We start from the raw sequence: 230,686 nt of genomic DNA on the forward strand, positions 1-230,686 counted from the left end.
TTGCATTATTTATCCAAAGAAACCCGTGCGCGTTCCAGCAGCACAATCGGCTCGTTGTGGTAAGTGGTGCGGGCAAATTCGTGGAAGCCGAACTTACGGGCCACGTTCAGGGAAGCCGCGTTATCAGGGTCGATAATGCAGGTGAGGCGAGCAGCGGGGAAGCGCGGCTCAATCCAGGCCAGAGCCGCCTGCAAGGCCTGCGTGGCGTAGCCCCGGCCGTGCAAACGTGGGGCAATGGTCCAGCCCGCTTCCAGCGTATCCTTGAGGGAAGGCGTCAGGTCGCGCTGAAAATCAAAGAAACCTACGCTGCCAATATAGCGGCCGGTGGCCTTTTCCTCGATGGACCACGCCCCATAGCCGAACATGGCCCAGTGCCCCAGCTGGCCCAACATGCGCCGCCATACTTCTTCCTCCGTCTGCGGTTTGTTGCCCAAGAAGCGGTAAAATACCGGGTCGTTGTGGAGAGCCGTAAACTCCGGCAGATCGGAAACCTGGGGGCCGCGCAGCAGCAAATCGGGGGTTTCTAGGCGGGGCACCAGGGCGGCGGGGTCGGCAGGCAGGGATAAGAAAGGCATCATGCGGGAAAGTATAGTAAAATAGCCAGCTCAATTTTCTGCCACCCCGGATACATCCAGCCACAGGGGGCCCTTAGGCCGTAATGTAACAAGCGGATCAGTCTCGGCCGGCGTAGCGGAAACCGGCCGGAACTCGAAGTGGCGCAGGGCCTCCAGCAGCACCAACTGGATTTCGGTCAGGGCAAAGTGGTTGCCCACGCACATGCGCGGCCCGCCACCAAACGGGAGGTAAGCGTAAGCCGGAATGGGCGGCTGCTGACCGGGGGTAAACCGCTCAGGCCGGAAAGCATCGGCATCCGGCCACAACGCTGGGTGCCGATGAATACCGTGGATATAGATAGAAAACAACGTGCCTTTGGGGATTGGCAGCCCGCGAAACTCGTCATCTTCCAGCGCCACCCGGTCCAGAATCCAGGCGGGCGGGTATAGGCGCATCGTTTCCTGAATTACCTGCTGCGCGTAAAGCAGCTGCGGCAGCTCGGCAAAAGCCGGGGCACGGTGGGCCATGCCGGCCGTGCTCCGCTCCTGCCGCACCTGCGCGGCCGCTTCCGGATGGTGGGCCAGCAGATAAAACAGCCAGCTGAGCGCGTTGGCACTGGTTTCGTGGCCCGCCAGCAGCAGAATATTAGCTTCATCCAGCAGCTGGTCCTCGGTCATTGGCTCGCCACTATCCTCATACCGGGCATCCAGCAGCATCTGCAGCAGGTCGTCGGGTACGGGTGCTCCGGCAGTCGGGGCCATTTGGCGTTGCCGGATGTAGCCGCGCACTAGTTCCCGCAGTTCCCGGCTGAGCGCATCATGCCGCCGAAAAGTGCCAATGGCGCTAAACCACGGCTTGAGGTAGGGCTGGCGCACGGTACGCACATAAAACGCCTGAATCCGCGTCAGAATAGATGACAACCGGTTCTGCTCCGCATCGGTCATGCTGGTTCCGAAGGTAGCGCGGGCAATAATATCAAAGGCTACCTGCGTCATTTCCGCGTGGATATCCAGCCGGAGCGGACCTCCGGCGGCGGCCAGACGGGCGCGCAGGCGCTGGCTCCATTGTTCGGCAGCGGCCTGCATGAGCTGGGTGAGGGCCGTGAGGCGCTGCTTGTGAAAGCCCGGCTGAATCAGTCGGCGCTGCCGGAGCCAGTCGGCTCCTTCGTTGGTGAGCAGCCCCCGCCCCAGGTAGCGAATGAGGCCGTGGGTAAGGTCGGATTTAAGGTAGCGGCGGTGGTTTTTCTGGAGTATATGCTGGGCCAGCGCCGGGTCGCGCGTGACAATGCAGGGCCGCACGCCGCCCAGGTGCAGGCCCACCGTGTCGCCGTGCGTAGCCAGGGCACGGTCGAGGTTTTGGATGGGCCGGCGGGCCATAGCCAATGAACCCAGCAAAGTGCGCCAGCGGGGTACCCGGGGCAAAGCAGCAGCGGCGGGCACAGAAGTAGTCGAGACAGACATCCGGTAAAATAAGCGTCAGCTTTTTAAGTTTTGGAAGGTACAATCCTGCTGGCCAGACCACGACGACCACTACCTAACCCATTTCCTGGTTTCCCGCGTACAGACAGGTAGGCCCGCCGGCCAGTTCCCGTTCTTTCTCCAACAACCAACCCGCGCTTACTTATGTGGATTCAACAGAAAAGCACTCCCGCCCCCGTCGATGAGCTCCAGGGCCGCACCGTGGGCCTCAAATTCGAATGCAACAAGTGTAACACCGAGGTTTTCACCGACCTCATCGGCGTACCCGCAGCCGAACATTTTGCCAACACTGCAGATACGGAAGGTCAGTACGAAACCGAGGAAATCAAATGCCCCGGCTGCGACATGACCCACGAAATCACCGTCAAGAGCAACCACGACGGAGTACACTTCGATGTATCGGAAGTGAAACCGGAAAGCGTAGCCTACCAAGTCAAAGCCTAACTGACAGCCTGTAGAAACAGGCCATCTATCTTGCAAAAAGCCCTTGACAGCGTAAAGGCGTCAAGGGCTTTTTGCGGAAAAGCGTAGCCTCTGTGGCGGACTTGGCGAGTTATTTCTCCCGCTCGATAGTGTAGTTGATGAGTTGTTCCAATGAAGTCCGGGAAGCCGATTCAGGAAAGGTGCGCAGGATTTCCAGGGCTTCGTTGCGGTAGCGCTCCATTACCCGGATAGCATATTCCAGCCCCCCCGACTGCTTCACAAACTCAATAACAGCCTGCACCCGGTCTTTACGGCCGTCGTTATTTTTCACGTTGAAGATAACGCGGCGCTTGGTGAGCCAATCAGCCTGTTGCAGGGCGTAGATGAGGGGCAGCGTCATCTTTTTCTCCTTGATATCAATGCCCACAGGCTTCCCGATTTCGGCGGTACCGAAGTCGAACAGGTCGTCCTTGATCTGGAATGCCATCCCCACTTTCTCCCCGAAAAGCCGGGCCCGCTCAATGGTTTCCTTGTCGGCCCCGGCCGAGGCGGCACCTACGGCGCAGCAGGACGCAATGAGAGAGGCGGTTTTCTGCCGGATGATATCGAAGTACACGTCCTCCGTAATGTCGAGGCGGCGGGCCTTTTCAATCTGCAGCAGCTCTCCTTCACTTAGCTCCTTCACGGCGTTGCTCACAATTTTGAGCAGCTCGTAATCGTCGTTTTCGAGGCTTAGCAGCAGGCCTTTGCTGAGCAGATAGTCGCCCACGAGTACGGCAATCTTGTTTTTCCAGAGGGCATTGATGCTGAAAAAGCCGCGCCGGTAGTTGCTTTCGTCCACCACGTCGTCGTGTACGAGGGTGGCCGTATGCAGCAGCTCAATTAGGGCCGCGCCCCGAAACGAAGCTTCCGGCAGCGGGTCGCCGCCGCTGATTTTGGCCGTGAAGAACACGAACATGGGCCGGATCTGCTTGCCCTTGCGCTTCACAATGTACCCCATGATTTTATCCAGCAGCAGCTGCTTGGTTTGCATGGACTGGCGGAATTTCTGTTCGAATTCCTCCATCTCGGCGGCTATGGGAGCCTGTATCTGATCCAGCGTAACAGTCATGCGGGTATTTTGGGCGCTGCGAAGGTAAGTGGATTGTTGAATTGTTGGACGGCTGAACCGACGAATGGCGGAATGGTTGAATTGCCAGATGGATGACCATTCAGTCATCCGACCACTCGCTCATCCACCAGTTCAACAATCCGCTTACCTTCGCTGCTATGGCAACTCAACCGACATCCGTTGATTTTCTGCTTTCCTGCGCCCGCCACAGCCGGCCATTCACGGCCGATGCACGGTTTGTGGCCGACGGGCAACCCAAACCGGTAGCAGTGTTCGTGCACGGGTTCAAGGGCTTCAAAGATTGGGGCCACTTCAACCTGCTGGCCGATTGGTTTGCCCGGCAGGGTTTTGTATTCGTGAAGCTGAACCTCTCGCACAATGGTTTGGTAGTAGGCGGCAGCGGCGACCTGGAGGATATGGAAGCTTTCGGCCGCAACAACTTCAGTCTGGAGCTCGATGACATTGGGGCCCTCCTGGATTGCCTGCATACGCCCGACCAAGCAGGTATTCCGGCGGCGGAAATGGATCTGACTCGGCTGGCGCTCATCGGCCATAGCCGAGGAGGCGGTTTGGTGCTGCTAAAAGCGGCCGAGGATGCGCGCGTAAAAGCCGTAGCATCCTGGGCGGCCATCAGTGACGTGAATCCGGGCTGGTCGGAGCCGCTTATGCAGCAATGGCAGCAACAGGGCGTGTTTCACGTTGAGAACAGCCGCACCAAGCAGCAACTCCCGCTGTATTTCCAGATTGTGGAAGATTACCACCAGAACCGGTTGCGGCTCGATATCCGCCACGGCCTGCGCCGCAAGCTCAAGGGCCGCCCCATCCTCATTCTCCACGGCGACCAGGATGAAACCGTACCGGTAGAACGCGCTTATCAGCTCAAAGAGTGGCAGCCAGCCGCCGAGTTATGCATTCTGCCCGGCGTGACGCACAACTTCGGCGGCGGCCACCCCTGGCCCTCAACCAAGTTGCCTGCCGAAGCGCAACAGGCTGCTGAAGCTACGGTGGAGTTTCTGCGGCGCGTACTGTAAGCTCATGCCTACTGCCTACCTGCTGCTGGGCTCCAACCTTGGAAACCGAACCGCCATTCTCCACAAAGCAGTCCGGGAGCTGGGCGCTTCGGCGGGCGTTGTGCTGGCCGTTTCGGGCCTGTATGAAACGGCGGCCTGGGGCCTGGAGGAACAGCCGGCTTTCCTGAACCAAGCCGTGAGTATCCAAACCACTCTCCCCCCCAATCAGCTCCTGGCGGCCTGCCAGGCCGTTGAGCAGCAGGCCGGGCGGGAACGACTGGTACGTTGGGGAGCCCGCACGCTGGACGTGGATATTCTGCTGTATGATACGCTGGTGCTGGACACGCCACAGTTGCAGCTACCGCACCCGCGTCTGCCGGAACGCCGGTTTGCCCTAGTGCCGCTTGCTGAAATTGCCCCTGATATTCTGCATCCGGCTTTGGACCGTACAGTAACAAGTCTGTTGACAACCTGCCCCGACCCGCTGGAAGTGCAACGACTTTAAACAGAAAGAGGCCGACCGAAAATATCGGCCGGCCTCTTTTTTGGTTTCTCAGCGCAGTTATACTCCAGCTGAGCTGACAGCCGCTTCCGGGGCAATCTTCTTCACCAGCCCTTGCAGCACTTTGCCAGGGCCGCACTCCACAAATTCCGTTGCGCCATCCTGCACCATGCGCTGTACACTCTGGGTCCAGCGGACAGGCGCCGTCAGCTGCCGCACCAGATTCTCCCGGATTTCATCGGGGTTGGTGTGCGGAGCCGCATCCACGTTCTGATACACCGGGCAGATACCGGCCGAGAAGGTAGTACGGGCAATGGCCTCCGCCAAAGCCGTTTCCGCCGATTTCATGAGGGGAGAGTGGAAGGCACCGCCCACCGGTAATGGTAGGGCCCGCTTGGCTCCGGCGGCTTTCAGTTGCTCACACGCCAACTCAATGCCGCGCTGAGAACCGGATACCACCAACTGACCGGGGCAGTTGTAGTTGGCTGCTACCACCACGTTGCCACCCTCGGTAATTTCCTGGCAAATACGGGCCGTGGTGGCATCATCCAGCCCCAGAATAGCGGCCATGGTGCCGGGCTGCTCCTGGCAGGCCGCCTGCATGGCGTTGGCCCGCCGCGCAACCAGCTGCAAAGCGTCTTCAAAGCGCAGCACCTTGGCCGCAACCAGTGCCGAAAACTCCCCCAGGGAGTGACCTGCCACCATATCGGGGCGGAAATCGGGCAACACAGCAGTCAGCGCCACCGAATGCAGGAAAATAGCCGGCTGCGTCACATCGGTACGGCGCAAATCCTCTTCAGAGCCCGAGAACATCACCTCGGTCAGGGAGAAGCCCAGGATTTCGTTGGCCTGATCCATCAGCTGCCGGGCGGCCGGGTGTTGCTCGTATAGCTCGCGGCCCATGCCACTGAACTGGCTACCCTGGCCGGGGAAAATAACTGCTTTCATGGTCGTTTTTTTGGCCTGCTGCTTGTTGGCGCGAAGGCCCGCACAGCAGGTAAGGAATGAAATTGGGAGGCGCAAGCTGCAGAAATAGCCCGGAAAGCGCAACGCCCGGCACTACGAGCCACCAGGTTTTACTTCACCATCACCGTGCTCACGGCTCCGGTCTGCTTGTCAATCTCAATGGCCGAGTTATCAGGCATGCGGCCGACGCGGTCAGAGCGTTTTACCAACACCTGCCAATGCGGTCCGGCTTCCATCACCTGCAACGTACTGAGCTGGTACACCGCTGAGTCGGCCTGGGAACGGAAGTAGCGCGTGGCAATAGTCGCCGCCTGGGTTTCCGTAACCGGGGCCGCATCAGCAGCGGTTTCCGTGGTCACTGGGGCTTCCGTGGTAGTAGTTTGCTGGGGTGAGGTGCAGGCTGCTGACAGCAACAGGACGCTGAGCGAAAGAAGATTTTTCATAAGTGAAGGGAGTAAAAAAAGCCGGATGAACCAACTGGCTCATCCGGCTTTTACGCAATTAAGCGGCCTGGCAGCTATTAGTGATTAACCTGCACCCACCCTTTAAAGGTGCGCTTGGTTCGGTTCGTATCCCGGAACTCCACTTCGGCCTGATAGAAGTACATGCCATCCGACACCTTACCGTTGGAGCCCGACTCGGTACCGCTGCCGCCACCCGTCCAGTTGATGAGCGGGTCTTTGTCGCTTTCGTACACTTTCACTCCCCAGCGGTTGAAAATCTTCACAGAAGTGCGGGTGATGGGGCTGAAGACCTTGGGCCGGAAGGTGTCGTTTTTACCGTCGCCGTTGGGGGTAAAGATGTTGGGTAGCAGGAACAGCAGGCAGTTATCCTTGCATTCCTTGTTGCTGAGCGCACTAACTGCGCCATTGGCATCTACCGCCTGCACGGCGTAGCAGCCCTGCGCCGAAGTAAGGCCCTGATGCAGATATGTGGTCTGGGAGCCGGGTACGCGGGTCAGTTCCTGCAGCGGCTCCGCATCGGTAGCCGCGTAGAAGATGATATAGGAAACGATGTTGCGGCTGCAGTCGGCGTTAGGCAGGTTGCTGAGCGTCCAGCTCAGGGAGTTGGTGTACACCTGGCCACTGAGCGGCGTAGTCGGTAAGTCAAATAAGCGGCTGGCCAGACTGTCGCAGTTGGTGGGCTTTAGCGTAAGCACCGGCGTGCAGGGAATAGCCCGCAGATCAACGCACTGCTCCTGGCTCAGGTTAATCAGCGAGTCAGGTAGGGTAATGTCATAGGTGCCGTTGGTTTTCACGTAGTAGCAGTACGTGCGGCCCTTTACCAGCGGTGCGGTGCTGCTGCCGGCGTCGGTGTAGGTGCCACCAGTGGTGGTGCCCGTTACCTTGGCAACCGGCCGGAAGGCGCCTCCCGGCTCCCGACGATACACCGTGGTTGGCCGCTTGGTGTTATCCCACGGCACTCTGTAGGTCCAGGTAACAGTGATGGTGTTGGCAAGCGGATTGGGAGTGCCTGCCACCCGTACGCTGGAGGCTGGCCCGGCCGTTTCCAGCGTTTCGGCAGCACCAGCAACCGGCGTGTTATAGAACTCCAGCCGGTAGGAATACGTGTTGGCAGTGGTGTTCAGGCCAGCATTTACAAAGGTCGTATCGTCAAGATTCGTGGTGGTGTACACCTGCGCGAAGTCCGCAGCAACCGGGTTCAGACCTGGAGCCCGATACAGCCGATAGCCACGCGGCGTACCAAAGCCCACAGAAGACGTTGGCTTGGTCCAACGCACGGTAATCTGTCCGTTGGCCGGATCCGTGCGGTCCACCGTAACGTTGGTGAGGCGGGCCGCGCGACCATTAAGGGTTACACATGCCTCATTGGAGGCAATGCTGGCACCCCCACCGGGAGCGGCAAACTGCACGTAGATACGGTAGCAGTACGTTTTGCCCCGGTCCAGCCCCCGGCCGTTGTTATCGTCCAAGAAAGTACGGGTACCGGCACTTACCGAGCCCACCTGGGTGTAGCCAGCCGCAGCCGGCAGGCCGGTTTCGCACGGCCCGGGAGTGAAGTTGAAGGAATTCTCGCGGCGGAAAATCAGAATCTGCGCTCCGGGGTTCTGGCAGCTGTAACTGTCCCAATCCAACCGGCTGGTACTGCCCTGCAGCGTGGCACGCAGGTTTTGCGGGGCCGGCCCGATAACCGTTATCAGCCAGGTACGTTGATCAATCAGCGGCGTCTGGCCGGCTACCGGGCGGTCAGTAGCTTTGAATAGCACTGGGTAAGGGTCCGTCCGGATATTGGCGCAGGTAGGAGTCCACTGGAACACGCCCCGCGCGGTGGGCGGCCCGGTCGCCGTCTGCACGAAGGAGCCCGGCGTGGGCAGCATCCCCCCGAAGGCTTCCAGGGTAATGGGGTTATTGTCGGGGTCGGTAGCCGTGACAATACCGTTGGGCACCGGCGTGTTGGCTATTACGCAGATATCGGCGGGCACCATGATGGTGGGGCGCAGGTTATTGGTGGCCCGCACCGTAATCTGCATGTCACGCACCACCTCGCCAATCAGCCGGGCCTTCTCGCCGGGAGTGCGGCGGTATTCTCTGACCACAAATGCCACATTGTAGTCGCCCTGAATGGCGGGCGAATTCCACACAATCTGGCCGGTGCGGGCATCCTGCTCAAATATAGCCGCTTCCCCTGGTCGCCCTACCGGAGGGCCGGTATAGGCTACCTGCACCGGACTGCCTCCCAAAGCGGGGTCGTTCGGGTAACGGAAGCCGCTCACCGTTGACGGTACCGGGATGCAGTTGCTGAGCGCCGAAGCTACGGTTCCGGCCTGCTGGCTCGGCTGCAGCTCGTAGGCCAGGGAATCCCCATCCGCATCAAACGCGGCGGGGTTATGGAGGAATACCTGCCGGATAGCAGCCTTGTCAATTGCCGGGGCTTTTAGAACCGGTGAAGTATTCGTAAGAAACGGGTCAATGGTAACCGTAGTAGATATGAAAAAAGACTGACTAACGGAATTAACCATATTGACTACGCCCGCCACCCGGTTCTCACTCAGGTACATGACTTTGTAGGTACCCGGAGAATTGTACGTGTGCTCGAAATAGTAGACGCTACGATAATAATCCGGGGCAACCAGTTCCTTTTTGACCCGGGGAACCGCTTTATCACCGGTGCAGGTCCGGTCACCAAAGAAGATAGTTACTGCAGGCTCATCTACCGCATTGGGGGCTGCATCAGTGTAAAGTACCAGTTTGAAGAAGATGCGGCGCGGGTTACGGGCGGCAGTAGTATCGGTTTTGGCCTGAATGTCGCCGGCGCGCAGGTGGGTGGCCTGCGCCGTTGACCATGAACTCAACCAGACAAACAATAAAAGTAGCCCAGCCAGCCAAAGCCGTACCGGGCGGTTATGTACTACATGATTCATACAATCAACGGCTTAACAGGCGGGAGACAGGAAGGAGGAAGTTCAGTAAAAACCCAGCAGGAACCTAACAAAAATCCAGGTCCCAGGTTAGGTAACCGGCGCAAGGTACTAACGGAGTTGAACGGGGATAGATTCACTCTAACGCAGTCAGCTTATTCAGATTGTTTCCTGTTAGGTTGGAGGCTACCTTTGGCCGGTACAACCAACCCACCCAAACCATTCAGTAGCTCTCTATGAGTTGGATTTCCAAAACCTTTTCCAGCAGCATTGGCCGCAAAATCATCATGGCCATTACTGGCCTGTTTCTCTGTTCCTTCCTGGTAGTTCACTTGGTCGGTAACCTGCAGTTATTCAAGGCTGACAATGGCGTTGCCTTCAATGCCTATTCCGAGTTCATGGGCCACAATCCCATTATCCGCACGCTGGAAATTGTGCTGGTACTGGGCTTCGGGTTTCACATTTATGAAGGACTGTCTCTAGCCATCAAAAACCGTAGTGCCCGGGGCAGCCAGGGTTACGTATCCAACCACATTGAGCAGAACAGCTCCTGGCATTCTCGCAGCATGGCTATGTTGGGTTCTATCGTGCTGTTTTTCCTGATTGTACACCTGTACAACTTCTTCGGCTCCCTGCGCTTCACCGATGTTCCGCGTGACGCCAACGGCAACGAAGATGCTTACGCCCTGGTGTTGGCGGCCTTTAAGAACCCATTCTATGTTGCCTTGTACGTGGTAGCGCAGTTTGCTTTGCTCTATCACCTGCTCCACGGCTTCAGCAGTGCCTTCCAGACGCTGGGACTCACGCACCGCAAGTACACACCCGCCATCAAGTTTGTGGGGTATGCCTTCTCGATTGTCGTGTGCGCTGCTTTTGCCGCTATGCCGGTCTACTTCTTCTTTTTCAAATAAGTCCTAAACTCGACAGCCGATGTTTCCGGATTCCAAACTTCCCGAAGGCCCCCTGGCCGAAAAGTGGGACAAGCATAAGTTCAACGTTAAGCTCGTAAACCCCGCCAACAAGCGGAAGTACGATATTATCGTGGTGGGCACCGGTCTGGCGGGTGCTTCGGCAGCCGCCTCTCTGGCTGAGCTGGGCTACAACGTGAAAGCTTTTACCTTCCACGACTCCCCGCGCCGCGCCCACTCCATTGCCGCACAGGGCGGCATCAACGCGGCCAAGAACTACCAGAACGATGGCGACTCTGTTTTCCGGCTGTTCTATGATACTGTTAAAGGGGGTGATTACCGTGCCCGCGAAGCCAACGTATATCGGCTGGCGCAGGTATCGGTCAACATCATCGACCAGTGCGTAGCTCAGGGCGTACCTTTTGCTCGGGAATACGGTGGCTTGCTGGCTAACCGTTCTTTCGGGGGTGCGCAGGTGAGCCGGACGTTCTACGCCCGGGGCCAGACCGGCCAGCAGTTGCTGCTGGGTGCCTATTCGGCCCTTTCGCGGCAGGTGGCTTACGGCAAAGTGAAGCTGTACACCCGCTCCGAAATGCTGGACGTGGTGGTGGTAGATGGTCAGGCCCGGGGCATCATCACCCGTAACCTGATTAGCGGAGAAATTGAGCAGCACGCGGCCCACGCTGTGGTGCTGGCCACTGGCGGCTATGGCAACGTGTTTTACCTGAGCACCAACGCCATGTATTGCAACGTGACGGCCGCCTGGCGGGCGCACAAGCGTGGTGCTTACTTCGCCAACCCCTGCTTCACCCAGATTCACCCGACCTGCATTCCGGTATCGGGCGACTATCAATCGAAACTGACGCTGATGTCGGAGTCGTTGCGCAACGACGGCCGCGTGTGGGTGCCCAAAACGGTGGAAATTGCCGAGCGGATACGCAAAGGCGAAATCAAAGCTTCGGATATTGCCGAGGATGACCGGGATTACTTCCTAGAACGCAAATATCCGGCCTTCGGGAACCTCGTGCCACGCGACGTGGCTTCGCGCAATGCCAAGCAGATGTGCGACGAAGGTCGCGGCGTAGGTAGCACCGGCCTGGCCGTGTACCTTGATTTCGCGGACATTATTAAGCGGACCGGTGCTGAAGCAGTGAGCCAGAAGTATGGCAACCTGTTCGACATGTACGCCAAAATCACCGACGAAAACCCGTACCAGCAGCCGATGCGCATCTATCCGGCGGTACACTATACCATGGGCGGCCTGTGGGTTGATTACAACCTGCAAACCACTATTCCCGGCCTGTATGCAACCGGTGAGTGCAACTTCTCCGACCACGGTGCCAACCGCCTCGGTGCTTCGGCTCTGATGCAGGGCCTGGCTGACGGCTACTTTGTAATTCCCTATACCATAGGAGATTATCTGGCGCAGACGCCACCCAAGCCGGTTACTACCGACCACCCTGCCTTCCAGCAGACGGAAGCCGATGTACGCGCCCGCGTGCAGAAGCTGATGAGCATCAATGGTACCCGTACCCCCGATGACTTTCATAAACACCTGGGCAACCTGATGTGGGAGTACTGTGGCATGGCCCGCAACGAGAAAGGTCTGCGCTATGCCAAGGCCGAAATCCAGAAGCTGCGCAAAGAGTTCTGGAGCGACTTGAAACTGACCGGCACCGAGAACGAGCTGAACCAGGCACTGGAGAAAGCCGGCCGCGTGGCCGATTTCATTGAGTTGGGCGAGTTGATGGTAGACGACGCGCTGGACCGCAATGAAAGCTGCGGCGGCCACTTCCGCGAGGAATATGCCACCGAAGAAGGCGAGGCCAAACGTGACGACGACAACTACGCGTACGTAGCCGCCTGGCAGTACGTGGGCGAAAACCAGCCAGAAATTCTGAACAAGGAAGAACTGGTGTTTGAAAACGTGAAACTCACGCAGCGCAGCTACAAGTAGTAGTGAGTGTTGGGTACTGAGTAGTGAGCCTATTCCTACTCAGTACCCCTATTTTCTCACTACCCAATACTCACTACTCAATACTCTCAACATACAATGGCTGGAAGTAACCCCAATGCCAAACCGATGAATCTTACGCTGAAAGTGTGGCGGCAGAAAAACCGTAATACCCAAGGCAACATCGTGGATTACCAGGTAAAGGATATCTCGCCGGATATGTCCTTCCTGGAGATGCTGGACGTACTAAACGAAGACCTGCTCCGCAAGGGAGAGGAGCCGGTTGCATTCGACCATGACTGCCGGGAAGGCATCTGCGGCTCGTGCAACCTGTTTATCAATGGTCGGGCGCACGGCCCCGAGTCGGGTACCACCACCTGTCAGCTGCACATGCGCAAGTTCTCCGATGGTGACACGATTACCATTGAGCCGTGGCGGGCCGCTGCTTTTCCAGTCAACAAAGACCTGAGCGTGGACCGCTCGGCTTTCGACCGGATTATCCAGGCGGGTGGGTACGTATCCATCAATACCGGTGGTACGCCCGACGCCAACGAAATTCCGGTTCCCAAGGAAATTGCTGACCGGGCTTTTGAAGCGGCAACCTGCATTGGGTGCGGTGCCTGCGTGGCTTCCTGCAAAAATGCCTCGGCTATGCTCTTCGTTTCAGCCAAGGTGAGCCAGCTGGCTTTGCTGCCTCAGGGTCATGTGGAGCGCAAAACCCGCGTGGAAAACATGGTGGCGCAAATGGACATCGAAGGTTTCGGCGCCTGCACCAACATTGGCAGCTGCGCGGCCGAGTGCCCGGTGGGTATTTCGCTCGAAAACATTGCTATCCTGAACCAGGAATTCCTCCTGGCCAAGGCAACTTCGAATAACTTGGCGTAGAGTTATCGGTTGTGCTTATCAGGACTCCAAAAAAAGCGAAACGGGCCTCCGTTTCGCTTTTTTTTGTTGCTCCCAGGCGAGCCAGGAAAAGCGCTGCAAAGCTGTTGCCCCAATTCTGCGTTGGTCGTTGATTTCTAATTTTTACTTCTCCTGATGATAACCATCATTGCCGGTACCAACCGGCCCAACTCCCGGGCCCGACGCATTGCAGACTTGTACCTGAACCTGTTGGCTGAGCAGGGAGCAGACGCGCAGATCCTGGATCTGGTCCTGCTACCACTGGATTTTACTACCTCCGCACTCTATCACAACACAGGACAGCATCCGGATTTCAATAGCCTGGTGGCCATGGCCGAAGCAGCCGATAAGCTGGTATTTGTGGTGCCGGAATACAACTGCTCGTTTCCCGGTGTTTTGAAATCCTTTATTGATGGCTTGCCCTACCCTGGGGGCATCCGGGGGAAGAAGGCCGCATTAGTCGGGCTGAGCAGCGGGGCCCAGGGCGGTATACTCCCCCTGAACCACCTAACCGACGTGCTGATGTACCTGGGTACTGCCGTTTTGCCCCAGCGGGTCCGGCTCCCGTTCATCGATAAACACCTGACGGCTGAGGGCACGCTTACCGAGCCGTTGTACCAGCAGCTTCTGCAGGAGCAAGTAGAACAATTTCTCAGCTTCTAGGCGAAAAACAGCACCAGCGTGCCGCATTCCGGGTATTGCGCGGTACCTTGCAGCCGCGTTCATTTGGTAGCTTTGTTAGAATGACCCGTTTTTTCGCCCTGTTCCTGGCTGTACTTGTTTTGCTGCAGACGTTTAGTCGGGAGCTGCTGGTACTGGATTACCAGGCCCGAAAGGCGGAAATTACCCGGCTGTTCTGCGTGAATAAAGATAAGCCCCGGCTGCACTGTAACGGCAAGTGCCACCTGCGCAGGCAGCTCGGTAAAGCCACTGATACCGAAAGCAAAGCCCCCGGTGCGGGCTTCGCTAAAATTAAGTACGAGGTCTTGCTATCCCTAACCAGCTTCGAGCTGGGAACCAAGGTAATTGGCTATCCAAAAACGGTGCGCTTCGCCCCGCGCGTAGCCAGCTGCTATGCGTTTTCGCCGGTACACGGCATTTTTCATCCCCCCACGGCCCAGGCCTGAATTTCGGATTGCGCCCGGCCTGCTATAGCCGGGCTGCCTCGTCCCGGATATCTGCACAGGATGTCCGGTTGACGACTGTTTTTCAGTTTCCTGTATTTGCCGTTTTTTCGATGAAATTTCGCTCGTTTATCCTTGTCTGTCTCTCATTGGTGACTGTTACTTTCACCGCCTGTACCGATGATGCGGACGTAACCACTCCCGCTGCCGGCACCCTGGATGTGGAAGTTGACCACTTGGTGGGCAACGTACCGCTGGTGCTTAATACTGGTACCTACACTACCTCGTCCGGTCAGCAGTTCACGGTTTCCACGTTCAATTATTACCTCTCCAACATCAAGCTGAGAAAGGCTGACGGCACCGAGTATGTCGAGCCGGAGAGCTACCACCTGATCCGGCAATCGGATGCGGCTACCAAGGCCTTCACTCTGAATAACGTACCGGCCGGCGACTATACCGCCCTCACGTTTACAATTGGCGTGGATAGTGCCCGCAATGTGTCGGGGGCGCAAACCGGGGCACTGGACCCGGCTAATGGCATGTTCTGGACCTGGAACTCCGGCTACATCTACACCAAGCTGGAAGGCAGTTCGCCGCAGGCCGGAGGCAACAAGCAACTGTTATTTCACATTGGGGGCTTCAAGAAGCCGAACAATACCATTCGCACGGTGTCGCCTTCGTTGAATGGAGCTACCATTCAGATTCGCCAGGACCGGATGCCAACCGTGCATCTGGCAGTTGATGTGCTGAAGATGTTTACCGGCCCGAATTCCATTGACTTCTCTACCCTCTCCAACACGATGGGCGGCAGCAACTCGGTGAAAGTAGCGGACAACCAGGCCGCCGGCATGTTCCGCGTGGACCATGTGCACGCCAACTAGCGGCCATTTATCATGTTCCGAAACCTAACGGTTCGGCTGGCCCTGGCGGGGCTGGCCGGACTGCTGGCAGGAAGTTGCACCACCGATGCCGACGTGGCACCCGACTGGGAAGTGCCGGGCGCGGAAGTTCCCGCAAACTTCCCGGCGCCGGTGTACGCCACCAGCCAGAACCCACCCACCCGGGAAGCTTTCGAGCTGGGCCGGACGCTGTTCTATGACCCACGCCTGTCGCGCACCGGGGATATTTCGTGCGGTAGCTGCCACCAGCAGTTTGTGGCCTTTGCCCATCAGGACCACCGCGTAAGTCATGGGGTGGACAATCTGCTGGGCACCCGTAATGCGCCGGCGCTGCAGAATCTGCGGTGGCGGAGTGAGTTTTTGTGGGACGGGGGAGCCAAAAACCTCGAAACCATGCCGCTGGCTCCCATCACCAACCCCGTGGAGATGGACGAAACGCTGCAAAACGTACTCCGCAAGCTCAATGCTGATGCTGACTACCAGCAACGGTTTGCGCAGGTATACGGCCGTAAGCCCATCGACTCCCAGCAACTGCTGAAGGCACTGGCGCAGTTCACGGCTGCCTTCACCAGCAGCCACTCCCGCTACGACCAGTATAGCCGCCATGAGGCCGGAGGTGAGTTGTCGGCCGGGGAGTTGCGGGGGCTGCAGGTGCTGCGCCAGAAATGCGGCTCCTGTCACGCGGGCGAGTTATTCACGGATGAGACGTACCGCAACAACGGGCTGGACCGCAGCTTTGCGGCCGACTCGGGGCGGGCCCACATTACCGGCCGGCCGCAGGACGTGGGGCGGTTTAAGGTCCCCAGCCTGCGCAACGTAGCCCTCACCCCGCCTTACATGCACGACGGTCGTTTCCAGACGTTGCGGCAGGTGCTGGACCATTACGCCAGCGGAATGGTGGAATCGGGCACACTGGATGCGCAGTTCCGGCAGGCGGGAACTAGGCCGGGCATCTCCCTTTCGGAGGATGAAAAGGCTGATCTACTGGCCTTTTTGCATACGCTTACTGACACCGAATTCATTCAGGACAAGCGGCTGGCCGAAGCCCGCTAGCCTTATCCGGCTGCCGCTTCAGGCGGCAGGCTATTCCTTCCGTATGATCAAGAAACTTTTGCTTCTGGCGCTGCCCGTATTACTACTGGCCGCGCCAACCAGCGCCTGCGACATTTGCGGGTGCTTCATGGGCATCACGCCCTACGATAACCAAAGCGGCTTTTCGCTGATGTACCGCTACCGGGTGTTCAATGGCTACCAGAGCTACGGGCAACAGCCCCAGTTCTTCCCCACCGGAGCCCAGCCGTTCATTGCCCGCCCCCTTAACCACGTGGATGAGGACTTTCGCCATTCCCATAAAGGCGATGCGTCGGATTACGAGATTTTCCGGGTAATAGAACTGCGGGGTAAATACTTCCTGAGTAAACGCCTGGAGCTGAACGCCTTTTTACCCTACGTGATGAACTCAGCCCGGGCCAACGGCTCGACGCTGAACCTGGCCGGCGTGGGTGATGCGACGGTTTTTGCCGGCTATCATCTTATCCGAGCCATTGAAACCGCGGGAGTGCAAAGCCGCCTGATTGTGGGTGGCGGGGCCAAGCTGTCTACCGGTGATTACCAGCGCCGCAACGGCCTGGGTCGCCGCTACCCGGCCCTTAACCAGCCCGGCACCGGCACCACCGATGGGTTTGTGTATGCTAATTACATCGGGAGCTTCCGCAATGTTGGCCTGAGCCTGAACACTAGTTACCGCCGGGCCACCCGCAACGCCGTGCAGGAAAGTTTGGCTCCCAGTACCACTACGTTTGCCAATCTGTTCTACCGGGTGGCGCTGGGCACCAACTGGCAGGTATATCCCTCGGCCCAGTTCTTTTACGAGAAAACCAAGGGCGAAACCTTTGAAGGCAAACTCACCGGCGAGCATGCCATGAATAACGCATTACTGGGCCCTGGGCTGGATATGTATTACAAAAACTTCTCCCTCAACACCAGTATGCAGCTACCCGTGTACACTGCCCGCACCGACCACCCGGCCAGCGCGGGCCGTCTGGTACTGGCCGTGGGCTACAGCTTCAAGCAAAGTAAGTATCTGTTGAATTAGCCAGATAAGGTGTTGCTGTCCGGCGCAAAGATTGAACAGCAACACCTTATCTGACTTCTCTTACAGCTCGCGCAGATGCTTACCCTGCTGCCGCAGCCAGCGGCGGTGTTTGGGCTCCCCTACTACCTGCGCCCCATAAATACCCTGATGCCCGGAGAAAAGGTAGCTGACCACACACGCCAGCCCTGCATACATCCCGCACTCGTGCCCAAATAGCTCCATTGCCATCAATGTGCAGGCCAATGGGGTATTGGCAGCACCGGCAAACACGGCCACGAATCCCATTCCGGCCAGTAACGGCAGCGGGAGCGGCATTACCAGCCCCAACGCGTTGCCCAATGTAGCCCCCACAAAGAACAGCGGCGTAACCTCGCCCCCTTTGAAGCCGGCTCCCAAGGTAAGGGCCGTAAGGGCCAGCTTGAGCGCAAAAGCATACGGCAGAACGGGTCCTTGCAGCGCGGTTACAATAGTCGGCACCCCCAGGCCAATGTAGTCCGTTGTACCCAGGGCCCACACCAGCAGGGCTACCACTGCTCCTCCCACTACCGGCCGGAGCGGCGGCCAAGCTATCCGGCTTTTGTAAAAAGCACCCACCGCGTGCGTGGCCGCCGCAAACAGGCGACCGGCGAGGCCAAACGCAATACCAGCGGCGGCGGCCAGCAGCAAATTACTTATGGATAAAGCCGGAACCGCCAGCAATGGGTAATGCGTGTGCCCTACTCCCCAGGCCCGCGTGACTAAATCGGCACCGGCAGCGGCCAGAAACGCGGGCAGAATGGCATCGTAACGCAACCGCCCCAGGAAGAAGACCTCCAGCCCGAATACGGCTCCTGCCAACGGGGTCCCGAATACCGAGGCAAACCCCGCGCTAATGCCCGCAATCAGCAGAACCGTCCGGTCGCGGGGCCGTAGCCGCAGCCAACGCGTAAGTTGGTCGGCCAGGGCACCTCCCATTTGCACGGCTGTTCCCTCCCGCCCGGCTGAGCCCCCGAACAGGTGGGTGAGCAGGGTGCCCAGCAACACCAAAGGCACCATCCGCAAGGGCACCGGGGCCTGGGGCCGGTGTATGGCCTCCAGCAACAGATTATTGCCTCCTTCCACGCTCTGCCCCAGATAGTAGTAAAGCAGCCCCACCAGCAAACCGCCTACCGGCAACAGGGCAATTACCCATTGATGGGCTTCCCGCCAGCTCGTCACCCAGTCCAGGGCCACCAGGAAGCCGGCTGATGCAGTGCCTGCCAGTACCGCTACTGCGGCCCCCAGCAACAGCCAGCGGCCCAGATACCCCAGCAGTAACCGGTATTCAGCCAAGAGAGCATTCAGTCGGTTTTTCATGGGTACCTGACGGCAATAGAGCAGGCAAAAGTACGTTGCTTCAGGCAGTGTTCCGGTCTGGCCGGAACCCATACCCGAGCCCTGCTTGTTCAGTTGAAAATCGGTACCTTGAAACTGTACTCCTGGCGGCTTTCTGATGACTATAGCGTTTACTCACCTTCCGGCCCGGTTCCTGCTGCTGTTGGTTGTAGCCAGCTTGCTTGCCGGCTGCGGCAATAGAAACAGTGGAGAGGAGGAAGTGCAGAATCCATACGTCACGACACCGTACCCGCTGGTACTACCTGCCGGCCTTCCGCAGAACGTAACCGTCCCGACTGACAATGCACTGACGGTGGAAGGGGTTGATCTGGGCCGGAAGCTATTTTATGAAGTGCGTCTCTCGGGCAATGGCACCCAATCGTGCGGCAGCTGTCACCAGCAGAGCCGCGCCTTTACTGATGGCCAGGTACGCGCCCTGGGCGCCGAAGGCCAACGCCACCGCCGCAACACCATGTCTTTGGTCAACCTGCTTTGGGAGAAGACATTTACCTGGGACGGGGCCGCCACCAGCTTGGAGCAACAGGCCCGCACTCCCCTCGAAAACCCGGTAGAAATGCACCAGTTGCTGGCCGATGGCGTACGCAAGCTCCAGCAGACCGACTTGTATCCGCCGCTTTTTCAGCAGGCGTTCGGCAGCAGTACCATCACGGAAACCAACGTACTGAAAGCATTATCCCAGTTTGAGCGGACGCTCATCTCAGCGAATTCGCGCTACGATAAATACCTGCGGCGCGAAGGTACCCTGACGCCCACTGAGCGGGCCGGCGCGGCGATGTTCAACAACCACCCGGGCGAAGTGAGCGGTTTATTCATCCGGGGCGGCACCTGCCACCACTGCCATATCAGTGAAAACGGACTGTTCAGCTCGCCTGAGTTCTTTAATAATGGTCTTGACCTGACCTTTTCCGACCCCGGCCGGGGCGGCATCACCAGTCTGCCTGCGGACTGGGGCAAGTTCAAAGCCACCAGCTTGCGGAATATTGCTCAAACAGCGCCTTACATGCACGATGGCCGGTTTCAGACCCTGGAGTCGGTGCTCGACCATTACAATGAGCACGTCCAGGTGGCCAGCCCCGGCATCGACCCTAATGTGCTACTTTCCAACACGCCAAACGGTACTAAGCTCGACCTCACCGCTCAGGAAAAGGCACAGCTTCTGGCTTTTCTAAAAACCCTCACCGATTCTACTTTCCTGACCGATAAACGGTTTTCAGATCCATTCCGGCAGTAATAAATCCTCTTTCAAAAATCGGTAGGTTTGGGGCCTTATCTGCGTGTTCGTGTCTGCTCCTGCCCTACTTACTCAGTCCGATGCGTTTTCGGTGCCGGCCCGGCAAACGTATCTGCCTGCCTTTACCGGAGTCCGGGCAATGGCGGCGTACTTGGTGTTTCTGCACCACTTCAATCCGTTTGCGGGTAACGCGGCGTTGGTGCCGTTCAGCGCGCTGGTAAGGGAGTTTCATATCGGTGTACCCGTTTTTTTCGTGCTCAGCGGGTTTCTGATTACGCTCCGTTATTCTACACACGCCCTGACCCAACCCAGCCAATGGCTACGGTATATGCGCAACCGGTTTGCGCGCATTTACCCCGTCTATTTCCTGCTTACCCTGCTTACGTACCTGGTTTTCTGGCAGCGGGGAATATTTTTTCTGCGCGACATTGTGTTGAGTCTTAGCATCACACAGTCATTTTTCGACGGTTCCAAGTACGCCGGTATTGCTCAAGCTTGGTCGCTCACCGTGGAGGAATGCTTTTACCTGGCGGCCCCACTGGCTTTCTGGCAACTGCGCAGGCGAGCAGTATTGCTATGGTGGCAACCGTTTGTGCTGCTGGCAGTAGGCAGTTGCCTGGTGCTTGCATGTGCCCCCCATTACAGCCGTTTTACGGGCTTTTTCGGCTCGTTTCGGTTTATGTTGCTGTTTACTTTCCCGGGCCGGTGCTTCGAGTTCTACGCGGGTATGCAGTTGGCTTTCTGGTACCAGCAGGGCCGGTTGCGGCGGTATCGTGTCCGGGGGCTGCTTACCGCCACGGGCCTTGCGGTAATGGCAGCGGTGGTGTGCGGTATGGTCATCATTAAGGGCGGCTACACGTATGGCCGGGAGCATCCTTTAGGGGTGGCGCTTAACAATGTGGTGCTGCCCGGCGGTATTTTGTTATTCTTCGCAGGCTTACTGACAGAAAATACCTGGGTAAGACGCCTGCTGTCAACGCATTTACTGCAAATACTTGGTAAGAGCTCTTATGTATTTTACCTGATTCACATGGGCGTTGTGCACGATTGGCTGGCCCAAAGCATTACGAGCAACAACATGGTGCTATTCTTACTGCTCAATGCCGTGGCGGTGGCCTTGCATTACGGCTTGGAAGAGCCGCTGAACCGCTGGTTGCGCCCCCGGCCCGTACTATCAACGCTTTCCTGACCTCCCTCCATGAAACCTCTCGTTCTGGTCCTGCTGGCTTTTTTGCTGGCTTCCTGCACCCTTACTCCCCGAACTTCCAAAGGCCGCCCGCTGAGCCCCGACCATGAGCCGATGGCTCCTGACCGTATCCCTCCCGATTCGGCCGCCACTGATTCCCTTCCCTAACTGGCTTACACACGCCAAGGGCCGCTCCTGTTACGGAAGCGGCCCTTGGTGTGTACTTGGTCTGTCTGCAGTCTGGCTAGTCCACGTTGTCGTGCAGGAAACGGTTGTCGCCTAACAGCTCGTTGTCATCCGACAGGTTGAAGCGGCTGATGTTCTGCTCGGAGGAAGGCACCACGTTTTCCAGCTTCACTTGCCGCCGCAGATACGCCGGAGTTTCCAGCTGGTCCTTAATGGCATCCGTGCTCAGACCGTTGCTGAGAGCCTGCAAACGCTGCCGCCGCTCTTCGGCGCGGGCATCCAACGACGGCCGGGGCAAGGCGTGGTGCGTGGTAACCGGCTGGGCCGGCTGCTGCGAAAGCACCGGCTCCGGAGCCGGCATTGACGGAGCCGATACCACGGAAGCTTCATACCCGACAGGAGCCGGCGCGGAAGTTTCCAAGTCATAGCGCGTTACGGGCTGCGGCTCGGCTGCTACCGGTACGGGTGTTCCGAACGTAGGCACCGCCGGCGTATCCTGCCGGTCTTTGTCGAAGATGTTAATCTGCGGATCGGGTTGCGACAGGGCATTTTCCGAGTCGCGGGCCACCACGTTGGTGATGTTGTGCGCGTCGCGGGCGAAGCCGGTGGCAATTACCGTCACCCGGATGCTCTGGCCCAGCGTGGGGTCGATACCGTGACCGAAAATCACCTCGGCATTCTGACCGGCCTTGTCCTGGATGTACTCCGTAATTTCCGTGAGCTCATCCATTTCCAGTTCGGCCTGGTCACCCGACATAATGCTGAGCAGGATTTTCTGCGCGCCGTGGATGTCGGTATTATTGAGCAGCGGCGAGGCCAGTGCTTCTTCGGCCGAGCGCCGGGCCCGGTTTTCACCCTCCGTGATGCTGCTGCCCATTACGGCTGCCCCTGAGTCCTTCATGACGGTTTTCACGTCTTCAAAGTCCACGTTCACGTCGGCCGTTACCGTAATAATCTCGGCAATGGATTTAGCGGCAGTACTCAGCACGTTATCGGCCTTGGCAAATGCCGAGCGAATGGGCAGGTTACCAAAAATTTCGCGCAGCCGGTCATTGAGAATCACCAGCACCGTATCGCAGTTGTCGCTCAATTCCTTGATGCCCTGCTCTGCCTGCTGACGCTTCTTCTTGCCCTCAAACATGAAGGGCGCCGTCACGATACCCACCGTGAGGATGCCCAGTTCTTTGGCTACTTTGGCAATCACGGGAGCAGCTCCGGTTCCCGTACCACCGCCCATTCCGGCCGTGATAAACACCATTTTGGTACCGTTACTGAGCAACTCCCGGATTTGCTCCCGACTCTCAATGGCGGCCTGTTTGCCGCGCTCAGGATTAGCACCAGCACCCAGACCTTCCGTCAGGTCAGCCCCGATCTGCAGGCGGTTAGGTACTGTAGAAGAAGCCAGCGCCTGCTTGTCGGTGTTGCAGATAACGAACTCCACGTCCTTGATGCCTTGGCTGAACATGTGGTTCACGGCATTGGAGCCGCCACCGCCCACACCAATCACCTTGATGATGGACTTAGACTGCGCTGGAATATCGAAGGTAAAATTCATGAGTTGGGGTCAGTTATGCATTATGAGCAATGAGTAAGGAGTGATGAATTATTAACGGCAGGAGCCATCCGATAATTCATCACTCATCACCCAGCACCCATAACTAACTTAGTATTGCTTGTCGTCGAAGTCATCAATGAGCAGCCCTTTTGTGCGGCTGATGATCTTCTGGAAGAAGTCGCCGGCACCCGACGATTTCTTGGCTTGCTCCGACGCAGGTTGAGCGGCCGGCTGGGTTTGCTGCTGCGGCTGGGCGGCTGGTTGTGGTGCAGCAACCGAAGCAGTGCGGGGTTCCGGGACAGCCCGGTAGTAATTCTGTTCGGGCTCGTCGTAGGGCCGCTGAGCCAGCCGGTCATCAATTGAGCGGTAACCAGCCAGCACCAGCCCAACGGTGGTAGCGTACATAGGCGACTTCACGGCCTCTATCTTGCTTTTACCCAGGTGCTCGTTGGGGTACCCGATACGGGTGTCCATACCAGTCACGTATTCGGCAAGCTGCACCAGGTTCTGCAGTTGCGAGCCACCACCCGTCAGCACGATGCCGGCAGCCAGCTTGTCCTGAAAGCCCAGACGCTGAATCTCGGCGTATACCAGCTCCACAATTTCCTCCATCCGAGCCTCGATGATGTAGGCCAGGTTTTTAAGGCTGATTTCCTTGGGAGCCCGGTCACGCAGACCCGGGATGCTCACGATTTCATAATCGGAAGCTTCCTCAGCAATGGCTTTCCCAAACTTTACCTTCAGCTGCTCGGCCTGGTTCTGCATCACCAGGCAGCCCTGCTTGATATCGGAAGTGATGATGTTACCACCGAAGGGTAGCACCGCCGCGTGACGGATGATGCCATCCTTGAACACCGCCAAGTCAGTTGTGCCGCCCCCGATGTCGATCAAGGCCACGCCGGCTTCCTTTTCCTCATCCGACAGCACCGACATGCTGGAAGCCAGCGGCTCCAGAATCAGGTTGTCGATTTCGAGGCCGGCCTTGGTGACGCACTTATAGATGTTGTTGATGGCTGTGCTCTGCGCGGTGATGATGTGGAAGTTGCCTTCCAGCCGCACGCCCGACATGCCCACGGGGTCCAGAATACCCTCCTCGTAATCCACCTTGTAGTCCTGGGGCATTACGTGGATGATCTGGGAACCGGGAGGCGTTACCAGCCGATACATGTCGCTGGTGAGGCGCTCCACGTCGGCCTGGGTAATTTCATTATCCACCGAGGCGCGGGTGATACTGCCGTTATGCTGCAGGCTCTTGATGTGCTGGCCGGCAATGCCCACGTTCACCACCCCGATGTTGATGCCCGATTGTTCCTCCGCCTGCCGGATGGCCTTTTTGATGGCATCTACCGTCTTATCGATATTCGACACGATACCGCGCACGACTCCCTCCGACACGGCTTTGCCCATGCCCAGAATTTCGAGCTTCCCAAATTCATTTTTACGCCCAACGAGGGCGCAGATTTTGGTGGTGCCGATATCGAGGCCGACTACAATCTTATCGTGTTGCATGAGGAAGAGGGGCGAGAGAGTTGCGGTTGGGTGCAGGGAAAGGTAGCCTAAGCCGCTATAAGGTAGCTTTTTAGGCTGATAATTTTATTCGCAGATGATCTGGTCCTTAAACTCGACGTTGACGCGATGGTACGTGTCCCAGCCAAGAACCGGGGGAATTTGACGGTAAAATACCATCAGTTTCGCGAATTTTTCTGAAATATTCTCAGGAAAGCCAAATTCTATCCTTTGGTCACCTACTTGTTGGGTAAACGAAATCTTGCCATTAGGGCCAACAAACACCTCGGCTACCTGGGCCCGCCAGAAAGGTTTCTCGTCGATGTAGCGCAGAAACTTCAGGTATTGCTCACCGGTGCTGTCCTGAAAAAAGCCAGCAGTCAGCGGCTGGCCACCCGAGCGGGAAATAGGTACTACCCGGGCGGTGAATAGGGGCGAGAGAGGCAGCCGGTTGCCATCGGCATCCAGGTAGCTATCCTGCCGCGAATCGGCATGCACGAGGCGGGCAATGGGCCGGTTCTGCCGCACATCGGCGTGCAGGTTACCGGCCAAGTCACGGTAAACCTGTGCTTCCTTTACGAAGCTGTGGGCTTTCAGCCGGGCTTCCAAGGATTTCAGATCAACCTCGCTGGGGCGGGCTCCTTCCAAGCGGTCTTCGCCTTTACGGGTGAGCAGACTGGTCACTTCCCGCTCACTGATGAAGAAGTTATTGAACTCATTGCTAATGGACACGATAACCCCGTTTACAGGCCGGTTAGCCTGTTTTACGGCAGCAAATGCTCCGAGCCCGACCAGCAGCAGCAGACAGGCGGTGGCAAACAGCAGGTTATTGGCTTTACGCTTCAGCTCCATTCCAGCGAATATCCAAAATATTCTTTAATTGAGGCACCAGTTGATCAATGTCGCCAGCCCCAACTGTGGCTAATACGTCAAAATCCGGATTGGTTTCGGCATTTCGCAAAATTTCTGCTTTGGTCTGCAACGATTTTTCAACAGCGGTTATCTGGGACAAAATTAATTCAGAGGTGACTCCAGGCATGGGTAGCTCCCTGGCCGGGTAGATGTCGAGCAGTACCACTTCATCGGCAAGACTCAGGCTTTCAGCGAATCCCGGGGCAAAGTCGCGGGTGCGGCTGAACAGGTGGGGCTGGAAAATCACGCGCAGCCGGCGGCCCGGATACAGGGCCCGCACGGAACGAAGAAAGGCCTCTATTTCGCGTGGATGGTGGGCGTAATCGTCTACATAAACTTTGGGCGCGGCGGCAGTGCCGGCCGTCAGAATAAACTCGAAGCGGCGCTTGACGCCTTTATAGGCGGCCACGGCGACGCGCAGCTGCCCGGGGCTGAGGCCGTAGAGCTGGGCCACGCAGGCAGCAGCCAGCATGTTCTCCACGTTGTGGTAGCCCGGCACGGCTAGCACCAGCCCATCGGTAATACCCTGGGGGCCGTGCAAAGCAAAATGGAACTGGTGGCCCTGGGCCGCAATGTCGGTAGCGTACAGCTCCGGTCCTTCCTCGGGCGAGAGGCCGTAGCGAATGACGCGCACGCCCGCCGGAGCCGCCGCCGCCACGCTGGGGTCGGCGGTGTGATTGATGATGAGCGTGCCGCCGGGCTGAATCTGGCTCACGAACTGCCGGAACGACTCTACCAGCGCCTCCTTGTGGCCATAGATATCCAAGTGGTCGGCGTCGGTGCTGGTGACGATGGCCACGGTGGGGAACAGAGTCAGAAAGCTCCGGTCGTACTCATCGGCCTCCACAACGACCGGAATGTTGGTGGCGAGTTGTTGGTTGTTGGTTGTTGGTTGTTCGGAGTCGGCAGCCAAGCCTTCGGAGGAGGCGGGAGAATTCTTAATTTTTAATTCTTCATTCTTAATTGGTTCCGAGGGCAGCAGCAGGTTGGAGCCCAGATTCACGCTGATGCCGCCCAAGAAGGCGGCGCAGGGCACGCCGGCGTGGTGCAGCAGGTGGGCCACCATGCTGCTGGTGGTGGTTTTGCCGTGGGTGCCGGCCACGGCAATGGTGGGCCGGCCCTGGGTGAGCAGGCCCAGCACCTGACTGCGCTTCTGAATATCGTAGCCTTGCTCCCGCAGCCAAGCCCATTCCTGGTGGTCCTTCGGAATGGCGGGCGTGAGCACCACCAGCGTCTGCGCCTTGTTTTGGCGCACTTCCAGCGGGATGTTATCAACAGCGTCCTCGTAGTGAATGGCAATGCCTTCGGCCGTCAGCTTTTCCGTGAGGGGCGTGGCTGTTTTGTCATAGCCACTCACCTCGTAGCCGTTGGCCTGGAACCACCGTGCCAAGGCCGACATGCCGATGCCACCAATACCGAGGAAGAAGACGTATTTTTTCAAGGAGCGAGGAGTTAAAGCTAGGAGTTCGGAGCGGCGGGCAGCAGTTGCAGCAGCTCGTCCACGATGGTAGCAGTGGCCTGGGGGTAGGCCAGCTGGCAGATGTTGGCAGCGAGCTGCTGCTGCCGGGCCGGGTTTTGCAGTAAGACCAACGCCTCGTCGTAGAGCACGGCACCAGCTTCAGCGTCGCGTACCAGCAGGGCGGCATCCTTCTGGGCGAGGGCCCGGGCATTTTTGGTCTGGTGGTCTTCGGCCACGTTGGGCGAGGGCACCAAGATGCTAGGCTTGCCCGTCAGGCACAGCTCCGACACCGATAACGCTCCGGCCCGCGAAATAACTACATCGGCGGCAGCGTAGGCGAGGTCCATGCGGCGCACGAACTCCAAGGCCTGGAGGTTATCGGCGGCGAAGGATGCGGCCTGCTTTTCGGCCTCGGGGAAGTAGACTTTGCCGGTTTGCCAGAGCAGCTGCACGCCCGCTTCGCGCAGACGCGGCAGGGCGGCGGCCGTGGCCTGGTTGAGCGTGCGGGCACCCAGGCTGCCCCCAATCACCAGCAGCACCGGCCGGGTGGCATCCAGCCCGAAGAACGCCAGGGCCTCGCTGCGCTGCCCATCAGCAATTTCGGTGCGGACGGGGTTGCCGGTGAGCACCAACCGGTCGGCGGGGAAGAACTGTTCCATGCCCTCATAGGCCACGCAAATGCGCTGCACCCGCCGGGCCATGAGCTTGTTGACGAGGCCGGCGTAGGAGTTCTGCTCCTGAATCAGGGCCGGAATGCCCCGGGAGGTGGCGGCCATCAGCACTGGGGCCGAAGCATAGCCCCCCACTCCCACCACCGCATCGGGCCGGAACTTCTCGATGATTTTGCCGGCCTTACGGACGGCGCGCATCACCTTGATGGGAAACAGCAGATTTTGGGGCGTGAGGCTGCGCTGCAGCCCGGCAATATCCAGGCCCACAATGTTGTAGCCGGCCTCGGGTACGCGGGTCATTTCCATACGGCCGTTGGCTCCCACGAACAGGATTTCGGCCTCGGGGTGGCGGCGGCGTACTTCGTTGGCAATAGCCACCGCCGGAAAAATGTGTCCCCCGGTACCGCCGCCGCTGATGATTAGTTTCATGAAATTTGGTTTTTGGTTAGCGGTTCTTGGTTTTTGGCTTTCTCGCCCCGTGAAGAGACCAAAAATCATCAACCAGAAACTAAAAACCAGTTAGGCGTACTGCGAAACGCGCGGAATACGGGCCGTGTCGGCGGGCTCGCCCACCATCGGGCGTATTTCCCGCTCGCCCCGGCTCACGGCCAGGATGATGCCGATGCTGATGCCGGTGAAGATGAGGGAGGTGCCGCCCATGCTCAGCAGGGGCAGCGGCAGACCGGTAATCGGGCCCAGGCCCACGGCCACGCCCATGTTCACCATGGCCTGCAGCACCAGACTAAAGCTCAGCCCCGCGGAAAGCAACCCCCCAAAGGCGCCGTAGCTGTTCATCACCGTTTTCAGCCCCCGGTACAGGAAGGCGAGGTACAAAAACACCACGACTACGCCGCCCACCAGGCCGTACTCCTCAATGATGATGGCGTAGATAAAGTCGGAGTACGGGTGGGGCATAATGTTGCGCTCCGTGCTCCGGCCGGGGCCTTTGCCGAAGATGCCGCCGGTAGCCTCGGCAATGTAGGCGTGCTCCAACTGGAAGGGTACGGGTTTGCTCTTGTCGGTGAAGCTTTCAATCCGGGACAGTACCGTTTTGTAGCGCTGTCCGGAAGTGAGCCCGACACCACCGACCACAATACCGATGGCTACCATCACGGCCATCTGCTTGAACGGCACCCGCCCAATGAACATAAGCAGCAGGCAGGTAGCAAACAGCAGCAGAGCCGTGGAAGCATTCGACAGGATAATCAGCCCGCAAATCACCCCAACCCACAGCATTACGGGCAACAGCGTAGTTTTGAAGTCCTCTACGTGCTGCTGCCGACGGCTGAGCATGGAGGCCAAGTGCGAAATCAGGGCCAGTTTGGCTAGGTCGGAAGGCTGTACCGTTTGGTTGATTACCGGTATGGTCAGCCAGCGGGAAGCGCCGTTAATGTCGCCGCCCATAATGTAAGTAAAAATCAACAGCGGTACCGAAATCAGCAGGGCGTAGAGCGAGAGGCGCGAATAGTAGCGGTAATCGATGCGGTGGGCCAGCCACATGAAGAACAGGCCCACGAAAATCAGGCTGGTGTGCTTGAACAGAAAGTACTCGGTGTTACCGCCCATCTTCTTGTAAGCCAGCGTGCCCGTTGCCGAGTACACCACCGCAATGGAGATGAACGAGAACAGCAGCACGATGCCCCAGAGAATAGGGTCACCCTTCAGATTTTGACGCAGCCAGTTGGTGATGGGTTCCATGGGCGGTGAAGTGGTGAAAGTGTAAATGAGTGAGTTGGCCGCTTGTCATTCCGAGCAAATTGAGGAATCTGGAGTAATCGTTGCACCAAGTCAACACAGATTCCTCAGTTTGCTCGGAATGACAAGCCGGTTATTCGTTGGCCTCTTCGTTAGTCTGGTCGTCGGTGAGCTGCTGCACGGCCTGGGCGAACTGTCGGCCCCGGTCCTCGTAGTTCTGGAACAGATCAAAAGAAGCGCAGGCGGGCGAAAGCAGCACCACGTCGCCGGGGGCGGCCAGGGCGGCGGCGCGCTGCACGGCCTCAGCCATACTGCGGGTTTCCTCCAGGTGCGGCACCACCCCGCCGAAGTTGGCCTTGAGCTTCTCGTTGTCGAGGCCCAGACAAATTAGGGCCTTCACGCGGTTTTCGGCCAGTGGGATGAGCGTGGAGTAGTCGTTGCCCTTATCGGTGCCGCCCGCAATCCAGACGATGGGCTGGCGGATACCGTCGAGGGCAAACCAGGCCGCTTCCACGTTAGTAGCCTTGCTGTCGTTAATGAAACGGGTGCCATTCAGCTCGCCCACGGGTTGCAAACGGTGGTCGGCGTTGTGGAAAGAGGCCAGACTGTCCTCAATCTGTTTTTTCTCGATGCCCGCCAGTCGGGCGCAAAGCACGGCGGCCAACATATTCTGGCGGTTGTGCTGCCCGATGAGCGGCGAGGCGGCCGTATTGATTTCCTCCGTTTTGCTGTAGAAACCCGGCTGCAAATCCACGCACACCCGCTCCTCATCCATGTAGTAAGCTCCCAGCTGATAGTCGGGGCGGTGGTGCAGACTGAATGGAAACTGCTGCACCGGCCGCAGGGCGGCTTTGAACGTGCGCTGGATATTCTCGTCGTCGGCGTTGTAGATGAAATAGCCCGAGCTGTCCTGGTTGCGCATGATGCGCAGCTTGGCCTGGGCGTATTCTTGCAGCGAATAGTTGTACCGGTCGAGGTGGTCGGGGGTGATGTTGAGCAGCACCGAAATCCAGGGCTGAAACGCGTAGGTATCATCCAGCTGGAAAGAGCTCAGCTCCACCACGTAGTAGTCGTACTGGTCTTCGATTACCTGCTCGGCCAGGGAGTAGCCCACGTTGCCGGCTAGGCCCACGTTCAGGCCGGCCTCCTTCAGCAGGTGGTAGGTGAGCAGCGTGGTGGTGGTTTTGCCGTTAGTGCCGGTAATGCAGATGCACCGGGCTTTGGTGTAGCGGCCGGCCAGCTCAATCTCCGAAATGATGGGTGTCTTCTGAGCCCGCAGCACCTGGATGATGGGCATTTTCTCCGGGATGCCGGGGCTTTTCACCACCTCATCGGCCCGCAGAATTTCGGCTTCGGTGTGCTGGTTTTCCTCGAAGGGAATTCCAGCCGCCTCCAGTTTCTGCCGGTAGGCGGGCTGGATGGGGCTTTTATCGGACACAAATACGGTGTGGCCCTTGGCCTGCGCCAGCAGCGCCGCCCCTACCCCACTCTCCGCGGCTCCTAAAATAACGATTCTAGACATGAGAAGTGAGAACTTAGAATTGAGAATTTAGAGCTGAGAAGGCATTATTGAGAGGGGCGAGTCTAAAATCTTAGCTCTCACTTCTGAGTTCTAAATCCTACCGCAGTTTGAGAGTTACCAGCGTCAGTACCGCCAGCATGATGCCCACAATCCAGAAGCGCGACACGATTTTGGATTCGTGGTAGCCCAGCTTCTGGTAGTGGTGGTGCAGCGGCGACATGCGCAGCAAACGGCGGCCTTCGCCGTATTTGCGGCGGGTGTATTTGAAGTAGCTCACCTGCACCATCACCGAGAGGTTTTCAATCAGGAACACCCCGCACAGCACCGGAATCAGCAACTCCTTACGCACGATGATGGCCAGCACGGCAATGATGCCGCCAATAGCCAACGAGCCGGTGTCGCCCATGAATACCTGGGCTGGGTACGAGTTGTACCACAGAAAGCCCACGCAGGCCCCCACGAAGGCGGCGCAGAAAATCACCAGCTCTCCCGAGTTCGGAATGAACATGATGTCGAGGTAGTCGGCCAGCAAAGCGTTGCCGCTCACAAAGGCGAAAATGGCCAGCGTGATGCCGATAATGGCCGAAGTACCCGCCGCCAGCCCGTCGAGGCCGTCGGTGATGTTGGCCCCGTTGCTCACCGCCGTGATGATGACGATGACGATGGGAATGTAGAAGAAGGCGTAGTACTCGTTGAAAAAGTCGCCGGCTGTGGCGAACAGGTCGCCGTAGTTCAGCTCGTTGTTCTTGAGGAAGGGTACGGTGGTAATCATCAGCTTCACGTCCTGGTAGACGGAGCTGGCATCCACGGCCGAAAACGAGCCGTTGGGCAGCGCGTACTGGCGCACGGTCACGTCATTGCTGAAGAACAGCACCCAGCCCACGGTGAGGCCCAGACCCACCTGGCCCAGAATCTTGAAGCGGCCGGCCAGCCCCTCCTTATCCTTCTTCACTACCTTAATATAGTCGTCTACGAAGCCGATCAGGCCCAGCCACACGGTACTCAGAATCATGAGCACGATGTAGATGTTGTCGAGCTTGGCAAACAGCAGCACCGGTACCAGAATGGCCAGTAGGATAATCAGCCCGCCCATCGTAGGCGTACCTTTCTTCTCCATCTGCCCCTGCAAACCCAGGTCCCGGATCGACTCGCCGATTTGCTGGCGCTGCAACGCCCGGATGAGCGGCGCACCGAAAAACTGCGCAATGATGAGCGAGGTAACTACCGCCAGCGCCGCCCGGAACGAGCTGTATTGAAACACGCCCGTACCCGGCAGGTGGTACACTTTATAGAGGTAGTTAAAGAGGTAATACAGCATGAGCGCGGGGGTCAGCAGTTGGTAGGCAGAGAATTTCCAAGCTGCAAAGATTCGGTTTTTCGTTGTTCGTTTCTTGTTTTTCGTTGCCTGTTTCTGATTATCCGTTGTTTTTCAGGCCCTTGCTTGCCTGCTTATTTATCCAGGCCAGCCCCGAACAACGAAAAACAAACAACCAAAAACTTATTTCCCCAGCAGATCAAACATCTGTTGCAGCACCTGCTTGTCGTCGAAGTCGGTTTTGATGCCGTTGATTTCCTGGTAGGTTTCGTGGCCTTTGCCAGCAACCAGCACAATATCCCCAGGGCCGGCCAGGGCTACGGCCGTTTTAATAGCCTCGCGCCGGTCGGCAATGGTCAGGACTTTGCCCTGGGCTTCAGCGGGCACGCCGGCCTGCATCTGGGCCAGAATATCGTTGGGGTCCTCGAAGCGGGGGTTGTCGGAAGTCAGCACGGCGCGGCTGGAAAGCTGGGCCGCCAGCCGGGCCATGATGGGGCGCTTGGCGCCGTCGCGGTTGCCGCCGCAGCCCACCACCGTAATTACCTGCTGGCTGGGCTGGCGGATATCGGCAATGGTCTGGAGCACGTTTTCCAGCGCGTCGGGCGTGTGGGCGTAATCCACAATGCCCGTAATGCGCGCCTTCTCCGACACCACCGGCTCGAACCGGCCCGGGGCCGAGGTCAGGCCCGACAGCACCGTGAGGACCTCCGTGGGCTCCTCACCCAGCAGCACGGACGCCCCATAAATGGCCAGCAGGTTGTAGGCGTTGAACACCCCAATCAGGCGGAACTGCACCTCGCGGCCGTCCACCGCCAGGTGCAGGCCATGCACGGCGTTTTCCAGCAGCTTGCCCCGGAACGTGCCGTTGCCGCGCATAGAGTAGGTTTCACGGCGGCCCGCCACGTTTTGCAGCATCACCGGGCCGCGCTTGTCGTCGGCGTTGGTGAGAGCAAAGGCCGACTTCGGCAGCTGATCGAAAAAGCCCTTTTTGGCTTTCAGGTAGGCATCGAAGGTGCCGTGGTAGTCGAGGTGGTCGTGGGTGAGGTTGGTGAAGATGCCGCCGGCGAAGTGCAGGCCGGTAATGCGGTGCTGCACCACGGCATGGCTACTCACCTCCATAAATACGTGGGTGCAGCCGGCTTTCAGCATGCGGGCCAGCAGCTCATTCAGCCGGATAGCATCGGGCGTGGTGTGGGTGCTCGGAATAACCTCCTCGTCAATCTGATTCTGCACCGTACTCAACAGCCCGCAGTGGTAGCCCAGCTCCCGGAACAGCTTGTGCAGCATGGTGGCGCAGGTGGTTTTGCCGTTGGTGCCGGTAATGCCCACCAGCTGCAAACGGCGCGAGGGGTGGCCGTAAAACTCAGCTGCCATGCGTGCCATAGCCTCCGCCGAATCGGGTACCTGCATGTAGGCCACGGCCGGACTCAGCTCGGCGGGTAACTCTTCACATACCACCACGGCCGTGCCCAGTTCCACTGCTTTGGCAATAAACTGGTGCCCGTCGGTAGCGGTGCCGCGCAACGCAAAGAACACCGTGCCCGGCCCGGCCTGCCGCGAATCGAGGGTGAGGCTGGCCACGGAAACGTCAGTGGGGCCGTGCTGGCTACGCACGGTTACATCATGAAGCAGAGTGGAGAGGGAAGCAGCAGAGGAATTCAAAACAAGGAGTAATGAGCAATGAACAATGAGCGGTAAGTACGGAGCCACTGGCAGCCGACTACGCGCAGCCTGAAGCCGCCAACCGGCAACCCCTCAGACTTTGGGACGAGCGGCGGACTTCACGGCGGCCGTGGCTTTTTTAGGACCAGCCGCCGTTTTTTTAGCCGCGGCTGCCCGTTTCGTGTCGGGAGAAGGCCGGGCCGCCGTGCGGGGCGTGCGGGCCTCGGCGGCCGGGTCGGGTTCGGGCGTGGGTAAAACTACGGGCGCGGGCGTGCCGCCGATGGGCTCCATCTGGAGCACTATGGTGGTGCCGCGCCGGGCCGTAGTGCCGGCCGTTACCGACTGGGTTTTCACCCGGCCCGTGCCGTAGGAACGCACCCGCAGGCCTCGATTTTCCAGCAGAAACAGCGCGTCGCGCAACGTCAGGCCCTGTACGTTGGGCACCCGGCCGGGGCGCACGGCCATCGGTTTCAGAGCCAATGAGGCTGATTCCGCATCGGCCTTCGTACGAACCCAATCGTCGGTGCCCGTGACGCCGTTGTGGCTCACGCCCAGCTGAGTGAATACCAGTGACAGTTCATCCTGCATGCCCGCCTGCACAAACGGCACCCTCGACTTAGCAACAGGAGCCCGGGCCAGCAACGGCCGCAGGCTGGCCGCGTCGCGGGCCATAGCCTTATCAGCCACTTCGCGGAACACCGGGGCCGCCACCGTGCCACCATAGATACGGCCGCGCCGGGGCGAGTCAATCACCACGATGCAGCTGTACTTGGGCTCGTCGGCGGGGAAGTAGCCGCAGAAGCTGGTGGAGTACATGCGGGTATAGTGGCCGTTCTTGAACTTCCAGGCCGTGCCGGTTTTGCCCGCAATGGAATAGCCATCGGTGCGGATGCCGCGGGCCGAGCCGTTCAGCACCACCCCTTTCAGCATCGACTGCATCTTGAGCAGGGTACTTTCGGAGCAGATTTTGGGGTTGAGCACCCGGGCCTCGTAGCTTTCCAGCACCTTGTCGGCCTGGCGGATTTCGCGCACGATGATGGGCTCAATCTTCACCCCATCGTTGGCAATGGCGTTGTAGAAAGCCAGGGTTTGCAGCGGAGCCAGCTTCAGCTCGTAGCCGATGCTCATGGTGGACAAGGAGGTGCGGCTCCAGCTCCGGTCCCGAGGGTCCTTAATGTAGGGACGGGCCTCACCGGCCATCTGGAAGCCCAGCGGCTTGTCCAGCCCGAAGGTCTTCAGGTAGTCGGTGTACTTCTCGGGCTTGGCGCTAAAGTGGTCGTTGATGAGCTTGGCCACCCCAATGTTCGACGACTGCTCAATCACCTTCTGAATGGGAATACGGCCGTTGGGATGGGTATCGGTTTTCACGGCCCCGGCAATTTTCATCATGCCGGTGTTGCCGGTATTCACGGTATCAGTCAACTCCAGCTTGGGGTTATCCTCGAACAGGGCCATCATGGAAGCCAGCTTGAACGTGGAGCCCGGTTCGGTGCGGCCCTGGTCGGCAATGGCGTAGTTGTAATCCTCGCGGTACACGCCATCGGCCACCTTGCCCAGGTTGGCCACGGCCCGGATTTCGCCGGTTTTCACCTCCATCAGAATCACGCAGCCGTACTGCGCGTCGTTGTCCACCAACGACTTGTACAAGGCGTTTTCGGCCACGTCCTGGAGGTTGATGTCGAGGGTGGTCTTGATGTCGAAGCCGGGCTGGGGCTTCACCTCGGTACCGTCGTAGATGGGCTTGTTGCCACCGGGCACCCGCTCAAACAGCGCCTCGCCGTCTTTGCCGGCCAGGTGGCGGTTGAAGGTAAACTCCAGGCCCGCCCCGTTCTTGTCCTCGTTCACGAAGCCAATGGTGCGCTGGGCCAGCCCGCCGAAGGGCCGGAACCGCTTATCTACCTTCTCGAAGATGACGCCACCCTTGTTCTTACCCGCCCGGAAAATGGGCCACTGGGCCAGCTCCTTCTTTTCCTGGAAGTTGATTTGACGGGAGTTCAGCCGCAGGTAGCGCACTTTGCCGCTCTTGGCATTTTTCAGGCGGCGCAAGTACTCCTGCGTGCTCCGGTCGCCGAAAAAGCGGGAAAGCAACAGTGCCAGGGAGTCTTTTTTCTGGCTGAACAGCGCGTCATTCACCACGCTCGGGTCCCAGGCCACCCGGTAGAAGGGCAGCGAGGTAGCCATGATGCTGCGGCCATCGGAGGCGAAGATATTGCCCCGGGTGGCAAACACGGGCTGGTACACCACGCGCCGCTCCTGCTCCAGGGCACGCCAGCGGGCCCCTTCGTTGAACTGCACCTGGGTTACCTTCCAGACGATGGCAATTGAGAACAGGCAAACACCCAGAAATGCCAGCCGGATGCGGGTGACAATACTTTTTTTAACGTTTCCTTTCATTGCGGCGGGGGGCTGAACGATTGGAGGAAGATGCGGGGGCCGTGAGTTCGGTCACGTCCACATCGATGGGGGCGGGCGGGGCGGCTTCAGTTACGGCGGCGTTGCTGTCGGTAGTTACCCGCTCGGCGGCGCGGCGCACGGAGTCGGCTTTGGCGCGGGCCGTCATAGCTACCACCGAGTCGGCCGTCAACAGGGGTACTTCTTCCAGCCGGGCCTCATCAATGTGGCCGGCCGGCACCGTGATGCGGAAGGGTGGCGAGGAGCTTTCCACCAGACCATAGGCGGCCACTTTGCGGGCTACCTCACTCTGTTTGCTGGCCTCCATATAATCCGAAGACAGCGTGGTATAGTCGGCCCGCAGATCCTCGGTTTCCAGCTTCAGCTTCTGGATGCTGCGGTTCATGCGCGTGGCGTAGTGCGTGTTGCCGATGTACACCAACGTCAGGAACATGATGAACAGTAAGTGGGGCAGGAACCGAACCGGCAGCCCCTCCCGGAACAGACCATCTACCCGCGTCACGCGCTCCAGCAGCGTAAACACGCTCCAGGAAGCGGCTACGCGCGGTTGCGCGGCCGGCCGCGCCGCCCGGGCTGGCTTCGGAGCCGGGGGGGGCGTCGGCTCTGGTTCCGGCACATATACCGGTTCCGGCACAATGGCACGAGGCGCGTTGGTGCGCGGCTGGTTCGTGACGGGTTTGATGGTATTAGTAGCCACTGTCTTTGAAATTAACAATCAGCACTCAACAACTACGAGCCAAGACGCAACGGCCTGACCACGACCTACAGTATTCCAGCGTTGCACCTGAAGCAGGGCACGTAGCGAATACCTGGCGCAGGGAAGAAGGCGGTTCTTCATTATAGGGCTCAATTCTTACTGGCGATGCGCAGCTTTGCACTCCGGGCGCGGCTGTTGAGGGCAATTTCCTCGGGTGAGGCTTCTACAGGTTTGCGGGTGAGTGCCTCAAAGGGCACGCTGGAGCGCCCGAACAGGTCCTTTTCCACCTCGCCGTAGAATTTACCCTTGGCAATAAAGTTCTTCACCAATCGGTCTTCCAACGAGTGGTAGCTCATCACCACCAACCGGCCGCCGGGGCGCAACACCTGGGCAGTTTGTTCCAGCATCTCGCGCAAAGCGGCCATTTCGTCGTTGGCCTCGATGCGCAGGGCCTGGAAAACCTGGGCCAGGTACTTGTTTTCCTTGCCCCGCGGGGTGCAGGGCGCAATGGCTTTCTTGAGGCCGGCAATGGTACTGATGCTCTGGCCGCGCCGGGCCGTGGCCACGGTGTTGGCCAGGGTGCGGGCATTGGTTACCTCGCCGTACATGCCAAAGATGCGGTGCAGCTCGGCCTCCGAGTACTCATTAATAATATCCGCCGCCGAGGCGTCCTCCCCTTCCGAGTCCATGCGCATGTCCAGCGGGCCGTCGAAGCGGGTGCTGAAGCCGCGCTCTGGCGTATCAAACTGGTGCGACGACACGCCCAGGTCGGCCAGCAGGCCATCCATGGGCAGGGCGTCGTGGCGCTTGAGTTCCTGAAAAAGCTGGCGGAAGTTGCTGCGGATGAAGGTAAACTCGGGGCGCGCCAACTGGGCTGCTTCCCGCTCGGCATCGGCGTCCTGATCGAAGCTGTAAAGGTGGCCGGGGTGCTGCAACCGCTCCAGAATGCGGGCCGAGTGGCCGCCCCCGCCGAAGGTTACGTCCACGTAGCGGCCCCCGGGCTGCAGGTCGAGGCCCTCGAGGCACTCACGCAGCATCACGGGGCGGTGGTAGGCGGTATCGTTCTGGTACTCGTTCAAGCTGTCGTTCATGCGGCCAGGGGGCCGCCAGGGCCGGGTTCGGTGGTTAAAAATTTCTGCGCCAGCTTCGAAAAGCTCTGCTGGTCTTTAATGAGGAAGTCATCGTAGCGGTCCGGGTCCCAGATTTCGCAGCGGTTACCCAGCCCCACAATAATGGCTTCCTTCTCGATGCCGGAGTAGCGCAGCATGGTGCGCGGCAGCATAAACCGCCCGATGCTGTCCAGCTCCACCTCCGTCATGCCCCGGAAAAAATTCCGCTGAAATTGCCGGTACTCCTCGTTGAACTCATCCAGCGCCATCACCTTCTCATGAATCACGCGCCACGCGGCCCGGGGGTAAAGCACCAAGCAGGGCTCGAACCCACGCACCAGCACCAGCTGGCTACCCGATGCTTCCGGCAGGTTGGCCTTCACTTTCGCCGGCAGTACCAGCCGACCTTTGGGGTCGAGCTTGCACTCGTATTCGCCGGAGAGCAGCTGGGACATGCGAGAGGTGTGGAGTGGCCATGGGAACGGGATATAGCAAAAGTACGCAACCCCCCGGAAAACCCAACCACGATTTACCATTTTCTACCACTCACAAAAACATCGTTTAAACGCTATTTGAAGCGTTTTACGATTAGCTTTCGAGGTCAGCCGCCAGAATGGCAGTTGATTCCCCCGGTGTTTTCCCGGAGGGTTTCGCTGTGGTATGGGCCCTGGCTTGCGGCGCAGGAGCTTGGTACAGCCCGGCCGTTTCCCCGACGAGCTACTGCGGCAGAGCCGTTGCCAAATTCCGCACTTACTTGGCCCGTAATCAATACCACCAGAGCCGTATCTTTGTCTCCGGATATGAAACGCCCACTGCTGCACCGACTCTTCAGCTTCTGGCTGGCCCTGCTCGTGCTCACCTCCTCGGTGGGGCTCACGGTGCAGCAGCACACCTGCCGGCAAAGCGGGCGGCACACGGCGGGCGTAGTGTTCAGTCCGGCCCGCCACGGCTGCCCGGCCCCGCAGGCCACCGCGCATCACACCAACAAGGCACAGTTTACCAAGGCCTGCTGCGAGTTCGGGGCGCATTTTCACAAGCTCGACGCACCTTCGGCCGAGCTGAGCTGGGTGAAAGCTCCGCTGCCGGCCCTGCTGCACACCTGGCCCACGGCCCCGGTGTGGCGCACGGTGCCGGCCGCCGAGGTAGCGGCTCCTGCCGCCTGGCACGCGGCCGACTCGTCGCCGCCGCCGCGGGCGGGACGAGCCCTGCTCACATTTGTGGGCGTACTGGTCGTTTAGGCTATTCTCGCTGCCGCTCCCAACCGGAGCGGTGGAGCCGGGCGCTGCGGTGCCGGCTGTTTTTCCTTGGCGAGAACTGCTAACTTCCTGACACTATGAACGCTTTATCCGGGCCTTTCCGGTTAGTGGCGGCCGCTGGTCTGCTGACCGTAGCTACCACGGCCACGGCCCAAACGCCCGACGCGACCACTGCCCCCGTGCGCGGCCAGGTGCTCGATGCTACCACCAGCACGCCTGTTCCCGGGGCCGTGGTGCGCTGGCTGAGCACGCCCACCGGCGCCACCACCACCGACAACCAAGGAGCGTTTTCCCTGCTACGCCCGGCCGGTACCGATACCCGCCTGATCATCAACTTTCTGGGCTATATGCCCGATACCGTGCAGGCCGCCAGCGGCTACCTGCGCGTGCCGCTGCGCCGCTCGGGGGAGCTGGCCGAGGTGAAGATTGAGGAGCGGGCTCCCTCCTACTCCGGCCTCACGCCCACCAACACCCAGGTCATCACCAGCCGCGACCTGACCAAATCGGCCTGCTGCAACCTGGCCGAAAGCTTTGAAACTAATGCCTCGGTGGAGGTTTCAACCACCGACGCCGTATCCGGTGCCAAGCAGATTCAGCTGCTTGGCCTGGATGGAGCCTACTCTTTGCTCACCATCGATAACCTGCCGGCGTTGCGCGGGCTGGCCACGCCCTACCGCCTGGGCTACCTGGCCGGCCCCTGGATCGAGAGCATCGACATCATTAAGGGCACAGGCTCGGTGGTGAATGGCTACGAAAGTATTTCGGGCCAGGTGAACGTGCGCCTCAAGGAGCCCGACAAGGCCGACCGGCTGCTGTTCAACGCCTATGGCAACGACCTGGGTAAGTTCGATGTGAATCTGAACCTGGCCACCCGCCTCACCAAGAAGCTCAGCACCACCCTGCTGCTGCACTCCGACCACCTGGGCCGCCGCGTGGACCGCAACGACGACCAGTTCCTGGATTTGCCGCTGGCCACGCAGTTCAACCTGTTTAATAAGTGGAAGTACATTTCCGGGACGGGGCTGGTAACGGAAGTAGGCCTGGGCGCGTTGCGCGAAACCCGCCAGGGCGGCCAGTTAGGCTACCGTGAGGACAACCCCGGCGGCTTCTACGGCACCACTCAGGAAACCGACCGGTACACGGGTTACGCCAAAACCAGCTACACCTGGCCCGGCCGCCCCTACCAGAGCCTCGGTCTGCTGCTAAGCGGCACCAGCCACGACTTCACCTCCCGTTACGGCCTGCGCACCTACGACGGCACCCAGCGCACAGGGCTGGCCACTCTGCTGTTCCAGAGCATCATCGGCACCACGGCGCACACCTACCGGGCCGGCCTGAGCTTTTTGCACGACGACTTTCGGGAAGTGTACCGCACGGGCTTCACCTATGTGACGGAAACGCCCGCCGAGCGGTATGCCCGGGAGCACCGCAACCGCCTGGAGCAGGTGCCCGGGGCTTTTGCCGAATACACCTACCAGAACGCCCGCAACCTGACCATCGTCACGGGCCTGCGCCTTGACCGCCACAACCTGTACGGCTGGTTTCTCACGCCCCGCCTCAACGTAAAGTACGACCCGGCCAAGAACACGGTGCTGCGGCTGGCCGCCGGCCGGGGCCAGCGCACGGCCAACCCCATTGCCGAAAACGCAGGCATGCTGGTCAGCTCCCGCGAGTTCGTCATCAGCCCCAACCTCCGGCCCGAAACGGCCTGGAACGTAGGCGGCTCAGTCACGCAATACTTCACGGCCTTCGGGCGGCCCGGCACCTTCATCACCGATTACTATCACACCGAGTTTGGCAATCAGGTGGTGTCGGACCCGTATTCGGCCTCGGCCCAACTGCTGATCGGGAACCTGGAGCCGGGTGGGCGCAGCTACTCCCGCAGCTTCCAGACGGAGGTGCAGGTGGAGCCGGTGAAGGGCCTCCAAGCCAAGGCAGCCTATAAATACCTGGATGTGCAGACTTCCTACGAGGGCGAATTGCTCCCTAAGGTGCTCACGCCCCGGCATCGGCTGTTCCTGAACCTGGGGTACGCCACGGCCTTTGATAAGTGGCGGGCCGATGTCACGGTGCAGGGCTTTGGGCGGCGGCCGTTGGCACATGGCCCGGGCGGCATGGGCCACCAGCACGGCACCGGCGAAAGTACCCTCACCTTCGCCCCGCGCTACGCCCTGCTCAACACCCAACTCACGCGGGCTTTCAAGCGGTTCGAGATATATGCTGGCGTCGAGAACCTGACCAACTACCGCCAGTCTAACCCCATTGAAGGAGCCAGCCAGCCCTTCGGCCCCAACTTCGATGCCGCCATGATCTGGGGGCCGGTATACGGCCGCCTCACGTATGCCGGCTTACGTTTCACCTTGCAGTAACATTGCCGCCGGTTTTCGGCACAGTTCTTTCTAGTGGTCCAAGCGGGCACTGTTCAACAACTTCCTTTGTTTTCACTCATATGAAGCATTTTCCTTCCTTCGTTCTGGCGCTTTCGCTGCTTGTTTCTTCTGCTGACGCCTTTGCTCAAGGCACGCCCAAAGCCAAAGGCCCCGCTACCGAAACACTGCAGGTAAAAACTTCCGCTGTGTGCGATATGTGCAAAGCCCGCCTCGAAAAGTCGCTGGCTTATGAGAAAGGCGTGCAGGCTGCCACCCTCGATGTACCCAGCCAGATGCTCACCGTCACGTACCGCCCCGATAAGACCACGCCTACGGCCCTGCGCACGGCCGTGCAGCAAACCGGCTACGACGCCGACAAGCAGACGGCCGACGCCCGGGCGTATGACCGCCTGCCGGATTGCTGCAAGAAAACCAACAACGTCCACTAACGAAAAACATAAAAAAGGCTCCGGAAGATATTTTTCGGAGCCTTTTTTATGCTAATGTATCAAGTAGGTAACTGGTCTTACAGCTAAGCTGCAGCGGCAGTTTGCGGCAGCATCCGAACCTCAAACTGCAGGTTGGCCTGAAACGCCAGCGGCCGGTTCAGGCGGCGACGGTTCGTTCCCGATATTTCCAGCGTAAACCACTCGGAGCGCAGAAATTCCAGCAAGTTAGGCTGGCCCAACAGTTCCATATCAATGTGGGTCGACTGCACATGACGGGAGTTGAAGGTGGCAATTGGGATTTTGCGGCTATTCGCTGTCAGAAAGCAGCTACCGCTCTCCAGAGCCCCCAGCGTGGGAGTGCCCCGACCAATGGCGTGTTCCGGATCGGGAGCCCAGGTCAGCACGGCCTCACGGAGGGTGACGGCCGTAACTCCGGGGTGCGTGAGCGACGCCAGACAGGGCAGGGAGCCGGGCAGCGTGGTTTCGCACAGAAAAATCAGATCCATCCCAGGGTCGATGCGCAGGTTTATCGCTCTGGTACTCAACCCAAAAGCAGAGCGTAGTGAGCGGCGCAGGCCTTCATGGTTGGCAATGGTGAGCGCCACTCCCAGTACGACCGGGGGGGCATTCGCAGGAACAGGGTTGACGGCAGGTTTCATGGCTGATATGAATAGGAGTGTTCAAGTGGATGGTCATCGGTAAGAGGAGTACAGATGACCAAGTAGCAGGAGAAACAGCAGTGGCACAGTACAATACAAACTACACTACGTAATAAGATAACTAAGTAATTATAGTTCATCTTGTTAAAGTATAGCAAGCCAGCTTAAAAGTAGACCAGCAGCCTATTCAGCACGTCAATAATTGTTTTCTTTCAATAATTTATAAGACAATTCGATTTTATCCTTTTATATTCACCCAACTCCCTCAGTATCCTGCTTCCTTTATGAAGATTTCCTGCCTGCTTCTTGACGATGATCCGCTTGTGCTGGACCTGCTGCAAGCCTATGTGGCTATGACAGACATTCTGGACGTAAAAGCGGCCTTCACTGATCCGCTGGACGCACATCGGTACCTGATGGAGCATACGGTACAGGTACTGTTCTCCGACGTTACGATGCCGCACCTGAGCGGCATTGACCTAGTACGGTCCCTGCAACAGCCGCCCCTGGTGGTACTCATGACGGCCTATCCGCAGTATGCTATGGAAGGCTTCAACCTGGATGTCATCGACTTTCTGCTAAAACCGATTTCCTTGGACCGCTTTCTGAAGGCGGTGAATAAAGTGGCCGGCATTCTGCGCGTCAACACAACCCACTCGGATGCCCAGAACGATACGCTGACGGGCTGGGGGTCATTTTTCATTCGCACTGATGCGCAGTTTGTGCGCCTGCACTACCGCGAAGTACTTTACATTGAGGCACTGAAGGATTTCACCAAAATCAACACCGCCGACGGCCGGACGCACCTGACGCTGGTCAATCTGAAAAACCTGGAGGAACAGCTGCCCCCCGGCCTGTTCGTGCGCACGCACCGCTCCTATCTGGTCAACTCCTCCCGCATCGATTCGGTGAGCAACCTCGAAGTGAAAGTGGGAGGCCATGCCTTGCCGCTGGGCCAGACGTACCGGGAGCGGGTAACCGAGCGAATTGTCAACCGCTCCCTCATTCGGCGGCAGCATTAGCTACGGCCGGTGGCATAGCCTGAGTGAAGCTGCCTTCATCAAAAGCCGGTAGCGTAAACTGAAATACAGAGCCTACTCCCGGCTGGCTTTGGAACGTAAGCTTGCCCCCGTTGCGCAGCACAAATTCCTGACATAAGCGCAGCCCCAGGCCGGTACCTTTTTCGCGGGCAGTACCCGGAGTGGTAAAGTGCGCTCCGTTGCCCAGTAACCGGTTCTGCTGCGCCGGTTCAATGCCCACACCGGTATCCTGTACCGTTATTTCCCACCATTGCCCCTGCCGCCGGGCCGCCAGCATCACGGTGCCGCCACTACCAGTGAACTTCAGGGCATTGCTCAGCAGGTTGCGCAGAATCAGGCGGGTCATGTTTACGTCGGCGCGGGCTAGGCATACTTCCGGCATATCGTTCTGCAGCCGGATGTTCTTCCGCTCAGCATCACCCTGGAAGAGGGCAACGGTTTCATCGGCCAGCTCATCCAGCCGAATTCGTTCGGCCCGGGCGCTGCCTTCGCCCTTCAACTGCGCCGCCGACCAGTTGAGCAGGTTATCCAGCAGGTGCAGCGTGCCGTCGAGCATGCGCGTGAGCCGTTCGGAGTGCGAAGCCAGCCGCTCGGCGGGCAGGCGGCCCAGCTTCATAAGTGCCAGCAGGGAATACAGGGAACTGAGCGGCCCCCGCAAATCGTGCGAAATAATAGAGAACAGCGTGTCTTTGGTATGGTTGAGGCGGTCCAGCTCTTCTTTCTGCCGATGAATAGCAGCGTTTTTCCGCTGCAGTAACCGGTTGCTGACCTGCTGCCGACGATGTGCCCGGTACATGACGGCCACTGTCAGCAGTAGCAGCAGGCTGCCCACTGCCAGCAGGTTGCGTAATAAGGTTTGCCGGTGCAGGTTAGCCTGCTGCAACTGGCGGTCTTTTAGCAGCAGTTGAATTTCCTTTTCCTTTTTTTCGGTTTCGTAGCGGGTTTGCAGCTCCGCAACCTGGGCCGAACGCTGTTCTGCAAATACGCTGTCCTGCAATTCGGTATAATGAGCTAACGCCTCTAGGGCAGCCTGGGGCTGCCCCTGTCGGCGGTACAGCGCAACCAACGCCCCGTATACCTCACTCACCAGCACCTTGGAACCCGTCTGGCGGGCCGGCCCAAGCGCCAGCCGCAGGTACTGAGCGGCAGCACCGTGGTTACCCAACGAATCGGAGGTCACGCCCAGATTGCGCAGAATAATAGCCCGGGTACGGGGCCGGGCAGTAGCTGGCAGGGTTTGTAGTGCCTGCGTAAAGAAGGAATAAGCAACTTCCTGGTTATTGAGCGTCTGATAAACCCGGCCCATTCCGTTCAGAGCCTGGCTGATTTGGGTGCTATCCTGATGGCGGCGGGCCATTTTCAGGCTTTGGCGCAGATAATACAGCGCCCGGCTGTAGTGCTTCTGCTCCCGGTGGGCAGTTCCTAACCTATTCAATGCCTGCGCCACATGCGGCTGGTCGTTCATGAGCTGCCAGGTAGACAATGCCTGCTCGTAGCTGGTCTGGGCCTGCGGCCAATGTCCGGTCTGGCCGTACAACTCCCCCATCTGTTCCAGTACCTGCCCCTGGCCCGTCAGGTTGCGCAACCGCCGGAAGGTAGCAAAAGCCTTTGCGTACGTCTGCCGGGATTTGCCGGTATCTCCCTGGCTGAACAGCGTCCGCCCCAACAGCCAACCCGACCAGGCCCATTCTGCACTACGTGACGAACTGAGCCGCGCAGCCTGGCGATAATGCCGCAGGGCCGCGTCGTAACGGTGCAACGTATAGTTGGCCTGCCCTACCCGCCAGTGCAACTGCCGAAGCTGCAGGGTATCGTGGTAGCGTTGGGCTACTACCAGCTGCGGGGACAGCCGAAGAAGCACCGCCCGGGCCTGGGTTACCGAAAGCTCTTCACGAGGTACATCGGTGGGCACGGCTGCCGTGGCAGAGGCAGTTGCCAGACCAACTGCTGCCCACAATACTACCGCCCATATTCTCCAGCCCCCATAATGAGCCATACTGCTTCCAGGTGGGAACATTCGCTGCATGGGAAGGTAGTTGGGAAAATAGGCACAACAGGCATCAGCTGGTTGGAAAAGCCGACGACCTGCTCAATATACAAAAAGGCATATATCCTGTCCTATCCTACGCTCGAGGCTTTTAGCGCCCCTGCAACTCTTTAGCTTGCCACAGTCGCCACCACGGCAAATAGGGCTGGTCGTGGTGCTCATAGTGGTACCCGAAAAAGTAGCAGCTTACAAATGCCCACACGTGATGACGGAACTGGCTGCGCGATTTATGCAGGTTTTCCGGTGCATGCTCGCCCCGGTGCGGCAGATACGTACCAAAATAAAACAGCTGCAGCGTAGCCAAAATGGCCGGTACCATCCAGAACGCAATAACGTTGAGCTGCGGAAAGAAATACTTGAGCCCATTGTACGTAGCGGCCATTAGAACCACCTGCGCCACTGTTACATAATTCCAGGCAAACCGCCCAAACCACCGCAGAAACCCCGGGTGCTGCCCATCATGAAAGTCCGGGTCATCGGGAGTGGCAACGTGACGGTGATGGGCGTGGTGCTTAGCCAGCATGCCCGGGAACCAGTTGTAGGCGAATAAACCGGCCGTAAGGGTACCGATGGCATTATTGAGCCGCTTGTGCGGGCTTACTACGCCGTGCATAGCATCATGCGCCGTAATGAAGAGGCCGGTGTACAGGTGCGTCTGCACCACTACCAGCAGATACGGCCAGGGCGTGCGCCAGTCGGGCTCGTACCGGGCCAGCAGAAACGCCAGCAGCCCCAGCCAACTCACCGTAATCAGGCCGGCTACCAACACCCCCTTGTAGCCCAGTGGCGTCGGTTTTACGCGCGGGAGCCCGGCAAAAGGCGCGGCAGAGTTGGCTGGCAGCAATGCACTCATGGTTGTTATAAGGCCAGCAGAGCGTCGCGGACCTGCTCCATTTGCCACATCGGGGTGCTGGTGGCACCACAGATGCCTACCGACTGCCCCGGCTGAAACCATGTAGCGCACAGCTCATCAACCTTGGAAATGAAGTGCGTGGCCGGGTTCGTGTCCTTGCAGACCTGATACAGCACCTTGCCATTGGAGCTTTTGGTGCCCGATACGAACACAACCTTATCGAACTGGGCCGCGAACCGGCGCAAATCCTTGTCCCGGTTGCTTACCTGGCGGCAAATGGTATCATTGGCACTCACCTGGTAGCCGCGCTGCTCCAGCTCACCTTTAATGCGGTAGAAGGAATCAGTGCTCTTGGTCGTCTGGCTGTAGAGAGTGATGTTCTGGGGCAGTTCATGGCCCAGCAGCTCTTCTAGATTCTCAAACACTACTGCTTCCCCACTGGTCTGGCCCAGCAGGCCGCGTACTTCAGCATGGCCGTGTTTGCCGTAGATAAAAATCTTATCCTTGCGGTCGAAGCTCGCTTTGATGCGGTTCTGCAGCTTGAGCACCACCGGGCAGGAGGCATCAATCAGCGTAAGATTATTGTGCAGGGCCATCTGGTAAGTGCTCGGTGGCTCGCCGTGGGCCCGAATAAGCACGGCTTCTTCCCGCAGTTCAGCCAATTGCTCATAATCAATAATGCGTAGGCCCCGGCGTTCCAGGCGCTCTACCTCTTCATCATTATGTACAATATCGCCCAGGCAATACAGGTAGCCTTGCTCATCGAGCAGGTCTTCGGCCATTTGGATGGCATAGATGACACCAAAGCAAAAGCCGGAATTGGGGTCGATACGGACGCTCAGGTGGTACGGCATAGCTGACGAAGTAACTGCGGGAGCCCCCGGAAGGTTGCGCTTGCCGGAAGATAGAACACAAACCAGAAAATGCCGTGGTGGTTTAGCATTTGGCCGCAGTTAAAATGCCCCGAAGGCTTTTTGCTTCTCCAGGTCCCGGATTACCTTCTCCTCTACCGGCGAAGCTCGCAGAATTTCCTGGTCCCGCCAGAAGGCTGCATCGTACCGTTGCTTCTGCACCTGTTTGAGGTCGTTGTAATTCGCCCCCGTAGCTTTGTAGCCTTTGCCGGCCGGCTTAGCGGTGTAGCGGTAGACGAACAGGTTGCCCTCAATGGTTGTGGTATCGGGGCGTCCCTGGTAGCGCAGCACAATCTGCTGCTCGGCGCGCACGGCCTGCAACCGGCTCAGGGAGTCACGATAAGAACTAAAATCTGACACCATGCGCATGGTTTGGGAAGCCACCGTGGTACCTTCCCGTAGCTGCATCGACATGAGGTGCTCAATCGGAATCCGGGATTCCACCCGCCGCAGCGTGGCCGTATTGTAGTCGATGTACAGGGTTCCTTCAGGCACAAACCGGTCAATATTGGGGCGCGGGCCGTACTCGATGACGGCGGTTTCCTGCCCCTTGTTTTCCAGAACTTCCCGCAGCCGAAACGTAAACTGCCGGGTACTGCCCGGACTAAGCGGGACGGAGAGTTTGCGGCGGCTGGGCTTGGAATCGAAGACCGGAATCAGGCGCACGGCCGCCGAGAAATTACTCATGTCCACGCCGGTATCTTCCGGTACAGCCCCGTAGCGGGCCTGTTCCAGCTGCCAGCCGCTTACTTCCCGGGGAGAAAAACGCACGTTGTAAAAAGCATCTACAAACTCGGTGTACTGGCTGTTATGCTGCTTTTTCTGTCGGTAGAATGCCTTCCCAAACTCTTCTTCCCGCTGATGACGGGCCAGCTTCGCATAAGCTCTTTGCACCAGGGCCGCCGCCACCTGCTCAGGGTTGCGTACCCGCACTTCAGGCAGAGCTACCGTACTAGCCCTGAGCGTCACCCGTACGGGAGCAGCGGCCGAAGCTACTTCCAGCGTAACAGGTACGTAGCCTAGACACACGAAAGCAAGTTTCTGGGGCAGTTTGTTCACACGTAGCGTAAATTCCCCGGCCTCGTTGGTGGCGGTACCGGGCTCGGTGCCGGGCGGGCCTACGTTGGCGTAGGGCACCGGGCGGTTCTGCTCATCCACTACTTTTCCTTTCAGCACCGTTTGCTGGGCCTGCGCGGCAGTAGCTGCCACAAAAGCCAGCGGCAGTACAAGCGCGGATTTTACCGGAAAACGGAGCAAGGGGATAGTCATGCAAAGAATGTTAATGGCTGAGGGGTACGTCTAGAACGAACAAAGTTCTCCCATAGATATAAGCAAAGGCCCTGCCTTCCCCGGAGTCGGGAGCAGGGCCTTTGCCAAGTGAGTAGCCGCAGCCAACCGGATATTAGAGTTGCGTCAGCTTCTCCGCATCAGTATCCGAGACGTGCCCGCGCTGCACCAGGAAGTCACGCACCAACCCAAACGACTCCGCGTCAAGGCCCGATTTGGGATGCTTGAGAAGGGTATTAACCAGAAACTGACGGTCTTCCTCTACGTGCGCGCTCAGGCCCAGAAAGCTGGGCAGATTGCTTTCCACGCTCAGGCGCAGAAACCGAACTTCGGCGTTATCATCATCGAGCTTTACGGCCTGATCGAACAGCTTACTGGCCTGTTGCACATAGGTGAGCTTGTTGAACATGGAAGCGTCACGGGCCCTAATAGCTTCAGCAGCAGCTTTGTAGGCGAGCACCACGGCATCCTGCTTGTCGTAGGCGGCCATGAGCTTGTGAAATTTTTCGCCGGCTTGTTTATCGGTGGCAGCCTGCTGGTACTGGCGGCGCAGGTGTGGCAGGGAATAGGGGTTGGCTTCAGTAGACACGAAGGTGGAAAGAATCAGAATGAGTGGTAGGAACAGATAACGCAGCACAGACAAACGTTCACGGTGAAAAGGCCCGGATCAGGTATATTCTATGGCCTTCAACGGCTACAAAACTACACGACTACCCGAAAAGTGCAGTCAGGCTTCTCCTTATACTATAACCGTACCAGCCGGTAGCGGAAATAGGACCCCATCAGCAGCAGCAGTTTGGTGTTGTTGGGCACCCGTACTCGTTCGCCCAGAATGCGACGGGCCGGCAGCTGCCGAATCTTATGAAAGAGCTTCAGATAATACACGTAAGCCAGGTATACGCCCAGCCGCGCCGCCCGGGGTAGCTGCACAATGCCCGCGTAGCCCGCCTCAAAATCTGCCCGGATATCGGCTTCGATGGTACGCTTTACCTCATCGGTAAACTGCTCGTACTGCACGCCGGGGAAGTATACGCGCCCCCGCTCCTCGTAATCGGAGCGGATGTCGCGCAGAAAATTGATTTTCTGAAAGGCAGAGCCCAGCCGCCGGGCGGGCTCCCGCAAGTGGTCAAACTGCGCGGTGTCGCCCTCACAAAAAATGCGCAGACACATCAAGCCCACTACCTCCGCCGAGCCATAAATGTACCGCTCATACAATGACTGATTGTAGCTCCGGTCGTCGAGGTCCATTTCCATGCTGAACAGAAAGGCGTCGATGAACTCCCGGTCGATGCCGTACTGGCGCACCACATCCTGAAACGCGTGCAGCACCGGATTCAGGCTGAGCCCGATTTCCAGTGCCTCGTAGGTCTGGCGCTTGAAATCGGCGAACAGCGCGGCTTTGTCGTGGGCATGAAACGTGTCCACAATTTCATCGGCCCACCGCACAAAGCCATACACCGCGTACACCGGCAGGTGAAACCGTTGGTCAAGCGTGCGGATACCCAGCGTGAAGGAGGTACTGTACCGCTGCGTAATCAATTTGGCGCAAGCCCGGCTGGTGTCAGTAAAAAGTTGAACGTGGTCCATTGTTTTTGTCATTGCGAGCAGAGCAAAACAGTCTTTTTTCTATCTGCACTAAGCAATCCTAAGCACAACACTTTCGGTAGCGGGTTCGGTGATTAACAGGACTTTCTGGTTAAGGCCGGGCAGAAGCAGGCATGCTCCGCTCCGCGCCCAATGACACAGGATATTCCTTTTCTATCTCCTTGGCTACTACCTGCCCCGATATGAGGGAAGGCGGAACGCCGGGGCCAGGTACCGTAAGCTGCCCCGTAAAATACAGATTGCTCACCTTTTTACTCTTGAGGGAAGGCTTGAGGATAGCTGTTTGACGCAACGTATTGGCCAAACCGTAAGCATTGCCCTTGTAGCTGTGGTAATCCTGTACGAAATCCTGGTGGGCGTAGCTGCGCTTGTACACTACCGCGTCGCGGATGCTGGTGCCGCAGTGCCGTTCCAACCGCTCCATAATCAGGTGGTAGTACCGCTCCCTAGTTTCCTCCGGATCTGCCAGGTCAGGAGCTACCGGAATCAGCAGGAACAGGTTTTCGCAGCCTTCCGGTGCCACGCCGGGGTCGGTTTGGCTAGGAGCCGAAACGTAGAACAACGGGCGGCTGGGCCACTTCGGGTCTTCGTAGATTTCCTGAGCGTGCAGGCTAAAATCCTCGTCGAAGAACAGATTGTGGTGCCTTAGCTTGGGTAGGCGCTTATTCACCCCCACGTAAAACAGCAACGACGACGGAGCCATAGTACGCTTGTCCCAATACTTCTCATCGTACTGCCGCCACTCCGGGGCCAGCAGGTGCTGCTCGGCGTGGTGGTAGTCAGCACCAGCCACAACCACATCGGCGGGGCGGAAGCCGCTGGCTGTTTGCACACCGGTAGCCCGGCCACGCTCTACCACAATCTGCTGCACGGGCACGTTGTATTCCAGCGTTACGCCGCGCTCCTGGGCCAGCTGCACCATGCCTTCCACAATTTTGTGCATGCCGCCCATCGGGTACCAGGTCCCCAGAGCAAGGTCGGCGTAGTTCATGAGCGAGTACAAAGCCGGGGTATTTTCCGAAGTAGCGCCGAGAAACAGAATCGGGAATTCCACCAGTTCCAGCAGCCGCGGGTCCTTGAAGAACTTGCGCACATGCTGATGCATACTCTGCAACAGATCAAGCCGCACGGCATCCACCACCAGCCGCGGGTCCATGAACTCCAGCAGAGAGCGGCCAGGCATGTGCACAAACTTGCCGATTCCTACTTTGTACTTATAAGCAGCCTGCCGCAGAAACTCGTCCAGCCGGGCCCCACTGCCCGGCTCGTACCGTTCAAACAGCTGGCGCAGTTCCTGCATGGCGGCCGGAATATCCACCGCCTCCGGGCCTTTAAAAATCACCTGATACGAAGGATCCAGCCGCACGAGGTCGTAGTAGTCGGATACTTTCTTACCGAAGCGGGCAAAATACTGCTCAAAGATATCCGGCATCCAATACCAGCTGGGGCCCATATCAAAGGTGAAGCCCTGCTGGCGGAATACCCGGGCCCGGCCACCGGGGCCTTCATTCTTTTCCAGGATGGTAACGCGGTAGCCGCGCTGGGCCAGCGAAGTAGCGGCCGAAAGGCCCGCAAAACCGGCCCCAATAACAATGACGTGTTTAATCACGGATTAAACGAATTAGGCGAATTTCGCGGATGCGAAGAGGTAAAGATGAACATTTAGGCGCGCAGTTGGCCTGGTAGCCGTCCGGCTACCTACTTCATACCGCCACACCCGGCGAAGGTTTTCGCAGAATCGTCCCGGCGGAACAGGGCGCGGGGTAAGCTTGCGGGCTCTGCACAAGCAGACGGGCCGCGAACGACGTCGCCCGAAGGTGAACGTTGTCCGCGGCCCGCTATACGCCCGGGGCGGGTCTGTACTCTCTCCCTATTCCCTACACGCCGGGGGCGTATGTCTTCAGCACCTGCTTGAGTTCCTTGCGGGCGATGTGGATACGGTTTTTGACGGTTCCAATGGGAATCTGCAGCTTTTCCGCAATTTCCAGGTACTTGTAACCGATGTAGTACATCATGAACGGCGTCCGGTAGTCGGCGGAAAGGCCGGCAATGGCTGCGTTAATATCTGTTACTACGAAGTCAGACGTTGCACCGTTGTGCGTAATGTAATTTTCATCGGTATTGAAGTACTGAAAGTACTCCGTGCTGTCAATATTGCTATTGCGCTTGGTGATTTTGTTGTAGTTGTTGATGAAGGTGTTGCGCATGATGGTGTACAACCAGGCCTTCAAGTTGGTGCCCGCTTTGAACTTGTCCTTGTTCAGCATGGCTTTGAGCAAGGTTTCCTGCACCAGGTCCTTGGCATCGTCTGCGTCGCGGGTCAGGTTCATCGCCACGGGCTTTAGCGAGTAAGAAATCTTTTGTACTTGGTCGGTGAATTCCAAAGAGGTCATACTGTTTAGCTTTTCGTGGCAAAAAGTTAAACAAATATACGGGTCGATCCGAAAGTAGTGCGTACCTACATCGATTTATTTTTCCGAATGCCGGTATTTCATACAAGCTATCCGCGCGACCCGTCACATATTTCTGTTTAACAGCAATTTATCTTGTAAAACAGCCTTAATAGCGTGCGAAAACCGCATGCATGCTGCTACACTGAACACAAACGAAAAAACCAGACCCAGCGGATGTTCTCCGCTGGGTCTGGTTTCAGGTTTCGTTGAATGACGAAGTTTATCTTTCCGTTACCGCCAACTGCGCTACACACGCCTCCGTTTCGGCCAATTCATCGGCAAGCGCAATAAAATCGGTCATCAGGGCCAGCCGGGCCGCATTCGCGGGCAGCCTGAACTCCAGTTGCGCCAACGGACCGTACAGATACAGGTGAATATCAGGGCAAAGGGAGCTCAACTGTTGCACAAAATCCTGCACCTCATGGCGCTCCGGCACGGCCGTCATTACTGTTAAGGCCGCATAAGGCTGGTAGGTCGCACACACCGCGTGCAGCTCGGTGACAGGCAGGTTCTGGCCCAGGTACAGTACATGGTGCCCCCTGGCCCGGAGCGCATAGTTCATGAACAGCAACGCCAGCTCGTGCATCTCTCTTTCGGGCAGAAACAGTACCCAGCGCCGCGCCATGGCCGGCTGCACCGGAGGCAAAGAGTCGGTGGCGGCCATCATCTTCTGGCGCAACAGATTGGTAACCAAATGCTCGTGCGCCGGATTCACGGTGCCAGCCTGCCACATTACCCCCAGCCGATGCAGAAACGGGTACGCCACGCGCAGCATAGCCTGCTCAAAACCATAGTTCGCAATTGCATGATTGAGCAGGTGCGTCAGCTGGCACTCGTCCATCTCCAGCATAGCCGCCAACAGGCCGTTCACCTGATGGCAGTAGTTTTGGGAGTGCGCGTCGTCGTCGCAGGAAATGACGGCTTTGGATAGTTCCTGTTCCGAGAGCTTGGCAACCTGAGAAATTCGGTAGCCGCGCCCGCACAGCGTGGCCACGTTCAGCAAGCGGCGCAGGTCATCTTCGCAGTACGTGCGGATGTTGGTGGCAGTACGGATAGGCTGTAGAATGCCGTAACGCTGCTCCCAGATGCGAATAGTGTGCGCCTTGATGCCCGAAAGCTGCTCTAGGTCGCTGATAGAAAAATGGCCCACGTTGATCTACTCCTCTCGGCTAACTGATTTTATACTGAAGCATTGGTCCGCTGCCGCAATACCCGCGTGGGGGCAGGCTTCCGCAAGGCCAACGAGAAATATTTCGGCGACACCCACAATAGCCCAAACTCCTCACTGCCGTCGCGGCTGGTGGTCTTGTGGTGCATTTTGTGAGCCATGTTCAGGGCTCGCAGGTACATACTGCGCGACTTGCGCCAGAAACGCAGCCGGCCGTGAATCAGCACGTCGTGTACAAAAAAGTACAGGGTACCGTACGCGGCAATACCTACGCCCATCCAGAACCTAAAGTCCTTGCTGGCAGAACCATACACAATGAGCAACATCGACAACGAACCGTAAAACAGGAAGAAGAAGTCGTTGCGCTCAAATGTATGCGGATGCCGCACATGGTGTGAGCGGTGCAGAAACCACAGAGGTCCATGCAGCACAAACCGATGCATAAACCAGGCTACGAATTCCATTCCGAAGAAAGTAGCCGTTGTAACGGCTACGGCTGCCAGCGTCGTCATAGAAGGGTAACCAATGGAAAAGTAAGTTGTTTGAAAAAGCCCGAAAGGGAGAAAGTTAAAAAAAAATGAGCAGACCCGAACAGCAAATGGCCCGGCATAGTATGCCGGGCCATTTGCTGTTCGGGTCTGCTCGGTACCGGCAGAGGCGAATTTCTAGTTATCCCAGGTAATTTTTTCTTTACTCAGAAATGCGGCAATGCCTCGCCGACAGTCGTCGGAGCCCCGGGCTTCGGCGTTCATCCGGGCCGCGTAGCGGAGACTGTCCTCGAGCGGCATTTCCGGAATGCGAGCCAGCATTTCTTTGGTTATTTCCATACTCTGGGCCGAATTCTCTACGCAGAGGCGGCGGGCAAACCGATACACATTATCGGCCAGTTCCTGCCGGGGCACCAGGAAGTTTACCAACCCGAAATCCTGAGCGGCCTGGGCCGATATTACGTCGCCGGTCAGCAGCAGTTGCTTGGTGCGGGCCTCGCCGATTTTGCGCACTAGAAATACGCTGACAATGGCGGGCAGAAACCCGATTTTCACTTCCGTGTACCCGAATTTGGCCTCGGGAACGGCAAAAGCAAAGTCGCAGATGGTGGCTAACCCGCAGCCGCCGGCAAGCGCGTGGCCCTGCACCTGCCCGATAACCACCTTTTTCAGCGTATAAATCTGGTGGAACAGCTGCATGAGGTGAGTAGAGTCGGCCAGGTTATCGGTGTAGCCGAAGTTCTGCAACTCCTGAATATAGCCCAGGTCGGCCCCGGAGCAGAATACGTCTCCCTCGGCGCGTAGCACGATTACTTTGCAGGCTTCGTCGTTTTCGGCAAACTCGAAGGCCTGTTTCAGCTCCGTTACCACTTCGGCATTGAGGGCGTTGCGCTTATCGGGGCGGTTGAGGGTGATGTAGCCAATAGAGTCCTGCGCATCGTAGCGGATGAAGCGAAGGTCTTCCAATTCCTGAGTGGGCATGTCTTCCATAACCAGGGTGTTGCAGAGCGGTGGAACAATTCAGTAAGCCATTGCCCGGCGAGCAGGTAGCAGGCTACTGAGAAAAGGAGGCGCGAAAACCAAACGCAGCAAAATTGATGCTACTAAGTATACGATATACTCCCCCTAACCCCTCTACGGTTTCGGCCAACTGCCGGCAGTGGCCTTTCTACTGCGCCGCCCGCACGATAAACGCCCCGTGCAGCGTCACATCGTGGGTTTGGAAGCCCGCGGCCCGCAGCAAAGAATCCTGGCGGAGTACGTACCAGCTCTTGCAGGAAGAATCAAATACCACGGGCGCGGCCGTCCCGAACAGTGCCGCGAGTTCGGGCGGCTGCACGCGGGCGTTGCGGCGTAGCACGATGGCCGTGAGCCCGGAGACTGGCCGCGTGGCGCCACTTAGCGGTCCGCTCACGAAAGCCAGTTGCCGACTGTGCCAAGTAGTGAGCGTAAGGCCCGGCTCGGCTACCACGGCGGGCACGGGAGCCTTTTGCCACCCGCGCCGATAGTTTACCCGGCGGGCATCGCGCTGAATGATGCCCGGCACGATGCGGTAGGTGCGCTCCGTTTCAGAGAGTGGTAATGAGTCAACCGTTATAATTTCGGCGGCAGCACCGTGCCAGAAACCCACCACCGAGCGGCGTGGAATGCTGTAGATGACCAGTTGTTCATCGGGAGCCAGTTGATACGCAGCCCATACCCGACTACCGGCAAACAGCCCCAGCAACGAACAGGCAACAGCCAGCCAGGGCAGTTTTTTCAGGGCCAGAAAGACCATCACCGCCAGCAGTACGCCCCCAATCAGCCAAACCTGAAGCGTGGTTACGTGAATGCCTGACACCAGCGCGCCGGGCATGGAGCGCCCAATCCAGAAGATGTATTCGTTGAAGGCCCAAACCATTCGTTCAAACAACCACGCCACACCTTGCGGGCCGTAGTCGAGTACCTGCGCCAGGCCCGGTAAGACAAGGCCCACCAGCGCCACCACACCTTTCAGCACCAACAAAAGCAGCCCCACATATACCGCGCCACTGGAAATGGGTACTGCCACCAGATTGGACAGCAGGAAACTGAGTGGAAACTGATGGAAATAGAACAGGCCCAGCGGAAATGTAGCTACCTGGGCCGCCAACGACAGGGCTGTGGCCTGCCAGACATAGTTGACGCTTTTCCCGAGCCATTTCCAGCTTTTCTGCACTGCCTTCGACTGCCAGGGCCGCTGCCGGTCCAGAAAATACTCCTCCGGCTCGAACCGGGCCGCAATGCGCGGCTGCAGGTACACAATGCTCAGCACGGCCAGGAAAGACAGCTGAAAACCAACGTCACAGAGCAGATACGGGTCGTAGCAGAGCAAAAAGAAGGCAGCCACGGCCAGCAGGTTGTACATGGACGTCTGCCGCCCCGTAGCGCGTGCGACGATGATAAAGGAAAACATGACGGCCGCCCGCAAAACCGAAGCCGACAGCCCCGTGAGAAACGCATAGCTCCAGATGACCGCCAGGCCCAGTAGCGCCGTGAACAGTCGAAACGTCAGCCCGCGCCGCCCTGGTAACAGGCTCAGCAGCCACGTCACGGCCCCGAACAACAGTCCCACTTGCAGTCCTGAAACCGCCATAATGTGCGTGGTACCGGTATTGGCGTAGGCCTGCTTGGTTTCCTGATCTACCTCATCCTTAATGCCGAGCACTAGTGCCGAAGCCAGTGCGTACTCGCGCTTGGCGTGCACGTATTGCCGGAACACGCCATCCAGCACCCGGGCGGCCCGCATAGCTATAGCACGCAGCCAGTTGGGCGGTGCAAGGGCTATGCGCTGATACTGGTCAGGGTGGACAAACTGCTGATGATAGACCTGATGGTACTCCAAGTAGCGGCGGTAGTCGAACTCTCCGGGGTTCAGCGGAGCCTTGCTGGGCGCGGGCGCGCCACGCACCAGCCAGACGTCGCCGTACTGCGGAGCCGCCGCACTGTCCGTGCGCGGGATGGATACTCGGATACCGCCCCGCGCCGGCCGCCACTGCCCCGCCACCCGCACCGCCGAAACGCGCACGGTAGTGGCATACGTAGCGGGCCGCACCACAGTGTAATTATCTACCACCGCCCGGTAAAACTCCACCCGATTGCCAAAGCGGTACAGGTGGTCCGGCGCACGGCTTTCGGTGGCTTGCTGCGTGAACGTGAGGCCGGCCGCGTACAGTATCAGCATTGTCAGCAGTCCGGCCGCATCGGTAGCGCCCGTGCTGCCCCGCCGAGCGGCCCAGAGCTGCACCAGCAGAAAAAGTACCACCAACCCCACTAGCAGCAACCGTAAATCGGGGAGCTGGCTACCAGCGTACAGATAAGTCAGGATACCGGCCATTAGCGGCAACACCAACCGGACAAAGGCATTCGGAGCCCACTTGATAACCATATTGATAAGGATAAAGCCAACGCGTAGTGCAACCGGCAACGCGAGATATCACCCAGTCAAAATGGAGAAAATAAGTTAAACCACAAAAGCCGGCAGGTAGCTGTTGCGTAGCCGCTACGGACGCTGCCAGACCATCTTATAGTGTTCAATACCCGCTTCCCAGAAAGCTGCACCGGCTTTCCGGAAGTTATGCCGCTCGTAGAAACGAACGGCAGGTAATTGCGCATTCAGGTATACCTCGGCCTGCGGGTGCATTGCCTGCACGTCGCGGAGTACGGCGGTCAGCAATGCGGCCCCCGCCTGCTGGTTGCGGTACCCGGCCAGCACCGCGAAGCGCTCCAGCTTTACCCCATTCTCCGTAACGCGCCAGCGGGCGGCCCCGCAGGGCTGACCATCAGCGGCCCGGGCCAGGTAGTGCGTGGCGTCGGTGCGGTCATGCACATCGTTTTCGAGGTCGGCCGGCACGTTCTGGCCCAGCACGAATACCGTCCGGCGAATAGCCAGGGCTGTGGTCAGATCCTCTTCCGTAGTGATGCGGGTTGCTTCCATGCGTGTGTATTGTGTACCGGCTGCTCCAACAAGGGCAAGAGTCAATTTATCCGATCGGGCACTATTCTTCGTGTTTCTGGAAAAGCGTAAAAATCAAGAGCGGCTGTCTTTAACAGACAGCCGCTCTTGATTTAATACATATGCCTACTGTTCGTGGTTGACGGGCAGTGCCTGCGTACCATCGTCTTCGCGGCGGGCATCGGGGTGCTTGGCCGGGTCAAGGTCGGCGGAACCGGGCCCGCCGGGGCGACGGTAGGGCTGGGCCGCGCGCACGGGGCGGTTGGCCTGGTTGGCTTCCTCCTGCTGAGTAGCCACGTCAAACTTATCGTAAGCCAGCACAATCTGCTTCACCAGCCGGTGCCGTACCACATCCTCAACCGACATTTCCACGAACCCGATTTCCTTCACGTCGCGCAGAATATCCAGGGCCTGAATCAGACCGGATTTCTGCTTCGTAGGCAGGTCAATCTGGCTCCGGTCGCCGTTTACCATCACCTTGGCGTACGGGCCCATCCGGGTCAGAAACATCTTCAGCTGGCTGGGTGTAGTGTTCTGGGCCTCATCCAGCAGCACGAAGGCATTGTTGAGCGTCCGACCACGCATGTAGGCCAAAGGCGCAATTTCGATGGTCTTGTTTTCGAGGTAAAGCTTGAGCTTTTCGGGCGGCAGCATGTCTTCCAGCGCGTCGTAAATCGGACGCAGGTAGGGGTCAACCTTCTCCTTCATATCGCCGGGCAGGAAGCCCAGGCTTTCGCCGGCTTCCACCACGGGGCGCGAAATGATGATCTTTTTGACCTCCTTGTTCTTGAGCGCCCGCACGGCCAGGGCCACCGAAATGTAGGTCTTGCCCGTCCCGGCCGGCCCCAGCGCAAACACCAGATCATGGCGCAGTACGGCATCCACGAGCCGTTGCTGGTTGGCCGTTTTGGCTTTGATAACGCCACCTTTCGAGCCGAACAAAATCACGTCGGGCGAGGCGGCCAGGCGAGCCTCATCGTGCTCCTCCTCGGCCGAGGACAGGTACTGACTTACAGTCTTATCGGTGATTTGCCCGTACTGGTGGTAATGCTCCAGCAGCGCCGACAGGATTTCGTTGATGCGGCTGATAACGGCCGTCTGGCCCTGGATCTTGATTTCGTTACCGCGGGAAACGATTTTACTGCCGGGGAAGGCAGCCGCCAGCTGGCGGATATTTTGGTTATCGGGTCCCAGGAATTCAACCAGAGACACATTTTCCAGTGTGATGATTTTTTCGACCAAACTGAGGGAATTTAAGAGCGAAAGGAGAAGAAAATCCGGCACCGAAGCTGTTCAGTACGGGCCTCTGCTAACAGTAACAACAAAAATCAGCTTATCGTTGCCGCTGCCGGTTCGCGGCAAAACGCCTACTTTTGCCGCCCCCGCATGGGGCCTGGCAATAGTACGAATAACTCCCAATTTCCGGTCATGGGCCTGATTACGTTTCTGTCCGATTTTGGCTACCGCGACCATTACGTGGCGGCCGTGAAGGCCCGGATTCTGCAGCTGGCCCCCGAGGTGCCGGTACTTGACATCACCCACGGCATCGAGCCCTTCAACATTGCGCATGCCGTGCACGTACTGGGGGCCGTGTACCAGGATTTTCCGGTTGGCACGGTTCATCTGGTCGGCGTCAACGACCTCGGCGCGCCGCGCGCGGCCTGGCATGCCGCCCGTTTTCAGGGGCACTACTTCGTGTCGGCCGATAACGGTCTGCTGCCCTTACTCTGCGACGGGCAGCCTGATGAACTGGTATTGCTGAGCGCGGGTAACGGGCCTTCCTCCTCCCCCACCCGTGACCTGCTGGCTCCGGCCGCCGTGCAGTTGGCCCAGGGCCGCCCGTTGGCTGAGCTGGGCCCCGCCACCACGGAAACCTATCAGCTCCTGAACCGGCAGATGCGTCTGCAGGATGACCGCATCACCGGCCATGTGGTGCATGTGGATCATTACGGCAACCTCATCACCGATATCAGCCGCACGGCGGTGGAGGTAGTGGGCCGCACCCGGCCGTTTACCATTCACTTCGCCCGCGAAACTGTACGGGAAATCGTGCCGCACTTCCAGGCTGCCGCCCCGGGCGAGGCCGTGTGCATCTTCAACAGCCAAGAACGCCTGTGCATCGGTATCAACCAGGGCAACGCCTCTGAGCTACTGGGCCTTCATTTTGATTCTCAGGTGGATATCCGGTTTGTGGGGTGATTTGTGGTTTTTGGTTGGTCGTTTTTGGCCGGAGCTGGGAGCCAAAACGGCACAAGGCCCCAACGCTGGGTAAAGCTGCCGGTCCTTGCCTGCGAAAAACGAACAAGGAATACCTAAAAACTAACAAATGCTGATTCGGATTGTACGCCTGACGCTGGAGCCGGCGCAGGTAGCAGAGTTTGTGCGGATTTTTCAGGCTTCTGAGGACCAGATTCGCGCCATGCCCGGCTGCCGGTTTCTGGAGCTGTGGCAGGACGCTGATGAGCCCAACGTGTACTGCACCCACAGCCACTGGGATTCGGCCGATGCCCTGAACGCTTACCGTCGCTCGGCGCTGTTTGGCCAGGTGTGGCCAGCCACCAAGGCCCTGTTCGCGGCCCCGCCAGTAGCATTTTCGGTCCGGCCCGCTGTGTTGCCGCCGGTTCCGGACCAGGCCTAGCCCCGTACGACGGATTCTTTACGCTCTTTTTCCCTCTTGTTGATGACCACGCCTGACTACTTCGAGTTCTACCAGCTACCGGAATCCTTCCGGCCTGATGCCGCCGCCCTTAAGCGGCAGTATTACGCGCTGAGCCGCGAGTACCATCCCGATTTTCACGCCACCGAAAGCCCGGAGCGGCAGCAGGAAATTCTGCAGCTGGCCACGCTCAACACCAACGCCTACCGCACGCTTTCCGACGAAGATCAGCGGATGGCCTACATTTTGAGCCGCCACGGGCTGCTGGAAGAAGGAAAACAGGAACTTCCCACCGATTTTTTGATGGAAGTTATGGAGCTCAATGAGCAGTTGATGGAGCTGGAATTTGAGCCCGATCCGGCCGCCGCCACCCGTGTAGAAGCCGACGTCAACTCCCTGACCAACACACTGGAAGCCGGCATTGAGCCGGTACTGGCCGGCTACGAAGGATTACCCGCTGAAACCCGCCCTCATGCCCTGCAACAGGTACAGACGTATTATCTGAAGAAACGCTACCTCTTGCGCATTCGGGAAAGTCTGGCTAAGTTTGCCACCCGTTCCTGATCTACCGCAGGCACGGCAAGCGCCCGGATGGCGGAACTGGTAGACGCGTCGGTCTCAAACACCGATATCGAAAGATATGCCGGTTCGATTCCGGCTCCGGGTACAACAAAGAGGCCCTGCTCAATTGAGCAGGGCCTCTTTGTTAGTATGCCTCCAATCTACTGCACGAAGCTGGGCCGGATCAGGTTTTCGAAGGTGAAGATTTCGTCCCACTTGGCCTGGGTGAGCAACTGCCGCTCGGTTACGGCAATATCGTGCACAGATTTGCCGGTTTTCAGGGCTTCCTTGGCAATTTCGGCCGAGGTTTCGTAGCCTAGTACTGGATTGAGTTGGGTGACGATGCCGATGCTGTTGCGCACCAGGTTTTCGGCGTGCTCCTTATTGGCCGTAATGCCTACCACGCACTTTTCTCGCAGGGTTCGGCAGGCGTTGGTCATATAGCTGATGCTGGTGAACAAGGCGAAGCTGATAACCGGCTCCATCACGTTCAGTTGCAACTGTCCACCCTCAGCGGCCATGGTCACCGTCAGGTCGGCTCCAATGACGTAAAAGGCCGTCTGGTTCACTACCTCGGGCACGACGGGGTTTACCTTGCCGGGCATGATGCTGGAACCGGGCTGCAAGGGCGGCAGGTTGATTTCGTTGATGCCGCAGCGCGGGCCGGAGGACAGCAGGCGCAAATCGTTGCAGATTTTGCTCAACTTCACAGCCGTGCGCTTCAGCACGCCCGAAAGCTGCACGTAAGCACCGGTATCGTAGGTAGCCTCAATCAGGTCGCCGGCCAGGCTCAGGTCGAGGCCGGTCACGTCGCGCAGGTACTTGGTTACGAGGTCGGCGTAACCTTGGGGTGCGTTTACGCCGGTGCCGATGGCCGTGGCACCCATATTGATTTCGCTGATGAGGCGGCGGCTGTCCTCAATGCGCAGCAGCTCTTCGCGCAGGTTCGTGGCAAAGGCTCCGAACTCATCGCCCATGCTCATGGGCACGGCGTCCTGCAGTTGGGTGCGGCCCATTTTCAGCACGTTGCGGAACTCCACCCCTTTGGCGGCAAAGGCATCGGCCAGCTCGCCCAGCACCCGGCTGTAACCTACCAGCTTATTGCTGAGCGCAATGCGGAAAGCCGTTGGGTAAGCGTCGTTGGTGCTTTGCGAGCAGTTGACGTGGTTATTGGGGTGGCAGAATTCGTACTGCCCCTTCTGATGGCCCATGATTTCGAGGGCCACGTTGGCAATAACCTCGTTGGCGTTCATGTTCACTGACGTGCCAGCCCCGCCCTGAATCATATCGGTCAGAAACTGGTTGTCGAACTCGCCGGCCGCCACCCGGTCGCAGGCCTGGGCAATGGCTTCGGCAATGACCGGTTTGAGCACGCCCAGGTCGCGGTTGGCCAGGGCAGCCGCTTTCTTCACCAGCGCCAGCGCCTGCACAAACAACGGCTCCACCTTCAGCGGAATGCCCGTGATGTAGAAATTTTCCAGCGCCCGCAGCGTCTGAATACCATAATACGCGTCGGCAGGAATTTCTCGCTCACCCAGAAAATCGTGTTCTAGTCGGGAAGTGCTCATACTCTCTATAAGGAGTCGGTGGGAAATGGAGGGAATGCGGCACGAAGGTAGCCCGCGCCCCGGATTTGCGGCCCTACCCCACCAGTACCGAAAAAAGGCTCCGCCAGTTGCTGACGGAGCCTTCGAGCACTACAACTGAGGCACAAACGCTAAAAGTTATACGCTAATCCTCCTGTCACGCCCGTCGATTTGCCCACGTTGCGTCCCGAAACGTAGGTGCTGGCCCCCAGCACCAGCCCGAAGCCCTGGGCCAGCGGCCGGAAGGCACTCACGCCCACCCGGGCAAAATCTACGCGGGTAGCCGTGAAGTCGCCATCAAAGCCCGGCTGCAGAATATCGGTGCCGCTGTTATCGGATTTCTGAAAGGCAGCCCAGCCATCCACGTAAATACGGGGGCCGGCGTAGCCTACTTTGGTTTCGGCGATAAAGGCATTAGGTACCCGCCCGGAACGTAGGCTGTACCCGGCTTGGCCCGTAACAAACACGCCCGAGGCCGTTTGCAGATGCGCAATACCGGCGGTGGAAACCTTGGTGGCCTTGTTCCCGATGGCAATGATATACTCCAGCCCCTGCTCCGATTTGTAGTTGCTCAGGGGCGTACTCACGCTCACCACACCCAACAGATTCAGAATACTGCTGCCTACTTCAGTAGAGTAGCCTTTGAATTTGAGTAGGCCCGATACGTCCTGCAACCCCTCACGCACGTTGGTGTAGGGCGAGTTTTGCAGGATTTGCGCCGAGGCCTGGCCTTCCGAGCGCACGTATGGCAGGCTCACCACGGCCTCAATTTTATCCGTAATGCCATAGTTGGCATAGAGGCTCACCGACTTCACCTGAATGCGCCGGAAGATGGGCACATCATTTATTTTCTCCGGTACCAGATACACCTGCTGATACCACTCCTGGGTGCCGGACACGGAAACGGAGCCATGCTTGCGGCCCGACATGAAGCCACTGCTCAGGCTCTGGGCTTGCGTGGCCACGCCACTCAGCAATAAAATTGCCACGATGGGCGAGAAGTAGGAGTTGTTCATCGAATTCAAAGAGGTTGACACCGAGATTTGTGACATGTTAACGCGAATGAGAAAAGCACAATTATTATACTTTTCCCAAAACAGGAATAAACTTTCCCGCCGTGTGGGCCAGACCTACGAAAACAAATATTCAATCGGTTTGCGAATTAGATAAATCCGATGAACTTTTGTTCTCGTTAGTACCCGGGCCGTTCAGCAAAAGTAGCTGAAAAGTGTTCACGAAAGCGAAAATTTCCATGAAAAACCTATTACAAAGCACATTACAGCTACTCGTGGTCAGCAGCCTCCTGCTAACCGGCTGCTCTACTGACCAGGATGCGGATGCCTCTATTGCTGGCATTGCAGTTGCTAACGACGACTTCCAGTTATTGGAAGACGCAGCAGTACGCGGTGGCGTAGCCGGCGTGCTATCTAATAAAAATCCTAATGATGCCAGCGGCAACTACACTGTTTTCGCGCCCAATAATGCAGCGTTTGCCCGGCTGGGATTCCGCTCGGCACCTGACCTGACCGGCCTGCAAACTTCTTTCCTGACCAACACGCTGCTGTACCACGTAGCCAACGGCAACCTGCCCGGCAGCAGCCTCACCGCAAATTCCACCTCAGCCTCCGCGCTGGGGGTGACGCGGCGGATCATTGACCGCGCCGGGGTGCGCTACGTAAACGGTTCCCGTATTCTGGCTACCGATGTGCCAGCCGCCAACGGTACCGTACACGTAGTGGACAAAGTATTGCTGGCAACGGGCCTCGACATCGTGCAGTCGGCCATTGCGCTGAAGGACGCGCAGGTATTTACCAAGCCCGAGCTGAGCTTTCTGGTAGAGGCGGTACTGTATGCCGATCTGGCCGGGGCGCTGTCGGCCTCGCCGGGCAGCCCGCAGCTTACCGTATTTGCCCCCACCGACCAGGCTTTCCGCGAATTGGGCACCCTGCTGGGCGTTCCGCTCAACGTGCCGGCTGACATCCGGCGCCTGCCCAAAGCCACTGTCACGGCCGTGCTTCTGAACCACGTAGTGCCCGGCGGCAAATTCACGCCCGAGCTGCCCGAGAACAGCACCATCACGCCCCTGAGCGGCTCCCCCATTACGCTGGGGGCCTTTACCGATGGAGTCCTGACGGTGAAAGGCAAAAGCAATACGGCCGCCGCCAGCATGGTTATCCCTGATGTGCAATGCACCAACGGCACGGTGCACGTCATTTCCCGCGTGCTGCTTCCTTAAAAGCACATTTCGCGCTTACGCCTTCCTTCGCACCCGTTTCACCAGTTTCTCCGCCGTATGCTTTCGGATCGAGTCAGTACTACTTGTAGAAAATACTGTCAGACAGCGCTGCTGCTGGTGTTACTGGTGCTACCTAGCCTGAGCCGGGCGCAGGCCATCAACAAATACTCGCTGGAAGGCGAATGGAAAGGCCCGCTGACGGTGCCGGGAGGCAGCCTGCCCATTCAGATTCTGGTGACGGAGCTGGCCAATGGGAACCGCTTTGCCGTGCTGAATGTGGTACCCCAGCGGATCAACCGCATTCCAACGGCCGTGGCGCAGCACGGTGATACCATCACGTTTGTAGCAGAGGAAGTGGGCTGCCGGTTCAAGGGCGTGCGCTCAGCTGACAGCAAACGACTGGAAGGCACCTGGAGCCAGCCCGGCTTTAGCGCGCCGCTCACACTGGAGTTTGTGCCGCCACCACCTAGCGCACCCAAGAGCTTCCGCTTCCCGCCGCCCTACCGGGTGCAGGAGGTCAGCGTTCAGAATCCGCTTGACAAACTCACGCTCCAGGGTACGCTCACGATTCCGGCCGGTTCGGGCCCTTTCCCGGCTGTCGTGCTGCTTTCTGACTGGGGCCCACAGAACCAGGATGGCCAGTATGGCACCTACAAGCTGCTGGGCGGCCTGGCCGACCACCTGACCCGCCGGGGCATTGCCGTACTGCGCTGCCACGACCGGGGCGTGGGCCAGTCGGGCGGAAAAGATGCCCTGGCCAGCCCCGATGACCGGGTGCGCGATGCGCAGGCGGCTCTGGAGTTCCTCCGCAATCAACCGCTCATTGATATACAGCTCGTGGGCCTGATCGGCCACGGCGAGGGCGGCAATGTAGCCCTGTTGGCAGCCGCCCGGCCCCAGCCGCCGGCTTTTGTGGTGACTCTGGCTGCCGCCGGGCTGCCCGGAGCCGACATCTTGAGTATGCAGCCCGGCCTGGGCCGCGCAACCAGTGTGGCGGATACGCTGCTCAATGGCGTAATCCGGCAGAATCAGCACCACGGAGCTACCATACAGGAGCAGGTAGAGAAAATGCGAGCCGGCGGTTCCAATGCCGCTCAGATCCAGATCTACCTCGACCAGCAGTATCTGCGCCAAAAAGCCGAAGAGAAAAAACGGCTGGATGCCCTCAGCAAAGAGCAACGCCCACTACTGGAAATAGTACGCCAGAACCCCGACGACCGGGCCGCGCAGGCCGAAGTAGCCAAGCTGCTGCAAGCCGCCACGCCCGGCCTCCCGGACTCCGCTTACGTGGCCGGAGCACTTCAGCTCACCAGCCCCTGGGTACGCTCTTACCTACGCTTTTATCCGCAGCGGGAGCTGGAAACGGTACAATGCCCGGTGCTGCTGCTGCACGGCAACGAGGACTTGCTGGTAAATGCTTCGGCCAACCTAAGCGTACTCGAAAAAGGACTTAAAGGCAACAAACAGGTGCAGGTACGTCGCCTTGACGGGATTAATCACCTGTTTCAGGCCCCGATGACGGAATGGCCCCTGATTAACGGCCAACCGTCCCCCGTATTCGCTTCAGCAGCCCAGGATGCCATCCGGAACTGGGTTCAGTCCCTGGCTCCCACTGTCAAACCCAGTACCCAGCCGACAACCGCGCCGGAAATCAAGCAGGCGGCCCGTAACTAATGCCTGCCGTTCAGCCCGTAACTCCGCGCCCCGCAGCTTCCGTTGCGGGGCGCGCGTTTTGATACCGGCCCGGGCCTGCGTAGTATTGCCAGTGAGGCCGCCTGGTATTGGGGGCATTATGGTATTGCTGCCGATGACAACGTATGCTCCGGGCCTGCATATTCTGGCCACGTTTACTGCCCCGGCACCTTTGTTGCTGGATATGCCGGCCTGCCGGGCCTTTTTTGAAGCCCAGGTAGCGGCCCGGGGCCTCACGGCGGTGGGCGCGGCCTACCACGCCTTCCCGGCCGGCGGCTTCACGGCCGTGGTAGCCCTCACCGAGTCGCACCTGAGCATTCACACCTGGCCCGAACACGGCCTGGCCACCTTCGACGTGTTCCTGAGCAACTTCCGCCGCGACAACGCCGACCGCGCCCGGGAGCTGTATGCGGCTACCCTGGCTTTCTTCGAGGCCACTGAGCAAAGCAAAACCGAAGTCCGCCGATGAATGTGCCCCCAAGCGTGGCCCCGGCGGCCGTGAAATGTCCCGACTGCGGCCATGAGGTGCCGTACTACGATGCCGTACACAGCGCCTTTTTCGGGTGCCGCAAGTGCAACACGTTTTTTGAGTACCCCGAAACCGGCGCGCCCAAGAAGCTGCGCAAGTTTAAAGATGTACCGCGCCAGAAACCCACGCTGGCGTTGGGCAGCACCGGCCAGCTGGAGGGCAATACCTACCGCGTAACGGGCTACATGTGGCGCTGCGAGGTCAAAAATGCCTCCTACCGCTGGGAAGAGTTTCAGCTACGCGAGGAAGCTACCGGCGCTTACCGGCAGTTGGCCGTGTTTCAGGGCCATTGGCTGCTGATTACGCCCACCGAGGAGCAGTACCGCGTGAGCCTGGGCGGCGTGGTGGAAGTACCGGAAACCGATTTTCGCCTCTATAACCGCTACTCGCCCCATATTCTATATGCCACTGGGGAGTTCGACTGGAACGTGCTGGCCGACGAAAGCCTGACGATTTCCGAGTATATCAGTCCGCCCCTGATGCTGGTGCGGGAGCGACAGAACAAGAAGCATAACCACTGGTTCAAGGCCCGCCACTTGGAGGCGCAGGAAGTGGCCGCGGCCTTCGGGCTGCCCCTGGAGCAGCTGCCATACCGCACCGGCGTGGGGGCCGCCCAGCCTGCCCCGGGCCAAAGCTACTGGCCCCAGCTCAGCACTTTTGCGCTGCTGATGGCCCTGCTGGTGGTAGTCACGCATCTGTACCTAATGCTGTGGGGCAATGAGCCGGTGTTTAACCGCGAGTTTGTGAGCGAGCCTACGGCCGTGCAGCCCGTCACCGATTCGCTGGGCAACCCGCTGCTGGCCACGCCGGCTGAGCGCACTGTGCTGGTGTCGCCTTCGTTCACGGTGCCCGGTACCGGGGCTCTCACCGTGAAGCTGTGGGCCGATGTGAATAACAATTGGGTGGAACTGCCTTTTTCGCTGGTAAACGAGCAGACCGGCCAGCAGTTTGCCGCCACTGGCAGCATGGAATACTACGCCGGCGTGGAGCAGGGCGAGAGTTGGAGCGAAGGCACCCGCGACACCGAAAAGCTGCTGAGCAGCGTGCCGGCCGGCCAGTATCACCTCAACTTCTACCCCATCACCGAGCCCACCAGCCCCGCGCCCATTCAGTTTCGGGCCACGGTGGAAGCCCGCGCTACGGCCGGCTCCAACGCCGCCCTGGCCCTGGTGGTGGTGCTGCTCTACCCCGGCATCCTGTACGCCCGCCGGGCCTTCCACGAAAGCAGCCGCTGGGAAAACAGTGACTTCAGCCCCTACGCTTCCTCCGACTCCTGATTTCCTTTGACTGCTATGGACTGGCTTCGTTCCCTCTGGAAAATCCGCTTTTACGCCCTGTTTGCCGTCCTCACTTATGGCGGCTTCGTGTGGGCAGGCCTCTCGGGTCTGCGCCTGCTCGGCGACGACAACGAACAGGAACCCAACCTCAACGGCACCGGCGGCTCCCACGGCCCTAGCGGCCGCGCCACATATTTTCACAAGTGAGTTGTTGGTTGTGCGTTGCCAGTTGAACGTCATGCAGAGGCGGTGCCGAAGCATCTCGCGTGCTGATGTTTGCATGGTGCTGCAACGTCAGCACGCGAGATTCCTCGCTCCGCTCTGAATGACGTTTAACTGACCACCAAAAGCCAGCAACCAAAAACCAACAACTCCTAGCTTCTTCCCATATGGAATACCTCAACTTTAAGCTAATTGCCTCTTCCATCATCTACTCGGTGCTAGGCATTACCATTCTGGTAATCAGCTTCGTGGTGATTGAGAAGCTCACGCCCCGTATGCTCTGGAAGGAAATTATTGAGGAGCATAACACGGCGTTGGCCATTATGGCGGCGGCCTTTATGATTGCCGTGGCCCTGATTATCAGCTCCGCCATTCATGGATAGAGTACCCGTACGCCGGAAGCGGCAGTTGGCCCCCGGGCCGGCCACCGCCCCGACGGATTACCGCTCGGCGCTGCTGCTGGGCTCCGTGTTTGTTATTGCCACCTGCGGCCTGATCTACGAGCTGATTGCGGGCACCTTGGCCTCATACCTGCTCGGCGACTCGGTGATGCAGTTTTCCACCATCATTGGGGCCTACCTGTTCTCAATGGGCATCGGTTCCTGGCTGTCACGCTACCTGGGCGGCTCGCTGCTACGGTGGTTTATCCGGCTCGAAATTCTGGTGGGGCTGGTGGGCGGCTTCTCGGCCCCGCTGCTGTTCGTGCTGTTCGAGTACGTGGTGTCATTCCGGATGATTCTGTACGCGCTGGTGGGCCTTACGGGCGTACTGGTGGGGCTGGAAATTCCGCTGCTGATGCGGATTCTGGAAAACCGCTTCGAGTTCAAGGACCTGGTTTCCCGCGTGTTCACTTTCGACTACATCGGGGCGCTGCTGGCCTCCTTGGTGTTCCCGCTGGTGCTGGTGCCACAGCTGGGCCTCATCCGGACGTCGCTGCTGTGCGGGGCGCTGAACGTGGTGGTAGCCGGCGTGGCGTTGTACCGCTTCCCCGAAACCCGGCCTTTCCGGCGCAGCCTTACCGGGGCGCTGGTGGCGTCTTTGCTGGCCCTGGGCGTGGGCTTCGGCTACGCCGAGCGCATCCAGACCTACACCGAGGGCATGGCTTTCCAGGACCAGGTGATTTACTCCAAAAGCACCACCTACCAGCGGCTGGTGCTCACCAAAAATCAGCGGGAGCTGCGGCTGTTTCTCAACGGCAACCTGCAGTTCAGCTCCCTCGATGAGTACCGCTACCACGAGGCCCTGGTGCACCCGGCCATGCAGGCCCTGCCCCGGGCCCGGCAGGTGCTGGTGCTGGGCGGCGGCGACGGCCTAGCGGTGCGCGAGCTGCTGAAGTACCCGCAGCTGCAACGCATCCGGCTGGTGGACCTTGATGCGGGCATGACCCAGCTGTTTCAGCGCAACGAGATGCTGCTGGTTCTCAACCACCGCGCTTTACTCCACCCCAAAGTCCAGGTTATCAACGGCGACGCTTATCAGTGGATTCGTCAGGATACCAGCCGCTACGACTGTATCGTGGTGGATTTTCCCGACCCCGGCAACTACTCCATCGGCAAGCTGTACTCGGCGGCATTTTACCGGGCTTTGGAGCAGCGGCTGGCTCCCGGCGGCTGGGTGGTGGTGCAGAGCACTTCGCCCTACGTGGCGCGCCGCTCGTTCTGGTGCGTGGCTCACACCCTGCAGGCCGCCGGGTTCACCACTCTGCCCTACCACTGCTACGTGCCCTCGTTCGGGGAGTGGGGCTTTGTACTGGCCGGCCGCAACGCCCACTGGCGCCCCGATGCCGGCCCCCTGCCCGCCGGCCTGCGCTACGTGACGCCCGCCACCATCCGCGACATGCGCTTCTTCCCGCCCGACATGAGCGAAGTCCCCACCGACATCAATCAGCTCAACAACCAGGCCCTGGTCCGCTACTTCGAAGACGACTGGGGCCCGTACGTACACTGATTTCCCCGTTTTCGGCTGTTCGTTTTTGTAGGTAGTCGATAGTTTATCGGGCTCCGCAACCTGCTGCAGCCTCTAGACAAAACCAGAAGACTTCTTATCAACACAAACGAAAAACCACAGCCCACTAACGCAATGTTCAGCCGCCGCCATTTCCTGCAGAAAACCGCCCTGGGCAGTGCGGGGCTGTTGCTGGCGCCGCTGGCAGGGCTACAGTCGTGCGCGCCGGGCACCGGGCGCAGCCACATCAGAGGGAGTATGCACGGGGCCAACCACGCCACCGGCCATCTGCTGCGCGACCCGGCCCGGCTGCCCGCTCCCACCCGCACCGAAATAGTAGAGGTATTGATTATAGGCGGCGGCGTGGCCGGCCTCACGGCCCGGCGCGAACTGGAGCGCCAGGGCCTGAAGCCGGAGCAGGTGCTGCTGGTGGAGCTGGACGAACAGCCCGGCGGCAACTCCCGCGCCGGTCGTAACGAAGTATCAGCCTACCCCTGGGGGGCTCACTACCTGCCCGTCCCCGATGTGCGCAACCACGCGCTGCTCCGGTTCCTGCAGGAAGCAGGCGTAATTACCGGTTTCGATGCCACTTCCGGCCTGCCCATTTACAACGACTACCACCTCTGCCACGACCCCGAAGAGCGACTGTTTCTGCACGGGCACTGGCAAAGCGGGCTAGTACCGGATCTGGGGGTGCCAAAGGAGGAGAAGGAGCAGATTGCCCGGTTTTTTCAACTAATTGAAGACCTGCGTCAAGCCCGGGGCCAAGACGGCCGCGACGCCTTCCGGATTCCGGTACAGGAGTCATCCCGAGATGAGCAGTTTCGGAATCTGGACGTGCAGACGTTTGCCGCCTGGCTCGATGCCCATAGCTTTACCAGTCCTCATCTCCGTTGGTACTTGGACTACAGCTGCCGTGACGATTACGGAGCCCCGACTGCTCAGATATCGGCGTGGGCGGGCCTGCACTACTTTGCATCACGCAAGGGCCAAGCTCATAACGCCACGGCCTCCGACGTATTGACCTGGCCCGAAGGCAACGGTTTTCTGGTGGAACAGCTGCGGCGGCAGGCTTCTGCTCCCATTCGCCCCAACACCGTAGCCTACGCCCTGCACGACACGCCCACTGGTTTGGCAGTGGATTGCTTCGACGTGATAACCCGCCAGACAACACGCGTAGCAGCCCGCCGCGTTATCATGGCCACGCCTTTGTTCATTACTGAGCGACTGGTAGCCGGTTTGCCCCCGGCCGCCCAACGGCTGCTACCGTGTCACCGCGCCCCATGGGCCGTAGTGAATCTCACGGTAGCCGGCTTACCACAAGGTCCCGGTCAACCGCTCAGCTGGGACAATGTGCTGTACGGGACAGAATCAGTAGGCTATGTAAGTGCACGGCATCAAAGCCTGAGCCAGTCAGCCGCCGGGCCGCAGGTGATTACCTATTATCTGCCCCTACCCGCCGCCGCCCCCGCCGCCCGCCGCCAAGCTTACCAAACCAGCTACGATGAGTGGGTCCGGCGCACATTGGCCGAACTGGAAACTGCTCACCCCGGGCTTACGCCTCTGGTGCAACGTGCCGATGTATGGGTGTGGGGCCACGGTATGGTGGCCCCTGTACCCGGCTTTGTGTGGGGCCCAGCCCGCGCCGCAGCTGCCCGCCCCTGGCAAAACAAACTATTTTTCGCCCATACTGATCTAAGCGGCATTTCTATATTTGAGGAAGGATTCTACCAAGGCTTACGCGCTGCCCAGCAGTTGTTGGCGGCCGAACCAGACTAAATGGCAGACTATCTTGCCCAATTACGAACATTTCGTATCATTACGAAATGTTCGTAATTTCCTCTAAAAACATATTCGGAAATAGCCTTGCCTTGGCGCAGAGGGCTGGCTGCTGGATATTTGCGGGAATGTTATTGTTGCTGGCCTTTCCGCAGGCACAAGCGCAAAGCACCCTCAGCGGCGTTGTTCTCGACTCCGTGACGCGGCAGCCCCTGCCCTTCGGCACCGTGTTCCTGGCTAATACTACTCTGGGAGTTACTACCGACGATGCCGGACGGTTTGCCTTTGCGCGGGTACCGGCTGGCACTTATGAAGTAGTGGCTTCCTACCTGGGCTATGCATTGCGGCGGCAGGTTATCACCCTGACCAATGAGCCGCAGCAACTCACGTTCCGGCTGCCACCGAGTGCCAATACGCTGGGCGAAGTGGTGGTACGCCCCCACCCCAATAAGCCCGAAGATTACCAGAAATTTGCCAGCACATTTCTGGGGAGCACTACCTTTTCCCAGCAATGTCGCATCCGCAACCCCGAGGCTGTACGCGTGGAATACGACGCGGAAAAGAACGAGCTGACGGCTACGTGTGCCGATTTCCTGACTGTGGAAAACCAGGCCCTGGGCTACCGCATCCGCTATTACGGTCTTGATTTTCGGCTGAATTTCGCCGAGGGCTGGATGTCGTTCTACGGCTCGCCGGTTTTTGAGCCGCTGAAAGCCCGCTCCGGCCGGCAACAGCAACGCTGGGCAGCCAACCGCAGTCGGGCGTACAAAGGCTCATTACCGCACTTTTTGCGCAGCGTGTATGATAACGGAGTAGCCGAAGCCGGCTTCCGGGTGCAGCGGCTGCGGCGCGTGCCAAACCCCGCCCGTGCCCGCGCCGATAGTCTGCTGGCGCTTATGCGGGCCCAGGCTTTCTCCATCCGGGCACTCGATCCGGCCCGTTTCGACGATTCATTGGCCCACCTGATCCGTGTGCCGCGCCAGCTGGAGTACCTGTTCTCCGCTCCGTTAGCCACTACCGATTTCAGCAACCGCCCGCCCGTCGCACCGGAGGTTCTACTGCAATTCCCCGATTTACTGCTGGTATATTACGACCAGGAACTCGCCGACCCGGCATACGTAGCCTTCACGGCCCGTAACGCCACTCCCGATCAAACGCTGCCGGCGGGCCTTGATAAACAGGTATCGGTGTTACATCTACAACAGCCGCAGGTGCCGCTGCAAGCCAATGGCCAGCCCGCCAACCCGCTGGCTTTGTATACGGAAGGCTACTGGGGCTTTGAGAAAATGGGCGAGTTTCTGCCGGTTGATTACCTACCGCCTGCTCAGCCCTCACGTACGCGTTAGCCCGCCCGAAACTGCTACTTTCGGGCGTAGTCAAGCTGCTTGCCTCTCACCGTATGTCCACCTCTGCTGATCTGCCGCTCGTCAACTCCCGTCAGCCCTGGATCCGGTCGGCAGGATTCGATGGACTCTGGATTTTGGCTCCCCCGTTTCTGGCCCTGCTGGTGGTAGCGACCCTGCCCCCGGCTTTTCGCACCTCAACCCGGATGCCGGTATGGGCCTGGGTGGCACTGGTAGTGCTCATTGACGTAGCGCACGTATACAGCACCTTATTTCGCACCTATTTCGATGCCCGCCGCCGCCGGCAGTTTCGCACAGTATTGTGGGCGGTACCGTTGGGTTGCTACGCGGCCGGGGTAGCTCTGCATGGGCTGGGCGGCAGCCTGTGGTTCTGGCGGGTACTGGCTTACGCGGCCGTATTCCACTTCATCCGCCAACAATACGGATTTCTGCGCCTTTATAGTCGCCACGAAACAGCCTCGCACTTCAGTCGGCAGCTGGATACTCTCCTGATTTACGCGGCTACCATCTACCCGCTACTCTGGTGGCACCTTTCACCGCCCCGCAACTTTAATTGGTTTGTGGCAGGCGACTTTGTTCAGCACGACTGGCCCGCCGGCCGAACCGTGCTTACGGGACTATATGCGGGTCTTTTGGGACTGTATCTGGTGAAAGAAGGCCGCGTATGGCACCATACTGGCTATTTCCACTGGCCGCGTAACCTGTTGTTGCTGGGCACTGCAGCCTCCTGGTACGTGGGCATCATACTGTTCAACGGCGACCTGGCCTTTACGCTGCTCAACGTGGTAGCCCACGGCATTCCGTACCTGGCTCTCATCTGGACTAGCAGTCAGCCCACCGCCAGTGCCCCACAGCGCGCCTGGTGGCAGGGACGGTACGGCGTGGCGTTATTCCTGGGGGTATTGTTTGCACTGGCGCTACTGGAAGAAGGCATCTGGGACGGGCTGGTGTGGCGGGAGCACGCTGCCGTATTCGGCTGGTTCCAGCACCTACCTGCCGTATCCGATTCCTGGGCCCTTGCGCTGCTGGTGCCTTTGCTGGCTCTTCCGCAGGCTACGCACTATGTGCTGGATGGTTTCATCTGGCGACGTGGCAGCTGACCAAACGCATACGGCACCCAGTATTTGCCTGACCTTAGGTCATCTACCGGGTGCTATGTGCATACATCCGTCAGCAGCTTAGGCCGCCCGCGCCAGCCGACGTACTACCTGCGCATCCAGGATTTCGACCACGAACCCTTGCTCCGGCGAATAGGTTTTGCGGTAGGCAACGGTTAGCAGCCGGCCCCGGGGCGAGGTGACGGTGGTAAAACAGACCTCTCCGTATGCTTTTTCCTTCTCCAGAAAGGGTTGCATCTGCTGGATGGTCTGCAGAAACTCGGCGGGCAGAATGCCCTGCTGCTCCTGCAGCTTCACGGCACTGACGGGGTACAAAAAGCGGGTGGCAAACAGAATCATAAACAGTAGTCTGGCAGCGTAAAACAGTGCTTTTCATTCCGAAAAGCCGATGCCAGAAAACAGTGTCCTCTTCCGTTTAATTCCCCTGAAAGCTGCCGCGCAAACTATTTCCTGCCAGCCGCTTGTCTGCATATCACAGCGTCAATTCCACTGTTACGGCGGTAGAGCCCCCAGCATCGTCATCTGTCACCAGCAGCAGCTCGTAGCGGCTGGCCGCAGGCTGCCGGAACACCGCCACGCTTTCCACCTTGCCCCGATACGGGCGGCCATCAGCCCAGACCAACCGGGCTAAGGTTATGGGCAATACCTTTTGCTGCCCAGCGGCTTCCAGCTCCAGCACCCCTACAAATGAGCCCAGCACGGCCCCATCCAGCACGGCATCCTGGGTATCTTCCACTGAAGCTGTCACGAATAACCGGCCGGCAAACCACGTTGCGCCAGAAAAGCCAGCGGGCTTCCCATCAATAACCGGCAACTCAAAAAACTGCCGCCGCACGGCTGGCACCTGAGTAGCACGGTGTTGCAGATAGGCCAGTGTATCCGCCAGCGGTAGCCGAAATATCAGGTTTCCGCTAGCAGCCCCCACCGTCCGCTGGAACAGCAGAAGCTCCGTGGGCGTAGCAGCAGCAGCTTCCAGATTCAGTACGATACCGGCTGGCAATAATAGCCGCAGAGCCGCGCACAGGCCGCTCATACTCAGCGGATACACGGTTTCTACCCGACTACCGCCCGCTCCGGTCAGCGGCACCCAATAGCCTTGTTCCCGCGCGGCCGTAGCGCCCGAGCCCAGTACCAGCAGGCCGTTTTCGCCCGCAGGGGTAGCAAGGGCCGTGAGGCATTCCAGATCCAGCTTCAACTCTTTCGGAATGCGTCCACTGCTGAAATGGGCCGTTTCAAATAGAATGGTGCGCTGCCCGGCGGCCAGCGTTGCTGCATTGAGCTGGTACAGAAAGGGGGAGTCGTCGCCGATGATGTAGGCAGTTTCGCCCACTATTTCCGCTCCGGAAGCTGAGGGCAGATCAGGTAACGCCACTTCCCGGCGAATTAAAGCGTGCATACCGGGCAAAAATGAAGAGTGGGGAAAAGCACAACCGCCGCCGGCCACTATTTTACAATAGTGAATTCTACGCGGCGGTTCAGCTTGCGGGTTTCCTCTTTGTCGTTGGAGGCCCGGGGCTTGCTGCCACCGTAGCCAACGGTGCTGATGCGCTTCTCAGCCACGCCCCGCGTCACGAGGTAACGGCGCACTTCGGCTACCCGCTCTTCCGACAGCTTCACGTTCAGGTCGGCGCGCCCCTGGTTGTCGGTGTGGCCTTCCAGACGGATGTTCACGGCGGGGTTATCCTGCAGGGTGCGAGCCAGACGGTTCAGCTCGGTGTAAGAAGCGGGAAGCAGCGTGTATTTGCCCTGCGCAAAGATGAGCGTAGGCAACTCCAGGCTCGAACCTACAGCCGCTGGAACCAAGGCCAACTCCAGCGTGCGGGAGCCGGTCATGGTTATGGTATCGGTAGCGGTGAGGAACCCCACGCGGGTAGCCTGCACCCTATAACGGCCGGGCGGTAACGTAAGCTGAAAGCTACCAGCGGCAACGTCCGTCCGGGCAGTAGCATTGAATACCAAATCGGTATCCAGCCGGGCCACCTTTACTTCTGTCGCCAGCGGCTGTCGGGTTTTGGCATCCAGCGTGCGGCCGGTCAGCAGCGTGCGGGCAGCCACGGCCGGCCGCGCGGGCTCAACTGGCGGTGCGGTAGTGTCGGCCACCGGTACCACGCCGGTAGCAGTGCGGAACAGGTCAGCAGGGCCATTCGCCGTGCGCGATGAGGCGTAGTAGGCCTGTTTGCCATCGGCCGTCAGGCTGAGGTAGGCATCGAAGCCGGGTCCATTGAGCGGGGCGCCCAGGTTGCGGGGTTCCGTCCAGCGGGTCCAGGTTTCATCCAGCCGCGTGGTTACAAAAATATCGGCGCTACCGTAGCCGGCATGTCCATACGAGCTGAAGTATAAGGTTTTACCATCAGCAGCCAGCCAGGGGGCAAACTCAAAGCCGGGCGAATTGACTACTGCTCCCAGGTTGAAAGGCTCGGTCCAGAGGCCATCGGAAGTGGGCCGGCTGACGTACAGGTCGTTGGCCCCCTGCGAGTCGCCGCGCTCCAGGCTCATGAGCAGAATCTGCGCATCGGGCGTCATAAAGAACGAGGTAGCCGGGCCGGCGGAGTAGTAATTGGCAATTTCCACGGCCTGCGGCTTCACATTTTTGCCCGTCGCGTCACGGTCCGTTTTGCTTATTCCTTCATCCCGGAAAGAGCCGTCCCGCTCATACGCGCCGCGCACCAGCAGCGTGCGTCCCTCGTTGATAACGGCCATTACCCCATTATTCTGAGTGGTATTGAGAGCGTCGAGGCGAGTAGCGGGGTTCCAGGTGCGGCCGTTGTTGGCCGAAGTGCTCACCCAAATATCACCCGATTCGGTGACGCCTTCCTTGTTGCCACTATACCGCGTCCGGCTGAAGTAGAGCGTGTTGCCATCGGGGGTTAGTACCGGCTGCAACTCGTTGCCGGTAGGCGTATTCAGGCTCAGCAGGGCCTCGGGCATGCCAAAACCCGGTTGAGTGGGGTCTACGTTGAGATGCAGCTTGAATAGTTTCCACTGCTGAGTGGCGCGGTTCTGCACCCGCTGGCCCACCACGGGCGTACCGTTGAATTTGTCGGCGGCGGCCAAGGCGGCGCATTTATCGTTGCCCCGGCTCACCAGCACGAAGCTGCCCAACGGCCCCGAGGGCACCAGCTTCCACTGCTGGTAGAAGCTGCCCGTCCAGGGACGCTGTACCAGCGGAGCATTTTCGTCAGGCTTTTCCAGGGTAAGGCACTTGCCGCTGTGGCGGGCCTCAATGCGGTAAAAGTCGCTGCCTTTGGCGGCGGGTACAAAGCGCCACTGCTGGCTGTTGGCATGCGTGAACTCCCACTGCACAGTGGCCGTACCGGCCTCTGCGGAGGCGTTAGTAACATCGAGGGAGCGGCCACTGCTACGGGCTACTACGCCATACCAGGCGTTTTCATCGGGGGTGAAGGCTGTTTGAGCCCGGCTGGCAACCGGAGTCAGGAAAACTACCAAAGCTAAGAGCGGCGCCACAGCGCGAACCAGCGAATCAATCATGCACGCAAAACGGATGGACCGGGGCGCAAGTTAGGCGAATTGCCGGGCCCGGCTCCGGCGGCCACGCAAAAGGCGCTGGCTTCCCGAACGAAAGCGCAACGCCTTTTGGTACGCAAGCTGCCGGAATACGTCCCGCGCGTTACCGGCCGCCAACCGATTCGCCAGGGAATATTCAGAAACCAGCCTAGTTATTGTTGATGTACTTGAAGCGCACAAACCGGTCATTTTCATAAATGGCCGTGAAATGACCACCGGCGTCTTTCTTAGCTTCCGCCTTGCGCTCAGCTACCCGATGCGTGCTGGTAGTAGTGGGCACCGATGGATACAGACCGGGGGCCATACCGGGAACGTGGCAAATGAAGGAGAGAATTTTTGAAGGCATAGTCTCTTTTTCGTTAGGGGTTAGACGTTTAGACACGGGCGCAGGTGAGTTAAAAGAGGAAAACAACAGGTTGAGGTGATGCAGGGTGCAATCAGATGACAGCATCTAATATAAAGATATTATCATTTGATTGAACGATGCTAAGGTATATTTTTTATTGTTATAATGTAAATCAGTAGCAGCCCTTATTTTTACCTCCGTACCAGTACGGAGGCGCTTAGTGCTAAACGCTGCGGCATAGACGCATAGGCCCCTACCGGCTAAAAGGGCCTTTTTGTATTCTTCTCCCATCTTTTGCTATTTCTCTCTCTCCTGCCCTTACCCTAACTGTTCTGCGGTGGGCCAGCCAACCACTTAATTACACAACACTCTGATTATCTGATATCAGCATTATACTGCACTATTTCCGGCTACTTGTTATTGCCAAAGTCGCCTCCGCTTTTCAGCGGATCAATTTATGACGGAGAGCGTACTGAATCAGCCCCACTACCGATTTAGAGCTAGTTTTTGTAAACAGATTGCGCCGGTGCGTCTCGACGGTTCGCTCACTGATGAACAAGGCATCCGCAATGTCTTGGTTGGAATATTCGCGGGCAATGAGCTGCAGAATTTCCTGTTCCCGCCCGGTCAGCTCAACAGCACGCTTGGCTTGCAAGGCACTCGGAATCTGCAGATTCTGCAGCAGTGTGGCGGCTACATCCTGGCTGAAGTAGTTCTGGCCGGCCGCTACCTGGCGGATAGCGGCGCTTAACTCCGCCCGGGTGGCTGTTTTCAGGACGTAACCGGAGCCGCCGGCTTCCAGCACTTCGGCCACGGTAGCATGATCATGGAACATACTCAGAATCAGAACCCGAATGGTGGGCCAAGTGGTGCGAATAGCACGCGCCAGCTCAACCCCCGTCATTTCGGGCATGTTCAGATCGAGGACGGCTACTCGGATTTCCGGATGTTCCGGTAGTAAGCGCAACGCGTCGGCCCCGCTGTAGGCCTGGGCTACCACGCGCAAATCCGTTTCGGGCCGGAGCATGGTTTTCAGCCCCTCCACTATTACCGGATGGTCGTCTACCAGCAGCAACGGAATGATTTCCTGACTGGATAGCACTTCAGACATGGTTCTCAATTAGTAGTGAAACAGGCACCTCAGGCCAGGTTTTCAGGCCGAGGTAATTCGGAAGATACTACAATTATCTTCGATAGTAAATATAGATAAATCGGCATAGGCAGCGCCCCTGCCGGGATGGGCCACCCAATAATCTGCCACTTTCCGCCCTAAGGCAGAGTGGCCATTTACGCCCGGACGCTTGCGGCCAGTGGCATCGGGGCCGGCCGTAACGGGATATCCAGCACAACGCGGGTACCCTGGCCGGGGGTGGAGGTAATCTGCATTTGCCCGTTCAGGTAAGCCACCCGGCTTTCCACGTTACGCAGACCAATACCCGCCGCTGCCGGAATAGTCTGCAGCTGAAAACCCCGGCCGTTATCGGCCACTACAATCCGGATCTGGTGCATAGTAGCCAGCAACTGCACGGTTATTTCTGAAGCCTGCGCGTGTTTGGTGACGTTGTGTACCAACTCTTGCACTATCCGGAATAGAATATTTTCCAGCGTTGAATCGAGCCGCTGTTCTTCCAGGCCGGTTACTTCCAGCCGCGCCTGCAGGTGGGGAGGGGCCAGTGTGAGCCGATCCAGCAGACTGCCCACGGCTTTTGCCAGCCCGTGACGCGTGAGGGCATTAGGCACCAGTTTGTGGGAAATACTACGCACTTCCCGCACGGCCTCATCCAGCATCTCCAGCGCATTCGCAAACAAATCCCTGTGCGCAATTTCCGTGAGTCGCAACTGGTGCTGCAGAGCCGAGAGGGTCATTTTGGCGGCACTCAGCAACTGTCCGACACTATCGTGCAAGTCGGCTCCCACCCGGCGGCGCTCCTTCTGCTCAGCATCCAGAATATCTTCGGAGTAGCGACGTTCCAGCCGCTGGCGTTCCTGCGCAAACTCCACTTCCCGACGCAGATGGCGGCGGTTAATCAGCAAATACCCAAACCCAGCAACACCAATCAGCCCGGCCAGTGCCAGCAGTAGCATGTTCTGCCGCCGTTGCGCGATGGTTCGTTCGCCCTGTTCTGCCAATTCCTGTTGATGCAGTTCCTCACTGAAGCTCAGGGCCTGCACCTGGCTCATGCGCGCCTGACTGAACAGACTATCCCGGGTAGCGGCGGCGGCGCGCAGAAAGCGGTAGGCATCGGTGCTGTTGCCCTGCGTTGCGTACAGGTCGGCCAGATAGTCGCTTGCTTCAAAAACGCCTTTGGCGTAGCTGCCAGCCTGCCCGGTAGCCAAGGCCTGCTGCGCGTATCGCAACGCGGCGGCCGGCTGCTGCTGGGCCCGGGCCAGCCGGGCCAGTCCCAGATACGCCCGGCTGGTGGCATACGATACCGGCATACCCACCGCCCGCGCAATCGTCTGCTGATAAAAATACCGCGCCTGATTGAGCTGCTGCCGGCGGGCGGCAATGTCCCCGAGAATAGATAAATCCCCTATTTCACTGTGCATATCGTGCTGTTGCAGGTCCAGCTGATATCCGCGCCAGGTAAAGTACCAGGCCGAATCGGGCTGGCCCAGCTCCAGATGCGCCCGGCCGATGTTGCCGAGGATTGGCGTCAGCAATACCACGTTGTGCTGCTGTTCCGCCAGCGCAATGGCCCGCCGAAAGTAGCGCAGGGATAACCGCTGACTGCCCTGCTCCAGGTGCGCGTATCCCAGCGCATTATCGGCGTGGATAATGCCGCCCGCGTAGCCGATGTGTTCTGCCAGCCGCCGCGCCTGTACCTGCGTCTGAATGGCGGTGGCGTAGTTGCCGGTGCGCATAAAGGCCCAGCCCAGCATCAGCAACGCTTGGCACTCCCCCACCGGATACTGCAGCCGCCGGGCCAGTCGCAGCCCTCGCTGGCCATATTCCACTCCCACCAGCGGGCTGTCATCCGTCCGCTCCCAGGCCATCTGGATGAGCAGCTGCACCCGGCTGGTGTCGGGACGGGAGGCACTGAGCAGCCGTTGCAGACTATCGGCGCGGGAACCGGCCGGCAGGGCCCGGGCGGTAAGCGCCACTCCGCAGCACAGCATCAGGAGCAGGAGTCGAAGAATTGGCACGGCGGGAAGCGGCCGGCAGTGCCGGCACCTATGGTTCAGCCTGTAAGCTATCAGGTTTCTGTGCTTCTCACAACTTCCCGCTTCGGCCAGCAGTAAAGCCTGTATTCTACCCACCCGTTTACTTGTTTTACCATGCGCAAAGGCACCAAAGTCACCTGGAAATACGGCACGGGCACGGCAACCGGCAAAATTGAAGAAACCCACAAAACGAGCGTGACGCGCCAGTTACAGGGCGCCGAAATTACCCGTCATGGCACCCCCGATAACCCGGCCTACCTCATTGTGCAGGCCGACGGCGCCCGGGTACTCAAGCTGCAAAGCGAAGTAAAGGCCGACTGAATACGACCGTACTGCCCACAAAAAAGCCCCGCCGGAGCTATTCCGGCGGGGCTTTTTTGTGACTGCTAAGGCTGATTACATGTTTTTGGGGTCAGGCTCGATGAATGCCTGCTCCTCCATTTCGGTGGGAACCACCACAATGCCCTGCTGGAGCTTGGAGTTGCGCTTACCGTAGAGGAAGTACACCACGAAACCCAGCAGCATCCATACCATGGCCACCTCCAAGGTGAATGAGTCGAGGGCGGCAATCATGCCCAGGCACACCACAATGCCCAGAATGGGCACCAGTGGAAGGGAAGGCGACGACAGCGGGGCCCGGAACGGCCGGGGCTGCGCGGGGTCCGACTTACGCATGATCCAAACGCCGGCCGATACCAGCACGAAGGCCAGCAAGGTGCCGAAAGAGGTCAGGTCGCCTGCCAGGGAACCGGGCACGAAAGCCGCAAAAGCGCCCACGAACACCAGCAGAGCCAGGTTCGATTTGTACGGTGTGCGGAACTTAGGGTGCAGTTCGGAGAAAGCCTTGGGCATCAGCCCGTCTTTGGCCATGGAGAAGAACACGCGGCTCTGGCCCATCAGCATCACCAGAATTACCGAGGAGAAACCGGCCAGAATAGCTACCGTCACGGCCGTGCTCAGCCAGCCGTAGCCTTTCATCAGGCCAATAGCATACACTACCGAGGCCTCACCACCCTTGGCTGGGTCAGCAAAATCCTTCCAGTTAGCCACCCCCGTCAGTACGTGTCCGAACAGGATGTACAGTACGGTACAAACGGCCAGGGAGCCCAGAATACCGATGGGCATATCGCGCTTGGGGTTTTTGGCCTCCTGCGCGGCGGTGCTCACGGCATCAAAGCCGATAAAGGCGAAGAACACGATGGCCGCGCCGCCCAGAATACCGCCCATACCGTGCTTGTTCCAGCCCTCGTAGGTACGCAGAATTTTACCAGCCGAGTCTTTTACCACCGCATCCTCGGGGATGAGGTAGGGCGTGTGGTTGGCCGGCTCAATGAACTGCCAGCCCACCGCAATGAAAATCAGCACAATGGCCACTTTCACTACCACAATAACGGAGTTGAAGGTAGCCGACTCCTGGGTGCCTTTGATGAGCAGCAGGCTCAGCAAAATGATAACCAATAGGGCGGGCAGGTTCAAGAAACCGGAATGGACTACGCCGTCGATGGTGGCGCTTTCCAGGGGTGAGTGGCACCATTCGTAAGGTATACTCATCCCAAAGACTTCCAGCAGCTTATTCAGGTATTCACTCCAGGCAATACTCACGGTAGCGGCCCCCAGGGCGTACTCCATGATCAGGGCCCAGCCGATAGTCCAGGCCACAAATTCACCCATGGTGGTGTAGGCGTAGGTATAAGCCGAGCCGGCAATAGGAATCATGGCGGCAAACTCGGCGTAACACAAACCGGCAAACGCGCAGCCGATAGCGGCCACGATGAAAGCCAGCGTAACACCCGGGCCCGAGGCCTGCGCGGCGGCCGCAGCCGTGCGCACAAACAGGCCGGCCCCGATGATAGCCCCGACGCCCAGGGCCACGAGGTTGGCTGCACCCAACGTGCGCTTCAGCGAGCCTTCCCCGGAGGAGTTGGCCTCGCCCAGCAGCTGAGCCAGCGGTTTTTTGGCGAAAATATTTGCCATACAGGTTATTGAGAGGAAAGAGAAAAAGGTGAGACGAGGATTGTGAATTTGGCAAAAAAAGCAGCCTGCAAGCCGCTCCGTGGCCCGAATATAGGCGTTTCTACTGATTGAAAGGGCCTGCCTGCAAGTGAGCCGGTGGTTTTTGGGGCTAAGCATTAAACCCGGCCTTCCTCCGGCCCTCTAACCGACCATATTCTGTCACACAGACTCCTGCCACATGAAAAAGATGCTTGCCCTCTTGACCGCCGTTATGCTGGCGGCTGGTTCCGTTTCGGCCCAGACTGCCGCCGCGCCTATGGCCCGCCCCGACGGCACTGCCCAAGACCGCCCCAACATGACGCCCGAGCAACGGGCCGATTTCCAGACTCAGCGCCTTATCAAGCAGCTCAGCCTCTCGACCGAGCAGACGCCCAAAGTGCGGGCCATTGCCTTGGCTCAGGCCCAGGAAATGCAAAACCTCCGGACCAAATATGCTACCGCCGACACCCGCCAAGGCATGGGTCAGGAGCTGAAATCGGCTCAGGAAAAGACGGATGCGCAATTGAAGGACGTCCTGACTGCCGACCAATACACCCGATACACGCAACTGCGCGAGAATCGGATGGATAAGCACCAGAATAAGCGTGGCAGTAAGCTGAAGGTCAAAAGCTAGTCTTTTTCTTTCTGCAATCTGGAAAGCCCTGGCCACCACTGGCCGGGGCTTTTTCAGTTGTCTTTTCCCGGCAGTAAAAGCCTGCCGCACGTAACTTTATGCCGCGCTGACTGCGCAAATGCACACGCCACATTTCAATCCGTCAACCAACTTGTAATTAACATAGTAACAGCCATTCGCACTACTTTATCCGGTATACTTGTAACATAAGGCGGCCTTGGTGCCTATATTTGACCATATGCCTTTGCGCTCTGGCCTGATCCGGCCGAAAGGCATCCACCACATCTAACACCCCATGAGTCCTCTGCCCAGTAGTACCGGTTCGGTACAGATTCAGCAGTTTTACGACAAAGGCCTGGCCCACGCGAGCTACGCCATCCGCAGCGGCCGGCAGGTGGCCATCATCGACCCGGCCCGCGACCCGCAACAGTATTATGATTTCGCCGACGAGCACGACGCTAAAATCGTGGCCGTTATTGAAACCCACCCGCACGCCGATTTTGTCAGCAGCCACCTGGAAATTGCGCAGGAAACCGGTGCTGTCATTTATGTAAGCAAGCTGGTGAAAGCCAGCTACCCTCATCAGGCCTTCGACGACGACCAACGCATTGTGCTTGGTACCGTGGAGCTGCACGCCCTCAACACGCCCGGCCACTCACCGGATTCCATCAGCGTTCTGCTACTGGATGAGTTGGGCCAGACGCGCGCCGTATTCACCGGTGACACGCTGTTTGTGGGCGACGTAGGCCGCCCCGACCTGCGCGAATCGGATCTGGTGGGTGGGCACAGCCGGGAAAGCCTGGCCGCTCAGCTGTACCAGAGCACCCGCCAGAAGCTGATGACGCTGCCCGCTACCACCAAAGTGTATCCGGCCCACGGCCCCGGCTCCCTCTGCGGCAAAACCACTTCCCCTGACCTGGATAGTACCATTGGCAAAGAAGTAAAAACCAACTATGCCCTCCAGCCCATGTCGGAGGATGAATTTATCCGGGTGTTGCTGGAAGACCAACCCTTTATGCCCAAGTATTTCGGGCACGATGTGGTGTTGAACAAACAGGGCGCGTTGCCTTTCGAGGACAGCGTGCGGGCGGTACCGCGCCTGCAGCCGGGTACCCCACTGGAGCCCGGTATCGTAGTTATCGATACGCGGCCGGCGGCTGAGTTCCGGGACGGTCACCTGCTCGGGGCTATCAACCTGATGGATGGCGGCAAGTTTGAAACCTGGCTGGGTTCCATCGTCGGGCCGGAGGAGCCGTTTTACCTGGTCGCCGATTCGCAGATTGCCCTCGATATCGTGATTCGTAAAGCGGCCAAAATCGGGTACGAAGGCAATATAAAAGGCGCTTTGCTTACCCCCCGTGAGTTGCCCGCCACCGCCCCCGACGTGGAGGTGGAGCACGTACGCCAACAGCCCCGGGACTTCACCATCGTGGATATCCGCAACCGTACCGAGGCCCAGCAGCCCGTTTTTGAGGATGCGTTGGTTATCCCGCTGCCCGAACTGCGCGAACGGGCCCACGAAATCCCGACTGATAAGCCCATCCTCATTCACTGCGCGGGTGGCTACCGCTCGGCCGCCGGCAGCAGCATCGTACAGGCCGCCTTGCCGGCGGCCACGGTATACGACCTGAGCGAGCATATCACCGAATTTCAGAAGCAGACCGTTTAGAAGTCGGTTCCCGCAGAGGTGCGCGGAGGAAAAAAGCAGAGGTTCGCGGAGGTCGTTCTTCTGCGAACCTCTGCTTTTTTCCTCCGCGCACTTCTGCGGGAACCACTGTTTGTACTGTTTCGCTTACTACACCATGCGCGTACTACATACTGCCGACTGGCACCTGGGCCAGCGGTTTATTCAGGGCAATGAGCGCACGGAGGAGCACCGCCACTTTCTGGAATGGCTGGTGCAGACGGTGCAGGAGCAGCAGGTAGAGGTGCTGGTAGTAGCCGGCGACGTTTTCGATACCGGCTCACCTTCCAACCAGGCCCTGGAACTCTACTACAGCTTCCTGCTGAACATGCGCCGGACCGCCTGCCGCGACATTGTGGTGGTGGGCGGCAACCACGACTCCCCGGCCACGCTGAATGCCCCGGCCCGGCTCCTGCGCCACCTGCAGGTGCATGTGGTGGGCTGCGTGCCGGAGTGTTTTGAGGAACAGGTACTGGTGCTGGATGATGCCCACGGCAAACCCGGGCTGGTGGTGTGCGCCATACCGTTTCTGCGCGACCGGGACGTGCGTCTTTCCGTGCCCGGCGAATCGGCGGAGGAACGGGAGGCGCGCATTAAGCAGGGCATTGCCGACCACTACGCCCGGATAGCCGAGGTAGAGCAGGTATGGCAGCTTAAAGACCTGGGCCTGCCCGTGCTGGCTACCGGCCACCTCTACGCCGCCGGCGCTATGCCGTCCGATTCGGAGCGCACCATTCACGTCGGTAATCTGGGCCAGGTGACGGCCGACCATTTTCCGGAAATATTCGACTACGTGGCCCTGGGCCATTTGCACCGGCCCCAGCGCGTGGGCGGCCGGGAGCATATCCGCTACAGCGGCTCGCCCATCGCGCTGTCGTTTTCGGAAATTGACCACCCTAAAGAGGTGCTGCTGTTAGACTTCCAGGCTGGCAAGCTCACGGCGCTACGCAGCCTGCCGGTACCGGCGGTGCGCCGGCTGGTACGGTTTCACGGCACCCTAGAAGAGGTTACGTTGGGCCTAACATCCTACGACAATACCGGTTACGCTCTGCCCGCCTGGGCCGATGTGCAGATTCATTCCGAGCTTACCCAGCTGGAAGTGGCCGATGCCCTGCTCAAAGTAATTGGGGAGTTGGACCGCCGCCAGCTGGAAGTGCTGGCCCGGCGCCACTTCCGGCTCGTGAAGCTCCACGCCCTCGGTGCACCCAATGAAGCTGACGAGCCCCTCACCCGCAGCCTCCACGACTTTACGGAGCGCGAAGTATTTGAGCAGCGCCTGGAAGCCGAGCCCGAGGATAGCCGCGCCGAGCTGCTGCGCACCTTTGATGAGCTGTTGGAGCACCTGTAGCTGCATTGAGCCCTATTTCCCCTTCACGTAGAAAGGGATATTGGCCATAGCCACGTTGTTTTTGCCGTCATAGGTATACACAAAGAGGCGGTAAGCCCCTGGCTTGGCAGGAGCCGTAAGCGTGGTCGAGGCCCTGGCCCCTGCAGGTAGTAAGCCGGCAATGGCGGCGGGGCGGCTTTCCTGGTCGCCGCCGGCTTTGAGGTCGGTACTTTCCGGAAGTAGCTCGTAGCGGTACGTGAGCGGGTCTTTATCGGGGTCCGTGACGGCGGCCTGCACGGGGTATTTTTTGCCGGGGTGTAGCTGCACGCTGTCAGTGGCCAGCTTGCCATCAAGAGTGAATGAAGCCAGATGAGGTGCCCGGTTGGCAGGCCATTTACCGCTCCAGAGGTACTGCATCACATCCACCACTTCCGACTCCTTGCCGTCCTCCGTGAATATGCCGTACCATGTGGGCGTGCGCTCCTGCTTCTGGCCCCACAAAAACACGTAGGTGCCCAGGCACTGGGTTTTATCTTTCTGCACCGAGGCCTCGTAGCGGCTCTGATACACGGCGGCTTTCTGGCTGCTGGTTTCCTCCACCGAGGCCTTCCAAGGCGTCACGGGGCTTTCCCAGTGGCCGGTGGGGCCCCACTCGGCCACTACGTAGGGGCCGGTCCAGCCCATGGTGCGCACCTGTTGCGGAATGGCCGCCAGCCCGGCGTAGGTATTGATGCTCAGAATATCTACCGACGGGCATTTGGCCTTGATGTAGTCGACTTCCCGCTGCTCGAGGCCGGCCAACACGGTGCTGGTAGGGTGGTTGGGGTCTACTTCGTGAATCATGCGGGCAATCTGCTCCACGGCATCCCACACCTTGGGGTTCTTATATTCCAGGTTCAGCTCGTTGCCGATACCCCAGAAGAGTACGGCCGGGTTGTCCTTGTACTTTATGACCTCGGCGCGCACCTTCTGCAACTGGGCGGCCACGGCGGCGGGGTCGTCGTAGTTGAAGCCGTGCCGCTCCCGGGCCACATCGAGGCCCAGCATCACGGTAAGGCCGTTCTTATTCGCATCGGCCAGCACTTTCCCGGCCCCTTGCGTGCCCCAAGTGCGCAGGGAGTTGCCGCCGTAGGCCCGCACGCGCTCCGGAAACTGCCCCCCGCCCGCGCCTTTAATGAAGTAGGGCTGCCCGCCGCGCAACAGCTCGTAGCGGCCACCGGCTTGTTTCACCTCTACTTTAACGGGAGCAGTTTGGGCGTAAAGCGCAGCAGGAAAGGCCAACAGGGGCAGCAAAACAGAAATTTTCATGAGTAGACGCGGCAAATGAGCAGATGACAGGCTAAAGCTAACGTGGTTTTAATAAAATGTGGCACCGCTACCACGAAGCACCGCAAGTCGGCACCACCGCCCCGGTTGCATAACCGAAAATCACTGTCTCATTATGAGACAAATCTACCAACGTTGGGAAGTGTTTGTGCCGTTACTGCCTTATGCGGGGCGTATGGTGCATTATGAAAAAGGGGCCGCAGAATTGCTACGTGGGGTCCTCTCTCCTTTCCTCAGCTTATATCATGGATATAGTTCGTCGTCATCGTGTTTCGTCCTACGGGCACGGCACACGCCCCATTGTCTTTTCCCACGGCTTCGGCACCGATCAGCATGCCTGGCAATACGTGGCCCCCGCCTTTGCAGCCCGTCACCGGGTAGTTCTGTTCGATCTGGTGGGCGCGGGAGACTCTGATGCCGCCGCTTACGATTTCACCCGCTACCGCACCCTGGATGGCTACGTCGATGACCTGCTGACGCTGTTGCGCACGTTGCAGCTGCCGAAGGTGGTGTACGTGGGCCACTCCGTGAGTGGGATGATTGGGGTGCTGGCCGCCATCCGGGCGCCGGAACTGTTCGAGCGGCTGGTGCTGCTGGCCGCTTCCCCGTGCTACGTCAACGACGGCGACTACCCGGGGGGCTTCGACACTACCGATCTGGAAGAAATGCTGGGCTTCCTGGACCGCGACTTCCGGGCGTGGTCGAACACGATGGTTCCGCATCTGGTGGGCGGCGACATGCGGCCGGAGCTGGTGGATGAGGTACTGGCCAGCTTTTCCCGCGTCGACCCGGCCGTGGCCCGGCAGTTTGCCCGCGCCACCTTCCTGTCTGATTACCGCACCTGTCTTCCTCATCTGCGGATACCCGCCCTCATTGTGCAGTGCGCCGACGATTCTGTTGTCCCGGCTGAAGTGGGCCAGTACCTGCACGACCATCTGGCCGGCAGTACGCTGAACATTCTGAACACCACCGGGCACTATCCGCACCTGAATGCTCCGGTGGCTACCATTGCCGCCGTGGAGCGTTATCTGGCGCAGGCCTGACGGGGCCAGCGCAGGCATAGTTAAACTGGTATGAGAGTATGCTGCGCTAACCTCACGCCAGTTGGGCATCTACGCTACCGGGCGGGCTCCCACAGCTCTACCTTGTTTCCGTCGGCGTCCAGAATGTGAACGAACTTGCCGTAGTCGTGGCTAGCAATGTCATCCAGCACGGTTACGCCGTTGGCCTTCAGCTGCGTCACCAGCCCTTCGATATTCTGCACCCGGTAGTTGATCATGAAGCCTTTGCTGGAAGGCGCGAAATAGTCGCTGCCGGTCTGGAACGGGCTCCATTGCAGCGAGTTCACCTCCTCCGGCTTGTTCACGCTGCGCGACTCAAACGTGGAGCCCCAGTCGTTGACTTCCAACCCCAGGTTGTGGGCGTACCACTCCCGCGTTTCCTGCGGATTGTCGGAGAAAAAGAAAATGCCGCCGATGCCCATCACTTTGGGAGTAATGGTGGCTGGTTTGTTTGGGGTTTCGTTTTGTGGGTCGGCCATTTCGCTTTTTCTTACTGAGCACCAATTGTTTTGAGCTACTTGAGAAACACCTCTTTTAGTAAATCGAGGATTTCCTCAGTTGGTCTGGCTTCTGTATCAAGGGAAGTGAAAGGAACTACCACTTTAGGAAACTCATCCACAAAATGCATTTCCTCATGTGCTGGGAGATTATGTTTCTTCATAATTGATTCGAAGTGCTCCTTGTTCACACCCCATACTTTGATAAACTTCGATTCAGCTACATAAACCTCTACTAGAGTTTTCTCATCGTTGTAGATAAGCCCAAATTCTAAGTAGCAGTCTTGGACTAGCTCTTTATTCAAAGAAGCTAATTCTTCTAATACAAGAGTCTTATCCTGGTACTCGCCATGTATTACGTCATCTGCATCCTCATACCAACAGAAAATACAGGCACATCTATCAGGCAGCATGGCGGCTAGGTCTACCAGTACTTCCCACAGGCGCGAATTATTCACGTTCACTTCGGCGTAGAAACGAAATAATTGTTCAGGATCTTCTACCCCCGTTAGCACAAATCCTTCAACGAAAGCAGCTGCTTGACCTGCATCAACTTTTTTCCAATAGGCACGTGGCACCTCGCTTTTTGTGGCCAGTCTAATTGCTTTAGGGATTTCTAAATTTGACATAGTATTTTCTAATACAGATTATTTTACGGTTTGCCCGACATCGTAAACACCAATTCCCCGCCCTTCACCACATCAGTATACTGCAAAAACGGCCGCGTGAGCTTCTGGCCGTTGAGGCGGGCTTCCTTCACGTACACGTTTTTGTCGCTCTGGTTTTTGACGGTGATGCGGAAGGTATTGCCGTTTTCCAGATTCAGTGTTGCACCGTGCACGGCGGGGCTACCGAGGGCGTACTCCGGCGAGCCGGGCGCTACGGGGTAGAAACCCAGCGCCGAGAAGATGTACCAGGCCGACATCTGCCCGCAGTCGTCGTTGCCGCCGAGGCCATCGGGGGTGGGGCGGTACATCTTGGGCAGAATCATGCGGACGCGGGCCTGGGTTTTGTAGGGCTGGCTGGTCCAGTTGTAGAGGTAGGCGGCGTGGTGGGCGGGCTCGTTGCCGTGCACGTAGTTGCCGATGATACCGTCGCGGGTGATGTCCTCGGTTTCAGCGAAGAACTTATCCGGCAGGTGCATGGTGAACAGCGAATCGAGGTGGGGCAGAAACTTCTTCTCGCCGCCCATTTTGGCGATGAGCCCGGCGGGGTCCTGGGGCACGTAGAGGCTGTAGTTCCAGGCGTTGCCCTCGATGAAGCCCTGGTCGTTGGTGCTCAGCACGTCGAAGCGCGGGCGGAAGGAGCCGTCGGCGAGGCGGGGGCGCATAAACCCGATCCGGCTGTCGTACACGTTCTGCCAGTTGTGGGCGCGCTTGTTGAACTCGGCTTCAATATCTGCCTTACCCAGCTTGCGGGCCAGCTGGGCAATGCACCAGTCGTCGTAGGCATATTCCAGGGTTTTGGAAACCGACGCGCCGCTTTTGTCTTCGGGCACGTAACCCAGCTGCTCGTAGAGGCCGATGCCGTCGAAGCGCGCCTGGTGGGCAGTGGCCACGCAGGCGTCGAGGGCGCGCTGGGCCTGAGCGGCGGGCACCACGCCTTTCAGCACGGCATCTACTATTACGGGCACCGAGTGGTAGCCGATCATGCACCAGTTTTCGTTGGCATAGTGGCTCCAGATGGGCAGCATGTGCATCGTACTCTGGTCGTAGTGGGCCAGCATGCTCTGCACCATATCGGCGTTGCGCTTGGGTTGCAGCAGGTTGTAGAGCGGGTGCAGGGCGCGGTAGGTGTCCCAGAGCGAGAAGGTGGTGTAGTTGGTGAAGCCCTCCGCCTTATGGATGTTCTGGTCGAGGCCCCGGTACTGGCCATCCACGTCCATGTAGGTGGTGGGACTGAGGGCGGCGTGGTACATGGCGGTGTAGAAGTTCTCCTTGTCCACCCGTTTCGGCGACTCAACAACCACCTTGCCTAGCTCCTGCTGCCACTGCGCCTGCCCGGCCCGCTTCACGGCCTCGAAGTCCCAGCCCGGAATTTCGGCCCGCATGTTGCGCAGCGCCCCCTCGGTGCTCACGCCCGACAAGGCCATTTTCACTTTCACCTTCTCCCCGGCCGTGGTCTTGAAATCGAAGAACAGGCGCAGCTGCTCACCGGCCAGCTCTGGGAAGTGCTGGCTCTGGTCGAAGCGGCCCCAGAAGCCCCGGTACACCTGATTCTTGGAGAGGTTGCGGCTGCCGTAGCTGGAAAACGGCTTCGAGAAGCTCATGGCGAAGTACTCGGTGCGGGTGCGCGCCCAGCCGTGGGTTTGGCGGTAGCCGGTTACCAGCGTGTCGTTTTCCACCCGCACAAACGTCCACACGTTCTTATCGGGGTAGTTGTAGATGCCGGCCGTGAGGTCGAGGATGATGTGCGCCTGCTCCGACTGCGGAAACGTGTACTGGTGCATGCCCACCCGGTTGGAAGCCGTCAGCTCGGCCAGAATGTCGTGGTCGTCGAGCTTCACGCGGTAGTAGGCCGGCTCGGCCACCTCGTTCTGGTGCGAAAACCGGGAGCGGAAGCCCCGCTCGGGCTGGTCGGCGGTACCGGGGTTGAGTTGGAGTGGCCCAGTGGTGGGCATCACCAGAAAGTCGCCGAGGTCGGAGTGGCCGGTGCCGCTGAAGTGGGTGTGCGAGAAGCCCACAATGGTTTTATCGGCGTACTGGTAGCCGGCGCAGTACTCGTACACGCGGGGGTTGTACTTGCCGCTGAGCTCGTAGCCGACGGTGTCGGTATCGGGCGAGAGCTGCACCATGCCGAAGGGCACCGTGGCCCCCGGGTAGGTGTGCCCCATCCGGGCCGTGCCCACCAGCGGCTTGGCGTACTGCACCAGGTTTTCGGTGGACCTAGCTTTCTGGGCGAAGGTTGGAACGGTGGCAAGGAGCAGCGCGGCGAGCGGCAGTAGTTTCATCAGCTTCGGGGGTGGCGTTGAAGCTGGCAAGGTAGGAAAGACCTTCTCTTCGTTATCATCTATTTATCAGCCTACTCATCACTCTGCGACAGATTTAATCACTCCAAAGCAGGTTCGTCTGAGTGAGCAGACTCGTGTGTCAACAGGCACAGATACGTTTGCTGATTCAGAAATTACCTCTGGACTGATCATCACTAACTCACCACTAGCAAACTTCTTACTCAGATTACACAGCTCCAATACTTTTATAGTATCGTCTTCTATTGTTCTTACCAGAGTTACGGACGCAGTTGGCACTACTCCACATAACTCATTAGTATTCTGATGAAAAATCACCCGACCTTTTACATTATCAGGACTAACGAAGTATTGCCAATTGCCCTGACAATTTTCCCGCTCTACTACGGTCAGCGTTGCAAGTCCGTAGCTAAATAAACCAGCAACTAGTGTAGCAATAGCAGTTCTTATCATTTCAAGTGAAGTAAAGTAGCGTAATCATATTCTTTACTAATCCTGCCAATCAATGCCCATAACTCACCACCCGCGTCACCTGCCAGCGCCCGTCGCGTAGGCGCCACACCATCATGTTCTTGAAGGTGCCGCAGTCGTCGCGGCCGTTTTCCACGTGGCAGAAGCGGCGCTGGTAGGTTTCCACTGCCCCGTAGCTGTTGATGGGATATACTTCCAAGGTGCCGGGCACGAGCTGGCGGTTTAGGCCGGTGGTTTTGTTCTGGTCGAACAGGCGCTGGAAACCCTGCATGGTTTGCTGGAAATTGGCCAGGCCGCCCTTGTCGTGGTAGAATTCCAGGTCTTCAGCGAAGAAAGTCTGAAGCGTGGCCACATCGTGCCGGTTGAAGGCCACAAACATCAGGCTGTCCTGCCGGGCAATGGCGCGGTACAGCTCCGGCGACACCGGCGGCGGGGCCGCGGCCGTTGCGGGGGCGGCGGGGCGAACCGGGGCGCAGGCGGCGGCCAGGAGCAGGAGCAGCGCGGGTAGCGGCGGGAGTTTTAGTGGCACTGAGGGAAGCATGAAGGATAGCAAGGTAGACTTTCTGCGTGTTTCCTTTCAGGACACTGGCCACTGGTTGGCGGAAAGCCCATTCGTAGCAGTAGCCCGTATAAGTGGAACTCTCATCAGCCAGCGCTGCGTATGAAAAAGCTACTTTCTTTCCTTACTCTGCTGCTTACCGGTTGCATTACCTGTCAGGAAATAGCGCTACTACCCGAGGAACGGGCCTGGCTTGGTTCTTACAAAGAGGGCCAGCAGGTGGTTTTCCGCAGCAACCGGGGTAATACTAACACGGCCACAGTGCTAAAGCCGCAGGAGTGGCACACCAACACCGACTGCAACTGGATGGAATCGGGCCGGTACCAGCCTATATTCTCCCAAATTGTGCTACGCCCCAGCTCCATTTACAGCGACAAGAACCGGGACTTCGTGGTGAATCTGCGCAAAAACACTCCCGAGCGCCCCGCCGATTTGTCGTTCAGCATAGCCGGCCTGGAGTGTCTTACTGCCTCCAAAGAGGGGGAGATTCTTTCCAAACTACAGCAGCAGGCCTGCACCCTGAGCACCACCGGCAAAAGCTACCCGGCCGCCTACGTTTTTCGGCAGGGCCGGAATGCTACCATCTATGGCGGTGGGCAGCTACAGGCTTTTTTCTGGGACAAGCAGGACGGCCTGATCCGCTATGAACTGACTACTGGGGAGGTATTTGATTTGGTGAGCCGATAAGTACCGGCACGTGGCAGGCAGCGTAATATGGCCGCCATTTCCACCAGATTGAGTCCGGGCATGGCTATCTTTGCAGATACCGCCACGCCATTCCAGTAGTCCGGGGCGAATTATATTTCCGCTTTGGTGCCTTGGTTGCCGCATGAAAATTCTCCGCGTCCGTTTTCTCAACCTCAACTCTTTGCGCGGGGAGCACACCGTTGATTTCAGTCTCTCGCCTCTTTCTGATGCGGGCCTGTTTGCCATTACCGGAGCCACGGGCGCGGGCAAAACCACCATCCTCGATGCCATTACCCTGGCCCTCTACGGCCAGGTGCCCCGCCACGAAACCAGCGGCCCCGAGCACGTGATGAGCCACGGCACCGGCGAGAGCTGGGCCGAGGTGGAGTTTGAGGTCAACGGCCGGCAGTTTCGCAGCAAGTGGGGTCAGCACCGGGGCCGTCGTAAACCGGAAAACCCGCTCCAGGATTCCAGAATGGAGTTGAGCGAGCGGCAGGTGGCGGCCGATGGCACCGAGAGCTGGGGGTTTCTGGAAACCTACAAATCGAAAGTTCCTGCGAAAGTAGCCGAGCTGAGCGGACTGGAATACAAGCAGTTCCTGCGCTCCGTGCTCTTGGCCCAGGGCGACTTCACCCGCTTCCTGAAGGCCCCGGCCGGCGAGCGGGCCCAGCTGCTGGAGAAGATTACCGACACCCGCAAATACTCCGATATTTCCCGGGCAGCCTTCGAGCGGGCCAAGCAGCAAAATCAGCTGGTGGAGCAGCTGCGCATCGGGCTGGAAGGCGTTAGCCTGCTGTCGGCGGAGGAAGTGGCCTTTTTGGAAAGCGAAGTGCAGAACCTGACCCAGCAGCTTGCTACGGCCACCGCCGCCCAGGAGCAGCTGCGCGCGGCGCGGCAGTGGCACCAGCGCCTGCTGGAGCTGCGCCAGAAGCTGCACACTACGCACCAGCGCCGGCAGCAGCTTCAGGCCGAGGCTGAAACCCTCACGCCGCTTCGCCAGCGCTTGGCCCTGCACCAGCAGGCCGCCCCCTTCGCCACCGAGTATGCCCTGCTGCGCCAGACCGATGAGCAGCTGGTGCGCCTGCTGCGGGAAGTAGCGCAGCTCCGCGCCCAGCTGCCGCAGCTGCAGGAGCGCCGGGCCGCCGCCGATGCGGCCCGCACCGCCGCCCAGCAGGTCCACGAAGCCGCCACCGCCACCTACAAAACCCATGACCCCAAGCTGCGCGAGGCCGAGCAGCTGGATGTGCTGATGGCCGAGGCCCGGCGTCAGCTCACCCAGGGTAAGGCCGAATACGAGGAGAAAAACGAGCAGTGCAAACGGCTGAAAGCGGTGGCCGAGCAGGCGGGGCAGCGCGCCGGCATCTTGCAGGAGCAGGTAAAAGAGGCCGACAAATGGTTGCTGCTGAACACCGTGGTGAGTAAGCTGGCCGCCGACCTGCCCGAGCTGGCGGCCAACCTGCAGCAGTGGGCCAGTCTGAAAACCACCCTCGGCCAGTTGGGACAGCGCCTGCACGAAGCCCGGCAGCGCCAGCAGCTGGCCGCCACCGAGGCGGCAACCCAGCAGCAGGCTGCTTCGGTGGCCCGCCAGCAGCTCCAGGACCATACCAGCCGTTTCGAGGAAGCCAGCCAGGTCCGCAACGAGTGGCTGCAACGCCTGCGCTACCACGTGAGTAGTCTACACCAGGAGCAGGAACGGGAACAGCAGCACTGGGACGACCTGCGGCGCAGCCTGCAGATGCAGCAGCTGATTCTCTCGCACACCGACACCCGCCAACTGCTGGAAGCCGGCCGGCCCTGCCCCGTGTGCGGCGCCACCGAGCATCCCTATGTGGCCGGCGTGCTGGGCGTGAGCGAAGACGCGTTCCAGCGCGACCTGCAGCGGGAAGAAACGCTCAGCCAACGGGTTCGGACGCTGGGTACGCGCTTCAACCGCCTTAATACTTACGTGACCATGCTGGAGCAGACGGGCCCAGAGCCTGCTGCTCCTGTCGGCACCATTCAGCTGCTGCCCGAAACGGCCGAGAAAAGCGCCGCTGAGGAAGTGAAGCAGCTGGTGCAGACGCTGCGGGAGCTGCGGGAGCTGCTCACCACCGCCGACCAGCACCTGCGGCAGGCCCAGACCCGGCACGAAGCCGCTACTCAACAGCAGCTCGCCTACACCCAGGAAGTCACTAAACTGGCCCAGGAGTTGGCCGACGCTGAAGACCAGGTGCTGCCCGTCCGGGCTACCATCGAGAGTCAGGCACAATACTTTGGCCTGCCGTTCAGCAACGAAAACGGGCAGGCCCTGATGGAATTGGCCCGTCAGCGCATTATGGCGTTCGAACAGAAAACCCAGCAGCTCAACACTGCCCGGCAGGAGCTTGGGGGCGTAAGCGTGGAAGCCACCAAAGCCGAGGCCGACCAACAGGAACTGCAGGCTTGGCTGAAAATCCGTAAGCAGGAGTTGATGGAGCGGCACACGGCCATCCAGCAGCAACAGCAGCAGCGCCGGGAGTTGCTGCCTGAACCCAACATAGCCCTGGTGCGGCAGCGGCTGGAAGAGGCCGTACACCTTGCCGGGCAGCAACGCCAGCAGGCCGAGCAGCAGCAGCAGCAGCGCGAAACGGCCCATACGGTAGCGGCCGGCACGCTGCACCAGCGTGAGCAGGATGCCGACCGGCAGCAGCAGGCCCGGCAGCAGCAGCACGCGGCTTTGGTAGCGGGCCTTACGGCCGCCGGTCTTGCCCCCGACCCCGCCGCCCTGCCCGCCCTGCTCCTCCCCGACCCAGAGCTTACGACGCTGCAAACCCAGCTGCGCCGCCACGAGCAGGACGTTGCCCTGGTGAGCGAAACGCTGCAGGAAACGACTACGCTGCTCTTGGCGGAAGAGGAGCGCATCCTCACCCCGGAGCCGCCGGAAGCCGTTGACCAGCTGCTGGCCACCGGTAGCCAGCAGCTGGCGGCGCTCAACCAGCAGTTGGGGCAGCGCCAGGAGCGCCTGAATGCCCACCAGGCCGGCCAGCAGCGCCACGCCACCCTGGCCGCCGAGCTGGAAAAGCAACAGCAGGAGGCCCGGCGCTGGCGGCAGCTGGCCGAAATTATCGGCTCGGCCGATGGCAAGAAGTTCAGCGAGTTTGCCCAGGGCCTCACCCTGGCCCGCCTCACGGACCTGGCCAACCGCCACCTGCACCGCTTCACCGACCGGTACCGCATCCTGCGCAACCCCGAGCAGCACCTGGACCTGCTGATTCAGGACGAGTACCAGGCCGGGGCTACGCGCTCCATGAACTCGCTGTCGGGCGGGGAGAGTTTTTTGGTGAGCCTGGCCCTGGCGCTGGGCCTCTCGGAGCTGGCCGGCCGCCGTACCCAGATTGACACCCTGTTCATCGATGAAGGCTTCGGCACCCTCGACCCCGACACGCTGGACGTGGCTCTTTCAGCGCTGGAAATGCTGCAGGGCACCGGCAAAACCATCGGCATCATCTCCCACGTCGAAGGTCTGAAAGAACGCATTGCCACCCAGATCAACGTGCGCAAGGAAGCCGGGGGCGTCAGCTCCCTGCGGGTGGTTGGCTTCGGGGAAGAGGTATAACCGGTTCTTTGAAAGAACCGGCATTCCGAGCGGAGCGAGTAATCAGGGTTTTTCTACCAAGAGTTTGCCCAGGCTCCTCGCTCCGCCCGGCATAACAGTGCCGCGTTGCCTATACCGCCTCTGCCCCGGCTGCCCTGATTCCGGCCCAGGTCCAGTACCGTTCGGGTTGAATTCTGGCGTAGCGCGCCCGAAAAAATGCCACTACCTCCTCCTCCAGCTTTTCGGGCGGAATGGAGGACGCATGGATGGGACGCTGATCGGGGTCGGCGTAGCGCTGCACTTTGGTGAGGCTTTTGCCGCTCAGCCGCAGTAATGGGCCGGTATCGGTAATACCATCAAAAGTCCAGCGGCGGATACTGGTTTCCAGCTGGTTCAGGCGGGCCGTAAGCGCATCCAGGGGCAGACGGGGCAGCGTGGGGCGGCTTTCCAGATCAACCCAGGTGGTGTACTTGTACTCGAATTCGTAGCGCTGCCCGGCGTAGAGGCACAGCACCATATCGGTCCCGATGGTGGCCCCGAACAGCGTGTAGTATGGCAGCGGCTCCGGCGTACGGATTATCGTCAGCCCAATCTTCGGGTACTGCCGCACAATTGTAGCGGCACTCTGCATGGCCGCTACCCCCCGTTTCACCCGCGCATATTCCGGCTCCCAGGCGGCGCGGCCGGTTTCGGGGGTTTCCAGCACGGCGGCAAAGCGAGGCAGCAACCAGGCGAACTTTTCCGCCGAGGCCTCATCCTCGCGCCGCCGCCGGGCCGGGGCCCCGAAGGGCGCATAAAACCGGACTTTTTCCTCGGCGTTCAGCCAGCACACCAGTTGCAAGGCGTGGTCAGCCAATGGGGCATACCAGTCGATTTCCCGGAAGTCGCCCAACGTGGCTACCAGGCGCAACAGATGCTCGTGGCGCAAAGCCAGTTCCGGATTCAGCAGTGCCCACACGCCCACAAACCCGTCAATATCAAAGTGGTTGGCCGTCACGGCTTCCGCCTCCAGGCCTACCGTGCCGGGCTGGTGTAAGGCCCGCAGTACCGCGCCGGCGCTGGTGTCGTCGCGCAGGGGCTCGGGCGTGGCGGCCCCGCGCCAGTGGGCCAGCGTAAGGCTGGCTCCTAGGCCGGTGCTATCCACTACAATAGTCGGCTGCTGCCGCAGCTGTTGAAAAGGCACGAAGTATCTTGTGGGCATAAGCAGACATGGCAAGGCGGCGCAAAACTACAGACCCAGGCCTCGTTATCCGCATCCGGGCAGCCGCCCTGGTAATTGCCTTGTTCACTTGGGGCCGCCGGTTCAGTCGCACTGCGGCCCTTGCCTGGCAGTACCCGGTGCCTCCCGCGCCCGTTACGGCAGCCGCCCTCCGCCTATGTACCCCGATTATTTTTTTACACGCAATTATATGATCTGCTCTTTACTTTCTGATAACATTCAGTTAATTGGCCTACGGTTGCTGTATTGATAAAATAAAGGCCAAAATTTTGTTGGAGCTGACAGATATCATTTATATTTGATTGCGCCTCAGCTGTATGGACTTGTGACGAAACAGTAAACCCGCATCTTTCTTCTTCTCTGCAACTCTCAAAAAAACGAGTTTTTCACTCTCTTATCACTCTTCTATGCGCGTTTCTACTCCTGCTCTCTCACTCCGCCGCCTTCTGCAGACTGCAGGCCTGTTGCTGGCACTGGTAGTTTTTTCGCCCAGGCAGGCTCAGGCCCAAACCTGGCTGGTATCTACGGATGCCTACGTCAAGATTGGGGTAATGGACAAGTTTGGCCAGCTCGGTGGCTTCACCGCTAAGTTTGTGGTTATCAACCAGGATACCGGCAAAGAGTACACGCTGGTCAAGCAGGTACCCAAAGGCCAGAACGGCGTGGACGTGGTATTTCCCTCGGAGGCCTCGGAAGCTGACTACTTCAAAACCGAGCGGGGCGAAGCGGGCAAAGCCCAGCCCGGCCGCTACACCTGGGAGTGCCAGGTTGGCGGAAAAAAAGTAGTTGGCGGGCGCTTCGGCTTTTCTGAAGTCGCAAATGATGTTACCTTGGTGGGCAAGAACTAACCTCCTCTTCACCCACACTCACTCACAAGCGAAAGCCCAGTGTTGCAGCACTGGGCTTTTTTGTGTTCCAACTGGTCCGGGCTGTCGTATTTTCCTTGCCAGGGCTGTACCAGGGCATGATTCTAACTGGCTGGCCCCGGCTCGCATGCCGCGCCTGTTTGGCTACGACGGGGCAACTACAGGCGGCAACCGTTTTTCCATCACTTATGCCGGCCGCCGCCGTATAACAGGCTTCGGGCGGCACTCAGTCGGTCGGGTTTATGCAGTAGCACAGTATGCCTAAAAAATCATTTTCCGAACTCATCAACAGTCCCGGCATGCCCGTTTTGGTCGATTTTTACGCCGATTGGTGCGGACCCTGCAAAACGATGGCGCCCATTCTGGAGCAGGTAGCCGGCCAGCACCAGGGTAAGCTCAAAGTCATCAAGATTGATGTAGATAAACACCAGGGCGTGGCTCAGCAGTTTCGGGTACAGAGCATCCCCACGCTGATTCTGTTTCATAAAGGCCAGCCGGTGTGGCGGCAGGCGGGCGTGGTGTCGGCGGCGCAAATCGGGCAGGTAGTGCAGGGCGCGAACGGATAGCCGGCGCGGGCGGCACGGCAAACTTCCGGACCGGGCCGCCGGTTGAGAGCGTGGCACGTACCTTTGCTGCTCACGCAACTTGCTCTGAATGACGCTCCGGCTCACTGGTTTACTACTTTTTGGGGCGCTGGGCGCAGGCGTGTCCCACTCGGTGCAGGCGCAGGTGCGCCATACCCTTACCGGCATCATCCGGGCCGCCGATGATGGTGCCCCGCTTCCCGGCGCTACCGTAGCCGTGCCGGCCCTGGGCCTGGGGGCCACCACCGATGCCAACGGGGCTTACTCGCTCACGCTGCCGGCCGGCCGCCACCAGCTGGTCGTTTCCTTTATCGGGTACGCCTCCCAGACCCGCGACGTGAACCTGACCCGCGACCAGCGCCTGAACGTGCCATTGGCCACGGCCGGCAACGAGCTGGGCGAAGTGGTGATTGAGGGTACTGGCACCCTGGAGCAGAAGCTGCGCACGCCCCAGATGAGCGTGGAGCGCCTTACGGCGAAGGAGGCCAAGCTGCTGCCCGCGTTGTTCGGGGAAGTGGATATTCTCAAAACGCTCCAGCTCAAGCCCGGCGTACAGAACGGCGGCGAGGGCACCTCCGGCCTGTTCGTGCGCGGCGGCTCCTCCGACCAGAACTTGGTGCTGGTAGATGATGCGCTGGTATACAATCCCAGCCACTTGTTCGGGCTGTTTTCGGTGTTCAACCCCGATGCCGTGCAGTCGGTAGATTTGTACAAGGGCGGCTTTCCGGCGCAGTACGGCGGGCGGCTTTCGTCGGTGATTGACGTGAGGATGCGCGAGGGCAACCGCGAAAAGCTGGGCGTGAGCGGCGGGCTGGGCCTGATTTCGTCGCGCCTGACGGTGGAGGGGCCGCTGGGCAAGCGGGCGGGCAAGGAGCCGGCCAAAGGCTCGTTTTTGGTGTCGGGCCGGCGCACGTACTTCGACATTTTTACGCGCCAGATCAACAAGCTCAGCGAAGACAATCCCGACTACAACCCCATCCCCGACTACTACTTCTACGACTTCAACGCCAAGGCCAACTACACGCTCGGCCCCAAGGACCAGGTTTTTCTGAGCGGCTACTATGGGCGCGACCAGTTCGGCTTCAACTCCCAGGGCGGCTTTAACTTCGGATTTTCCTGGGGCAACTCGGTGGCGGCGGCGCGCTGGAACCACGTGTTCAACTCGCGGCTGTACCTAAATACCACCGCCTCGTTTACCGATTACCAGTACCAGGTTTCCAACAAGCTCGACCAGTTCAGCTTCAATCTGGGTTCCAACATCCGCGACTACTCGCTCCGCACCGACCTCGACTACGCGCCCAATGAGCGGCACGCGCTGAAGCTCGGCATCCAGGCCACCCACCACGATTTTGGGGTGGGCCGCCTCCAGGCCGGCTCCGGCGACGGCAGCCTCAACATTGGCTCCACGGTAGGCTACACCGGCGTGGAAGGCGCTTTGTACGCCTCCGATAACTTCCGGCCCTCCGATAAGTGGCAGCTGGAATACGGCCTGCGCCTGACGGGTTTCCGCAGCGGCAACCAAGGCTACGTGGGCCTGGAGCCCCGGGGCGCGGCCCGCTACTCCCTCTCGCCGGTAACCTCCCTGAAGGCCAGCTACGCCCTCATGTACCAGTACGTACACCTGGTCACGAACTCCGGGGCTACTTTGCCTACCGATATCTGGTACCCGTCGAGGCTGTCGGTGAAGCCGCAACGCTCGCAACAAGTGGCGGCGGGCGTGAGCTTTCTGCTGGGCGAGGGCAAGTACCTGCTCAGCAATGAGGTGTACTACAAATGGTCGCAGAACCAAGTCGATTTCAAGGATGGCGCGCAGCTGTTCGTGAATCCCGACCTCGATTCGGAATTCCTGTTTGGCAAGGGCTGGGCCTACGGCAACGAGGTGTATCTGGAGAAGAAAACCGGCCGCACTACCGGCTGGATCGGCTATACCCTGAGCTGGAGCAAGCGGCAGTTTCTGCCCCAGCGCGGCACCAGCGGCATCAACAACGGCCGCGTGTTCTTCCCCAACTACGACCGACGCCACAACCTGACGGTGGTGGTGCTGCACCAGCTCACGGAGCGCCTGAACCTGACAGGCTCGTTCGTGTACACCACCGGCAACGCCACCACCCTGCCCGCCGGCCGCTTTGCAGTGCAGGACATCTACGGCGAAAACCTGACAGCCGTGCCCATCTACCCCGACCGTAACTCCTACCGCCTGGCCGCCTACAACCGCCTCGATCTGGGCCTGGTCTGGAAGATGAAGCCGACCAACTGGTTCCCCGAGTCGGACCTGACCTTTAGCGTGTACAACGCCTACAACCGCCGCAACCCCTATTTCGTGTACTTCGACCAGGTTCGGGCAGGCGGCGAGGATACGCCCGTGACGAGCTTCCGGGCGCGGCAGGTGTCACTGTTTCCGGTGATTCCGTCGGTTACCTACAACTTCAAATTCTAGTGCTGATGGCTATCAACCGGCTTTCTTTTTTCCGCCGCCTGAGCTGGCTGCTGCTGCTGGCCCCGCTGGCCAGTTGCGACCTGGAGCAGGACATCGACGTGGACCTGCCGGCGCTGCCGGCCCAGCTGGCCGTGGAGTGCTACCTCGAAAACGGGGAGATTCCGCGCCTGACCGTGACGGAAACCGTGCCCTACCTGGCCTCGCCCGAGCCAGTGGTGCCCACCGACGTAACCGTGCGCCTCACGCTGGCCAATGGCCAGACCGAAACGCTGCGGTTTTTCCCCGGCATCAACCCAGTAACGCGCAAGGCCTACACCCACACCGGCACTCGCCGTCTGGCGGCCCGGCCCGGCGACACGTTTCGGCTGGAAGTAACCGACACCAAGGGCCGCCGCGTAACGGGTACGGCCACCATGCCCGCCCGCGTGCCCATCGATACGCTCGAATACAAGTTCAACGACCTGCCACCCGAACGCCGCGAAGCCTACGTGCTGACCCGCTTCCAGGACCCGGTGGGCGTGGGCAACAGCTACCTCCTGCAAATTCACCGCGACAGTATTTCGGACGAGGCGGAGGTGGACTACGACGTGGAGGACCGTCTCAACGACGGCACCCGCTTTGCGCTGGGCACCAGCTTCCGCTTCGACCCCGGCGACACGCTGCTGGTCACGCTCTACCACATTGATAGGCCGTTCTTTCTGTTCCGGCAGTCTGTGCAGGATGCGCGCAACGCCAACGGCAACCCGTTTTCGCAGCCCTCCAGCATCAAAAGTACCGTGGAAGGCGGCGTGGGCGTATTCACCGTGCTGAGCTACGACCGAAAGCAGCTCATCATTCCACAACCCTGATTTTTGCCACTGCGCATCAAAACAAACAGCGCCGCTCCGGTATCCGGGGCGGCGCTGTTTGTTTTGATGGCTGGTCCTGACAGCACACTGGGTACGCTGGGTGTAGAGACGCGACACTTCGCGTCTCTACATCTTTCCGCTGGCTTACAGCTTTTCCAGCACCCGGCGCAGTAGGGCAGTCAGGCGGGGTTCGGCTACGGCGGCGGTGCGCAGGATGTCGGCAATGTCTACTTTCTTGAGCTTGCCGGGGGCGCAGAGGTCAGTGATGACCGAAACGGCCAGCACCGGCAGCCCCATATGCACGGCGGCAATTACTTCCGGTACCGTGCTCATGCCCACCGCATCGGCCCCGATGGTGCGCAGGTAGCGATACTCGGCGGGAGTTTCCAGCATGGGGCCGGGCAGGGAGGCGTACACGCCCCGGCGCAGGTACTGGTCCAAGCCCAGGTCCCGAGCCGCCTCTTCGGCCAAGGCCAGCAGGCTCAGCGGGTAGGGCTCCATCATGTCGGGAAAGCGCGGGCCCAGCTCGTCCAGGTTCTGGCCGATGAGCGGGTTGGTGGGCTGCAGGTTGATGTGGTCTTCCAGCAGCATCAGGTCAGAGTAGTCGTAGTCGGGGTTGAGGCCGCCGCTGGCGTTGCTCACGAACAGGCGCTCAATGCCCAGCAGCTTCATCACCCGCACCGGAAACACCACCTGCTCCATGGTGTAGCCCTCATAGTAGTGGAAACGGCCGCGCATCACTAGGACACGTTTGCCAGCCAGCGTCCCGGCCAGCAGCTCGCCGGCGTGGCTTTCCACCGTAGAAATCGGGAAGTGCGGAATGTCGGCGTAGCTGAAGCGGTGCAGCACCTCCACGTCGTTCACCAAAGCCCCCAGGCCGGTGCCCAGAATAATGCCCGCCTGGGGCTGAAACCCTTGCAGAGTATGACGGAGGTAGGTGGCGGCTTCCTGAAGTTGGTGCATCATGCGTGGTCAGTTTTCGGTGGTTGGTGATTTTCGGAGCGGAAAGGTCAAAAAAACTGTCATCCTGAGCAGCGCGAATGACCTTACCGCAACCAAACAACGGCCGTTTCCACGACTTGTTCAATTGGGATAAGGTCCTTCGTGCTGCTTAGGATGACAGACAGCTGCTTATCAGGCGCTTACTGCACGTTCACCTCGAAGGGCAGCCGCATCTGGGCACCTTTCATTTCGGAGAGCTTCTTGTACTGCTGGTACATCGGGTACATCGGGCCCATTTCGTCCTTCACCATGCGCAGCTTGGCTTCCTCGTTAAAGGAGCTGAACAGGTTTTCGGCGAAGGACTTCTGGCGCGGCAGCTTCTGGATGCGGTAGTCGCCTTCCTTGAGGTCAGCGCGGCGGGCGGCAATGCGCAGGGCATCATCCATGGAGCCGAGCACGTCCACGAGGCCACGGGCCTTGGCTTCGGTGCCCGACCACACCCGGCCCGAGGCCAGACGGCGCAGACGCTCTACCGGCATTTTGCGGCCCTGGGCGGCTTTGGTGGTGAAGTCGGCGTAGATGCGGTTGATTTCGTTCTGGAACTGCTGCTGCTCGAAGGGCGAGAGGGCGCGGGTGATGGTGGGGAAGTCGGAGAACTTGCCGGTGGTCACGCGGTCCGTGGTGATGCCGATTTTGTCGCGCAGGAAGGGTTCGATGTTCGGCAGCACCCCAAACACCCCGATGGAGCCGGTGATGGTGGTCGGGTGGGCCACAATCGTGTCGCAGCCCATGGCAATGAAGTAGCCGCCCGAAGCCGCCACGTCCGACATGCTGGCAATGATGGGCTTCACCTTCTTGGTGAGCATCACCTCGCGGTAAATGATATCGGAAGCCAGCGAGGAGCCGCCGGGCGAGTTGATGCGCAGCACCACGGCCTTCACGTTCTTATCGAGGCGGGCCTTGCGGATGGCTTCGGCGAAGCGGGTGCTGCCGATGCTCTCGTTGCCGCCCTTGCCCGTCACGATGTCGCCATCGGCGTACACCACGGCAATGCGGTTGCCGCTGGTGCTGCCCTCTTCGTCGTCCGACTTGCTGTAATCCGACAGGCTGATGAGGCTCAGCTTCTCGTCCTTCTCCACGCCCAGCTTGCCCTTGATGTAATCGGTGGCCTGGTCGTAGTAGCCCAGATCGGTTACCAGGCCGAGGCGCTTGGCGTCGTCGGCGTTGTGTACCAGCATCGAGTCGGAAATGACTTTGAGGCGGGCCGGCGTAATTTTGCGGGCGGCGGCCACTTCGGCCAGCATCGAGTTGTTGAGCGAGTTCAGGAACGAGGACGTCTGCAGGCGTGCCGAGTCGGACATGCTGGTGCGGAAGTAAGGCTCCACGGCGCTCTTGAACGAGCCCACGCGGAAAATCTGCGCCTGTACCCCGAGCTTATCGAACAGGTTTTTGTAGTACATCGTCTCCGACGACAGCCCGTTGAATTCCAGCGTACCCTGGGGATTCAGGTACAGCTTATCAGCCACCGAGGCCAGGTAATAGCTTTTTTCCGACTGCGCATCGGTGTAGCTCACGATGAACTTGCCGGCTTTCCTGAACTGCACCAGTTCATAGCGCACTTCCTCCAGCGAGGCCATGCCGCCCTGCACCAGCTCTAGGTTCAGGAAAATGCCTTTGATGTCGCCGTCTTTGGCAGCCCGGCGGATGGTGGCTTTCAGCTCATCCAGCCCGATGCTGCTGCTCTGCCCGCCCGTGAAGCCCGACAGCGGATTGGTAAACTCCCGCTCGCCGATGGGCTTATCCAGCGTCAGCTCCAGCACCGAGTTGCTGGCCACGGTTACTTCTTTATCGGAGGAAGCGGCGGCGGCAATGATGGCCACCAGCAGCACCACGCCTATCAGGGCAAATAGTACGAGGCCGGTAAAACTAGCCAGCACGTACTTGAAAAATTGTCTCATCGAAGTATCAGATTAGTTCTTGCAAACAAAAGTAGCCGCTTTCCGACCCCGCCGCCGGGTATTCAACCAACGGCCCGGTTTGGGGCGGCAACGGACCAGTGTGTAGGGTTGGAGGGTGCGGGGGTGAGAGGGTAGGAGTTGTTATTGCGAGGCAGAGCCGAAGCAATCCTTCCTCTTCGGCGTGTACAGCTTCGACCTATTCCCAAGCCTCTGATGTCAGAACTAAGCATCGTAAGCTTACTACTTCCCAGGGTTGGGAGCTGCGAAAAGGAAGAACTGCTTCGGCTCTGCCTCGCAATAACAACTCCTACCCTCCTACCCCCACACCCTCCTACCCTATCCTTAGTACCCGTACTTCTCGCCCCACAGCTGGCGCAGGCGTTCCTGGGCTTTGCTTTCGGCGGGGTTGTGGCCGGGGTGGTAGAACACGGTGCCGCTGAGGGCATCGGGCAGAAACTCCTGGTAGGCGAAGTTGCCGGGGTAGTCGTGGGAATATTGGTACTGGCTGCCGTAGCCCAGTTCGGCCATGAGTTTGGTGGGGGCGTTGCGCAGCGGAATGGGCACGGGCTGCACGCCCTGCTGGCGCACCAGCGCCCGCGCCGCCCGAATAGCCTTATAGCTGGCGTTGCTCTTGGGCGAAGTGGCCAGGTAAACGACCGTCTGGCCCAGAATAATGTCGCCCTCGGGCATGCCAATGACGGCAATGGCCTGGAAGCAGCTTTGGGCCAGAATCAAGGCATTGGGGTTGGCCAAGCCGACGTCTTCACTGGCCAGAATGAGCAGGCGGCGGGCAATGAACTTAGCGTCCTCGCCGCCCTCCAGCATCACGGCCAAGTAGTAGAGCGCCGCGTTGGGGTCGGAGCCGCGGATGCTCTTGATGAAGGCCGAGATGACGTCGTAGTGCATTTCACCGCCTTTGTCGTAGCGCGCCAGGTGCTGCTGGGCCAGCTGCTGCACGCCCTCGTCGGTGATGATGATTTCGCCGGTTTTCGAGTCGGGGCGGGTGGCTTCCACCACAATTTCGAGCAGGTTAAGCAGCTTGCGCGCGTCGCCGCCCGAAATGGTGAGCAGGGCGCCGTACTCCTGCATCCGCACGTTTTTCTGCTTCAGTTGCTCGTCGTGGGCCAGCGCGTTGTTCACGATGCCGGTCAGGATATCCTTGCCGAGCGACTCCAGCACATACACCTGCGCCCGGCTCAATACGGCCGGAATCACCTCGAACGAGGGGTTTTCGGTGGTAGCCCCAATGAGCGTGACCACGCCCTGCTCCACCGCGCCCAATAGCGCGTCCTGCTGGCTTTTGCTGAAGCGGTGGATTTCATCAATGAACAGCACGGTACCGCGCTGCTTTTTGGCCCGCTCAATTACCTCGCGCACGTCCTTCACGCCGGCATTCACGGCGCTGAGCGAGGCGAAAGGCTTGCCCAGCTCCTGGGCAAGCAGGTTGGCCAGGGTGGTTTTGCCCACGCCGGGCGGCCCCCACAGAATCAGGCTGGGCAGGCGGCCGGCATTGAGGTAGCGGCGCAGCACGCCCTCGGGGCCGATGAGGTGCTGCTGGCCGGCGTAGTCAGCCAGGGTTTGGGGGCGCATGCGCTCAGCCAGGGGCGCACCGGGACGCGGCGTGTACGGCTGCGGGGCAGGCGCAGGGTCAGAATCGAAAAGGGAGCCGGTAGACATGAAAGAAGCAGAGGTGGCGCGAACCAGCGGTTCGCGGGTGGGTGGCCCGGGCCGGATATTTTGCCGGGGGCCTTCGCTATACGCGCACAACAAAGTTCGCGCTGCTACCTTCGTTTCCAATGAAGAATTCCGTGAAGGTGCATAGCGCCCTGTTTATCGTGGCCCTGATTTACGCCGCCAACTACAGCATCTCCAAAGACGTGATGCCGCGCTACATGGGTCCGTTTGCGCTGGTGCTGCTGCGCATTGTGGGCGCGACGGTGTTTTTCGGCATTGTAAGCCGGCTGGTAGCCCCGCAGGACCGCATCATCGGGCGCGCCGATAATCTGCGGGCCATAGCCTGCGGTATCCTGGGCATCGGGCTGAACCAGTTGCTGTTCTTCTCCGGCCTCAACCTCACCTCCCCCATCAACGCTTCCCTCATCCAGACCATTGCTCCGGTGGTGACGGTGCTGGCCTCAGTGGTACTGCTGGGTGAGCGGCTGTCGGGGGCTCGTTTGGCGGGCATCGGGCTGGCGGGTGTGGGCGCGGCCAGTATCATTCTGAGCCGGGGGCCGGTGGCAGCCGGCGGGCAGGACGGGCTGCTGGGCAATGTGTTCATTCTGCTCAACGCCACGGCATTTGGCATTTACTTGGTGCTGGTGATGCCGCTGATGCGCAAGTATCACCCGTTTACGGTGCTGGCCCGCATCTTTCTGGTGGGCGCGTTTCTGGCGGTGCCGGCCGGCTGGCAGCAAATCCAGCAGCCCGACTACGCCAGTTTCCCGCCCGGCATCTGGGCGGCCATTGCCTACATGGTCATCTGCCTTACCATTCTGGCCTACCTGCTCAACAACTGGGCTCTGAAATACGCCTCGCCCTCATTATTGGGCGCGTACATTTACCTGCAACCCGCACTGGCTGTGGGCATTGCCGTAGCGCTAGGTAAGGATACGCTCACGCTCACCAAGGGCCTGCAGGCGCTGCTTATTTTCGCCGGTGTATTCCTGGTTAGTCAGAAGCCAAAAGCCGCCCCGCAGCCGGTGCCTCTGGAGCCAGTACAGGACTAGCGGCCGATGTTCCCAGGGCTGAAGCCCTGGGCTACGCAGCGTTTCAGATACCCCGCTGACCAGCCCCCAAACCATCTCTGGACGCGGCCCAATAACCCGCTGCATAGCCCAGGACTTCAGTCCTGGGACCATCGGGCCGCCCTGCCGACCTTTAAGGCTGCTTCCCTCCTCCCCGTGTCCTTCGTCGAAACCCGCAAAATCATTCACCTCGACATGGACGCGTTTTACGCCTCCGTGGAGCAGCGCGACAACCCGGCGCTGCGGGGGCGGCCCGTGGCGGTGGGCGGCTCGCGGGCCCGGGGCGTGGTGGCAGCGGCCAGTTACGAGGCGCGGCAGTTTGGCGTGCGCTCGGCCATGCCCTCCAGCACCGCGCTGCGCAAATGCCCGGAACTGGTGTTCGTGAAACCCCGGTTTGAGGTGTACAAGGAAGTGTCGCGGCAGATTCGGGAAATCTTTGCCGAATACACGCCGCTAATCGAGCCGCTTTCTTTGGATGAAGCCTACCTCGACGTGACCGAAAACCGGCCGGGTCTTGCGCTGGCTACCCAGGTAGCGCGGGAAATCCGGGCCGAAATACTGCGCCAGACCCAGCTCACAGCTTCGGCCGGCATCAGCTACAACAAGTTTCTGGCGAAGCTGGCCTCCGACTACCGCAAGCCCAACGGCCAGTTCGTGATTCGCCCTGAACAGGGCGAGGCCTTTGTGGAGCAGCTGCGGGTGGGCGAGTTTCACGGCATCGGGCCGGCCACGGCGGCGCGGCTCAATCAGCTGGGCATCTTCACGGGCCTGGACCTCCGGCAGCAGTCCGAAACGTTTCTGCGCCAGCACTTCGGCAAGGCCGGCAGCCACTACTACCTCATTGCCCGCGCCCAGGACCACCGCCCCGTGGTACCCGACCGCCTGCGCAAGTCCATCGGCTCTGAAACCACCTTCGAGCACGATTTGCACCTGGCCGAGGAGCTGCGCAAAGGTCTGCAGCCCTGCCTCGATGCGGTGTGGGGCCACTGCCAGCGCACGGGCCTGCGCGGGCGCACCGTCACCCTCAAAGTCAAGTTCACCGATTTCCAGCAAATTACCCGCAGCCGCACGCTGGTAGGGCTAGTGCCCGGCCCCGAAGCCCTGGCGCAGGTGGCCCACGAGCTGCTGCTGCCTCTGCTGCCTCTCGAAAAAGGCGTGCGCCTGTTGGGCGTGGCCCTCTCCTCACTCGAAACCCCGGACGATCAGATAGGCCGGCAACTGGCCCTACTGCTGTAACCGGGCACAAAAAAGCTCCCGACGCCAGGCGTCGGGAGCTTTTTTTGAGTAAGTCGAAAGACGAACGATAGTTAGTCGTTGGCCTTCACTTTCGATTTTTTCTTCTTGTCTTTCATTTTCACGTCGGCACCAGCAGCAGCAGGCTTGTACGTGTCAGTGGTAGTCGACTGCGTTTCTACCGTCGTGGTCGTAGCCGGCATCGGCGTGGTCGACATGGGGGTAGTCGTGGTAGTCGTCTGGTTGATGGTACCCTGGGCCGGCATCGGCTGGGTGGTAGCCGGCTGCGTGGTGGTGGTGGTCGTGTTGGTGGTGTTAGTTTGGGCGTTAGCAGCAGTAGCACCGGTTACGAGCAGGGCGGCAATGGCAAGAAACTTTTTCATAGCAGGTCAAATGGAAAGGGTGAACACTCAGACAGACAAGCCATTCGGAATTGTCCGTGAGTAGGCCTCTAACGGGACACTAAGCATTAGGGTTCAAAATTTCTGATATCTACCTTGATACCTCCTCCCGGCTCACCCCGAAAAAACACCCTTCCCGGCCGCTTATTTCAGCATTTCGTGCAGCACGGTCTGCATGGAAATGGTGCGGTTGCCGGCCTCCTGAATGATGAGGGAGCCGGGCGCATCCAGCACCGCATCCGACACTTCCACGTTGCGGCGCACGGGCAGGCAGTGCAGGAACTTGGCGCTGTCGGTGAGGGCCATGTGGGCGGGCGTGAGCATCCAGGCGGGGTCGTTCTGGAGTACCTGGCCATAGTCGTGGTAGCTACTCCAGTTCTTAGCCTGCACGTAGTCGGCGCCTTCCAGGGCTTTCTTTTGGTCGTATTCGATGCGGGCGCCTTTTGTGAACTTCGGGTCCAGTTCGTAGCCCTCGGGGTGGGTGATGACGAAATCCACCCAGTCGATTTCCGAGAACCAGTCGCAGAACGAGTTGGGCACACACTGGGGCAAAGCGCGCACGTGCGGGGCCCAGGTGAGCACCACTTTCACCCGCTCCTTCTGCTTGGTTTCGGCTACCGTAATCAGGTCGGCGAAGCTTTGCAGCGGGTGCAGCGTGGCGCTTTCCAGGCTGATGACGGGCACGGTGGCGTACTGCATGATCTTCCGGAACACTTCCTCGCTGTAGTCGGCCTCGCGGTCCTTGAGCGTGGGGAAGGTGCGCACGCCCAGCACGTCGCAGTACTGGCTCATCACCGCAATGGCGTCTTTGATATGCTCCTGGGTGCCGCCGTTCATCACCGCGCCGTCGGCCATTTCCAGCGTCCAGGAGTCGGCCCCGGCGTTGAGCACCCAGGCCTGCGCGCCCAGGTTGTAGGCCGCCTTCACCGAGCTGAGCCGGGTGCGCAGACTAGGGTTGAAGAAGATGAGCCCTACGGTTTTGTTACGCCCGACGTGCTGGTAACCGTAGGGGTTAGCCTTGATTTCCAGTGCTTGCTGCAACAGGGCTTTATAGTCGCCCGCATCGGCGAAGGAGGTGAAGTTTTTCATGTGGGGGTGTGTTAGAACGTCATGCTGAGCTTGTCGAAGCATCTCTACCGCTTCGTTGGATGTACTTCTAATTATTCGACTAGAATGCCCAAGAGCGATGTTAGCTCTTTATCATACTTCACTTTCTTTCCATCAAACCTCATAACTGCACCTCCTATGCACACTGTGGAAATGGTGCTATCACCGTAGTATATCGTAATCTTCGCTCGGGTATCAACATCACCTTTACCCTCATACATTTTAAGCAAAGCCATGCGCCGATTGATTGCATCTAATGTGCCTCGGGATATTACTAAAATTGTGTTGGCATCAGGGAAATGCTTGTTGAAAGCATCACAGCTTATTCTGCCCCAAGTAGCAGTTCCGAAGTCGACGGATTTGATAACAATCTTGCTAATACTTCGTTGCCCAATAGGCTCTTTCAACTCTGCTACTCGCTTGTATGAGGAAACCGATAGGCTACATAGAAGCAGCAAAAAGAATAGTCTCATATCTGTATGATTAACCCTGCCACGTTTCCAGATCAATACATTGCCACTCCGGATTAAACGCTGTAATCAACGCGTCTTTTTTGCTGCGCGTCCAGCCTTTTAGTTGCTTCTCGCGGGCAATAGCCTGCGTGGCATCCGGGCAGTTTTCAAAATACACCAACAAGTCGGTCTGATACCGGCCGGTGAACTTGCCCGTGTCGCCACGGCTCTGACTGTGCTCATAAAGGCGGCACACTAAGTCGTTGGTGACGCCGATGTACAGAACGGTTTTGGTCGTATTAGTCAGGATGTAGACGTACATGCTACGTCTGCTTTACTCAGAGAAAAAGTTTGATACCACCCATAATCAAGAGAGCTGACTGTAGGCAAATGGCAATTGTCAGAGAAAAGGGCACCACTTTCATTTTGTATGGCTTTCCCTTGTATGGAGCTAAAGCAAGCAACAAACCTAACAGGAAGCTTATCAGCTGTATCCCAAAAAACAACGTCCTGATGGTTGCTCCGCGCATTGCCTCACTTTGCCCCTCAACGACATGACCTGCCAAATCACGGCCATCTCCGGCCGTAAAAGTGCTGACTAGAAAGTTAAGAATGGCCAGTATAACGATGGCAAAAAGCTGTTTCTTGATAGTACTGCTCATGTTCACAAGATATTCCGTATTTAAAACTAACCCGACATGCTAAGCGAAGCGGTAGAGATGCTTCGACTCCGCTCCGCTTCGCTCAGCATGACGTTCTGGGGTCCTCGTTCTATTGGCTACATCGCCTTGTACTCGTTCCAACTCTTGATTTTCAAAGCCTTCATCTCCAGCCGGCAGAAGGCTTGGATGAAGGCTTTGGCCAGGCGGGCATTCGTCAGCAAACCCACCCCGAAATCCACGGCGGTGCGGCGGATTTTGTAGTCGTTGTCCAGCTCGCCCTTCGAGAGGTTTTTGGGGATGTTGATGACTAGGTCGATTTTCTTATCCTTCAGGTAGGTCAGCACGTTGGGCTCCTGGTGGTCGTCGGGCCAGAAGAGTAAGCTGCTGGGCACGTTGTTTTCGGCGAAGAAGCGGTGCGTACCCTGGGTGGCGTAAATATGGTAGCCCTTCTGCACCAGCAGCTCCACGGCCGAGAGCAGCGTGACTTTCGACTTGATGGGGCCGCCGGAAATCAGCACCGTTTTCTGCGGAATCTTGTAGCCCACGCTCAGCATCGACTTCAGCAAAGCTTCCTCAGCAGTGTCGCCCAGGCAGCCTACTTCGCCGGTGCTCACCATGTCCACGCGCAGCACCGGGTCGGCGCCGGGCAGGCGGGTGAAGGAGAACTGCGGGGCCTTCACGCCCACGAAGGGCAAGTCGTACACCCGCTCGCTCTCGTCGCGGGTTACGTTCTGGCCCAGCAGCACCTGGGTGGCCTTTTTGATCAGGTTGTTACCCGAGACCTTGGACACGAACGGGAAGGAGCGCGAGGCGCGGATGTTGCACTCAATCACCCGGATTTCGCGGTTTTTCTCCAGGAACTGGATGTTGAACGGTCCGCTGATCTGGAAGCGCTTGGCAATCTTCTCGGCAATGATTTTGAGCTTGCGCACCGTGCCCACGTACACGCGCTGGGGCGGGTAATACATGGTGGCGTCGCCGGAGTGCACGCCGGCAAACTCCACGTGCTCGGAAATGGCGTAGCTCACGATTTCGCCTTTGTCGGCCACCGCATCCAGCTCAATTTCCTTGGCCTCCTGCATAAACTCCGACACCACCACCGGATACTCGGCGCTTACCTCGGCGGCGGCGCGCAGAAACGCTTCCATCTCAAAGGCATTAGACACTACGTTCATGGCCGCGCCCGACAGCACGTAGCTCGGCCGGATCAGCACCGGGTAGCCCACCTCGCCCACGAACTCAAACATGGCGTCGAGCGAGGTCAGCTCCTTCCAGCGGGGCTGGGCAATGCCCAGCTCATCCATGATGCTGCTGAACTTGTGTCGGTTTTCGGCCTCGTCGATGCGGGCCGGCGCGGTGCCCAGGATGGGCGCGTCGGCAGCGGCCAGGCGGGTGGCGAGGTTGTTGGGAATCTGGCCGCCGGTGCTTAGAATCACACCCTCGGGCTGCTCGAAGTCCAGGATGTCCATCACCCGCTCGAAGCTCAGCTCCTCGAAATACAGCCGGTCCGATACGTCGTAGTCGGTGCTGACGGTTTCGGGGTTGTAGTTGATGAGGATGGTTTTGTAGCCTTCCTCGGCGGCCGTCTGCACGGCCTGCACACCGCACCAGTCGAATTCCACGGAGCTGCCGATGCGGTACACGCCCGAGCCCAGCACTACCACCGCCTTGTCGGTTTCGGGCGTCAGGTCGTTTTCGGTGCCGTGGTAAGTGGTGTAGAGGTAGTTGGTTTTGGCCGGGAATTCGGCCGCCAGCGTGTCAATCTGCTTGATGACGGGCAGCACGCCCAGGGCCTTGCGGCGGGCGCGCACCAGCAGCTCGTCGGCTTTCACGTCACCCTCGCCCAGCAGCTTCACGGCAATCTGCTGGTCGGAGAAACCGGCGCGTTTCACGTCGCGCAGCAGCTTGTTTTCCAGCGCGTCGAGGCCGTTGGCGCGGCCGGCGGCCAGCTGGTTGCCCAGCTCGAAAATGGTGAGCAGACGCTGCAAAAACCACAGGTCAATCTTGGTCAGGTCGTGGACCTGCTGGATGGTGTAGCCGGCCTCGAAGGCGTTGTTGATGGCGAAGATGCGTTCCTCGTTGGGCTCGCTCAGGAGCTGGTCGATGGCGGCGTTGTCCAGGTCGGCCTCGGGCCGGTTGGCCACGAAGCCGCGCTTGCCGGTGTCCAGCATGCGCAACCCTTTCTGAATGGCTTCCTCGAACGATTTGCCGATGGCCATCACCTCGCCCACGCTCTTCATGGCCGAGCCAATGTGCCGGTTCACGCCCTCGAACTTGCCCAAATCCCAGCGCGGCAGCTTCACCACCACATAGTCCAGGGCCGGCTCGAAAAAGGCCGAAGTCGTCTGCGTTACGCTGTTTTTCAACTCGGCCAGCGAGTAGCCCAAACTCAGCTTGGCGGCCACGAAGGCCAGCGGGTATCCTGTCGCCTTGGAGGCCAGCGCCGAGGAGCGTGACAGGCGCGCATTCACCTCAATCACGCGGTAATCCTCGGAAACGGGGTCGAGGGCGTACTGAATGTTGCACTCACCCACGATGCCCAGGTGGCGGATAGTTTTAATGCCGATGCTGCGCAGCTTATGGTACTCCCGGTTGCTCAAAGTCTGCGACGGGGCCACCACGATGCTCTCCCCGGTGTGGATGCCGATGGGGTCGAAATTCTCCATGTTGCAGACCGTGATGCAGTTATCATAGGCATCCCGCACCACTTCGTACTCCACTTCCTTCCAGCCCTTCAGCGACTCTTCCACCAGAATCTGGTCGGAAGTGGTGAAGGATTTCTGGGCCAGCGTCCGCAGCTCGTCCATGTTGTTGGCGAAGCCGCTGCCCAGGCCGCCCAGCGCAAACGCCGCACGCACGATGATGGGGAAGCCGATTTTCTCGGCCGCCGCCAGCGCGTCGTCCATCGTCGTCACGGCCACGCTGCGGGCCGAAAGCACGCCAATCTGCTCCAGCTTCTCCTTGAAAATATCCCGGTCCTCGGTGTCGATAATGCTCTGCACAGGCGTGCCCAGCACCTGCACGTTATACTTCTCGAACACGCCGGCGCGGTACAGGGCCACGGCGCAGTTGAGCGCCGTTTGGCCTCCAAAGGCCACCAGAATGCCATCGGGCTGCTCTTTTTTGATGACCTCCTCCACGAAGTAGGGCGTCACGGGCAGGAAGTATACGTCGTCGGCAATGTTGTCCGACGTCTGCACGGTGGCAATGTTGGGGTTGATGAGGATGGTGCGGATGCCTTCCTCCTTCAGCGCCTTGAGCGCCTGCGAGCCGGAATAATCGAACTCCCCGGCCTCGCCAATTTTGAGCGCGCCGGAACCAAGGATGAGTACTTTGTTGGGTTTGTTCATTCGAAGAGTTGGATACAGGCTGCCCGGGCAGCCGTGTTCAAAGGCAGTTTTTTAGTTAGAAAACAAGGTGTCGCTCTTCACGATATTCCATGCACCGGATGGCCGTTTGACCATCCAGAGTTTGAGGGTGGCATCGGCCCGTTCGCCTTTCAGGGATATCCGAAAGACAAGCGTATCTTTTCGGTTGCCGACTTGGTTCAGCTGGAAGTTTCGGGAGCTTACCTCACCTATGCGACTGGTTATTCTGGGCGAAATCCGGGCCGAATTCATCGCCTCGTCAATCATCTCGGCCGGCTCACCCAACACCGCTTTTAAAAACACCTTCTGACCCATAGTACTGATGAAGTAGAAGCCGGCAAAAGCCAGAGCACCTACCAGCAGATATCCCCAGTATTGAAAACGTCGGCTTTTCGCTTGCATGGCAGAAGGGCGTTGGGAGTGAATAGCAACCGGCCATCATGCGGCCCCTGTTGCAGCGGTGCGGCTACTACACCGGGTTATTTACCAGCCTTATACTCCCCTACCGCTTTCAAGAAATCATCAAACAGGAACTCCGTGTCCTGTGGGCCGCCGGCGGCTTCGGGGTGAAACTGGGTGGAGAAGAACGGTTTGGTTTTGTGCTTGATGCCTTCGCAGGTGCCGTCGTTGAGGTTCTCGAACAGCATGTCCCACTCGGCGGGCAGCGTGGCGGTGTCCACTGCGAAGCCGTGGTTTTGGCTGGTGATGTAGCAGTGCTGGGTGCCGGTGAGCTTCACGGGCTGGTTGTGGCTGCGGTGGCCGTATTTCAGCTTGAAGGTGTCGCCGCCTGCAGCCAGGCCCATGAGCTGGCTGCCCAGGCAGATGCCGAAAATCGGCTTGTCCTGGCCCAGGGCCGTTTGCAGGTGGCCGATGGTGGCCTCGCACATTTTGGGGTCGCCGGGGCCGTTGCTCAGGAAGAGGCCGTCGTAGGCGAGGGTCGTGAAATCGTAATCCCAGGGCACCCGAATCAGCTCCACGTCGCGCTCCAGGAAGCAGCGGATGATGTTGGTTTTGGTGCCGCAGTCCACGAGCACGATTTTGTGCTGGCCGCTGCCGTAGTGCTGCACGCCGGCCGGGCTCACCTGGGCCACGAGGTTGTCGAGGTTGGGGTCGTGCAGGGGTACGTCGGTTTCGGCCACGATTTTGCCTAGCATAGCACCTTTCTCGCGCAGCTTCTTGGTGAGCATGCGGGTATCGACGCCGAAGATGCCGGGGATGTTGTACTCCGCCAGCCAGTCGCCGAGGCTTTTGGCGGCGTTCCAGTGGCTGTGCTCCTCGGAGTAGTAGTTCACTACGAGGCCGGCAATGTGAATCTTATCCGACTCAAAAATCTTGGAAATTGACTCGTACAGGTCCTCGCCGGGCACGCCGTAGTTGCCCACCATGGGGTAGGTCAGCACCAGAATCTGACCGGCGAAGGACGGGTCGGTGAGGTTTTCGGGGTAGCCGGTCATGGCCGTGCTGAACACCACTTCGCCCGCGGCGGAGGTAAATGCGCCGAAAGAAGTACCCTCGATTTCAGTGCCGTCTTCCAGGACGAGTTTTACCGATTTAGCGTTTTCCACTCTGTTATGCGAAAAAAGGGTTTACTCTGATGATTGATTTTTTGCAGTAAGTCCGGCGCGCCGCTGCCTGGGCCGTTACTTGGCGCGAAGCAGCAGGCAGGCACTTCAGGCCGATCAACGCGGATCGGAACATTGGATTCGGAGGGGAATGCGGCGAGCCGGCGCGGCCTGTGCCGGGCAGCTGACGGGGGCGCAGCGTAGCCTCCGCCAGCACGTGCAGCCGCCACGATACATTTTCGGCTGGAACAGGACCGAAAATCAGGGGTCTGTTCCAGCCGAAGCAGGAGATAAGCCAAACGGGAGCGAAAGACGGTAGATCAATCTGCCCCGCGCACTGCCGATTCCAGATGTCGGGCATCGGAAAGTCGGGCGGGCACAACTGCTGAACGGGAAAGTGGGTGGCCGTTCTTTCGGAGAAAGAACCGGCTGGTTGCTGCGCAATAGTCACCAATGGCAGCGTGCAGCTAATCAGAAGGGGAGCCTGGCTCGGCAACTTCATCGTGCTACTCATTGGGGCTGCAAGTTAGGTTACGGGTTGCTTACTTCCTTGCCTCCGCCGGAATAAGTGCGTACAGCGCCTGCAAAAACCGGTCAACTTCGGCCTTGGTGATGTTGAGCGGGGGCAGTAGGCGCAGCACCGTGGAGTCGGAGGCATTGCCCACGAAGATGTGGTGCTCCGTGAGCAGCTGGTCGCGCAAGTCCTTGATGGGGAAGTCGTACTTGATGCCCACCATCAGGCCCCGGCCCCGGATTTCCTCGGCTCCGGCGTGGGCTTCCAGCTCCGTGCGGAGGTAGTCGCCCAGCTCGGCGGCGTGTTGCAGCAGGTTTTCCTCCTCAATCACCTCCAGCACGGCCAGCGCGGCGGCGCAGGCCAGGTGGTTGCCGCCAAACGTGGTACCCAACAGGCCATACGACGCCTGGTATTCGGGCGCAATCAGGATGCCGCCGATGGGGAAGCCGTTGCCCATGCCCTTGGCCACCGAAATAACGTCGGGCCGGATGCCGGCGTGCTGGTGGGCGAAGAACCTGCCGCTGCGGCCGTAGCCGCTCTGCACCTCATCGGCAATCAGCAGGGCGCCGTATTGCTTGCATAGCGCCGCTAGGCCAGTCAGGAACTCATCCGAAGGCATGATGATGCCGCCCACGCCCTGGATGGGCTCGATGATAACAGCGCAGACGTCGCCTGCTTGCAGCGCCTGCTCCACTGCTGCCAGGTCGTATTCCAGGAAGCTAATGTGGTGGCCGGCATTGAAGGGTGCCACGATTTTGGCGTTATCCGTGGCGGCTACCGCGCCCGAGGTGCGGCCGTGGAACGCACCCCGGAATGCTATGACGCGCTTTTTGCCGGTGTGGAAGGAAGCCAGCTTCAGCGCATTCTCGTTGGCCTCGGCCCCGGAGTTGCACAGAAACAGCGTGTAGTCATCGTAGCCCGACACTTGGCCCAACTTCTCAGCCAGCTCCCGCTGAATCGGAATCTGCACCGAGTTGGAGTAGAAGCCGATGTTGCCGAGTTGCTCGGTGAGGCGCTGCACGTAGTGCGGGTGGCTGTGGCCGATGCTGATAACGGCGTGGCCGCCGTAGAAGTCCAGGTACTCCTGGCCTTTGTCGTCCCAAAGCTTCGCCCCCAGCGCCTTCACGGGCGTAATGTTGACGAGCGGATACACGTTGAAAAGCTCCATGATATAGATGTGAGAGCGGAAAAGTTAGAACTTAGAAATAAGTAGTGCCCACTCCACCGTGGACAAAGAGGTTTTTGCTGGGAGACTGACGATTCAGAATGGTGAAGTGCCAGTTCTCAAATGGCCCGTCCTGAACTATCAATTCCTGCCGGTTACTAAGCTTCAGAAACAGTTGCCCTTGTTTGTCCGCTTTTGCTTCCTCAATTGTGACATTGGTTTGAAACCAGTCGAAAAAGAGTAGCAGAGCTTCTTTTTGGCGCGGAGAAAACGTGGTTATGTGCCCTGATGCTTCTACCTGAAATTCTCCGTGGAGGTCGAGGAATACACGTTCGTCAGCATCAGCAAAAACCAGTCTTACTAGGCCGTTGTACTCAATCTGCTGAATGGCACAGCCCATTAGTGGTATTACATAGTAGCGGCCTGTCTCCTTCAACATTTTGGCGGCGGGTTGATCAGTCGTTTAAAACAGCCCAGCCTTCAGCCCCAAACCCGTCGTTTCGGGCAGGCCGAAGATGAGGTTCATGTTCTGCACGGCTTGGCCGGAAGCGCCTTTCACCAGGTTGTCGATAACCGAGGTGATGAGCAGCTGCTTGCCGAGTTTCTGCACGTGCAGCAGGCACTTGTTGGTATTGACTACCTGCTTCAGATGGATTTCCTTGTCCGATACCGTGGTGAACGGTGCGTCCTGGTAGAACTGCTGGTACAGCGCCCGGGCCTCGTCCTGGGTCAGGTCCGACGGCGTGTAGACGCTGGCGAAGATGCCCCGGGTGAAGTTGCCGCGGTACGGGATGAAGTGGATGTCAACCGCCAGCTCGTGCTGCAGCTGCGCCAGGCTCTCCCCTATCTCGCCCAGATGCTGGTGCGTGAAGGGCTTGTAGATGGACACGTTGTTGGTGCGCCACGAGAAATGCACGGTTTCCGAGAGGCTCTGCCCCGCGCCCGTGCTGCCCGTAATGGCCGATACGTGCACGTCATCCGTCAGCTTGCCGGCCTGGGCCAGCGGCAGCAGCGCCAGCTGAATGGCCGTGGCGAAGCAGCCGGGGTTGGCAATGCTCTGGGCCTGCTGAATGCGGCTGCGGTTCAGCTCCGGCAGCCCGTACACAAACTCCCGGCCTTCAAACTCGGCGTCGGCTTCCAGGCGGAAGTCGTTGCTCAGGTCGATGACGTGGGTGGTTTCGGGCAGCGGATTCTGGGTCAGCCAGGCCTTGGAATTGCCGTGGCCCAGGCACAGAAACACCACATCCTCGTCGCCCTGTAGCGCGGCCGCGAAACGCAGCTCCGTGTCGCCCACCAGGTCGTCGTGCACCTGGTAGATGGGGTTGCCTGCGTTGGAGGAACTCACGATGCCGCCCAGCTCCACAAACTCATGGTGCAGCAGAATCCGCAGCAACTCCCCCGCCGTGTAGCCGGCCCCACCGACGATACCAGCCTTAATCCGGTCAGAAGTTGCCTCACCCCCTAGCCCCCTCTCCGGTAGAGAGGGGGGACTAGTTTCTAGATTTTTAGAACTAGTAACTAGCTCCCCCTTCTCTACCGGAGAAGGGGGCTGGGGGGATGAGGCACTCGTTGGGTTAGATGAGCTATTCATTAAACGAGCCATGAATCCGCAGCTGGTTGCTGAAGATTTTGATGAAGCCTTTCGCGTCGCGCGAGTCCCAGGCGTTGTTTTCCTCGCCGTAGGTCGCCACCTTCGACTGCATCATATCGAACGGCGACTCCACGCCCAGCAGCTCGAACTGGTAGGGCTTCAGCGTCACGTACACCGTACCCGACACCCGCTCCTGCGACGATTCCAGGAATGCCTCCATGTCGCGCATCACCGGGTCGAGGTACTGCGCTTCGTGCAGCAGCGTGCCATACCAGTTGGCGATGTAGTCTTTGTGCAGCAGCTGCCAGCGGCTGGAAGTATGCTTCTCCAACAAGTGGTGACCTTTGATGAGAATGAGCGGCGCGGGGGCCTCGAAGCCTACGCGGCCCTTGATGCCCAGAATCGTGTCGCCCACATGGGTGTCGCGGCCGATGGCGTACTGGCCGGCCAGCTCGTTGAGGGCCACAATCAGGTCCACCGGCTTCATAGCTTCGCCGTTCAAAGCCACCGGCTCGCCTTTTTCGAAGGTGATGCTGATTTCCTGCGGCTCGTGCTTGCTCAGCTGGGTCGGCCACGCCGACTCAGGCAGGCCCTGGCGCGAAGTCAGGGTTTCCACGCCGCCCACGCTGGTGCCCCAGATACCTTTGTTGATGGAGTATTTGGCTTTTTCCCAGCTCATCTCCACCCCATTCTGCTGCAGATATTCGATTTCCTGCTGGCGCGAGAGGCCCAGGTCGCGGATGGGCGTGATGATTTCGGTGTCGGGCGAAATCACCGAGAAGGCCACGTCGAAACGTACCTGGTCGTTGCCGGCGCCGGTGCTGCCGTGAGCAATATAGTCGGCCTTGTTCTCGCGGGCATACTCGGCCAGGGCCAGGCTCTGGAACATGCGCTCGGCACTCACGCTCAGCGGGTAGGTGTCGTTTTTGAGCACGTTGCCGGCCAATAGGTAGCGCAGGCACTGCTGGTAGAATCGGTCCGTTACGTCAATCACCTCGTGGCGCGTGGAGCCCATTTCGTAGGCGCGCTGCTCGATGCCGGCCAGCTCCTCCTGGGAGAACCCGCCCGAGTTGACAATCACCGTGTGGACTTCCAGACCCAGCTCGCGGGTCAGATACACCACACAATAGGACGTATCCAAGCCGCCGCTATAGGCGAGAACTACTTTTTTCATAAAGTACTGAAAAATATGAGAACGTCATGCTGAGCTTGCCGAAGCATCTCGCGTGCTGAGGTTGATTGGAAAAAGAACGTCATGCTGAGCGAAGCCAGAGGCGTAGTCGAAGCATCTCTACCTCAGTAGTATTCAATACCGATTCAACGAAGCGGTAGAGATGCTTCGGCAAGCTCAGCATGACGTTCTGGTTGGTATTCTCTACTGCTTCTGCTCCAGAATTTCGATGGATTGCTGCGTGAAGCTGTCGTCCAGCGTGTCATAGACCATGCCGGTGCAGAGGCACATTTTGCGCTGGTTTTCCATCAGGATACCGTAGTTTTTGCAGCTGGAGCAGCCCTTCCAGAAGTCGTCCGACTGCGTCAGTTCGGGGAACGTCACGGGGCGGTAGCCCAGCTCGTTATTGATCTTCATCACGGCCGCGGAGGTGGTGATACCGAAGATCTTCGCCGCCGGGTACTTCATGCGCGACAGTTCAAACACGCGGTGCTTGATGGCGCGGCCCAGGCCTTCCTTGCGCAGTTCGGTGTTCACAATCAGCCCCGAGTTCACCACGAATTTCGCGTCCTCGAAGGTTTCGATGTAGCAGAAACCAGCCAGCTGGTCATCGATGAAGGCGATGATAGAGTCACCCTTTTCCATCTTCTTAATCAGATAGTTAGGATCACGCTTGGCAATGCCGACACCGCGCGTTCTGGCGGATTCGGCATACCATTGACAAAGGGTTTCCACATACTGCGCATCGGCAGCATTGGCGACTCGTAAATTCATGGTCAGGACTCGGTTAGTGGCCGGAATTGTGCGGCAACAGACTCGGAAGGACAAAAAAGGGAGGGAGCAGGCGAGGCTGCGCGGGCTTCGGCGGCGGGGCCGGAAGCATCAAAAACCCAAAAGCGAGGTAGGCCAGTCTGGCCGGGAAGCGGGGCGTCCCGGCTATGGGCCGGAAGAAGTCACACGGGAAGTTACACTCGGACTAAGGTCGGTTGATTCGTGAAGGGTCTCTTGGGGTGGGCTCCGGTGGGAGGACCCGGCGTCGGTTCGCGGTAGAGGCGGAACCCGGACGTACTATTGCAGCCAGCGGTTAAGCTGGCATGATTCGCACGACCATGCTAGGTCGTCGCAGAAGCGCAATAGAAGAGAGTTGAATCATGACGGGTGCCGCAGGGCGGCGAGGGAGTGTTTTCACGGTTTAAATCGTTTAAACCGCTAAATCGTTGCAAAACTAGAGGATTTTTTTCGGAAACTTTGCCGCTCCGGGAGCAAAATAAATTTCTTAACAGTGCGGCCGTCCGGTTGAAGTCCGGACCCCACGAGGCCCGTTTTAGCAGCGTACGGCGCGCAGTGCCGCATTTCTCCCTACTTGCATCCTATGAGCGAAGGCCTGAAAATTTTTAAAATCGGGGGCGGCATTATTGATGATGACGTCCAGCTGCAGCGGTTTCTGCGGGAGCTGGCGCAAGTGCCGGGCCGCAAAATACTGGTGCACGGCGGCGGCAAAGGCGCCAGCCAGATGCTGCGCGACCTGGGCCAGGAACCCCAGATGGTGCAGGGCCGCCGTATCACCGACGCCGCCACCCTCGACATCGTGACCATGTTCTACGCCGGCAAAACCAACAAGCAGTTAGTAGCCGGCCTGCAGGCCGCGGGCGTGAATGCGCTGGGCCTCTCCGGGACCGATGGCAATGCCATCCGGGCCGTGCGGCGGCCGGTGCGCGACATCGACTACGGCTTCGTGGGCGACCTGCCGGCTGATGCTGTGAACGTACCGCTGCTGCGCCATCTGCTGGAAACTGGCCTGCTGCCCGTGTTCTGCGCCATCACCCACGACGGCGCGGGCCAGCTGCTCAACACCAACGCCGACACCATTGCCAGCGTGCTGGCCTGCGCCCTGGCCCCGCACTACGCCGTAGAGCTGCACTACTGCTTCGAGAAGGACGGCGTGCTGCGCGACGTGGATGATGACGCCTCGGTGATTCCGCAGATAACCGCCGCCGAGTATCAGCAGCTGAAGGCCGCGGGCATCATTGCGGCCGGCATGGTGCCCAAGCTGGATAACGCCTTTGCCGCCCTCGAAGCCGGCGTGGAGCGGGTGGTCATCGAGCACGCCCTGCGCATCAACGAGCCCGTAAAAACCGTGTTATGCGCCTCCTAGAAGAAAAGTTGGTCCGGCTGGCTATCAATCTGCTTAAAGACCTGATTCAGATTCCTTCTTTCTCTCGGGAGGAAACTAAAACAGCTGTTGCAATCCGGTCTTTTTTGCGGCACAATGGTGCTAAACCCCAGCGCGACGCGAACAATGTGTGGGCCATATCGAAGCATTTCGACCCGGCCAAGCCCACCATCCTGCTCAACTCCCACCACGACACGGTGAAGCCCGGTGCGTCCTGGACCGCCGACCCGTTCGGGGCCGTAGTAGAGGGCGACCGGCTGACCGGCCTGGGCAGCAACGACGCGGGCGCTTCGGCGGTGAGTCTACTAGCCACGTTCCTCTACTTCCACGAGCAGGAGAACCTACCCTACAACCTCATCTGCGCCATTACGGCCGAGGAAGAAGTATCGGGCGTGAACGGCATCCGCCGGCTGCTGCCGCTGCTGCCCAAGATTGACCTGGGCATCGTGGGCGAGCCGACACAGATGGACCTGGCAGTTGCCGAAAAGGGCCTGGTGGTGCTCGACTGCGTGGCCCACGGCCGCACCGGGCACGCCGCCCGCGAGGAAGGCGAAAATGCCCTCTACAAAGCCCTCGACGACGTGCAGCGCCTGCGCGACTATCGGTTCGAGCGGGTATCGGAGCTGCTGGGACCAGTAAAGCTGACTGTTACCCAAATTCAGGCCGGCACCCAGCACAACGTGGTGCCTGACCGCTGCACCTTCGTGGCCGACGTGCGCACCAACGAGCTGTACACCAACCCGGAAGTGGTGGAGCTCGTGCGCGGCCTCATCGGGGCCGAGGTCACGCCCCGCTCCACTCACCTCAACTCCTCGCGCATCCCGCTCACGCACCCGCTGGTGCAGCGCGGCGTGGCGCTGGGCCGCCGTACCTTCGGCTCCGTCACCCTCTCCGACCAGAGCATGATGCCCTTCACCACCGTCAAAATCGGCCCCGGCGACTCGGCCCGGTCCCACACCCCCGACGAATACATCCTGCTCAGCGAAATCCGCGCCGGGGTACAGGGGTACGTGGAGCTGCTGGACGGGCTGGAGCTGTGATGTAGAGACGCAATATTTTGCGTCTCGTCGTTGAACGATTGGTACTGCGTGAAATGCTGGCTGTAGCAACGCGCACCGTTAAACGACTTGAAACTAACTACAGCAACATCAGCAACGATGAGACGCAAAATATTGCATCTCTACAGCCTGAATCAACTTCCCCATCAAACGCGAAGCAAAGGCTTCGCGCTACTCCCTTCTACCTATGAAAATCTGGGATAAAGGCATTGCCGTTGATAAGAAAATCGAGCAGTTCACCGTCGGGCGCGACCGGGAGCTGGATATGTACCTGGCGCAGTTCGACGTGCAGGCCTCCCGGGCGCAGGCCAACATGCTGGCCGGCGCGGGGCTGATTTCCGCGGCGGAAAACCAGCAGCTGCAGCAGGGCCTGCAGGAGCTGGCTGCCCAGCTGGAAGCCGGCACGTTCACCATCGGCGAGGACTTTGAGGACGTGCACTCCAAAATCGAGTCCTACCTGACCGAGCAATACGGCGACGCGGGCAAGAAAATCCACACCGCCCGCTCCCGCAACGACCAGGTGCTGACCGCCATTCAGCTGTTCCTGAAAGATTATACGCGGCGCGCGGCGGTCAAAACCCTGGAGTTGGTGGAGGTGCTGCTGCAAAAGGCAGAGGCCCACAAAACCGACCTGATGCCCGGCTACACGCACTTTCAGGCGGCCATGCCCAGCTCGTTCGGCTTATGGTTTTCGGCCTACGCCGAGCACCTGCTGCTGGACCTGGCCCTGTTCGAAGCGGCCCACACCATGGCCGACCAGAACCCGCTGGGCTCGGGTGCGGGCTTCGGCAGCTCCTTCCCCATCGACCGGCTGCAGACGACGCAGGAAATGGGTTTCGGCAACCTGGCCGTGAGCAGCGTAGGCGCCCAGATGCTGCGCGGCAAAACCGAGAAAACCGTGGCCTTTGCGCTGGCCGGCATGGCCGCCACCCTAGCCAAGATGAGCTATGACCTAGTGCTCTACAACGGGCAGGATATGGCTTTCGTGGAGCTGCCGGCCGCCTTTACCACCGGCTCCAGCATCATGCCCCACAAAAAAAATCCCGATGTTTTCGAGCTGATCCGGGCCCGCTGCAACGCCCTGCAGGCCCTGCCCAACACGTTGATACTGGCCACCGGCAACCTGCCCAGCGGCTACCACCGGGACTTCCAGATTCTCAAGGAAATCCTGTTCGAGCCGATGACACAGTTCCTCGACATCCTCGACATCGTGCTGTTCGCCCTGCCCCAGTTGCGCATCAAACCCGACCTGCTCAACCAGCCCAAGTACGACGCCGTGTTTACGGTGGAGAACATCAACCAGCTTATCCAGACCGGCACGCCCTTCCGCACCGCCTACAAGCAGGTGGGCCTGGCCGTGGAAGACGGCTCGTACGTGCCGCACAAGGAATTCCAGACCACCCACCTGGGCAGCGTACACAACCTCGGGCTGGGCGAAATCCGGGCGAAAGTGGCGCGGTTCCAGGCAGGGAGCCACCTGACAAAACCGGAGTAGTAGCTGCATTTTACGAACTGGAAAGTCCGCGTCGGAATTTGATCCGGCGCGGCCTTTCTGCTTTACTTCTCCCACCACGCATAGGATACGTTCAGGTTGTACGTACCCGTTACGAAGCAGTTTCCCAAACGGTGGGCGTGGTGAAAGGTCAGCAAGGCTTGAAGACAAGCGGATGACAAAATTCTATACACAAGATATATACAACTCATAATCAGAATTTTAACCGACATTATGTATTAGGTGAGTGATTACTCACGAAAAAAAGTAAGCTAATACTTACTTGTTTCGAAATCCTTGCGTAATATTGTCCCACTGACGGTAACGATTCCCACTAGCTACCGCCCAGTAATTCCCACGCTCTATTATCCGGCTGTACTCCCACCCTCAGCCGGGCTCTTTCGAAAATCGCGCGATTTTGCCCCCGGCTTCCTCGCCAGCAGGTCTTCGAAAAACACGTAGCCGGCCGATTCGGAACCCCCGAGTCGGCCGGCTTCTGTTTGCCCCTACTTTTGTTATTTAACCCGCTGATGCGGCTTTTTTGAAAAAAAACGCATTTTTAGCGAATACAGCCCGATCTTGCAGCCTCAACGGTACGCTGTGCCCTTGCTGGCTGCCCCTCCCTTCGCCGCGTAAACCAACCGCCATATGACAAACCGCAAACAGCACATTGCCGACGTAGCATTGCAGCTCTTTGGGGACAAAGGCTTCGAAAACACGTCTACCCAGCTGATTGCCAAAGCAGCGGGCGTATCGGAAGCCCTGATTTTCAAACACTTCGGCTCCAAGGACCAACTGCTTGAATTCGTAATTCGCAACGGCTACAAGCGCATTATTGAGGATAACCGTGGTGGGCTGGCCGAGGCCGATCCGCTGGCCTTCATCTACAGCGTAATTGAGCTGCCGTTTAAACTGGTGCAGGCCGAGCCGCACTTCTGGAAGCTACAGTATCGGCTGGCTGATTCGGATATGGCGCGGCAGCAGCATGAGCGGTTTATGAAGCCTGTGCCTTCCTTGTTGCGTGAAGCCTTCAAAAAGCTGGATTACGCCGATCCGGACAAGGAAACCGAGCTGCTGCTGCTGCTGGTGGAGGCCCTCTGGAAACAGGAAGCCACCAAAACGGAAGACCACGGCCGCGAAATGCTGGACTTCATTAAGGGCAAGTACGCGCAGCAATAACCCTTCTCTCCCAGCAATAGTAGTCGTACGGCGACTACCCAAGCTGACCAAAAGCAATAAGTCCTGGCCGAGAAATCGGCCAGGACTTATTGCTTTTGGTCTAGCACCGGAACCGGTGCGCTTTCTACAGGTGAATTACTTCACCGTAGGCGGCGGCGGCGGCCTCCATGATGGCCTCGCTCATGGTGGGGTGCGGGTGCACGGCCTTGATGATTTCGTGGCCGGTGGTTTCGAGCTTGCGGGCTACTACCACTTCGGCAATCATCTCCGTCACGTTGGCGCCAATCATGTGGGCGCCCAGCCACTCGCCGTACTTCTTATCGAAGATAACTTTCACGAAGCCATCCTTCACGCCGGCGGCCGAGGCTTTGCCGGAGGCCGAGAACGGGAATTTGCCCACCAGAATATCGTAGCCCTGGTTTTTGGCTTCGGCTTCGGTGAGTCCTACCGAGGCAATTTCCGGCGAGGCATAGGTGCAGCCGGGAATGTTCTGATAGTTGAGCGGCTCGGGGTGGTGGCCGGCAATTTTCTCCACGCAGATGATACCCTCAGCCGAAGCAACGTGGGCCAGCGCGGGACCGGGCACGATGTCACCGATGGCGAAGATGCCGGGCACGTTGGTCTGGTAGAAGTCGTCCACGAGTACGCGGCCTTTCTCCACCTTGATGCCAAGCTCTTCCAGACCCAGGTTTTCGAGGTTGGTAACCACGCCGGCGGCGCTCAGCACCACGTCGCAGGTAATCTGCTGGTCGCCTTTGGCCGTTTTGATGGTTACGTTGCAACCTTCGCCGCTGGTGTCCACCTTAGTTACCTCAGCCGAGGTCAGCACGTTCACGCCGATTTTCTTGAAGGATTTCTCCATCTGGCGCGAAATTTCCTCATCCTCCACGGGCACGATACGGGGCAGGTACTCCACCACCGTTACCTCCGAGCCCATGGTGCGGTAGAAGTAGGCAAACTCCACGCCGATAGCACCGGAACCCACTACTACCAGCCGCTTGGGCAGTTCGGGCAGCACCATAGCCTGGCGGTAGCCGATGATTTTCTTGCCGTCGATGGGCAGGGCTGGCAGCTCGCGGGCGCGGGCGCCGGTAGCCAGAATAATGCTTTTGGCTTCGATGGTGTCTTTGCCGCCATCGGCCTTGGTGAGTTCGATTTTGCCGGGAGCCAGCAGCTTGCCGGTGCCCATGATGGCGTCAATCTTATTCTTCTTGAACAGGAAGTTGATGCCCTTGCTCATGCCGTCGGCCACGCCCCGGCTGCGCTGAATTACCGCGCCGAAATCGTACCCAACCCCTTCCGCCGACAGACCATAGTCTTTGGCGTGGTTGAGGTACTCGAATACCTGGGCGCTCTTGAGCAGGGCTTTGGTAGGGATGCAGCCCCAGTTGAGGCAGATTCCGCCGAGCGACTCGCGCTCCACCACGCCTACTTTCAAGCCCAGCTGCGAAGCCCGGATGGCGGCTACGTAGCCACCGGGGCCGCTGCCGATAACGACCAGGTCGTATTGCAATGCCATATTGTGTTCGGTTGAAGGGGTTGAAGAAAGGGCCGCCCGCCGATAACTGGCTGCCGGGAGGCCGGGCAAAGATAGGCAGGCCGCGCTAGTCCGTCACGCTACCGGGTACCGGGGCTCCCCTCCCTGCTCCGACAAAATTTTGTGCTTGTGGCCCAGCCTTTGCCGGGTGCGGTGCGTACAAGAGCCGTTGTCACATTTCCAGATGACTGCATTCCGCTGCTTTTCTCGCTCATAATCATGAAATTACCCCTACTTTCTCTACTGGCCGGCTCCACTCTTTTCCTGGCCGGGGCCTGCGCCCGGGGCACTACCGCCGATGTGGAGCGCCCCACCTCGGCCGCCCGCAACGTGGCTCGCGAAACCAACATTGCCCGCCGCGCCGATACGGTAGCCCGTGCGGCCTCCCCCGATGCCTCCGCTACGGCTTCTATAGCGCCGGCCACGCCGCTACCTGTGGAGCCTGCCGCCCGCAAAACCAACGCCGACTACCGCGACGAAATCCGGGTGGCGGATGCGGCCCTGAAAAGTAAGCCCCGCGACTTCGACGCCCTGCTGACCCGGGCCAAGGCCAAAAGTCATCTCAAGGACTATAAAGAGGCCGTGGTGGATTATAACGCGGCCCTGCGCCTGAAGCCCACCAACGCCGAAGCCTACTACAACCGGGGCCTCAACCGCCTGAAGCTGAAGGAGTATAATGCCGCTATTGTGGATTTCGGCAAAGCCGTGAAATGCAACCCCGCCGACAAGGAAGCCTACTTCGGCCGGGGTGCGGCCAAGATGCAGCTGTTCAACTTCAAAGGAGCCATTCCGGACTTCGCCAAAGCCATTAGCATCGACCCCGCTTACGCCGACGCCTATGAGTACCGGGGCATCAGCTACGCCTCCATCAACAAGCCCGCCGAGGCCAAAACCGACTTGGAAAAAGCCGCACAGCTGAATCCCGAAGCTGTGAAAAGCCTGCGCCGGTATACAGGAAAGTAGCAATTGTCATTGCAAGCGAAGCAATCCTTTCTTCACTAAGCTCACAACTCAGACCTATGCAGAAAGCCCCTGACGCCAGCGCAGACGTCAGGGGCTTTCTGTTGCTCAAAGGTTTCTACCTCTGGAAAAGGAAGGATTGCTCCGACACTGGCTTGATGCGCCACATGCTCGCAATGACGGCATTTACTTCCCCAGCAGCAGCTTCAGGTAGAAGCTGGGCTGACGCAGCCGTTCGCGCAGGTCCAGGTCGAGGAACATGTTGCTGATGGTTTCGGCCAGGGTGGAGTTGTTGGCAGCGCGATTGGCAATGAAGTTGAACAGCCAGGGGTAGCCCAGCAGCCGCTGCATCCCCCGGCTCAGGCGCAGCTCCTGCCACAGGCGGTTATACACGGCCGCATCGTAGCCTTTCAGAAAACCGGTCGAAACATCCTCTGCCGCCAAAGCGCGGGCGGCCCAGTCGGCGGCGTGGCGGCCCGATACCATGGCATGGCTGATGCCTTCCCCCGAAAATGGGTCGATGAGGGAGCCCGCGTCGCCGAGCAGCAGGTAGCCGGCACCCGAAAGTGGCCGGCGCTTGGAGCCCAGCGGCAGCCCGAAGCCCCGCACCGGTCCCAGCCGCTCGGCCGTGGCAAACCGGTCCTTCAGGGCCGGGTGCGTTTTTAGAATTTCCTCCAACCGCTCCCGCAGCTTCACTTTCTTCTTCGCCACGGCTTCCGTGAGCATGCCCACGCCCACATTGGCTTCGCCGTTGGGCAGCGGAAACACCCAGAGGTAGCCCGGCAGAAATTCCTTGATGAAGTGCAGCTCGATAAAGTTATCGGGGTGCAGGCCCTGCACGCCCCGGTAGTAGGCGCGCAGGCCGGCGCAGTGGTGGGCCGGCTCCAACTCGTGGCCGCCCACCACCCGCGCAAAGTGCGACTGCGCCCCGTTAGCCACCAGCAGCAGCCGACAGGTGGCTATTTCCTGGCCATCGGCCGCCAGCAGCCGCCAGCCGCCGCTGGGCAGCGGCTCGTGCCGGGCCACGTCGGTGTTTTCGCGCAAGTCGATTTCGGGGCGGCGGCGCACTTCTTCGATGAGGAAGTTATCGAAGTGCAGGCGCTTGCTGATGTGGCCGGCCGATTGGTCATGGGCGGGGTTGTAGCGGGGCTTGAACGGCACGGCCAGGCGGCGGCCGTTGGGCGCGTAGAAGTCGATGCCCCAGCTGGGCAATTGGATGGGCTCGGCGGCCAGCCGGGCGGGTAGTTCCTCCCCGATCCGGCGCAGCTCGCTGAGGACTTTGCCGCTGAGCGCGTCGCCGCACACTTTGTCGCGGGGGAACGTGGCGCGGTCGAGCAGCAGGCAGCGGTGGCCGGCGTTGGCCAGGTGCAGCGCGGCCGTAGCCCCGCCCGGCCCGGCGCCCAGAATGCAGATATCGGTTTTCATTTGAAGCCGCAAGCTACAAGCCGCAAGCTGCAAGCCCCAACTTATTGTGCGGCACGGCAGCCCCTTTTCGGCTCATAGGCGGCAGACAAAGCCATCAGCCCGTTATCAGCAGCTAAAAAAAGCTTGTAGCTTGCAGCATAAAGCTTGTAGCTCTTAATCTAACATGACAAAACTGCTCGACGGAAAAGTGGCCCTCATTACGGGTGCTTCCAAAGGAATTGGCCGCGCCATTGCGGTGTATTTCGCCCAACAGGGCGCTCAGGTGGCCTTCACCTACCTCTCCAGCGTGGAGAAAGGCCAGCAGCTGGAACAGGAGCTTTCGGCCCACGGCTCGAAGGTAAAAGGCTTCCGCTCCGACGCCTCCATCTTCGTCGAAGCCGAGAAGCTGGTGGACGATGTGGTGGCCGAATTCGGCAAGCTGGATATTCTGGTGAACAACGCCGGCATCACGCAGGACGGTCTGCTCATGCGCATGAGTGAGCAGCAGTGGGACCAGGTGATTGCCGTGAACCTAAAATCGGTATTCAACCTCACCAAGGCCGCCACCAAGCCCATGATGCGCGCCAAAGCCGGCAGCATCATCAACATGACCTCGGTGGTGGGCATCAAGGGCAACGCCGGACAGACCAACTACGCGGCTTCCAAGGCCGGCATCATCGGCTTCACCAAATCAGTAGCCCTGGAGCTGGGCTCGCGCAACATCCGCTGCAACGCCATTGCGCCCGGCTTCATCGAAACCGAAATGACCGACGCCCTCGACCCAAAGCAGGTAGACGAGTGGCGCAAAGCTATTCCGCTGCGCCGCGGCGGTACCCCCGAGGACGTGGCCAAAGCCACCGCCTTCCTCGCCTCCGACGACAGCAGCTACATCAGCGGCCAGGTGCTGCAGGTAGACGGCGGCATGCTGACCTAAGCTCAAGCAACGCTAAAGCAAAATCAACGTCGTGCCGGGCCTGCCGAAGCCGTTCTACCGAACCATAGACATTCGGTAAAACGGCTTCGGTAGGCCCGGCATGTTGCTTTTGTACAGCATCACTTCACTCAAAGGCCTGTAAGCCGGCAAGTATTTGAACCCGGACCATAATCCGTTTTTGGTGGCAAAAGGCATTTTTGCTCGCTTATCGTCCCGATCTGTATGCGTCGTCCCATATCTATTGTCCTGGCATTGCTCTTGATTGTAGCCGCGGTGGCCGCCACGCACTTGCGGCACCGGTTTAGCCGGTTTCAGCGGCGGCACCGGGGGGAGCTGACGATTCTATCCATCTCGCTGCAACTACGCGAGGGGGATTTAATTTTTCACACCTCCCGCTCGGCCCAGAGCAAGGCCATTCAGCTGGCTACCCACTCACCCTACAGCCACTGCGGCATGCTGCTGCGGCAGGGCGGCGAATGGCAGGTACTGGAGGCCGTGCAGCCGGTGCGACTCACCCCGCTGGAACAGTGGATTGGGCGCGGCCGGGGCAGCCATTTCGTAGTGAAACGCCTGCGCGATGCTGACCAATTGCTCACGCCTGCCACTCTGCGCCAACTCCGGCGCACCGGTTTGCAGTACCAAGGACGCGCCTACGACCTGTATTTCGGCTGGAGCGACGAGCGGCTATATTGCTCCGAGCTACTCTGGAAAACCTACCAGCAAGCCACCGGCCGCGAAATCGGGAAGCTCCAACAGCTGCGCGACTTCGACCTCTCCCATCCCGCCGTGCAGCAGAAGCTGCGCGAGCGGTACGGTAGTCATTTGCCGCTGACTGAGCCCGTTATTTCTCCCGTTGCCATGTTTGATAGTCCGGAGCTGGTGACGGTGGCGACACGGTGATACTTCGGCGGCTCTGGTTTATGTGGTGTGGGCAGCACAGGTGCCTACACCACAAACGCATCCATCCCCTTTCGAATCGGAAGTGCCCGAAAACAATTATTTCTACTCTCTTCCGCCGGGGAAGTGTTCGGAAATAAAAACATCCAGACACTTCCCCGGCGGAAGTGTCTGGGTGTTTTTATTTCCGAACACTTCTAGGAAACGTAGGCAATGGTTTGAGGCGTAGCGGGCGGGGCGGAGGCGGGCGGGGAAAGTGACTCTGCCAACCACTTCAGCCGTACATTGCGCCGCATCCGTACGTGCTTCTGACTACCCCCAACTACTCATGAGCAAAGCCGTTTACATTGCCACCGCCGAGCCGTACAGCGGCAAATCCGTTGTGACGCTGGGGCTGGTGCACCTGCTGCTGGGGCAGGCGCAGCGGGTGGGCTACTTCAAGCCCATCATCACGCCCCTCGCCGCCGGCCAGCCCGACTACCACATCCAGACGGTGCTACAGCACTTCCAGCTGCCCCTCGACTACCCCGAAACCTACGCCTACACCGGCCAGGAGGCGTTGCGCATGGTGGAGGCCGGCCGCGCCGGGGAGCTGCTCGACACCATCATTCACCGCTTCAAGCAGTTGGAAGCCGCCCACGATTTCGTGGTGGTAGAGGGCACCGATTTCGTGGGCAGCAGCCTGGCCCTGGAGCTGGACCTGAACTGGCAGGTGGCCCGCAACCTGAGCGTACCGGTGGTACTGCTGATTTCGGGCCTCGACAAAACCGTGGAGCAGCTCGTCAACGCCGCCCTCTCCATCCGGCGCGATGCGCTGGAAAGCGAAGTGCAGGTGTTGGCTTTGGTGCTCAACCGCGTGGCCCCGGCGCAGTTGGATGAGGTACGCACCTTGCTCCGCGACCAGCTGCCGCCCGAAACCCAGCTGGCCCTGATTCCGGAAAGCCCGGCCCTGCGCAGCCCCACCATGCAGGAAATCCACGACCAGCTGGGCGGGGAGCTGCTATTCGGGGCCGACCAGCTCACTAACCCCGTCGACCACTTCATCAACGGCTCGATGCAGGTGCCCAACTTCCTGATGCGCCTGCAGGAAAACGTGCTCATCATCACGCCCGGCGACCGGGCCGACCTCATCCTGACGGCGCTGCAGGCCAATATGTCGGCCAACTACCCGCGCGTGGCGGGGCTGGTGCTCACGGGCGGCTACAAGCCCGAGGAGTCGGTGCTGCGCCTGATTGAGGGCCTGCCCGCGGCCGTGCCGATTCTGCTGGTCGAAAACGGCACGTTCCAGACCACCACCCGCATCGGCAACATTCAGGCGCGCATCGGGCCGCAGCAAACCAAGAAAATTCGGCTGGCCATCCAGACGTTTGAGCGCCACCTCGATGCGCCGCGGCTGCTGGAGCAGCTGAGTACGTTTGCGCCGCGCGGCCTCACGCCGCACATGTTCCAGTATCAGCTGCTGCAGTGGGCGCGCAGCCAGCGCAAGCACATTGTGCTGCCCGAGGGCAACGACGACCGGGTGCTGCGCGCGGCCGCCCGCCTGCTGGAGCAGGACGTGGTGAGCCTCACCATCCTCGGCGACCCGACCCAGATTCTGGCCGCCGCCAAGCGCCTCGGCCGGCCCCTGGACCCGCAGCGCGTGCAGTTGCTCGACCCGGCCAATTCCGCGCTGTTCCAGGACTTCGCCGAAACCCTGTTTGAGCTGCGCCGCAGCAAGGGCGTGACCCTGGAAATGGCCCGCGACCTGATGACCGACGTATCGTATTTCGGCTCGATGATGGTGTATAAGGGTTTGGCCGACGGTATGGTGTCGGGGGCGGTGCACACCACGCAGCACACCATTCGGCCGGCGCTGCAGTTTATCAAGACGCGGCCGGGCGTGTCGGTGGTGTCGTCGGTGTTCTTTATGTGCCTGCCGGATCGGGTGGCGGTGTTTGGCGACTGCGCCGTGAACCCCAACCCCACCGCCGAGCAGCTGGCCGAAATTGCCATTTCCTCGGCCGACAGCTCCCGGCGCTTCGGCATCGAGCCGCGGGTGGCCATGCTGTCCTACTCCTCGGGCACCTCCGGCGAGGGCGCCGACGTGGACAAGGTGCGCCAGGCCACCCAGCTCGTGCGCCAGCTCCGCCCCGATTTGCTGGTGGAAGGCCCCATCCAGTACGACGCCGCCGTGGACCCTGCCGTGGGCCAGCAGAAGCTGCCCGGCTCGCCGGTAGCCGGCCAGGCCAGCGTACTCATCTTCCCCGACCTGAACACCGGCAACAACACCTACAAAGCCGTGCAGCGCGAAACCGGCGCCCTGGCCATCGGCCCGATGCTGCAGGGCCTGAACAAGCCCGTCAACGACCTGAGCCGCGGCTGCACCGTCGATGACATCTACAACACGGTGCTGCTAACGGCCATCCAGGCGCAGGGCTAGTTTCGGCAGCCGCACAAAGGCCCCGTTGCTTCAGGCGAAGCAGCGGGGCCTTTTGTTTTTTTGGCTAACGTTCGAGGCTTTGAGCAGGTATGATAGTAGAATTCCGTCCGCCCATGACGTCAAGACTAATTTTCTTTTTTTTGTTGATCGTTATTCTGTTGCTCAATTGCATTCCGTCGAGTTGGAACTAATTTTTGACATTAATTTTCTGCTAATTACTCTTCCATCAAGCCACACTTGCACAAACCTTTTTTTGCTGGCTGCATACTGATTTCATTTTGGTTAGTCACATAATTTAATTTTTATCCTTTCAACTTCGCTATTGCCATTCTTAAAAATTCTGCAAACTCTTTCATTTCGCCAGTAAGTTGTCCAGTTTGATTGTCAATGTAAAACTTTTTTATTCTGCCACCTTGCTTGATTTCAAAATAAATTCCACATCCATCTGTGCAGTCTGGACAACCAAAAGACTCTGAAAGTTTATTTGTCGTCAGGAGTTGATTTGGAATTTTATTAAAAATACTTTGAGCTATACGAATTCTTTTTATATCATTTATTGATTTATCAAAAATTACATTGCCTTTATTTTTAAAGTAACCATCAGTGCTGTCAACTAATAAAGTTTTTGAATTATCTCCAAAACTATATTTAAACATTGTCGCACAATGATTGTCACATTCACCGCAGTAAATTCCAAAAATAATGGATGAAATTTGAAAAGCCTCTACTTTGGTAGTTTTATAATTTTTATCAATGCTTACTTGATTGTTATTACCTGAAAGTTTGGATTGGTCATTACCTTTCTGTATCTGTCCCCAGTTAATTAGCGTCAAACAAATAAATGGCAGTATAAATAAGTAACGTGTCATTCTACAGTTGCAGTTAATATCACTATTGCTGAAGGTAGTGAGGGTGTCTCTGTACACAAGAGTCTTTCGGCAATAACACTAACGTTAAGCTTATTGCCAAAACCCGATCCTCATAACCTGGGATATCGAGAGGAGAAGCAGGTCGGTCGCGCTACGCGGGTTTAAATCTCAATGGGTTTGATGCTGATGCGGTAGAATGATTCCTGAGCAACAAGATTGTCAGTATGAGCCTCCGAACAACTGCGCCCCACGCCTTTTTTACGGGAAAACCGTATCAGCACGGCTTGCCCTTGCATTCGTTGCGTACCGGCTGGCCCGCCGAGCTTTAGCTCCGGGCGCGTGGCCAACGTACAGCTGCTCCGGATACCTTTGCAGCGGCCTGCCGCCCGATAACCCGGGCACGCGGGCCGGCTGCACGCTTTCAACACTGCTTTTTTCACCCAACCAACCTACATGGCCTCCGGACTTTTTGCATTACTAGATGACATTTCGGCTTTAGTGAAAGTCAGTGCCGCTAGCCTGGACGATGTGCCGGCGCAGGTGGCCAAAACCACCGGCAAGGTGTCGGGCATCGTGATTGACGATACGGCCGTGACGCCCAAGTACGTGGTCGGCCTCGACCCCAGCCGGGAGCTGTCCATCATCTACCAAATTGCCAAAAAGTCGCTGTTCAACAAGCTGCTGATTCTGACGCCGGCGGCGCTGGTGCTGGGCTACTTCGCACCCTGGGCCATCACGCCCATCCTGATGCTGGGCGGGGCCTATTTGTGCTACGAGGGCTACGAGAAGGTGCACTCTATGTTCAGCAAGCACCCCGAGGCCCACGCAGAAACCGAGCAACTGGAAACCATTACGCCGGAGGAGCTGGAGCAGCAGCGCGTGGCCGGCGCCGTCCGCACCGACATTATTCTGTCGGCCGAAATCATGGCCATTGCCTACAGCCAGGTAACCGACCAGCCCATCGTGAACCAGATCATCGTGATGCTAGCCGTGGCGGTGTTCATCACGGTGGCCGTGTACGGCTTCGTGGGGCTGATTGTGAAGGCCGACGACATCGGCCTGCACCTGGCCGAGGGCGACAACAGCGCGGCTACCAAGAGCTTCGGCCGCGGCCTCGTGAAGTTCATGCCGAAGTTTCTCAGCATCCTGAGCTACGTGGGCACCGCCGCTATGCTGTGGGTGGGCGCCGAAATCATTGCCCACGGCATCCCCTTCACCGCGCACTTGTTGCACGACCTAGAAGTAGCCCTGGCCTCCATGCCCGCCGTGGCCTGGCTGGCCAAAGTAGTCGCCTGCGGCCTGGGCGGTCTGGTGATTGGCTTCGTGGTTGATCAGATAGTGCGGCTGGTGAAGAAAGTACTACCGGCCAAGAAGGAGGTTGCTCAGTAGCGCGAACTTTGCAGTTCGCGCCCCCGCATCTTATATAGCACGTCATGCTGAGCTTGCCGAAGCATCTCTACCGCTACGTTAGGTTAGCATTGCAATGAAGCGGTAGAGATGCTTCGGCAAGCTCAGTATGACGTGCTAGTGTTCTGCAGCTCCGATTTCCCCTTGTCATTCCCCATGCACATCTTCGTCATCAACTCCGGCAGCAGCTCGCTGAAGTACCAATTGTTTCGCTGGCCGCAGGAGCAGCCGCTGGCCCGCGGGCTGGTGGAGCGCATCGGCCTGGCCGATGGCCGGCTCACGCACACCACCCTGCAACCCGACGGCCAGGAGCACACCGAGCGCCACACCCTGCCCATCCCTGACCACCGCACCGGCCTGGAGGAAGCCATGCGTTTACTTACTAACCCCGAAACCGGCGTTTTGCCCGACCCCGCCGACGTACAGCTGGTGGGCCACCGCGCCGTACACGGCGGCGAGGAGTTCCGGGAGCCGACGCTGGTGACGCCGGAGGTGAAGGCCCGCATCCGGGAGCTGTTTCCGCTGGCCCCGCTGCACAACCCGGCCAACCTGCTGGGCATGGAGGTGGCCGAGCAGCTGTTTCCGCAGGCCCGGCAAGTGGCGGTGTTCGACACGGCGTTTCACAGCACGCTCCCGCCCCACGCCTACCGCTTCGCGCTGCCCGAGGAGCTGTACACCAAGCACGGACTACGCGCCTACGGCTTCCACGGCACCAGCCACCAGTTTGTGAGCCGCGAAACCCTGCGCTACCTGGGCCAGCCCGACGCCCGCGTGATTACGGTACATCTGGGCAACGGCTGCAGCATGACCGCCACCGTAGCCGGCCGCGCCGTGGATACCAGCATGGGCTTCGGCCCCATGAATGGCCTGGTGATGGGCACCCGCGCCGGCGACACCGACCAGGCCGTCATCTTCCACCTGGTAGAGCAGTTGGGCTACTCGCTCGACGACGTGAAGAACCTGCTCAACAAGGAAAGCGGCATGCTTGGCCTCACCGGCCACAGCGACATGCGCGACATCACGCGCCAACTCAACGAAGGCGACCCGCGCGCCCGCCTCGCCTACGACCTCTACGCCTACCGCATCAAGAAGTACCTCGGCAGCTTCCTGGCCGTCCTCAACGGGGCCGAAGCCGTGGTTTTCACGGGCGGCGTGGGCGAAAACGACGCGCTGGTGCGCCAGCTGGTGTGCGCCAACCTGGATTTCCTGGGCATCCAGCTCGATGAAACCGAAAATGCCCGCCGCGCCCCCGGCATCCGCGACTTATCGGCGCCCGGCAGCCGGGTGCGGGTGCTGGTAGTGCCCACCAACGAGGAGCTGGAAATTGCGCGGCTGTGCGCGGCCGTGTAAGGGTATAGCCGCCCCGGTCCGGCGGCTCTTTCAGCCGTCGGACCGGTCGTCGTTGGCTGGCGCGGTGGCCGATAAATTAAGGGCGGTTAAACTGTTCTTACCACGACCGGACCGACGGCTGAAAAAGCCGCCGATCCGGAGTCAGTATAACCTTGCGCAACCCGGGCTTACTACCGGTGCCGAGCTTGCACCAGACTATCGTATTTCTCGTGAAATCTTTCAGGTATCCGATGCAGATAGAAGGTGCCTTCTTCAGTAGCCAGGGTAAGGCCACCCGTTATACCCTGTACCAATATTTCGTAGTGACCATTCTGCTGCCGTAGCAACGTTATTGGATACCAGCCTCGAATCTGTGGTTCAGTATTCAACTGCTTGATAACTGCGGCTACTTGTGTGCTATCTACGCTGGAAAAAGCAGGATCCTCATGTAGCGTCCCGGCAAGTGCAGTCCGTACTTGTATAGCAGTTCTTAAGCTCGTGTTGGGAAAACACCAGGTTGCATTAGGCGGAGGCGGAGCAATGACAACCTCTGAAAGCAGCAGTTGGTAGCCATTGCTGCTCCACTCGTAACCGGAGGCAATAATGCCGGTGCCGACTCCCAGAATAAACAGTAGAGGATATCCGGCCCAGAGAGGAATAGGACTTTTAAATTTAGTCATGACTGGCTGAGGAATTGGCGAATAAAGACTGTCGTAGCCGGCTGAAACCGTCAAATGTAAACCGTGTATCGAATACTCGTATGTCAACAATTTTCACACCCATTTCCTGAGAATACAGGCTGGCAACGAATCCATTACTTGCGTTAACTGAGGGAAATTTCTGTTGCCCATACACCAGCAGGTCCCGCATATATTCTTCTACTTTATGCTGCTGGGAAACCGATAGACGAACCTGTTGCGCCTTAAATAGCAAATGCTGCTTTTGGTCTGTTTCACAATTAGTTGAATCCAGCAACAGAACCGCAATGGGCTGGCCTTCCGGACTTGATGTGGGAAGAAAGATCTTGATTCTCTCCAGATGACCGCCGAACTCGCCGCAATCAGCATAAAAAGCTTGTAACTGGATAGTATCGCCCCAACTCAGATTTGCCAGGGGTGCGTGGGCTTCGGTTTGATGAGCTAGCTCTTGGTTATCCGATGCTATTATCTTCGGCAACAGCACAAACGCCGCGCACGCCAGCACAAACAAAATGGGAACTAACTTCTGGAGCATATCGTGGGCCTGATTCTGCCCCAAGGTAAGCGGCGGCGGGTTCCGGTTTACCATCTCCTGCCGCAACCTGCTACCTTCGCTACCCGGCCCCGGCGCGCGGCGCAACTATGGGCGCGGGTTTGGGGTTTTTAGGTTCACACTGATTTCTGTCGGCTTTTGCTGTTATCTGCTTCTCCCTGGTTTATTGCGCTATGCCTGCTGGTGGGGCTGGGCTACGCGGCCCTGCTGTACTCGGCCAAAGCTCCGTGGAGCCGAAGCGTGAACTACGCGCTGGCGGCCGTGCGCTTCGCGGTGGTGAGCTTCCTGTGCTTTCTGCTCCTGTCGCCCTTCCTCAAAACCACCACCACCACCACCCGCAAGCCCACCATCGTGCTGGCCGTGGATAACTCGCAGTCGGTGGGGCTGTTTACGCCGCCGGCGGTACTCAGCCAGGCTACCCAGGGCCTCACGAAGCTGACCGAAACCCTGCGCGGCCAGGGCTTCGAGGTGGAAACCCGCGCCCTCACCATCGGACCCGCCCCTCGGCCCGACTCGGTGCAGTTCCGAGCCGCGGCCACCGACCTCGACGGGCTGCTGGCCGGCATCGGGGAAGGCTACGAAGGCCGCAACCTGGCGGGCGTGGTGCTGCTCTCCGACGGGCTGGTAAACCAGGGCCGCGCCCCGCAGTTCACCGATTACCGCTTCCCGCTCTACACCGTGGGCGTGGGCGACACCATCCCGAAGAAGGACGTGAGCCTGCCGACCCTGGCCTATAACCGCGTGGCCTTTAGCGGCAACCAGTTTCCGCTGGAAGCGGAAATCGGCTACGACGGCTACGCGGGCAGTACGGCCACGGTGCAGGTGCGCGAAAACGACCGGGTGCTGCAAACCCGGCAGGTACGCTTGCCGGCCGGCCAGCGCCGGGTGAAAACCACCTTTCTGCTCACGGCCCCGGCCCCCGGCAAGCGGCGCTACGAAGTAACCGTGGATAAGCTCCCGGGCGAGTTTACCCTGCTCAACAACCGCAAATTCGCCTACCTCGACGTGGTGAAGGGGAAGCTGCGGGTGCTGCTGGCCGGCGCGGCCCCGCACCCCGACCTGAAGGCCCTGCGCGCCGCCATCCTGCAGAACGGCAACTTCGACCTCACCACCTACCTGCCCGGCATCAGTCCGCTGAAAAACCAGGATTTCGACGTGGCCATTCTGCACCAGCTGCCGGCCGTGGGCGGCGTGGGGGCCGAGGTACTGGCCCAGGTGCAGGCCCGCCGCGCGCCGGTGCTGTACGTGCTGGGCGCGCAAACCAACTTCGGGGCCTACAACGCCCTCGGCACCGGCCTCACCGTCACGCCCCGGGGCAGCCAGACCGACGACGTGACGCCCTTGCCTAACCCCGCCTTCACCCGGTTTTCGTTTGAGGAAGATGCGCTGCGGCGGTTTCTGGCCTATCCGCCCGCGCCGGTGCCTTTTGGGGAGGCGCGCCTGAACGGCGGGGCCGAAGCCGCACTGTGGCAGCAGGTGGGCCGGGTGAAAACCCAGAAGCCGCTGCTGGTATTCGGGGGCACGCCCGCCCGGCGGCAGGCCACGCTGCTCACCGAAGGCAGCTGGCAGTGGCGCCTCCAGGAAGCCGTGGAGCACGACGACCGGCCCGAAGCCTACGACCGGCTGGTGCTCCGGACGCTGCAGCTGCTCACCCAGAACGCCAACCGCAAGCGCCTCGACGTGTATCCGACCCAGGACGTCTTCAATGCCCAAGACGACATAACCTTCGGGGCCGAAACCTACAACGCCATTTTCGAGCGGATCTACGGCCAGCCAATCACCCTCACGCTCACCGACCAGCAGCAGAAGACCCGCACTTTCACCTACTCTACCACCGAGGACGGCGCGCCGCTGCATCTGGGGCCGCTGCCGGCCGGCCTCTACCGCTACGTGGCCCGCGCCACCCTGGCCGGCCAGCCCCAGCAGGACCAGGGCGAAGTGCTGGTGCAGGAGCTGCAGCTGGAAGCCACCCAGTCGCGCGCCGACCACAACCTGCTATTCCAGTTGGCCCGCCGCAGTGGGCAGCGGCTGTATTTCCCGCAGCAGCTGGAGCAGCTGGGCCGGGATATTCAGCGGGCCAATTACAAGCCCATCATCTACGAGCAGGAAGACCTGAAAGACCTGATCAACCTGAAATGGCTGTTTTTTCTGCTTGTGGGGCTGATGACGGTGGAATGGGCCACCCGCAAGTACTCCGGCGGCGTGTAGGTGCAAAACCGAATAGCAGAACGTCATTCCGAGTGCAGCGAGGAATCTCGCGTGCTGATGTTGCCAAGCATAACAGAGACTGAAAAAGAACGTCATGCTGAGCTTGTCGAAGTATCTCTACCGCTTCGTTGGATTACTACTGCAACGGACCAGTAGAGATGCTTCAACTTCGCCTCCGGCTTCGCTCAGTATGACATATACCTTACTCTGCATCTACTTGGCTCCTCACCAAACTCGTGCAGCGTGATTGCCAGCGTACTTTTGCCGCTCCCCGAGCGGCTTTAACAACCCGATTTTAGCTTGCTTTTACTTCCTATGAAGCGTTTATCCTTCCCCCTTCTTTCTGCCACGCTGCTGCTGCTGGGCTGCGCCAAATCACCGGAGAAGCTGCGGGAGCTAGCCGTGCAGGACTTCGTGCGCAACCGGGTGTCCGACCCCAAAAACTACTTCCCCGGCAAGTTCCGCTATCAGCCCTACACCCGCCGCGACTCACTGCTGTACCTGGCCCAGCTGGCCCGCATCAATGGGCAGCCCGCGCCGCCCGCCCCCACACCCGCCGATTCGGTGCGCATCGGTACGCTGGTGTATCACGATTACCGGGACGAAATGCGCAACGGCGTGAAGGTGGTGGACAGTGGCGAATACGTGGTGCGCCCCAATGGCGTAGTGCGTCTGCTCATTGCCGAGAGTATTCGGCTGAAACGGCTGCCAAAGTAAGCGTACCTTTGCCGTCTACTTTTTTGCTGGGCGGCAACGCTCACGATTCGCATGCGCTACGTTCTGCTCAACAAACCCTACGAAGTTCTCACCCAGTTTACCGACGAAACCGGCCGGCAAACCCTTAAGGATTTCGTGGATGTCCCCAACATCTACCCCGTCGGCCGCCTCGATTACGACTCCGAAGGCTTGGTGCTGCTCACCGATGACAAGCAGCTCCAGCACCGCCTCTCCGAGCCCCGCTTCAAGGTGCCGAAAACCTATTGGGCGCAGGTAGAAGGCGTGCCCACCGAGGAGGCCCTGGAAAACCTGCGGCGCGGCGTGGACCTAAAAACCGGCTTCACCAGTCCGGCCGAGGTAACCCTGCTGCCCGACGCGCCCCAGCTCTGGGAGCGGAGCAAGCCGGTGCGTTTCCGGGCCGCCATTCCCACCAGCTGGGTCCAGATCCGGATTTCGCAGGGTATGAATCGGCAGGTGCGCAAGATGACGGCCGCCGTGGGCTTCCCTACCCTGCGCCTGGTGCGCGTGCAGCTGGCCGACCTGCAAGTGGCCGACCTCCAGCCCGGCCAGTGGCGCGAGCTGACGGAAAAGGAAGTAGCCGCCCTCACCGAGGACATGGCCGCCCAGACGGCCGCCGCCGGCACGTATAAAACACCCAACAAAGGCTCCGAATACTGGCCCGGCGGCATCCGGCCGGCCAACGCCAAGCCAGCTCCCACGGGCGGCTACAACCGCAGCAACTCCGCCAAACCCACTGCCGAAAGCACCAAGCGCGCGGCCGGCAGCCGGGGTGCGGGCCGCGCGGCGGGTCCGGGCTCCTTCACGCCCAAACCGGCCGGTGGCAAAAGCAGCGGCCGGCCCGCAGCAGCGGGTGGTGCGGGCCGCAAGCCCGGAGCCAAACCGGCTGGCCGGGGCCCCGCCGCGCCGGGTGGCCGCCCAAGCAGCCCCGGCCGCAAACCCGGCCCCTCGGGTGGCAAACGCCCCGGGCGCGGCTAATGCGCAGCCAACAAGTTTTACGCTACGGCCGCCGCACCCTCGTGCTGGCGGCCGTGGTGTTTGCGGGCCTAAACGTGGTAGCTGCCTTCCATGCCTGGCGCTTCACGCACTTTACCACGGAAGCCGGGACGCATACCGAGAATCCCGAGCAGCTTACGCCGCTGCAGAAGCTGGGAGTGCTGCTCACCGGCATCCGCAACCCCAAGCCCGTCAACCGGCAGCGGCCCGCGTTTCCGTATGCCACGCTGCATCTGAACAGCCCCAACGGCCGGCTGGAATGTTGGTACGGCCCGGTAGCGCACCCGCGCGGCACGGTGGCGTTGTTTCACGGCTATACCAGCTCCAAAAGCAAGCTTCTGACCGAGGCCGCCTACTTCCGCCGCCTCGGCTACAGCGTGCTGCTCACGGACTTTGCCGGCAACGGCGGCTCCTCGGGCAACGTGTGTACCGTGGGCCACCACGAAGCCGCTGACGTAGCCACCGTGGTGCGCTGGCTGCAGCGCCGGGGCGGGCCGGTGTTCGTATACGCCAACTCCATGGGGGCCGTGGCCACGTTGCGGGCCGAGGCCGAGTTAGGCGTGCACCCCACGGCCAACGTACTGGAGTGCCCCTACGGCTCTATGCTCGAAACTGCGCAAAGCCGCTTCCGCTCCATGCACGTCCCATCCTTCCCGATGGCTAACCTACTGGTATTCTGGGGCGGGGTGGAAAACAACTTCTGGGCCTTCAACCTCAACGCCACCCGGTACGCTGCCCGCGTCACCACCCCTACTCTCCTGCTCTGGGGCACCGCCGACCCACGCGTAACCCGCCCGGAAACCGACGCCATTTTTGCGGCACTGGCTGGCCCCAAGCAGCGTCAGGATTTTGCCGGCTCCGGCCACGAGCCGTACTGGCGACGGCACAGAGCCTTGTGGGAACAAACCATCCGAAATTTTCTACCGCGCACCACCAACCTGTAATAGCACTATTCCGCCCAGCTCCAATAGGCATTAAAGCTTGTCGACCCAGCAGTTGGCGGTGCTGGGGTGCCCGAACTTGCTTGGCGCAGCGTAGTATGTTATCAAACCACTACGCTATGTGCAGCCTATTTTTCAGCTGCTTATAAGGTGGTATATTTCTTTTGGAAGAGTATAAAATTCCAGTGGTCCGTAGGTTGTTCTGGAAAAACCTCTTACTTGCGGATACTTAACAATTCCGTAACATGGAGGCAAAAACTGTAAAATACCCGGTTATCCGCAACTACGTCGCCGGTCAGTTTGTCGATACCGAAACCGCCAATACCCTATCAGTGGAAAGCCCCCTGACGGGTGAGGTGCTGGCCGAAATGTCGCTTTCTGGCGCGGCGGCCCTTGATACGGCCGTGCAGGCCGCCAAAGCGGCATTCCCCGCCTGGTCGGCCACGCCGATTAAGGAGCGGGTGCAGGTATTTTACCGCTACAAAACCCTGCTGGAACAGCACATGGCCGAGTTGGCGGAGCTGGTGCGGCAGGAAAACGGCAAGACGCTGGATGAGGCCCGGGCGGAAGTGGAAAAAGCCATTGAGCTGACCGAATTTGCCTGCTCCCTGCCCCAACTGGTGGCGGGTGAGGTGATGGAAGTCAGCAAAGGCGTAGAATGCCGCATCGAGAAGCGGCCTTTGGGCGTGGTAGCCTCCATTGCCCCGTTCAACTTCCCCAACATGGTGCCGCACTGGACCATCCCGAACGCTCTGGTGCTGGGCAATTGCCTGATTCTGAAACCCTCGGAGCTGGTCCCGCTCAGTGCCATGCGCATTGCGGACCTGCTGAAGGAAGCCGGCCTCCCCGACGGCGTGCTCAACGTGGTGAATGGCGACAAAGAAATCGTGGAAGCCATCTGCGACCATCCTGCTATTCAGGCCGTGTCGTTTGTGGGCTCCACGCGCATTGCCCAGGTGGTGTACCGCCGGGCCACCGCCAACCTGAAGCGCTGCGTGGCCCTGGGCGGGGCCAAAAACCACCTGCTGGTGTTGCCCGATGCTCACGCGGATATGACGGCTTCCAACGTGGCCGCCTCCATGTCGGGGTGCGCGGGGCAGCGGTGCATGGCCGGCTCGGCTATGGTGGCCGTGGGCTCCGTGGACCACATCATTAGCAAGCTGGTGGAAGAAGCCCGCAAGATTGTGCCCGGCCAGAACCTGGGCTCCGTTATCAGCCGGCAGGCCAAGGAGCGGATTGAACGCTACATCACCGAAGCCGAGCAAGCCGGCGCCACCGTATTGCTGGATGGCCGCAACCCCACCGTAGCGGGCCACGAAAACGGCTACTACGTGGGCCCCACCGTCATCGACCACGTGACGCCCGACATGGCCATTGCAAGTGAGGAAGTATTCGGGCCGGTGCTGGCCATTATGCGCACCAACACGCTGGAAGAGGCCCTGGCTATTGAAAACGCCTCCAACTATGGTAACGCGGCGGCCGTGTTCACCCAGAGCGGCGGCCTGGCCCGCTACGTGATGGAAAACGCCTCGGCCGGCATGATTGGCGTGAATATCGGCGTGCCCGTACCCCGGGAGCCATTTTCCTTCGGCGGCTGGAACGAGTCGAAATTCGGGGCCTGCGACATCACCGGCAAAAGCTCCATCGAGTTCTGGACCCAGATGAAGAAAGTGACCACCAAGTGGAACCCCGAGTCGCGCACCAACTGGATGAGTTAGGATGAACGTCATGCCGAGTGAAGGCGGAGCCGTAGCCGAGGCATCTCGCGTGCTGACGTTGCCAAAGCAATTCCGCTGCATGAGCTTCTACGTTTACATCCTCACTAACACGGCCCGCACGGTGCTGTACACCGGCGTTACCAACAACTTAGAGCGCCGCCTACATGAGCATAACAAAGGATTAGGAGAAGCCGGGAAATTCACTGGCCGCTACCAGTGCAATCTGCTGGTGTATTTCAAGACTCATCCTAATGCTACGCAAGCCATAGCCCGCGAAAAGCAAATCAAGAACTGGACGCGCAATAAGAAGGAGTATCTGATTAACTTACTCAATCCCAGCTGGGAGCAGATTGATTTATAAACTTGGGCTGGATAGTGGTTACCCTCTACCATCAGCACGCAAGATGCCTCGGCTGCGGCTCCGCCTTCACTCGGCATGACGTTCTAAATTCATAGCGAATGGAAACCACCTTCGACACCGACAAAGAGCAGATTCTGCAGGATAACCTCGATTACACGCTGTTTTCGTGGTCGAAGCAGGCAGGCCTAAACCCGATTAGCGCGGAGCGGGCCGAGGGCGTGTACCTCTGGGACCGGGACGGCAAGCGTTACATCGACTTTTCCTCGCAACTGATGAACGTGAACATCGGCCACGGCAACCAGAAGGTAACCGAGGCCGTGGCCGCCCAGATGCGGGAGCTGAGCTACGTGTATCCCGGCATGATTACTAAGGCCCGCGGCGACCTGGGCCGGCGGCTGTCTGACATTACCGCCCCCAACCTCACTAAAGCGTTTTTCACCCTGGGCGGGGCTGAGGCCATTGAAAACGCCGTTAAGCTGGCCCGCGTGTACACCGGCCGCCACAAAATAGTGAGCCTGTATCAGTCGTTTCACGGCGCTTCGTATGGGGCAATCAGTGTCGGCGGCGACCCGCGTAAGTTTGCCGTCGACTCGCAGGCTATGCCCGGCACGGTGCACGTCGAAAACCCCTACTTCTACCGTTGCCCCTGGTACAGCAGCACACCCGAGGAATGCGCCGAGCGGGCCGCCGCTGCTATGGAGCGCATCATCGGCTACGAGAATCCGGGCAGCGTGGCGGCCGTGATTCTGGAAGGTGAGTCGGGTACGTCGGGCTGCATTAAGTACCCGCCCGGCTACTGGCAGCGGGTACGCGAAATCTGCGACAGGCACGGCATTCTGCTCATTGCCGATGAGGTAATGTCGGGTTTCGGGCGCACCGGCAAGTGGTTCGGCTCCGACCACCACGGCGTGAAAGTAGATTTGATGTGCATGGCCAAGGGCATCACGGCGGGCTACCTGCCGCTGGGTGCGGTGATGGTGGATGAGCAGATTGCCCATTACTTCGATGAGCGACCGTTGCCGCTGGGCCTCACCTACTCGGCCCACCCCGTATCCTGCGCCGCCGCCGTGGCCGTGCTCGACATCTACGAGGAGGAAAACATGCTCGAAAACGTGCAGAACCTGGGCCACTACCTCGACGCCCGCATCTGCGACCTGATGGGGGAACACCCCAGCATCGGCGAATGGCGCAATACAGGCCTGTTTGGTTGCCTGGAACTGGTGAAAAACCGGGCAACCAAGGAGCCGATGGCCCCCTGGAACGCCGCGCCTGCGCAAATGGACGTGATGAACCAAGTGGCGGCCAAAATCCGGGAGTTGGGCATGTACACCTTCGTGCGCTGGAACTACATATTCATTGCCCCGCCTCTCAACATCACCCGCGACGAGCTGGACGAGGGCCTAGCCATTATTTCGGAGGCGTTGCGCATTGCTGACGCCCATACACACTAGGCTTCGCACCTATTTCCTGCTTGGTTTTTCGGCTCATTATTTAAATGAGTTCAGCTAGCCCTTTTGCTTTTGCGGCGCGGGTTTTCATCCCGCAATTCGTATCTTTTCCTTTTACAATTCGCTCATAATCACCTTATTTGATGGCGACTCTACTGGTAAAAAACGGCCGCGTTATTACTGCTGACTCCGACGGTGTGTGTGACATTCTGGTGGAGGGCGAAACCATTGCCGCCATCGGCAAAAACCTGCCCATGCAGGCCGATGAAACCATTGATGCTACCGGCAAGCTGGTAATGCCCGGCGGCATTGACCCGCATGTACACCTGGATATGCCATTCATGGGCACCTTCAGCTCCGATACGCACGAAACCGGCACCCGCGCCGCCCTACACGGCGGCACCACCACGGTTATCGATTTCGTGTTGCAGAAGCAGGGCCACAGCCTGCGGGAGGCACTGACGGAATGGCAAGGCCGCGCCACCGGCACCGCCGTGGGTGACTATAGCTTCCACATGGCCGTCACAGATTTCAACCCCAGCACCAAGGAGGAAATCAAGGATATGGTGGCCGAAGGCATCACTTCCTTCAAGACCTTCATGGCCTACAAGGGCGCGCTCATGATTGACGACGCGCAGATGGTGGGCCTGATGCAGGAGGTGAAGAAGCACGGCGGCCTGGTGACGGCCCACGCCACCAACGGCGACCTGATTGACACGCTCATTGCCCAGCACCGCGCCGCGGGCCAGCTCACGCCCCGCTACCACTACCTCTCCCAGCCCGAAGTAACCGAAGCCGAAGCCTCGGGCCGCTTCTGTGACATTGCCAACTACACCGGCGTGAATGCCTACATCGTGCATCTCACCTGCGAAGGGGCACTCAACCAGGTTCGCCGCGCCACCGAGCGAAACCAACGCGTGTTCGTGGAAACCTGCATTCAGTATCTGCTGCTGGATGCCTCCGTGTACCAGGATGAGTTTGAGGGAGCCAAGTGGGTGATGTCGCCGCCGCTGCGGGAGAAAAAGGACCAGCAGACGCTCTGGGCCGGCATTAACCAGGGCCTGGTACAGGTGGTGGGCACCGACCACTGCCCCTTCATGTGGGAGCAGAAGCTGATGGGCAAGGATGACTTTTCCAGGATTCCGAACGGGCACCCGGCCATTGAGCACCGCATGGAGCTGCTGTTTTCGGAAGGCGTGATGAAGGGCCGCATCAGCCCCCAGAAGTTCGTGGAAGTGACCAGCACCAACGCCGCCAAAATCTTCGGCATGTTTCCCCGCAAAGGCACTATCAGCATCGGGGCCGACGCGGACCTGGTCCTCATCGACCCCAAAAAGAAGCACGTTATTTCGGCCGCCACCCACCACATGAACGTCGATTACTCAGCCTACGAAGGCCACGAGCTAACCGGCAAAATCACCACTGTGCTGCTGCGCGGCCAGGTAGCCGTAGACGCCGGCGAAACCAAGGTTGCTAGAGGCTACGGGCAATTTATCCGGCGTGGACCGGTGAAATTCTAGCCTTACCTCCCGCAATAATCTGACACCAGAACACTGCGAGCCACTGTGCTTTTCTACGCTGAAATACTTCGAGAAATACTATCAACAATCAACTCCAAACAACATGCCCAGAATAATCAAATCCGGCCTGATTCAGATGAGCCTGCCGCTGACGGAAGGGGAAGGCACAATTGAGGAAATCAAGGAAGCTATGGTGCAGAAGCACATTCCGCTGATTGAGGAAGCCGGCCGCCAGGGCGTGCAGATTCTCTGTCTGCAGGAAATCTTCAACACGCCCTACTTCTGCCCGGGCCAGGACAAGGCCTGGTACGCCTCCGCCGAACCAGTGCCCGGCCCCACCACGGAGCGGATGGCCGAGTACGCCAAAAAGTACAACATGGTGATGATTGTGCCGGTGTACGAGCGGGAATCGGCCGGTTTCCTGTACAACACCGCCGCCGTCATTGACGCCGACGGCACCTACCTGGGCAAATACCGCAAAAACCACATTCCGCACACTTCCGGCTTCTGGGAGAAATTCTTCTTCAAGCCCGGCAACCTGGGCTACCCGGTATTCCAAACCAAATACGCCAAAGTGGGCGTGTACATCTGCTACGACCGGCACTTCCCCGACGGGGCCCGCGTGCTAGGTCTGAACGGCGCGGAAATTGTGTATAACCCTTCGGCTACCGTGGCGGGCCTCTCGCAGTACCTCTGGAAGCTGGAGCAGCCGGCCCACGCGGCGGCCAATGGCTACTTCATGGGCTGCATCAACCGCGTAGGCGAGGAAAAACCCTGGAACCTGGGCCGCTTCTACGGCACCAGCTACTTCGTGGACCCGCGCGGCCAGATTCTGGCCCAGGCCTCGGAGGAAAACGACGAGTTGCTCATCACCGAATTCGACCTCGACATGATTGAGGAAGTACGCAATACCTGGCAGTTCTTCCGTGACCGGCGCCCCGAAACCTACGAGAAGCTGGTGGAGCTGTAAGATTGGTTTTTAGTTTTTGGTTGGTGGTTTTTGGCCCCTGGATAACATCATCCTGGCTGAGAATAACCGACCAAAAACCACCAACCGAAAACTAAAAACCAACCAATGGCCGAATACGCTACCCCTACTACCGAGCAGGAATTTGCCGGCAACTTCGCGCAGCTCAAGCCGCTGATGAGCAACTCGGAGGCCATGCTGGAAAGCTCCCGCTGCCTGTTCTGCTTCGATGCGCCCTGCATCAAGGCTTGCCCGTCGGGCATTGATATTCCGCTGTTCATCCGGCAGATCAACTCCGGCAATGCCACCGGCGCGGCCCGCACCATTTACGAGGCCAACTACTTCGGCAACGCCTGCGGCAAAGTATGCCCCACGGAGGTCCTGTGCGAGGGTTCCTGCGTGTACACGGCCACGGGGGCCAAACCGATTGAAATCGGGAGACTGCAGAGCCACGCCACGCGCAAGGTGATGGATCAGGGTAAGCACCTGTTTCAGCCGGGCGCGGCCACGGGCTTTCGGGTGGCGGTGATTGGGGCCGGACCGGCGGGTATTTCCTGCGCCTGCGAGCTGCGCAAGTTGGGCCACGAGGTGGAAGTATTTGAGGCCCGCAGTCGGCCCTCCGGCCTGACATTGTACGGCGTGGCGCCCTACAAAATCACCAACGAGGAAACCCTGGCCGAAATGGCCTATTTGGAGGCACAGCTCGGCTTTCGGGTGCATTACAACCACCCCATCAGTTCCCGCCCCGAACTGGAAAAGTTGGAAAGCGAGTACGCCGCCATATTCCTGGGCATCGGGTTGGGGCATACGTCGGCGCTGGGGTTGCCGGGCGAGGAGCGGGATAACTGCGTGGGCGCGGTGGAGTTCATTGAGCAGCTGCGCATCGGGCAGCAGCACACGGCCGTGGGCCGCCGGGTAATCGTGCTGGGCGGCGGCAACACCGCCATGGACGCCGCTTCGGAGTCGGCGCGGCTGGGCGCGGAGCGGGTGGTACTAGCCTACCGGCGCGGCAAGGAGGAAATGGGCGCGTATGCTTTTGAGTATGATTTGGCCAAAAGTGTAGGCGTACAGGGCCTGTTCAACGTGGCTCCGCTGGAAATTACAGGTAACGGCAAAGTGGAAGGCGTGAAGTTCGTGCGCACCGCCACGCGAAACGGCCAGGTCCACCCCGTCCCCGGCTCGGAGTTCGTGGAGCCCTGCGATATGGTGATAAAGGCCACCGGCCAGGCCAAGCAAACTAGATTCCTCAATTTTATTCCGGAGCTGCAGCTGGATAGCCGGGGCCGCATCGTGTTCAACCCAGCCACCTATCAGACCACCAACCCGCGCTACTTCGCCGCCGGTGACGCCGCTAATGGCGGGGCCGAAGTAGTAAACGCCGCCGCCGACGGGAAAGCCGCCGCCCACGGTATCCACGGGTTTTTGACCAAAAACTAGCTCCCCTCCTTATTTCAAGGAGGGGAACTAGCTTCTCCTAGCTACCAACTCCTAGCTCCTCCTTCCCATGCCTGACCTCTCCATCAATTTTGCGGGTATCAAGTCGCCCAATCCGTTCTGGCTGGCTTCGGCGCCGCCTACCAACTCGGGCTACCAGGTGATGAAGGCCTTTGATGCCGGCTGGGGCGGGGCCGTGTGGAAGACGCTGGGCGTGCCCGTGGTAAACGTATCGAGCCGCTACGGTAGCGTGAACTACCGGGATAAGCGCATGATGGGCTTCAACAACATCGAGCTGATTTCCGACAGGCCGCTGGCCGACAACCTGCGCGAGATTGAGGAGGTGAAAAAGCGGTTTCCGAACCACGCCGTCATTGCCTCCCTCATGGTGCAGAGCCGGCAGGAGTGGCACGACATCGTGCGCGACGTGACCAATGCCGGTTCCGATGGCATCGAGCTGAACTTCGGCTGCCCCCACGGCATGTGCGAGCGGGGCATGGGCTCAGCTGTGGGTCAGGAACCGGAGGTACTGCAAACCATTGTGGAGTGGGTGATGGAAGTGGCCCGCATTCCGGTTATCGTGAAGCTCACGCCCAATATCTCGGACATCACCGAGCCGGCCCTGGCGGCCCGGCGCGGGGGCGCCAACGCCATTTCGCTCATCAACACCATTCAGAGTATTGTGGGCGTTGATCTGGACCTGTTTGCGCCCTACCCCATTGTGGATGGCAAGGGCAGCAACGGCGGCTACTGCGGCCCGGCCGTGAAGCCCATTGCCCTGAACATGGTGAAAAACTGCGCCCAGCACCCCGATGTGCGCCTGCCCATTTCCGGCATCGGCGGCATCGAAACCTGGCGCGACGCGGTGGAGCACATCTTGCTCGGGGCTTCCTCAGTGCAGGTGTGCACGGCGGCCATGCACTACGGCTTCGGCATCATCCGGGAGATGACCAGCGGCCTGGAGCAGTACATGGCGGAGAAAGGCTTCCGCACGATTGACGATATGGTGGGCCGGGCCCTGCCCAACGTAAAGCACTGGGAAGACCTCAACCTCCAGTACAAAGTCACCGCCAGCATCAACCCCGAGAAGTGCATCGGCTGCCAGCTGTGCTACACCGCCTGCGAAGACGGAGCCCACCAGGCCATCCGGCTGCAACCCGGCACGCGCACCCCGGCAATCATCGACGAGAACTGCGTGGGCTGCAACCTGTGCTCCTTGGTGTGCCCCGTGGAACAGTGCATTACCATGGAGCGCCGCGACGATGGCACTCGGCACCAGACCTGGAAAGAGCGCACCGCCGCCGATGATATTCCCATCACCTTTAACGATGAGCGGGCCGGCGGCCGTCACCATTGGGTACCCGAGCCGGCAGCGGCGTTGGGCAAAGAGCGGGAGAAGACGCTGCCCGGCAAGGCACGGCTGTATAAGGAAGTGGCGGTAAAGCAGAAAATAACAGAGTAACGTCCCAAATCTCGATTACACTTTGAGAAAACGCCCCCGAATCCAGTTGGATTCGGGGGCGTTTAGTTTAGCTAAACTCTTAGCTTTTGAATTCTCCCACTATGATTTGGTCATAGTCATAACCGTTATCATTTGGAAAAAGGCCTTTCGTATCCGGATAAACAAGTTGTAAAAATTTATACTCCTGGCCTTTATAAAACTTGATGGTTGCCAGCGTATAGTCAAGTAGCATGTTGTTCGGAACTTCTATCAAGTAGACAGGGAACCTACCCGTTAAGTCTTCAATTCTCTTGTTCAATGGCAGTGAATCCACATTCTTGAACTGGTCTACATAGTTCTCTATAAGCTCATGCGACAAGTTTTGTGGTAATGCTGAAATGAAAAGCTCTGGTATTCCAAAGTTCTTGTAGATACCAGTAGAGTAGCAAAATGAGGGTTTATTGTTAGCAAATATGAAGGTGGAGTAATAGCCGTACTTCTTAAAAGCTTCCTCTGTCTTGGCGTGGTGCTGTTCTATTTGGTCGTTGGTCATGCTTCCTGATTAATCGTTTCATCTATTGTTGCTTCGGCTCTCATATTAGTGGTTCTGGAAGCTGTTAAACTCTAGCCAAACATAGTAAGGTTGTAGAACTAACGCCGGAGTGAAGCACGTACCTGCCCGCATGTCAGGAAATCCCAACCGTACTTTTCCCGTAGAAGTCAGGCCGTCCGGAAAAAACTGCGCAGCTTCGACAAAAATGACAATCTGTCACGAATAGAGGCCGTTTTTCGGGCTGGTACGCGTCTTGCAACTCCCTCGGCGTGCCTGTTTCGCGGGCACTGCATCTGACACTTCAACACCCTAACGATACTCCTTAAAATGGGAAAAATAATTGGTATTGACCTCGGCACCACCAACTCCTGCGTGGCCGTAATGGAAGGCAACGAGCCAGTGGTGATTCCGAACAGCGAAGGCCGCCGCACGACGCCGTCGATTGTCGCGTTCCTCGACAACGGTAAAGGTGAGCGCAAGGTAGGTGACCCGGCTAAGCGTCAGGCCATTACCAACCCGCATAACACCATCCAGTCGATCAAGCGTTTCATGGGCCGTAACTTCTCGGAGGTTTCCGAAGAAGCCAAAAACGTGTCTTACGCCCTTGGTAGCGGCTCCAACAACACGGTAGGCGTGAAAATCGGCGACCGGCAGTATACGCCCCAGGAAATTTCGGCTATGGTGCTTCAGAAGATGAAGCAGACCGCCGAAGACTACCTCGGCCAGCCCGTAACCGAAGCCGTTATTACGGTTCCCGCTTACTTCAACGACGCCCAGCGCCAGGCTACCAAAGAAGCCGGTGCCATTGCCGGCCTCGATGTGAAGCGCATCATCAACGAGCCTACCGCTGCGGCCCTGGCCTACGGCCTCGACAAGGACCACTCGAACCACAAAGTAGCCGTGTATGACCTCGGCGGTGGTACGTTCGATATTTCGATTCTGGAGCTGGACAACGGCGTATTTGAAGTACTGAGCACCAACGGTGACACCCACCTCGGCGGTGACGACTTCGACCAGGTAATCATCAACTTCCTGGCCGAAACCTTCGCCTCGGAAAACGAAGGCCTCGACCTGCGCAAGGATGCTATGGCCCTGCAGCGCCTGAAAGAGGCTGCTGAGAAAGCCAAAGTGGAACTGTCCTCGTCGACGGAAACCGAAATCAACCTGCCGTACGTGACGGCTACGGCTTCGGGCCCCAAGCACTTGGTGGTGAAGCTGAGCCGCGCTAAGTTCGAGCAGCTGGCCGACTCGCTGATCCGTCGTTCGATGGAGCCAGTGAAAAAAGCCCTGCAGGACGCTGGTCTGAGCACTTCCGACATCAACGACGTGATTCTGGTAGGTGGCTCGACCCGCATTCCACGCATTCAGGAAGAGGTAGAGAAGTTCTTCGGCAAGAAGCCTTCGAAAGGTGTTAACCCCGACGAAGTAGTAGCCGTGGGCGCTGCCATCCAGGGCGGTGTACTAACCGGTGAGGTGAAAGACGTGTTGCTGCTCGACGTGACCCCGCTGAGCCTCGGCATCGAGACGATGGGCGGCGTGATGACCAAGCTCATCGAAGCCAACACCACCATCCCGACCAAGAAATCGGAAACCTTCTCGACGGCTGCCGACAACCAGCCCAGCGTGGAAATTCTTGTTTACCAAGGTGAGCGTCCAATGGCCGCGCAGAATCGTCGCATTGGTAAGTTCAACCTCGATTCCATCCCGCCCGCACCCCGCGGCGTGCCGCAGATCGAAGTAATCTTCGACATTGATGCCAACGGTATCCTGCACGTAACGGCTAAGGACAAAGGCACCGGCAAGGAGCAGAAAATCCGCATCGAGGCTTCCTCGGGCCTATCGGATGCTGATATTGAGCGCATGCGCCAGGAGGCTGCTGCCAACGCCGAGGCCGATAAAGCCGAAGTGGAGCGCATCTCGAAGCTGAACGCCGCCGACTCGATGATCTTCCAGACCGAAAAGCAGCTGACCGAATACGGCGACAAGCTGAGCGGCGGCAACAAAACGGCTGTGGAAACTGCTCTGGCTGACCTCAAGAAAGCCCACGAGAGCAAAGACTTGGGTGCTATTGATACGGCTATGGCCGCCATCAACACCGCCTGGCAGGCTGCTTCGCAGGAAATGTACGCTCAGAGCGGCCCCGAGGGTCAGCCCGGCGCGGAAGGTGGCAACCCCTTCGGCGGTGCCGGCCAGCCCGGCGGCAACGGCCAGCAAGGTGCCGGCCACGACAACGTGACCGACGTGGACTACGAAGAAGTAGGCAAGTAAATCACAGATGTTGCAGATGACGCGGATAACGCAGATTCTGTGACGGATTACAAAGGCCCGGAGCAAGCTGCTCCGGGCCTTTCTGCGTGTTGTACCGTACTTTTCGGCTGTATGACTGACTTTCTGATAATCGGGGCGGGCATTGCTGGGCTGGCGGCAGCGCAGGCGGTCCGGCAGCTCGGCTACACGGTACAGGTGCTGGAAGCCGCCCCGGAGCTGCGCGAAATTGGGGCGGGCGTGGTGCTGGGGGCCAATGCCATGCGCGCCCTCGACACCTTGGGCCTGCACGATGCCGTGCATGCGCGCGGTTTTGTGGTGGAAAGCATTGGCCTGCTGGATGAGCACGGCCGCCCGCTGAACGTGGTGGACACCCGCCCCTTCACCCAGCGGCTGGGCTTCGACAACCTGGCCATTCATCGGGCGGAGTTGCAACAGGCGTTGCTGGCGGCCCTGCCCCCCAACACCGTGCAGCTGGGCAAGCGAATGGCGGGCTTCGAGCAGACACCTAAGCACGTAACCGTTCGTTTTGAAGACGGTACCGAAGCTACCGGCCGCGCCATCCTGGCCGCCGACGGAATCCGCTCCCAGGTGCGGTTGCAGCTCCTGCCGGGCAGCCAGCCCCGCTACGCCGGCTACACCTGCTGGCGGGGCATCATGAATGCTACTGGCCTGCCGCTGGTACCGGGCCGCACCACGGAAAGCTGGGGCCGCCACGGCCGCTTCGGGGTGGTGCCGCTGGCGAATGGGCGCGCCTACTGGTTTGCCTGCATCAACAGCGCCATTGCCCGCAACCCGGAGTTTCAGCACTACACGTTGGCTGATCTGCAACGGCATTTTGGCCACTTCCACGCCCCTGTGCCACAGGTGCTGGCCCACACCAGCCCGGAGCAGCTGCTGTGGGGTGATATTTTGGACTTACGACCTTTACCTCGCTTCCATTTCGGGCGCGTTTTGCTGCTGGGCGACGCGGCCCACGCCACCACGCCCAACATGGGCCAGGGCGCGGGCATGGCCGTGGAGGATGCCGCTATGCTCACCCGCTGCCTGCGGGAATTGCCGCACGACTGGCCCGCTGCCTTCGCCCGGTTCACCAAACTTCGCCGCCCCCGCACCACACGCATTGTGGAGCAGTCGTGGCAGCTAGGGAAAGCGGCCCAACTGACGAGCGCGCCGCTGGTGAGTCTGCGCAACTGGGTGATGCGCCACCTGCCACGGCGGCTTAATCAGCAGCAGATGGCGTTTCTCTACGAAGGCGAATAACGCAGCAGCCCCCGCTAAGTGCCGGGGGCTGCTGTGTTATTGAGGCTGTTTGCTGTACGGCACTACGTCGTCAGCTCCTTTTTCTCGCCGGGGTTGGCAGCTTCTTCGGCCTCCTCCTCATCTTCCTCCTCGAAGCCTTCCTGTATCTTCTCGGTGGCTTCGGCGTGGTCGTCGGCGTCGGCCTGCTCGCAGTTTTCCTCCTGTTCTTCTTTGTCGTGGGGCTCGTAGCTGAGCTTGATGTAGATGGGGAAGTGGTCTGACCCTACGTAGGGCAGGCGCTCCATATCATCCACCTTGAAATCGGCCGATACGAATACGTGGTCGAGGGGCCAGCGGAGCAGGTAGTGGTCGGCGTGGAAAGTGGGCAGCAGGCCCCGGCCCACGCGCGGATCCATAAGGCCGCTGATGCGCCGGAATAGCTCGGAGGTGTGCGACCAGGCCACATCGTTCATATCCCCGAACACAATGGTGGGTTCATCCTTTTTGTCGATGGTTTTGCCCACCAACAGCAACTCAGCGTCGCGCTTGGTGCTGGTTTTGGATTCGGCCGGCGCTGGCGGCTTGGGATGGAGGCCGTACACCTGCACCCAGGTGCGGCCGTCGGCCAGCTGCACACGGGCGTGCAGGCTGGGCACATCATCATCCAGCAGATACTTGATGTCGCAGCTTTCCAGCTTGAGGCGCGAGAAAAACAGCAGGCCGTAGGTATTATCCAGCGGCTCGTGACAAGTGTAGGGGTGCGTTTCCTCCAGGGGCTTGAGCTGCTGATGCCACCACTCGTCGGTTTCCACCGCCATGATGATGTCGGAATCGGCCTCCTGCAGCACTTGCAAAGCCTTTTTTCCCTGCTTGTTGTACTGCAGCACGTTCATCATCACCAGACTCAAATGGCGCTTGCCATCTTTGAGCGTACTGTCGCCCACCTGCTTTTTCACCAGCGGGGTGTAGGGTACAATCCGGAAGCCCTGGTACAGCACGGCCACTGCCAGGGCCAGCAGCAGCCCCACGCCGTAGTACCCCGGCAAGTCAGCCCAGCCCAAGGCCAGCCCGCCCAGAATCACGACCAGCAGCACGCCCACAATCTGGAGGCGGGGAAAGTCGAATACCCGAATCCACCACGCCGTCTGGCGCAGCAGGGGCAGCAAAGTGGCTATCAGGCCGGCCACGGCCAGCAGCAAGACAAGGCCGTGGAGCACAGTGAGCCAAAGCGGAAGAGAGTCGAAATCGGGCAAGGGGGAGGAGAACTGAGAGGGAGAGAGAAACAGGGCAGCAGCTACGTAAATGGGCCGTTAATCGTCACTGAGGCCACCTTTACGCAATTCTTCGATGGTGCGCATTACTTTGTCTTTAAGCGAAGTACGGTATTTTTCCAGCGCGTCCTGCAGGCGGGCGTTGCTGAGGGCCAGAATCTGAGTGGCCAATACGGCGGCGTTGGGGGCCCCATCCAGCGCCACGGTGGCCACGGGCACGCCAGCCGGCATCTGGAGCATGGAGAGGATGGAATCGAGGCCGTGGATGGAGGTGGCGGAGTTAATGGGCACCCCGATAACGGGCAGGGTGGTAAACGAGGCTACCATGCCGGGCAGGTGGGCTGCCCCGCCCCCACCGGCAATGAGCACGCGCAGGCCGCGCTTACGGGCCGTTTCGGCGTATTCCACCAGCCGGTGCGGCGTGCGGTGGGCCGATACCAGCGTCAGCTCATACGGTACGCCGAACTGCCGCAGCAGCTCGGCGGCGGCCGTCATCACTTTCAGATCGGACTGGGAGCCCATAATGATGCCCACCAGGGGCGTATCGGAGGAAACGGATTCGGAGTTGGGAGCGGGAAGCGCGGTGGTCATACGGAACTAAGGAGGGAGAAACCGGGCGAGGCCCGGCCGGGAATGGCTTCTACGCGCAACCACGTCCGTGGTTGGACCACTAAACATAGCATTTTCCCGGTTTTGCCGCTTCCTAAACGCTCGTACCTTTACCTGCGCCCTACTGCCTTAGCCGATGGAAATTCTGCTTGCCACCTTCACCACCCTGTTTTCTGTGGTTAACCCCTTCGGGGCCATGCCGGTATTCCTGACGCTGACGGAGGAGGACACTCCCGCTGAGCGCGCCAACATCGGCCTGAAGGCCTGCCTGTACATGGTGGGGGTACTCACGGTTTCGTTTTTCGCGGGGCAGTACGTGCTCAACTTCTTCGGCATCAATATTCACCACCTGCGCATTGCGGGCGGCATTCTGCTCATGCGCTCGGCCTTTGATTTGCTGACGCCGGGTGGCAACCGGGCCAAGGTATCGGAAGCCACGCTGGAGGAGAGCATGCACAAAAACGATATCAGCTTCACGCCGCTGGCCATGCCCATGCTCTCGGGGCCGGGCTCCATGGCCGTGTGCATCGGCTTGTTTACCAAGAAGCTGAGCGTGCCCGATATGGGCCTGATTGTGCTGGGCTTCTGCCTAGTAGCGCTGGCGGCCTATATCATCCTGATGTCGTCGTTGCGCCTGACGCGGTTTCTGGGGCGGCCCGGTATGGCGGCCCTGGCCCGCATCATGGGCTTCCTGACGCTGGCTATCGGGGTGAACTTCATGGCCACGGCCATTGTGGCGCTGTTCCCAGGGCTGAGCCGGTAGCGGAATATGACCCGCGTTATCCTTTGTCTTCTTACGGGTAGTGTATTAAGCTGTAACAGCCCAGCGCTGCCGTATCAGGAACAGCCAGCCCGCACCTATCCTGTGCATTTTCACATCGATAACACCAGCGAAACTCAGAAGGCTATTGACTTACTAGTAACGTGGGATACAGCAATAGTATCGCAGGATACTGTTAGCTACACTGGTATAGGTGACCTATTTGATACTCATTCGCTCATCACTAAATCTGGTTCACACCGACTTTTGATAAAGAGCAACGGTCAGCAGTTGATCTGCGACACTACGCTGACAATTGATTCGCTGACGCATGTCTTTATCAACTTCGACTATAAGACAGTCGATAGTACAGATCGAAATCGAATAAGGAAGATATATCCTCCGGAACTATATAATGAGGCATTGAAATCGATGAATCGGCCAAAACGTCTAGCCGTATTCACTATGCAAGGAGCTATAACAATTCCATAGCACAGTAATTAATCGTCAGTTCTACATTCCTGCGCAGTAGGCGTATCTTTGCGCTTCCTATGCTGAAGAACGACCTCCTCCTCCGGGCTGCCCGTGGCGAAGAAACTGAGCGCACCCCCGTGTGGCTCATGCGCCAGGCCGGCCGCATCCTGCCCGAATACCGCGCCCTGCGCGCCCGCCTCAGCGGCTTCAAAGAGCTGGTGGAAACCCCCGACCTGGCCGCCGAAGTCACCATCCAGCCCATTGACGCGCTGGACGTGGACGCGGCCATCATCTTCTCCGATATTCTGGTGGTGCCCGAAGCCATGGGCCTCACCTACGAGATGGTGGAAGCCCGCGGCCCGCTGTTCCCCGAAACCATCAAAACGGCCCAGGACGTGGACCGCATGCGCATCGCCGACCCCGAGGAACACCTCGGCTACGTACTGGAAGCCATCCGGGTAACCAAGCGTGCCCTCAACGGCCGGGTGCCCCTTATCGGGTTTGCCGGCGCGCCCTGGACGATTCTGGCCTACATGGTGGAGGGCCACGGCTCCAAAACCTTCAGCAAAGCCCGCCGCATGCTCTACGCCGAGCCCGCGCTGGCCCACGAGCTGCTGCGCAAAATCACGGCCACGACTATTGCTTACCTGAAGGCCCAGGTAGAAGCCGGAGCCAACATCATTCAGGTGTTTGATTCCTGGGCCGGGATTCTGCCGCCCGCCCACTACCAGGAGTTCAGCAGCCGCTACATTGCCGAAATCTGCCGGGCCATTCCGGAGGTACCCGTGACGGTATTCGCCAAGGGGGCCTTCTGGGCCGTGGAGGAATTCGCCCAGCTGCCCTGTCGCACCATCGGCCTCGACTGGAACCAGGATCCGCGCGCCGTGCGCCCCCTCGTCGGCGACAAAACCCTGCAAGGCAACCTCGATCCCTGCGCCCTCTACGGCACGCCCGAGCAGGTGCGCGCCGCCACCATTGCCATGCTCGACCGGTTCGGGCCGCACCGCCACATTGCCAACCTCGGCCACGGCGTGTACCCCGATACCAACCCCGACAACGTGAAGGTGTTCATCAACACCGTGAAGGAGTACAGTACGGAACTGCGCAAGTAGCCTGTCATTGCGAAGAGGAACGACATTCCGCGCATTAAGCGGCGTCAGTCCTTCCAGTATAAAGCGCAAGACCCTGAAATGCAGAAAGCCCCTGACGCCAGCACGGACGTCAGGGGCTTTCTGCTTACTCTAGGTTTGGCGCGCCGTGAAGGACGGACGCCGCTTAATGCGCGGAATGTCGTTCCTCCTCGCAATGCCGGGCTATAACGCCAGTCCCAGCCGCTCGGCTTCCTTCAGCAGCATAGTTTTCTCGATGGGCACTACGCCCACCTGCTCGCAGACCAGGCCGCCGCCCAGGTTGGCCAAAGCGGCCGTAGCCGGGGCCGACAGGCCCAGGGCCACGCATAAGGCGGCAATGCTGATAACCGTGTCGCCGGCCCCCGATACGTCGGAGATGGTGCGCAGGTGAGCCGGAATGTAGGTGCGGGTGAGTTGGCCGTTCTCCACGAATACGCCGCGCTCCGAGAGGGTAACCAGCACGATTTCGGGCGTCAACACCTCGCGCAGGCGGGCTACGGCGGCCTCGAAGTGCGGGCGGTCGGCCTCGGCGTCGCCGAATTCCAGCTTCAGGCCTTCGCGCAGTTCCTTGAGGTTGGGCTTGAACAGGGTGCAATGCTGGTAGGCCAGAAAATTCTTCTTTTTGGGGTCAACTACCGTGGGCACGCCCTGCGCCCGGGCCAGTTGGATGAAGTGCTGGATGCTGCTTTCCTGTAATACGCCCTTGTCGTAATCCTCAAAAATCACCACGTCGGCGCGGCTGAGCAGCTGCTCGAAACGGACCGTGAGCCGCTCGTTTTCCTCCGGGTTGAGGTTGGTTTCCACTTCCGAATCAATGCGCAGCAGCTGCTGGCCGTGGGCCAGGATGCGTTGTTTCACGGTGGTGGGCCGGTGGGCCGAGCGCACGATGCCCTCGGCCGATAAGCCGGTGGTGTGCAGCAGCTCCAGCAGCTGGTCGCCGCCTTGGTCCTCCCCTATCACGGCGCACAGCAGCGGGGTAGCACCCAGGGCCTGCACGTTCAGGGCCACGTTGGCGGCCCCGCCCAGGCGGTTTTCGGTGCGGCTTACGTTCACCACCGGCACCGGTGCCTCGGGCGAGAGGCGGGCGGCTTTGCCCCACACGTAGGCGTCCATCATCACGTCGCCCACGATGAGCACGGTGAGGCGGTTGAAGGCGGCAAATAACTCGGGCAGTGAGGCAGGATTGGCAACGGGCATTACGGCGTGTTCAAAGTAAGAGGCCGCAAAGGTAACCCGCCGGAAGAAATGCAGCGCCAGCGGGTGGCGACCAGAACATAGTGATGTTCGGGACGAAACATAGTTATGTTTTGCCCCGAACATCACTATGTTCTGGTTCAGACATTGGGCAGGCACCGTTCCGCCACCGGAAGACGCGGGCGCTAGCGCAGCTTGGCCAAGCTGGTTTTGATGCGCAGGAAGGCTTCGCGTAGCTTTTCATCGGCGGCGGCGGTGCTGAACCGGATGCAGTTGGGTGCGCCGAACGCGCCGCCATCCACGGCCGCTACGTGGGCATCGTTGAGCATGAACATGGCCAAATCGGCGGCGCTGCTGATGGTTTCGCCGGTGGGCGTGGTTTTGCCGAAGTAGCCGGTTACGTCGGGGAAGATGTAGAAGGCACCGCTGGGCGTGGCCGTGCGGAAGCCGGGAATGTCCTGCACCAGCTCCAGCACCATATCCCGGCGGCGGCGGTAGGCTTCCACCATTACATCGGCCGAGCTGCGGCCACCCTGCAAAGCGGCCAGGGCCGCCCGCTGGGTAATGGAGCAGGTGGCGGAGGTAATCTGGCTCTGCAGCTTCTCGCAGGCGGCGGCAATTTCCTTGCGGGCCGCCAGGTAGCCGATGCGCCAGCCCGTCATGGCGTAGCCTTTCGAAAAGCCGTTGACGGTAATTACCTGGTCCTTCACGGCCGCAAACTGTGCCAGACTGGCGTGCTCGCCCACGAAGTTGATGTACTCATAAATCTCATCGGCAAGTACGTGCACGTGGGGGTTACGGGCCACTACCTCGGCAATGGCACCCAGCTCCTGGCGGCTGAATACCGAGCCGGTGGGGTTGCAGGGCGAGGAGTACATGACGAGGCGAGTGCGGGGCGTAATGGCCGCTTCCAGCTCTTGGGCTGTCACTTTGAAGTCGTTTTCCAGCGTGCCCATGAGCTGCACCGTGGTGCCGCCGGCCAGCTTCACCATCTCCTCGTAGCTCACCCAGTAGGGCGCAAACACAATCACCTCGTCGCCGGGATTCACCAGGGCCAGCACGGCGTTGGCCAACGCCTGCTTGGCCCCGGTGCTCACCACAATGTTCTCGGGCTTGTAGCTGAGCTGATTGTCGCGCTCAAACTTGTCGCAGATGGCCTGGCGCAGCTCGGGGTAGCCGGGTACGGGCGTGTAGAAGGTGTAGCCTTCGTCCAGGGCCTGCTTGGCGGCATCCTTGATGTACTGCGGCGTCTGAAAATCCGGCTCTCCAAAGCTCAGGCTGATAACGTCCACGCCCTCGGCGGCCAGCGCCCGGGCCTTCTTGGCCATAGCAATGGTCTGCGACTCCTGCATGGCATTGATGCGGTCAGAAAGAACGAGGGGCGTGAAAGTAGTAGCGTCAGCAGCCATAATAACGGGGGGATTGGGGAGTGAAACGGGTGGACGGTAAAGGTACGGAGGTTTCGTTGGGGTGTGAGGGTGTGGGGGTAAGCGGGCAAGAGTTATTGGTCATCCTGAGCATGTAGCGAATCAACTCCTACCCCCCAACCCTCACATCCTCCTACCCTATATCCTCCTCCCGGCCCAGTTGCCGGAAGCACTGCCACAGCACCCGCAGGTCCATGCTCGACTCATAGTCCTTGGCGTAGAGGAGCTCCAGGCGGCGGCGGGTGGCATCGGTGAGCGGGGTGGTGGCCTGCACGGCGTCGGCGGGCGAGAGGATGGCGCGGGCCTGACGGCTGGGACCGGTGGCGTGGCGCAGCCCCACCCAGGTACGCGAGCCGGTGAACACCCGCAGGCAGTTGCGCATAAAACCGGCCTTGTGGCGTTGCAGGCCCAATATCATCGGGCTCAGCATCAGCAACCAGAGGCTGGTCAGAATATCCAGTACCCGCTTGTTGCGCACCTGCTGAGGCCGGTACAGGTTCAGGGTGATATCGAGGGCGTAGTAGTCGCCGGGCGAGTCCTTACCGGAGCTGCCGATGATGTACTCGCTGTCCTGGGGCAGAATCTTGTAGGCCACGGGCGGATGATGCGGCAGACCTACCATCAGCCCGATAATCTGGCTGGCGGGCAGGTCGCGGCCGCAGAAGACCAGCTCGTTCAGCCCGTAAATCCGAATGATGTCCTCCAGCTGCCGCACCTCGCCCAGCAGGTCGTCGGGGGCCGGCCCGGCGGGGCGGAGGCCGGCCTGTGGCTCCACGTAGCCGATGACGCGGGCCGGCACGGCGGCCTGCTCCAGCAGCTGGCGCACGCGGCAGCTTTCCTGCCAGGAGCCCACAATACCCACGTTTTTCTGCTGCCGGCTGGCTAAGCTGAACGTGCGGTAGCGCAGGAAATTGGTGGCCATGCGGCGCAGCACCAGGGCCGCCGCCGCCCACACCCCGCCCAGCACAATCAGAGCCTTGGAGAAGCGCCAAGCATCCAGAAAGTTGCTAAAGGCCGAAATCAGCACCGTGCCCAGCGCTACGCCCCGCACGATGCGGCTGGTACGGGTGGGCTGGTCGTAGCCGCCGCTGAAGAAGGCCGCCAGCAGCCACACGGCAATGTACAACGGCACCGCCACCAGCATAAACTGCGGTGGGTAGGCCGTAGGCACGTATTTGTGGTTGTCTTCCCAGTATTCCTTCAGCAGGTACATGCCCGCGTACAGCAGGGCCGCATCCAGCAGCACAGGCGCGGCCTGCGCTACCAGCCGCTGGGCCACGGCCGCGCCGGCCCGCAGCCAGATGGCCCCGTTAATGAGCACGCTGAACGTGCCGGCCCGGCCCGGGGCGAAGTGCTTGCGGGCAAAAATCACCATGGCCCGGTAGAACACGAACACGTAGTTCACGCTCGTGCGCTTGGTGCTCTCGCCCTTGTAGTGGATGATACGGGTGCCGGCAAAATAGTAGTTCTGCCAGCCGCCCTGCGTGAGCCGGTACGAGAGGTCGATGTCCTCGCCGTACATGAAGTAATCCTCGTCCAGCAGCCCGACCTGATCCAGGGCCGTTTGGCGCATGAGCATGAACGCGCCGCTGATCACCTGAATTTCGTGGGTCTGCTCGGGGCTGAGGTAGCCCAAGTGGTAGCGCCCAAACCGCCGCGACTTCGGGAACAGACGGGCCAGCCCGAAAATCTTGTAGAACGCCACCCAGGGCGTGGGCAGACCGCGCTTACTCTCGGGCAGGAACCGGCCCTGGCCATCCAGCATCTTCACCCCCAGCCCACCGCAGCGCGGGTGGGCATCCATAAACTCGCAGCACAGCCGGAAGGTGTCCTCTTCCACCACCGTATCGGGGTTGAGCAGGAGCTGGTACTGGCCAGTGGCCTGGCGCAGGGCTTGGTTGTTGGCGCGGCTGAAGCCGGGGTTATCGTGGTTTTCGATTAGCAGGACTTCCGGAAACCGGGCCTTCACCATCGCCACCGAGCCGTCTACGGAGTTGTTATCCACCACGAACACCTCCACCGGCTGGCCCAGCTTCTCCACCGCCCGCCGCACCGACAGCAGCGCCTGCTCCAGAAAGTAGCAGACGTTGTAGTTGACAATAATGACGGAAAGCTTGCAGGCAGGCGGCACGGAGGAAGATCAGGAAGGGCCGCGAAAGTTACATAGCCCGGTTGTCATTGCGCGTCATAGGTCCGGCATTCTGTTCTTTTCAGCTTCTTATGCTGCAAAAAGCCCAGAGCCCTACGCGGCCGAACCGGCGTGGGAGACTCTGGGCTGATCAATGCGGGTTCTTTGCGCTTGGCTTTCTATAGAGTCCGTTAACGACTTTGCCGCTGCCGCTCCACAATGGAGCGGCCCAGCGTAATTTCATCGGCGTACTCCAGCTCGCCGCCCATCGGAATACCCCGGGCAATACTGCTGACGTTCAGATCCGGCAGGTCGCGTAGCTTGCGCGAGAGGTAGAAGGCCGTGGTGTCGCCTTCCATGGTGGGGCTGATGGCGAGAATAACTTCCCGGATTTCGGAGCCGTCCTTAGTTACCCGCTCCACCAGGGAGTCAATGGTCAGATCGGAAGGGCCGATGCCTTCGATGGGCGAAATAACGCCGCCAAGCACGTGGTACATGCCCTGGTACTGGGCCGTATTCTCGATGGCAATTACGTCGCGGATGTCCGATACCACGCACACCGTGCTCTGGTCGCGCAGGTGGTTGGCGCAGATGCCGCACTCCGGCGTGTCGGAAATATTGTGACAGGTATCACAATAGCGGATTTCGAAGCGCATTTTGGCCAGCGCCTCCGCCAGTGAGGCCGTGGTGTCCGCTTCGGCCTTCAGCAGGTGCAGGGCCAGCCGCAGGGCGGTTTTCTTGCCCACGCCCGGCAGCTTCGACAACTCGCCAACGGCATTTTCAATCAGTTTGGAAGGGAATTCCATGCAGGTCAGAAAGGGGTAAAAAGAACTGTCATCCCACGCTTGCCGGGGATACCAACGGGGTCCGGCTACTAACACCAGCTGCCCCCCGATAGGTCCTGCGCAAGCGTAGGATGACAGATTTTTTTCAGGTCAGTGACGCTATACCACGTCGGCCGAAATGCCCCGGTCGTGGATGGCGGTGCACATGCCGGCCAGTTCGTCGTATACGCCGTGCTTTACGGTGCATTGGCCCTTGTAATGGATCAGGAGCGTGCATTGCTCCGCCTGTTCGGGTTGGTGCCCGCACACGTCCATCAAGGTTTTTATTACGTGGTCGAACGTGTTGATGTCGTCGTTATACACCACCAGGTCGCGCACGTCGGTAGTTTCCTCCAGGAGCAGAACGTCCTCGTCGTACTCGATTTGCGGTTTGCTGTTCATGGGGCAAAAATACGGAAAAACAGGTAAAAAGGCGAAGCATTCCTTGCACTGTGGGCTTCTACAACTACCTGATTGCTTGAATTGTTGCCGCTTTTTCACCGGAGCGGCTACCGGCAGCGGCCCGGCACCGCAGCTTCCAGCCGCCAGTGGCACTTCCGCAGATACGTCGTATTTTTTGACCGTCTCTTTCGCTTTTCTTCCGTAGGCTTATCCCAGGCCGGCGGGCCAAAAACAGTCCTAGTGACTTTTTTTTCAGCCGGATTCTGCCGCCCGAATTCATTACTTTCCCTCATGCCCGTTCCGTCCGCCGATTTTAAGCGCGCCCTCAAGCGTCTCACCGATAAGGAGAAAGAAACGCTGCTGCTGCGAGCTGCCCGCCGCGACGCCGAGTTGTACGATACGCTCTGCTTTGAGCTGCTGCCCGATACAACCACGGAAACGGTGTTTGAGCACTCCTCCGACCAGATTCACGAGCTGTTTGCGGTGGGTGCCACCGGCCGCCTGCTCAACCGCAGCCTCACCAAAGCCCTCGGCAAAGCCATTAAGGAAGTAGCCCGAGCCCGGCGTATCACCAAAGACAAGCGCCTGGAAGTGGACCTGAATCTGTACACGTTACGCCACATCTTCGAGAACTATACCGGACAGTTTGAAAGCGTGTACGCCGGCTTTTACACCGGCACCGCCCGCCTGGCAGCCCGTACGGCACAGCTTGTGCTGCAGAACCTGCACGAGGACCTGTGGCTGGAGTACAAGTCCGAGCTGGATGATTTTCTACAGCAGCTCCACGCCCGCGCCAAAAGCCGCAGCCTAAAATTTGTATTACCCCAAGAGTTGGAATTACCCACATAGGCTTTTCGCGGAGAGTTGCCAATGAACGCAGCTAGATATTTTTGGCACTAAGGCACTATAATGCATGATTTATTCGCCAGCGTCTTTGCCTAGCCTGCCCAATTCGGTAGCTTTGACGTGAATGCCCCATTGGTATTCTGCTACGTATCCCCTTTTCTACTTCCTATGCGGAAACCCTCTACCCGTCTGGCTGCTGTTTTGGCAGCCACTGTTGCCCTTTCCAGCTGTGCAGGCAGCTACCACGCTATCCGGCCCGAACGGATCAGCAACTATCAGCCTACCGCCCAGAACGGAGCCCCAGTTGAGTTTGAGTACCACTACAGCGCCTTGCGCGTTAATGGTCCAAACAAGAAATACAGCAAGAAAGAACGTAAGCAGGGCTACCAGGTGGTAGCGGTGAAGGTCAAGAACAACACCAGCTCCGACCTGAACTTCTCGCGCGACCTGGAACTGACGTTCGGCGACCGGGCAATCATTCCGGTGCCCGGGGTGCAGGCCGCCAACGACATGAAGCAGGGCGTGGCTATCTATCTGCTCTATCTGCTGCTGAACTTCAATGTGGGCAGCTACGTCACCGTAAATGGCCAGATAGTGGAAGATAACCGCAAATTTATCCCTACCGGCCCGTTCATTGCCGGCGGCAACATGCTGGGAGCTGGCCTAGCCAACCAAAACATGCGCACCGAGTTTGCCCGCTACGACCTCACCAACAAGGTCATCCGCCCCGGCGAAACGGTATATGGCATTGTGCCCATCCGGGAAATGAACGTTGCGCCGCTTAAGCTTATGCTGCGTACCAGCGCCGCTGGCGTACCGGCCTCAGCTCCTGCTGCAGCCCCTGCTCCCGCTACCAACGGCGCGCAGTAAGCTCTACAGGCCCCAGACAACAAACAGCCCCACCGTAGAAACGGTGGGGCTGTTTGCTTAGTGCTTGGCACTAAGAAGACCAATTACTTCTTGGCAATTACGTTGAAGCTCATGGTGAAATCGTCCATGATGGCTTTGTCGCCGATGCTTTCGAAGAACGACTTCGAGCCGTACTTAATTTCGAATTTGGTCCGGTCGATGGTAGCCGTGCCGCTGGCCGAGGCTACGCCGCCTTTCACGCCTACTTTGGCTGGGAAGGTGATTTTCTGGGTGATGCCCTTGATGGTCAGGTCGCCGGCTACGGTGGCATTGTTGCCGTTGGCGTCGCCTTTCAGCGGAGTTACGCTGGTGATTTTGAAGGTGGAGGTTGGGTTCTTATCAATGCTGAAGAAGTCCTCGGAACGCAGGTGACCCACCAGTTTGGCGTTGTACTCCTGCTCCTTGATGTCCTCTACTTTCAGCGAGTTCATATCCACCACGAACGTGCCGCCTACAATCTGGCTGCCACGCACCAGTACATCACCTTCCTTGAACTGCACCGAGCCGTTGTGCTGGCCGGTTACTTTTTTGCCCAACCAGCCCAGCGTGCTCAGCTGCGGCTGCAGCTTGTACGCCGTAGAGGCAGCCTTTTCAGTGCCGGGCGTTACTTTTTTCTGGGCGGAAGCCGGAGCAGCGGCGAACAGGGCAGCAACCAGCAATGCTGGCAGGAACATTTTTTTCATGACAGAGAAAACAAAAAGGGGTGAAAAGGGCAAGCGAACATAACTGAAACCGTCAGTCGCGGATTTTATCGAGCAGGTTGCTGAGTTGAGTAGCTTCCTCCAGGGTCAGGTTTTGCAGCCCGAGCTGCTGGTTTTGCATCACGGCATCCAGCTGCCGCAGCAGCTCCAGGCCGGCTTCGGTAATGCGGATATCCACAGCCCGGCGGTTACTGGGGCACACGGTACGCGTTACCAAATGCTTTACTTCCAGCTTATCCACAATCCGGGAAGCGTTGCTAGTTTTATCCAGCATCCGCTCAATCAGCAGATTCACCGTGGCGGGCTTGGGGTGCTGGCCACGCAGAATGCGCAGAATGTTAAATTGAGGCAGCGTCAGACCAAATTCCTTGAACTGGCCGCTTTGCTGCTGCTGCAGCCAGCCCGTAGTGAACACTAGGTTAATATGGGCTTTCTGGTATTCGTCTTTGAAAGTTGACTGCTTGATTTCGTCCTCAATTTTCATTGTACACGGGATAAGACCGAAAGGCACTGCAAATATATGTACATACATTTAATGTTGCAACACCGTTCCGATAATTTCTACAAACTTAGAAGAAGCCGACACAACTGCCGGCCGCCGGGCAATTATAGTGCCCGAGAGAAACGTCCGGGGGCGGCTGCCGTAAGCAACTCCATTCGTTCCCTTTACTCTCCGTATCTCATGAAAAAACTACTGCTTCCACTGGTTGCCCTGGCATTGGGGGTAACTTCGGCCGCCCAGGCCCAAACCGCTCCGGCCACCGTAGCTGGCCCCGTTGCTACCGCCCCTTCCGACCGTTTTCAGATGCAAGGCGGTGAGGTGGTATTGATGCAGGGCAAGCGCCCGACGGCACTTAACAAGAATGTGCTGCTCTCTAACGGCACTAAAATCAACTATAAAAGTGGAATTGTTGAGTTTCCGGGCGGCAAAATCACCACGCTGAAAGAAGGCGACTACGTGCGCCCCAACGGCGACGTGGTTTTTGCCACGCCGGCCAGCGCCGCGCAGGCCCGGGGCGACAACACGGTACCGGCCACAACTAAGTTCGACACTTATGTTGATCCGCGTCCCGCTCCCGCCACGCCCGCCGCTATGGAAACCCGCCTGGGGGAAATGAACACCAAAATCAGCCTGATGGCGGAGAAAATCCAGCTACTGAACCAGAAAATAACCCTGCTGGGCACCAATGCTCAACGCCCCACCGACACGGCTGCCCTGGACCAGAAAATCCAGGCCATCGACGCGAAGCTAAAGTAAGGAATACGGAGGAATGGTGCGCGCATCATTCCTCCGTATTCCTTAGCATTCCTTCCTGCTCCCGCACCAGCCCGAATGGCTCGTCGCGGAGGATCAGGAAGCCGTCCAGGTCACACACATCGGCCAGACTACTGATCTGCAGCGCCGACCAGATACCCAAGGAGGTTTCCACCATGCAGCCGAGCATCGTTTGCAGGCCGTGGGCGCGGGTTTCGCGCAGAATCCGCAGACCGTTGAGGTAGCCGCCGGCCTTCATCAGCTTCATGTTCACCCCATCGAACTGACGGGCAATGTCGGCGAAATCCGCTTCGTCGGTCACCGACTCATCGGCAAATACCGGGCAGCCGAGTGTGCCTTTCAATGCCCGGTAATCAGCGGAACAGGTAGCGGGCAGGGGCTGCTCCAGCAGGCGCACATGGAGGCCCGGCAACTGCCGGATTTGCTCCCAGCTTTGGCGCAGGCTGTCGGCATCGGCCCAGGCTTCATTTCCATCAATGATGAGTGGCCGGCCTGGAAACAGGCGCGTTACTTCACGCAGCAACACCACCGCCCCGTCGCGGTTTACTTTTACTTTCAGGAGCGGAAAACGGCCCAGCTGCTGCTCCTGCGCAAACGTGGCCACCTCGCCCGGCTCCATAATGGGGATGGAGGCGGCCGTGGGCACCGAGCCAGCCGGGGAGGCCACACCCAGCCACTCTCCCACCCGCTGCCCGGCCCGGGCCGCCGCCCGGTGTACGAAGGCCGATTCCAGGGCAAACCGAAGGGCGTGAGCCGGGGTATGCGTGTTGAGAAAAGCCGTCAGCTCCGGCAGCGTTTCGCACTGGCCCAGCCCGGCCGTACACAACTGCTCAAATTCCGCGGTCAGCGCCTCGGGGGTTTCGCCGTAGCGGACGTTGGGCGCGGCCTCGCCCCGACCTTCGTGGCCGTCACCTGCTACCTGTACCAGCAGGTTGGTTTTAAAGGTGGAGGCATTGCGCGAGATTTTCCAGGTGTAGCGCAGGGGCAGATGCAGCGGGGTGAGCGTCCAGGTGAGCATGGGTAGGAATAGCGGAAATTGCCGGAGGAAAGCAGCAGGAAGCAGCAGCGGAGCCGTAGCCTGAAGCCCCCGGCGGCCCAAACTACGGCATAGGCCACATTTCACAGCACGGAGAAACCTATCTTTGCCGGATTCCCACTGATTCCTTTTCCTTCTGATTTGCCGCGTATGAAGTTTTCGCGCCTCTCGCTTCTGGTCCTGCTGCTACTGGTAGTGGCCGCCATTCTCACGGTCCTGGCCGCCCAGACGCCGCCTTTGCTCGACCCCACGGTGGCCCTGGTGGCCCGGTGGCTGTTCCTGGCCGCCGTGCTGGCTTTGGCCTGGCAACGCCGCTCCATTACCTTCTGGATTGTGGTGAGTATGCTGGTGGGTGCCGAAATCGGCCACGATTTTCCCCGGCAGGCCGTGGAGCTGAAAGTGCTCAGTGACGTATTCTTGCGGCTGGTAAAAACCATTATTGCGCCGCTGGTATTTGCCACGCTGGTAGTGGGCATTGCCGGCCACGCCGACCTGAAACAGGTGGGCAAGATGGGCCTGAAGGCGCTGGTGTATTTTGAAGTCGTGACCACCTTTGCCCTGTTCATCGGGCTGGCCGCCATCAACCTCACCAAGGCCGGTGCCGGCGTCGACCGCAGCGGTATTGCCGCCGATACCGAGCAGCTGGCCACCGTGAAGCAGTCTACGGCCGACATCATTCTGCACATCTTCCCCGAAAACATTGCTAAATCCATTGCCGAAGGCCAAGTGCTGCAGGTGGTGGTGTTTGCCATCATCTTCGCCATTGGCCTGGCGATGGTGCACCAGAAGCACCGCCAGCCCATGCTGCAATGGACGGAAAGCCTCTCGGAAGTGATGTTCAAGTTCACCAACGTGGTCATGTTCTTTGCGCCGCTGGGCGTAGGCGGGGCCTTGGCCTACACGGTAGGCAAAATGGGCTTTGCACCGCTGTTGAATGCATTTAAGCTGCTGCTTACGCTATATGGCGCACTGGCTGCCTTCCTGCTGCTGGTGCTGGTGCCCATTGCGCTGCTGGCCCGCATTCCGCTCAAACGCTTTGTGAAAGCCATTGCTGAGCCAGTGAGCATTGCCTTTGCCACCACGTCCTCAGAAGCTGCGCTGCCCCGGGCCATGGAAGCCATGGAAGGCCTCGGCGTACCGCGCCGCATTGTGGCTTTCGTAATGCCCACGGGCTACTCCTTCAACCTCGATGGTACTACGCTGTACCTCTCGCTGGCCGCTATTTTCGTGGCGCAGGCGGCGGGTGTGGACCTGTCGTTCGGTCAGCAACTGGTGATGGTGTTTACGCTGATGCTGACCTCGAAAGGCGTGGCGGGCGTGCCCCGCGCCTCGCTGGTGATTCTGCTGGCTACAGTGGCTTCGTTTAATCTGCCTTCCTGGCCCGTATTCATCATTCTGGGGATTGATGCACTGATGGATATGGCCCGCACTGCAGTAAACGTTATCGGCAACTGCCTGGCTACGGCGGTAGTGGCCCGCTGGGAAGGGGAATTCATCGACAACTACGTGGCCCCCGAGCCGGTGCAGGAGTTGGCCGTAGCCGACAGCGCGCTGGCAGGACATGCACACTAATTGCACTTTACAGAATAATTTTTTTAATCTTTTTAACATTCCCGCTTTTCGATATGAAAAGCGGGAATGTTTTTTTCGGAGCTGTGGTAGTACGTAAACGTCTGATTTCCGTATGCTCATCGAGTTTATGCGTAATTCCGGCCGGGGAATTATTTGGTTGTGCAGGAAGCCGTTATTTTTGGACTTCTGCCGCCACCACCTTTCGTCATTTAGCCTTTTTCGATGATTCAACGTTACGCGCTATGCTTCTGCCTTTTGCTGGCCATTGTACTATCGGGCTGTAAGTCCACGGAAAAGGCAGTTTACCGCACTATCCGCTCCAATAACTCGGTGGCGCTGGGCCGCCTGCCCAAGCTGGAGGCCGTAGTGGAGCCCGGGCCGCTGGTAGTGGCCGATGACGCCCACCCCGACGACGCCAGCAAAGTGTTCCGGCAGGAACTGGCCTACCACTTGGCGGAAGCAGTGGATGACAGTTTGCGCTACGGGTACGCCAAACTGCTGGTAACGCGCGCCGAACAGCAGCGCACTGGCCGCGTATTGCAGGCTTTTCAGATGCTCACCCTGATGACACCCAGCCTGCTCGGGATTCCGCTGGAGTGGTACCGCACCGAGGTAAAAGCCGAAATCCAGATTATTGATGCTCACGGGGAAGTCATTGGTACGTACTCGGGTACCGGCCGCAGCAAGGTGCGCGTGGCCATGTACCACGGCTATAGTCAGTCGAAGGCCGCGCGCCTTTCCGATGTGCAGGGCCTGCGCATGGCCCTCGACGAAATCCGCCCCAAGCTGGATGCCGATTCCGACACGCTCCGCCAGCAGCTGGTAGGCACTGGTCCGGTGGAGGAAATCATCGGCTCGGCAGAAATGAAGTAAGCAAACCAGGAAAGGGAGAAAGTAGAAAGGCAAAGCTCAGGATAACCGGGCTTTGCCTTTTTACTTTCTCCCTTTCCTGCTCCTGCTCGTCTTACCCCAAAATAAACAACCTGCAACCCCGCCGGCCCGGTCGAATCTGCTAACTTTGTTTCCCGTTATGCCAGACCGAACCCCTACCCCCACGGCTGCAACGGCCAAGTACATTTTCGTCACCGGTGGAGTGACGTCCTCGCTGGGCAAAGGCATCATCTCGGCCTCCCTGGCCAAGCTGCTGCAGGCCCGCGGCTTCCGGGTCACCATCCAGAAGTTCGACCCCTACATCAACATCGACCCGGGCACGCTCAACCCCTACGAGCACGGCGAATGTTACGTCACCGACGACGGGGCCGAAACCGACCTCGACCTGGGCCACTACGAGCGGTTCCTGAACGTGCCCACCTCCCAGGCCAACAACGTGACGACCGGCCGCATCTACGACCACGTCATCACAAAGGAGCGGGAAGGTGCCTACCTCGGCAAGACCGTGCAGGTAGTGCCCCACATCACCGACGAAATCAAGCGGCGCATGCTGCTGCTGGGCCAGACCGGCCAGTTCGACGTGGTGATAACCGAAATCGGGGGCTCGATTGGCGACATTGAAAGCCTGCCCTTCGTGGAATCGGTGCGGCAGCTGCGCTGGGAATTACCCGAGAACAGCTCCCTCGTCATTCACCTCACGCTGCTGCCCTACCTGAAAGCGGCCGGCGAGCTGAAAACCAAGCCCACCCAGCACTCGGTGCGGGATTTACGCAGCGCCGGCCTCCAGCCCGATATTCTGGTGTGCCGCTCCGAATACCCGATTCCGGCCGAAATGCGCCGCAAAATCGCGCTGTTCTGCAACGTCAACATCAACTCCGTTATCGAGAGCCTCGACGCTGACAGCATCTACTCGGTGCCGCTGCTCATGCTGAAAGAGCACCTGGATGAGCGGGTTATCAAGAAGCTGAAGCTGCAGGGCGGCGCAGCCCAACCCGATCTGGACGTGTGGAAGGAGTTCCTGGGCCGGCTGAAAAACCCCACCGAGGAAGTGACCATTGCGCTGGTGGGCAAGTACGTAGAGCTGCCCGACGCTTACAAATCCATCATCGAATCCTTCGTACACGCCGGCGCGCAGAACGAGTGCAAAGTAACCGTGCGCAGCATCCAGAGTGACCACTTGAGCGCCGAAAACGTGGCCCAGCAGTTGCACGGCGTGGATGGCGTACTGGTGGCGCCGGGCTTCGGGGAGCGGGGTTTCGAGGGCAAGATTGCCGCCGTGCAGTACGTGCGCGAGAACAACATTCCCTTCTTCGGCATCTGTCTGGGCATGCAGGTGGCCGTGGTAGAATTCGGCCGCAACGTGCTGGGACTGAAGGACGCTTCTTCCACCGAGATGGACGCCCAGACGCCCAATCCCGTTATTGCCATGATGGAGGAGCAGAAGAACGTAACCCTGAAAGGTGGCACCATGCGCCTGGGGGCTTATGAGTGCGAGCTGCGCCGGGGCTCCAAGGCCGCCAAAGCCTACGGCCGCAACCACATCAGCGAGCGGCACCGCCACCGCTACGAGTTCAACAACGAGTACCTGAAGCAGTACGAGGAAGCCGGGATGCTGGCCTCGGGCCGCAACCCCGAAACCGGGCTGGTAGAAGTAATTGAGCTCAGCAACCACCCGTGGTTTGTGGCCGGCCAGTTTCACCCCGAGCTGAAAAGCACCGTGCAGAACCCGCATCCGCTGTTTGTGCGCTTCGTGCGCGCCGCCATTCAGTACCGCAAGGGCTAAACAACACAGCGTAGCAAGCACGCCATACTTGATCTATCGTCCGCTGGCCGACAGATCAAGTATGGCGTGCTTTTTTACTCATTTCTACTGCCAATACTGGCAACCGGCAAATATTCCCCTGACAAGTCCGACCTTTGCGGCAGCGTTGCCGGATTTTTGCTGGGGGCGCTGCGTCTTACTTTCATTGTCTTCACCATTACCTGAATGGACAGAAATTCAGCAATTGGCCTGTTTCTGATTGCGGCCTTGCTTCTGATTTACCTCCAGTTTGCGCCTAAGCCGCAACCGGAGCCAGCGGCCCCCGCCAAAACCGCCGCCGCTGCTAAGCCCGGCATCGTGCCCCCTGCCCCCGATTCGGCCGCCCTGGCAAAGCAGCTGGGCTCGTTTGCCGCTGCTGCCTCGGGTTCGGCCCAGACGATGGAGCTGAAAAACGACCGACTGACGGTGACGTTTTCCTCGAAAGGGGGCCGCGTGCAGGCCGTGCGCTTGGCCGACTACAAAACGTTCTTCGGCAAGCCACTGGATATCTTCGATGCCCAGAGCGCCCAGCTGGATACCCGCTTCCGCACCACCGACGGCCGCCAGATCAAGCTCTCGGACCTGTATTTCCGGGCCGAGCCGCAGGGCAGCAACGCGCTGCGCTTCGTGGCCGAGGTGGCCGGGGGCCAGATTGAGCAGCTCTACACGCTGCCAGCTAATAGCTACGAGCTGAGTTACAACCTGCGCTTCAACAACCTGACCGCCACGCTGGCCCAGGAGGCCCTCACGTTCACCTTCGTGGACAACGTGCGCCAGACCGAGCAGGACCGCAAGCAGAACCGCAACCACAGCACCATCAACCGCTACCTGGTATCGGGCGACCACACGGCTCTTGCCGAGGCTTCCGAAAAACCAGAGGAAATCAAGGTGGAAGAACCCCTGAAATGGGTGGCGCACAAGCACGATTTCTTCGTGGCCGGTATCATTGCCGACAACCAGTTCAGCTCGGCGCAGCTCAACTCCACCGTTGACCTCACCGACACGACAACCATCAAAACCCTCAGCAGCACGCTGCAGATTCCGGTGGCCGATGTGCAGCAGGGCAAAGCCAACTTCCGCTTCTATTTCGGTCCCAACTCCTTCAGTACCCTGAAGGGCGTGGCTCCCGATTTCGACCGGAACGTGTACCTGGGCTGGGGCCTGTTCCGCTGGGTAAACCGCTTCGTGATTCTGCCCGTGTTCCACTTTCTGGAGCAGTTCATCAGCTCCTACGGCATCATCATCGCGCTGCTGGTTATTCTGATCAAGCTGGTGACTTGGCCGCTCACGTACAAAACCTATGAGAGCCAGGCCAAGATGAAGGTGCTCAAGCCGGAACTGGACGCCATCAAGGAGAAGTATCCCGACGACCAGGTGAAGCAGCAGCAGGAAACCATGAAGCTGCACTCCAGCATGGGCGTGAGTCCGCTCAGCGGCTGCATTCCCACCCTGCTCACCATCCCGATTCTGTTCGCCATGTTCCAGTTCTTCCCGAACGCCATTGAGCTGCGGCAGCAATCCTTTCTGTGGGCCCACGACCTGAGCACCTACGACAGCCCTATCCGGCTGCCGTTCGAACTGCCGTTCCTGGGCAGCCACATCAGCCTGTTCACGCTGCTGATGACGCTCTCGACCCTGGCCATGACCTACCAGAGCAACCAGAACAACCCAGCAGCCATGCAGGGCCCGATGAAGTTTTACAGCTACCTCATGCCGCTGGTATTCTTCTTCGTACTGAACAGCTTCGCCGCTGGCCTGACCTGGTACTACTTGGTATCGAACCTGGTGACGATGGCACAGCAGGCTATTACCCGCCGCTTCGTGGATGATACTAAGCTGCGCGCCAAGCTGGAAGCCAACAAGGTGAAGAACAAGGACAAGAAGCCTACCGGTTTTGCCGCCCGCCTTCAGGATGCCATGAAGGCCGCCCAGGAAAAAGAAGCCCAGACCAAGCAGACGGGCCGCACGGCCAAGAACACCGACGACGATACCGACGTGGAGCCCGGCACCGGTGCTTCCGATGTGTCGCCGAAGCAGCCGCGCAAAACGCGCCGCTCCTAGCCCGATCTGCTGATTTGCTTAGCTGAAAGCCCCGCTGCCGTTCTGGTGGCGGGGCTTTTTGTTGTTCTGGCACCAAGTTTGGCTATAGCGGTTTAGCTATATTGCTTACTCCTTTTTTCTCCCTCTCCTATGTTTTCCTCTTTACGTGCTTCGTTTCTTGTACTGCTGGGCCTGGGCATTCTGCCGGCCTGCACCGTGAACTACTACGTGCCGGCTGCCACCGATGCGCCCACGGCCAGCAACTCGCCCCAGCGAAACCCACCCCGGGGCCGTTGGGAGCCGGCTCCGCGTCCGCGCACTTCGTATCCGCCCCGGCAATACCCGCCGGTAGCCCAGGCCCCGGGTCCTTCTTATCCGGCCCCATCAACCCCGGCCCCCGGCCCGGTACGCCAGACGCCCACGCCAACTTCCCCTCAAACCTACCCTACTGGTGGTGTGAAGCCCATTAAACAGCCAACTGCGCCGCCCCCTGCTCCGGCTCCAACTCAAAATCCGGCGCCGGCCCCCACCTACCCCTATACTACTGGCGGCGTGAAGCCAGTGAAGGAAACGACAATGCCGGCTCCGGCTCCAACGCCAGCTCCGGTTCCCGCCTCACCTTACCAGACGGGCGGTATAAAGCCGAGTAAGGAACTGGCCCCGCCGGCTGGCCCGGCACCGGGACATGGCGGAGTGAAACCACAGAAGGAATCAGGCGACCCTTCGCCGGCTCCCGGCGCGGAAATGCCATTTGAAACCGGCGGCATCAAGCCCAGCAAAGAAAGCGTGAATGGCCCGACTCAGGTAGCTGTGGCGGAAACACCCTCGGAAATGGGCGGTGTCAAGTCTGGCAAGGAAGTTCAGGCCGCCACGACGGAGCCGGCTATGGTATTCGGCCGCACGCCCTGCCTGGGCAGATGTCCGCATTTTACGGCCCGGATTTTTGCCGATGGCCGGGTGCAGTACGAAGGCTTCCGCTACGCGCCGGTAGAGGGCCAGCGGGAGGTGCGGCTGAGCCCGGAAATCGTGCGCAACCTGCTGCAGGCCGCCGACCAGATTGGCTTCCGTCAGTTACCTAATACCTACGGCAGCGGCGCCTCCGATATGCCCTCCACCGCCCTCACCATCACGTACCCCGATGGCACCAGAAAAGCGGTGCGGGCCGAGGATAACGTACCGGCGGAGCTGCAGAACCTGTTTACCCTGATTAACGCCCAGATTGAAAAAGCCCTGGGCGTGTCGGCCGAGCAATAGTCTTCCCCGCTGAAACCACACGAATAAAGCCCCTTTTTCCGGCCGGAGAAAGGGGCTTTATTCGTGTGGTTGACTATGGTCTTACCCCTTGCGGGCTTCGTCGTAGCGGCTGCCTACTTCCTGCCAGTTCACTACGTTCCAGAACGTCTTGATGTAATCGGGGCGCTTGTTCTGGTGCTTGAGGTAGTAGGCGTGCTCCCACACATCAAGGCCCAGAATGGGCGTACCGCGCTGAATGCCGGCAATGTCCATTAGGGGATTGTCCTGATTGGCGGTGGAAGTGACCATCAGCTTGCCGGCCTTCTTGTCGTAAATCAGCCAGGCCCAGCCGGAACCGAAGCGGCCGGTAGCAGCCTTGGTGAATTCTTCGGTAAACTTCTCATAGGAACCGAAGTCCTTGTTGATGGCAGCGGCCAGGCCGGCCGTGGGCTGCCCGCCGCCTTTGGGAGCCAGAATCTGCCAGAAGAAGGAGTGGTTCCAGTGGCCGCCCGCATTGTTGCGAATGGCATCGGGCTGCTTACTGGCAGAAGCCAGCAATTGAGCCAGGCTCAGCTTTTCCTCGGGCTTGCCGGCTACGGCTTCGTTGAGCTTGGAAACGTAGGTTTTATGGTGCGCATCATGGTGGATTTCCATCGTTTTGGCATCGATGTGCGGTTCCAGCGCATTGAAAGCGTAGGGCAAAGCGGGCAGCGTGAAGGGCCCGTCGGCCATGGGGGTAGCCCGGGCTTCGCGCAACAGCTTTTCTTCGTGGGCGGCGGCCAGCAATGCCGGGCTCACCATAGCGCCCACCATTGTCAGCAGGCCGTTTTTCAGGAAATCTCGCTTCAGCATGATCGTAAAGAGAAGGAAACAGTGGAAGGACGCAGAGGCCAGCCGAAGCCAGGCAGTTGCGCCCAAGGTAGAACTACTTACCTGAAACAAGGCCTTGCTGTTGCATTTAGCGGCTACTTTTGTGCAGGCGGGCACGGTTTTGGGTCGGGCCTGCGTTCATCTCCCGGCGTCTCCGCTGTTTCACCTGTCTGTTTCCGTATGCTGTCTGTTCGTCTGTCCTCTGCTCGCTTTCAAAAAATGGCCGCGCCGCTTCGTTTTCTGATTGTGTTACTGCTGCTGCTCAGTGGCGCGCACCTGAGCCAGGCCCAGGTGCAGCTGCGCGGCGTGGTGCGCGACAAGGAAACCCGTGAAGTATTGCCTTTTGCCAGCGTGGCCGTGCCCGGTACCAGTAACGGCACTTCCACCAACATGGAAGGCGAGTTTACGCTGGTGGTAAAAGAGCTGCCTGTAACCCTCCAGATTTCGGAGTTGGGCCACATAAAGGATACGCTCCGCGTGACTTCCGGAGCCGCCGCGCTGGACGTGGCCCTGGCTCCGGCCACTATCGTGCTGCCGGAGGTGAAGGTGGCTAGCTTCCCGTTTCAGATGGTGGACCGGGCCTTCCGCAATCTGCAGCGTAACTACCGCCGCGCGTACTACGGTAAGGCCTTTTACCGCCAGATTACCCGCATCGACGACAAGCCCACCGAGCTGCAGGAGGCAGTCTGGAACGTGAAGTCGAACCCGGCCCGCATTGAGGGTACTACATTGGCCCAGGGCCGGTACGCGGCCGTTTCGGCTCCCATCAACCTGAGTAATTTCTCGGTGTACACCCGCAAGTTTGGCCTCTTTGATGCCCAACAGGACAGCACAACCTCGCTGGCCTTGCTGAGTCCGAACGTGGAGAAGAACTACCTGCTGGAGCTGAAGGGCATTGTGGGCGAGGACTCGACGGGCGGCGTGGCCGAAATCAGCTTTGAAACCCGCCCCGAGGTGAAATATCGCGCCCAGGGCACCATCTGGATTGACATTGAAACCAACCAGGTTGTGCGCTACCGCATGGTGCAGCCCAGCTTCACGGGCAGTACCAACAACCCGCGCCAGAAGTTTACGGATGCCAAACTGACTATCGAAATGGCCTTTCGGGCCGGCGGTAAAGCCAGCGTGGCCCCGTTGGAGCTGATGAAGATGGATCTGACCACGAACCTGACCGAGCCCGGCAAACAGCCCTTGGCCATCAGCGTGTCGTCGTTCACGTATTTCTTTGATCAGGCCACCAAGGCAACCGGCCTGCCGTACGCCCGCGCCAGCCTCACCGACCGGGACCTGGACGCCATCAAGGCCAAGCCCTACGACCCCGAGTTCTGGGCCAACAACCCCGTAGTAAAGCGCACGCCCGCCGAGGACGAGGTGGTGAGTGCCTTCGAGAAAAAAGGAGCCTTTGGTTCTATGGTGAAGAAAGCGCCGCCAAAGGCCGATGTTATCATTCGCAACGGCCAGATTCGGAAGTAACACCACTTGCGAAGCGGAGCCCCCGCCGAACAACCGGATTTCCCACGTTCACAATCATCCGCAGCCCCTGACACCAGCCCCGATGTCAGGGGCTGCTTCTTTCTATTGGCCTGCCACCAGGCTACTCAGCCCAGGAACGCCACGAGCAACAGCAGCAGCAGCCCCACCAGAAACGAGCAGCCGATACCGATGCCGATGCCCTTGAGCAAGCGGGCATCTTCGGAGGTGAAGTGATTGGGGCGGTCATTGGGGCGGCGAACGGGCATGGCATAGTAACCGCGCAGGTTGAAAAAAGTGCTGACTATGGTCTTTTTGACTGCTTTTTTCTCCGTGCCCCTCCCCCGTTAGCGCAGCGTCAGGCCAGCAGAACGCGTCTTTATGCTATGAAAACAACTTCGCGCGGCCTGCTGGCGGCCGGGCTGATCCTGTTGAGCAGCCCGGCCGCGCAGGCCCAATCTACCGCCGAACTGCGCATTGCGTTCGGGTCCTGTAACCGGCATGACCTGCCCCAGCCGCTTTGGGATGATATTGCCCACGACCAGCCCCAGGTGTGGGTGTGGCTGGGCGACAACATCTACGGCGACTCCGATGACCCGAATGTACTGCGCGCCAAGTATCAGGCCCAGCTTGACCAGCCCGGCTACCGCCGCCTGCGCGAGCAGGGCACCCAGGTAATCGGGACCTGGGACGACCATGACTACGGCCGCAACGACGGCGACAAAAGCTACCCTTTCAAGGCGCAGAACCAACAATTAGCCCTCGACTTTCTGCAGGAGCCCGCCGCTAGTCCACGGCGCCAGCAGGAAGGCATTTATGCCGCGTATGAGTATGCGGTGGGCAAGCAGAAGGTAAAGGTAATCCTGCTGGACGACCGATATTTCCAGGATTCGCTCTTCCGCGACTCGGCCCTAGTGTACCACCCCAACCCCACCGGCGACGTACTGGGCGAGGCGCAGTGGCAGTGGCTGCGGCAGCAGCTGCAAAGCTCCGATGCGGATGCCAACATTATTGCCTCGGGCATTCAGTTTCTGCCCCAGGAACATCGGTTTGAGAAATGGGCCAACTTCCCGGCCGCCCGCCAGCGCCTGCTCGCCTTACTTGCCGAAACCCGGCCCAAGGGCCTGCTACTCATCAGCGGCGACCGGCACATTGGGGAAATCTCGCGGGTGCCGGTGCCGGGCCTGCGGCGGCCGGTGTACGAAATCACCTCCAGCGGCCTCACCCACCCGGCCACCCACAACACCGCCGAGGCCAACCAGTACCGAGTGGGCCCGCTGGTGAACGAGAAGCATTACGCCCTGTTCCAATTCCGGCCCCGGGGCCGCCGACTGGCCGTTACCGCCTCTCTGCGCGGCGACGACGGCAAGGTATTTTACACGGAGGAAATCAAGCTGAATCAATAATTCCCTGGACAAAACAACGCCCACCCCGAACCTTCGGAGTGGGCGTTGCTTATTGTTCGAACCGCCACTGAGGCGTTCATAATTTGGCTTCATTCAGCCTGACCATCTCGGTGGTGGGTTAAAGCCGCTTATTGCTTCACGAGGCGATGGGTGGTGGTACGACCCTCCCGCGTTACGCGCACCGAGTAGAGGCCCGGCTCCAGGCCGGCTACGGCCAGCCGCGCCGACTGCCCGCCGGCCGCCACGCTGCGCGTGAGCACCTGCTGACCCCGGGCATTGAACACGGCCACATCGACCCGGCCGGAACCGGCGGGCAGCGTCACCGTCAGCTGGTCCTGGGCCGGGTTGGGGTACAAAGCCACGGCAGCGGCCGAGGGCTCAGAGGCCGCCAAACGGCTACCAGATGTCACCTTACTGAAGCTCCACCAGTTGAGGTTATAGCCCCCGGCCGGCACCCCGATGGCAATATCCTGGCGGCCCGCCGGCAGCGTGACGGTGTGCGAAACGGTGGTCCAGGTCTGCCAGCCGCCGGTGGCGGGCACGTTCACGGTGCCGCGCATGGTGGTGCCCGAGTTCTGCTCCAGACTGATCCGCCCGCCGCCGTTAAGACTGGCCACGCGGTACTGAATCAGGTAGTTGCCGGCCGTGGGAATATCCACAGTGTAGGCCATCCAGTCGCCAGCGTCCAGCCAGCCCACGTTCAGGCCGCCACCGCTGTCAGTGGTGCCTTCGGTCTGCACGCCGCTCATGGTGTGGTAGCTTTCGGCCTGCACCACGGTTGCGCTACCCGTGGAAGGTGGCGTAGTCGGCGGGGGCGTGGTAGTCACGGTGCCATTCCAGTTCTGGATGTAACTCTTCACCAGCGCGCCCGAGGTGGTCAGGAAGTTATCCGACCAGGCGGCCGTGGGGCTGGTGCCGGGCTTCAGGGCCGAGGCCGATTCGCCCTTGTCGTTGAAGGCCCAGTTGGCGTGGCTGATGCCGTTCTGGCGCATAAACGTCATCCACTCCTGGGTAGAAGCAGCATCGATGTAGCCGTTGCCCGAGGCCTCGGTGGTACCGTATTCCGTCACGAACAGGGCCACGCCCCGGTTGAGGGCCGTTTGGGCTTTGTCGCGCAGGCTTTGCTTGTGGGTGGCGGCGTAGAAGTGCAGCGTGTAGGCAATATTCGGGAAGCGCGTGATGGGGTCGGCCGCCGCCGCGTCCACGTCCTGCGACCAAGTGGAGGTGCCCACGATAATCAGATTATCGGGGTCGATGGCGCGAATGGCTCCGGCCACGGCCTCGGCGTAGGGCTTGATAGTGCCGCTCCACGACACCTGCAAGGGCTCATTGTACACCTCGTAGATGACGTTGGGAGTGTTGCCATAAGTCCGGGCCATGTCCTGGAAGAAGGCAATGGCCTGCGGCTGGTAGCTCTCGGCGTGGTGCGAGTGCCAGTCGATGATGACGTACAGGCCCTGGGCCAGGGCCGCATCCACCACCGTTTTCACCTTCTGGCGGTTGCCGGCGGGGTTGCCGATGTAGCCGCCGCCGTCCTCCACGCCCATCGCCACCCGGATGACTTTGCTGTTCCAGTTGGTTTTGAGCCAGCTCACGGTGTTGGCCGTGTAGTACTTCTCGCCACCCCAGCCGTCGTTGCCCCAGAACAGGCTGTTACCGGCCAGGCTCACGGGCTGATTGTTTTTGTCCACGATTTTATTGCCGGCCACCTTCAGCAGGCCGTATTGCTGCACGGGCGTCAGCGTCTGGGCCTGCGCGGGGCCGGCCAGCAGGCCCGCCAGGGCCAGCAGCGCGCCACCGGACCACACGGACCGGCGGGGAATTGGGGATGGGAAGGTTGGTTTCATAGTGCTGTGGTTGTGGTAAGAGAAGTGGACAGAAACGAAAAGAGAAGGTACGCAATGGATGACACTCCACCGCATACCTTCTCATAATCAAGCAGATACTGTATTTATTCTTTAAATACCGCTATTCGAGCACACGTTGCCGCCCACCGTGGCACCCGCGCCGTTGGAGGCCGTTACGGCCGATTTCACGCTGGAAGCACCAAGCACCGATACCGTATAGGGCGGCGTGAAGGCCGTTTTGCCGTTGCCGACTTTGGTGCCGCTCACGTTGGTAAACACGTTGCTGATTTCCTGCACCGCCGTTGATTTTTTGTCCATCAGATCAATCGGGTTGGCCATGTTCTCGAATACGTTGGCCTGGATGCGGATATCAGCCTCGAAGCCGCCCTGCACGCCCGATTTGGCGGCGGTGGAGTTGTACAGGTTGTTCACCAGATGGATTTTGCCGAAGCGCACGCGCGGCATGCGGGCCACGCAGCCCTGTGCCCACCAGCAGCGGGCAAACGTGATACGCAGCTTGCCCCGGTCGCCAGTGGCCCCGTCCGAAGAGCCGATGAGGTTGGTGAAGCGGTGGTCATCGGAGCCACCCGAGCCGCCCGCGCGGGGGGCTTTCAGGTAGGCAAACTTGGTCCACGACACGGTGATGTAATCGGAGGCGTTCTTGATGTCGAAGTTGCCATCCACGCCGTCGCGGAACTCGCAGTGGTCCACCCAGATGTTGGTAGAGGCATCCACGGTCACGTTGTCCCAGCCGTCGGTGTCGTAAGCGCCGGGCCCCTCGAACACCAGATTCCGGATCACCACGTTTTTACAGCGCTTCATGTACATGATGCCCGAATTGTCCTTGGTCTGATCGGCAGAAACCAGCTTGGCCCCGGCCGAGCCGAAGATGGTTTTGCCAGTTTGGTCTTGGAAGGAAATCCGGCCGCCTGAGGGGATGGTAATGGTACCGTTGACCTGCACCACTTTCACGCTGGCGTTGGTGATGGCCGCTTTCAGCTGGTCGTAGGTGGTGACTACCGTGGGCGTGGCCGTGCCACCGCCCAGGGTGCCGCCGTTCTGGGAAGCCCAGCCCTGGGCGCCGCAGGTGGCGGTAGTGGCATCCGCCGGTTGGGCCGAGGCTGCGGCGGTAGCAGCGGGTGAAGGACTGGTGCTTTCGCAGCCCAGCAGCAAACCGGAGAAGGCGAGCAGCGCGCTGGCGGCGAAGGGGTTGACGGAGAGTGTTTTGGTTTTCATGAGTAGAAAAGAATGGAACGTGGGTTTTTGGGTACTCTTGTGGATACTCTTGGCAGCATGGAAAGGCCCGACCGGCAGCGGCACGCGGTGCCTGCCGCATAAAAACACGGCCCAGACGGCGGCAAAACAGCGCAGAAACATCCCGGAGCCCGGACCGCCGTAGCGGCTCCGAAGCAAGGAAATGAACGACTCAGATGTGGATCGGAAACACCGGCCGCGTAGCAGCAGCGCGGAACCGGCAGCGGATTGGGAGCAGGCAAGCCACTAGCCCCGGGGGCGGTCCTCTACGCGGGCGGCGGTTTACGAGGGCCGATAGGCGTGGATGGGGCAGAACCCGCAAGCAGTGGAGCTTCGGGTTCGGGAGCAAATCTTGGCGGCAGAAGGCCCCGGTCAAAGCATCCGGGGATATTTATCTATGCAAACGATGCCGGGAACGTTACCAGCTGACTATCAGCACAAATCATTATTCTCTTCATCCTACTGGTTTTCAGCGCGACTTCGACAAACGGCCCGACAGGCTGCGCCTGCCGGACCGGGCCAGCTACCGGTTGCGAAAGTCCCCGACCGGCTTCCTGCTATCAATTCCTGCCCTACTTCGCCTAACTTCGCCATCTCACCTCATTGCTCCGCCGTTTTGTCCTTCTCCCGCTTCCTTTCCCTGCTCCTGCTGGCGCTGGTGTTGCTCAGCCCCGAGTCCGGCTCGGCTCAGCGCCGCCGCAAAAAATCAACCCGCAAACCAGTAGTCCGCACCGTCGCCCGCCGAGCCCCGGTAAAACCGGCGCGCAGTACCGCCCTGGCCGCTCCGGCCCCGAAACCAGCGCCGGGCAAAATGCCGCCGGTGGCCAAAAGCCGCAACCAGCCGGTGCCGTTTGCCGGCCAGTTGAACTCTTCGCGCTGGGTTGATTCGGTGATGCGCACGCTCACGCCCGACCAGCGGGTGGCGCAGCTGTTCATGGTGGCGGCCTACTCCAACCGGAAGCGCATTGATGAGGATTCGGTTTCGACGCTGATTCAGCAGTACGGCATTGGGGGGCTAATTTTCTTCCAGGGCGGACCGGTGCGCCAGAGCCGCCTGCTGAACCGCTACCAGAGCCAGGCCAAAGTGCCGCTGCTGGTAGCCATGGATGCCGAGTGGGGCGTGGGTATGCGCCTCGACAGCGTGGTGCGCTTCCCCTACCAAATGAGCATGGGCGGCATCCGCCAGAACCAGCTCGTGTACGACATGGGCACGGAAGTAGCCGCGCAGTTCAAGCGCTTGGGCATGCACGTCAACTTCGCCCCGGTGATTGACGTGAACAACAACGCGGCTAACCCCGTCATCGGCTTCCGGAGCTGGGGCGAAAACCGCGAGGACGTCACCGAAAAAAGCTACCTCTACATGAAGGGCATGCAGGACGCGGGCGTGCTGGCCGTGGCCAAGCACTTCCCCGGCCACGGCGACACCGACACCGACTCCCACCTGGCCCTGCCCCTGCTGCGCATCGACCGTAAGCGGATTGATACGCTGGAGCTGTTTCCGTTCAAGAGCCTGATCCGGCGCGGCATTGGGGGCATGATGGTGGCCCACCTCAACATTCCGGCCCTCGATACCACCGGCCTGCCCTCCACCCTTTCCAAACCCATTATTCAGGGCCTGCTGAAGCAAAAGCTGGGGTTTGAGGGCGTCATCTTCACCGATGCCATGAACATGAAGGGCGTCATCAGCAAGTACCCGCCCGGCGAGGCCGACGTGCGCGCTTTGCTGGCCGGCAACGACGTGCTGGAGTTCAGCAAGAACATTCCACTGGCCTTGCGCATGGTGCGCGAGGCCATCAACCGGGGCGAGATTTCGCAGGAGGAAATTGACCGCCGCTGCCGCAAAGTACTGGCGCTAAAACAATGGTCGGGCCTCAACCAGTACCGCCCCATCGACCTGCGCAACATCACCGCCGACCTGAACACGCCCCACGCCCAGTACCTGAGCCGCCAGCTCTCGGAGTTAAGCGTGACGGTGCTGCGCAACCAGCGCAACCTGCTGCCCCTGCAACGCCTCGACACCCTGCGCCTGGCCACGCTCACCATCGGCACCAAAGACACCACCGACTTCCAGCGTATGGTGGCCGATTACGCGCCGGCGCGCCACTTCTGGCTGCCAGCCTCGCCCAGCCTGGATGAGCTGGCCCGCATGCGCGAAACCCTGAAAGGCTACAATACCGTGCTCATTGGCCTGAACAACCTGGGCCGGCTGCCGGCCACCAACTTCGGCGTGACGCCCGAAACCAACGTGCTGCTACGCGAGCTGGGCGGCCCGCAGCAGCGGCTGGTGGTGACAGTATTCGGCAATGCTTACGCCGTGGCGAAAGTCCGGGACCTGGACCGCGCCGATGCCGTGGTACTGGCTTACCAGGAAAGCAAGAACGCCCAGGAAGTAGCCGCCGAGGTTATTTTTGGTGGTATTTCAGCCAGCGGAAAGCTGCCCGTTACCGTGAGCGACAAGTACAGCTACGGCGCCGGCCTGGCTACGCAGGGCGGCATCCGGCTGCGTTACAGCCAGCCCGAGGCCGTGGGCCTGAACAACAACCTGGAAAGCCGCGTCGATTCGTTGATGAACCTGGCCATTGCCGCCCGGGCCTTCCCGGGGGCGCAGGTGGTCATTGCCCGGCGCGGCACCGTGGTTTTGCAGAAAAGCTACGGCACCCAAAACTACCCCACCGCCGGCCAGGCCGCCCGCCCCGTCCGCGGTACTGACCTCTACGACCTGGCTTCCCTGACCAAAGTATCGGCCGCGCTGCCGGCCCTGATGAAGCTCCAGGACGAGGGCAAGTTCAACCCCGACATGACGATGGGCCAGCTGTTTCCGGAGCTGGTGGGCACCAACAAGCAGGACCTCAAGCTGCGCGACGTACTCACCCACCAAGCCCGCCTAAAAGCCTGGATTCCGTTCTGGAAGGACTACACCAAGCCGCGCGGCTTCTTCAACAGCCTGCTCGGCAAAAGCCCCGAGGCCAAGGACGTGTCCAGCACGAAGCCTGCGGAGCTGAACCGCCGCTACTTCCGCCCCGATTCGTCGGCGCGGTTCCCGCTGCCGGCCGGCCCGCGCCTCTGGGCCCGCCAGGATTTCCCGGCCCGGATTCTGAAAGCCATTGGCGAGTCGCCGCTCAACAAGAAGCCGGGCTACGTGTACTCCGATTTGTCGTTTATTCTGTACCCGCGCTTCGTGCAGCGGGTATCGGGCCGGCCGCTGAATCAGTTTGTGACGGATGAGATTTACCGGCCACTAGGCGCTACCACCCTGGGCTACAACCCCACCCGCCGCTTCCCACTCAGCCGCATTGCCCCTACCGAGTACGATTCCCTGTTCCGCCACGGCCAGTTGCACGGCACGGTCCACGACGAAGGCGCGGCCCTACTCGGCGGCCTCTCCGGCCACGCCGGCCTGTTCGGCTCGGCTACCGACTTAGCTAAGCTGGTGCAGCTCTACGCCTGGAACGGCAAGTACGGCGGGCAGCAACTTCTCAAAGCCGAAACCATGCAGGAGTACACCCGCTGCCAGTTCTGCCCCGACAACCGCCGAGCCCTGGGCTTTGACCGGCCCGCCGCCAACCCGGCCCTGAATTCGGCCCCGCTGGCCTCCCAGCAGAGCTACGGCCACACCGGCTTCACGGGCACCTATTTCTGGGTCGACCCCAAGGAGGAAATTACCTGCGTGGTGCTCACCAACCGCGTGAACCCCACCCGCCGCAACAACAAAATCACGGAGCTGAGCGTGCGCAGCGGCATTCTGCAGATTGCTTTGCAAAGCGTCCGGCAACCGCAGAAGCAGGAAGTGGAAAGCACTGTTCCGAAGGAGGAGTAAGCACAGCGCCCCGGCCAGATGGTCGGGGCGCTTTTTTTCACACAATTCGAGGCTTAGTACTTCTCACTGTGAACGGAACTGCACGTAAGCCAATATCTGTACGCGAACAGCCTGACCACTCTGGTAGCCAGGCGACCAGGCAGGTTGTGCCTTTATGACGCGAATCGCCTCTGCATTATACGCTGGTGACAACCCCTTGGAAATTTTAAAATCTGTCAGTTCGCCAGTAGGAGTTACGACAAAATACACCCAAACTCTCCCTTCCAATCCAGATTGATTAATGGGTACTTGTACCTGCCCAGCTAGCGTATTCAGATAAGCTTTAGCATTTCCTCCTGGCGGTATTGGCATCTGTTCAACACAAACATAAGTGGCCTGTAACGAATCTATTGCAGGACAAGGAACGAAACACGTACAGGTGGGACCAGGATTACCCAGTAGCTCGGGTGGCGTTTTCTGCTTTTTATTGGCATCAGTGGATTCAGGTAGTTTTTCCGCACTGATCTTCTTCTGCGCATAGATTGGTAATGAACTACCAACAAACAGTAATGCAAGAGTTACGACACGCAGAATAGGTTTCATAAGTTGTATTGATCTTAAGCAAGATAAACAATACTCCTAACGTACCTTAAAGCTCTCCGGCCTGAAAATCGGCTAGCTGATCAACTTCGACGTGTCCTATCTCAAAGACCATTTTCACCGTCTTGTGAACGGCCTATAAGAATAACCACTGCGAAGCCCTACGTTTCCCACTCCGAACCACTGCCCCACCAAACCCCACCAGACCATGCTACAAGGCCTAATGATGAACACGCCCCTGCGCATTGCGGGGCTGCTGGAACACGCCGAGAAATGGCACGCCGACACCGAAATTGTGAGCCGCCTGGCCGAGGGTGGCCTGCACCGCTACACGTACGCCGGCCTGGGCCGGCGCAGCCGCCAACTGGCCAACGCGCTGCAACGGCTGGGCATTACCTCCGGCGACCGGGTGGGCACGCTGGCCTGGAACACGCACCGCCACCTGGAGCTGTACTACGCCGTGTCGGGCAGCGGGGCCGTGTGCCACACCATCAACCCGCGCCTGTTTGCCGAGCAGCTGGTGTACATCATCAACCACGCCGAGGACCGAGTGCTGTTCTTCGACCTCACCTTTCTGCCGCTGGTAGAAAAGCTGGCTCCCAGCTGCCCCAAAGTGGAAACCTGGGTACTGATGACCGACCGGGCGCACCTGCCTGAAACCACCACCCTGCCCGATCTGCGCTGCTATGAGGATTTGCTGGCTGCCGAAAACGACGAGTTTGAGTGGCCGGTGTTCGACGAGAATACGGCCTCCTCTTTGTGCTATACCTCCGGCACCACCGACCAGCCCAAGGGCGTGCTCTACTCCCACCGCTCCACCCTGCTGCACAGCTACGCCGCCGCGTTGCCCGACTGCTTCAACTGCTCGGCCCGCGACGTGATTCTGCCGGTGGTGCCCATGTTTCACGTCAACGCCTGGGGTATTCCGTACTTGGCCCCCATGATTGGCTGCAAACTGGTATTGCCCGGTCCGGGCCTGGACGCGGCCAGCCTCTACGAGCTGTTCGAGACGGAGGGCGTCACGTTCACGGCCGGCGTGCCCACCATCTGGTTCGGGCTGCTCACGTTTATGCGCGAAAAACAGCTGCGCTTTTCTACACTGCGGCAGATGATTGTGGGCGGCGCCTCCTGCCCCCCGGCGCTGCTGCGGGCGTTTGATGAGGAGCTGGGCGTGACCATCCGCCACGCCTGGGGCATGACGGAAACCTCGCCCCTGGGCACCGTCTGCACCCTCAAGCCCCAGCAGCTCAGCCTCAGCCCCGACGAGCAGTTTGCCATCCAGACCAAGCAGGGCCGCGTCATCTTCGGGGTGGATATGCAGATTGTGGACGACGAGGGCCGGGCGTTGCCCCACAACGGCGTGGCTTTCGGCGACCTGCTGGTACGCGGGCCATTTATCGTGGCCGACTACTTCGGTACCGAACCCGGTCAGCTGACCGCCGGCGGCTGGTTCCGCACCGGCGACGTGGCCACCATTGACCCGGCCGGCTTCATGCAGATTACTGATAGAAGTAAGGACGTCATCAAATCGGGCGGGGAGTGGATTTCGAGCATCGAACTGGAAAACCTGGCCATCGGGCATCCCAGCGTAGTCGAAGCCGCCGTTATCGGGGTGCCTCACCCCAAATGGAGCGAAAGGCCTTTGCTAGTCGTCGTGCGCAAACCTGACCACCACCTTACCCCCGAGGAGCTGCTGGCGTTCTACGATGGCAAAGTGGCCCGCTGGTGGATTCCCGAAGCCGTGGAGTTCGTGGATCAACTGCCCCACACCGCCACCGGCAAACTTCTCAAAACCCAGCTTCGTAAGGATTTCGACGGGTACCAGTGGTAATTTAACCGTCATAGCGAGGGCACTATTGTCATTGCGAGGACGAAGGACATTCCGCGCATCAAGCGGCGTCAATCCTTCCTTTACAGAGTGACAAGCGCCAAAGAAGCAGAAAGCCCCTGACGTACGCGTTGGCGTCAGGGGCTTTTGAATAGGCTAGGGCTGAGAGTTGCGTGCAGGAAGGATTGCTTCGTCCTTCCTGCACGCAATGACGTGCTACTTGTCCTCCGTCGGGGCCTGGGTTTTCATCTTTTCGGCAATGGCCTGCTGCAGCTCGGGCAGGTGCTCCTGCATGCGGCGCTGGCCGATTTCCATGCTGGCGGCCATCAGCTGGGGCATTTTCTCGATGGTTTTGCGGCCGATGGGCGTCTGGTAGAACTTAGCCAGTTCCTTAAGCTCCTTTTCGGTGAACTCGCGGGCGTAGAGCTGCACCATGTCCTCCTTCATGGCACCCCAGCTCATGTACTTGGTGATATAGGCGCGCATTTCGGGCTCAACGGCCTTCATACCCGGGTTTTGCTCCATCTGGGAAGCCAGCATCCGGTCGATGGTAACCGTCAGGTTTTGCTCCGAGTTGGCGGCCTTCAGCAACTCCTCGGCGGCCTTACGCTGGCCGGCCGAAATAGAAGCGGCCGGGACATTGCCGGTAGCGGGCGTAGTTGTTTGGGCTTGCGCCAACGGGGCCGTTAGCGCCAGACCTACGGTCAGAATCCAGAAATATTTCATGCTACGAAGTACGGAAAATTGTTTGCGTAAAGCGGGAGCGGCTCACACCGTAAAGAAAATTCGCCGCCGATAAAGCACCCACAAAATGGCTACCCACACGGCGGTATACGCCAGGGCGTAGGCTAAAGAAGCGTGGTAAGGATTGGCGAAGTGCGCCGTAAACCAAGTGTGATACAGCCAGTCGCGGGCGTAGAATACGGTACCGTCGGGGTGGTGCAGCTTCAGGCGGGTCAGGAGGCGTTCCAGCACCTCGGGCAGAAAGAACACCAACAGCGCGTTGCTTCCGCAGGCCACCAGCGGCCGGGTCCAGGCCCCGCGCCACTCCTGCACATCCACCAGGAAATACAGCGTAGCCAGGGCCAGCACGCTGATACCACCGGCGTACAGCACAAAAGAGCTGGTCCAGAGGGCCTTGTTGATGGGAAACCACCCGTTCCAGATGAGCCCCGCCAGCAGTAGCCCGGCCCCGGCCACAAACAGCCACGCGGCTTTGGTGGTACGCGCCGGCGCGGGCCGGCGCAGCCACTGGCCCGCGAGTAGCCCTAGCAGTCCGGTAGCAATGGTGGGCAGCGTCCCTAGCAACGACTCCGGGTCCCAGCCTTTGTCTTTCAGAAACAGATGGTTTACGGTAAACAGCCGCTTATCGAGCCAGGCCCCCAGGTTGGTAGCGGGTTCCAGGTTGGCCGGCCCGTAGCCAGGAACGGGCACCAGTTGCAGCAGCACATTATACAGCACCAGCAGCCCCATAAACATCCACAGTTGCTGCCGCCAGGTAGTTTTCAGGAACAGCACGCTGCTGATACCATACACCAGCGCAATGCGCTGCAACACTCCCGGAATCCGGAAAGAGGTGAAGTAGAAGTAGGGAATCAGCCCAATGAGCAGGCCCAGCACCAGCAGCACCAGCACGCGGCGGGCCACCCGCCACAGCGTGGCGCGGTGCAGAGTCGGCTGCTCGTGCGCCGCAGTCAGCCCATACACCAGCGCCACGCCCATAATGAACACGAAGGACGGAAACACCAGGTCGGCGGGGGTGCAGCCGTGCCAGGGCGCGTGGGCCAGGGGCCGGTAGTATTGCCGGTAGTCGCCGGCGTTGTTTACCAGCAACATGAGGACCACCGTGAGTCCCCGAAAAATATCCAGGGATAGAAGACGGGCAGGCTTTTCAGCCGAAAGTACAGCCACAGGGCAGAATAATCAGTGGGAAATATCCAATTACGGCACCGGTCAGACTTTGATAATAAGGTTGCGGCGGTACATCAGCCAGAGTACCACCAGCCAGATCAGCACGCACACCAGCGCCCCGGCCAGGGATGCATTTACCGGGCTGAAGTAGGGCACAAACAGGGTATCATAAAGCCAGGTGCGCAGGCCCACTTTCTCGCCGGCAGCCCCCGTTACCTGCACCATATTCAGCAGGCGCGGAATGAGGCCGGAGAGAAAAAACACGGTAATGGCATTCACCCCGTATACCAAGGCCGGCAGCGTCCAGCGGCGGTATTGCTGCACGTCAATCAGCCAGTACAGGCCTGCCAGCGTAGCCAGGGCCAGTCCGCCGGTGTACAGCACGTAGGAGCTGGTCCAGAGCGCCTTGTTGATGGGAAACCAGCCATTCCAGACCATTCCCAGCAGCACGCAGCCCATACCGGCCACAAACAGCCAGACCACCCGCGTGGCCGGCTCCACTTCCCGACGCCGCAGCCACTGCCCCGCCAATAGCCCTAACAGGCCGGTGCCAACGGCCGGCAACGTGCTCAGCAACCCCTCGGGGTCCCAAGTGCGGCTTTGCTTCCAGAGGTGGGCTTCGCCGAGCACCGCGCGGTCGAGCCAGGCCCCCAGGTTGGTGCCGGCTTCCAGGTTGGCCGGACCGAAACCGGGCACCGGCACCAGCTGCATGAGCACGTTGTAGAAAATCAGCACGAAGGCCAGTAGCCCGATTTGCTGCTTGCGGTTGGTTTTCAGGAACAGGATGCCGCACACCAGAAACACCACCGCAATGCGCGCCAGCACGCCCGGAATCCGCACCGTGCTGAAATCGAACTTCGGAAACAGAGCCGAAAACAGGCCCAGCCCAAACAGAATAGCCGCCCGCTTCAGCACGCGCAGCATGGTGCGGTTGTGGGTGGCGGGCTGCTGCCGGGCGCCATCCAGCGCGTACGTGATGCTCACGCCCACAATGAACAGGAAGAACGGAAAGATCAGGTCGGTGGGGGTGCAGCCGTGCCAGTGCGCATGTTCCAGCGGCGCGTAGATGTGGCCCCAGTCGCCGGGGTTATTCACCAGAATCATGGCCATAACGGTGAGGCCCCGAAATACATCGAGCGACTGAAGGCGGCCGGGCTGCGAGGCTTCGGCCAGCGGCATGGCCCCGGTAGTAGCTTGGGCAGCCTGGGTAGTGGTTTGCATGGAAAGTGGAACAAAGTAGATAGATGCAATTGGCAAGATGCATTACTCCTCGCATTTCGTTACGACCCAGCGCGGAGCCGCCAAAAACAGCCAACATAATGTAAGACACAAAACCTAATCTAACCTTTAAAAAATACCATATATAGTTGTTTCACTAGGTTTGAAATAGTAGTTTTAGCTGAATTGTCCCGATTCGCCCGCTCTTTCTGCCCATCCCTCTCCTTCCCCACCCAATCCCACCTTCTGCCCTGCTCCTTCGGCTGTTCCCCGGCCGGGTAGCCCTCTTGCCCGGCCAGCTTCCGCCCGCCCCCCGATATCCTGTCATAGTCCAACTGGCGCGCACTCTCTCAGGTGCCGCCCAGCCCTCGTTTCCCTTTCTTCCTCTCTCACTCTCTATTGCGTATGAAAAAACGTTTATGGTCATCCCCATTGGCTCTGGGGCTGATGCTGGCTACGCCCTCCGTATGGGCCCAGCAAACCGCCAGTACCATGCAGGGCGTGGTAACCGGCACCAACGACCAGCAGCCGATACCCGGCGTGAACGTGCTGGTGAAAGGTACTACCATTGGTACCCAGACCGGCGTGGATGGCAGCTACTCCCTGCCCAACGTGCCTTTCGGCAGCACCCTGGTTTTCAGCTTCATTGGCTACAACACCCAGGAGTACCGCGTGGGCAGCACCACTACGGCCAACATCAGTCTGGCACCCGATGCCAAAAGCCTGAATGAGGTAGTGGTGACCGGCTACGGCATTAAGCAGGAGCGGCAGGAGCTGAATTACAGCGCCCCCCAGGTGAAGGGCTCGGAGCTGGTGGAAACCCGCCAGACCAACATCGTGAATGCCTTGCAGGGCAAAGTTGCGGGGGTCAGCATTACGTCTTCGGGCGGGGCTCCCGGTGAGGGCGCGTCCATCGTCATCCGGGGCGGCAACTCGCTCGATGGCAACAACCAGCCGCTGTTCGTGATTGACGGCATCATCATGAGCAACAACTCCTTTGTGGAGAGTACAGCTCCCGGCGGCGGCTCCGGCTTCAACGGGTTGCTGGGGCGCTCCACCGCCAACCAGAACCGCGCCGGCGACCTGAATCCCGAGGATATTGAAAGCATGACGGTGCTGAAAGGTCCGGCGGCGGCGGCTATTTACGGCCTGCAGGCTGCCAACGGCGCCGTTATCATCACCACCAAAAAAGGCGCGGCCGGCCGGGCCACCATCAACTACCGCACGCAGTTTTCGGTGGATGAGGTAAGCCGCCTGCCCAAAGTGCAGGACCAGTACAAGCAGGGCAACCTGGGCCTGTTTGATGCCGGCACGCGCAACTCCTGGGGGCCGCGCTTTCAGGATGGCGAAACGGTGTACGACAACCTGGGCAATTTCTTTCAGGCGGGCAGCGCCTGGCAGCATTACCTCACCATTTCGGGTGGTTCTGAGCGCAATACCTTCCTGTTTACCGGCTCGCGCAACGACGTGAGTGGCGTGGCTCCTACCAGCCTGTACGACAAGACTACGCTGCGACTGGCCGGCACTTCCAGAATGACGGAAAAGCTCTCGGTAACGGGCTCGGCGCAGTACATGAATACCGGCGGCCGCAACCCGCTGCAGGGCCCCGGCCTGTTTGGGGGCAGCGGCGGCTACCTGGTGAGCCTGCTGAGCTGGCCCCAGAACGATGACGCCCGCGTGTACCTGAACCCCGATGGCACCCGCCGCCGCCTGCTGGGTGCGGCCACCGCCGCCACCGACGCCGACAACCCATACTTCACAGTATACCGCAACCCCCAGACGACGCGCACCAACCGCTTTATCGGCAACGTGCAGACGACGCTGGACCTCTACAAGTGGCTCGCGGTCAGCTACAATCTGGGCACCGATTTCTACGTGCAGAAGGACCGCTCCGTGCGGGCGGTGGGCACTTCGCTCACGGCTAACCAGGATGGCGGCCTGGCCGAAACCGTGAGCCTCAACCGCCTGCTCAACTCCAACTTCCTGCTGACGCTCAAGCATGAGTTCAGCGAGAATCTGGGGGGCTTTGTGGTGCTGGGCAACACTATTGAAATGAGCCGCAGCGAGGTAACCGATAACATCGGGCTGATTTTTCAGAACCCCAACCCGGCCGTACCGTCCATCAACAACACCGTTAACCGCAACACGCTCATCACCAATACTGAGCGGCGACTGATTGGTAATTTCGCCCGAATTGGGGTGAACCTGCTGGGCCAGGTAAACCTGGAGCTGAACGGCCGCCTCGACCAGTCGTCCACTCTGCCCCGGCCCGATGAGAACAAGAACTTCGGGAAGGCTTTTGCCTACGGCTCCGCCTCGGCGGGCTGGCAGTTCACCAAACTGCTGGGACTCGACCAGAACCCGTGGCTGAACTACGGGAAAATCCGGGGCTCGATTTCGGAAGTGGGCAAGGATACCGGCCCCTACCGCGTCGATTCGCCGCTGGCCCAGGCCACGTACATCGGAGGCGGCTTCCGCAACGGCTTCTTTGGCTCGAACCGTTTGCTGGTGCCCGAGCGCACCCGCGCCTACGAGGTGGGCGTTGACCTGCAGTTCCTGCGCAACCGCCTGGGCCTGGAGGCCAATGTGTACCAGCAGGTTACCCGCGACCAGCTCATTGCGCCCCGCGTGAGTCAGGCAACCGGCTTTATTCTGCAGTACATCAACGGCGGCTCGGTAGAGAACAAAGGGCTGGAAATAGCGCTGCGCGGCACTCCGGTGCAAAACAGCAACGGATTTACCTGGGACGTGGTGGCTAACTTCTACGCCAACCGCAACAAGGCCACCAAGCTCCCTGGGTTCCTGACGGAAGTGTACCAGTCGGATGCCTGGGTGATTGACGTGGCCCGGGGCGGCGCATTTCCCGGCAAGCCAATTTCCTCCATCAGCGCCCTGGACTACCAGCGCAGCCCCGACGGGCAGATTCTTATCAGCCCCACCACCGGCTACCCGCTGGTAAACACCAGCACCTTCATCTACGCCGGCAACCGCGCCCCCGATTACACGGTGCAGGTAACCAATACGCTCACCTACAAAGGCCTTTCCTTGAATTTCCTCTGGGATTTCCGCAAAGGGGGCATGGTGGTAAATGGCAACGACTGGCTGGCTACCCGCACCGGCCTGAGCGAACGGACGCTAGACCGCTACAAGCAGGTGGTGTTTGATGGCGTGGTACGGCAGGCCGATGGCTCCTTTGTGCCCAACACCCGGCAGGTAGAGCTCAACCAGACCTACTACCAGAACATTCTGGGCGTGATTGGCACGCCTTACCTTGAGGACGGGTCCTGGTCGCGCCTGCGCTATGCTACTCTCACCTACCGCCTGCCCGGCAAGCTGTTTGCAAACTCCACTTCCGTGCGCGGGGTGGAGGTAGCGGTAACGGGCCGCAACCTGCTGCTGTTCACCAAATACAGCGGCGTAGACCCCGAAACGGCCGCGGCCGGCGCGGGCGTGCGGGGCGGCGGCTCCGGCGGCTTCGATTACGGCAGCATCCCCGGCACCCGGGGCATGGACATGAGCCTGCGCGTGAATTTCTAATTGGATTGCCACTTCGCTCCGGCGGCAGGGCGGGCAGAATCATTATTCCGCGCCCTACCAGCCATTTGGCTAGCCAAAAAAATAACAGTCAAGCATTTCAAACAATGAAAAAATACCTTCTCCTACTGGGTCTTACGCTGGGAGGAGGGGCGGTACTCAGCTCCTGCGAAAGTCTCCTGGACGTGAATACCGACCCCAACAACCCCATTACCTCCACACCTAACTTCCTGCTGCCCGGCATCATCTCGCAGGGCGTGCAGACGCAGATGTTCACGGCGCTGACCACTACGTACCTGAGCCAGTACACGGTGCGTAAAACCCCGGCCAGCAGCACCGACCAGTACAACCTGACCAACGGAAACAGCACCAATACTTTCAATTACACCTACTTCTACTCCGCCGGCAATATCCCCACCATGTCGGCGGCAGCGGAGCAGGAAGGCTCGCCGCACTACGTGGGTGCCGGCAAGATTCTGATGGCCATGGACCTGGCGCATGCCACGGATATGCTGGGCGACATTCCGTACACCGATGCCTTCAAAGGCGCGCAGAACTACACGCCGCAGTATGACTCGCAGGAAAGCATCTACCAGACTATTCTGACGCTGTGCGACGAAGGTATTGCGCTGATGCAGAAGCCGGCCGCCGAAAATTTCCGGCCGCTGTATATCACTTCCCCCAGCATCTCGGGCGACATTCTGTTCCGGGGAGATGTGCAGAAATGGATCCGGTTTGCCAACGGCCTCAAGGCCCGGCAGCTCAACCACCTCACCAAAAAAAGCACCTACAATCCGCAGCAGATTCTGACGCTTATCGACCAGAGCATGACCAGCTCGGCCGACGACGCGCAGCTGCAGTACCAGACGGCGGTGGCCCCGCTGTCCGGCACCACCAACATCTTCGGGACCACGCGTAACAACTACGCCACGGCTACCTTTTCCGGCAACATCATCCGGTACCTGAACGGCAGCGTGGGCAGTGCCGCCTACCCCGGCGTGGTGGATCCGCGCCTGCCGGTAATGGCCACGGCCACCAGCACCGGCAACGACCCCGGCGTAGCGCAGGCCAGCACCGCCAATATTGTGAACGGCTACACCGACTTCTACAGCTCCTGGTATGCCCGCGACCTGGGCTATTTTGAAGTACTCACCTTCCACGAGCTGAAGTTCATTGAGGCGGAGGCGGCCTTCCGGGCCGGCAATCTGGGGCGTGCCCTTACGGCCTACCGGGCCGGCATTCGGGCCCACATGCAGAAGATAGGCGGGGGCGGATCCAATGCGCTGCCGCCGGTTACGTTTCCGCTCATTTCGCAGGTCCAGATTGACACCTACCTGAGCAGCCCGGCCGTGGCCCAGAACGAAGGTGAACTGTCGCTCAAGCGCATCATGGAGCAGAAGTACATTGCCATGTTCCTCAACCCGGAGTCGTGGTCGGACCTGCGCCGCTTCGATTTCGACCAGACCATTTATCCGAACCTGAAGTACCCGAACAACGCCAACAGCACCCTGGCCGCCAAGCCCGACCTGAAGGACCGGTGGCCGCGCCGCATGCTGCCCGGGGCAACGGAAGTGCTCTACAACCCGCAGGCCATTGCCAAGCTGTTCAGCGAAGCCGGGGCCACGTCCAATGACGACTACGTGGGCAAGCCCCTGTGGTGGGACCGGCCCTAATTATCTCCTTTCTGCTTTAGCTTTTCTGCCCCATGACGATAATTTCCGCTTTATCCCGCTGGCAGCGTGTGCTGCCGGCGGTGCTGCTGGCCCTGACGGCCCTGGTTTCCACCAGCTGCGAGAAAGAGCCTTTCGATGACACCTACAACGTGGTAGGCGAAACCGGTTTCACTACTATTGTTACCACCGGTGCCACCAAGTACGCCGCCGGGGAGCGGGTGCTGCTGGCAGTGCCCTACAATGCCAACGACAACCTGCAGGAAATCAGCATTTTTCAGGTGATTAACCGCCAGGACTCGGCTGTAGTGGGCACCTTCCCGGCAGCGGGCGTGTACAACGCGCCTTCCCAGACGCTGGTGCAGCAATTGGCGTACACTGTCCCGGCGAATCTGGCTAACAAAACCCCGGTGCGGGTGGATGTAACGCTCACCTTTGCCAACGGCAGCCGGAGCCTGCGCCGCTTCACCTACAACGTAGCCGCCACGCCTACCCTGAAATTCGGCGCTACGCCCGCTACTTACCGCAACGGCCTCAGCGCCACCGCCCAGGCTGCCGGAGATATCATCGGCTACGCGCTGGTTATCAATGAGGGCGGCGTAGGGGTGCTACCCGCGCCCCCGGCCACTACTACTTCTACCCTGTACAAAAACGTGGACAGCCTGGCCTACGGCTACGTGGATGATGCGGGCAAGGCATTCCGGCTGGGCGTAGTGGCGGCCCCGTCTAACGGCGTTGCCACCAACCGTACCGTTGACGTGCGCGTGCCGGCCGGGCAGGCGGGTAAAACCATCCGCTTCGCATTCTTCGCCTACTCCCAGACGCAGGTAACCACGCTGACTTCTACCCCGCTGGCCGTAGCCGCCCCCACCAGCTTCACGGGCCTGAAAACCGGGCGCGTCAGTTTCGGCCCCAGCTCCTCCCCCGATTCGCTGGCTTTCAACCTGAAAACTGGCCTCAATGAGCCCGCCGCCAACCCCGCCACCGCCAAAGACCTGCTGATAAGCAGTATTTCGGGCGGAGCAGTTTCGCTGAGCGCGGCCAACACCACCCGCTACTACAAGCTGCCAGCCGCTACCGTGGCTACCGGCTACTATAACACGGCCACGGCCAACGCGGTAGGTACCCTGCTGTTCCAGAACACCACCTCCGCCGACCTGGGCGCGGTGGCCCTGAACGACGTGTACGCCGTGCGCGTGCGGGGCACCGGCGAGATGATGCTCCTGCGCATCACCGGCGTGAAACCCAGCACCGCCGGCTCTACCGGCCGCGTCAAGTTTGAGTACCGCACGCTGTAGCTTACCTCTTCGTACCAACAAAAAAGGCCGCTCAGTGAGCGGCCTTTTTTGTTGGGAGTTCAGGCTTTAACCCGGCAACTACCGGCCGCCAAACAGCCGCTCGAAGAAGCCGCCGCGCCGCTTGGTCTTGGTTTTCACCTTCACTTTGGTAGGCGTCGAAGACGGGCGCGTTACCACCGGGCGGGGCGCAGCAGGTTGTGGTGCCGGCGCAGCTGGCGGCACGGGCTGTGGCACCGGTACCGGCGCGGGGGTTGGCTCTGGTGGGGCCTGTTGGGCCACAATCACTTCGGCGGGGCGGCCGTTGGTGCGCACCGAAATGGGCCGACTCTCATTGTGCAGCCGGTCGAAGGCGGTGAGGTAGTAGGCGTAGCTTCGGCCGAAACGGGCCGTGGTATCCTGAAACTGCAGCTTGCGGCCGGCCTGGGGCCGCACAATAGCCAGCAGGTTGCGCGGGTCGTCGGGGCTGGGCGTCTGGTCCTCCTCGAAGCGGTAGAGGGCGTAGTAGCGGGCCTCGTCGCCGTCGGCGGCGGCGGGGCCGGGCTGCCAGGTGAGGGTGTTTACCGTGAGCTGGGTAGCCACCATAAGCTGCTGGGCCGGGCGGGGCGGCACGGCATCCAGCCAAGGCATAGTGGGCACCAGAGCCGGGTAGCGGAACTCGTGCAGCCGCAAGGAGTCAGTGGTGTGCAGGGCATTGGCCATCAGGGAGCGAGAGCTGAAAAACACGCTGCCGTTCACCTCGGCCGGGAACGTGCGGTTGAAGCGTACCTGCCGGGGCAGCTCGCGCGGGTTGCGCCACACTGTATCGGAGCGGGTGCTTTCCAGCATGCGGTACGCCCCGTGCCCGATGTACATGTGCCGGCCGTTGGCGTTGCGCGCCCACCACTCCACCAGCACCGGGTACTGCGCCACCCGAAATCCGGTACTCCAGTACAGCTGCGGCAGCAAATAATCTACCCAGCCTTGGCGGGTCCACTCCAGCGCGTCGGCGTACAGGCCATCGTAGCCCTGGAAGGCCTTGGTGGCCGAGCCGTTGGGGTCGGAGGTTTGGTTGCGCCACACGCCGAAGGGCGAAATACCGAACTTTACCCACCGCTTGGTGTGCTGGATGGAGTCGTGCAAATCCCGGATGAGCAGGTTCACGTTCTGCCGCCGCCACGCCGCCACCGGCAGGTTATCGGGGTTGAAGCGGGCGAAGGCGTCCTCGTCGTGAATGACCTGATTGGCCTCCGGATACGGGTAGAAGTAGTCGTCGAAATGCACCCCGTCGATGTCGTAGCGGCGCACCACGTCCAGAATCACCTGATTGATGTAGGCGCGCACTTCCGGCAGACCGGGGTTGTATAGCAGCTTGCCCGCAAAGCGAATGAACCACTCGGGGTGCTTGCGGTACGGGTGGCTGGCGGCCAGCCGGCGCGTTACGGTGTCCATGGTGGCGCGGTACGGGTTAAACCACGCGTGAAACTCCATGCCCCGGTTGTGGGCTTCTTCAATGAGGAAGGGTAGCGGGTCGTAGAACGGCGCGGGAGCTTTGCCCTGCGTACCGGTCAGCCACTTGCTCCAGGGCTCCAGGCTGCTCAGGTAGAAGGCATCGGAAGCGGGCCGCACCTGCACGAATACCGCGTTGATGCCGTTCTGCTGGTGCTCATCAAGCATGCGGCGGTACTCGCGGCGCTGCTGCTCGGGCGTGAGGCCCCGGCTGCTGGGCCAGTCGATGTTCTCGACGGTGGCAATCCAGACGCCGCGCAATTCCCGTTTGGGTGGCACATCGGCCGCCCGGCCCGGGACAGGCAGCAGGCAAAAACTCAGTAACAGAAAAAGCAGGAAGCGGCCGGCGGCAATCAATCGAAACATCCCCGTAAAGTTAGGGAGTGCGGCGGGGAACTGACGGCGAATATGTCATGGCAATTAGGCACGCCGAATCAATAGCACATTTTTCGTGTGCTGAGGCCCGACCAACGGAAAGCTCTTGCAGCAAATTCGTCCACAGAAGACAGAGGGTGTAGAGACGCGTATTCGCGTCTCATCGTCCGCGCCGCCCTGCCGCGCCTTGTTCAGCTGGAAAGCCCCATCGCGCAGCAAACACCTGATATGCAGCACGCCAAAATCTTTGCACTGGTGGGGGTTTTACGCTGCGTGAAGGACGGATTAGCTGCGCTGCCCGCCATGACAACTCCTACCCTCTCACCCTCCTACCCTTATTTCACTCACTCACCAACTGTTCAAACGGCAGATCCAGCAGGTCGAAATCGGGCCAGCGCTGATGGTCGAAGTGCCACCACTCGCCGGGATAGTTCACGAAGCCCTGCCGCTTCATAGCGGCCAGCAGAATGCTGCGGTTGAAGAGCACATGGGGCGGCAGATTGCCGTAGCGCGAGTGGGCGGCGGGAGTCAGCTCATCAAAATCGGTAGGCAGCGGCAGGGGAAGGCCAGTGGCCTGTTCCACCAGGCCCACATCCACGGAGCACCCCCGGTTGTGGCGGGAGCCGCGCCAAGGCGGGGCAGCATAGTCTTCGTCGCGCACCTGCGCAAAAAAATCCACCGTTACGCTGTAGGGGCGGTAAGCATCGTACACACACAGGCCCAATCCCAGCCGGGTCAGCGTGGCCTGCACCCGGCTCAGAGCCTCGGCCACCGGCTGCCGCAGCAGGGCCCGCGCCTGCGAGTATACTGGCCGGCCCAACAGGTTACGGGTCGTGGCGTAGCGGATATCCAGCACCAGGCCCGGAATCAGGCGGGCCAGATCCACCAAGCGGCGCTCAGGATTGGCCACCACGCGGCGGCGGTAGTCGGAAATCGAGGAAACTACAGTGAGTCCGAAGGGGTTTACGGCCATAAAGCAAACAACCGGACCAAACTAGGTAGCCGCAATTGATGGTAGGGGCAACATACGCCCGTTAGGCTCTTACCGTTATAAAAACGTTGTTATTTTGCTGAGACGCAGAATTTCCGGCCGGTTATCGGCTCTTGTTGCCAGGAAGCATAACGCCTACCACAGGCCCAAAGCAAAACCCCACCCTGCCTGGAAAGTACCAGCGCAGCACGGGGTTTCACGGGCTGTTGCTCCGGAAGCTAGTTGACCGACTCTTTGGGCGCGGTCTTTTCGTCCGACTTATCAGCCTGACCACCGCCTTCGAGGCCGTTGGTCTGGTCACTGTCGCCGTAGCCGCCCCGGATACCGTCGCCGCTGTCCTGGGCAAGGTCCTTCTGGGTAGTTTCAGGCGTTTTAGGTGCGCTATTTTCGTTTTCGGGCTGTGGTGTTTGCTGGGCCATACTGACTGCGTAAGAAGAAGTGGAAAGGGAAGGAGAAGAAGGTGTCGGCCGCTGGCAGACGTCCTGCCTGAAGCTATACGCGCGCTGGCCGGCGGTGTTGGCGGAACACAGCTGGAAATCCGGCACTTTCTACCGAATTTAGAGCCGATTTTTCTTGATTTTTCGTCTGGCTATCCGGTATGTCTGCTCCCTCTTCTTCCGATTCCTTCCTGCTCAAAACCACCGAAGAGCTTCTGTATCTGGTGCAACACCCAGAGCTATACCATCCCGAGCTGCTTGCCGAAGCTGGCCGGGAGTTGCGCCGGCGCGGAGCAACGGTGCCGCGTCCGGCCCAGCCGGAAGCCGCTCCCGAGCTTAATGAGTATGAGCAGCCAGCGGCTTCCTCGGTAGTGCGCTGGTGGCCGGCGGCGGCTATCGGCGCAGCCGTGCTGGGACTGGGCTGGTGGGGCCTGCGCGACTCTTCGGGGGCGGAGGCAACCAAAGTCAAGCCGGCCGAGGCGAAACCCATTGTGCTGGAAGCTGTGAAGGCAAAGCAGCTGCCCACCTTCGAAGCCGAAGCCGCCCGCCAGGTGGCCGCTACCCGCCGCCAGCTGCCCGCCGCCGACCGGGCCGATACCACCGCTACCGGCCGCTTTGCCCGCACGGCCCGCCGCTACTGGCTGGCCGAAAACGCCGCTGCCTACCTCACTGCTCAAGCCGAGGGCGACTCGGCTTCCGCCGTCTTCACGGGCCAGATCGACCTGACGCTGGAGCGCATTACGTGGTTTATGAAGGCGCGCGCCTACGACCAGCATCTGCACCCGATTATGGAGGAGCGCCTCAACGAAATGCAGCAGGGCCTCACGCTGCGCCGTTCCTCGCTCAAAACCATCAAATCCCAGTATGAATTGGGGGCGGAAATAACCAATGCCGAAGCCGCCTTCACCGAGGCCGCCGAAGCCGCCGATATCAGCCGGGTAGTGCAGGGCCTGCCTTCGCAGCGGACGCCCATTGCCGGCAACCTGGCCGCCCTGAACGGAGCGCCCAAAGCTGCACCGGCCAAGGAAGGCTACACGGTGGTGCAAACCCTGCCCGCCCCACGTCAGAACCAGAATCCGCTTTATATCATCGACGGCGAAGCCCTGCCCAGCGACCCTTCAACCGGCGAGGCTCCGGCTGGCATCCGCAATCTGCCCGCGTCGGCCTTTGCCCGCATTGTGGTGGTGAAGCGCCAGACGGCCGTCAAAGCCTTCGGCCCCCGCGCCCACGATGGGGCGGTAATCATCGTGACGAAAGCCGCCGCTAACCGTGGCGCTGGCACCTCCCTGTAAGCAGCGGTAATCCTGTCAGGCAGTGCGCCCTGGCAGGGTTTATGACGCCGCCCTCATTACACCGCGCCGGTTGTATTGGGGGCGGCTTCTTTTTCCGTCTATGGCTGATTCTCCTACTCCCGCCGAGCTGTTTGCCCGGAAAACCGACGCCGAGCTGCTGTATCTGGCTCAGCACGCGCAGCAGTACCCGGCCGCCGTGGGCCAAGCGGCCGTGCAGGAGTTGCAGCGGCGGGGCCTCGTGCCGGATATGCAGTCGGCAGCCATTCAGTCGCCCCCGCCTCGCTCTCCTGAACCCACGGCCGGCAGCGTAACCTGGGGAGCCATCCGGGGCATTTTTGGGTTCCGGGCGGGCTACCGTGTCACACCGCTGCTACTGTGGCTGAACCTACTGGGCTACATGGCGCTGGGCCTCAGCGGGCACAACTTCTGGCAGCCCGCCAGCGCCGAACTCGTCCGGTGGGGCTCCAACTTCTCCCCCCTTACCTTACCTGATGAGCCGTGGCGGCTGCTGAGCAGCACTTTCCTGCACGGCGGCGTGGCCCATCTGCTGCTGAACATGTCGTCCCTAGTGTTTCTGGGGCTCCTGACGGAACGCCTGACTGGCTCTCGCCGGTTGCTGCTGGTGTACCTGTTGTGCGGGGTGGGCGGTAGTCTGGCCAGTTTGTGGTGGCACACGGCAGGCGTGAATTCGGTGGGAGCTTCGGGGGCTATTTTTGGGCTCTATGGCCTGCTGCTGGCTACGCTGGTCCGGCGGCCGGCAGCCTTTTCCCGCCCCGAGCGGTACACCGTGTTGCTGTTCGTGTTCTACCTGATGGTGAGCAGCCTCACGGGCGGGCTACAGGCCCACACCACCGATAATGCGGCCCATGTCGGCGGTCTGCTGACCGGAGCAGTACTGGGAGCCGCGCTGCCCCCGGCTACCTCGCCCCAGGCTTAGCCTCGTTATTACATCACCCGATGATGTGATACAAAACAAATTACCATATATAGTATATTTACAGTATAGCAGACTCAGGCGGAGTCAGGCAGTCATTTTACGTGCGGAAGGCAATGAAAAAGCTGTTTTACTTACTGGTATTGGGTTGGCTGGGAATTGGATTACGGCCGCTACAAGCACAAGGCATCGTGAATGGCGGGCTGGAAACCTGGACGGCGCGCGGGGCCTCAGAAAGTCCGCAGGGCTGGTACTCCTCCGATGAGCTGTATGGCGGCCAGGGAATTCCGCTGGCCCTGGGTACCGTCACGAAATCAACGGACCGGCAGGCGGGCAGCTTCGCGGCCAAAATCGAGAGCAAGGCGTTTTTCGGGGCACCGTTTCCGGGTCTGCTGATGCTGGGTGACCGGTTTCGGCCTTCCGGGTTTGGCATCAGCGGAGTGCCCTACACGGGCCGGCCGGGCAGCCTGCAGTTCTGGTACAAGCTGAGCACGGCCACCAACGACACGGCCGGCGTGTACATCGTGCTGACGCGGGGCGGCGGCAATGCCATCCAACCCATTGCCGGCTACGCCGAAACCCTCCCGGCCCGCACCACCTACGGCCGGATTTCGGTGCCGTTAGGCTATGTATCGGGCCTGACTCCGGATACGCTACGGCTGTTTTTTGTAGCCGGCAACGGTCAGAGCATCGGCGTTTCCACGCTCTACGTCGATGAAATATCATTGCAGGGCACGGCTACCGCCGTGGCCCCGCCCCGCCTGCAACAGGCCCTGAGCATTTACCCCAATCCGAGTACCGACGGCGACTTTCAGCTGGCTTCCCTGAGCGAGCCCACCGTGGCTACCGCCCCCTACGAGGTAACCGATGCCGCCGGCCGACTAGTGGCCCGGCAGGCGGCGGCTCCGCTCAACCAGGCCAGCGGCCGGCGCGTAGAGTTGCACGGACAACCGGCCGGAGTGTATCTTTTGCACCTCAGCACGCCGGAAGGGCCGCTGACGCGCAAACTTCTCATTCCGTGACCGAACCTCAGGACCCTACCGACGCTTCTCTTTCCCCTGATCCTGACCCGCCCCGCCTCTCGCGGTGGCGGCGGGCCGTGGCGGCCGTGGGCCGGGCGGCCCAGGCACCGTTCAACGGGGCCGGCGTACTCTACCGGGTGGGCCAGGACAATCTGCATTTCACACTGCCGGTGCTCAACGGGGCTTTCGGCGACCAGCTGGCGGCCCGCCAGGACCGCCGGGCCATCCGGATGAGCTTCCGCCGGTATGCGGCCGATGTGCCGGTGGCCAACCTAGACCTACTGCCTGCGGACAGCGGCCGGCCACGTAAAACGGTGGTGTTTCTACACGGGCTGATGGGCGACGAGGTGATCTGGCAAACCGGCAACGGTACGGAGGATGTGCGCTTCGGCCCGCGCCTGCAGCGGGAACTGGACGTGTGCTGCCTGTACCTGCGCTATAACTCCGGCCTGCACATTTCCGAAAACGGCCGCCAGCTGCACGCGCTGCTCACGGACTTGGTCACGACGTTTCCTGACGCGGTGGGCGAGCTGGTGCTCGTAGGCCACAGCATGGGCGGGCTGGTGATTCGCTCAGCCGGACACTACGGAGGAAGTAAAAATGAAGAAGTGAAAAGTAAAAGCGGAACGGAGTCGGCTGGTTCTACCAACGAAAGCACTACCGCTCCAACAACCAAAAGCCAACAACTAACAACCAACAATGAGCAACCAACCTGGCTGGAGCACCTGCGGGACGTGTTTCTGCTAGGCGTGCCCAACGACGGCTCGTTTCTGGAGCAGAACAGCCACCTGACCAGCCTGATTCTGCGAAAAATCAACCTGTGGCCCACCCGGGCCATCAGTGGGCTGCTTGACCAGCGCAGCAACGGCATCAAGGACCTACGCCACGCCCGCCTCACTGACGAGGACTGGCAGAACGAGCACGCCGACGACCTGTTTCCGCCCCGCACAGTAGTGCCGCCGCTGCCCGGGGTGCGCTACCACATTCTGGTGGGCTCGTTGCTGAAATCGGCCAATTCCGCGCTGCACGACTACTTCGGCGACGGGCTAGTGGGCGCGGGTAGTGCCCGGGGCCGCATCTTCCAGGACCCCGCCTCCCCGCCCGAGTTGCTCATCAGCACCCACATCTACTCCAAGCTCCACCACGGCACCCTGCTCAGCAGCCCCGAAGTGTACCAGTACCTGCGGGAGCGGATTGGGGAATGAGGGTGTGAGGGTGTGAGGGTAGGAATTGTCATTGTGAGCGGAGCGAGGCAATCCTTCCTTCACGCAACGCAAAACCCTGAACTGCAGAAAGCCCCTGACGTCCGTGCTGGAGTCAGGGGCTTTCTGCTTATCTACATTGACTATCTGAAAAGGAAGGATTGCCTCGCTCCGCTCACAATGACAACTCCTACCCCTAAACCCTCCTACCCTAAACTACCCAATCACTAACTCCGTGAAGCCGGCGCCTATTACCACGGCGGGCAGGGTGAGGCCGGTTTCGAGGGTGGCTTCGGTGGCGGTGGCGGGCTGGCCGTCGGTGCTGAAGGCGGTGGGCTGGAACGGCAGGCCGTGCAACACCACGCGGTAGGTGGCCCAGGTAGGCTGGTAGTCGCCTTCGGTTTCCTGTTGCAGCAGCAGGCCCTGGGCCGTGCCCGTTACGCGGAAGCGGCGGGTGGTGCGCTGGCCCTGCTCGTAGCCGTAGCCTTCGCCGCCGTCTTCGTAGAGCACGCTGGTTTCCTCGCCCTGCTTGAAATAGACGTGCAGGTCCACTTCTTCCACCACTTTCTCGCCCACGTACTGCATGAGCGGGTACATGGGCACCACGGCCCCGGCCTTGATGAAGAGCGGAATCCGGGTGAGGTCAGCGGCGGCCCATACTTCCTGGCCGCCGGCCTTGGCCTCGTCGGTATAGTAGTAGAACCAGTCGCCGCGGGGCAGGTACATCCAGCGGCCATCGGCGCCGGCCGTGGTGATGGGGCACACCAGCAGATGGTCGCCGAGGCTGAACTCGGCCATGCGCAGGTAGGTATCGGTATCGGCCTGATCAAGGAAAGCCAGGGGGCGCAGGATGGGCGTGCCGGCCGTGGCGTACTGCCAGAAGGCGGTGTACATGTAGGGCAGCAAACGGTAGCGCAGCTCAATGAAGCCCCGGGCCGCATCCAGGAAATACTCCCCGAACGACCAGGGCTCCTGGTCGCCGTGGTCACCGGAGCTGTGGGTGCGGAAGAACGGGTGGAACGCGCCTAAAGCCACCCAACGGGCGTACAGCTCGCCATCGGGCGTGTCGATGAAGCCCCCGATATCGGAGCCCACGAACGAGAAGCCCGAGATGCTCAGCCGCTGGCACTGGATGTTGGCAAGCCACAGGTGTTCCCAGGAGGCAATGTTGTCGCCGGTCCAGCCGGAGGAGTAGCGCTGGCCGCCGGCATAGGTGCTGCGCGTGATGGTGAAGGGCCGGTTAGGGTAGCTGAACTGCTTCACGCCCTCGTTGGTGGCGCGGGCCATCTGCATGCCGTAAATGTTGTGGGCCTTGCGGTGCGAGGCGCCCAGGCCGTCGTAGCCGAAGCGCACGTCATCGGGGAACGTGCCCTTTTCGAACACGGCGGGCTCGTTCATATCGTTCCAGACACCCTTCACACCGGTTTCCTGAATCAGGCCCTTGAATAGACCGGCCCACCACTCGCGCACCTCGGGGCGGGTGTAATCGGGGAAGTGGCAGAGGCCGGGCCACACCGAGCCCTTCATCAGCGGGCCGTCGGCGCGGCGGCAGAAGTAGTCGTTTTTGAGGGCCTCCCGGTGGACGGTATAATCGGGGTCAATCTTGATACCTGGGTCGATGATGACGATGGTTTTGAAGCCGTCTTCGGCCAGTTCCCGCACCATGCGCTGGGGCTCGGGGAAGTGCGTAGGGCTCCAGGTAAAGCACCGGTAGCCATCCATGTAATCGATGTCGAGGTAGAGCGCGTCGCAGGGAATTTTCCGGTCGCGGAAGCCCTGGGCAATGGCCTTCACGTTACTTTCGGGGAAGTAGCTCCACTTGCACTGGTGGTAGCCCAGGGCCCACAGCGGCGGCAGCTCGGGCGGGCTGGTCAAGCGGGTGTATTCCTGCGTCACTTCCATGAGCGAGGGACCGTAGATGAAGTAGTAGTTCATCTCGCCGCCCTGAGCCCAGAACGAGGCCACGTCGGCGCGCTCGGCCGCGAAGTCGAAGGAGGCCTTGAAGGTGTTATCGAAAAAGATGCCGTGGGCCACCTTCTGGTGCAGGCCCAGGAAGAAGGGAATGTTCTTGTAGAGCGGGTCGGAGCCTTTCTGGTAGCCGTAGGTATCGGTGCCCCAGTTGGTGAACTGCTTGCCGCGCAGGTTCATGTTATCGGGCTTGTCGCCGAGGCCGTAGTAGTGGGCCCCGCTCTGCACCTGCTTGCTCATCTTCACCAGGTCGTTGCCCGAGTCGTAGTCGTACTCCCAGTGGAAGCCCTTTTCGTCGTCGGTGAGCACCAGGCCGGAGCGGTTGAGCACGCGGGTGCGCAGGCTTTCCTTATCCACCACGCAAATCAGGCGGTCGGTGGTGATGCGGTAGTGGTCGGGCTTCTCCCGGAACTCCAGAAACTCCAGCTCCTGACGCACGGGCACGCCATCGGCAAAGGCGTAGCTGAAATCCTTCGGAAACGGCCCCTCGGTAATGTAACGGAAGCGCAGCACCTTGTCGGTAATTACCTGGATGCTGAGCTGCACGCCGTTGTCGCAGCGGAAAATGAAGTCCGTGCCCTGCCGCTCGCCCGCCACCACCCGCCCGGGGCGGAGCTCCTGGCGCGCCTGCGCGGCCAGGTCATTGACCATGTAGTTACTATCGAAATTTTCGGCCATGCGAGCAGGTGCGTCAGGGAGAAACAGAGGATAAAAAGCGCGCGGCGGCCAAGCGGCGGCTACGACGGAGGGCAAAGGTAAAAAAGCAACCGGGTACGACGCAGCCCGGGGCGGCCGGGTTTTCGACCGAACGCGCATTTCGCACTACGGGCACCTTTTTTCTCTACCTTGCCGTACGCCGGTATACGCTTCTGCTGTCTGATTATCTTTAGTATGACCCCCGCTCCTCTTCACGTGCTCCTGCTCGGCTGGAACGATGCGCCCCGCACCGGGGAGCAGCCGGTACCCGCCATCCGTCCGTTAGTTGATACTCTGGCCCCCCACGCGGCCCTTTCGGTGATGGTGCCGCACCAGCCGCAGCCCGCCATTGGCAACACCGCTACCACCCGTATCACGTCCCTCACCGACCTAACCCTAGCCGAAGCCCGCATTACCCGTCCCGATGGGCCTGCCGCCTGGCAGCAGCCCGCCGCACCTTACATAGGCTCCACCGTCGAGCAAACGGCAGCCGGAGCCGGCGGCGCCTGGGCCGTGCCGGCGGCCCCTTATCAGGGTGCTACGCCGGACCTGGCTGGTGCCGCCCCCAACGCCGGCCTGCCCAAGGCCCTCAGCCTACCTTACCTGGAGGAGCGCCCGGCAGTCGTTGACCAGCGGGCCACCCGCCGGGCGGTAGAAGCCTCCATTGCCACAACGGAGGAGCCGGAAGCGGAAGAAACCGGTCCGGAACAGCTCCTGGCTGCAGTTGCGCCGGAAGAAGTGGAAGCATCCGAGCAGGGCAATGAGGAGCTGACGCCCGCCGAGCAGCCGGCCCCGGTCCGCACCACCTTGGTGGAGGCTTTGGCAGCGCTGGGCGTGGACCTACCGCCGGATGCCGACCTCAACTTTCAGGTGATTCAGTACGCCCGCTTTGCTACCCGCCGGGCCTTACTGGAAGATTTTGCCGTGATTTACGCCGCCGATTGGCCCACCTGGCTGGCGGCGCTGGAAATCCGGCAGCAAACGGGCCGGCCGCTGGTGCTGCACGTGCATAGCCTGGCCCAAGAGCGCGCCACGCCCGCCGACCGGGGCTGGGCCCTGGAGCTGGAACGCCTGGCCCTGCGCCGCGCCGACATGGTGCTGGCCGCTTCCGACGAGGTGGCCCACCTGCTGCGGGTGCGCTACAACGTGGCCCCCGAACGGTTGCAGCTGGTTGACCCCACCGATACCGAAACACTGAATACCGTACTCCATCAACTTGAACACAGCCTGACAGGACGTCAGCCTACAGTGCCCTTTTTTCCTCCTACCGCATGAGTTCCGAAATACCCCTCCGCCACGAGTTTGACGCCCCCCTGGAAATGGACGGAGCCGACAGCGGCGTTTTTCTGGCCGTTCCCTTCAACGTAGCCGAACTATACGGCACGAAGGGGCCGCTGCCCGTCCGGGGCACCATTGATGGCTTTCCCATCCGCCAGAACCTGACGCCCGCCGGCGACGACCTGCACGTACTGAGCGTGCGCAAAGAGCTGCGCAACACCATCGGTAAGACCTGGGCCGACGTGGTCCATGTGGTGCTGGAGCACGATACCGCTCCCAGCGGCCTGGAGCTGCCCATCGACCTCACCCGCGCCCTTGACCGGGCCGGCCTGCAGGCCCAGTTCGAGACCCTGTCCTACACCCAGCAAAAGGAGCTGATTCAGCGCGTAGCCCGCACCAAAAAGCCCGACGCCCGTTCCCAGCGCATCGAAGACGTACTCGAAATAGCCCGTACCGGCCGCAAAACCAAGCAGTAGAAATCGACACAAAAAAGCCGCCCGCTTCTCAGGAAACGGGCGGCTTTTTTGTGCTGCGAACTTTACACGCGGGCCAGCACCAGGGCCGTGCGGCTGGTAACGTAGAGGCTGAGCTTATTCACTCCCTCCTCCTGAAAGGTTTCGTAGATAAGGCCGTCATCCACCCGGCCGAAGCCGCCGAATTGGGTATCGTCGGAGTTGAGCACGATGCGGTAGCGGCCGGGCGTGGGCACCACGAAGCGGTAATCGGGCACGCTGCGGTCCACGTGGAAGCTGATGACGAATACCAGGCTGCCCCGCTCGAATACCATCACCTGGTTATTCGGGTCGATGTTGAACTGGCGGGCCGGACCGGCGGTGAGCAGGCGGTTGGTTTTGGCCAGGTGCAGCATGGCCTTATCAAACTGCAGCAGATACTGGAATTTCAGCTCCGGATTATCGGCCAGGCTCCACTGGCGGCGGGCGAAATGGTGGCTCCAGCCGTTGCCCTCCCGCGGAAAATCCACCCACTCGGGGTGCCCGAACTCGTTGCCGATGAAGTTCAGGTAGGCCTCCCCGCCCAGGCTGAGCGTCGCCAGCCGGATGAGCTTGTGCAAAGCCACGCCCCGGGCCGTGATGGGGTCAGGGTCGGCGGTGTGCATGTGCTCGTAGATGGCCGAATCGAGCAGCCAGTGGGCCAGGGTTTTGTCGCCTACCAGGGCCTGATCGTGGCTTTCGGCGTAGGCCACCGTTTTCTCGCCGGCCCGGCGGTTGGTGAGCACGTGCCAGAGGTCGTAGAGGTTCCAGTCCTCGTCGCGGGTGTGCTTGAGCAGCTTGATCCAGTAATCCGGAATGCCCATGGCCAGACGATAATCGAAGCCGATGCCGCCCTCCTCGATGGGCCGGCACAGGCCGGGCATCCCGCTCATATCCTCGGCAATGAGCAACGCGCTACGTTTGATTTCGCGCACCAGCGTGGTAGCCAGCTGCAGGTACAGGATGGCGTCCTCGTCGGCATCGGGGCCGAAATACTGCTCATAGCCGCCAAAGGCCACGCCTTCGCCGTGGTGCTGGTAGAGCATGCTGGTGATGCCGTCAAACCGGAACCCATCGAAGTGGAACTCCTCCAGCCAGTAGCGCAGGTTGCTGAGCAGAAACTGCTGCACCTCGGGCTTGGCGTAGTTAAACAGCTTGGAATCCCAGCCGGGGTGGTTACCGCGCGCGCCCTGGTGGAAATACTGGCCGCCGGAACCATCGAAATCGGCCAGCCCTTCGGCCTCATTCTTCACGGCGTGGGAGTGCACCACATCCAGCAGCACGGCAATGCCCCGGCAGTGCGCCTCGTTGATGAGGTGCTTCAACTCCTCGGGCGTACCGAACCGCGACGATACGGCAAAGAAATTGGCCACGTGGTAGCCGAACGAGCCGTAGTACGGGTGTTCCATCACGGCCATTAGTTGGAGGCAGTTGTAGCCCTCGGCCTGAATGCGGGGCAGCAGCTGGTCGGCAAATTCCAGGTAGGAACCCACTTTGCCTTCTTCCAGCGCCATGCCGACGTGGGCCTCGTAAATCAGCGGCTCGCGCACAAAGTTTGGCACCCGGAACTTCTGATCCGACCACACGAACGGCTGCTCGGGCCGCCACACCTGGGCGGCAAAATCCTTGGTTTCGGGGTGTTGCACGGCGCGGCGTAGAGTGGCCGGAAGCCGGTCTTTGGCCCCGTGGCGCGTGATTACGTGAACTTTGTAGAGGGAGTAGTGCGTGAGGCGGTCCTTGTAGTCCTTATCGGGCAGGAACACTTCCCACACGCCATCCTCGCCGCGAGTGAGTGGGGTGGCCTGCCGGTCCCAGCCGTTGAAGTCGCCTACTAAGTAGAGGGCTTCGGCGGCGGGCGCCCACTCCCGGAACCAGTAGCCCCGGCGGCGGCCGTCGTAGTTGAGGCCTAGCCGCTGGTGAGCCAAGGCAAACTTGCTGAGGGAGCCGTGCTGAGCGGTTATTTCGGCCAGGCGCTGCTTCAGGCGCTGCTGGCGCTGCCGCAGTACCGGCTCGTAGGGGGCCAGCCAAGGGTCGTGCTGCACGAGGGGCAGGTGGGCCGTGGTTTCTTCGGGAGTAGCAGGGGCCAGCGGTTCGGTCGTCATAGTCGGGGGCACAGGTCTGGTTCAGGCCAAAGCTACGCGGATTAGGGAACCGGGGTTGGTTGTGGGTTAGCCGGTAGTGGTTGTTGATTGGCCAGTTGTTGGTCAAACCGCCATGCCTGGGCAGAGTAGCCAGCTCTCTGAGCGGCAGGAGCCGGCCACGAAAACTACTCATGGCCTCGCCTACCTTTACGGTTCTATGCACCACCGTATTCCCTTCCTGCTCCTGACGGCCCTGGCCGCCTGTACCACCGCCCAGCCCTCCGTTACCGCCCCCAAACTTGCCGCCGCTACCTTAGCCGCCCCCATTCCGGCCGCTATGCCCGTGGTAACAGCTAAGGCTATGGTGGTATCAGCCCACCCGGAAGCCACGCGGATTGGGGTGGAAATTCTGCGCAAGGGCGGCAATGCTTACGATGCGGCCGTAGCCGTGCAGTTTGCTTTGGCTGTGGCCTTCCCGGTAGCCGGCAACATCGGGGGCGGCGGCTTTTTGCTCTACCGCGGGGCCGACGGGCAGGAAGGCGCGCTGGATTTCCGCGAAACTGCCCCCGCCGCCGCCGCCCGGGATATGTACCTGGATGCCCAGGGCAACGTCATCCCCAACCTGAGCACCCTGGGCCATCTGGCCGCCGGCGTGCCCGGCACCGTGGCCGGCATGTGGGTGCTGCACCAGAAGCTGGGCAAGCTGCCGTGGAAGGACGTGGTGCAACCGGCCGTGGATTTGGCTGCTCAAGGCCTCAAGCTGACTGAAAAGGAAGCCGCAGGGCTGAACCGCACCGAGTTTATTTCCTCTTTAACCAATGAAATGGTGGGTGGAGAGGGCGACCTGAGATACGAGGAGGTGCTTACCTCGTACAAGCTCATGGGTCGGAACTGGACGGTCGGGGAAACAATCCGCCTTCCCGACTTGGCCGCCACCCTGCGTCGCATCCGTGACCAGGGCCGAACGGGCTTCTACGAAGGCGTAACAGCTGACCTTATCGTAGCCGAGATGCAGCACGGCAAGGGAATAATCACAAAGCAGGACCTGCTCAACTACCAGCCTCAATGGCGCACGCCGCTGCATGGTCGGTACCGGGGCTATGAGGTGCTCACTTTTCCGCCGCCCAGTTCCGGAGGCGTTGCGCTTCTACAAATGCTGCAGATGCTGGAGCCCTACAACCTGGGCCGGTCCGGCTGGCACTCGCCCCAGGCTACGCACTGGATTACCGAAGCCCAGCGCCGCGTGTACGCCGACCGCGCCACCTACCTCGGCGACCCGGACTTTGGCCGCGTGCCCGTGCCGCAGCTGCTGGAGGCTAGGTATAATCGCCAGCGCATGGCCACCACTTTGCCCTACCGTGCCACCTCTAGCAACCAAGTGACGGCCAGCGCAACCCTGCCCGGCTATGAATCGGATCAGACCACGCACTACAACGTGGTGGATACCCAGGGCAACGCTGTAAGCTGCACAACTACGCTGAATGGGGCGTATGGCAGCAAGGTAGTGGTGGCCGGGGCCGGCTTCCTGCTCAATAATGAGATGGACGATTTCAGCAGCAAGCCCGGCACGCCCAACTCCTACGGGCTGGTTGGCGGCGCGGCCAACGCCATTGCCCCCGGCAAACGCATGCTCTCCTCCATGACACCCGCCATTCTCACCAACAACCGCAAGCTGGCCCTCGTCACCGGCACACCCGGCGGCAGCACCATCATCACCAGCGTGTTGCAATCCATCCTGAACGTGGTGGATTATGGCATGAACGCTCAACAGGCCGTGGCCGCGCCCCGCCTGCACCACCAGTGGCTCCCCGATCAGCTTGACGTAGAAGAAGACGCTTTACTACCCGCCGCCCAGGATACGCTGCGTGCCCGAGGCTACGTGCTCAAGCCCCGCAACGCCTGGGGCCGGGTAGAGGTCATTCGGGTGTTGCCCGACGGCCGGCTGGAAGGCGGTGCCGACCCCCGCGGCGACGACGCGGCGGCGGGATACTAGCACTGCCTGCCCATCGCCGTTGCGTTTTGCACAGTCACACTACGGCTAATGCAATCCTATTTTTCAGTTTTAATATCATTTATTGATAATTTAATTGTATTAAAATCACTTAAAATGACTCAGAAGGCTGGTTCAACGGCTCCCTGAATACAGCGAATTGGGCGACAGCAGCAGCCTACGCAGGGCATTAACCAAAATTTAAATTCCTTATTATCATATACTTATTAAAACTGTACACACTTTGTCTACGTCTATTTTTAGGAAAACCAGCTTTGTACATCGGATCATTGCTGCATGTTTCAGCGGATAGCTTCTGATTCCGGAATAGCCTGAGAAGAGACTGTTGTTTTTTGCCCCTGTTCCAGACTAAACGCATTTGAATAAGTCCGACCATTCATTGAGCCGTCAGGGGCAGTTTCGGTTCTGCAACAGGCATAGTCGTCTGGACAAAAAAGGCTCAGAAAACGCTGGAAGAAAGGCGGTTTTTCAAATTCGTTTACATTGACAATAGTCACCTGTAAATCAGGTATATCGGACTTATTCACTTACTACGCGCCTGTATCTTTTTGTATATTTTCAACATTACATTAAGATACAAATATTCCTTTATCATGTGAAATAGATCCTATATATTCGTCCCGCTTTCCGCTCCTTTTAGCCTCTGTGCAGGCTATTTCCTTCCCCTACCTACCTATTGCCAGCTACCTATATCGTGGAGTTTCCACGCGGCAGGCCTTTGTACGTCCACTCTTTCCTAAATCCTCCTCTATGGAACCAATGCTTGGAGAAATCCGCGCAGTCGCATTTCCCTTTGCCCCTGCAAACTGGGCTATCTGCGACGGCTCATTGCTACAGATTCGCTCGAATTCCGCGCTGTTTTCCATACTCGGCACGCAGTTTGGCGGCGACGGCCAGAATACCTTCGCCCTGCCGGATCTGCGGGGCCGCGCCGTAGTAAATGCCGGCACCGGTGCCGGCCTGAGTTCTTACCCGGTGGGTACTAAAGCCGGACAGGAAGCAGTGACGCTGGACCAAACGCAGATGCCGGCACACACCCACGCACTGGGCAGTATCAAGGTAAACCCAACCGATCCGAACGTCAGTTCGCCTAGCCAGGCTTTCCTCAGCAACGCCAGTAAGCCCCAATACGGGGAAACGCCTGGCCCCAACACCACCATGGCCGCCGACTCGGTGCAGGGCACGGGTACGCCCACGGGTGGCTCGCTCGCGCACAACAACATGCAGCCTTACCTGACGCTCAACTATATCATCGCCCTGCAGGGCGTCTTCCCGCAGCGTCCTTAGTCCTTCCCTCTCTTCGCACTCTACTCATGGAACAATACCTCGGAGAAATTCGCATTTTCGGCGGCAATTTTGCACCGGTTGACTGGCTGTTCTGCCAGGGTCAGCTCCTCCAGATTTCAGATAACGAAGCCCTGTATACCCTGCTAGGCACCACCTACGGCGGCGATGGGGTAAACACCTTCGCCCTGCCCAATATGACCAGCCGCGTGACGGTGGGCCAGGGGCAGGGCCCCGGGCTGTCCAACTATGTTACCGGACAGCTGATGGGTACGGAAAACGTGACGCTGACTACGGCGCAGCTACCGGTGCACAGCCACGCTTTCAATGGCACCGTCAACGCCGTTACGGGCGACTCTGCTACCGGCCAGACCAACCCCACCGGAGCCTACTTCAGTGACCGGGGCGAATCGGCCTACAACACCGCGTTGGGCGATGCGCCCACCACGCTGGGCACGGGTGCCCTCGTCGGGCAGATAGCGCCGGCCGGCGGCTCCAGGCCGCACACGAACATCCAGCCGGTAACGGCTATCAACTACATCATCGCCACCACTGGCATCTGGCCCTCGCAGCCCTAAGCGCGCCCGGTAGCCGTTTTCTCCTTTCCTCTTCTTTAAGCACCTCTTTCTATTATGGACGCTTTTCTTGGTGAAATCCGCCTGATGGGTTTCTCTTACGCACCGAAAGGCTGGCTGTTTTGCCAGGGCCAACTGCTCTCCGTTTCGGCAAATCAAGCTCTGTTCTCCTTACTAGGTACTATGTATGGCGGCGATGGGCGCACTACTTTTGCGCTGCCAGACCTGCGCGGCCGCGTAGCGCTGGGCGCGGGCCAGGGGCCGGGCCTGGCCCGTTACGTGCAGGGCCAAACGGGCGGTACGGAAAACGTAACGCTCACTCCGGACAGTATGCCGAAGCACGAGCACCCGTTTACGGGGGGGACTATCAAAACCGCCGCCGCCGCTGAATTCCTGCAAATAGACCAGTCGTACCCGGCTGCCGGCACCGTTACGCAGTTTGCCATGGGCAAACCCAATGCTACGCTGGCCACCAGCATCCTGCCGAATACGCTGGCACCCATGGGCGGCAACCAGCCGCACGAGAACCGCCAGCCGATGGCAGTCATGAACTACGCCATTGCCACCCAGGGGTATTTTCCTTCGCGCGGCTAACTCATTCCTTTTACCCCCGAACGCAACCGCGCTGGTAACCATGTTCAGGCAACTGGTTATCAGCGCGGTCTGCTTCCGGACCCTGCCCCATGCAAGTAGCTATTATCATCAGTAGTGCGCTGGGCCTGCCCGCCCTGCATGCCCTGGCGGCCCAGGGTGCCGTGGCGAGCGTAGCCGTGCCGCTGCTCCCCCAGGCCGATGAAGCCGAGCAGCTGGTGCAGGTGGCTACCACCCTGGGCCTGCCCGTGGTACGCCTGCAACGCCCCGGCCTGGGCGCCGCCCTTGCGGAGTGGCTGACCCCACTGGCCGCCACGGCCGTGCTGGTGTTTACCTTCCCCTGGCGCATTCCGGCGGCCGTGCTGGCGCTGCCGGCGCACGGTTTTCTCAACTTTCATTTTGCCGCCCTGCCCGGCTACCGCGGCCCTGAGCCCCTGTTCTGGCAGATTCGCAACGGGGAAACAGCCGGCGCCGTGACGGTACACCGCATGAGCGCCGATTTTGATACCGGTCCGGTGCTGCTGGCTGAGCCCGTACCCATCGGGCCGGCCGATACGCACGGGCTGCACCGTGCCCGGCTGGCTGCCCAGGCCGCCCCGGTGGCCCGGCGGCTGCTTGCCAGTCTGTGTGGTGAGGCTCAAGCGCTGGTACCCCAGCCCCAGCAGGAAGCCCAGGCTCACTACTGGCCCCGCGCCACCCTGGCCGACGTGTGCGTGCGCTGGACCGACTCCTCCCCGGCCATCGACCGGCTGGTGCGGGCGGCCAACCCCTGGAACCGCGGCGCCCTGACCACGCTGCGCGGGCAGCTGCTACGGCTGCTGGGCGTGACGCCCCACCCGGCCGCCGCCACCGGCCCGGTGCCGCCCGGCACCGTACTCCACGCCGACGCCACCGCCGGCCTGTGGGTAGCCTGCGGAACGGGCGAGGCCCTGCGCCTCGACATGGTGGCCCTTGATGAGGGCTATTTCAGCGGCATGCAGCTGATCGGCCTGGGCATTCAGCCCGGCGAGGTGTTGGGAGATTTTTCCGAAATACTTCCAACGCAGGCATAACTACCGATAACAAGTCGGCAACTTTGTTTTTCACAACTTCATCTGAGATATATGAAACAAAAAATACTCTCGTTTTTATTGATTCTTGTCACCTTCGGAGCCCGGGCCCAGCAACTGACAATGCCAGTTGCGGAGACTTTCGAAACGGATAGTGAGGGCAATAACTACACTTCCAACTCCTTCAGCAGTTCCGCTCTGGAATATTTCCAACGGGCAACTGTAGCTCAGGGCACTAACTACCCCACTTTTCGGGCAGTGGCGTTGGGTAATCAGCAGGGAACCGGTTTCTGGGCGACGGAAGGTTCGCGCGGCACGCCGGGAAATCCCTACGCCCGCTCCTCCCGTTACGTTGTACTCAGGGAAATCAACACCCGAAACTATAAAGACCTCGTTGTTAAGGTGGCCTTTGCGGCGCCGCGCGGTGGCTCTGGTTGCGGGTGCGCCGGCGGCAATTCCGTAACCACCGCCGACCGAATCAGAATTCAGTACTCCTTCGACGGTGGCACGTTTGTTACGGCGGGTTTGCTGCTGGGCGACAATGGCAATATCGGTAGCTTCCGGCAAGACCTCAGCTCGCCGCTGGACAGCATTCCGGATGCCGCAGCGCCGCAGCTGGATGCGCAGTTCCGGGATATCACCGTCAACATTCCTGCTACCGGCAACGGCCTGCGCGTGCGGGTGGTGGTAGATAGCCGGCAGCCGGAACTGGCCTTCGACAACATCCGGGTGACGGGTACGCTGGATGTGGCGACCAAGCCAGAGCTGAAAAACCTAGGCAGTACCACCGCCGTGAGCTACACCGAGCGCCCCGGCACCCCAGTGCAGCTCACCAATACGGTGGTCGTCGGCTACTCCGACAACTCCGCTACAACGCTTACGGGCGCGACGATCAAAATAGTCAATTTCCAAGCTCAGGACCGCCTGAATTTCACTAATCAGAACGGCATTTCCGGCTCGTACCTCAACGGTACGCTGACGCTGAGCAGCCCGGCTAGAACTCAGGACGACTACCAGACCGCCCTGCGCTCCATAACGTACTCTAGCGACAATACAACTACGCTCAATGGCGTCACGCGGCAGGTGGAGTTTCAGGTGTACAACGGTACCGCGCTGAGCAACAACCCCTCGCTCAACGTTCCCATCACGCTCACACTCAACGCCCCGGCGGCGCTGAATTACACCGAGAGCTTCGATTCTGATGGGGAAGGCACCCGGTATTTCGGCAACAGCTTTCAGAGCGCCAGCACCACGACCGGCTTCTTCCGCTCGATGACTAACCCGGCCCCGGGCAGCGCAACCACCTTTACCGGCATCAGCAGCGGCTTCTGGTACGGTGAAGGTACCAACACTACCCCCAACCCATCAACGCCCACCAGCACCTTGCAGCTGGCCCCGGTCAATGCTGACGGCTACAGCAATCTGCGCTTCACCATTGCCCTGGGCTCAAACACGGGCTGGGAGAACAGTGACTATTTTGATTTGTATTACCGCGCCAACGGCGGAAGCTGGCAGAAGTTCGGCTCCTTCGTGGGCGGCGGTACCGGCGGTGCTGTCAGCGGGAACAGCGTAACTCTCAGCCCCACGCTGCAGGACGTCGTATTCAATCTTCCTGCCGCCGCCGCCGTGGCCAACCTGGACTTCAAACTGGAGCTGCGCTCCGACGCAGGCGAGGACCTGGCCTTCGACAACATCCGGGTGACGGGTGTGCGGGTCCCAACCCTGACAACTAAAACGCCGACTACCGTGACGGGCAGCAGCGCCGTGCTCGGCGGCGACGTAACGGCCGACGGCGGCGCGGCCCTGACGGAACGCGGCGTGGTGTATAGCAGCTCGAACACGACGCCAACTATCGGCGGCACGGGTGTTACGCAGGACGTCAATACCGCCACGACGAACAGCTTCTCCGAAACCATTGCGGGCCTGGCGGCCGGCACTACGTACTACGTGCGGGCCTACGCCACCAACTCCGCTGGCACCGGCTACGGCAACGTGCAGACGTTTACGACCCCGACCACGGTGGTATCCATCGTACGGACCAATCCCAACCCGAACAACGCGGCTCAGGTGAACTACACGGTGACGTTTGCCAGCAGCGTGACGGGCGTGAATAGCTCAAACTTCAACCTGACGACCACCCTCAGCGGAGCCAGCGTAGGTACCGTCTCGGGTTCGGGCACAACGTACAACGTAGTCGTCAATACCGGCACGGGCGACGGCACGCTGACGCTGAACCTAGCTAACAGCACCGGTATTTCGCCCGGCATCAGCAATACCCTTCCCTTTGCCGGGGAACAGTACAGCATCGACAAGACGCGCCCAACGGTGGCCGTCAGCAGCTCGGCCGGCGCCACCGGCAGCACGACGACGACCACACCGATTCCTTTCACGGTGACCTTCTCCGAAAACGTGACGGGCTTCGTGGCCGGCGACGTGACGGTGACCAACGGCACGATTACCGGTAACGTCGTCAACGGCACCAGCCCCGGCACTATCTTCACCTTCACAGTGACGCCGACCACGCCCGGCACGGCTACCACGGTGAGCGTACCCGCCAACGTGGCCCAAGACGCGGCCAGCAACTTCAACACCGCCGCCCCTTCGTCGTTCAGCATCACCTACAACCAGCCCAACACGACGGTCGTATCGGTGACGCGCCTCTCGCCCTCGCCCACGGCCTTGGCCACGGTGAGCTACCGGGTGGTCTTCGCCAGCAGCGTGACAGGCGTGAGCAGCAGCAACTTCACGGTGACGGGCCCCACGGGCAGCGGCGTAGCCAGTGGCGGCGTATCGGGCTCGGGCACCACCTACACGGTGGTCGTCAGTACCGGCACCGGCAACGGCACGCTGCAGTTGAACGTGAACAACAGCACCGGTATTTCGCCCACGGTTACCAACGTACCCTACACCAGCGGCGAGCAGTACAGCATCGTTAAGAGCTTCCCGGTCGCGCCGCTGCTCACCCTGCGGGGCGCGGGCTCGGCCAGTGGCAACTACGGGGATGTTACGGCTTTCGTGGACCAGGTGCAGGTGCTGCAAGGCGGCTCAGCCTTCGCGAACGGCCTGCAGAACGGCGGCTTTGAAACCAACAACGTGCCGGCGGGCAGCTTCCTGTACGCAAGCAGCACCCCGCCCGTAGCCGCCGCGCCCTGGACGTTCGGGGCAACGGCCGGCGTATCGCGCAACAGCATTGACGGCTTTGCCTCGACGGCCCCGGCTGGCGACGCGGTGGCCCTCCTGCAGAACGGCACCAGCTTTGCCCAGAACCTGGCCGTGCCCACGGGCAGCTACCAGGTGACTTTCCTGGCCGCCCAGCGCGGCAATAATGGCCCCAGTGACCAGTTGGTGAACGTGTTCCTCAATGACGGCACCAACAATGTGTTCGTGGGCAACATTCAGCCGACCTCCAGCAGCACGTACCAGACCTTCACCTCGGCCGCGTTCAGCGTGACGGCCCCAGCCCTGACGACGACCATCAGCAGCACGGCCCCGAACCCGACCACCACGGTGCCCATCCCGGTAACGGTGACCTTTTCGGCAAGCGTGACAGGCTTCGATGCCACCGACGTGACGGTGAGCAACGGCGTGGTAACCACGGGCAGCTTTAGCGGCTCGGGCTCCACGTACACCTTCACCGTAACGCCCAGCACCACGGGCGCGGTAACGGTAGATGTGGCCGCCAATGTGGCCCAGGATGCCAACAACACCGGCAACACGGCCGCTACGCAGTTCAGCATCCAGTACAACCAGCCCCGCACCAACGCCCCGGTGGTCCTTTTGCCATCGGACGGCAGCACCGCTAGCACGAATACGCCTACCTACAACGGCACGGCCGTAGCCGGTAGCACTGTCACGGTGTACATAGACGGCATCAGCGTCAACACTATCCTGGCCAGCAGCAGCGGCAACTGGGCTACGTCTCAGCCCACGCCCCTGTCCGTGGGCGTGCACCAGGTGTACGCCAGGGCTCAGCGCCCCGGCGAGCTACAAAGCTTCCCGGGCAACACGAACACCTTCACCGTAACCGACCCGGCCGTCTACATCAGCAGCACGTCCGACCAGCCCAACGTCAGCCGCGTGGCGGCGGGCAGCACCAACCAAGAGATTCTGCGGGTGGCCATCGTGGCCGGGGGCGGTACTTCGCCGGCGCTGAGGGCTACCTCGTTGTCGTTCCAAACTACCGGCAGCACTGCCCCACTGGCGGACATCGACGCGGCCCGCCTGTACTATACCGGCACCAGCAGCACCTTCGCCACCACCACGCAGTTTGGCGCGACGGCGACTAACCTGAGCAGCTTCTTCAGCTTCACGGGCAACCAGCAGCTAGCCACGGGTACCAACTACTTCTTCCTTGTGTACGACGTGAATGCCAACGCCACCATCGGTAACCAGCTTGACGCCACAGTGATCAGCCTGACGGCCGGCGGTAGTGCCCGCACGCCCAGCGTAACGGCCCCGGCCGGCAGCCGCCAGATCGTGCAGATCAGCCGCGTGGCGGGTACAGCCCTGCGCACCACCGCCGGCTACGTCAGCTTCGGAGCCAGTCCCCTGCCCGTGCTGGGCAGCGCCTACACCCAGATGGCCTGGATCAAACGTACCGGTGGCACAGGCAACACGAATTATTACGTGCTGGGCAACGGTACCAACAACACTGCGGCCCCTTACGTGTATGTAACCGGTAACGGGCGCATTGGGGCGGGCTTTGGTTCCGGTGGCGCAACCCAGCCCCAGAATACCGAGCTTAACTCCAACGTAATTGCCACGAACGAGTGGAACCACGTGGCCGCTACCTACACCGGCAGCGTGCTGACGGTGTACCTGAATGGCACGGCCATAACTTCCCTGACGCCCGCCGTCGCCGCCCGCACCCCGGCCAGCACCGCCGCCAACTTCATTGGCAGCACGGGCCCCGCCGGAACTACCTTCCCCGGCGACATTGAGGAAGTAAGCCAGTGGACCCGGGCCCTAAGCGCAACGGAAATCCGGCAGCTCCGGCACCTGACGCTCTCGGGCTCCGAAA

At 59.9% G+C, this 230,686-nt stretch carries 192 protein-coding genes and 1 tRNA gene (1 of these 193 cut by a window edge); 97 read left to right on the top strand and 96 right to left on the bottom strand.

All coding sequences use genetic code 11. The features are described 5' to 3' along the window. Positions 1-5: 5 nt before the first annotated feature. On the bottom strand, positions 6-578 hold the full coding sequence (locus tag EI293_RS14840; protein WP_246010659.1) for a GNAT family N-acetyltransferase: 573 nt from the start codon (positions 576-578) through the stop codon (positions 6-8). Between the two features lie 27 nt (positions 579-605). Then, positions 606-2,015 (bottom strand): cytochrome P450, encoded by a 1,410-nt coding sequence (locus tag EI293_RS14845; protein WP_125439191.1) that lies wholly within the window; start codon positions 2,013-2,015, stop codon positions 606-608. 162 nt (positions 2,016-2,177) lie between these two features. Here EI293_RS14845 and EI293_RS14850 point away from each other — a divergent pair, with 162 nt between their 5' ends. Further along, a complete protein-coding gene (locus tag EI293_RS14850) occupies positions 2,178-2,477 on the top strand; it encodes a hypothetical protein (protein WP_125439193.1) in 300 nt (99 codons plus the stop codon). Between the two features lie 109 nt (positions 2,478-2,586). Here the strand turns inward: EI293_RS14850 and EI293_RS14855 are convergent, their stop codons facing one another. Further along, complete coding sequence (locus EI293_RS14855; RefSeq protein WP_125439194.1) at positions 2,587-3,567, bottom strand: polyprenyl synthetase family protein; 981 nt, start codon at positions 3,565-3,567, stop codon at positions 2,587-2,589. A 92-nt stretch (positions 3,568-3,659) separates the two neighbouring features. Between EI293_RS14855 and EI293_RS14860 the strand changes: the two genes are divergently transcribed. Continuing rightward, a complete protein-coding gene (locus tag EI293_RS14860; RefSeq protein WP_317127221.1) occupies positions 3,660-4,598 on the top strand; it encodes an alpha/beta hydrolase family protein in 939 nt (312 codons plus the stop codon). 4 nt (positions 4,599-4,602) lie between these two features. Further along, positions 4,603-5,082 (top strand): 2-amino-4-hydroxy-6-hydroxymethyldihydropteridine diphosphokinase, encoded by a 480-nt coding sequence (folK, locus tag EI293_RS14865; protein WP_125439196.1) that lies wholly within the window; start codon positions 4,603-4,605, stop codon positions 5,080-5,082. Positions 5,083-5,139: 57 nt separating this feature from the next. Here folK and fabD read toward each other — a convergent pair whose 3' ends face one another. The 3 genes from fabD to EI293_RS14880 form a co-directional block, all read right to left on the bottom strand. Continuing rightward, positions 5,140-6,027 carry an ACP S-malonyltransferase gene (fabD, locus tag EI293_RS14870; RefSeq protein ID WP_125439197.1) on the bottom strand — a complete coding sequence of 296 codons (888 nt, stop codon included), beginning with the start codon at positions 6,025-6,027 and terminating at the stop codon, positions 5,140-5,142. Between the two features lie 128 nt (positions 6,028-6,155). After that, on the bottom strand, positions 6,156-6,488 hold the full coding sequence (locus tag EI293_RS14875; RefSeq protein ID WP_125439199.1) for a hypothetical protein: 333 nt from the start codon (positions 6,486-6,488) through the stop codon (positions 6,156-6,158). Positions 6,489-6,565: 77 nt separating this feature from the next. Then, positions 6,566-9,358: a T9SS type B sorting domain-containing protein gene (locus tag EI293_RS14880; protein WP_170170389.1), complete on the bottom strand. Its 2,793-nt coding sequence runs from the start codon at positions 9,356-9,358 to the stop codon at positions 6,566-6,568. A gap of 302 nt (positions 9,359-9,660) precedes the next feature. On the opposite strand from EI293_RS14880, the gene EI293_RS14885 reads away from it, so the two are divergent. From EI293_RS14885 to EI293_RS14920, 8 genes are all read left to right on the top strand, one after another. Then, a complete protein-coding gene (locus EI293_RS14885; RefSeq protein WP_125439203.1) occupies positions 9,661-10,335 on the top strand; it encodes a succinate dehydrogenase cytochrome b subunit in 675 nt (224 codons plus the stop codon). A gap of 19 nt (positions 10,336-10,354) precedes the next feature. Continuing rightward, positions 10,355-12,289: a fumarate reductase/succinate dehydrogenase flavoprotein subunit gene (locus EI293_RS14890; RefSeq protein ID WP_125439205.1), complete on the top strand. Its 1,935-nt coding sequence runs from the start codon at positions 10,355-10,357 to the stop codon at positions 12,287-12,289. A 126-nt stretch (positions 12,290-12,415) separates the two neighbouring features. Beyond that, positions 12,416-13,171: a succinate dehydrogenase/fumarate reductase iron-sulfur subunit gene (locus EI293_RS14895; RefSeq protein WP_044001406.1), complete on the top strand. Its 756-nt coding sequence runs from the start codon at positions 12,416-12,418 to the stop codon at positions 13,169-13,171. Between the two features lie 153 nt (positions 13,172-13,324). Next, positions 13,325-13,852 (top strand): NADPH-dependent FMN reductase, encoded by a 528-nt coding sequence (locus tag EI293_RS14900; protein WP_125439207.1) that lies wholly within the window; start codon positions 13,325-13,327, stop codon positions 13,850-13,852. A gap of 80 nt (positions 13,853-13,932) precedes the next feature. Continuing rightward, complete coding sequence (locus EI293_RS14905; RefSeq protein WP_125439209.1) at positions 13,933-14,316, top strand: hypothetical protein; 384 nt, start codon at positions 13,933-13,935, stop codon at positions 14,314-14,316. A gap of 149 nt (positions 14,317-14,465) precedes the next feature. Further along, positions 14,466-15,194 (top strand): MbnP family protein, encoded by a 729-nt coding sequence (locus EI293_RS14910; protein ID WP_125439211.1) that lies wholly within the window; start codon positions 14,466-14,468, stop codon positions 15,192-15,194. Between the two features lie 12 nt (positions 15,195-15,206). Continuing rightward, positions 15,207-16,265 carry a cytochrome-c peroxidase gene (locus tag EI293_RS14915; protein ID WP_125439213.1) on the top strand — a complete coding sequence of 353 codons (1,059 nt, stop codon included), beginning with the start codon at positions 15,207-15,209 and terminating at the stop codon, positions 16,263-16,265. A 43-nt stretch (positions 16,266-16,308) separates the two neighbouring features. Beyond that, on the top strand, positions 16,309-17,307 hold the full coding sequence (locus tag EI293_RS14920; RefSeq protein WP_125439215.1) for a hypothetical protein: 999 nt from the start codon (positions 16,309-16,311) through the stop codon (positions 17,305-17,307). A gap of 60 nt (positions 17,308-17,367) precedes the next feature. On the opposite strand, the gene EI293_RS14925 is transcribed toward EI293_RS14920, so the two are convergent. Further along, a complete protein-coding gene (locus EI293_RS14925; protein WP_125439217.1) occupies positions 17,368-18,642 on the bottom strand; it encodes a chloride channel protein in 1,275 nt (424 codons plus the stop codon). A 136-nt stretch (positions 18,643-18,778) separates the two neighbouring features. On the opposite strand from EI293_RS14925, the gene EI293_RS14930 reads away from it, so the two are divergent. The 3 genes from EI293_RS14930 to EI293_RS22125 are packed head-to-tail and all read left to right on the top strand — an operon-like array spanning position 18,779 to position 21,266. Then, positions 18,779-19,912: a cytochrome-c peroxidase gene (locus EI293_RS14930; protein WP_125439219.1), complete on the top strand. Its 1,134-nt coding sequence runs from the start codon at positions 18,779-18,781 to the stop codon at positions 19,910-19,912. A 49-nt stretch (positions 19,913-19,961) separates the two neighbouring features. Next, entirely contained in the window at positions 19,962-21,101 is a 1,140-nt protein-coding gene (locus tag EI293_RS14935; protein ID WP_125439221.1) for an acyltransferase family protein, read from the top strand. 9 nt (positions 21,102-21,110) lie between these two features. Then, on the top strand, positions 21,111-21,266 hold the full coding sequence (locus EI293_RS22125) for a hypothetical protein (protein ID WP_170170390.1): 156 nt from the start codon (positions 21,111-21,113) through the stop codon (positions 21,264-21,266). Between the two features lie 76 nt (positions 21,267-21,342). Here the strand turns inward: EI293_RS22125 and ftsZ are convergent, their stop codons facing one another. The 13 genes from ftsZ to mraZ all read right to left on the bottom strand — a co-directional run bounded on the left by ftsZ (position 21,343) and on the right by mraZ (position 38,254). Beyond that, a complete protein-coding gene (gene ftsZ / locus EI293_RS14940; RefSeq protein ID WP_125439223.1) occupies positions 21,343-22,839 on the bottom strand; it encodes a cell division protein FtsZ in 1,497 nt (498 codons plus the stop codon). A 108-nt stretch (positions 22,840-22,947) separates the two neighbouring features. After that, entirely contained in the window at positions 22,948-24,348 is a 1,401-nt protein-coding gene (gene ftsA, locus EI293_RS14945; protein ID WP_125439225.1) for a cell division protein FtsA, read from the bottom strand. An 84-nt stretch (positions 24,349-24,432) separates the two neighbouring features. Then, positions 24,433-25,197, bottom strand: a complete 765-nt coding sequence (locus tag EI293_RS14950; protein WP_125439227.1) for a cell division protein FtsQ/DivIB — start codon at positions 25,195-25,197, stop codon at positions 24,433-24,435. Beyond that, a complete protein-coding gene (locus EI293_RS14955) occupies positions 25,181-26,698 on the bottom strand; it encodes a UDP-N-acetylmuramate--L-alanine ligase (protein WP_125439229.1) in 1,518 nt (505 codons plus the stop codon). Before EI293_RS14955 ends, EI293_RS14950 begins: the two co-directional genes overlap by 17 nt. Before the next feature lie 17 nt (positions 26,699-26,715). Continuing rightward, positions 26,716-27,816 (bottom strand): undecaprenyldiphospho-muramoylpentapeptide beta-N-acetylglucosaminyltransferase, encoded by a 1,101-nt coding sequence (murG, locus tag EI293_RS14960; protein ID WP_125439231.1) that lies wholly within the window; start codon positions 27,814-27,816, stop codon positions 26,716-26,718. A gap of 90 nt (positions 27,817-27,906) precedes the next feature. Then, on the bottom strand, positions 27,907-29,085 hold the full coding sequence (locus EI293_RS14965) for an FtsW/RodA/SpoVE family cell cycle protein (RefSeq protein WP_125439233.1): 1,179 nt from the start codon (positions 29,083-29,085) through the stop codon (positions 27,907-27,909). Between the two features lie 130 nt (positions 29,086-29,215). After that, positions 29,216-30,604, bottom strand: a complete 1,389-nt coding sequence (gene murD, locus EI293_RS14970; RefSeq protein ID WP_125439235.1) for a UDP-N-acetylmuramoyl-L-alanine--D-glutamate ligase — start codon at positions 30,602-30,604, stop codon at positions 29,216-29,218. 97 nt (positions 30,605-30,701) lie between these two features. Beyond that, positions 30,702-31,922, bottom strand: coding sequence for a phospho-N-acetylmuramoyl-pentapeptide-transferase (mraY, locus tag EI293_RS14975; RefSeq protein WP_125439237.1), 1,221 nt, complete (start codon positions 31,920-31,922; stop codon positions 30,702-30,704). A 180-nt stretch (positions 31,923-32,102) separates the two neighbouring features. Beyond that, positions 32,103-33,581 carry a UDP-N-acetylmuramoyl-L-alanyl-D-glutamate--2,6-diaminopimelate ligase gene (locus tag EI293_RS14980; RefSeq protein ID WP_211339595.1) on the bottom strand — a complete coding sequence of 493 codons (1,479 nt, stop codon included), beginning with the start codon at positions 33,579-33,581 and terminating at the stop codon, positions 32,103-32,105. A 93-nt stretch (positions 33,582-33,674) separates the two neighbouring features. Next, complete coding sequence (locus EI293_RS14985) at positions 33,675-35,975, bottom strand: penicillin-binding transpeptidase domain-containing protein (RefSeq protein WP_125439239.1); 2,301 nt, start codon at positions 35,973-35,975, stop codon at positions 33,675-33,677. Then, complete coding sequence (locus tag EI293_RS22260; RefSeq protein ID WP_211339597.1) at positions 35,959-36,690, bottom strand: FtsL-like putative cell division protein; 732 nt, start codon at positions 36,688-36,690, stop codon at positions 35,959-35,961. Before EI293_RS22260 ends, EI293_RS14985 begins: the two co-directional genes overlap by 17 nt. A gap of 149 nt (positions 36,691-36,839) precedes the next feature. Then, the gene (gene rsmH, locus EI293_RS14995; protein WP_170170391.1) at positions 36,840-37,781 is read right to left on the bottom strand and encodes a 16S rRNA (cytosine(1402)-N(4))-methyltransferase RsmH; all 942 of its coding nucleotides are present in this window, start codon (positions 37,779-37,781) and stop codon (positions 36,840-36,842) included. Beyond that, positions 37,778-38,254 (bottom strand): division/cell wall cluster transcriptional repressor MraZ, encoded by a 477-nt coding sequence (gene mraZ / locus EI293_RS15000; RefSeq protein ID WP_044001392.1) that lies wholly within the window; start codon positions 38,252-38,254, stop codon positions 37,778-37,780. The genes rsmH and mraZ overlap by 4 nt, the downstream gene beginning before the upstream one ends. 345 nt (positions 38,255-38,599) lie before the next feature. Here mraZ and EI293_RS15005 point away from each other — a divergent pair, with 345 nt between their 5' ends. The 3 genes from EI293_RS15005 to EI293_RS15015 all read left to right on the top strand — a co-directional run bounded on the left by EI293_RS15005 (position 38,600) and on the right by EI293_RS15015 (position 41,873). Continuing rightward, positions 38,600-39,037: an HYC_CC_PP family protein gene (locus EI293_RS15005; protein WP_125439241.1), complete on the top strand. Its 438-nt coding sequence runs from the start codon at positions 38,600-38,602 to the stop codon at positions 39,035-39,037. Positions 39,038-39,132: 95 nt separating this feature from the next. Beyond that, positions 39,133-41,424 carry a TonB-dependent receptor gene (locus EI293_RS15010; protein WP_125439243.1) on the top strand — a complete coding sequence of 764 codons (2,292 nt, stop codon included), beginning with the start codon at positions 39,133-39,135 and terminating at the stop codon, positions 41,422-41,424. A gap of 80 nt (positions 41,425-41,504) precedes the next feature. Continuing rightward, positions 41,505-41,873, top strand: a complete 369-nt coding sequence (locus tag EI293_RS15015) for a heavy-metal-associated domain-containing protein (RefSeq protein WP_125439245.1) — start codon at positions 41,505-41,507, stop codon at positions 41,871-41,873. Between the two features lie 83 nt (positions 41,874-41,956). Here the strand turns inward: EI293_RS15015 and EI293_RS15020 are convergent, their stop codons facing one another. Then, the gene (locus tag EI293_RS15020; RefSeq protein ID WP_125439247.1) at positions 41,957-42,532 is read right to left on the bottom strand and encodes a hypothetical protein; all 576 of its coding nucleotides are present in this window, start codon (positions 42,530-42,532) and stop codon (positions 41,957-41,959) included. Positions 42,533-42,816: 284 nt separating this feature from the next. On the opposite strand from EI293_RS15020, the gene EI293_RS15025 reads away from it, so the two are divergent. Continuing rightward, positions 42,817-43,554: a LytR/AlgR family response regulator transcription factor gene (locus tag EI293_RS15025; protein ID WP_125439249.1), complete on the top strand. Its 738-nt coding sequence runs from the start codon at positions 42,817-42,819 to the stop codon at positions 43,552-43,554. Here EI293_RS15025 and EI293_RS15030 read toward each other — a convergent pair. The 14 genes from EI293_RS15030 to EI293_RS15095 form a co-directional block, all read right to left on the bottom strand. After that, entirely contained in the window at positions 43,535-45,589 is a 2,055-nt protein-coding gene (locus EI293_RS15030; RefSeq protein ID WP_170170392.1) for an ATP-binding protein, read from the bottom strand. The two genes, EI293_RS15025 and EI293_RS15030, sit on opposite strands and share 20 nt — an antisense overlap. A gap of 121 nt (positions 45,590-45,710) precedes the next feature. Beyond that, the gene (locus tag EI293_RS15035) at positions 45,711-46,472 is read right to left on the bottom strand and encodes a fatty acid desaturase (RefSeq protein WP_125439253.1); all 762 of its coding nucleotides are present in this window, start codon (positions 46,470-46,472) and stop codon (positions 45,711-45,713) included. 5 nt (positions 46,473-46,477) lie between these two features. Continuing rightward, positions 46,478-47,326, bottom strand: coding sequence for a 4-hydroxy-3-methylbut-2-enyl diphosphate reductase (locus EI293_RS15040; RefSeq protein ID WP_125439255.1), 849 nt, complete (start codon positions 47,324-47,326; stop codon positions 46,478-46,480). Positions 47,327-47,425: 99 nt separating this feature from the next. Further along, positions 47,426-48,652: a carboxypeptidase-like regulatory domain-containing protein gene (locus EI293_RS15045; RefSeq protein ID WP_125439257.1), complete on the bottom strand. Its 1,227-nt coding sequence runs from the start codon at positions 48,650-48,652 to the stop codon at positions 47,426-47,428. A gap of 133 nt (positions 48,653-48,785) precedes the next feature. Next, positions 48,786-49,313 carry a hypothetical protein gene (locus tag EI293_RS15050; RefSeq protein ID WP_125439259.1) on the bottom strand — a complete coding sequence of 176 codons (528 nt, stop codon included), beginning with the start codon at positions 49,311-49,313 and terminating at the stop codon, positions 48,786-48,788. A 101-nt stretch (positions 49,314-49,414) separates the two neighbouring features. Continuing rightward, positions 49,415-50,269 (bottom strand): phytoene/squalene synthase family protein, encoded by an 855-nt coding sequence (locus tag EI293_RS15055; protein ID WP_246010661.1) that lies wholly within the window; start codon positions 50,267-50,269, stop codon positions 49,415-49,417. Positions 50,270-50,366: 97 nt separating this feature from the next. Continuing rightward, positions 50,367-51,884: a phytoene desaturase family protein gene (locus tag EI293_RS15060; RefSeq protein ID WP_125439262.1), complete on the bottom strand. Its 1,518-nt coding sequence runs from the start codon at positions 51,882-51,884 to the stop codon at positions 50,367-50,369. 268 nt (positions 51,885-52,152) lie between these two features. After that, positions 52,153-52,668, bottom strand: coding sequence for a sigma-70 family RNA polymerase sigma factor (locus tag EI293_RS15065; protein ID WP_125439264.1), 516 nt, complete (start codon positions 52,666-52,668; stop codon positions 52,153-52,155). 280 nt (positions 52,669-52,948) lie between these two features. Further along, a complete protein-coding gene (locus EI293_RS15070) occupies positions 52,949-53,878 on the bottom strand; it encodes a MerR family transcriptional regulator (protein WP_125439266.1) in 930 nt (309 codons plus the stop codon). A 29-nt stretch (positions 53,879-53,907) separates the two neighbouring features. Beyond that, positions 53,908-54,408 (bottom strand): sterol desaturase family protein, encoded by a 501-nt coding sequence (locus EI293_RS15075; protein ID WP_125439268.1) that lies wholly within the window; start codon positions 54,406-54,408, stop codon positions 53,908-53,910. A gap of 153 nt (positions 54,409-54,561) precedes the next feature. Further along, on the bottom strand, positions 54,562-55,365 hold the full coding sequence (locus tag EI293_RS15080) for an enoyl-CoA hydratase/isomerase family protein (protein ID WP_394343406.1): 804 nt from the start codon (positions 55,363-55,365) through the stop codon (positions 54,562-54,564). Between the two features lie 187 nt (positions 55,366-55,552). Then, on the bottom strand, positions 55,553-57,790 hold the full coding sequence (locus tag EI293_RS15085; RefSeq protein WP_125439272.1) for a ComEC/Rec2 family competence protein: 2,238 nt from the start codon (positions 57,788-57,790) through the stop codon (positions 55,553-55,555). A gap of 114 nt (positions 57,791-57,904) precedes the next feature. Beyond that, positions 57,905-58,339 carry a GNAT family N-acetyltransferase gene (locus EI293_RS15090; RefSeq protein ID WP_125439274.1) on the bottom strand — a complete coding sequence of 145 codons (435 nt, stop codon included), beginning with the start codon at positions 58,337-58,339 and terminating at the stop codon, positions 57,905-57,907. 144 nt (positions 58,340-58,483) lie between these two features. Then, complete coding sequence (locus EI293_RS15095) at positions 58,484-59,599, bottom strand: PhoH family protein (RefSeq protein WP_125439276.1); 1,116 nt, start codon at positions 59,597-59,599, stop codon at positions 58,484-58,486. Positions 59,600-59,785: 186 nt separating this feature from the next. Between EI293_RS15095 and EI293_RS15100 the strand changes: the two genes are divergently transcribed. The 4 genes from EI293_RS15100 (at position 59,786) to EI293_RS15115 (ending at position 61,680) form a co-directional block, all read left to right on the top strand. Next, entirely contained in the window at positions 59,786-60,556 is a 771-nt protein-coding gene (locus EI293_RS15100) for an SAM hydrolase/SAM-dependent halogenase family protein (protein WP_125439278.1), read from the top strand. A 127-nt stretch (positions 60,557-60,683) separates the two neighbouring features. After that, entirely contained in the window at positions 60,684-60,995 is a 312-nt protein-coding gene (locus EI293_RS15105) for a putative quinol monooxygenase (protein ID WP_125439280.1), read from the top strand. A gap of 42 nt (positions 60,996-61,037) precedes the next feature. Then, on the top strand, positions 61,038-61,577 hold the full coding sequence (hscB, locus tag EI293_RS15110) for a Fe-S protein assembly co-chaperone HscB (RefSeq protein WP_246010663.1): 540 nt from the start codon (positions 61,038-61,040) through the stop codon (positions 61,575-61,577). Between the two features lie 21 nt (positions 61,578-61,598). Then, positions 61,599-61,680, top strand: a tRNA-Leu gene (locus EI293_RS15115). A 55-nt stretch (positions 61,681-61,735) separates the two neighbouring features. Here EI293_RS15115 and aspA read toward each other — a convergent pair. Both aspA and EI293_RS15125 read right to left on the bottom strand, forming a co-directional pair. Next, positions 61,736-63,142 (bottom strand): aspartate ammonia-lyase, encoded by a 1,407-nt coding sequence (gene aspA / locus EI293_RS15120; RefSeq protein WP_125439284.1) that lies wholly within the window; start codon positions 63,140-63,142, stop codon positions 61,736-61,738. 149 nt (positions 63,143-63,291) lie between these two features. Next, entirely contained in the window at positions 63,292-64,176 is an 885-nt protein-coding gene (locus EI293_RS15125; RefSeq protein ID WP_125439286.1) for a hypothetical protein, read from the bottom strand. Positions 64,177-64,412: 236 nt separating this feature from the next. On the opposite strand from EI293_RS15125, the gene EI293_RS15130 reads away from it, so the two are divergent. From EI293_RS15130 to EI293_RS15175, 10 genes are all read left to right on the top strand, one after another. Beyond that, on the top strand, positions 64,413-65,396 hold the full coding sequence (locus EI293_RS15130) for a fasciclin domain-containing protein (RefSeq protein WP_125439288.1): 984 nt from the start codon (positions 64,413-64,415) through the stop codon (positions 65,394-65,396). 57 nt (positions 65,397-65,453) lie between these two features. Further along, on the top strand, positions 65,454-67,070 hold the full coding sequence (locus EI293_RS15135; RefSeq protein ID WP_125439290.1) for an alpha/beta hydrolase: 1,617 nt from the start codon (positions 65,454-65,456) through the stop codon (positions 67,068-67,070). Between the two features lie 133 nt (positions 67,071-67,203). Continuing rightward, entirely contained in the window at positions 67,204-67,557 is a 354-nt protein-coding gene (locus tag EI293_RS15140; RefSeq protein WP_125439292.1) for an S-adenosylmethionine decarboxylase family protein, read from the top strand. After that, entirely contained in the window at positions 67,554-68,894 is a 1,341-nt protein-coding gene (locus EI293_RS15145; RefSeq protein WP_125439294.1) for a DUF4178 domain-containing protein, read from the top strand. Before EI293_RS15140 ends, EI293_RS15145 begins: the two co-directional genes overlap by 4 nt. A gap of 15 nt (positions 68,895-68,909) precedes the next feature. After that, positions 68,910-69,101, top strand: a complete 192-nt coding sequence (locus EI293_RS15150) for a hypothetical protein (protein WP_125439296.1) — start codon at positions 68,910-68,912, stop codon at positions 69,099-69,101. A 182-nt stretch (positions 69,102-69,283) separates the two neighbouring features. Further along, positions 69,284-69,499, top strand: coding sequence for a DUF350 domain-containing protein (locus EI293_RS15155; RefSeq protein ID WP_125439298.1), 216 nt, complete (start codon positions 69,284-69,286; stop codon positions 69,497-69,499). Continuing rightward, positions 69,492-71,063, top strand: a complete 1,572-nt coding sequence (locus tag EI293_RS15160) for a polyamine aminopropyltransferase (protein ID WP_125439300.1) — start codon at positions 69,492-69,494, stop codon at positions 71,061-71,063. Before EI293_RS15155 ends, EI293_RS15160 begins: the two co-directional genes overlap by 8 nt. Positions 71,064-71,195: 132 nt before the next feature. Then, positions 71,196-72,839 carry an NAD(P)-binding protein gene (locus EI293_RS15165; protein WP_125439302.1) on the top strand — a complete coding sequence of 548 codons (1,644 nt, stop codon included), beginning with the start codon at positions 71,196-71,198 and terminating at the stop codon, positions 72,837-72,839. A gap of 128 nt (positions 72,840-72,967) precedes the next feature. Then, positions 72,968-74,185, top strand: a complete 1,218-nt coding sequence (locus tag EI293_RS15170; protein WP_170170393.1) for a carboxypeptidase-like regulatory domain-containing protein — start codon at positions 72,968-72,970, stop codon at positions 74,183-74,185. Positions 74,186-74,238: 53 nt separating this feature from the next. Continuing rightward, a complete protein-coding gene (locus tag EI293_RS15175; RefSeq protein ID WP_125439306.1) occupies positions 74,239-75,303 on the top strand; it encodes a hypothetical protein in 1,065 nt (354 codons plus the stop codon). Positions 75,304-75,381: 78 nt separating this feature from the next. On the opposite strand, the gene EI293_RS15180 is transcribed toward EI293_RS15175, so the two are convergent. The 6 genes from EI293_RS15180 to EI293_RS15205 form a co-directional block, all read right to left on the bottom strand. Further along, positions 75,382-75,660 (bottom strand): hypothetical protein, encoded by a 279-nt coding sequence (locus EI293_RS15180; RefSeq protein WP_125439308.1) that lies wholly within the window; start codon positions 75,658-75,660, stop codon positions 75,382-75,384. Positions 75,661-75,793: 133 nt separating this feature from the next. Next, the gene (locus EI293_RS15185; RefSeq protein ID WP_125439309.1) at positions 75,794-76,717 is read right to left on the bottom strand and encodes a DUF6929 family protein; all 924 of its coding nucleotides are present in this window, start codon (positions 76,715-76,717) and stop codon (positions 75,794-75,796) included. Between the two features lie 47 nt (positions 76,718-76,764). Continuing rightward, entirely contained in the window at positions 76,765-78,810 is a 2,046-nt protein-coding gene (locus EI293_RS15190) for an RICIN domain-containing protein (RefSeq protein WP_125439311.1), read from the bottom strand. A gap of 184 nt (positions 78,811-78,994) precedes the next feature. Continuing rightward, complete coding sequence (locus EI293_RS15195) at positions 78,995-79,192, bottom strand: hypothetical protein (RefSeq protein ID WP_125439313.1); 198 nt, start codon at positions 79,190-79,192, stop codon at positions 78,995-78,997. Between the two features lie 442 nt (positions 79,193-79,634). Further along, complete coding sequence (locus EI293_RS15200) at positions 79,635-80,303, bottom strand: response regulator (RefSeq protein ID WP_125439315.1); 669 nt, start codon at positions 80,301-80,303, stop codon at positions 79,635-79,637. 176 nt (positions 80,304-80,479) lie between these two features. Further along, positions 80,480-82,339, bottom strand: a complete 1,860-nt coding sequence (locus tag EI293_RS15205) for a sensor histidine kinase (protein ID WP_125439317.1) — start codon at positions 82,337-82,339, stop codon at positions 80,480-80,482. A 132-nt stretch (positions 82,340-82,471) separates the two neighbouring features. Between EI293_RS15205 and EI293_RS15210 the strand changes: the two genes are divergently transcribed. Then, positions 82,472-82,678: a hypervirulence associated TUDOR domain-containing protein gene (locus tag EI293_RS15210; RefSeq protein WP_125439319.1), complete on the top strand. Its 207-nt coding sequence runs from the start codon at positions 82,472-82,474 to the stop codon at positions 82,676-82,678. A 75-nt stretch (positions 82,679-82,753) separates the two neighbouring features. Here EI293_RS15210 and EI293_RS15215 read toward each other — a convergent pair whose 3' ends face one another. Next, positions 82,754-84,331 (bottom strand): amino acid permease, encoded by a 1,578-nt coding sequence (locus EI293_RS15215; protein ID WP_125439321.1) that lies wholly within the window; start codon positions 84,329-84,331, stop codon positions 82,754-82,756. 226 nt (positions 84,332-84,557) lie between these two features. Here EI293_RS15215 and EI293_RS15220 point away from each other — a divergent pair, with 226 nt between their 5' ends. The 3 genes from EI293_RS15220 to sbcD all read left to right on the top strand — a co-directional run bounded on the left by EI293_RS15220 (position 84,558) and on the right by sbcD (position 88,015). Continuing rightward, positions 84,558-84,983: a hypothetical protein gene (locus EI293_RS15220; RefSeq protein WP_125439323.1), complete on the top strand. Its 426-nt coding sequence runs from the start codon at positions 84,558-84,560 to the stop codon at positions 84,981-84,983. A gap of 295 nt (positions 84,984-85,278) precedes the next feature. Then, positions 85,279-86,652, top strand: a complete 1,374-nt coding sequence (locus EI293_RS15225) for an MBL fold metallo-hydrolase (RefSeq protein ID WP_125439325.1) — start codon at positions 85,279-85,281, stop codon at positions 86,650-86,652. Positions 86,653-86,785: 133 nt separating this feature from the next. Next, entirely contained in the window at positions 86,786-88,015 is a 1,230-nt protein-coding gene (sbcD, locus tag EI293_RS15230; RefSeq protein ID WP_125439327.1) for an exonuclease subunit SbcD, read from the top strand. Positions 88,016-88,027: 12 nt separating this feature from the next. Here the strand turns inward: sbcD and EI293_RS15235 are convergent, their stop codons facing one another. Beyond that, positions 88,028-89,302, bottom strand: coding sequence for a glycoside hydrolase family 2 TIM barrel-domain containing protein (locus EI293_RS15235; RefSeq protein WP_125439329.1), 1,275 nt, complete (start codon positions 89,300-89,302; stop codon positions 88,028-88,030). 263 nt (positions 89,303-89,565) lie between these two features. Between EI293_RS15235 and EI293_RS15240 the strand changes: the two genes are divergently transcribed. After that, the gene (locus EI293_RS15240) at positions 89,566-90,363 is read left to right on the top strand and encodes an alpha/beta fold hydrolase (RefSeq protein ID WP_125439331.1); all 798 of its coding nucleotides are present in this window, start codon (positions 89,566-89,568) and stop codon (positions 90,361-90,363) included. Positions 90,364-90,437: 74 nt separating this feature from the next. Here EI293_RS15240 and EI293_RS15245 read toward each other — a convergent pair whose 3' ends face one another. The 5 genes from EI293_RS15245 to EI293_RS15265 form a co-directional block, all read right to left on the bottom strand. Beyond that, complete coding sequence (locus EI293_RS15245; RefSeq protein ID WP_125439333.1) at positions 90,438-90,860, bottom strand: VOC family protein; 423 nt, start codon at positions 90,858-90,860, stop codon at positions 90,438-90,440. 35 nt (positions 90,861-90,895) lie between these two features. After that, positions 90,896-91,507, bottom strand: a complete 612-nt coding sequence (locus EI293_RS15250; RefSeq protein ID WP_125439335.1) for a hypothetical protein — start codon at positions 91,505-91,507, stop codon at positions 90,896-90,898. Positions 91,508-91,530: 23 nt separating this feature from the next. Further along, positions 91,531-93,828 carry a GH92 family glycosyl hydrolase gene (locus tag EI293_RS15255; protein ID WP_125439337.1) on the bottom strand — a complete coding sequence of 766 codons (2,298 nt, stop codon included), beginning with the start codon at positions 93,826-93,828 and terminating at the stop codon, positions 91,531-91,533. A gap of 78 nt (positions 93,829-93,906) precedes the next feature. Continuing rightward, entirely contained in the window at positions 93,907-94,299 is a 393-nt protein-coding gene (locus EI293_RS15260; protein WP_125439339.1) for a hypothetical protein, read from the bottom strand. 49 nt (positions 94,300-94,348) lie between these two features. Next, positions 94,349-94,858 carry a nuclear transport factor 2 family protein gene (locus tag EI293_RS15265; RefSeq protein WP_125439341.1) on the bottom strand — a complete coding sequence of 170 codons (510 nt, stop codon included), beginning with the start codon at positions 94,856-94,858 and terminating at the stop codon, positions 94,349-94,351. 120 nt (positions 94,859-94,978) lie between these two features. Here EI293_RS15265 and EI293_RS15270 point away from each other — a divergent pair, with 120 nt between their 5' ends. Both EI293_RS15270 and EI293_RS15275 read left to right on the top strand, forming a co-directional pair. After that, positions 94,979-95,563, top strand: coding sequence for a hypothetical protein (locus tag EI293_RS15270; RefSeq protein WP_125439343.1), 585 nt, complete (start codon positions 94,979-94,981; stop codon positions 95,561-95,563). Between the two features lie 142 nt (positions 95,564-95,705). Continuing rightward, positions 95,706-99,137, top strand: a complete 3,432-nt coding sequence (locus EI293_RS15275; protein ID WP_125439345.1) for an AAA family ATPase — start codon at positions 95,706-95,708, stop codon at positions 99,135-99,137. A 109-nt stretch (positions 99,138-99,246) separates the two neighbouring features. Here the strand turns inward: EI293_RS15275 and EI293_RS15280 are convergent, their stop codons facing one another. Then, positions 99,247-100,317, bottom strand: a complete 1,071-nt coding sequence (locus tag EI293_RS15280; RefSeq protein WP_125439347.1) for a DUF6687 family protein — start codon at positions 100,315-100,317, stop codon at positions 99,247-99,249. 425 nt (positions 100,318-100,742) lie between these two features. Here EI293_RS15280 and EI293_RS15285 point away from each other — a divergent pair, with 425 nt between their 5' ends. The 4 genes from EI293_RS15285 to EI293_RS15300 all read left to right on the top strand — a co-directional run bounded on the left by EI293_RS15285 (position 100,743) and on the right by EI293_RS15300 (position 105,070). Continuing rightward, complete coding sequence (locus tag EI293_RS15285; protein ID WP_125439349.1) at positions 100,743-101,183, top strand: hypothetical protein; 441 nt, start codon at positions 100,743-100,745, stop codon at positions 101,181-101,183. Positions 101,184-101,458: 275 nt separating this feature from the next. Beyond that, positions 101,459-101,767, top strand: a complete 309-nt coding sequence (trxA, locus tag EI293_RS15290) for a thioredoxin (RefSeq protein WP_125439351.1) — start codon at positions 101,459-101,461, stop codon at positions 101,765-101,767. A gap of 88 nt (positions 101,768-101,855) precedes the next feature. Then, entirely contained in the window at positions 101,856-104,222 is a 2,367-nt protein-coding gene (locus tag EI293_RS15295; RefSeq protein WP_125439353.1) for a TonB-dependent receptor, read from the top strand. 5 nt (positions 104,223-104,227) lie between these two features. Beyond that, positions 104,228-105,070, top strand: coding sequence for a DUF4249 domain-containing protein (locus EI293_RS15300; RefSeq protein WP_125439355.1), 843 nt, complete (start codon positions 104,228-104,230; stop codon positions 105,068-105,070). A 144-nt stretch (positions 105,071-105,214) separates the two neighbouring features. On the opposite strand, the gene EI293_RS15305 is transcribed toward EI293_RS15300, so the two are convergent. From EI293_RS15305 to EI293_RS15315, 3 genes are all read right to left on the bottom strand, one after another. After that, positions 105,215-106,036, bottom strand: coding sequence for a purine-nucleoside phosphorylase (locus EI293_RS15305; RefSeq protein ID WP_394343407.1), 822 nt, complete (start codon positions 106,034-106,036; stop codon positions 105,215-105,217). Positions 106,037-106,212: 176 nt separating this feature from the next. After that, positions 106,213-107,970 (bottom strand): signal peptide peptidase SppA, encoded by a 1,758-nt coding sequence (sppA, locus tag EI293_RS15310; protein ID WP_125439357.1) that lies wholly within the window; start codon positions 107,968-107,970, stop codon positions 106,213-106,215. Between the two features lie 342 nt (positions 107,971-108,312). Beyond that, on the bottom strand, positions 108,313-109,560 hold the full coding sequence (locus EI293_RS15315; protein WP_246010693.1) for a replication-associated recombination protein A: 1,248 nt from the start codon (positions 109,558-109,560) through the stop codon (positions 108,313-108,315). A 206-nt stretch (positions 109,561-109,766) separates the two neighbouring features. Here EI293_RS15315 and EI293_RS15320 point away from each other — a divergent pair, with 206 nt between their 5' ends. After that, positions 109,767-110,696, top strand: a complete 930-nt coding sequence (locus tag EI293_RS15320; protein ID WP_125439361.1) for a DMT family transporter — start codon at positions 109,767-109,769, stop codon at positions 110,694-110,696. 174 nt (positions 110,697-110,870) lie between these two features. Beyond that, positions 110,871-111,950, top strand: coding sequence for a DNA polymerase IV (gene dinB, locus EI293_RS15325; protein WP_125439363.1), 1,080 nt, complete (start codon positions 110,871-110,873; stop codon positions 111,948-111,950). Between the two features lie 71 nt (positions 111,951-112,021). Here the strand turns inward: dinB and EI293_RS22265 are convergent, their stop codons facing one another. The 13 genes from EI293_RS22265 to EI293_RS15390 all read right to left on the bottom strand — a co-directional run bounded on the left by EI293_RS22265 (position 112,022) and on the right by EI293_RS15390 (position 124,714). Continuing rightward, the gene (locus EI293_RS22265) at positions 112,022-112,330 is read right to left on the bottom strand and encodes a hypothetical protein (protein ID WP_211339598.1); all 309 of its coding nucleotides are present in this window, start codon (positions 112,328-112,330) and stop codon (positions 112,022-112,024) included. Between the two features lie 162 nt (positions 112,331-112,492). Then, a complete protein-coding gene (locus EI293_RS15335) occupies positions 112,493-113,437 on the bottom strand; it encodes a Rossmann-fold NAD(P)-binding domain-containing protein (RefSeq protein ID WP_125439365.1) in 945 nt (314 codons plus the stop codon). 71 nt (positions 113,438-113,508) lie between these two features. Further along, a complete protein-coding gene (locus EI293_RS15340) occupies positions 113,509-113,928 on the bottom strand; it encodes a hypothetical protein (RefSeq protein WP_125439367.1) in 420 nt (139 codons plus the stop codon). Between the two features lie 10 nt (positions 113,929-113,938). Then, a complete protein-coding gene (locus tag EI293_RS15345; protein ID WP_125439369.1) occupies positions 113,939-114,229 on the bottom strand; it encodes a GIY-YIG nuclease family protein in 291 nt (96 codons plus the stop codon). 16 nt (positions 114,230-114,245) lie between these two features. Then, positions 114,246-114,569: a hypothetical protein gene (locus tag EI293_RS15350; RefSeq protein WP_125439371.1), complete on the bottom strand. Its 324-nt coding sequence runs from the start codon at positions 114,567-114,569 to the stop codon at positions 114,246-114,248. Between the two features lie 116 nt (positions 114,570-114,685). Further along, a complete protein-coding gene (gene carB / locus EI293_RS15355; RefSeq protein ID WP_125439372.1) occupies positions 114,686-117,919 on the bottom strand; it encodes a carbamoyl-phosphate synthase (glutamine-hydrolyzing) large subunit in 3,234 nt (1,077 codons plus the stop codon). A 51-nt stretch (positions 117,920-117,970) separates the two neighbouring features. Then, positions 117,971-118,339 (bottom strand): hypothetical protein, encoded by a 369-nt coding sequence (locus EI293_RS15360; RefSeq protein WP_125439374.1) that lies wholly within the window; start codon positions 118,337-118,339, stop codon positions 117,971-117,973. 77 nt (positions 118,340-118,416) lie between these two features. Next, entirely contained in the window at positions 118,417-119,502 is a 1,086-nt protein-coding gene (gene carA, locus EI293_RS15365) for a glutamine-hydrolyzing carbamoyl-phosphate synthase small subunit (RefSeq protein WP_125439376.1), read from the bottom strand. A gap of 539 nt (positions 119,503-120,041) precedes the next feature. Then, positions 120,042-121,181 carry an aspartate aminotransferase family protein gene (locus EI293_RS15370; RefSeq protein WP_125439378.1) on the bottom strand — a complete coding sequence of 380 codons (1,140 nt, stop codon included), beginning with the start codon at positions 121,179-121,181 and terminating at the stop codon, positions 120,042-120,044. Positions 121,182-121,212: 31 nt separating this feature from the next. Next, entirely contained in the window at positions 121,213-121,617 is a 405-nt protein-coding gene (locus tag EI293_RS15375) for a DUF6188 family protein (RefSeq protein ID WP_125439380.1), read from the bottom strand. A gap of 24 nt (positions 121,618-121,641) precedes the next feature. Continuing rightward, positions 121,642-122,616, bottom strand: coding sequence for an N-acetyl-gamma-glutamyl-phosphate reductase (argC, locus tag EI293_RS15380; protein WP_262706530.1), 975 nt, complete (start codon positions 122,614-122,616; stop codon positions 121,642-121,644). Between the two features lie 145 nt (positions 122,617-122,761). Next, complete coding sequence (gene argG, locus EI293_RS15385; RefSeq protein WP_125439384.1) at positions 122,762-123,943, bottom strand: argininosuccinate synthase; 1,182 nt, start codon at positions 123,941-123,943, stop codon at positions 122,762-122,764. Positions 123,944-124,144: 201 nt separating this feature from the next. Continuing rightward, positions 124,145-124,714, bottom strand: a complete 570-nt coding sequence (locus EI293_RS15390) for a GNAT family N-acetyltransferase (RefSeq protein WP_125439386.1) — start codon at positions 124,712-124,714, stop codon at positions 124,145-124,147. Positions 124,715-125,312: 598 nt separating this feature from the next. Between EI293_RS15390 and argB the strand changes: the two genes are divergently transcribed. The 4 genes from argB to EI293_RS15410 all read left to right on the top strand — a co-directional run bounded on the left by argB (position 125,313) and on the right by EI293_RS15410 (position 129,842). Next, complete coding sequence (gene argB, locus EI293_RS15395; RefSeq protein WP_125439388.1) at positions 125,313-126,095, top strand: acetylglutamate kinase; 783 nt, start codon at positions 125,313-125,315, stop codon at positions 126,093-126,095. Continuing rightward, complete coding sequence (locus tag EI293_RS15400) at positions 126,083-127,153, top strand: M20 family metallo-hydrolase (RefSeq protein WP_125439390.1); 1,071 nt, start codon at positions 126,083-126,085, stop codon at positions 127,151-127,153. The genes argB and EI293_RS15400 overlap by 13 nt, the downstream gene beginning before the upstream one ends. A 205-nt stretch (positions 127,154-127,358) precedes the next feature. Then, positions 127,359-128,666: an argininosuccinate lyase gene (gene argH / locus EI293_RS15405; protein WP_125439392.1), complete on the top strand. Its 1,308-nt coding sequence runs from the start codon at positions 127,359-127,361 to the stop codon at positions 128,664-128,666. A 645-nt stretch (positions 128,667-129,311) separates the two neighbouring features. Next, positions 129,312-129,842, top strand: a complete 531-nt coding sequence (locus tag EI293_RS15410) for a TetR/AcrR family transcriptional regulator (protein WP_125439394.1) — start codon at positions 129,312-129,314, stop codon at positions 129,840-129,842. 124 nt (positions 129,843-129,966) lie between these two features. Here the strand turns inward: EI293_RS15410 and lpdA are convergent, their stop codons facing one another. Next, positions 129,967-131,361, bottom strand: coding sequence for a dihydrolipoyl dehydrogenase (gene lpdA, locus EI293_RS15415; RefSeq protein ID WP_125439396.1), 1,395 nt, complete (start codon positions 131,359-131,361; stop codon positions 129,967-129,969). A gap of 237 nt (positions 131,362-131,598) precedes the next feature. On the opposite strand from lpdA, the gene EI293_RS15420 reads away from it, so the two are divergent. Continuing rightward, positions 131,599-132,342, top strand: a complete 744-nt coding sequence (locus EI293_RS15420) for a tetratricopeptide repeat protein (protein ID WP_125439398.1) — start codon at positions 131,599-131,601, stop codon at positions 132,340-132,342. 183 nt (positions 132,343-132,525) lie between these two features. Here EI293_RS15420 and EI293_RS15425 read toward each other — a convergent pair whose 3' ends face one another. Beyond that, positions 132,526-133,764 (bottom strand): geranylgeranyl reductase family protein, encoded by a 1,239-nt coding sequence (locus EI293_RS15425; RefSeq protein WP_125439400.1) that lies wholly within the window; start codon positions 133,762-133,764, stop codon positions 132,526-132,528. Between the two features lie 163 nt (positions 133,765-133,927). On the opposite strand from EI293_RS15425, the gene fabG reads away from it, so the two are divergent. The 3 genes from fabG (at position 133,928) to pta (ending at position 137,993) form a co-directional block, all read left to right on the top strand. Next, positions 133,928-134,677, top strand: coding sequence for a 3-oxoacyl-[acyl-carrier-protein] reductase (gene fabG, locus EI293_RS15430; RefSeq protein ID WP_125439401.1), 750 nt, complete (start codon positions 133,928-133,930; stop codon positions 134,675-134,677). 222 nt (positions 134,678-134,899) lie between these two features. Next, complete coding sequence (locus EI293_RS15435) at positions 134,900-135,577, top strand: YiiX family permuted papain-like enzyme (protein WP_125439403.1); 678 nt, start codon at positions 134,900-134,902, stop codon at positions 135,575-135,577. 325 nt (positions 135,578-135,902) lie between these two features. Further along, the gene (gene pta, locus EI293_RS15440) at positions 135,903-137,993 is read left to right on the top strand and encodes a phosphate acetyltransferase (RefSeq protein ID WP_125439405.1); all 2,091 of its coding nucleotides are present in this window, start codon (positions 135,903-135,905) and stop codon (positions 137,991-137,993) included. A gap of 302 nt (positions 137,994-138,295) precedes the next feature. On the opposite strand, the gene EI293_RS15445 is transcribed toward pta, so the two are convergent. Next, on the bottom strand, positions 138,296-138,862 hold the full coding sequence (locus EI293_RS15445) for a hypothetical protein (protein ID WP_125439407.1): 567 nt from the start codon (positions 138,860-138,862) through the stop codon (positions 138,296-138,298). Positions 138,863-139,315: 453 nt separating this feature from the next. Here EI293_RS15445 and EI293_RS15450 point away from each other — a divergent pair, with 453 nt between their 5' ends. Both EI293_RS15450 and EI293_RS15455 read left to right on the top strand, forming a co-directional pair. Beyond that, the gene (locus EI293_RS15450; protein WP_125439409.1) at positions 139,316-140,251 is read left to right on the top strand and encodes a DUF808 domain-containing protein; all 936 of its coding nucleotides are present in this window, start codon (positions 139,316-139,318) and stop codon (positions 140,249-140,251) included. A 174-nt stretch (positions 140,252-140,425) separates the two neighbouring features. Beyond that, positions 140,426-141,619: an acetate/propionate family kinase gene (locus EI293_RS15455; RefSeq protein ID WP_125439411.1), complete on the top strand. Its 1,194-nt coding sequence runs from the start codon at positions 140,426-140,428 to the stop codon at positions 141,617-141,619. Positions 141,620-141,789: 170 nt separating this feature from the next. Here the strand turns inward: EI293_RS15455 and EI293_RS15460 are convergent, their stop codons facing one another. Together EI293_RS15460 and EI293_RS15465 are read right to left on the bottom strand one after the other, a co-directional pair. Next, a complete protein-coding gene (locus tag EI293_RS15460) occupies positions 141,790-142,278 on the bottom strand; it encodes a hypothetical protein (protein ID WP_125439413.1) in 489 nt (162 codons plus the stop codon). Then, positions 142,271-142,831: a hypothetical protein gene (locus EI293_RS15465; protein WP_125439415.1), complete on the bottom strand. Its 561-nt coding sequence runs from the start codon at positions 142,829-142,831 to the stop codon at positions 142,271-142,273. Before EI293_RS15465 ends, EI293_RS15460 begins: the two co-directional genes overlap by 8 nt. 156 nt (positions 142,832-142,987) lie before the next feature. On the opposite strand from EI293_RS15465, the gene EI293_RS15470 reads away from it, so the two are divergent. The 11 genes from EI293_RS15470 to preA all read left to right on the top strand — a co-directional run bounded on the left by EI293_RS15470 (position 142,988) and on the right by preA (position 156,639). Continuing rightward, positions 142,988-145,057, top strand: coding sequence for a VWA domain-containing protein (locus tag EI293_RS15470; RefSeq protein ID WP_125439417.1), 2,070 nt, complete (start codon positions 142,988-142,990; stop codon positions 145,055-145,057). Positions 145,058-145,372: 315 nt separating this feature from the next. Continuing rightward, complete coding sequence (locus EI293_RS15475; protein WP_125439419.1) at positions 145,373-145,774, top strand: hypothetical protein; 402 nt, start codon at positions 145,373-145,375, stop codon at positions 145,772-145,774. Between the two features lie 51 nt (positions 145,775-145,825). Continuing rightward, positions 145,826-146,770, top strand: coding sequence for a pseudouridine synthase (locus tag EI293_RS22270; protein WP_211339600.1), 945 nt, complete (start codon positions 145,826-145,828; stop codon positions 146,768-146,770). Continuing rightward, positions 146,770-147,732, top strand: a complete 963-nt coding sequence (locus EI293_RS15485) for an alpha/beta hydrolase (protein WP_125439421.1) — start codon at positions 146,770-146,772, stop codon at positions 147,730-147,732. Before EI293_RS22270 ends, EI293_RS15485 begins: the two co-directional genes overlap by 1 nt. Positions 147,733-147,974: 242 nt before the next feature. Further along, a complete protein-coding gene (locus EI293_RS15490) occupies positions 147,975-149,447 on the top strand; it encodes a CoA-acylating methylmalonate-semialdehyde dehydrogenase (RefSeq protein WP_125439423.1) in 1,473 nt (490 codons plus the stop codon). A gap of 79 nt (positions 149,448-149,526) precedes the next feature. Then, positions 149,527-149,808, top strand: a complete 282-nt coding sequence (locus EI293_RS15495) for a GIY-YIG nuclease family protein (RefSeq protein WP_125439425.1) — start codon at positions 149,527-149,529, stop codon at positions 149,806-149,808. Between the two features lie 98 nt (positions 149,809-149,906). Further along, positions 149,907-151,259, top strand: a complete 1,353-nt coding sequence (locus EI293_RS15500; protein WP_125439427.1) for an aminotransferase class III-fold pyridoxal phosphate-dependent enzyme — start codon at positions 149,907-149,909, stop codon at positions 151,257-151,259. A 140-nt stretch (positions 151,260-151,399) separates the two neighbouring features. Further along, entirely contained in the window at positions 151,400-152,776 is a 1,377-nt protein-coding gene (gene hydA / locus EI293_RS15505; RefSeq protein WP_125439429.1) for a dihydropyrimidinase, read from the top strand. A gap of 103 nt (positions 152,777-152,879) precedes the next feature. Then, positions 152,880-153,746 (top strand): nitrilase-related carbon-nitrogen hydrolase, encoded by an 867-nt coding sequence (locus EI293_RS15510; RefSeq protein WP_246010667.1) that lies wholly within the window; start codon positions 152,880-152,882, stop codon positions 153,744-153,746. A gap of 105 nt (positions 153,747-153,851) precedes the next feature. Beyond that, positions 153,852-155,180 carry an FAD-dependent oxidoreductase gene (locus tag EI293_RS15515; RefSeq protein ID WP_125439431.1) on the top strand — a complete coding sequence of 443 codons (1,329 nt, stop codon included), beginning with the start codon at positions 153,852-153,854 and terminating at the stop codon, positions 155,178-155,180. A 67-nt stretch (positions 155,181-155,247) separates the two neighbouring features. Next, positions 155,248-156,639: an NAD-dependent dihydropyrimidine dehydrogenase subunit PreA gene (gene preA, locus EI293_RS15520; RefSeq protein WP_125439433.1), complete on the top strand. Its 1,392-nt coding sequence runs from the start codon at positions 155,248-155,250 to the stop codon at positions 156,637-156,639. 79 nt (positions 156,640-156,718) lie between these two features. Here the strand turns inward: preA and EI293_RS15525 are convergent, their stop codons facing one another. After that, on the bottom strand, positions 156,719-157,171 hold the full coding sequence (locus EI293_RS15525) for a DUF4262 domain-containing protein (protein ID WP_125439435.1): 453 nt from the start codon (positions 157,169-157,171) through the stop codon (positions 156,719-156,721). Positions 157,172-157,498: 327 nt separating this feature from the next. Here EI293_RS15525 and dnaK point away from each other — a divergent pair, with 327 nt between their 5' ends. Both dnaK and EI293_RS15535 read left to right on the top strand, forming a co-directional pair. After that, positions 157,499-159,439 (top strand): molecular chaperone DnaK, encoded by a 1,941-nt coding sequence (dnaK, locus tag EI293_RS15530; protein WP_125439437.1) that lies wholly within the window; start codon positions 157,499-157,501, stop codon positions 159,437-159,439. A gap of 111 nt (positions 159,440-159,550) precedes the next feature. After that, positions 159,551-160,699, top strand: coding sequence for an FAD-dependent monooxygenase (locus EI293_RS15535; protein WP_125439439.1), 1,149 nt, complete (start codon positions 159,551-159,553; stop codon positions 160,697-160,699). A gap of 62 nt (positions 160,700-160,761) precedes the next feature. Here EI293_RS15535 and EI293_RS15540 read toward each other — a convergent pair whose 3' ends face one another. Together EI293_RS15540 and purE are read right to left on the bottom strand one after the other, a co-directional pair. Continuing rightward, positions 160,762-161,895 (bottom strand): endonuclease/exonuclease/phosphatase family protein, encoded by a 1,134-nt coding sequence (locus EI293_RS15540; RefSeq protein WP_125439441.1) that lies wholly within the window; start codon positions 161,893-161,895, stop codon positions 160,762-160,764. Between the two features lie 93 nt (positions 161,896-161,988). Next, complete coding sequence (purE, locus tag EI293_RS15545) at positions 161,989-162,540, bottom strand: 5-(carboxyamino)imidazole ribonucleotide mutase (protein WP_125439443.1); 552 nt, start codon at positions 162,538-162,540, stop codon at positions 161,989-161,991. 154 nt (positions 162,541-162,694) lie between these two features. Between purE and EI293_RS15550 the strand changes: the two genes are divergently transcribed. Both EI293_RS15550 and hemE read left to right on the top strand, forming a co-directional pair. Then, on the top strand, positions 162,695-163,321 hold the full coding sequence (locus EI293_RS15550; protein ID WP_125439445.1) for a MarC family protein: 627 nt from the start codon (positions 162,695-162,697) through the stop codon (positions 163,319-163,321). 548 nt (positions 163,322-163,869) lie between these two features. Next, positions 163,870-164,904: a uroporphyrinogen decarboxylase gene (hemE, locus tag EI293_RS15555; protein ID WP_125439447.1), complete on the top strand. Its 1,035-nt coding sequence runs from the start codon at positions 163,870-163,872 to the stop codon at positions 164,902-164,904. A gap of 201 nt (positions 164,905-165,105) precedes the next feature. Here the strand turns inward: hemE and EI293_RS15560 are convergent, their stop codons facing one another. From EI293_RS15560 to EI293_RS15580, 5 genes are all read right to left on the bottom strand, one after another. Continuing rightward, positions 165,106-166,119 carry a bifunctional heptose 7-phosphate kinase/heptose 1-phosphate adenyltransferase gene (locus tag EI293_RS15560; protein WP_125439449.1) on the bottom strand — a complete coding sequence of 338 codons (1,014 nt, stop codon included), beginning with the start codon at positions 166,117-166,119 and terminating at the stop codon, positions 165,106-165,108. A 182-nt stretch (positions 166,120-166,301) separates the two neighbouring features. Then, on the bottom strand, positions 166,302-167,525 hold the full coding sequence (locus EI293_RS15565) for a pyridoxal phosphate-dependent aminotransferase (RefSeq protein WP_125439451.1): 1,224 nt from the start codon (positions 167,523-167,525) through the stop codon (positions 166,302-166,304). 151 nt (positions 167,526-167,676) lie between these two features. Beyond that, the gene (locus EI293_RS15570; RefSeq protein ID WP_125439453.1) at positions 167,677-169,674 is read right to left on the bottom strand and encodes a glycosyltransferase family 2 protein; all 1,998 of its coding nucleotides are present in this window, start codon (positions 169,672-169,674) and stop codon (positions 167,677-167,679) included. A 188-nt stretch (positions 169,675-169,862) separates the two neighbouring features. Beyond that, a complete protein-coding gene (gene recR / locus EI293_RS15575) occupies positions 169,863-170,477 on the bottom strand; it encodes a recombination mediator RecR (protein WP_125439455.1) in 615 nt (204 codons plus the stop codon). A 138-nt stretch (positions 170,478-170,615) separates the two neighbouring features. Beyond that, entirely contained in the window at positions 170,616-170,897 is a 282-nt protein-coding gene (locus EI293_RS15580) for an ATP-dependent Clp protease adaptor ClpS (protein WP_125439457.1), read from the bottom strand. 291 nt (positions 170,898-171,188) lie between these two features. On the opposite strand from EI293_RS15580, the gene EI293_RS15585 reads away from it, so the two are divergent. Next, entirely contained in the window at positions 171,189-171,746 is a 558-nt protein-coding gene (locus EI293_RS15585) for a hypothetical protein (protein WP_125439459.1), read from the top strand. Between the two features lie 165 nt (positions 171,747-171,911). Continuing rightward, complete coding sequence (locus EI293_RS15590; RefSeq protein ID WP_125439461.1) at positions 171,912-172,613, top strand: hypothetical protein; 702 nt, start codon at positions 171,912-171,914, stop codon at positions 172,611-172,613. An 83-nt stretch (positions 172,614-172,696) separates the two neighbouring features. Here the strand turns inward: EI293_RS15590 and EI293_RS15595 are convergent, their stop codons facing one another. Together EI293_RS15595 and EI293_RS15600 are read right to left on the bottom strand one after the other, a co-directional pair. Next, on the bottom strand, positions 172,697-173,335 hold the full coding sequence (locus EI293_RS15595) for a YceI family protein (protein ID WP_125439463.1): 639 nt from the start codon (positions 173,333-173,335) through the stop codon (positions 172,697-172,699). A 52-nt stretch (positions 173,336-173,387) separates the two neighbouring features. Next, positions 173,388-173,837, bottom strand: coding sequence for a MarR family winged helix-turn-helix transcriptional regulator (locus EI293_RS15600; RefSeq protein WP_125439465.1), 450 nt, complete (start codon positions 173,835-173,837; stop codon positions 173,388-173,390). A 198-nt stretch (positions 173,838-174,035) separates the two neighbouring features. Here EI293_RS15600 and EI293_RS15605 point away from each other — a divergent pair, with 198 nt between their 5' ends. Further along, complete coding sequence (locus EI293_RS15605; RefSeq protein WP_125439467.1) at positions 174,036-174,611, top strand: DUF6799 domain-containing protein; 576 nt, start codon at positions 174,036-174,038, stop codon at positions 174,609-174,611. Positions 174,612-174,636: 25 nt separating this feature from the next. On the opposite strand, the gene EI293_RS15610 is transcribed toward EI293_RS15605, so the two are convergent. Beyond that, the gene (locus EI293_RS15610; protein ID WP_125439469.1) at positions 174,637-175,647 is read right to left on the bottom strand and encodes a dipeptide epimerase; all 1,011 of its coding nucleotides are present in this window, start codon (positions 175,645-175,647) and stop codon (positions 174,637-174,639) included. Between the two features lie 168 nt (positions 175,648-175,815). Here EI293_RS15610 and EI293_RS15615 point away from each other — a divergent pair, with 168 nt between their 5' ends. From EI293_RS15615 to EI293_RS15635, 5 genes are all read left to right on the top strand, one after another. Further along, positions 175,816-177,237: a dicarboxylate/amino acid:cation symporter gene (locus EI293_RS15615; protein ID WP_125439471.1), complete on the top strand. Its 1,422-nt coding sequence runs from the start codon at positions 175,816-175,818 to the stop codon at positions 177,235-177,237. A 222-nt stretch (positions 177,238-177,459) separates the two neighbouring features. After that, positions 177,460-178,110, top strand: a complete 651-nt coding sequence (locus tag EI293_RS15620) for a hypothetical protein (RefSeq protein WP_125439473.1) — start codon at positions 177,460-177,462, stop codon at positions 178,108-178,110. Positions 178,111-178,267: 157 nt separating this feature from the next. After that, positions 178,268-179,911 (top strand): CTP synthase, encoded by a 1,644-nt coding sequence (locus EI293_RS15625; protein WP_125439475.1) that lies wholly within the window; start codon positions 178,268-178,270, stop codon positions 179,909-179,911. Between the two features lie 204 nt (positions 179,912-180,115). Continuing rightward, positions 180,116-181,990: a membrane protein insertase YidC gene (gene yidC, locus EI293_RS15630; RefSeq protein ID WP_125439477.1), complete on the top strand. Its 1,875-nt coding sequence runs from the start codon at positions 180,116-180,118 to the stop codon at positions 181,988-181,990. A gap of 129 nt (positions 181,991-182,119) precedes the next feature. Continuing rightward, positions 182,120-183,223 (top strand): DUF6438 domain-containing protein, encoded by a 1,104-nt coding sequence (locus EI293_RS15635; RefSeq protein WP_125439479.1) that lies wholly within the window; start codon positions 182,120-182,122, stop codon positions 183,221-183,223. A gap of 81 nt (positions 183,224-183,304) precedes the next feature. Here the strand turns inward: EI293_RS15635 and EI293_RS15640 are convergent, their stop codons facing one another. Beyond that, the gene (locus tag EI293_RS15640) at positions 183,305-184,054 is read right to left on the bottom strand and encodes a superoxide dismutase (protein ID WP_125439481.1); all 750 of its coding nucleotides are present in this window, start codon (positions 184,052-184,054) and stop codon (positions 183,305-183,307) included. A gap of 237 nt (positions 184,055-184,291) precedes the next feature. Here EI293_RS15640 and EI293_RS15645 point away from each other — a divergent pair, with 237 nt between their 5' ends. Further along, entirely contained in the window at positions 184,292-185,545 is a 1,254-nt protein-coding gene (locus EI293_RS15645; RefSeq protein ID WP_170170394.1) for a carboxypeptidase-like regulatory domain-containing protein, read from the top strand. A gap of 125 nt (positions 185,546-185,670) precedes the next feature. On the opposite strand, the gene EI293_RS22130 is transcribed toward EI293_RS15645, so the two are convergent. Next, positions 185,671-185,811 carry a hypothetical protein gene (locus EI293_RS22130; RefSeq protein ID WP_170170395.1) on the bottom strand — a complete coding sequence of 47 codons (141 nt, stop codon included), beginning with the start codon at positions 185,809-185,811 and terminating at the stop codon, positions 185,671-185,673. A 117-nt stretch (positions 185,812-185,928) separates the two neighbouring features. Here EI293_RS22130 and EI293_RS15650 point away from each other — a divergent pair, with 117 nt between their 5' ends. Beyond that, on the top strand, positions 185,929-186,948 hold the full coding sequence (locus EI293_RS15650; protein ID WP_125439483.1) for an alkaline phosphatase D family protein: 1,020 nt from the start codon (positions 185,929-185,931) through the stop codon (positions 186,946-186,948). A 128-nt stretch (positions 186,949-187,076) separates the two neighbouring features. On the opposite strand, the gene EI293_RS15655 is transcribed toward EI293_RS15650, so the two are convergent. Together EI293_RS15655 and EI293_RS15660 are read right to left on the bottom strand one after the other, a co-directional pair. Beyond that, entirely contained in the window at positions 187,077-188,795 is a 1,719-nt protein-coding gene (locus EI293_RS15655; protein WP_125439484.1) for a cellulase family glycosylhydrolase, read from the bottom strand. Positions 188,796-188,906: 111 nt separating this feature from the next. Next, positions 188,907-190,031, bottom strand: coding sequence for a pectate lyase family protein (locus EI293_RS15660; protein WP_125439485.1), 1,125 nt, complete (start codon positions 190,029-190,031; stop codon positions 188,907-188,909). Between the two features lie 634 nt (positions 190,032-190,665). On the opposite strand from EI293_RS15660, the gene EI293_RS15665 reads away from it, so the two are divergent. Next, positions 190,666-193,866, top strand: a complete 3,201-nt coding sequence (locus tag EI293_RS15665) for a glycoside hydrolase family 3 N-terminal domain-containing protein (RefSeq protein WP_246010671.1) — start codon at positions 190,666-190,668, stop codon at positions 193,864-193,866. A 63-nt stretch (positions 193,867-193,929) separates the two neighbouring features. Here the strand turns inward: EI293_RS15665 and EI293_RS15670 are convergent, their stop codons facing one another. Further along, the gene (locus EI293_RS15670) at positions 193,930-194,448 is read right to left on the bottom strand and encodes an energy transducer TonB (protein WP_125439486.1); all 519 of its coding nucleotides are present in this window, start codon (positions 194,446-194,448) and stop codon (positions 193,930-193,932) included. Positions 194,449-194,653: 205 nt separating this feature from the next. Here EI293_RS15670 and EI293_RS15675 point away from each other — a divergent pair, with 205 nt between their 5' ends. After that, positions 194,654-196,276 carry a 3-(methylthio)propionyl-CoA ligase gene (locus EI293_RS15675; RefSeq protein ID WP_125439487.1) on the top strand — a complete coding sequence of 541 codons (1,623 nt, stop codon included), beginning with the start codon at positions 194,654-194,656 and terminating at the stop codon, positions 196,274-196,276. A gap of 213 nt (positions 196,277-196,489) precedes the next feature. Here the strand turns inward: EI293_RS15675 and EI293_RS15680 are convergent, their stop codons facing one another. Genes EI293_RS15680 through EI293_RS15690 form a run of 3 tightly spaced genes read right to left on the bottom strand, consistent with a single transcriptional unit; the run spans position 196,490 to position 199,405 of the window. Continuing rightward, positions 196,490-196,999 (bottom strand): DUF2059 domain-containing protein, encoded by a 510-nt coding sequence (locus EI293_RS15680; RefSeq protein ID WP_125439488.1) that lies wholly within the window; start codon positions 196,997-196,999, stop codon positions 196,490-196,492. A 42-nt stretch (positions 197,000-197,041) separates the two neighbouring features. Beyond that, the gene (locus EI293_RS15685) at positions 197,042-198,184 is read right to left on the bottom strand and encodes an acyltransferase family protein (protein WP_246010673.1); all 1,143 of its coding nucleotides are present in this window, start codon (positions 198,182-198,184) and stop codon (positions 197,042-197,044) included. 42 nt (positions 198,185-198,226) lie between these two features. Then, the gene (locus EI293_RS15690) at positions 198,227-199,405 is read right to left on the bottom strand and encodes an acyltransferase family protein (protein WP_246010674.1); all 1,179 of its coding nucleotides are present in this window, start codon (positions 199,403-199,405) and stop codon (positions 198,227-198,229) included. A 402-nt stretch (positions 199,406-199,807) separates the two neighbouring features. Between EI293_RS15690 and EI293_RS15695 the strand changes: the two genes are divergently transcribed. From EI293_RS15695 to EI293_RS15705, 3 genes are all read left to right on the top strand, one after another. Then, positions 199,808-202,939 carry a SusC/RagA family TonB-linked outer membrane protein gene (locus EI293_RS15695; RefSeq protein WP_125439489.1) on the top strand — a complete coding sequence of 1,044 codons (3,132 nt, stop codon included), beginning with the start codon at positions 199,808-199,810 and terminating at the stop codon, positions 202,937-202,939. Between the two features lie 104 nt (positions 202,940-203,043). Beyond that, a complete protein-coding gene (locus EI293_RS15700; RefSeq protein WP_125439490.1) occupies positions 203,044-204,609 on the top strand; it encodes a SusD/RagB family nutrient-binding outer membrane lipoprotein in 1,566 nt (521 codons plus the stop codon). Positions 204,610-204,641: 32 nt separating this feature from the next. After that, positions 204,642-205,904 (top strand): hypothetical protein, encoded by a 1,263-nt coding sequence (locus EI293_RS15705; protein ID WP_125439491.1) that lies wholly within the window; start codon positions 204,642-204,644, stop codon positions 205,902-205,904. Positions 205,905-205,982: 78 nt separating this feature from the next. On the opposite strand, the gene EI293_RS15710 is transcribed toward EI293_RS15705, so the two are convergent. The 3 genes from EI293_RS15710 to EI293_RS15720 all read right to left on the bottom strand — a co-directional run bounded on the left by EI293_RS15710 (position 205,983) and on the right by EI293_RS15720 (position 209,174). After that, positions 205,983-207,755 (bottom strand): glycoside hydrolase family 10 protein, encoded by a 1,773-nt coding sequence (locus EI293_RS15710; protein ID WP_125439492.1) that lies wholly within the window; start codon positions 207,753-207,755, stop codon positions 205,983-205,985. A 349-nt stretch (positions 207,756-208,104) separates the two neighbouring features. After that, a complete protein-coding gene (locus EI293_RS15715; RefSeq protein WP_125439493.1) occupies positions 208,105-208,737 on the bottom strand; it encodes a M15 family metallopeptidase in 633 nt (210 codons plus the stop codon). Positions 208,738-208,973: 236 nt separating this feature from the next. After that, positions 208,974-209,174 carry a hypothetical protein gene (locus tag EI293_RS15720; protein ID WP_125439494.1) on the bottom strand — a complete coding sequence of 67 codons (201 nt, stop codon included), beginning with the start codon at positions 209,172-209,174 and terminating at the stop codon, positions 208,974-208,976. A gap of 179 nt (positions 209,175-209,353) precedes the next feature. On the opposite strand from EI293_RS15720, the gene EI293_RS15725 reads away from it, so the two are divergent. The 4 genes from EI293_RS15725 to EI293_RS15740 all read left to right on the top strand — a co-directional run bounded on the left by EI293_RS15725 (position 209,354) and on the right by EI293_RS15740 (position 213,645). Beyond that, positions 209,354-210,484, top strand: coding sequence for a hypothetical protein (locus EI293_RS15725; RefSeq protein WP_125439495.1), 1,131 nt, complete (start codon positions 209,354-209,356; stop codon positions 210,482-210,484). A 100-nt stretch (positions 210,485-210,584) separates the two neighbouring features. After that, on the top strand, positions 210,585-211,421 hold the full coding sequence (locus EI293_RS15730) for a rhomboid family intramembrane serine protease (protein WP_125439496.1): 837 nt from the start codon (positions 210,585-210,587) through the stop codon (positions 211,419-211,421). Positions 211,422-211,534: 113 nt separating this feature from the next. Then, positions 211,535-212,440, top strand: a complete 906-nt coding sequence (locus EI293_RS15735; protein WP_125439497.1) for a T9SS type A sorting domain-containing protein — start codon at positions 211,535-211,537, stop codon at positions 212,438-212,440. Next, positions 212,437-213,645 (top strand): esterase/lipase family protein, encoded by a 1,209-nt coding sequence (locus EI293_RS15740; protein ID WP_125439498.1) that lies wholly within the window; start codon positions 212,437-212,439, stop codon positions 213,643-213,645. Before EI293_RS15735 ends, EI293_RS15740 begins: the two co-directional genes overlap by 4 nt. A 213-nt stretch (positions 213,646-213,858) precedes the next feature. Here the strand turns inward: EI293_RS15740 and EI293_RS15745 are convergent, their stop codons facing one another. Beyond that, positions 213,859-216,288: a glycoside hydrolase family 31 protein gene (locus tag EI293_RS15745; protein ID WP_170170397.1), complete on the bottom strand. Its 2,430-nt coding sequence runs from the start codon at positions 216,286-216,288 to the stop codon at positions 213,859-213,861. A gap of 213 nt (positions 216,289-216,501) precedes the next feature. Here EI293_RS15745 and EI293_RS15750 point away from each other — a divergent pair, with 213 nt between their 5' ends. Together EI293_RS15750 and EI293_RS15755 are read left to right on the top strand one after the other, a co-directional pair. Continuing rightward, on the top strand, positions 216,502-217,581 hold the full coding sequence (locus EI293_RS15750) for a glycosyltransferase (protein ID WP_125439500.1): 1,080 nt from the start codon (positions 216,502-216,504) through the stop codon (positions 217,579-217,581). Beyond that, positions 217,578-218,060 carry a YdeI/OmpD-associated family protein gene (locus tag EI293_RS15755; protein ID WP_125439501.1) on the top strand — a complete coding sequence of 161 codons (483 nt, stop codon included), beginning with the start codon at positions 217,578-217,580 and terminating at the stop codon, positions 218,058-218,060. Before EI293_RS15750 ends, EI293_RS15755 begins: the two co-directional genes overlap by 4 nt. 62 nt (positions 218,061-218,122) lie before the next feature. Here EI293_RS15755 and EI293_RS15760 read toward each other — a convergent pair whose 3' ends face one another. Next, positions 218,123-220,177 carry an alpha-amylase family glycosyl hydrolase gene (locus tag EI293_RS15760; RefSeq protein WP_125439502.1) on the bottom strand — a complete coding sequence of 685 codons (2,055 nt, stop codon included), beginning with the start codon at positions 220,175-220,177 and terminating at the stop codon, positions 218,123-218,125. Positions 220,178-220,373: 196 nt separating this feature from the next. Between EI293_RS15760 and ggt the strand changes: the two genes are divergently transcribed. From ggt to EI293_RS15790, 6 genes are all read left to right on the top strand, one after another. Next, positions 220,374-222,149: a gamma-glutamyltransferase gene (gene ggt, locus EI293_RS15765; RefSeq protein WP_125439503.1), complete on the top strand. Its 1,776-nt coding sequence runs from the start codon at positions 220,374-220,376 to the stop codon at positions 222,147-222,149. Between the two features lie 777 nt (positions 222,150-222,926). Beyond that, entirely contained in the window at positions 222,927-223,454 is a 528-nt protein-coding gene (locus EI293_RS15770; RefSeq protein WP_246010697.1) for a phage tail protein, read from the top strand. A 26-nt stretch (positions 223,455-223,480) separates the two neighbouring features. Next, entirely contained in the window at positions 223,481-224,029 is a 549-nt protein-coding gene (locus EI293_RS15775; protein ID WP_125439505.1) for a phage tail protein, read from the top strand. Positions 224,030-224,083: 54 nt separating this feature from the next. Continuing rightward, positions 224,084-224,620 (top strand): phage tail protein, encoded by a 537-nt coding sequence (locus EI293_RS15780; protein ID WP_125439506.1) that lies wholly within the window; start codon positions 224,084-224,086, stop codon positions 224,618-224,620. 89 nt (positions 224,621-224,709) lie between these two features. Next, positions 224,710-225,669, top strand: coding sequence for a methionyl-tRNA formyltransferase (locus tag EI293_RS15785; protein ID WP_125439507.1), 960 nt, complete (start codon positions 224,710-224,712; stop codon positions 225,667-225,669). A gap of 51 nt (positions 225,670-225,720) precedes the next feature. Beyond that, a protein-coding gene (locus tag EI293_RS15790; RefSeq protein ID WP_125439508.1) for a LamG-like jellyroll fold domain-containing protein crosses the window boundary here: on the top strand, positions 225,721-230,686 show its 5' portion. Its footprint extends 1,124 nt past the window's final position; only the first 4,966 of its 6,090 coding nucleotides appear in the window; the start codon lies at positions 225,721-225,723; the stop codon falls past the right edge of the window.

Source organism: Hymenobacter perfusus (assembly GCF_003944765.1).
Lineage (GTDB): Bacteria > Bacteroidota > Bacteroidia > Cytophagales > Hymenobacteraceae > Hymenobacter > Hymenobacter perfusus.

Coding starts and splice junctions, on each gene's coding strand:
- EI293_RS14840 (WP_246010659.1), bottom strand. CDS start 578: ATGATGCCTTTCTTATCCCTGCCTGCCGACCCCGCCGCCCTGGTGCCC.
- EI293_RS14845 (WP_125439191.1), bottom strand. CDS start 2,015: ATGTCTGTCTCGACTACTTCTGTGCCCGCCGCTGCTGCTTTGCCCCGG.
- EI293_RS14850 (WP_125439193.1), top strand. CDS start 2,178: ATGTGGATTCAACAGAAAAGCACTCCCGCCCCCGTCGATGAGCTCCAG.
- EI293_RS14855 (WP_125439194.1), bottom strand. CDS start 3,567: ATGACTGTTACGCTGGATCAGATACAGGCTCCCATAGCCGCCGAGATG.
- EI293_RS14860 (WP_317127221.1), top strand. CDS start 3,660: ATGACCATTCAGTCATCCGACCACTCGCTCATCCACCAGTTCAACAAT.
- folK (WP_125439196.1), top strand. CDS start 4,603: ATGCCTACTGCCTACCTGCTGCTGGGCTCCAACCTTGGAAACCGAACC.
- fabD (WP_125439197.1), bottom strand. CDS start 6,027: ATGAAAGCAGTTATTTTCCCCGGCCAGGGTAGCCAGTTCAGTGGCATG.
- EI293_RS14875 (WP_125439199.1), bottom strand. CDS start 6,488: ATGAAAAATCTTCTTTCGCTCAGCGTCCTGTTGCTGTCAGCAGCCTGC.
- EI293_RS14885 (WP_125439203.1), top strand. CDS start 9,661: ATGAGTTGGATTTCCAAAACCTTTTCCAGCAGCATTGGCCGCAAAATC.
- EI293_RS14890 (WP_125439205.1), top strand. CDS start 10,355: ATGTTTCCGGATTCCAAACTTCCCGAAGGCCCCCTGGCCGAAAAGTGG.
- EI293_RS14895 (WP_044001406.1), top strand. CDS start 12,416: ATGAATCTTACGCTGAAAGTGTGGCGGCAGAAAAACCGTAATACCCAA.
- EI293_RS14900 (WP_125439207.1), top strand. CDS start 13,325: ATGATAACCATCATTGCCGGTACCAACCGGCCCAACTCCCGGGCCCGA.
- EI293_RS14905 (WP_125439209.1), top strand. CDS start 13,933: ATGACCCGTTTTTTCGCCCTGTTCCTGGCTGTACTTGTTTTGCTGCAG.
- EI293_RS14915 (WP_125439213.1), top strand. CDS start 15,207: ATGTTCCGAAACCTAACGGTTCGGCTGGCCCTGGCGGGGCTGGCCGGA.
- EI293_RS14920 (WP_125439215.1), top strand. CDS start 16,309: ATGATCAAGAAACTTTTGCTTCTGGCGCTGCCCGTATTACTACTGGCC.
- EI293_RS14925 (WP_125439217.1), bottom strand. CDS start 18,642: ATGAAAAACCGACTGAATGCTCTCTTGGCTGAATACCGGTTACTGCTG.
- EI293_RS14930 (WP_125439219.1), top strand. CDS start 18,779: ATGACTATAGCGTTTACTCACCTTCCGGCCCGGTTCCTGCTGCTGTTG.
- EI293_RS22125 (WP_170170390.1), top strand. CDS start 21,111: ATGAAACCTCTCGTTCTGGTCCTGCTGGCTTTTTTGCTGGCTTCCTGC.
- ftsZ (WP_125439223.1), bottom strand. CDS start 22,839: ATGAATTTTACCTTCGATATTCCAGCGCAGTCTAAGTCCATCATCAAG.
- ftsA (WP_125439225.1), bottom strand. CDS start 24,348: ATGCAACACGATAAGATTGTAGTCGGCCTCGATATCGGCACCACCAAA.
- EI293_RS14950 (WP_125439227.1), bottom strand. CDS start 25,197: ATGGAGCTGAAGCGTAAAGCCAATAACCTGCTGTTTGCCACCGCCTGT.
- murG (WP_125439231.1), bottom strand. CDS start 27,816: ATGAAACTAATCATCAGCGGCGGCGGTACCGGGGGACACATTTTTCCG.
- EI293_RS14965 (WP_125439233.1), bottom strand. CDS start 29,085: ATGGAACCCATCACCAACTGGCTGCGTCAAAATCTGAAGGGTGACCCT.
- murD (WP_125439235.1), bottom strand. CDS start 30,604: ATGTCTAGAATCGTTATTTTAGGAGCCGCGGAGAGTGGGGTAGGGGCG.
- mraY (WP_125439237.1), bottom strand. CDS start 31,922: ATGCTGTATTACCTCTTTAACTACCTCTATAAAGTGTACCACCTGCCG.
- EI293_RS14985 (WP_125439239.1), bottom strand. CDS start 35,975: ATGAAAGGAAACGTTAAAAAAAGTATTGTCACCCGCATCCGGCTGGCA.
- rsmH (WP_170170391.1), bottom strand. CDS start 37,781: ATGAACGACAGCTTGAACGAGTACCAGAACGATACCGCCTACCACCGC.
- mraZ (WP_044001392.1), bottom strand. CDS start 38,254: ATGTCCCAGCTGCTCTCCGGCGAATACGAGTGCAAGCTCGACCCCAAA.
- EI293_RS15005 (WP_125439241.1), top strand. CDS start 38,600: ATGAAACGCCCACTGCTGCACCGACTCTTCAGCTTCTGGCTGGCCCTG.
- EI293_RS15010 (WP_125439243.1), top strand. CDS start 39,133: ATGAACGCTTTATCCGGGCCTTTCCGGTTAGTGGCGGCCGCTGGTCTG.
- EI293_RS15015 (WP_125439245.1), top strand. CDS start 41,505: ATGAAGCATTTTCCTTCCTTCGTTCTGGCGCTTTCGCTGCTTGTTTCT.
- EI293_RS15020 (WP_125439247.1), bottom strand. CDS start 42,532: ATGAAACCTGCCGTCAACCCTGTTCCTGCGAATGCCCCCCCGGTCGTA.
- EI293_RS15025 (WP_125439249.1), top strand. CDS start 42,817: ATGAAGATTTCCTGCCTGCTTCTTGACGATGATCCGCTTGTGCTGGAC.
- EI293_RS15030 (WP_170170392.1), bottom strand. CDS start 45,589: ATGTTCCCACCTGGAAGCAGTATGGCTCATTATGGGGGCTGGAGAATA.
- EI293_RS15035 (WP_125439253.1), bottom strand. CDS start 46,472: ATGAGTGCATTGCTGCCAGCCAACTCTGCCGCGCCTTTTGCCGGGCTC.
- EI293_RS15040 (WP_125439255.1), bottom strand. CDS start 47,326: ATGCCGTACCACCTGAGCGTCCGTATCGACCCCAATTCCGGCTTTTGC.
- EI293_RS15045 (WP_125439257.1), bottom strand. CDS start 48,652: ATGACTATCCCCTTGCTCCGTTTTCCGGTAAAATCCGCGCTTGTACTG.
- EI293_RS15055 (WP_246010661.1), bottom strand. CDS start 50,269: ATGACAAAAACAATGGACCACGTTCAACTTTTTACTGACACCAGCCGG.
- EI293_RS15065 (WP_125439264.1), bottom strand. CDS start 52,668: ATGACCTCTTTGGAATTCACCGACCAAGTACAAAAGATTTCTTACTCG.
- EI293_RS15075 (WP_125439268.1), bottom strand. CDS start 54,408: ATGACGACGCTGGCAGCCGTAGCCGTTACAACGGCTACTTTCTTCGGA.
- EI293_RS15080 (WP_394343406.1), bottom strand. CDS start 55,365: ATGCCCACTCAGGAATTGGAAGACCTTCGCTTCATCCGCTACGATGCG.
- EI293_RS15085 (WP_125439272.1), bottom strand. CDS start 57,790: ATGGTTATCAAGTGGGCTCCGAATGCCTTTGTCCGGTTGGTGTTGCCG.
- EI293_RS15090 (WP_125439274.1), bottom strand. CDS start 58,339: ATGGAAGCAACCCGCATCACTACGGAAGAGGATCTGACCACAGCCCTG.
- EI293_RS15100 (WP_125439278.1), top strand. CDS start 59,786: ATGGGCCTGATTACGTTTCTGTCCGATTTTGGCTACCGCGACCATTAC.
- EI293_RS15105 (WP_125439280.1), top strand. CDS start 60,684: ATGCTGATTCGGATTGTACGCCTGACGCTGGAGCCGGCGCAGGTAGCA.
- hscB (WP_246010663.1), top strand. CDS start 61,038: ATGACCACGCCTGACTACTTCGAGTTCTACCAGCTACCGGAATCCTTC.
- aspA (WP_125439284.1), bottom strand. CDS start 63,142: ATGAGCACTTCCCGACTAGAACACGATTTTCTGGGTGAGCGAGAAATT.
- EI293_RS15125 (WP_125439286.1), bottom strand. CDS start 64,176: ATGAACAACTCCTACTTCTCGCCCATCGTGGCAATTTTATTGCTGAGT.
- EI293_RS15130 (WP_125439288.1), top strand. CDS start 64,413: ATGAAAAACCTATTACAAAGCACATTACAGCTACTCGTGGTCAGCAGC.
- EI293_RS15135 (WP_125439290.1), top strand. CDS start 65,454: ATGCTTTCGGATCGAGTCAGTACTACTTGTAGAAAATACTGTCAGACA.
- EI293_RS15140 (WP_125439292.1), top strand. CDS start 67,204: ATGACAACGTATGCTCCGGGCCTGCATATTCTGGCCACGTTTACTGCC.
- EI293_RS15145 (WP_125439294.1), top strand. CDS start 67,554: ATGAATGTGCCCCCAAGCGTGGCCCCGGCGGCCGTGAAATGTCCCGAC.
- EI293_RS15150 (WP_125439296.1), top strand. CDS start 68,910: ATGGACTGGCTTCGTTCCCTCTGGAAAATCCGCTTTTACGCCCTGTTT.
- EI293_RS15155 (WP_125439298.1), top strand. CDS start 69,284: ATGGAATACCTCAACTTTAAGCTAATTGCCTCTTCCATCATCTACTCG.
- EI293_RS15160 (WP_125439300.1), top strand. CDS start 69,492: ATGGATAGAGTACCCGTACGCCGGAAGCGGCAGTTGGCCCCCGGGCCG.
- EI293_RS15165 (WP_125439302.1), top strand. CDS start 71,196: ATGTTCAGCCGCCGCCATTTCCTGCAGAAAACCGCCCTGGGCAGTGCG.
- EI293_RS15170 (WP_170170393.1), top strand. CDS start 72,968: ATGTTATTGTTGCTGGCCTTTCCGCAGGCACAAGCGCAAAGCACCCTC.
- EI293_RS15175 (WP_125439306.1), top strand. CDS start 74,239: ATGTCCACCTCTGCTGATCTGCCGCTCGTCAACTCCCGTCAGCCCTGG.
- EI293_RS15180 (WP_125439308.1), bottom strand. CDS start 75,660: ATGATTCTGTTTGCCACCCGCTTTTTGTACCCCGTCAGTGCCGTGAAG.
- EI293_RS15185 (WP_125439309.1), bottom strand. CDS start 76,717: ATGCACGCTTTAATTCGCCGGGAAGTGGCGTTACCTGATCTGCCCTCA.
- EI293_RS15190 (WP_125439311.1), bottom strand. CDS start 78,810: ATGATTGATTCGCTGGTTCGCGCTGTGGCGCCGCTCTTAGCTTTGGTA.
- EI293_RS15195 (WP_125439313.1), bottom strand. CDS start 79,192: ATGCCTTCAAAAATTCTCTCCTTCATTTGCCACGTTCCCGGTATGGCC.
- EI293_RS15200 (WP_125439315.1), bottom strand. CDS start 80,303: ATGTCTGAAGTGCTATCCAGTCAGGAAATCATTCCGTTGCTGCTGGTA.
- EI293_RS15210 (WP_125439319.1), top strand. CDS start 82,472: ATGCGCAAAGGCACCAAAGTCACCTGGAAATACGGCACGGGCACGGCA.
- EI293_RS15215 (WP_125439321.1), bottom strand. CDS start 84,331: ATGGCAAATATTTTCGCCAAAAAACCGCTGGCTCAGCTGCTGGGCGAG.
- EI293_RS15220 (WP_125439323.1), top strand. CDS start 84,558: ATGCTTGCCCTCTTGACCGCCGTTATGCTGGCGGCTGGTTCCGTTTCG.
- EI293_RS15225 (WP_125439325.1), top strand. CDS start 85,279: ATGAGTCCTCTGCCCAGTAGTACCGGTTCGGTACAGATTCAGCAGTTT.
- sbcD (WP_125439327.1), top strand. CDS start 86,786: ATGCGCGTACTACATACTGCCGACTGGCACCTGGGCCAGCGGTTTATT.
- EI293_RS15235 (WP_125439329.1), bottom strand. CDS start 89,302: ATGAAAATTTCTGTTTTGCTGCCCCTGTTGGCCTTTCCTGCTGCGCTT.
- EI293_RS15240 (WP_125439331.1), top strand. CDS start 89,566: ATGGATATAGTTCGTCGTCATCGTGTTTCGTCCTACGGGCACGGCACA.
- EI293_RS15245 (WP_125439333.1), bottom strand. CDS start 90,860: ATGGCCGACCCACAAAACGAAACCCCAAACAAACCAGCCACCATTACT.
- EI293_RS15250 (WP_125439335.1), bottom strand. CDS start 91,507: ATGTCAAATTTAGAAATCCCTAAAGCAATTAGACTGGCCACAAAAAGC.
- EI293_RS15255 (WP_125439337.1), bottom strand. CDS start 93,828: ATGAAACTACTGCCGCTCGCCGCGCTGCTCCTTGCCACCGTTCCAACC.
- EI293_RS15260 (WP_125439339.1), bottom strand. CDS start 94,299: ATGATAAGAACTGCTATTGCTACACTAGTTGCTGGTTTATTTAGCTAC.
- EI293_RS15265 (WP_125439341.1), bottom strand. CDS start 94,858: ATGCTTCCCTCAGTGCCACTAAAACTCCCGCCGCTACCCGCGCTGCTC.
- EI293_RS15270 (WP_125439343.1), top strand. CDS start 94,979: ATGAAAAAGCTACTTTCTTTCCTTACTCTGCTGCTTACCGGTTGCATT.
- EI293_RS15275 (WP_125439345.1), top strand. CDS start 95,706: ATGAAAATTCTCCGCGTCCGTTTTCTCAACCTCAACTCTTTGCGCGGG.
- EI293_RS15280 (WP_125439347.1), bottom strand. CDS start 100,317: ATGCCCACAAGATACTTCGTGCCTTTTCAACAGCTGCGGCAGCAGCCG.
- EI293_RS15285 (WP_125439349.1), top strand. CDS start 100,743: ATGCGCGTTTCTACTCCTGCTCTCTCACTCCGCCGCCTTCTGCAGACT.
- trxA (WP_125439351.1), top strand. CDS start 101,459: ATGCCTAAAAAATCATTTTCCGAACTCATCAACAGTCCCGGCATGCCC.
- EI293_RS15295 (WP_125439353.1), top strand. CDS start 101,856: ATGACGCTCCGGCTCACTGGTTTACTACTTTTTGGGGCGCTGGGCGCA.
- EI293_RS15300 (WP_125439355.1), top strand. CDS start 104,228: ATGGCTATCAACCGGCTTTCTTTTTTCCGCCGCCTGAGCTGGCTGCTG.
- EI293_RS15305 (WP_394343407.1), bottom strand. CDS start 106,036: ATGATGCACCAACTTCAGGAAGCCGCCACCTACCTCCGTCATACTCTG.
- sppA (WP_125439357.1), bottom strand. CDS start 107,970: ATGAGACAATTTTTCAAGTACGTGCTGGCTAGTTTTACCGGCCTCGTA.
- EI293_RS15315 (WP_246010693.1), bottom strand. CDS start 109,560: ATGCGCCCCCAAACCCTGGCTGACTACGCCGGCCAGCAGCACCTCATC.
- EI293_RS15320 (WP_125439361.1), top strand. CDS start 109,767: ATGAAGAATTCCGTGAAGGTGCATAGCGCCCTGTTTATCGTGGCCCTG.
- EI293_RS22265 (WP_211339598.1), bottom strand. CDS start 112,330: ATGAAAAAGTTTCTTGCCATTGCCGCCCTGCTCGTAACCGGTGCTACT.
- EI293_RS15335 (WP_125439365.1), bottom strand. CDS start 113,437: ATGAAAAACTTCACCTCCTTCGCCGATGCGGGCGACTATAAAGCCCTG.
- EI293_RS15340 (WP_125439367.1), bottom strand. CDS start 113,928: ATGAGACTATTCTTTTTGCTGCTTCTATGTAGCCTATCGGTTTCCTCA.
- EI293_RS15345 (WP_125439369.1), bottom strand. CDS start 114,229: ATGTACGTCTACATCCTGACTAATACGACCAAAACCGTTCTGTACATC.
- EI293_RS15350 (WP_125439371.1), bottom strand. CDS start 114,569: ATGAGCAGTACTATCAAGAAACAGCTTTTTGCCATCGTTATACTGGCC.
- carB (WP_125439372.1), bottom strand. CDS start 117,919: ATGAACAAACCCAACAAAGTACTCATCCTTGGTTCCGGCGCGCTCAAA.
- EI293_RS15360 (WP_125439374.1), bottom strand. CDS start 118,339: ATGCAAGCGAAAAGCCGACGTTTTCAATACTGGGGATATCTGCTGGTA.
- EI293_RS15370 (WP_125439378.1), bottom strand. CDS start 121,181: ATGGAGCTTTTCAACGTGTATCCGCTCGTCAACATTACGCCCGTGAAG.
- EI293_RS15375 (WP_125439380.1), bottom strand. CDS start 121,617: ATGTTGAAGGAGACAGGCCGCTACTATGTAATACCACTAATGGGCTGT.
- argG (WP_125439384.1), bottom strand. CDS start 123,943: ATGAAAAAAGTAGTTCTCGCCTATAGCGGCGGCTTGGATACGTCCTAT.
- EI293_RS15390 (WP_125439386.1), bottom strand. CDS start 124,714: ATGAATTTACGAGTCGCCAATGCTGCCGATGCGCAGTATGTGGAAACC.
- argB (WP_125439388.1), top strand. CDS start 125,313: ATGAGCGAAGGCCTGAAAATTTTTAAAATCGGGGGCGGCATTATTGAT.
- EI293_RS15400 (WP_125439390.1), top strand. CDS start 126,083: ATGCGCCTCCTAGAAGAAAAGTTGGTCCGGCTGGCTATCAATCTGCTT.
- argH (WP_125439392.1), top strand. CDS start 127,359: ATGAAAATCTGGGATAAAGGCATTGCCGTTGATAAGAAAATCGAGCAG.
- EI293_RS15410 (WP_125439394.1), top strand. CDS start 129,312: ATGACAAACCGCAAACAGCACATTGCCGACGTAGCATTGCAGCTCTTT.
- lpdA (WP_125439396.1), bottom strand. CDS start 131,361: ATGGCATTGCAATACGACCTGGTCGTTATCGGCAGCGGCCCCGGTGGC.
- EI293_RS15420 (WP_125439398.1), top strand. CDS start 131,599: ATGAAATTACCCCTACTTTCTCTACTGGCCGGCTCCACTCTTTTCCTG.
- EI293_RS15425 (WP_125439400.1), bottom strand. CDS start 133,764: ATGAAAACCGATATCTGCATTCTGGGCGCCGGGCCGGGCGGGGCTACG.
- fabG (WP_125439401.1), top strand. CDS start 133,928: ATGACAAAACTGCTCGACGGAAAAGTGGCCCTCATTACGGGTGCTTCC.
- EI293_RS15435 (WP_125439403.1), top strand. CDS start 134,900: ATGCGTCGTCCCATATCTATTGTCCTGGCATTGCTCTTGATTGTAGCC.
- pta (WP_125439405.1), top strand. CDS start 135,903: ATGAGCAAAGCCGTTTACATTGCCACCGCCGAGCCGTACAGCGGCAAA.
- EI293_RS15445 (WP_125439407.1), bottom strand. CDS start 138,862: ATGACACGTTACTTATTTATACTGCCATTTATTTGTTTGACGCTAATT.
- EI293_RS15450 (WP_125439409.1), top strand. CDS start 139,316: ATGGCCTCCGGACTTTTTGCATTACTAGATGACATTTCGGCTTTAGTG.
- EI293_RS15455 (WP_125439411.1), top strand. CDS start 140,426: ATGCACATCTTCGTCATCAACTCCGGCAGCAGCTCGCTGAAGTACCAA.
- EI293_RS15460 (WP_125439413.1), bottom strand. CDS start 142,278: ATGACTAAATTTAAAAGTCCTATTCCTCTCTGGGCCGGATATCCTCTA.
- EI293_RS15465 (WP_125439415.1), bottom strand. CDS start 142,831: ATGCTCCAGAAGTTAGTTCCCATTTTGTTTGTGCTGGCGTGCGCGGCG.
- EI293_RS15475 (WP_125439419.1), top strand. CDS start 145,373: ATGAAGCGTTTATCCTTCCCCCTTCTTTCTGCCACGCTGCTGCTGCTG.
- EI293_RS22270 (WP_211339600.1), top strand. CDS start 145,826: ATGCGCTACGTTCTGCTCAACAAACCCTACGAAGTTCTCACCCAGTTT.
- EI293_RS15485 (WP_125439421.1), top strand. CDS start 146,770: ATGCGCAGCCAACAAGTTTTACGCTACGGCCGCCGCACCCTCGTGCTG.
- EI293_RS15490 (WP_125439423.1), top strand. CDS start 147,975: ATGGAGGCAAAAACTGTAAAATACCCGGTTATCCGCAACTACGTCGCC.
- EI293_RS15495 (WP_125439425.1), top strand. CDS start 149,527: ATGAGCTTCTACGTTTACATCCTCACTAACACGGCCCGCACGGTGCTG.
- EI293_RS15500 (WP_125439427.1), top strand. CDS start 149,907: ATGGAAACCACCTTCGACACCGACAAAGAGCAGATTCTGCAGGATAAC.
- hydA (WP_125439429.1), top strand. CDS start 151,400: ATGGCGACTCTACTGGTAAAAAACGGCCGCGTTATTACTGCTGACTCC.
- EI293_RS15510 (WP_246010667.1), top strand. CDS start 152,880: ATGCCCAGAATAATCAAATCCGGCCTGATTCAGATGAGCCTGCCGCTG.
- EI293_RS15515 (WP_125439431.1), top strand. CDS start 153,852: ATGGCCGAATACGCTACCCCTACTACCGAGCAGGAATTTGCCGGCAAC.
- preA (WP_125439433.1), top strand. CDS start 155,248: ATGCCTGACCTCTCCATCAATTTTGCGGGTATCAAGTCGCCCAATCCG.
- EI293_RS15525 (WP_125439435.1), bottom strand. CDS start 157,171: ATGACCAACGACCAAATAGAACAGCACCACGCCAAGACAGAGGAAGCT.
- dnaK (WP_125439437.1), top strand. CDS start 157,499: ATGGGAAAAATAATTGGTATTGACCTCGGCACCACCAACTCCTGCGTG.
- EI293_RS15535 (WP_125439439.1), top strand. CDS start 159,551: ATGACTGACTTTCTGATAATCGGGGCGGGCATTGCTGGGCTGGCGGCA.
- purE (WP_125439443.1), bottom strand. CDS start 162,540: ATGACCACCGCGCTTCCCGCTCCCAACTCCGAATCCGTTTCCTCCGAT.
- EI293_RS15550 (WP_125439445.1), top strand. CDS start 162,695: ATGGAAATTCTGCTTGCCACCTTCACCACCCTGTTTTCTGTGGTTAAC.
- hemE (WP_125439447.1), top strand. CDS start 163,870: ATGCTGAAGAACGACCTCCTCCTCCGGGCTGCCCGTGGCGAAGAAACT.
- EI293_RS15560 (WP_125439449.1), bottom strand. CDS start 166,119: ATGCCCGTTGCCAATCCTGCCTCACTGCCCGAGTTATTTGCCGCCTTC.
- EI293_RS15565 (WP_125439451.1), bottom strand. CDS start 167,525: ATGGCTGCTGACGCTACTACTTTCACGCCCCTCGTTCTTTCTGACCGC.
- recR (WP_125439455.1), bottom strand. CDS start 170,477: ATGGAATTCCCTTCCAAACTGATTGAAAATGCCGTTGGCGAGTTGTCG.
- EI293_RS15580 (WP_125439457.1), bottom strand. CDS start 170,897: ATGAACAGCAAACCGCAAATCGAGTACGACGAGGACGTTCTGCTCCTG.
- EI293_RS15585 (WP_125439459.1), top strand. CDS start 171,189: ATGCCCGTTCCGTCCGCCGATTTTAAGCGCGCCCTCAAGCGTCTCACC.
- EI293_RS15590 (WP_125439461.1), top strand. CDS start 171,912: ATGCGGAAACCCTCTACCCGTCTGGCTGCTGTTTTGGCAGCCACTGTT.
- EI293_RS15595 (WP_125439463.1), bottom strand. CDS start 173,335: ATGAAAAAAATGTTCCTGCCAGCATTGCTGGTTGCTGCCCTGTTCGCC.
- EI293_RS15600 (WP_125439465.1), bottom strand. CDS start 173,837: ATGAAAATTGAGGACGAAATCAAGCAGTCAACTTTCAAAGACGAATAC.
- EI293_RS15605 (WP_125439467.1), top strand. CDS start 174,036: ATGAAAAAACTACTGCTTCCACTGGTTGCCCTGGCATTGGGGGTAACT.
- EI293_RS15610 (WP_125439469.1), bottom strand. CDS start 175,647: ATGCTCACCTGGACGCTCACCCCGCTGCATCTGCCCCTGCGCTACACC.
- EI293_RS15615 (WP_125439471.1), top strand. CDS start 175,816: ATGAAGTTTTCGCGCCTCTCGCTTCTGGTCCTGCTGCTACTGGTAGTG.
- EI293_RS15620 (WP_125439473.1), top strand. CDS start 177,460: ATGATTCAACGTTACGCGCTATGCTTCTGCCTTTTGCTGGCCATTGTA.
- EI293_RS15625 (WP_125439475.1), top strand. CDS start 178,268: ATGCCAGACCGAACCCCTACCCCCACGGCTGCAACGGCCAAGTACATT.
- yidC (WP_125439477.1), top strand. CDS start 180,116: ATGGACAGAAATTCAGCAATTGGCCTGTTTCTGATTGCGGCCTTGCTT.
- EI293_RS15635 (WP_125439479.1), top strand. CDS start 182,120: ATGTTTTCCTCTTTACGTGCTTCGTTTCTTGTACTGCTGGGCCTGGGC.
- EI293_RS15640 (WP_125439481.1), bottom strand. CDS start 184,054: ATGCTGAAGCGAGATTTCCTGAAAAACGGCCTGCTGACAATGGTGGGC.
- EI293_RS15645 (WP_170170394.1), top strand. CDS start 184,292: ATGGCCGCGCCGCTTCGTTTTCTGATTGTGTTACTGCTGCTGCTCAGT.
- EI293_RS22130 (WP_170170395.1), bottom strand. CDS start 185,811: ATGCCCGTTCGCCGCCCCAATGACCGCCCCAATCACTTCACCTCCGAA.
- EI293_RS15650 (WP_125439483.1), top strand. CDS start 185,929: ATGAAAACAACTTCGCGCGGCCTGCTGGCGGCCGGGCTGATCCTGTTG.
- EI293_RS15655 (WP_125439484.1), bottom strand. CDS start 188,795: ATGAAACCAACCTTCCCATCCCCAATTCCCCGCCGGTCCGTGTGGTCC.
- EI293_RS15660 (WP_125439485.1), bottom strand. CDS start 190,031: ATGAAAACCAAAACACTCTCCGTCAACCCCTTCGCCGCCAGCGCGCTG.
- EI293_RS15670 (WP_125439486.1), bottom strand. CDS start 194,448: ATGAAACCTATTCTGCGTGTCGTAACTCTTGCATTACTGTTTGTTGGT.
- EI293_RS15675 (WP_125439487.1), top strand. CDS start 194,654: ATGCTACAAGGCCTAATGATGAACACGCCCCTGCGCATTGCGGGGCTG.
- EI293_RS15680 (WP_125439488.1), bottom strand. CDS start 196,999: ATGAAATATTTCTGGATTCTGACCGTAGGTCTGGCGCTAACGGCCCCG.
- EI293_RS15690 (WP_246010674.1), bottom strand. CDS start 199,405: ATGCAAACCACTACCCAGGCTGCCCAAGCTACTACCGGGGCCATGCCG.
- EI293_RS15695 (WP_125439489.1), top strand. CDS start 199,808: ATGAAAAAACGTTTATGGTCATCCCCATTGGCTCTGGGGCTGATGCTG.
- EI293_RS15700 (WP_125439490.1), top strand. CDS start 203,044: ATGAAAAAATACCTTCTCCTACTGGGTCTTACGCTGGGAGGAGGGGCG.
- EI293_RS15705 (WP_125439491.1), top strand. CDS start 204,642: ATGACGATAATTTCCGCTTTATCCCGCTGGCAGCGTGTGCTGCCGGCG.
- EI293_RS15710 (WP_125439492.1), bottom strand. CDS start 207,755: ATGTTTCGATTGATTGCCGCCGGCCGCTTCCTGCTTTTTCTGTTACTG.
- EI293_RS15715 (WP_125439493.1), bottom strand. CDS start 208,737: ATGGCCGTAAACCCCTTCGGACTCACTGTAGTTTCCTCGATTTCCGAC.
- EI293_RS15720 (WP_125439494.1), bottom strand. CDS start 209,174: ATGGCCCAGCAAACACCACAGCCCGAAAACGAAAATAGCGCACCTAAA.
- EI293_RS15725 (WP_125439495.1), top strand. CDS start 209,354: ATGTCTGCTCCCTCTTCTTCCGATTCCTTCCTGCTCAAAACCACCGAA.
- EI293_RS15730 (WP_125439496.1), top strand. CDS start 210,585: ATGGCTGATTCTCCTACTCCCGCCGAGCTGTTTGCCCGGAAAACCGAC.
- EI293_RS15735 (WP_125439497.1), top strand. CDS start 211,535: ATGAAAAAGCTGTTTTACTTACTGGTATTGGGTTGGCTGGGAATTGGA.
- EI293_RS15745 (WP_170170397.1), bottom strand. CDS start 216,288: ATGGCCGAAAATTTCGATAGTAACTACATGGTCAATGACCTGGCCGCG.
- EI293_RS15750 (WP_125439500.1), top strand. CDS start 216,502: ATGACCCCCGCTCCTCTTCACGTGCTCCTGCTCGGCTGGAACGATGCG.
- EI293_RS15755 (WP_125439501.1), top strand. CDS start 217,578: ATGAGTTCCGAAATACCCCTCCGCCACGAGTTTGACGCCCCCCTGGAA.
- EI293_RS15760 (WP_125439502.1), bottom strand. CDS start 220,177: ATGACGACCGAACCGCTGGCCCCTGCTACTCCCGAAGAAACCACGGCC.
- ggt (WP_125439503.1), top strand. CDS start 220,374: ATGCACCACCGTATTCCCTTCCTGCTCCTGACGGCCCTGGCCGCCTGT.
- EI293_RS15770 (WP_246010697.1), top strand. CDS start 222,927: ATGCTTGGAGAAATCCGCGCAGTCGCATTTCCCTTTGCCCCTGCAAAC.
- EI293_RS15775 (WP_125439505.1), top strand. CDS start 223,481: ATGGAACAATACCTCGGAGAAATTCGCATTTTCGGCGGCAATTTTGCA.
- EI293_RS15780 (WP_125439506.1), top strand. CDS start 224,084: ATGGACGCTTTTCTTGGTGAAATCCGCCTGATGGGTTTCTCTTACGCA.
- EI293_RS15785 (WP_125439507.1), top strand. CDS start 224,710: ATGCAAGTAGCTATTATCATCAGTAGTGCGCTGGGCCTGCCCGCCCTG.